The following is a 230686-nucleotide window of genomic DNA, read 5'->3' on the forward strand; positions in this document are numbered from 1 at the left end:
CAAGGATGAGCACGATGAAGTTAATGAAGTACTGTGTCTCCCCGAGTAAGTTGGCTTGGTTACGTAAAGAGTTTGGCAAAGATGCCGATGGGTTAATGGCGGCAATGGATGCTGCTGGCACGGCTTATCTTGATAACCTCAATGCCTTGACCGAGCTGCAGAAAAGTGAGCAGGTATCGGCCGAGGCTGAAAATGCAATTAAAGCTAAAACTCAACTTCAAGCGCAGCGTCAGTGGGCATATTTGTGGCTGCAGCAACGTATCGCTTTGACTACACGTATTGATGATATTGAACTTGCAGCGTTAGCAGCTTTTGAATTTCAACATGTCCGCATCGAGGTAGTTGAGCCGTCGGAGTTCGATGCGGTTGTCGCGCGATTACAGGTTGAGCAAGTCTTAGGTTTTGATACTGAAACCCGTGCAAGCTTTGAGCGCGGCGTGCAACACCCCTTGAGTCTTATCCAAATCGCGACAGTGGATACCTGTTATTTATTTCAGCATGCCATTTTGGGTGAGCAATTCACCCAGTTAAAAGCCTTATTAGAAGATGAAACCATACTCAAAGTCGGGGTTGGTTTACGCAGTGATGCACACGCTCTCAGGCGGCAATGGGGCATTAATGTCGCCTCAACATTAGATTTAAATTGGGCACTGGCTCAACTTGGAGCGGAGAAGGAAATGGGGACGCGCCAATTAGTTGCGGCGCTTTTGGGTGCTCGTATCGACAAACCTAAAAAAGTCACCTTATCGAATTGGCAGTACGTGCCTTTATCCAGTGCGCAAATTCATTATGCTGCCGCCGATGCCTTGGCCGCACTCAAATGCTTCAACGCGTTAATATCTCAGTTGACACCCTTTTATCATGCATCAAGTGCCGCAAAAGCCGCATTATTAATTCCTTCAAGTTTGATAATGCCATTGGCGAAATATTTTAAGGATGCCGAATGAAACACAAAACCCAAGATGCCGCAAAAGTTAAAATCATGTCATTACATTCGGATGCGAGCTCGCAAGGCACCAGTACTTTAGGTTTGATTTACCGCGTATTTGGCATCTTGCTTCTGTTAAGTGTTATCACTTTTGGGATTAATGCTTGGGCATAGATAGCGTTATTGCCAGCAGTTGAAAATAAAGGAGAACACTATGTTAGATGCTATTTGTGAACTCGAAACAGAGGATCATTTAATTGCGAGAACGACTTATAGTGTTTTTAAGTTTCAACAATTACCCGATGAGGATATCGAGCGTTTGCGGCAATGGTTAATTTGCCCCGCCTGCGGTGGTAAAGCATATTTCCGTAAAGCCTCAAAAGACGGTAAAGCAGCTTGTTTTGGCTCGCGATATCATCAAGCTGATTGCATTGAATTTAAACCTTCGGCACAAAAGTCCCGTGAGGAGCAAGATGCCATCGAAGTGCAGCAACAGTTGGTGGACGCCGATGCTTTAATGATCGATTTTAGTCGTAAACCTCGTCGCCATTCACCTGCAAACAAAGTTTCGACTGCACAGGTATTAAGCAGCAAGACTGAGCCAACGCCTAAATTGTCCTCTATGCCTGAGTCATCGAAAGCGTCTGTTGCATCGTCAGTGGATGATCGGATACAAGAGTCGAAAACAGGCTACCAAGTTAACACAGCTGGACATACCACTGAAAAACGAGTGCCCAGCCAAGGGCTCGAAAAGTTACTCCACAGTTTATTGCGCGGCACAGATTTGGCGAAATCGGATCTCTGGGTATACACAGACGCTGAGCGAAAATACCGTTGGCGGGCGAAGAACCTGTTTGTCAATTTTGCCGATGCGGACCCAAGCGACAATAAACCCCACATGTATTGGGGCACGATATCCCACACTGACCCGACGATGAGCTGGCTTAACCCCGCCGACAGTAAAGATATCGGCATTCCTATCGATGGGATAAAGCAACCATTATTAGCGCAATTTGAAATAGAAGATAAACGCTGCTTTGAAGGCGCTGGTTTAATTTTATTTGGTAAATGTTTTTGGAATAAAGAAAAGACCCGCAAAATTATTCAGCTATGGAATAACGATTTGCAGCGGATTTTTATCTCAAAGTTGGAAGATTAATTGGCTTTGGGGAGAGAAATTAAAAAGAGGGGAGAAAAGGGGCGATTCCCGACGCACAAAAGCGTTACAGCAAAAGTCCCTATCTATATCACGCTGATGAAAGCGCTTACTTGCCGCAGCACTTCTTGAATTTTTGACCGCTACCACACACGCAAGGCTCGTTACGATTCGGTTTTTTCTCGAAAGTCGTGGTCTTAGGCTTATTTAATAAACCTTCTAATTCAACAATATCTTCAGCGACGTCGGCATTGACTTCGATATTGGCGAACAGCTGGTGTTCGGCAACAATCGCGGCAACTTCGAGTTTACGCGCTTCGTCGGCAACAATTAATTGTAATGGTAATGCTTCTGTACCCGGTTTAGCGGCACGTTTAGTGTTGTAGCCATAGCTTTCGTGCTTTGGCTTAGGGGTTTTACGACCCTTGAAGAAAAATTTGTCAGACATGAGTGGTTCCGTCGAGCTGTGTATGAAATTGACGATGCTTATACTATAAAACGCCGATTTTATAAATCGAACTCAGATCTTTTTTCGATAAATGCGCGTCTTTAACCCTTAAGCACCTCAAAATGGCCGAAACGGCACACTTATTCGACGTCATCAAACTGATTTGTTGTGGGATCATTTAGTCGAGTTACTATTAACCTATGGGCTCTAAACTAAGTATCTACTACGTCATATCGCTAATATGCGATGGCTTTTTAATCTCAGTGGCAGTTAAATCAACTGCAATAGCCTAACTTGTTTGAAAAACCTTCAGTTAATGAGTTTTGCCATAAAAAGTACTTTACCTTTGGAAGTGCTTTTAGCATAATGCCCCACGTCAACAGGGGTGTAGTTCCAATTGGTAGAACAGCGGTCTCCAAAACCGATGGTTGCGGGTTCGAGTCCTGCCACCCCTGCCAAATAAAACAACGGCTTGCATAGAAATATGCGGGCCGTTTTATTTTGTGTTGAATAAAGCGTAAAAAATGATTTTGCTTGGATTGAATAACTCGCCATTTTTTAACGCTACCAATTGCCGGTACTATTTCCATTTTTTTGTCGTAACCCTCCACATAACTGCGACTTGTAGGTTATTTCCTGTCAATGCTTGTTCATCAAATAGGTTGTTGGCGAAGTCACTAATCCGCCAGTTTCTAGCCTGATAATCGATGCTAAAGCGAGTTACCACATAATCATCTGCAACTGTTATCGCCGTTATAAATTGAGCTGCCTGTGCTATCAAAGTCTTGGCTGTGTTCGAAATAAGATAGGCCAATCAAAGCCACGGTTATTTAAATCAAAACGGTATTTCTCCCATCTAAAATTTACCAATGTGTGACTGTTTGTGCCGTTACCTGTGTAAAAGTTTGCATCGAACCTTTGTCCATCATGAACCCGCAGTACATTGATCAAGCCTATTAGCCGTCAGAAATGAGTATTCCATGACACTTTATTTTTTGTTCATCTTTGGGATCTTAGTTCCAAAATCTAAGATTTAGTTTGAATTGAAGGTCATAACAGTACAATATAAGGCCCATATTGAATGCATCTTAAGTGTGTTCATCATCGTTCTGCTACTCGGCTAACAACTATGCTAAATATTGATGATCCTACACAAACCGAACGTACTCACGCGTTATGGCGCTTAGGCTTTAGACCTTTTTTCCTTGGGGGAGCAATATTAGCTGCGCTATATATCCCTTTGTGGCTATTAACTTGGTTTACTCCCCAATATAGCTTTTTCCCTTCATCTTTTTGGATCAAGATATTGCCGCTATGGTGGCATCCACATGAAATGTTGTTCGGTTTCGCTATGGCAATTGTGTGTGGATTTTTGCTGACAGCCGTGCAAAATTGGACCAACCAACCCACATTAAAGGGATGGCCACTCGCATTGACCTTTAGCTGCTGGTTACTGGCACGATTATTACTCTTACTTCCAATGCAGGTTCCGCTCATTTTGCCCGCCTTGTTTGATTCATTGTTCCTTGGTATGGCAAGCCTTACCCTATGGCGCTGCATTTATAAGGTGAAGCAATGGCGCAATATTGGTTTTCCGATCATGTTGTTTGCCGCACTCGTGATTAACAATGTCAGCTATTACGCTTTATTTGAACGTGATTTTATCCTTGCCAACCAGATCTGGCAGGCGATGTTATGGTGGTTAGCCTTACTTATCACCATAGTCGGTGGGCGTGTGATTCCATTCTTTACCGCGATGCGCATTAAGGCCACTAAAGCAGATCCCTTAACTTGGATTGAATACCCGATGATCCTGACGATGATCTTGCTTGTCATTCAATCACTCATCCACCTTATACCTCTGGAAGTCGAGCGAGGCTTACTGCTCATTGCGGGGCTCTTGCAGCTGGTCCGATTTGCACGCTGGTTACCCCATAAAACACTGAAAGAACCTATGCTGTGGTCCTTGCATCTTGCCTATTTAATGTTGCCTCTTTGCCTGTTAGCCATGAGTTGGTATCTCGATAATGAATATGCCTATCGCAGTCTGCTTCACCTATTTGCTATTGGTTGTATGGCTACCCTGTGTCTTTCGATGATTTCCAGAGTGTCACTCGGGCACACAAGTCGAAATATTTATGAGGGCCCTAAGATGATCTTGGCATTTATTTGCCTACCGTTAGCGGCACTGCTCAGGGCGCTAATGCCCATCTGGTTTCCGGCCCACACCCAAGTCTGGTTATGGTTGGCTGGCAGTTGCTGGTTTATCGCATTTGCACTGTTTGTATGGCACTACTTGCCGATACTCTCTCGCCCCCGTATCGATGGGCGCCCAGGTTAATATTGATGTTAGGACAAAAGGATACAAAGTGAAAATTTATTTAAAAACAGTTACATTGCTAAAAATGATTTGCTTGCTCGTCATAACTATATGTACATCTGTAGCGGCTTCCGATACTAGCAATCAACAAAAATACCCTAACCAATATCAATCTTGGCAAGCCACCTCTGAACAAGTTGAACGCGAAGATATGCTCGCCAATTATCCCGCCAGCATCATACTCTGGGCAGGATCTTCCTATGCCAAAGAGTACCATAGCCCACGTGGGCATCATTTTGCCGTTGCTGATGTGACGCATACTTTACGAACAGGTGTCCCCCCTAAGGCAGGAGAGAAAGGATTATCCGCTAGTTGTTGGACCTGCAAGACACCGGATGCCCCTAGATTGATTGAACAACTAGGATTTGAAGGATACTCCGCTAAAAACTTTACCGATCTGGGCAAAGAGATCCAAAGCGTAGTGTATTGCAGCGATTGCCATGAATCTGGCACTAATAAGTTAACTTTACCTCGCCCCCATGCCCAAGAGGCTATGGCTAAAATTCACCTGCCATTCGATAAACAAGATACCGATATGCAAGGTGCGCAGGTATGTGGTCAATGTCATGTCACTTACTATTTCCGTCCAGAAAAAAGTAATGTTGTAAATATTCCCTGGATTTTTGGCAGCACAGCCGACGATATTGAAAAATATTATGACACTCGCCGCTTCTTCGAATGGATCCATCCTCTTTCGAAAACGCCCATACTCAAAGCACGTCATCCTGAGTTTGAACACTGGAGTCGCAGTAAACATGCCGAAGTCGGTGTCACTTGCATTACCTGTCATATGCCAACCCAGCAGGATGCAAAAGGTGTTGAATTTACTAGCCATAAAGTTGATAAAGCCTTACCGCATTTTGATAACAGTTGCAGTGGCTGCCATAGCAGTAAAACCAAAATTGAAACCAAGCTCGCGGCCAATAAATTAACGATTGAGACCAAAGCCCGCGAAGTTGAAGCTCTGCTCGTCAAGGCCCACTATGAAGCCAAAGCGGCATGGGATGCAGGTGCTAAATGGGAGAATATGAATGAGCCCATTATGGCGATACGACACAGTCAGTGGCGCTGGGACTTTGCCATGTCTTCACATGGTTTGTATGCACATAATCCACAAGAAGGTAAGCAGCTTTTAGATAAAGCTATCGAACAAGCGAACGAAGCACGTCATCTGCTCGCTGGAATATTGAAGCAACTTAACGTGACTCAAGTTAGTTATCCAGATATCAGTACTAAGGAAAAGGCCCATCAAGCGATAGGGTTAGTTGAATCGGATTTAATCAAAGAAAAACAAAAGTTTATTGAAGAGGATGTTAATAAAAATTGGCACCCTGTCGTAAAATATGGTTACTAGTTTATTAACGGGTAGCTGATAATTTGAGGGATTTTAAAGCTCAAAAGCGAGAGGAAGCTCGAGTATTTATGCTTTGATTCAGTGAGCGTTATGCCAACAAGGCTTGGTCGGTTCTACAGTAATGCTCATCTTCTTTGCACGAATAATAACTGCAGTCGAAATGATTCATGTCATTTCGGCTGCAGTATATAACTCATTGAGATGTGGTCAGTAACGACAAATTAATCACTATAATCTGTGTAAGACATCTGTAATTCAGTTTTTTAATGCGTAGAAAGCCGATCCTACTTTGAGGCAACTGATTGATGAAATTCTATTATCTTGGTTGGCTGCCAAAGTGATTGGTTTCGATGCGAAACTAAAACCAATGTACAACTCTGTTCGCAAATAGCCTTGGCTACACGCTTTTCTGTCTCTTCATCCAATGCCGAGGTGGCCTCATCCATTATCAGAATCGGCGCATTTTTGATAAGCGCTCGTGCTAAGGCAAGCCTTTGGCGTTCCCCTCCCGATAACCCTGCGCCTTGTAGGCCGACTTCTTGGTAAATGCCCAGTTCTGATCTGTCTAATACTTCATTCAGAGCCACTTGGCGTGCCGCTTTATCTACGGCTTGATCGTCGGCATCAGGGTTACCAATACGAATGTTACTGGCAATGGTGCCTGTAAAGATGAGTGGATCCTGCGGCACATAGGCGAAAAAGCGGGCAAGTTCAGTTGCGGGAACTGACGTGAGCGGCACCTTGCCCAAAGTGATCAGGCCTAGGGTGGGATCATCAAAGCGCATCAATAGCTTAAGTAAGCTGGTTTTACCTGAACCGCTCGGGCCACAAATCAGCACGCGTTCACCTGATTCGATAGTGGCATTGATATTTTGCACCGCAGGGGGAAATGTTACGTTATTCAGTTCGATTGTATGATTGTTCGGTGTCTTTTGTTGCGCTTGGCTTGGCTCTTTGAGCGTTGGCGCATTAGTCGCTTGTCGATAGTGTTTAATAGCCGCTAACTGATCATTAATGCTTATTGCCGCCACGGCGAGAGTCTCAAGTGGCGCTGATGCGCGCATGGTCAACATCAAGACTGCGAGCAGCATTGTCGTATTGTTTACGCCTGATAACACGAGATAGACAGCCATGCCGGCAATAGGTAAAAAGCTGGCGATAGCCGACAGTAATGTCGCTATAGCGGCGGCGCGATTAGTTCGACCCAGTGCGATTTCTTGCGCCTGCCAGTTTTGCTCTAACCGTGTTGTTGCGCCGCTATATCCTGCTGCTGTGCGCAGTAACTCTAGGTGGTCGATCAGTTCAAGAGTTGACTGATCTGCTGCCAATTCAGTGTTGTTTCGGTCCATATCTGCGCGGGCAAGGGCTCGTTGCGCCATACTCTGAATCACAAATGACACGAGCAACAAGCTAGCCAACATCAGTACCAGTGGTATGCCACCGATCAATCCTATGCCAAAGGTAATGCAGAGCGGAATAAGCGGTGCATGAATAAATACCTGAAATTGATGTGCCGGAATACTCATAAAGCCAGGAATACTTCGAGAGACAGTTTCTATGAGTAGTGTCCTGACACTCGGTGTAAACCAAGAGAGTTTAGCTTGTTGCATGGTCGTGCCTAAGGCACTGTAGAGCGCATTGGCCAGCCTTGCGCCAGCCCAAAAACCTGAACGCGAAGCCAGTATTGTGGTGAGTATGGTTATTGCAGCAATCGATAGCACTTTTTGCGGTGATTGCTGCTCAATAATGGCTAAAGCCAGTTGAATGTAGCATGCCGCTTCCAATATGGCCGTCACAGCCCAACCGCAGGCAACAGGTATTAAGTGCTTTATGGCTGCGTAATTTTGGGGACGATTTATCATTGGCCTTCTCCTTCCCTGTGATGATGCTTGAGTGTGAGCTTGTCATCCGCCAGCTCGGCAAGCGTTAAGTCATGGGTGACCATCACAATCGTTTTGTGGTTTGTTTTTGCGTGATGGCGTAGCGCTGTGAACACGTTAAATGCCGTTTCGCTGTCTAGGGCCGATGTGGGTTCATCAAGCAATATCACCCTAGCGGGTGAAAGAAATACACGAGCAAGATTAACGCGTTGTATTTCACCGCCAGAGAGCGCGCTTGCATGAGTAGTTAAGGGTTTATCCAATTGCGCGCAGTGTAATGCTGCTAAGTAATCGTCATCCGTGGCATAAGGTGCGGTGAGCGCGAGATTGTCGGCGATGGAGGTTGCCAGTAGTCCCGCACCTTGCGGTAATAGCATGATCGCGCGATTAATCGAGGCTTCATCCATCTCATTGAGTGCAATACCAGCAAGTCGAATATCTCCGGTATTTAGCAGCTCCATGCCAGCTAATAAACGCAGTAATGTGGATTTGCCAATACCACTGATCCCTGTAACTGCCGTGACTCTGCCAGATCTAAATTGATAGTTAATGGGCACAGATTGATTGCTTGTAGACAGTGAAGGCACAACATTCGTGAGGGTGAGCTGCATATTTGCATTAAGCTCAATATTGCCGTTACCAACAGGAACTCTCGACTGCTCAAGAAAATCCGTTAGCCGCTGAGCGGCAGCGCGGCCCGTGGCAAGATAATCAAGCCCATGCCCGAGCTTTAGGGCTGGCGTGACTATGGCCAGACTGAAGAACAAGGCTGCAGCAAGGTTTTCTGGCGGCCATTCATACCCGATGGCATAGACAATGGCAAAAGTACAGACAGCCTGCAGTAGTGATGTGGCCACAGCGACTGAAGTTGATACCTTGCTTACCCGCTCAAGAATATCCCCAATAAAATGTGTCGTTGCCTTTTGGTAATCGGCCATAGCACCCGTTTGTACGCCATAAATGCGAAATACAGGCGCACCACGGGCGTAGTCATCCACCGCGGCAGTGATATTTCCCATCACATTGACTCGTGCTTCCCCCTGTTTTGCTGCAAGCCTTGGGATCACCACCAAATAGAAAAGCGCTGCGACTAGGCCTGGTATAAGGGCAAGTAATGCCACTAAGCCAGCGCTTAAGATCAGCAAACCAATAGTGATGGCAGGGACAATGATAAAGGTCGCTAATTCTGAGGGTAAATGCGCGATCATATGATGCAATGACGCTATGTCATCGACCATTAATCGCTTTAACTTTTCGCCCTTATATTTTGCCAAGGTGCTTGGTGGCAACCTGACAAGATGCGCTGCAACATGACGCCTTAATCTTCCAGAAAATTGCGCCTCAGCATTGTGGTTAACCCAAGATGCGCCAGCTGATAGCAACGCTGACACGACCCCAAATATGAGCGCCCCCGCTAACCATAGCGAGTGATGACCAGCAATAAGTTGAATCATGCACCAGAGTGCACCTAGTGTCGTCACGCCAGCACCTACCGCTAGCAGCATTCCGAAAGTGAGTGCGGGAATCGCCGGACGTAGGGCGAAGGCTAATGTTGAAGTGGGACTGAAAAGTCGCTGCATTTTAATGTTCACCTAAAAAATCGAAGTGGAACAGGCTGGGCTTCGGTCTGGAAAGTGTGATTAACACAAGGCCAATGAAGCGATGAAGTCTTGATATTGCAGAGTAAAAAATAGTCTGAGTGCCAGATTTTATGGGCAAATGAACATCCACGAGCCAAATTCCTTGTTTCATAAAAATTGAACCGCCATGAGATGGCGACCATATTAAGCGGTCATTTTTATTTATCAACATTGTGTTGATAAATGTTTTGAGTGGCGATAATATAATTGATAACTATTCTCATTGGCAACAAATCTTTCGTATAAGGAGTTATTACACATGCCCCGATTTGGTAAGTTTTACCCACAATCAAAGTGGGTTATCGGTTCTCTTGCGCTGGGGCTTAGCGCTATTTCCGGCTCAACTATTGCTGACAGTGGAACTGCTCCGGATAAGCAATCCAAGCAACAAGATGCAGCGGGAAATATTGAAGTCATCACAGTTTACGGTCAGAAAATCGAGCGCACGCTGAAAGAAACGGCTAGCTCAGTGACAGTGATCACTGAAGAACAGTTGAGGAAAAATGCCGACCAATCAACGATTTCTGAAATTCTCGGCGGTACGCCAAACTTAATTTATGCCGGAAATACCGATGCGCCCATTATCCGCGGAACGGATACTAAAGGGCCTGTTGCAGCGGGTAATGCCTACTTATCTAAGCCTGTGCCTGGGGCAACTATCAGTGTTGATGGTAAATATCTGAGCCCCGCAGAACTGGATTTAGGTGCCGCAGGCGTGTGGGATGTGTCGTCTATTGAAGTCTACCGTGGTCCGCAAACGACCAGTCAAGGAGCCAACAGTATTGCTGGCGCCGTAGTCATCCATACCCATAACCCCACTTATACGCCAGAATTTGCAGCGCAAGCACTTTATGGCAGTCGGAATAAGCAGCGCTTTTCGGTCATGGCGTCCGGTGCGCTAAGTAATGACTTTGCCGCAAGAATTAGCGCAGATTACAGCGCTAGAGATACCTTTGTTGATTACGTTAACCCAGAGTTTACTGCCCATGATTTAGATTTTGAGTTTAAAAACCAAAATCTACGGGCGAAGTTGCTATGGGAACCCGAAAAATACAGCAACTTTTCCGCCATGCTGACTTATTCCTCCACTGAGGCTAAACGTCCCAGAAACGAGGTGGTATCAGAACCCTATGATGACTTAGAAAATCGTTCAATTTTTCAGGATAATCAAGAAGTCAGTAATCATGTCGGGATTTTTGATCTTGAATATGTGTTCGACAATGGGATGAAGTTGCATAACCAACTGCAGTATTCAGAAGGGCAGTTTGATTATCGCTTCGCAGCACCTTATCAAGGGATCGCAAAACGAGATAATGAAAACTTTTCGAATGATATAAGGCTGAACTTTGGTGACAAAAGTTCAGAGTTTAGTGGGGTTGCCGGTGTCTTCTACTGGGATGATAAAACCAACAACAAGCTGAACAACGTATTTGGTAATGCCGACGCAGACCTGAGGCATACCAGTTTTGCCCCCTACGGTGAAGTCATATGGCGCTTCTCACCTAAGTGGGCATTCACCAGCGCTCTTCGTTATCAGTCTGATGAAATTAGCCACGATGGTATTGCCAGCTACATCCCAGGTGTGCGCCATCAATATAAAGAAACGTTTACGGCGTTATTACCTAAGGTTGCCCTGTCCTATGATCTGACAGATAACGTCTTAGTCGGCGCTATGATCAGTGAAGGTAACATTCCTGGGGGCACAGGCATTAACTTCCGCGGCGGCGAATATTATACATTCGATGCCGAATCGGCATGGAACTATGAACTTTTTACCCGTATCGATCTGCTTGAACAACGCTTGATCATAAATAGCAATCTCTTTTACACCCGCTTTAAGGATTCACAACGTTCAGTTACTGATTACCTCGATGGGCGTCCCTTTGGTTCTGTCATTATTAATGCTGATGAAGCGCAGAGCTATGGGATTGAATTAGATTGGAACTTTAAAGTGGCCGATAGTTTTAGCCTATATGGTGGGCTGGGTTTACTTGAAACTGAGATAAGTGAATTTAATGACTACCGTGGCGAGGAGTTTGTCGGCAACGAGTTTAGTAAAGCGCCGGGATATATGTTCAATATAGGGTTTGACTATTCAATCACAGACGCCATTAAAGTGAGCGGTGATGTGCGCCATACGGATGGATACTTTTCAACGGATACCAATGAGCCAGAGTTAAGAGTGGGATCTTACACTACGGTAAACCTGAATTCTTCCTATCAAATCAACCAATATTTTGAAGCCTTTGTTTATGCACGCAATTTGCTGGATGAACGTGCACCCGTGGCAAAAATGGCTGACAGAAGTACCGGAGGCGTGGATGCATATTTACTTGAACCTCGAGAAATAGGTGTAGGCGTTAGGGCGAAGTTTTAGCGGCTAGATTCTACCCGCGGTATTGGCTATTGCCATGCAGCGGGTAGCAAGAGCGGTTAGAATGGCTTTTTTGCCTTGGAAACCTTATCGATATGACACAAGTACCGGATCAACCCACTCAAAAACGCCAGCGTGGCAGACCTAGCCGTATTTCCCGTGAGGCTATCGCCAGAGCTGCGTTGGAGATTGGGGTTGATCAAGCGACCATCCCTGCTATAGCCGCGCATTTAAAGGTCGATCATTCTTCCCTCTACCATCACGTAGCAGGTCGGAATGATGTTATCTCCATTGCTGCTGAGCTTGCAATTAATGAGCTGGACTGGCGAGCGCCAGCGGCCACAGATTGGCGGAGCGAATTGATCATATTGACCGATGCCATTTGGGCACTCTATGAGCGTCATCCTGGCCTCGCTGAGTCTATCCATCAGGCCAGTGTTACGCCGTCATCGGGTATACGTTCTTTTGCTGAATCGGTCGAAAAGCTGCAACGCAAAGGCTTCTCCCTCGATGAAGCAGTGCTGGCCGTTGATATCTTAGTTGACATGGTGGGGGAGTGCTTTTTGGGATGGTGGTCAACCACTAAACCAGAAGCCGATGGTCGGACACGTAAAGAGCGAATTATCGCAATTTGGGAAGATGAAGCCACCAAGCTCCCTGATAAAGCTGAGCAGATAAATGCGATGGTAGACATTATGAAGGTGGGCGCTCGCAAATGGTGGGAGCGAAAACGTGACTTAGTGTTAGCGGGTATTGCCGTTACCCATGCCCAAAAGGCAGGGGGATCTGATAAGGCTCAAACATAGCGCGTCGATATGAAAACCTCATAGCGGCTGCAGATTAGTACAAGATTTATTGCGTATAGGAAGTATCAGTTTGTGAAGGTGGTTTATGCACTGACGTGCTTTTTTGTGCTTTGTTTTGCCTCATTGCTGCTAGGCGCAAAGTATGCCTCTGTGGCGCAGATGCTGACGTTATCGGATGATGTTTGGTTGGTGTTATCTGCTAGTCGTCTGCCGCGGCTCTTTGCCTTGATTTGCTCAGGTGTCGGGCTCGCAGTCTGTGGCGTGATATTACAGCAGATTGTGCAAAACAAGTTTGTTGAACCTGCTACTTGTGGCGGGCTTGATGCCGCCAAACTAGGCATATTAATTTCAATTATTCATGCCCCGAGTATGGGGGTTACCGCCAGAATGTTGGGGGCTTTGGTTTTTTGCCTGCTTGCGAGCTTAGCCTTTATTCTGATTATTCGTGGTATTCGGTATAAGAGTCCGGTGCTCATTCCAATTATTGGGATTATGTTTGGCAGTGTACTCAGTGCGATAGCGGAACTTTATGCTTATCAAAACAATATGATGCAGAGTATGCAGGGATGGATGCTGGGTGATTTTTCAAAAATCGTGCAGGGCAACTACGAAATCATCTATCTGATCCTTCCCGTGGTCATACTGACCTACCTTTATGCACAGCGCTTTACCATAGTGGGAATGGGCGAAGGCTTGGCTACCACACTAGGCCTGAGTTATTTCAACCTAGTTATCTTAGGGTTAGTGCTGGTTTCCCTGACTATAGCGACCACAGTTATCACAGTCGGGAGCATTCCATTTATTGGTTTGATTATTCCTAATCTTGTCGCTATGCGTTACGGCGATAATTTAAAACGTACCTTGCCTATTATCGCCTTTGCTGGCGCAACGCTTCTGATTATCTGTGACTTGCTTGGTCGGATTATTTTGTATCCCTTTGAAATTCCTATAGGTCTAACGGCAAGCTGTTTAGGTGGACTCATATTTTTAGTTATCGTTTGGAAAATCAAATGAAAGACAGTGCATGGCGTTTTTTGAGCTGGGGGCTGCCTATTATGTTGGCAGTCACATTTTTATTGATGGGCTCAGGCTTTGATTTTGACTATGTCATACCGAATAGATTGGTGCGTTTAGCTACAATTTGCCTTGGTGGTGTCTGTATTGCGTTTTCTTCGATACTGTTTCAGACCTTAGCCGGAAATCGCATTTTAACGCCATCTATCATGGGGTATGAAGGGGTTTACTTGATTTTGCAGGCACTGTTGATCCTTATCTTAGGGACGGGCAGCAGTATTCTGATCACCGCTAACAGCAATTTTTCTGTCTCAGTCGTGGTGATGTTGCTTTACTCAATGGCGATTCACCGCTGGCTATTTAGTGGGGATCGACATGATGTGTTCTTCCTACTGCTTGTGGGCTTAGTGCTCACTGTGGTGTTAGGCAGTTTTACTCAGTTAATCCAATATTCTATCAGTCCCGGTGAGTTTTCTATTTTCCAGAGCTACAGCTTAGCGTCGTTCAACCGCGCTCAACCAGAGCAATTGCTTATCTCTCTAGTACTTGTTAGTGCCGTGTGTATTGCCGCTTGGAGAGTGCGTGCTGTACTTGATGTATTACTGATGGGGCGGGAGCAAGCTATCTCTCTTGGTATTGATTATCAAAAAGTGGTGCGCCTGCTATTGGGTCTTATCGCGGTATTGGTCGCAATATCAACCAGTTTAGTGGGGCCGACTGCTTTTATGGGGATATTTGTCGCGAATATGGCCTATGCACTGGCAAGGCATCCGTCGCACTCATTTACCTTGATAACAGGATGCGCTGTTGCTATCTCGGTTTTTCTGATCGCGCAAATGCTTGTTGAGCATCTGTTTAATTATCAAACCAGTGTTGGGCTGTTAATTAATCTATTTTGTGGCGCCTATTTCTTTGTCTTAATTCTTAAACCTCGGAGCGCAGTGTGATAACCGTCAATAACTTATATCAGTCTTATAGCGCGAAACCTGTGCTAAAAAATGTCACGGCACAATTTCCCGAACATCAGATGACTTCTCTCATCGGCCCTAACGGTGCCGGCAAAAGTACCTTACTGATGTCGATTGGTCGGTTACTGAATATCCAGCAGGGCGAGGTATTACTCAAAGGTACTGCTATCCACAATATTCCCTTGAAGGATTATGCCAAGCAAGTGGCAACCATGCGTCAGTTTAACAGCCTCAATTTACGCCTGACGGTCAGGGAGTTAGTGGCATTTGGTCGTTTTCCCTATAGCCAAGGGGCACTCACAAAGGAAGATCATCGCGCCATTGATGAAGCGCTGTCGTTTTTAGCTTTACAGTCATTAGCCAATGTATTTATTGATGAACTTAGCGGCGGACAACGCCAAATGGCTTTTCTGGCAATGGCGATTGCGCAGCAAACGGATTATTTATTGTTAGATGAACCGCTCAACAATCTGGATATGAAACATGCCGTTAGCATAATGCGGGCACTTCGCCATCTGTGTGACGATTACAAACGAACGGTAGTGTTAGTGGTTCACGATATCAATTTTGCGGCGAACTACTCCGACTATATTGTCGGTATGAAGCAAGGCGTTGTGCACTGCGCTGGACCCGTTGAAGAGGTCGTCACAGCACAAAGGTTAAAAGCACTGTACGAACTGGATCTTGAGGTGCTGAAAACGAGTCAAGGAACAGTATGTAACTATTTCAACTTCAACTTACAAGGAGAATACAAGTGACGTCGAAATGTAAAAGCGGTACTAAAGTGATAGCGATTTTGTTATTTAGCTCGGCTTTTTTGCTGGCCTGCGACAATAAAACCGAATCAGTACAGCTTGCATCATCGGATACGAGTGCTTCAACGGCTGAGTTGGAGTTTGCCCCGATAGAGGTAGAGCATAAGCTGGGCACTACTGTTATTACAAAACGGCCAGTACGTGTTGCGGCCCTAGATATGAATGAAGTCGACTATCTCGAACAGTTGGGTATTCCCATTGTCGGTATGCCAAAGGATTTTGTTCCTTACTACCTGAAAGACTACAGCAACAATAGTGATATCGTTGATTTAGGTGCTATCGTTCAACCCAATATGGAACGTATTTATGCACTTAAACCCGATTTGGTGCTGATGTCATCCGTTCAAGCTAGTCATTATCAAGCGCTTTCCAATTTGGCACCAACCATTCATTTGGATATTGATTATCAAGACAGCAACAGTGATTACTTTGATATAGTCAAACAGCACTTGTTGGTGCTGGGGAAATTATTCGATAAGCAAACCTTGGCAAAACATAAAGTGGATGAACTGGAAAGTAAGATCCAAGCCGCCAGAATGGTAATTAAAGACAGGCCAGAAAAAGCCTTGGTGGTGCTACATAATAATGGCGCTTTTCGATTTTTAGGTATTCGTTCACGCTATGGGTTCATTTACAGTGCGCTAGGGGTTAAGCCCGCTAGCTTATCAGAGCAGATGGGACTGCACGGTCAACCTGTATCAAGCGAGTTTATTCTTGAAAACAATCCCGACATCATTTACGTGGTTGACAGAACCGCAGTGATGGAGCGAAGCCCTGTATTGGATAAACAATCTATTGATAATCCTCTTTTGCGTGAAACTAACGCTTGGAAGACGGGGAACATTATTTTTGTGGATCCCGAGGCTTGGTATATCACAGGTGCGGGCATAACATCCCTTAATATTATGATTGATGATGTGTTAAAGGGTTATGTAAAGTAGCTGGCTGCAAATAGTCTATGGACTGCATAGCTAATGACTCATGAGATAAGTTACCTCTTGTAACATTTAAGCCCTACGGCTTAGGTAAATCGGTTTGCAACTTTAGTAGTGCTTAACATACAATCGCCTGCCAAATTATCTGAGGAAGTAGGGTTTGAATAGTGTGATACAAACAAGACGCACCCTAGCAATATGGCTTGCTGCCATATTGGTGCTATTGTCTGTTGCCATTGCTGTTCACAGTGTTTCCCATGCTAGTGAAGACTCCAAGGCCAATTGTTCGCTGTGCTTACATCAGCACCAGTTGCAACATGCGCTAACCAGTACACCCTTTCATTTCCAACTCGCTCAACAGGGTTATATTTCGGTTGAGTTTCAGGCAGTTTCCTTTAAGCGACCTTTTAGTCGTTTCTTCAATAGTCGTGCTCCGCCCATAACAGCATAAGTTACTGTTTATTCAATTTATCTTAATTAACTTTGAGCGCCTTGGCTTAGCTAAGGCGCCTATGCTGTTTATTTTCGGAGTGAAAATGACTTCTTTTTATGTCCCTAAGCGCACTGCGCTGTTGCTGGGCGCCTTGTTTGTGCTCAATCCTATTTCAATGCTGTTGGCCGCAGAAAGCAGTCAATCGAGTTCACAAGCTATTGATACTGTGAGTGACGCAGTGCTTGACACTGATATTGAACGTTTAAGTATCCACTATCGCCAAGCCTATCGTGGCAATGTGTCCTCAACTGAACTTCCCCAAGCGATCAGTGTGTTAGACGAGCAATTGATAAAAGACGCGGGGCTGACGCGGTTTCAAGATGTACTGGACTATTCTGCCAGTGTGGCGCGGCAAAACAATGGCGGTGGTTTATGGGATAGTTTTTCCCTACGCGGCTTTCCGGGCAACGAAAACATGCCATCGGGGTATTTAATCAATGGCTTTAATGGTGGCCGAGGTTTTAGTGGTCATAGAGATTTATCAAACGTTGCCTATGTCGAGATTTTAAAAGGCCCAGGTTCGGCACTTTATGGCCGCTCGGAGCCCGGTGGCACAGTTAATATCGTCACTAAGAAACCCCAATATGAAACCAGTGGTTATTTAAAAGCATCGGCTGGGAGTTTCGACCAATATCGGTTAGAAGGTGATGTGACCTCAGGTTTAACCGATAACTTGGCATTTCGGATTAATGGCGCTTGGCAGGAACACGATAGTTTTCGTGATTATGTGTTTAGCGATAAAAAAATAGTTACGCCGTCTGTGCGTTGGCAGATTTCCGAAAAAGCTTCCTTGCTGTATGAAATGGAATACCTCAAGCAGGAACAGCTATTCGATCGCGGTATTATTGTGCTCAATAACGATATTAATACCGTACCACGCTCGCGTTATTTAGGTGAGCCTAATGATGGCGCAACGGAGGTGAATGCCACTGGGCATCAGCTGACCTATGACTATGAATTAAATGATGATTGGTCATTAACTGCTGGCTATAACTATCGAGACTCTAGCTTGAAGGGGTATTCGTCTGATGCCGAGTTAGCAAAGGGGCGGCAATCGCTATTTGATGATGGTCGCACGCTGACTAGGCAGCACAGATATCGTGACTACGCCTCTGAGGATAATTCACTGCGTCTAGAGTTAAGTGGTCATGTGGATACGGGTTTTATTCGTCATAATTTGCTACTTGGTGCCGATGCCTATCACTACAATTTGAAGACGGGACTGTATCGTTATCGGGGCAAAAAAGGTGAATACGCCATCGATATCTATACCCCTCAATACGGTGGGCCTCAGCCAGAGGTGAGTTTGTTGTATGAGAATAACGAGACTCAAAAGGCGTGGGGGACCTATCTGCAAGATCAAATGGATTTAACAGAAAAGTGGAAGTTGCACCTTGGGCTAAGGTTCGATAGTTATCAGCAAGATATCAGTGAAGTCGCGAAAGATACTCTGTCAGAGCAAACCGATAGTCGAGTCAGCCCCAAGGTGGGTCTGGTGTATTTATGGTCCGATGCCTTAAGTTTCTATAGCTCTTATTCTGAAGGCTTTTTACCGCTTTCTGGAACTGACTTTGCGGGTAAGCCCTTCGAAGCGGAAGAGAGTCAGTCGGTTGAACTGGGGATGAAGTTTAATGGTACTTGGTTAAACGATCTTCCTATAAACGGTAGTTTAGCCGTGTTCGATGCCCAAAAGAGCAATATCTTGACCTCAGATCCTATCAATGTTGGTTTTTCTGCCACCTTAGGTAAAGCTAAAAGTAGCGGGGTTGAACTCGATTTAGCCGCCGAACTGACGGAGGATTTACAAGCAAAATTATCCTATGCCTATCTTAATACCCGTACCGCCAATGACAGCTTGAATCCTGATTGGGGCGTGCTCATTCCTGCAGGCAGTCCACTGGTGAATGTGCCAAAGCATACCGCGAGTGTGATTCTGAAACAGGATTTGAATAGGCTTTCTATTGATGGTCATCTAGGGCTTAGCTGGCGTTATGTGGATTCGCGCCTCGGCGATTCTGCCGATCCGAGTTTTCAATTGCCTTCTTATCAGTTACTTGGGTTGTTTATGAACACCCACTTAAGCGACAACTTAAGCCTTGGAGTGAATCTGGATAACTTACTGGATGAACATTACATCGCGAGTAGCTATTCCGCTATTTGGGCCGTGCCGGGTGAGCCACGTAGCATTAAAGTGAGTGTCAGCTATGAATTCTAATATCAGTGCTAACCCAGCGTTATCTTCAGGTTTTGCCGAGCAAGAACGGGGTCGTTCTATTGGCCGCACCCGGATTAATAGTATCGATATGATGCGCGGCGCCGTGATGCTTATCATGTTACTCGACCATGTGCGGGAGCGGTTTTTCTTTCACATGCAGGTGAGCGATCCTATGGATTTGAGTTCGACCTCTTGGGGGCTTTTTGTGAGTCGCTTTGCCGCCCATTTTTGTGCGCCGGTCTTTGTGTTCTTAACCGGGGTTTCTGCATGGCTTTATGCCAATCGTAGCCATGGCGAGCCACGTTCAGCACGTATGTTTTTGATTAAACGCGGGCTGTTTTTAATCGCGCTGGAAATTTTTGTGATTAACTTCTCTAACCTCTCTTGGATGGTCAGCTATTACACCCTTTGGTTGCAGGTGATTTGGGTGATTGGTCTGAGTATGTTAGCGCTCGCTGCGCTGATAAACCTGCCTAGACCTTGGATGGCCCTTTTAGGATTTGCGATTGTTTTTGGCCATAATCTGTTGACACCAATTGGTTTTCAGCCCAGTGAGTGGGCTTACGGTCTGTGGACCATATTGCACGACCGCGGTTATCTCGTCAGCGAAGGTGCACTTAGGGTTAAGGTGAGTTATCCCGTGCTGCCTTGGATTGGGGTGATTTTACTGGGTTATGTTGCAGGGCCACTTTTTAGTAATAAGCCGAACGGAAGCCATCTTGATGCATCGGCTCGCCAGCAAAAGCTGCTGTTTTTAGGGATCAGCTGTTGGGTACTTTTTGCGGTGCTACGTGGGTTTAACCTTTATGGCGAAACCTTGCCTTGGCAGTCGGGGGCACATTTGGGTGAAACCTTGATGTCGGTATTCAATTTAACGAAATACCCGCCATCATTAAGCTTTTTACTGGTGACCTTAGGCGGCATGTTTTTTTGCTTAGTGGCCTTTGAGCGGTATTTTGCATCAAGTGGGAAAGTGGATGGGATATTAGCGCGAGTGGGCCATGGGTTGTCTGTGTTTGGCTCAGTGCCTATGTTCTTCTATATCTTGCATTTGTACGCGCTGTTACTGCTGTATACTTTAGCGAAATTCATCTTTGGCGTAAACCATGGTGAGTACTTTGGCGTGAGCAATATAGGATGGGTTTGGTTTATCGCGGGCGTGTTAGCCATCGTATTGTATTATCCCGTTAAGCGATTTAGCGAGTATAAAAAGCACAGCACTCAGGCTTGGATTAAGTACCTCTAATCTATTCTGTTTGATCAAGCTTTAAAGGCAAAAGTCGCCAAGTGTTTACTTGGCGACTTTTTGCTTTGGTCAGAGCAATAATCTATTTAGCGATTATTCTGCGAGTAAGCTGCGTAGCATCCAGGCATTTTTCTCATGCAGTTGGATGCGCTGGGTGAGCAAGTCCGCAGTCGCTTCATCATTCGCTTGATTAACCAGCGGATACAAGGCTCTGGCATTGCGGATTACTAGCTCCTGATCGCTTAATAGTTCGCGGATCATGGTTTCGGCTTGAGTGACACCTTGATCTTCTTTTATCTCGGTCAGCGCGGCATAAGCTGAATATGAGCCGAGTGCTCTGGCGCCTAATGCACGTACACGCTCTGCGATAAGGTCGACCGCAAGGGCAAGTTCGGTATACTGCTGTTCAAATAGCAAGTGTAAGCTAGTGAACATTGGGCCAGTAACGTTCCAGTGAAAGCTATGGGTCTTAAGGTAAAGACTGTAGCTGTCAGCCAATAGTTGGTTTAGCCCTGCGGCGATTTCTTCTCTGTGAGCTTGATTGATACCTATGTTAATCATGGCGTTTTCCTTCTATTGTCTTACTGAGTGTGTTTAGTCTAATCTTCTGATATTAAATGTAAAATGAGTAAATTAGATTTTGTAAATCTATAAATTCGATTGAACTTCCGAGTGTTAAATCTCGTAAGCGATAAAGCCAGATATCATCTCCTTTCGCCGTGCAGCAGTAACAATGCCATGGCAGAACTGCTATCCTAGCGGGATATTGTGAGTCGATACTTTAATTGAATAAAACTGACCTTAATGAATAAATCAGCCTATTTAACCGCCATGAATGTGACAACTTGGCGAGTGCGCGACACTAAGGTGAAACCTTATTTAGTGATTTGGGATGAAAACGGTGAGTTACCAGAAGCAGAGCCGCTTATCGACGCTGTGCTAACGCTTATCGACATACAGCGTGATGAATGTGATTTTGACTGTGAGCCCCATACGGGTAAACAGATCGTTTGGGATCTGCGACGTCACAAAGTCAGGCCACGTACCGCATGGTTAGTGTCTGAGCCGTTGGCCGATTTATTAGTGGGTTGGCAGGCTAAAAGCGCGCTCTGGCAGCAGATTTACCAATGGCGCGACCAAGTTAGCGGCCAAGCGCCAAGCAAGTCTTAAGCTTTACTCGTAAATACATTAATAACCAATACTTTGGAATACCAGCGTTGAACATCCCACCAGTAGATAGTCTATTCACGACACCATTCGCAGCACAATTGACAGTAGGTTTGCCTGTTGATCTTGTGGCTCTCACGCTTGAAGATGTTCCCCAAATGGCGCAGCTTGAATCCTTGGCCCATAGCCATCCCATGAGTGAGGGGAATCTTGCCGATTGTTTTGGTCACTTGTACCGTGTCCTAGGTTTAAAGCTGAGTGCTCACTTAGAGGTAGATGCAAATACTGAGGCAAATATTGACGTCGTTTCGGATTCAGATACTTATCACGTCGAAGGACTCTTAGGGTTTGCGATAGTGCAGCAAATTATCGATGAAGTGACTTTATTGGATATTTGCCTATTACCGAGTCAGCAGGGTAAAGGTTACGGTAAGTTATTACTCAAGGCTGTGATGGCATCGGCCAAGGTATCGGGCGCTGTGGTGCTTATGTTAGAAGTGCGAGAGTCTAATCTCGACGCCCGTGCTTTATATCAAAAGGCTGGCTTTATTGAATCGGGACGTCGCAAAGGTTACTACCCGATAGAGGGCGGTAAAGAAGATGCTATCTTGATGGATTTAGCGATAACCCAAGAATGAGTCGAGTATTAGCATTCATGTCGAAAAACGACAGCTATACGAACCACTCTTCATAAACAACAGTCATAAATAACAGCCATAAACAACTGTCATAAAAACAGCCAATAAAAAACAGCGCCTAAGCGCTGTTTTTCTATTTTAATAACCTTGAAATCTACATCACCTAAGCTCTGCATCTAAGCAAGAAGGTTATTTCACTTCTTTACCTTGGGCTTGCAGGTCCGCATGGTAGCTTGAGCGCACTAATGGGCCACAGGCTGCATGGGTAAAACCTAACTCATCGGCTAAGGCTTTAAGCTCATCAAACTCGGCTGGTGGCACATAACGTTCAACCGGCAAATGGAACTTAGACGGCTGTAGGTATTGGCCTAAGGTCAGCATTTCAACCTTATGTTCTCGCAGATCACGCAGTACTTGAGCGATCTCTTCGTTGGTTTCACCCAGTCCCATCATCAGGCCTGATTTAGTGGGCACATTTGGATGACGTTCTTTAAAGCGTTTTAGCAGATCGAGCGACCATTGGTAATTCGCACCTGGGCGCGCTTTACGATAATGCATGGGCGCCGTTTCTAAGTTGTGGTTAAACACATCAGGCGGCTCAGTCGATAAAATATCTAAGGCAGCATCGATACGACCACGGAAATCAGGCACTAAGGTTTCGATCTTGATGTCCGGATTAAGCTTGCGGATCTCACGGATACAATCGGCAAAATGCTGTGCGCCACCATCACGTAAATCGTCACGATCTACAGAGGTAATCACCACATATTTTAGCTTCATATCGCGGATAGTTTGCGCCAATTTAACTGGCTCTTCAGCATCAGGCTTAAGCGGACGACCATGTGCCACGTCGCAGAATGGGCAACGACGAGTACAAATCGCACCCAAAATCATAAAGGTTGCTGTGCCGTGGTTGAAGCATTCCGCGAGGTTAGGGCAAGAGGCTTCTTCACAGACAGAGTGCAGGCCATTTTTACGCAGCGCTTGCTTGATGTCTAAAATGCGTTGATTCGATGCCGGCAGTTTAACCCGTAACCAATCGGGTTTACGCAACATAGTGTCGCGCTCTGATGGGACGATTTTGACCGGAATACGAGACACTTTATCGGCATCTCTTAGTTTTACTCCGGGTTGTAAACGTTCAGGCCTATTCATGACGCTGCTAATCCTTGATGATGAACTAGGTGTTGATAGCCCAGTAATTGGCTAAAAGTAATAGTAAGTTGCTCGCCCGCTTCAATCACGGTTTGTGGTCCGCCAAGTGCTTTGCATTGCACCATTTCAAGACCGGCATAACCACAAGGGTTGATGCGGCGAAATGGTGCTAAATCCATATCGACATTAAGGGCTAATCCATGGAATGAACAGCCTTTACGGATGCGTAATCCGAGGGAGGCAATTTTACGTTCATCCACATATACGCCCGGCGCATCGGCCTTGGCATAAGCGTTAATGTCGTACTTGGCGAGCATATCGACAATGCTTTGCTCTATATGAGTAACGAGTTGACGCACACTGACTTTACTACGTTTTATGTCGAGAAGAGGATATACCACTAGTTGTCCAGGGCCGTGGTAAGTGACTTGGCCACCACGGTCCACTTGGATCACAGGAATATCGCCAGCATTCAAAATATGCTCGCTTTTACCAGCTTGGCCTTGGGTAAACACGGGTGGGTGTTCTACTATCCACAGCTCATCTGGGCTCTCACTATTACGCGTGTCAGTGTAGTGCTGCATGGCATGCCACACTGATTCGTAATCTTGTTTTCCAAGATGCCGAATGTGCAAAGTCGTGTCTTGCAAGGGCAACCTCTCCCCTTAGAATTGAGTGGTGCTATTATACGCCTCTTGACCATAAATGTAAGACAGATCACATTTCATGGCCTTGAGGAATATTTATAGTACGCGGCGTACGCCTTCGATAGCGGCAAGTTCAGTGTACAAAATTTCGATATGGTCTTTGCTTGTCACTGTCACGCGGATAGTAATGGAGTGATAGCTACCTTTGCTCGACGTTTTTGTCGAAGGTGAATAATCACCCGGTGCATGTTTTTGTACCACAGCCACGACTTTGTCAGTTAGCGTTTCGTGGGCTTCACCGACGACCTTAAAAGGAAATGCGCAAGGGAAATCCATCAGTTCATCAAATTTAGTGTCTAACATACTCAGTACTCTTAGCGGCTATATTGGGATATATATGGTGGCGATTATACCCGATTCAAGGGCGATGCACTCCCCAAAAAAATAAAGCCACCCTAAGGTGGCTTTATTTATGGGACTTAGCTTAGCTAAACCATCCAGAAAACATCTGTTTAAAGTAATCGACTAATTTACTAAACCAGCTACCTTCGTTGACTTCTTGCAACGTCACCAGTGGGAACTGGGCAATGTCTTTACCATCAAGTTGGAAGAATAGACGGCCTACAGTTTCACCTTTTTTCAACGGTGCATCTAATGGCTTAGTCAATTCGAAGTTTGCTTTCAAGTCTTTACCGCGGCCACGGCTGATCGTAATAGGTGTATCAGTTGCGACGCCTAAATCAACAGTGCTCTTGTCACCGTACCATATTTGTTGGGTTGTGAAGCTATCACCCGCTTTGTAAGGCGTGACAGTTTCAAAGAAACGGAAGCCATAGGTCAGTAACTTTTTACTTTCAGCTTTACGGGCTGATTCACTTTGAGTACCCAGAACCACAGAAATCAAACGCATGCCGTCTTTGGTTGCAGATGCGACTAAGTTGTAACCTGCACCAGAGGTGTGGCCTGTCTTGATACCGTCCACGCTCATGCTGTTATCCCACAACAAACCATTACGGTTATATTGTTTGATACCGTTGAAGGTATAAAATTTTTCGCTATAGATGCGGTATTCTTCTGGAACGTCGCGGATTAAGGCTGCACCTAACAATGCCATATCATAGGCAGTTGTTTTGTGGTTTTCTGAGTCTAAGCCATGGGAGTTTTCGAAGTAACTGTCACGCATACCCAGCTGTTTTGTCCATGAGTTCATCATGTCAACGAAGGCGCCTTCGGTGCCAGCGATATGCTCTGCCATAGCCACACACGCATCGTTACCCGATTGGATGATGATACCGCGGTTTAAATCCCCGACTTTAACGGTAGTACCGACTTCAATGAACATCTTCGAGGAGTCAGAGAAGTTTTTAGACCAGGCATTTTTACTGATAGTCACATCATCATCGACCGAGACATTGCCCGCTTTGATTTCTTGACCTATGACATAGCTGGTCATCATTTTAGTTAGGCTGGCTGGGTTAAGGCTTTCATAAGCGTTACTCTCAGCGATAATCTGGCCCGAATTATAATCCATCAAGACGAAAGCCTTGGCGGCCACTGCTGGTGCATCAGGTGTAATAATAGGCTGCGCAGCATAAACGGGGAGAGACACACTGGAAATTAGCAGCAATGTTTTAATGGGACTTTTTACAAAATTCATCATTAACTTGGCACGTCTTTTGGTTGTATTAAATGGAAAGGATTCGAGAAGATCTCCAACAGTGTACCACTTTCTGACTGTGGGTTTTAGTGAAGGTTCCTTCATCTCTATTTTTAAATCAATTCTGGTCCGAGCAAACAGTCATTACTCATGGACTATATAGCCCTCAGGAAAGCCATTTTGCTTGACGTTATTGAGCAGTTTGTCTGCTAACTCAGGTTGGCCTATGGGGCCGAGCTGTAGTCTAAACATATTGTTTGCGGCTTGTACACGGGTCTTTACCTGATATTTTCGCTCCAGATTTTTCGCCATGGTATTGAGTTTGGCTTTATCTTTCGATGCGACTAACTGAATGTAATGATTACCTGTATCTTGCGCGCTGGCAATAGCCGAATTAGTGGCCGCGACACTGCCGATATACACCACATCGAGTTTGATCCGCGCGGTTCCTTTGCCGAGCATGCCGAGTTTATAGGCGGCAGCGTAGGAGACGTCGAGAATACGGTCTGAGTGGAATGGCCCGCGATCGTTGATACGAATGATCACTTGCTTATTGTTATCTAAGTTAGTGATCCGAGCATAACTTGGCAGTGGTAGCGTTTTATGGGCACCTGACATGGAATACATGTCATAGGGTTCGCCATTGGATGTCTCATAGCCATGAAATTTTTCACCGTACCATGAGGCACGGCCCGTTTCACTAAAACCTTGGCCTGTGTTCATCACAGTGTAAGACTCGCCGTAAACCGTATAGGGCTTGTTACCGCGGCGACTATAGGGCTCGTACTTAGGCGTGGCATTTGGCACATGGTCCACATTGGGTGGATTGAGTGGCAACTTGTCATTCTTTAGCGAATAGCGCCCCTTGTTGGGGTCCATATTTTTTTTGTTTGTGCTGGAGCTAGCTTGGTTTGGGCTCGAAGAACACGCAACAAGTGTGAAGCACGCAACCAAAGCGACAAGCTGTAAAAGATTATTTTTTAGCGGCATGCTGTTCCTTTAATTGTTGGCTAAATTGATAAACGGCCATTGAATACAAAGGACTGCGATTATAGCGAGTGATTACATAAAAATTGTTTAAGCCAAGCCAATAATCATCGTGATCGGCTTGTTCCAGTTTAATGAGTAAGGCTTTTTGCGAGACATCCAAGTCCCTCGCATCAGCCAAGGACAAGGTTGGCGTTAGAATATTGGCGACTTTATAATTGAGCTTTTCGCCTGCCCATACTTTCGCTTTTGGCGCTGTTTGGCTGCTATTGACCAGCGGCAAAGCAACGGGTGCATTGGCTTGCCAACCGTGTTCATGGAAATAATTGGCGACACTGCCAATCGCATCCTCTGGGCTTTGCAATAAATCGCGGTTACCACTGTTATCGAAATCGACGGCGTAATGGCGGTAACTTGAGGGAATAAACTGTCCATAACCCATGGCACCCGCATAGGAGCCTTTGAGGGTATTGATATCTAAGTGCTCTTCTTTGACTAATTTCATCAACTCACCAAATTCCTTGCGGAAAAAGGTGGCGCGAGGCGGATAGTGAAAACCTAAGGTATAGAGGGAATCAATTACAGGGTAATTACCTGTGAACTGGCCGTAAAAGGTTTCAATCCCAATAATGGCAACGATAATCTGTGGGTCGACTTGGTACTTAGCCGCCGCTTTAGCAATGGTTTTCTCGTGTTTTTTCCAAAAAGCGAGCCCAGCATCAAGACGTTTTTCTGTTAAAAAAATCGGGTAATACACATGCCAAGGTTTTGCTTCCCATGGACGGGTCATCGCATCGATAACCCCTTGGTTGTATTTTGCTTTGTCTAGAAAAGCGAGCACTTCTGTCCGAGTAAAACCTTGTTTTACTTGAGCATGGATAAACTCTTCTTTGAGCTCAGCGGGAGTTGCGGGTACTAGTACTTTATCCACTGCGGGAGCCACTGGGGTGCTTGAAGCGGGTGCCTGCGCGGGTGTCGGTTCATTTGCCGTGGTGCATGCGACTAAGTATGAACTTAAACACAGTAAACCGAGTGGAGCCAAATAAGCTCGGAGAGTAGGCATAAAAAAGTCCCTAAAATTATCTATCTACGAAACGTCTATGGGTATGAATGCTCATAAGAATGCCAAACCCTGTCATCAATGTCAGCATGGAGGTTCCACCATAACTGACAAGGGGCAGTGGTACACCTACCACGGGCAGGATACCTGAAACCATGCCAATATTCACAAAAACATAAACGAAAAACGTCAGCGTGATACTGCCAGCCAGTAGACGAGCGAAACTGGTTTGTGCGCGGGAGGCGATGACTAACCCACGGCCTATGATGTAAAGGTACATAATTAACAGTAAGATACTGCCAATTAAGCCAAATTCTTCACCGATCACCGCAAAGATAAAATCGGTATGGCGCTCGGGAATAAACTCAAGCTGTGATTGAGTGCCTTCGAGCCAACCTTTGCCCCAAAGCCCACCTGAGCCGATGGCGATTTTCGACTGGATAATGTGATAACCCGCGCCGAGGGGATCTTGCTCTGGATCGAGCAAGGTTAATACCCGCGTTCTTTGGTAATCGTGCATCAAGAAATACCAAAGGATAGGCAGGAAGGCGAGTACTGCCGCGATAAAGCTGCCAACAATAATCCAGCTCATGCCCGATAAAAACAGCACGAAAATCCCCGATGCAGCCACCAAAATTGAGGTGCCTAAGTCGGGTTGTTTAGCGATCAATAGGGTTGGTACGAGTAAAATCACTCCTGCGCCAGCGAGGTAACGTTTCTTGGGGGGAAGAGGGAACTTACTGATATACCAAGCCATTGTGATGGGAAAGGCGAGTTTAATAAGCTCTGAGGGTTGGAACTCCATAAAGCCTAAGTTCAACCAGCGCTGCGCGCCTTTATTGATTTCACCGAAAAAGTGTACCCCAAGCAGCAAGACAACCCCCGCAAGATAAATGGGTAATGCCCAACGTTTAAGCGCTTCAGGATTGATTTGTGCCATGGTAAACATGATGCCTAGCGACAACACCATACGGAATAGTTGTCGTTCCATCATCTCTAAATCTGCACCGCTGGCAGAATAGATGACAAACAGGCCAAAGCCCATCACAGCTAATAGTCCGAGCAATAAAGGCAAGTCTATGTGCAAGCGTTGCCAGATGTTTTGATATTGGCTATGGGTACTCATGGTATAGGTTTCCAAGTATCTCTAAGCATATATTCATCGAGCATAGCTCGAGCTACTGGGCCAGCATTTGCGCCGCCCCAACCTGCGTTTTCCATCACGACGGCGAGGACGATTTTAGGATCCTCGAAGGGCGCATAGGCCACAACTAAGGCATTATCGCGGAAATGTTCGGCAATTTTATTGGCATCGTATTTAGTATTTTCCGCCACGCCGATGACCTGTGCAGTACCGGTTTTCATTGCGGCAGTGTAAGTGGCATCGGTAAAGCGTGACTTATTTGCAGTTTGGCGCATAGCTTCGTTGATGATATTCCAGTTACGGGGGTTTTTAAGTTCAATTGGCGGTAACTCATTGATCGGTGAGTCAATTTTGGCAGTATTGTCTTTAATGGATCTCAGCAGATGTGGCGGGAGACGGCGGCCTTTGTTGGCCATAATCCCAACGGCATTAGCGAGTTGTAATGGCGTTGCCGTCCAATAACCTTGGCCAATACCCACGGAAATAGTGTCGCCTATATACCAAGCTTGATTGTACTTTAAGCGTTTCCATTCCTTGGATGGCATGTTGCCAGCCGATTCTTCAAAGATATCAATCCCTGTATTTTGGCCAAAGCCAAATTGTTCCATAAAGCGGGCGATATGATCGACACCGACCTTATAGGCTAACTCATAGAAAAAGGTATCGCAGGATTCTACTATCGCGCTATAAACGTTGACCCAGCCATGCCCCCAGCGTTTCCAGTCGCGGTATTTACGTTCAACACCGGGAATTTGCCAAAAACCGGGATCCCACACTCGGGTACTCTCGCTAATGGCTTTCTCATCAAGGCCTAACAGTGCGAGGTGAGGCTTGATGGTAGACGCAGGTGCATATTGACCTTGAGTTGCGCGGTTGATCAAAGGGCGGGATTTATCATTGAGTAACGCACTGTAATCTTTACTATTAATGCCTTGTACAAACTGGTTTGGATCATAGCTTGGGCTCGATACCATAGCTAATACTCCACCGTCACGGGGATCGATGGCAACAATAGAACCACGCAGACCTGTGAGTAGTTCCACCGCTTTTTGTTGCAGCTTGAGATCTAAGGTGAGGTAAATATCTTGCCCCGGCTCTGGCGGAACAATTTTTAAGGTGCGAATGGCGCGACCGCGGTTGTTCACTTCTTCTTCTAAGTGTCCGGGTTTGCCATGCAGCAAAGATTCATAAAATTTTTCAATGCCTTGCTTACCAATGTCTTTGGTTGCCGCATAGTTTTTCCACAGATCGCTGCGTTCAAGTTGGGCGCGATCTCGGGTGTTAATTTTGCCTACATAGCCCAGCACATGAGTGATTTGCGCGCCGTAGGGATAGTTACGTTTAAGACCCGCTTCGACCGAAATCCCCGGAAATCTGTGTTGGTTAACACTGAAAATGGCCACTTGTTCTTCGGTGAGCTGGTTTTTGAGTGTTAGCGGTTTGAAACGGCGATGAAATTTCAGGGCGTCAGTAAAGGTTTCGCGCTCGTCATCGCTGATCTCAATTAACTTGCCGAGTTCATCTAAGGTCTCTGACATGTTACTGATTTTTTCGGGCACGAGATCGAGGGAATAAAAGGGTAAATTTTCAGCTAAAAGTATGCCGTTGCGATCGTAAATGAGACCACGACTAGGGGCAATTGGAACAACACGGATGCGATTATCATTTGAGCGAGTTGCATAATCTTTATAGGATTCAACCTGTAAATGATAAAGGTTGGTGACTAATACGCAAAATAGAGCGAAAACGCAAAAAAAAGTGAAAAGCGCCCTGCGCTTAAAAAGAGACGCCTCGGCGGCGTGATCATGCATTGTTATCCGCTTTTTTGGCGACACTTATGCTATCTCCGGCTGATCCCATGACGGGTGGTTGACACTCGTTAACATCAAGATCCCGCTATTCTCTATGGTAGGGGTGATTCGTGTTCACGCTCCACGCGCGGTACAAACTTTCGGCAACCACCACCCGTACGAGTGGGTGAGGTAAGGTTAATGCCGAAAGACACCAACTTTGGTTTGCCGCTTCTTTGCAAGCTGGCGCTAATCCTTCAGGTCCACCAATCAGTAAACTGACGTCGCGACCATCGAGTTGCCATTTAGTCAGCGCGGTCGCTAGCTCGGGGGTCGTCCAGTTTTTGCCGGGGAGATCTAAGCTAACAATATGATTGCCTTTGGGAATGGCCGCCAACATTTGTTCGCCTTCTTTTTGAAGTATCCGGACAATGTCGGCATTTTTCCCCCGCTTTCCAGCGGGTATTTCGATAAGCTCCAGCGCCATATCACGGGGAAAACGGCGCTGGTATTCTTCGAAACCACGGGTAACCCAATCGGGCATCCGTGTTCCTACTGCGATGAGCTGTAACTTCATCAGTCTTGCTTTTCTGACCAGAGCTTTTCAAGCTGGTAGAAATCACGGGTTTGATCTTGCATAACGTGCAGGATCACATCGCCCATGTCCACAAGAACCCATTCGCTGCTTTCGCGGCCTTCAACACCTAAAGGTGGAATACCGGCTTTTTTCGCTTCAACCACAAGATTTTCGGCGATAGCTTTAACGTGAGTCTTTGATGTACCTGAACATATGACCATGTAGTCAGTGATGTTAGATTGCTTGCTGACATCCAGAACAACAACGTCTCTGGCTTTCAAGTCGTCGATCTTGTCGACAACAAACTGTTTTAATTCCGCGCTCTGCACGCTGGCGTACCTCATTAATTTTAAATAGCGCGGTAGTATACCAGTGTTGATGCTGGGAATACATTGTCATTGGCAGTTGAGTTGGCGATATCTGCTTACGGTTCGAGCTAAGGTAAGTAAAGTCGTTGATTTTTTATGTAATCTAGCGTGACTGGCATGAGTAAATCGGCGGGCATTTCGCCTTTTGCCAGTTGTTCACGAATGAGCGTCGAGGAAATATCCTGTGGCGTAATTGTAACAGGGAAAATCTGCCCACTGTTTTTATGGACACTGCGAGTATGCCCTTCCAGTGCCCCTTGGGGCGCTTGACTGCGGGCCGTCAATATCTGCTGCATAGGATGCTCTGCATCGAGCTGCCAACCCGGGCGCTGACAGACAACGAGATGGGCAAAGTCGAATAGGCGTTGCCACTCATACCAGCTTTTTAATTGGAGGAAAGAGTCCATCCCCATGATAAAAAACAGCTCGTCTTCCGGATGTAAGGCTTTCAGTTGCTCAAGCGTCACAACTGTGTAGGAAGGCGTGTCGCGTTTAGCTTCGATGTCGCACAGTGCAAATCCGTCGAGTTGCTGACAGACATCAGCTACCATTTTGAGGCGCTGTGTTGTGGTTAAGTTCGGCTGCTGTTTATGGGGCGGAATATGGTTCGGCATCAGCAGGATTTTATCCAAGGCTAATGCTTGCTTCACTTCAATTGCGGGACGGATATGACCATAGTGTATCGGGTCGAAAGTGCCGCCTAAAATACCAATACGCATATCAAGCCTTTGGTTAATCAATGATTAGTCTATGGCTATATGCGCCAAGTGCCGATGGGCTCTAGGATCAAATAACAGACACAGGTGGCTCAGACCAGTCCAATCCTCTTTCCCCTGTTGCTTTAAGTTGAGCTCAAGTTTCGAGGCGAGGGCGAGCATATGTTCGAGTTGTTCAAGGCTGAGTCGTTGCAGTGCCGCTTGATACAGTGGTTTACGTTTATCCCAAATTCGATGTTTACCCCAGAGTGCACTTAGCGCAACGCCTTGGGCTTGCTCGCATTTCAAATTGAATAACAAACCGAGTTCTTTAAACAAGGCCCACAGCAGGATAGGTAAGGCAGTGCCTTCGCCATTGAGCTGGGCTAGCATGTGCTGCGCGCTATCCTGTTTATTATTCAGCAATGCATCCGTGAGTTGGAATACGGTGAAGCGCGACTGATCTTCAAAATAGTGGCCCAGTTCGTCGGCACTGACGGGTTTTGTTGGGCTCAGGAGTTGCAGCAACTGCATGGCTTGATCGGCAGCTAGTAAATTCCCTTCATACAGAGAATGCAGCATAGCACGGGCATCAGGCTGCAGATTGAGCTTAAAGTGCTTGATGCGGCCATCGAGCCAGCGCATAAACTGCTCGCCCTCTGGCGTAGCGCAGGGCAGATACATGCCATGGGCATCTAAGGTCTTAAACCATTTACTGTTGGTTTGCTCTGTGGCGAGCTTTGGCCCTTCGATAATCAACAGCATATCGGGATTGGGCGTCTGCAATAGGGCTTGCAGTGTGTTTGAGCCTTCGGCACCGGGCTTAGCTTGGGGAAGGGTTAGCTCAATCAAGCGTTTACTGGAAAACAGGCTCATGGCCTGCCATTCCTGAGTCAGATCGTTCCAATTAAAGCCCGTCTCTTGAATGAGTTGGACTTTTTCATCGAATCCATGACGCTTGGCGAATTGGCGGATCTGATCTTTGGTGGTTTCAATCAACCAAGGATCATCCCCAAAAATCAGATAACAAGGAAATAACTGGTTAAGGTGGCGGGAGAGTTGGTCTGGATAGACTCTCATTTAATGATAGCCCCGCATTAATTCACCTCAGTACTGGCCATTGCTTGCAGAATACGATCGGCAGCTTGGATACGCATTTCCTTCGTCAGCAATTCCATTTCACGGCTCTTTGCCAATGCGGTACGTGGATCGTCTAAGTAGTCGCGGCGAATTTCAACCTTGAAAGGCTGCGCTTCTTTGCCCGGCAATGCCACAGCAAATTCGACTAAATAAATCAGCTCATACTCGGCGACGTTACCTGTGGGGTACAAAGATAAGGTCGAGCGTTCAAGGGAGTCGGTGATTAATCTTAATACTGGTACATTATCTGCGGCGTCGACAACTTGGATATTGTTCAAGCGCAGGCGTTCACGCACCAAACGAGTGAGTTCACTGTATTCATCCACACTGCTCAAACTCAAATGATTGAGGGCATCAGGGATCTGATAACTGCGTTGAAGCTTAAAACCGCAACCAGCGCTGGTCATAATAACCAGTGCCATGATTGCGAAGCATATGCGTTTGATTAGCATAGATTTCGCGGTTTCCTATTCGTGGTATACCCTGCTGACTTGAAGTTGCAGCTATGCTGCAACTTCATTGGCTTTGAGTATAGCGAGTTATTAGCAGCCGTTAATTGGCCACTATGCTGAGCAGTTTGCCCGGCACATAGATCACTTTACGTACTGTCAGGCCGTCTAGGTATTTGATCACGTGTTCATCACTCATGCCTAAGGCTTCTACTGATTCTTTATCAGCGTCGGCGGCTACTGTGATTTTTGCGCGAACTTTACCGTTGACTTGCACAACGATGAGCTTGCTGTCTTCAACTAGCGCAGCTTCATCAACGACTGGCCATTGGCTATCTTCGATGTTGCTAGCATTGCCTAACTCGTTCCACAGGTTAAAGCTCACATGCGGAATGATAGGGTACAGCAAACGCACTATGGCCGATAAGGCTTCGCCGATAATGGCGTTGTCTTGGCCTGTGGTTTGTGGTGCTTTTTGCAGATGGTTCATCAGTTCCATCACGGCGGCAACCGCAGTGTTGAACATTTGACGGCGGCCGATATCGTCGGTCACTTTCGCGATCGTCTTGTGGACTTCACGGCGCAGCGCTTTTTGATCGGCAGTTAACTTGCTGACATCTAAGGCTTCGCTGTTATCTTGGTTCACATGCTCGTTTGCAAGCTTCCACAGACGTCTAATGAAGCGGTGTGCGCCTTCAACGCCAGACTCTTGCCATTCCAGAGTTAATTCTGGTGGTGAGGCGAACATCATAAATAGGCGAACCGTATCTGCGCCGTATTTTTCGACCATGACTTGAGGATCGATACCATTGTTTTTCGACTTAGACATCTTGCACATGCCGGTATAAACCAGCTCGTTGCCGTCTTTGTCGATAGCCTTAGTAATACGGCCCTTGTCGTCTTTTTCTGTAGTCGCTACATCTAAAGGCGAAACCCAAACACGGGCGCCTTTTTCGTTGATATAGTAGAAAGCATCGGCCAACACCATACCTTGGGTCAGCAGTTGTTTGGCTGGTTCGTTAGAGTTAACCAGACCTGCATCACGCAGCAACTTATGGAAGAAGCGGAAATATAACAAATGCATACAAGCGTGTTCGATACCGCCAATGTATTGATCCACAGGTAGCCAGTAGTTGGCTTTAGCAGGATCTAACATTTCGTCCGCATGCGGGCTGCAGTAACGGGCGTAATACCAAGAGGATTCCATAAAGGTATCGAAGGTATCGGTTTCGCGCAGCGCATCTTGACCGTTGACTTGGGTTTTCGCCCATTCTTTATCGGCCTTGATTGGGCTTTGAATACCGTCCATCACGACATCTTCTGGCAGTAATACTGGCAGTTGATCTGCTGGCGTTGGGATCACAGTGCCGTCGGCTAAGGTCACCATAGGAATAGGTGCGCCCCAGTAACGCTGACGTGAAACACCCCAATCGCGCAGACGATAGTTGACTTGGCGCTTGCCTTTACCTTCGGTGACTAACTTGTTAGCGATGGCATTAAAGCCCGCTTCAAAGTCTAAACCGTCGAACTCACCCGAGTTAAACAGTACGCCTTTTTCGGTATAAGCGGCTTCGCTAATGTCCACTTCGCCATCAACAGGCTTGATCACAGCCTCAATTGCTAGACCGTATTTTTTTGCAAATTCAAAGTCACGTTGGTCGTGCCCAGGAACTGACATTACGGCACCTGTGCCATAGTTCATCAACACAAAGTTAGCAGCCCAAATCGGGACTTGCTTACCAGTGATAGGATGAATGGCGAAAAGCCCTGTGGCCACTCCGCGTTTTTCCATGGTCGCGAGTTCAGCTTCAGATGTTGTGCTGTTTTTGCACTCATCGATAAAGGCGGCAAGCTCAGGATTGGTTTGCGCGGCGATTTCAGCTAATGGATGACCTGCGGCAATCGCCACATAGGTCACGCCCATTAAGGTATCTGGACGCGTGGTATAGATATCGAAGCTTTTATCGTGACCTGCGACGCCGAAGGTCATTTCTACACCTTCGCTGCGACCAATCCAGTTGCGCTGCATGGTCTTAACCTGTTCAGGCCAGCCATCTAAGGTATCGATATCGTTTAATAATTCTTCTGCATAGGCAGTGATCTTAATAAACCACTGTGGAATTTCTTTTTGTTCCACAGGGGTATCACAGCGCCAGCAGCAACCGTCTTGAACTTGCTCGTTCGCCAGTACGGTTTCATCGTTTGGACACCAGTTGACTGAAGCTGTCTTTTTGTAGACTAGGCCTTTCTCGTACAACTTAGTGAAGAACCATTGTTCCCAGCGATAATATTCAGGGGTACAAGTGGCGATTTCACGGCTCCAATCGTAACCAAAACCCAGCAATTTCAGCTGGTTCTTCATGTATTCTATGTTTTCATAGGTCCATGGTGCAGGCGCAGTCTTGTTGTTAATTGCGGCATTTTCTGCGGGTAGGCCAAATGAGTCCCAACCAATAGGCTGGAGCACGTTTTTGCCTTGAAGACGTTGAAAGCGTGCAACTACGTCACCTATGGTATAGTTGCGTACGTGTCCCATGTGGAGTCTGCCAGAAGGGTACGGAAACATCGAAAGGCAATAAAACTTTTCTTTGTTTGCGTCTTCAGTGACTTCGAAGGTTTTGTTGTCATGCCAGTGCTTTTGCACTAAGGCTTCAATTTCTGAGGGATTATATTGCTCTTGCATCACTCTATTTCCGGCAGTGCCGCCTATTATTGGATCTAACGCCATATCAGCGCGAGTAAGATCTGCATAGAATAAACTAGAAGCGATGCATTAAAAAGGTTCGTATGAAGGAGTATTGGTTATGAATGATAGAAGTAACGCGTTACTAGGACTGTATCAAGCCTTAATTACCGAAGTGAAATCTCAATTTGCAGAAGATAACACTATGACTGTAAAGAATTTATTCAATTCTGTCACTCAAGGTAAGGAGTATTTACGTCTTAAAGAACAGGCAGGGGAAGATGAACTCGCTTTAGTCGAACAATTCTTAAAGCGTGATATTACGAGTTTTCTCCGTGAGCAGAACGCGGATAGTTTGAGTCATAGCCCAACCGTGATTACTTTAGAGAATACGCTTTGGCATTGGCTCAGTGAAATCACCGACCGCAGCCAAGTCGAATGGCATGAGTTAACGCAAGATTTTAAGCACCAAGGCTACTACAAGAGTGGTGATATTGTGAATCAGGGCATCATGGTGTGCACTAACTGTGGCAATGAAATGAGTATTGAATTTCCAAGTCCCATCCCAGATTGTCCAGAGTGTGATCATGAAGAATTTACCCGCGAGCCGCTAACGCCTTAATCAAGGTGGTGATGTTATGCAGCTAAAACGACGCCTCAGCGTCGTTTTTTTTTGAGTTCTATTAGACCTAAATTGCTCATATTTGCATTAATTAGGCTGTATCAACTGTTGGTACGAGAGTAGTTGAGGATTTGACCGCCAAAGGGCGCTAATAAAAATTCAGTGTGAATGGGTTTATGTTGTGAGTGTTCGTAACCTAAAGTCACCATACGTTTACTGAATTTTGCATGATTACCACGGCCTGGATCGACTAAGACTACATCACAAATTGGTTTAGCATGCTGCTCAATAAATTGTGATAAGAGATCGGCATGTTCTTGTTCGTACAAGAGATCGCTGCCAATAATGAGGTCAAATAAACCTAAATTAGTTTGTGCATCTGCCCATCCTGTTCGAACAAACGGAATCGCACGACCATGATTTAAATCGACATTTTGCTTAAGGAAATTTTCCGACTCGGGGTGATAGTCGGTTGCTGTGATGTCGGCATGTCTGTGGTTTAGCACTAGACTTGCCAGCCCTATACCGCAGCCAACTTCAAGAATGCGTTTATTATCAATTTGATAATCGGCCATATGATGGGATAGCACTTGGCTAGATGGCCAAACTATGCCAAATAATGGCCAAGTTGCGGAGGAAATACCGAGCTTTTCAGCTTCGCCATCGATGTCTTCAAATTCTTGGTTATTTCTTAGGGTTCTGACATGAATGTCGAGATCCCCAAATTCGTGGGTTTGGTAGCGCACGCGAAGCTGTGCCATAGAGTTGCCTTGACTGTGTACCTTGGTTAAGGAACGAGGTAATGGTACCAATCATATTGGCTATGCAGACACAGTCACTGTGATTGGTATAAGGCCACGTCTAATCGTTCACCTTAACGTGGAACGCGCAATCAGCCTAATGTATTCGCAGACAATTGCGGGATAACACAGGTTAACTGAGTGTCAGCCTAACAACCTTGGGTGTTGATATCATATTGCGGCGCAGTGTTGGCATCGCTGGCTTGGGTGTAGCGGAAATAGCATTGGTCATCATTCACTAAGGAATTGTTGTTAAGATCGTAACCTATATAAGTGATATCAATGCCTTCATATTGAATGATAAGTTTATCATCTGAGGTGATCCATTTTTCCACATCAGTATTATCGAGGTAACCCCATTTTAAGCGTGTATCTGGAGTGCCATCACCATTGAGGTCGATATCAATAATATCATCGCGCCCAGCTACCGCTTGGCTCAGTAGGCTAGGCATTTGGGTTTTTGAGTAAGCTAGCATATTGGCTGTTTTAACGCTGGCCTGTACTTGGTTTAAGGTTTGTACCCGTGCTTCTTTACTTAAACCGACAAATCTAGGCGCGGCGATCACAGCCAAGATCCCAAGCACAATAATCACAACGACAAGTTCAATTAAGGTAAAACCTGCCACATCTTGTTTATTGACTTGGTAATGCATGGCCTCAATCCTATTGCGCTTTAAAACGTCGGGCAAGACCAAGCAGAACGATTAAACCACAGAGTATCAGTAGGGGCATTTGGCCTAATTTTGCAAACCAAGTTTGCCCTGTGACTAATGGAATGGTTGCACTTAGCACACCTATTTCAAATTGTGGCAATGACGCTGTGATATTGCCATTCTCATCGACTATGGCTGTCACGCCATTGTTGGTTGCACGTAATAGAGGCCGACCCAATTCAACCGCGCGCATTTGAGCGATCTCCATATGCTGTAATGGCCCATTTGAGCTACCAAACCATGCATCGTTAGAGACAGTTAATAGTATATCTGTCCCTTGATTAACGTTGTCGCGCAACTGTTCGGGAAAGGCTATTTCATAACAAATTGCTGGCGCGATTTTATGGCCTAGTGCGCTGAGATTAGGCTGTTTATATTCGCCTCGTGTAAAGGACGACATGGGCAAATTAAAGAAAGGTGCTATCGGGCGCAGCAGCGCTTCAAAGGGGACAAACTCGCCAATTGGCAACAGATGGTGTTTCTTAAATTGATTGCTACCATCGCCCTCATAGTCTGGGCCTGCTTGTTGTTTCTGATTATGATTACCAAGCACAATCAATGAATTATAGAACTCATTGTTTTGATGGCTAATAATGCCTGTGATAATTGAGGTATGGTTTAGATTGGCGACTTTATTGGCGTTATCTAAAAAGTCCTGCACCATAGATTCTGGCGCTGGAATTGCTGCTTCTGGCCAAATAATGATATCGGCATCCAGATGTTCGCGGGATAAATCCATGTATTTTAACAGCGTCGGCCACAGGGCATCGGGTTCCCACTTCATGCTTTGGGGAATATTGCCTTGTACCAGTGCCACTTTAACATTTTCACCCGTAGGATGAATCTCCCAAAGTTTAGGCGCAGCCCAAACGGCCAGGATACTGAGCGTCACTAAAAGCAGTAAACTCTTATAACGCTTAGTAAAACAAAGCGCTAATGCACCAGCGAGCATGGCCAATACAAAACTTATTCCCAGTGTGCCTATGATACTGGCAAGGGGTTTTAACGGCCCTTGAGTTTGCGAGTAACCCGCCCATAACCAAGGGAAGCCTGTCATTACCCAGCCACGAGCCCATTCGGTCAAGGTCCATAACGCGGGGAATAGGGCGAGATTACGCCAAAGACCAAATCGAGTTTTACCATCATGGCTCAGCGTTTTAGTTAACCAAACCAGCGCTAAACCAGTTAGAGCGGGATACAAGGCTAAATACAAGGCTAACAAGGCCATTAACCCAACGGAGGCAATGAGCGGCATACCACCAAAGGTATCCATGCTCACGTGAACCCAGCTGATCCCTACGGCAAAACAGCCAAATCCAAAGCTTAACCAATAGTAAAAGCTTGCCTTAGCGCTCAGCGTTCGGCTGTGCCAGAGGGCAATCGCCATGGCAAACGGATAGATTATCCAAATGGAATAGGGCGCAAATGAAAGCGCCGTACTGGCGCCAAGGGCAAATGCCAGTACGAGTCTCAAAGCACTAGGTTGGGACTGTTGTTGGGCAAAAGCCCGGATTTTTTTTAGCACGAGTGATTATTCTACGTCTTCGCCAGTATTAGGATCGGGGAGTTTAACTCTGAGTTGGATTAAACGCCTAGTATCAGCATTGATGACTTTAAATTCTATGCCTTCAATGATGATGCTCTCGTTACGTTCTGGCAGGTGGCCAAAGGCGTGTGAGACTAAGCCACCGACGGTATCAAACTCTTCATCGCTGAATTCAGTGTTGAATTCTTCGTTGAAATCTTCGATTGGCGTCAAAGCTTTAACCATATAAACCGTGTTACCGACTTTGCGGATCTCGGTTTCTTCAGTGCTATCGTGGTCGAATTCGTCTTCAATCTCGCCGACAATTTCTTCAAGAATATCTTCGATAGTCACAAGACCCGATACACCGCCGTACTCGTCAACCACAATCGCCATATGGTAGCGTTGAGAGCGGAATTCTTTTAGCAGAACATCGACGCGTTTGCTTTCGGGCACAACCACGGCGGGACGGATCACGCGATCCAGTGAGAAGGGCTCATCACTGTTGGAGAAACCGTAAGGGATCAAATCTTTGGCAAGCAATATGCCTTCGATATGGTCTTTATCTTCGTTAACGACGGGGAAGCGCGAGTGACCTGAACCAATCACAGTCGCAAGTAACTCTTCGACCGAGTTGTCTATCTGGAGGGCGACAATTTGAGCTCTTGGGATCATGATATCCCGAACACGCATATCAGAAACGTCTAATACACCTTTTATCATCTCGCGGGTGTCTTGGGTGATCAAATCGCGCTGCTCGGCACCATCAATCACATCGACTAGATCTTCGCGATTTTGAGGTTCGCCCTGAAATAGCTGACTTACTCTATCAAACCAACCTTTCTTGTGGGCGTTCGTACTAGGGGGGATATCGTCACTCATAGTTTTCTCATTAGCTTTTGATAGGGATTATCTTAGCTAATTATTGTTCCTTATATGGGTCAGTAAAACCGAAGCTTTCAATGAGTTGAGTCTCTAATGACTCCATCTCTTCGGCTTCTTCATCGTCGATGTGATCATACCCTAGCAGATGCAAGCAACCATGTACAACCATGTGTGCCCAGTGCGCTTCTAGTGGTTTTTGTTGTTCACGGGCTTCATTTTCAACGACTGCCGCGCAAATGACAAGATCTCCGAGTAAAGGAAGTTCAATTTCTGGTGGTGCTTCAAAGGGAAATGACAGTACATTGGTCGGTTTGTCTTTACCGCGATAGGTATTGTTGAGCATTTGGCTCTCACGGCTATCGACGATACGTATGGTTAATTCAGCTTCATCCATGCTATTGCCAATTGCGGTAGTGACCCAAAGGGCGAATTGTTCGTCCGTTGGTAGCCACTCACTGGTGCTGGCATGTTGAATATCTAAGGCTAACTCAAGACTCATGTGTTGCGGCTTCCTGCTGTTGCTTTTGGTACTGGCTTTCTTTTTTGGCTTTTAAGGTTTGCTCTTTTAACTCGAAGGCTTCATAGGCTTCAACGATACGGGCAACCACAGGATGGCGCACTACATCTTGGGAGACAAAAAAGTTAAAGCTGATTTCTTCGACTTGGCTTAACACTTCAATCGCGTGACGTAGCCCTGACTTTTGATGTTTAGGTAAGTCGGTTTGAGTGATGTCGCCTGTGATCACCGCACGGGAATTGAAACCGATACGGGTAAGGAACATCTTCATCTGCTCGATTGTGGTGTTTTGGCTTTCATCGAGAATAATAAAGGCATCGTTCAAGGTACGACCGCGCATATAGGCAAGCGGCGCCACTTCTATTACATTTTTTTCGATTAAGCGTTCCACTTTTTCAAAGCCAAGCATTTCGAACAGGGCATCGTAGAGGGGGCGTAGATAGGGGTCGACCTTTTGACTTAAGTCACCGGGTAAGAAACCGAGTTTTTCACCCGCTTCCACTGCAGGGCGAGTCAGCAGAATGCGGCGCACTTCTTGGCGCTCTAACGCATCTACTGCCGCTGCTACGGCAAGGTAGGTTTTGCCCGTTCCTGCAGGACCAATACCGAAGGTAATATCGTGACGCGTAATATTGGCCACATACAAGCTTTGATTCGGATTGCGTGGCTTAATGACACCGCGTCGGGTTTTGATATTAATACCGCTGTCGTCGTTAGCGTCTGCTTGTTCTAGGGCGATGGCTGCTTGAATAGCGATATGGACTTGCTCAGGCTCAAGATCGGGCGTGCTGCCTTTAACCGTTTGGGTCTCGATGTAGAGTTCTTTGAGTAAGTTGTTGGCGCTTAAACAATTGCGTGGCAGTCCGGTGATCTGGAAATGATTGTTCTTACGGACGATTTCAACGCCAACGCGACGTTCTATCTGCTTGATATTGTCATCGAATGGACCGCACAGTGAAGCCAAACGGCGTGTTTCTGCGGGTTCGAGATACAGATTCATGGTAGTTAATTTACTGGACAAATAGCACTCCCAATAGCGAATAAGAAAGCAAGGTACGAGGTTGGTTAACCATCGCAAGATAATTTTAGTTTACGAGCCATAGCCGATAATTGCTAACGGAAAATAACAATTGCCTCGGTAGACTTAAACAAAAGTGCGTGAAAGCAAAAGGGCGACTAAGTCGCCCTTCTTTATATAGGTATTTTTTAAGTTAAGCCGATTTAGCGCTTATGGCTTAAATTGAGTCACACCCAGTTCATCATCTTGCTTGCGCTTGGCCAGAATTTCAGCAGGGCGCAGGCTACGACGTAGATCCATTTCATCTTCGCCGCGGATAAAGACACCGCGCAGTGAGTTAGTGTAAACGTCGACAATTTCGACATCCACGAAAGTACCAATGTGTTTTGGTTGACCTTCGAAGTTCACCACTCGGTTGTTCTCAGTACGGCCGCGCAGTTCCATAGGATTTTTCACCGATGGTCCTTCAACCAGAATACGTTGCACTGTGCCCATCATGTGGCGGCTGTAGCGCATGGCTTGCTGGGTGATGCGATCTTGCAGAATCGCCAGACGTTGTTTTTTCTCTTCCATATCGACGTTATCGGGTAAATCTGCCGCTGGCGTGCCCGGACGTGCGCTATAGATAAAGCTGAAGCTGTGGTCGAAACCTATGTCTTCAATCAACTTCATGGTATCAGCGAAGTCTTCTTTGGTTTCGCCTGGGAAGCCAATGATAAAGTCTGAGCTGATTTGAATGCCTTCACGGGCTTTACGCAGGCGGCGGATGATTGACTTATATTCAATCGCCATATGGCCGCGTTTCATCGCTGTGAGAATACGGTCAGAACCCGATTGCACTGGCAAGTGCAAGAAGCTTACAAGCTCAGGGGTATCTTCGTAAACGTCGATGATATCTTGTGTAAATTCAATCGGGTGACTGGTCGTGAAGCGGATACGGTCGATACCGTCGATGGCTGCCACGAAGCGCAATAATTCCGCAAAAGTACAAATTGCGCCATCGTGAGTTGCGCCGCGATAGGCATTCACGTTTTGGCCGAGCAAGTTTACTTCGCGCACACCTTGCTCTGCCAATTGGGCGATTTCAAGGATAATATCGTCCGATGGACGGCTGACTTCTTCGCCGCGAGTATAAGGTACAACACAGAACGAGCAGTATTTGCTGCAACCTTCCATGATAGACACAAACGCGGTTGGGCCTTCGGCGCGTGGCTCTGGCAGACGGTCGAATTTTTCGATTTCAGGGAAGCTGATATCGATAACCGCTTTATCACCACGGCGCACTTGCTCGATCATCTCGGGCAGACGGTGCAAGGTTTGTGGTCCGAAAATAATGTCGACACATTGGGCTCTGTCTTTAATGGCTTTGCCTTCTTGTGAGGCAACGCAGCCGCCCACGCCAATAATCAAATTGGGATTTTTATCTTTAAGCGTCTTCCAGCGCCCTAGCTGATGGAACACTTTTTCTTGCGCTTTTTCGCGGATAGAACAAGTGTTGAGCAGGAGAATGTCTGCCTCAGACGCTTCTTCAGTCAAGGTATAACCTTGGTATTCGCCTAACAGATCAGCCATCTTGGATGAGTCATACTCATTCATTTGACAGCCCCAAGTCTTGATATGGAGTTTCTTACTCATCAGTTGTGTCGCCCTAAGATGACCAATAAAAATAGCGCGACATTTTACCTGCTGTTACGGCTGCTGACCAGCTTTGTCCACACTTTTAGCTGTTGGCTTTTGCCAAGGGCGATACCCTCACAAATGCTAGGTTTTTATTGTTCGGCTGCATTTGGGCAAGATTAATATTGTTAACAGGTTGAGCTTTCGTTATTTCCAGCAAACTATTCGGGCTTGAATGCCTATGTCTTCACGGATTTCGAATCGAAATGCGCTCAACATTTCCGTGGTATCTTGATATAAGGCATAATCGAGCGGGTTTGTGAAAAGTCGCTTAGGCAGAAATACAGAAGGGCTTAAAGGTGCTAACTAAGGTAGTAACTAAGGTGGTAAGTAGGATGAGCCAGATTGAAGAGACACATGCACAGATGATATCCGACACCACAGATTCTAACGTGACTCATTCTGACGTCACTCATGCAGAAGGCACTCGATTCGATGTCATTCTTGTCGGCGGCGGCATGGTTGGTGCGGCGACGGCGATTGGACTCGCCCAGCTGGGCTTGCAAGTGGCGGTGATTGAATCTTTTGCGCCAGAGGCTTATCAAGCCGAACAACCATTAGATGTGCGAGTCTCGGCCATCAGTGTGGCTTCTGAAACGCTGCTTGAACGTCTTGGCGCCTTGGACTCATTACTCAAGATGCGTAATGTGCCTTATCTTGGCTTAGAAACTTGGGAGCTCGATGGCTGCATCACCCAATTTCACTGTTCACAAATTGGTGCCAGCCATTTAGGTCATATAGTCGAAAACCGTTTAATCCAACTTGCCCTGTGGCAACAGATGACACAATTGGCAGGCATCACCTTATATTGTCCCGATAAAGTGGTGGCATTTGCACGCGATAGCGACGGTGTGAGCGTGCACTTACAGTCAAATAGTAAACTGACCGCTAAGTTGTTGGTTGGCGCCGATGGTGCTCACTCGCAGGTACGTCAATGGGCGGGAATTGGCATTTCGGGTTGGGATTACGCTCAATCGGCCATGTTGATTAATATCAACACCGCACAGGGCCAGCAAGATGTGACTTGGCAGCAGTTTACGCCCAAAGGGCCACGTTCCTTATTACCTTTACCTGGCAATAACGCTTCGCTGGTGTGGTACGACGATGCCAACCGAATTAAGCAGTTAATGCAGCTTAATAATAAACAGCTTGCAGATCAGATAAGAGTGCATTTCCCAGCGCGCTTGGACGCTGATTTTACCGTTGAGAATAAAGGCAGTTTTGGCCTCACTCGCCGCCATGCCCAGAGTTACTATCGCCATAATGTGGTGATTTTAGGCGATGCCGCCCACACCATTAATCCGCTCGCTGGCCAAGGGGTGAACCTTGGGTTTAAGGATGTCGAAGCGTTTTTGGCGGTCATCAAGGATGCATTAGCCCAAGATAATATCTGGTGGTCGAATGAAGTGCTTGCCCAATATCAGCGCAAACGCTATCGCGATAACCAACTGATGATGACGGCGATGGATTTGTTTTATGCAGGTTTTAGTAACGATATCCTGCCGTTAAAGCTGCTGCGTAATGGTGCGTTAAAGTTGGCAAACATCAATTCTCCGATCAAAAAGACCGTCCTTAAATATGCTATGGGGCTTAATTAACGCTGAGTTGTTCTGTGTTCTGACCTTGTGTTCTGCTCCTGTGCGATGACGTGGCATTTGTTGACTTGGGGTTTGAGTGCTAAAATGCCGCGTTTTTAGCTGGTATGGTCAGTTCAGTCGGCACTTTGCGCGGCTGTCATCGACGAAATAACGATATTGAGTGTCATGAGCGAAATAAAATTAATAGTTGGTCTGGCTAATCCAGGTGCTGAATATGCACACACTCGCCATAATGCGGGGGCTTGGTACGTACTTGAGTTAGCGAGAATTTGCGGCGTGACTTTAGTGGCCGACAGTAAGTATTTTGGCTTGACTGCCAGAGCAGTATTGCACGGTAAAGATGTCCGCTTATTGATCCCGACGACTTATATGAATTTAAGCGGTAAAGCGGTTGGCGCTTTGGCGAATTTTTTTCGTATCACGCCGGAAGAGATTCTGGTCGCTCACGATGAACTCGATCTGCCGCCCGGTGTGGCTAAGTTTAAGCTCGGTGGCGGTCATGGCGGCCACAATGGTCTGAAAGATATTATTGCTAAACTGGCTAACGATAAAAACTTCTACCGTTTACGCTTAGGTATCGGTCATCCCGGTGATAAAAATCAAGTGAGTGGTTACGTACTGGGAAAAGCACCTGCTAAAGAGCAAGAGCTTATCGAGGCGGCGATAGATGAAGCCGTGCGTTCTACCGAAATTTTGTTTAAACAAGACATGGTGAAAGCCATGAACAGATTACACTCCTTTAAAGCGGAGTAGGTTTTGCCTTTGGCGAGACTCAAGTGTTAAGTGATTCAAGTGATTTAATTATTCAGTAATGTGCTGCCATAGGGCAGGACGACTAAACCTCGCTGATGAGTGTGACTTGTCAGCCAATAATCGAGAGAAAGGTAAGCATATGGGTTTTAAATGCGGCATTGTTGGTCTTCCTAACGTAGGTAAATCAACGCTTTTTAATGCGTTAACTAAGGCTGGCATCGAAGCGGCTAACTTCCCGTTTTGTACCATTGAACCTAACACTGGTGTTGTACCTGTTCCGGATCCACGTCTGGATGCGTTAGCTGCGATTGTGAATCCACAACGTGTGTTACCGACCACCATGGAATTCGTGGATATTGCGGGTCTTGTGGCTGGCGCATCTAAAGGCGAGGGCTTAGGTAACAAGTTCCTCGCTAACATCCGTGAAACCGATGCTATTGGTCATGTAGTACGTTGTTTTGATGATGACAACATTGTTCATGTTGCTAACAAGGTTGACCCAGCTGGCGATATCGAAGTCATCAACACTGAATTAGCGTTAGCTGACTTAGATAGTTTAGAGCGTGCGGTTCAGCGTCAGCAGAAACGTGCTAAAGGTGGCGATAAAGACGCTAAGTTTGAAGTGGAAGTATTAGAAAAAATGCGCCCCATTTTAGACGAAGCGAAAATGTTGCGTTCAATGGATTTATCGAAAGAAGAGCTGGAAGCGGTGGCTTACCTGAACTTCTTAACCTTAAAACCGACCATGTATATTGCTAACGTTGCGGAAGATGGTTTTGAAAATAACCCGCACTTAGATGCCGTTCGCGCCATTGCTGCGACTGAAAACGCTATCGTTGTTGCCGTATGTGCGGCGATTGAATCTGAACTGGCCGAGATGGAAATCGAGGAGCGCGATGAGTTTATGGCGGATCTGGGTATCGAAGAACCAGGTTTAGATCGTGTGATCCGCGCAGGTTATGAATTACTGAATCTGCAAACCTATTTCACCGCAGGCGTGAAAGAAGTGCGTGCTTGGACTGTGCCAGTGGGTGCGAGTGCTCCGCAAGCGGCGGGTGTTATCCATACCGATTTTGAACGTGGTTTTATCCGTGCCCAAGTGATGGCATTTGATGACTTTATTGCCCACAAAGGTGAAGCTGGCGCGAAAGAAGCCGGTAAGTTACGCGTGGAAGGTAAAACCTATATTGTTAAAGATGGCGATGTGATGCATTTCCTGTTTAACGTATAACAAAGCTTATTTACGCTGTAAGTCTCGATAAATTAAGCTAAGTATGAGCAACAAGGTGTTATTTAGCACATCTGTTGCTCAGTTTGGTGAAGTAATAGCCGAACAGCTTAACCTAAGGGAAATAGCGAAAAAAAGCTGTTGACCTAGATACCTCGAATAAGCATAATACGCCCCGTTCCTCGCTGAGAGGGGCGCGTAATATCGATGTGGCAATGTAGCTCAGCTGGTTAGAGCACAGCACTCATAATGCTGGGGTCGCAGGTTCAAGTCCCGCCATTGCTACCATTTTATTTAAGATAAATTTCTTATATAAAATGAATCACGATTTTACTCTAGCATTGATTGCTAGCATCTCTTCACGATGTAAACATGAAACTGTGCGGGAATGGTGAAATTGGTAGACACGCCAGATTTAGGTTCTGGTGCCGCAAGGTGTGAGAGTTCAAGTCTCTCTTCCCGTACCATTTTTTAGATATATGAATTTAGAAACATCGGCGATAGCGGATGTTTGAAACAGAGTTAGTTGGGGTATCGCCAAGTGGTAAGGCACCGGGTTTTGATCTCGGCATTCCAAGGTTCGAATCCTTGTACCCCAGCCATTTTTCTCAGTTTCCAAGTTGATTGGGGTATCGCCAAGTGGTAAGGCACCGGGTTTTGATCTCGGCATTCCAAGGTTCGAATCCTTGTACCCCAGCCATTGGCAATGTAGCTCAGCTGGTTAGAGCACAGCACTCATAATGCTGGGGTCGCAGGTTCAAGTCCCGCCATTGCTACCATATTTAACTCTGTTAAAGTGATTTTTCAGAGAAAAATCCAAAACTGTTGAATAGACAATTTTGGTACATTTTGATGCGGGAATGGTGAAATTGGTAGACACGCCAGATTTAGGTTCTGGTGCCGCGAGGTGTGAGAGTTCAAGTCTCTCTTCCCGTACCATCAAAATGCAATCTTCGATAGAAGATTAAACACAGTTTATTGGGGTATCGCCAAGTGGTAAGGCACCGGGTTTTGATCTCGGCATCCCAAGGTTCGAATCCTTGTACCCCAGCCAAAAAGTTAAAAAGCCTGTCTTCGGACAGGCTTTTTGCTTTTTAACTTTTAACTATTTTCAGCTTAGCGTTATTTTGCTTTCAGTTTCCCTTCAATATTAGCCCTTCCAGCCTTTCCCTTGTCTCTATAATTCCCGTTGGTTGTGGCAATTCAGCTATTTTCAAAGTTAATCCACAGTGCCATTTGAGCTGGCACTGTGGTGATCCGTTTTATTGCTTTTTGACTTCAGGAGTAACAGGTGGCGATTTTATTTCTGCTGGAGCCGCTGGAACGGCGACTTTTGCAGCCGCTTCAGTGATATTGATTGGCATTGCAGCATTCTTAATGACGGCATTCTCTGTGACCGCACTATCAATAACGGCACCTTGGGCCGCTTTAACATCACCTGTTGCAACGGCTTTGACAGCATCAGGTATTGCTAATTGTTGCTGTACTTGATTTGCGCCCGCTTCTAAGGCTTTTTGTTGTAACTTCTGTGGATCGGTATAGTCGGCTAATTCCTTCGGCCAACTTGGGACCCGTTTTTCTGCCTGATTACTGAATTGTTCAGAAATCACTAAGGGTGCACCGCCTTTCATCAGCATGACTGCCATTTGGTTGGTGTCTGAGTTCCAAACAAGACCCGCTTTTTCGGCCATTTCGGGGACCGGGGTGTAAGTTGACACTAAGTAGATGAGTGGACCTTCCTGTTGGATCTTGTCGGCCGTTTTGAGCAGGGATAGGGTGGTATCGTAATTTTTACCCAGCAATTCCTGCATACGGTTTTTGATGAGCGGTTGTTCGAATAATCCGACATCGTTCGGATCTAAACCGACAAGGGGTTTAAGCAGGGCCCACATGAGCTGGCCTTGAGGTGACATTAATAATAGTGGTGCAACGCAGGCGTTGAGCATTAATGCGAGCCACACAATATGCAGGCAGCGCATTTTTTTGAGCAGAGATGTACTCAAGATGATATTTCCTTGGAAGTACCAGCAAGTCGCCGGCGGCGGATTGTAGCTGATTGGCATAAGGTAAACGAGAGGGTGACAAAGTAAATTTTAAGGAAAAAAGTTAGCCCAAATGTTGAATTTTATCCTTATGAATTTTATAGGTGTTTACAGGTGATACAATAGATTATTTGCTGCTAATTTAATCGAAGGTAATGGTTTTTGAGTGCTAAAAACAGATTTACCCCTAAGTGATTTATTTTTAGCACTTATTTTTCTTCTTACTTTTTAACTTCTTTTTCAGTATTGAATATGTAAAGTTTGTAAACTTTGTTCTGTTTGATAATCGATCTCATTTAATCTCGGCGCATTAAATTAGTTTAATGCAGCTTATTTCTCTCTTTAGCTGCATAGGGAAAGCAGACTCTGGAGGTATTTCTCTTCGGTTTGTTTTTGAGAGTGCATCATTGAAATTAAGAGTCAGTAAGTCGTCTTTGTCCTTTGCCCGCATTATTCATGTTTATGTGTCTATGGCTTTATTGTTGCTGATGCTGTTTTTTGCGGTGACAGGTATAACGTTAAATCATCCTAATTGGTTTTCTCAAGCTGATCAGGAACCTAAGCGGGAACAAGTGCCAATCCCTGCCTATTTGTTACCCGTTAATGCCCAAGACTCACAATGGCGTCTAGCTGCGGGTCATTGGTTGAAAAGTGAATGGGCTATGGATATGGCGAGTGCCGATATCGATGAAGATGAAATTAGTTTAGTCAGCAAAGGACCTGGTACTTATCGGAGTCTGACATTGGACTTACTCGACGGGCAAGCCTATGTCGAAACCTTAGATTACGGTGTCATTGCCGTAGTGAATGATTTGCATAAGGGCCGTAACACAGGCACAGCTTGGGCTTGGATACTCGATCTCAGCGCTGTGCTTATCATTTTATTTTCGCTCACTGGGGCTTATTTGTTGCTGCCTCAAACCAAGCGCCTCAAAAAGTCATTGTTATACATGGTACTCGTCAGCAGTAGTTGCGGGCTTGTGTATGTTTATTTTGTTCCATAAGGAGTGTAGGCCGAGTATGCGTCATCTTATTCGCACCATTGCGGTGAGTGCTTTGTTTGTCAGTTCTGTGGCGTTTGCAACGCCTAAAATGACAGTCGATTTAACCTTGCCTGAAATTACCGAAGGGCAATATCACAGACCTTATGTGGCCGTATGGGTTGAGGATGCCAAGGGGCAAACGGTTAAAACCTTAAGCCTTTGGGTATGGGATGAAGGCCATAAATGGCTGAAAGATATCCGTCGTTGGTGGCGTAAAGCCGGACGCGAAGATATGAGCTTTGTTGACGGTATTGCATCTGCGACACGTCCCGCGGGTCATTACAAAATCGATTGGGATTTAAAAGATGAGGCGGGAAAAGTGCTTGAACCTGCCACTTACACTGTATTTATTGAAGTGGTGCGTGAACACGGTGGTCGCGATCTTGTACGACAAAATATCGATTTAGCTGCGGGAGATTTCTCTGTGCAGTTGCCCGCCACGACAGAAACTGGCGTTATCGACTTACGCTTAAGCGGCATGGCTCGTTGAGTCAATCCATTAAATATTTAGCCCGTATATTAATTGTTAAACTTAAGGAAAAGGTATGAAATTACGTCTTATTGCATTACTTGGCACACTTTGCATTAGCCCATTGGCAAGTAGCCACGACAGATGGATTTTACCTAGCCACTTCAACGTTTCGGCTGAAAGTGAAGAAATTGTGTGGATTACCTCAGATGTGTCTGCCAGCAATCAAGTGTTTATGATGGATAAACCTTTTAGTGCCAGTGATGTGCGTGTATTACAGCCAAATGGAAAACCAACGTCTCCAAGCTCAAGTTATACGGGCGGACGTAAGTCGGTGTTTGATGTACAACTGATGCAAGATGGCACTTATAAGTTTGAAAAAGAAGTTTCACCTCGTTATTTTTCTCAATATAAAGTTAAAGGAAAAGAAGGGGTTGTACGCAGCCGTATGGATAAAAAAGCCACAACTGCTGCTATGCCAAAGGGAGCCTATGAACTTGAAAGTTCTTTAAATGTGTCGCGGGTTGAAACCTATGTCACACGTAATAAGCCAACTGAGGAAGTGTTAAAGCCTAAGGGGGAATATTTAGAACTAGTGCCTGTGACTCATCCTGCAGATATTGTTGAGAATGAAGCTGCTACCCTGCAATTTGTTTTCGATGGTAAGCCCGTTGAAGGCGTTAAAGTCGCCATTATGAAAGACGGTAGCTTATATCGTAACAAACCAGAGGAAATCGAATTTACCTCAGATAAAGACGGTAAAGTTTCAATGATCTTACCTTCAGCAGGACGTTATCTCTTACATGCGGCAATTGAGCGCCCTAATTCAGATAAATTCCTTGCTGATAAAACGGTTAGCGAAATCTTTTTGACCTTTGAGGCTGGGCTTGAATAAGTGAGTTAACCTCTAATTTGAGGTTTTTGCTTTGAGTCCTAATGCCCACGGTCTAAATGGCGAGTGGGCATTTTTGTATTCATTTCGTACTAAAACGTGTGCGAAATTTCCTTAGGTATACAGATTTGAATTTGATTACTGGTAACTCTGCTTAAGGTTGGGTAAGCTGCGTCAATGCATTGTTCTTGGTGCATCAAAAGCGCATAACGATTAGAATAGCGCAATTCCACCCTCATTTGACTGTGTTGACCTTAGCGTTGGCACGGGTTGCTTTTGTTTTAAAGGAGACGAAAGAAGTTATGACTAAGGTTCCTATGACAGTTGTCGGTGCAGAACAGCTGCGTAAAGAGTTAGATATTCTCAAGTTTGACCGTCGCCCTAAAATCACTGAAGCAATTGCTTCAGCGAGAGAGTTAGGCGACTTGAAAGAAAACGCGGAATACCATGCGGCTCGTGAGGAACAAGGTATTTGTGAAGCACGTATCCGTGATATTGAGGGTAAGTTATCTAACGCGCAAATTATCGACGTCACTAAGATGGTGAATAACGGTCGTATCATTTTTGGCGCCACTGTGACTATTTTAAATCTCGATACCGATGTTGAAGTGACTTATCGCATAGTCGGCGATGACGAAGCGAATATTAAAGAAAACCTGATTTCAGTGAATTCACCAATAGCCCGCGGTTTAGTCGGCAAAAATGAAGGTGATGAAGTGTCTATTACTACGCCAGGTGGTATGACAGATTACGAAATCATCTCAGTACAGTATTTATAATCTGCTTATATTACTTTGCTTATAGTGTTGTGAGCGTGACTCATGCGATATCGCTAAAACCGTCCTAGGGCGGTTTTTTGTTATCCGCGAATTAAGTTTGTTTACGGCTTGAGTTTAGGGCCTTAGCCAAGGATATCGATCGCGCTTCAGCGTTTAATTCGGGGTAAGATGGACAAAGTTTAATTTGTCTCTTTGTAGGTTTTTACCTAAGCTGCCATCCTAGCAAAATCAACATTGGCGAAATGTGTATGTTGTTTTTTTGCGCGAGTTTCACTTTATGGACCCACAGTTAAGCATCAAAAGCGAACAGTGAATAGGTTCATCTTTAGTTTGATAACGTTTTATAAGAGGGCACGCTTTGGTCAAACATTGGCGTACAGGATTGATGTTAGTTTACGTGGCGATCATGTTGATTGCGCACTCGGCTAGCTATGCGCCAAAACCCTCAGTACAGCGCAGTGATGCAACTCGCCATTATGTTCAGATGCATATGGGTCAGAAACACACTGCTCTGAAACAAACGGCTCAGATGCATACTGTGAGTCTTGATAGCTCGACTCCCCATACAAAACTAAGCGCTGAGCCTCAAAGCTTGCCCGATGCCGATGTTATCGCCCAATCTAATGCACAGTCTGATGCGCAAACCGTTGAAAGCTGCGGCTCACCGAATAGTCATGATACCGATCTAGTCAGTGCAGACTCAGAATCACAGCCAGCACCTTGTCCGAGCTCTGACTATGTAAGTCATTCTGATGACTTAGATTTTGCCCCGATAAATTCGCCGCGATTTATCAGTCTTGCCCAGCACGATGTGCGTGAGGTCAAGCCAGTATATGTACTCGTTGTAGACTTTACTGCCGAACCGACATCCAATGTCGTTGAACCCACCGATCTTGATATCACATCAGATTGGACGCTTTCTGCTGTTTCTTCCCCTGCCCGAATTTCGGGTTGGAAAGTCTCAAATCTTCAATATCGATTTAGCCAACAAGCCGCTTAGCTCGCCTATTTAGGCATGACGTTGATAGGAGCCTACTCTTATCGATTTTTCATGCTGTTGCCTTTTTGTACTCACCGAAACTTTTTATAGCTGCTTAAGTAAGCAGTGATGATTTGAGCCTTACGAGCTTAGCCGCTGGTACTCAATCATGTGTTTCGGACTGATATCAATATGTTCGCTTAGCGATTTGATTCAAATGCTGAGCGTTAAATAGCGAGTTAATCCCATGGAAAGAAAACCCAATCAACGGCTGCTAAATCACTATTCAGCTTGGAAATACTTAGTGCTTATCGTCACTATTATCGTGATGCTATTCAGTGCCTTGCCGACATTTTACGGTGAGGATGCGGCGGTGCAGGTGGGCGCGAAGGCGGGTTTAACGCTCACACCTATTGCCCTTCGAGATAAGCTGCAAGCTGAAGGCGTGACGGTCAAACGTATCGACCAAAAAAATGGTGAAACCTTAATTGTCCTCGATGCGGATAACCAACAAACCTTAGTCAAAACTTTAGTCTCTTCTATGGTTGCAGAGCCAAAAGAATTGACTTTATCCCTTGCCAGTGCGGCGCCAAGTTGGTTACAAAACTTAGGCTTTCAGCCGATTAAACTCGGGCTCGACTTGCGCGGTGGCGTACAGTTCTTACTCGATGTTGATATTGATCCTGTTTATCAAACTCAGGCCGAGACGCTTGTTGATTCGCTACGTCAATTCATCCGTGAACAGAAAATTCGTGGTGCTAGCGTGCATTTGGACCAAAGTCATCAGTTAAACATGACGTTGCCCGATAATGATGCCCGTGCTGCCGTGCGTCAAATGATGAAAGAGTCCTATCCTAATTGGCAGCTATCCAATGCAGATGGCGCGGGTTTACTGATTAAGTTGAGTCAAGAAGAGCAAACGAAACTGCGTAATTTGACTGTGCAGCAAAACTTACAAGTGATGCGCAGCCGTATTGAAGAACTCGGTATCACTGAAGCTTTAGTGCAGCGTCAAGGGGAGCATCGAATTCGGATTGAATTGCCTGGAGTACAAGATCCTGCCGCTGCCAAGAATGTTATCGGTGCTACGGCGAGTTTGGCCTTTTTCGAGGTTAAAGAGTCTGGCTCCGTTAATGCTATGGTACTCAATGACAAGTCTGGTAAGCCTATTTATGTGAGCCGCACACCAGTACTGGGTGGCGATCATATTGTCGATGCGAGGGCGAGTTTAGGCGAGATGGGCATGGCGGAGGTGAACATTAACCTTGACCGTGTGGGCGGGCAGAAAATGTCTGAGTTTTCCCGTACCAATATCGGCAAACCTATGGCGACGTCTTACAGCGAATACAGCCGTGATGAGCAAGGTAAGGCAAAGCAAACACAAGAGATTATCAGTGTTGCGACGATTCAATCCCAACTTGGAGATCGTTTTCGCATTACGGGTGCAGGCTCCTATCAAGAAGCACAACAATTAGCTTTGTTACTGCGAGCGGGCTCTATGACGGCGCCAGTGACTATTGTTGAAGAGCGCACTATTGGCCCGACTCTGGGTGCTGAAAACATTGAAAACGGTTTTGCTGCCCTTGGTTTAGGGATGGGGATCACCTTGCTGTTTATGGCGCTTTGGTATCGCCGTCTCGGTTGGGTGGCGAATATAGCGCTGATCTCCAATATGGTGATCCTGTTTGGTTTACTGGCGCTTATCCCTGGCGCTGTGTTGACCTTACCTGGTATTGCGGGTTTGGTGTTAACCGTCGGTATGGCGGTCGATACCAACGTACTGATTTTCGAACGAATAAAAGATAAGTTAAAGGAAGGTCGCAGTTTTGCGCTGGCAATTGATACGGGGTTTGATAGCGCGTTTTCTACCATTTTCGACGCCAACTTCACCACTATGATTACTGCAGTGGTGCTTTACTCCATAGGTAATGGTCCAATCCAAGGTTTTGCCTTGACCTTAGGTCTAGGTCTATTGACCAGCATGTTTACCGGTATCTTTGCTTCAAGGGCCTTGATCAACTTAGTTTATGGACGTGATGCTAGCCGTCATGTGAAGGTATAATCATGAAAAATATTAATCTAACTAAATGGCGTTATGTTTCGAGTGCTATCTCAATTTTGTTGATGCTAGTGTCATTAACCATCATCGGCGTGAAAGGTTTTAACTGGGGCTTAGATTTTACTGGCGGTGTCGTCACCGAAGTGCAGATCGATAGAAAAATTACCAGCAGTGAATTGCAACCTTTACTTAATGCCGCTTATCAGCAAGAGGTGAGTGTAGTCTCCGCCAGTGAGCCGGGACGTTGGGTGTTGCGCTATTCCGATATAAAGAGTGCCGATACAGAGCAAGGTAATATCGATATTCAGCAGGTATTAGCGCCGCTTAACTCTGAAGTGCAAGTGCTTAACAGCAGTGTTGTCGGGCCGCAGATTGGTCAAGAATTGGCAGAGCAGGGCGGTTTGGCGCTGTTAGTCGCTATGCTGGCGATATTAGGTTATTTAAGTTATCGCTTCGAATGGCGACTCGCATCGGGTGCCCTATTCGCTTTAGTGCATGACGTAGTGTTCGTGCTGGCATTTTTCGCCTTGACTCAGATGGAGTTTAATTTAACGATACTTGCGGCTGTGCTGGCGATTTTAGGTTATTCCTTAAACGATTCGATCATTATCGCTGACCGTATTCGTGAATTATTGATTGCTAAGCCAAAGCTTGCGATTCAAGACATTAACAACCAAGCAATTGTGGCGACGTTTTCTCGCACTATGGTGACATCAGGGACAACCTTAATGACGGTCGGTGCGCTGTGGATCATGGGCGGTGGGCCGCTGGAAGGATTTTCGATTGCAATGTTTATCGGTATATTAACCGGCACATTCTCTTCGATTTCAGTTGGTACCTCATTGCCTGAGTTATTAGGCTTAACGCCTGAGCATTATAAGGAACAAGTGATTTCTGAAACACCTTAGGGCTATGCTAATCGTTTAAATTAACAGCGAAAACAAAAAGGCCACTCGATTGAATGGCCTTTTTGTTAACACGATAAAATCAAGAAAAATTACTTTGCCTTTGGCAAAGCAATTTTCATTTCTGGTGATTGACGATAAATCACCAGAATATGACCAATAAGTTGCACTTTTGCGGATTGAGTTTCACGTACTATGGCATCAACGATGGCATTTTTTAGCTCTCTGTCGGCAGAGGCTACTTTCACTTTAATCAGTTCATGATAAGCGAGTGCGCTTTCAATTTCAGCGAGTACACCTTCAGTCAATCCATTGGCACCAAGCAGCACCACTGGCTTTAGCGGATGCGCTAGACCTTTTAAATGCTGTTTTTGTTTGGTTGTTAAGTTCATTTCTACCAACTTTTGCTGAGTTACTGTTGAAAAACGGCTATTCTACCCTTATATAGCCTTTGTGTAACTCTCAATTGTTGCGGATTTTAAATGTCAGGTATAAAACGTACGGCCAGTTCTAATCGCTGGATGCTAGAACACTTTGATGATCACTATGTCAAACTCGCCCAAAAAATGGGCTTGCGATCTCGCGCTGCGTTTAAGCTTGAGGAGATCCAGCAAAAGGATCAACTAATTCGCCCAGGCATGACTGTGGTTGATCTCGGTGCTGCTCCGGGAGGTTGGTCTCAAGTGGCAGTTAAATTAGCGGGAGATAGAGGTAAAGTCATCGCCTGTGACATTTTGCCTATGGATCCCATCGTCGGCGTCGATTTTTTGCAAGGGGATTTTCGTGAAGATAAAGTCCTTCAAGCATTACTTACTCGCGTCGGTGATGCTAAAGTTGACGTTGTGTTGTCTGATATGGCACCCAACATGAGTGGTTCAGATAGTGTTGATCAGCCCCGTGCCATGTATTTAGTGGAATTGGCGTTAGATATGTGCCATCAAGTATTGGCCCCTAATGGCTGTTTTGCGGTAAAAGTCTTTCAGGGGGAGGGCTTTGACGAATACATGAAAGCGGTAAAAGCAGTGTTTAAAGTCGTTAAAACACGTAAACCAGACTCTTCACGGGCTCGTTCCCGCGAAGTCTATCTTGTGGCGACTGGGTACAAGTTGTAGTAACCTAGCGTTAATAATCGCAAGACTTAATGAGGTCTAGTAATTTGAGTGACATGGCAAAAAATCTAATACTCTGGGTTGTCATCGCCGTTGTGCTGATGTCAGTGTTTCAGGGTTACTCCCCCTCTTCTTCGTCATCGCAGAAGATGGATTATTCTACCTTCTTAGATAATGTCCGTGATGGACAGGTCGCAACTGTTGAAGTTAAGAGCGATCAACGTACTATTGAAGGTGCTAAACGAACTGGTGAAAAATTCACTACTATCATGCCGTTATATGACCAAGATTTAATTAATGATCTTGATCGTAAAGGCATCACTATGAAGGGCCAAGAAGCCGAAGAGTCAGGGTTCCTTACCCAAATCTTCATCTCTTGGTTCCCGATGTTATTGCTTATCGGGGTATGGATTTTCTTCATGCGCCAGATGCAAGGCGGCGGTGGCAAAGGCGCTATGTCCTTTGGTAAGAGCAAAGCCAAGCTGATGAGCGAAGATCAGATTAAAACTACTTTTGCCGATGTTGCTGGTTGTGACGAAGCAAAAGAAGAAGTGAAAGAGCTGGTTGATTACCTGCGTGACCCAACTAAATTCCAAAAATTGGGCGGCCGAATTCCAACGGGCGTACTGATGGTGGGTCCTCCAGGTACAGGTAAAACCTTGCTGGCGAAAGCCATTGCGGGTGAATCTAAAGTCCCTTTCTTCACTATTTCAGGTTCTGATTTCGTGGAAATGTTTGTTGGTGTCGGTGCATCCCGTGTGCGTGACATGTTTGAACAAGCGAAAAAGTCGGCACCTTGTATTATCTTCATCGATGAAATCGATGCGGTCGGTCGTCAACGCGGCGCGGGTTTAGGTGGTGGTCATGATGAACGTGAGCAAACACTGAACCAAATGCTGGTTGAGATGGATGGCTTCGAAGGTAATGAAGGCGTTATTGTTATCGCTGCAACTAACCGTCCAGACGTACTCGATTCTGCGTTATTACGTCCGGGTCGTTTTGACCGTCAAGTGGTCGTTGGTTTACCAGACGTGCGTGGTCGTGAGCAGATTTTGAAAGTGCATATGCGTAAAGTGCCGCTTTCTGAAGATGTGAAAGCAAGCGTGATTGCCCGTGGTACGCCAGGTTTCTCGGGTGCTGATTTAGCTAACTTAGTGAACGAAGCTGCCCTGTTTGCGGCTCGCGGAAATCGCCGAGTTGTAGGCATGGAAGAATTTGAGCGTGCAAAAGATAAAATCATGATGGGTGCTGAGCGCCGTTCTATGGTGATGTCTGAAGCCGAAAAAGAAATGACCGCTTACCATGAAGCAGGCCATGCGATTGTGGGTTGTTTAGTACCAGAGCACGATCCTGTGCACAAGGTGACTATCATTCCTCGCGGCCGTGCCTTAGGTGTGACTTTCTTCTTACCTGAAGCTGACTCAGTGAGCCAGAGCCGTCGTAAGTTAGAAAGCCAAATTTCAGTCGCTTACGGTGGTCGTTTAGCTGAAGAGCTTATTTACGGTACTGAAAAAGTGTCGACTGGCGCATCACAGGACATCAAATACGCGACATCTATTGCGCGTAACATGGTGACTCAGTGGGGCTTCTCGGACAAGTTAGGTCCATTGCTGTATGCAGAAGAAGATGGTGAAGTATTCTTAGGTCGCAGCATGGGTAAAGCCAAAGCCATGTCCGATGAAACTGCAACTATCATCGACGCTGAAGTGAAAGTCTTTATCGATAAGAACTACGCGAGAGCGAGACAGATATTGACGGATAACCTCGATATTCTGCACTCAATGAAAGAAGCCTTAATGAAGTATGAAACCATTGATTCACTTCAAATTGACGATTTAATGAAACGCCGTGAAGTGCGTCAGCCTGCTGATTGGCAAGTAGATGACAGTGGTTCTAACGATAAAGGCAATGGTCATGGTGAACCAGCAGCGAAAGCTGAAGACAGTGTGACTGCACCTGCTGAGCCAGAACTTAAAGATCCTGATGAATCTCCAGCTAAGTAATGTGTTGTGAAACCAAAGAAAACCCCGTGAAGGGGTTTTCTTGTTTTACCTTGTAGCAATTTGACTGCGCTGTCATTGGTACTCTCTGCCACCATTGATATTTATCTTCTGACATTGGTCTTTTCGGATAGAAAATGAAGGCTTGAAATTAATGACGCAAGTTTTGCCAGTGAGTAAAATCGTAAGTGTTCGTATTACAGGAGTAAATGCGTGTTTGAACTGATTGCTGGCACTAAACGCCTTGCGTTATCTTCGCCCATTGTGATGGGTATTCTTAATGTCACTCCCGATTCTTTTTCCGACGGTGGCCAATATTCTTCCTATGAGTTTGCTTGTCAGCATGCCGATGATATGGTGGCTCAAGGCGCGGGAATGATAGACATTGGCGGTGAGTCGACAAGACCTGGCGCCGTCGAGGTGAGCTTAGCCGATGAACTTGCGCGGGTGATCCCGTTGGTGAAATATGTTGCGGCGCACCATGATGTGTGGATTTCGGTCGATACCAGTAAACCTGAAGTCATGCGTCAAGCTGTTGCTGCGGGCGCACATTTGATTAACGATGTGCGTGCCCTGATGGAGCCTGGTGCGCTTGAAGCTGCTGCAGAGTTGCAAGTCCCTATATGCTTAATGCATATGCAAGGCGAACCCCAAAGCATGCAATTTGCACCGACTTACCATAATGTTATTGAAGAAGTTTCTGCCTTTTTAACTGAGCGGATTGAAGCTTGCTTGCGAGCAGGGATCCCCCGTGAATTATTAATACTCGATCCGGGATTTGGTTTTGGTAAAAGCTTAGAGCATAACTATGAATTACTGGCGAAGCTCGACTGTTTTGCCCAGTTTGATTTACCGATATTGATAGGATTGTCTCGTAAGAGCATGATAGGAAACCTCTTAGCAAAACCGACCTCAGAACGTCTTGCTGGGAGCCTTGCTGGCGCTATGATAGCGGCCCAAAAGGGCGCTCATATCATTCGTGTGCATGATGTTACTGAAACTGTGGATATGCTCAAGGTGTTACAAGCGACACAAGCGTATTTTTAAGCATCGTTATGCTCTCGTTAAGCATTTAATTAATATTATGATCCCAAATCATTGGGACACATTTGAGTTTGTGGAGCGATATGAAAGAACGTAAATTTTTTGGAACTGACGGTATTCGGGGAAAAGTCGGTTCAGGTCAAATGACGCCTGAGCTTGCGCTTAAGTTAGGTTGGGCGGCGGGGCGCGTGTTATCCCGCAGTGGTACCAAAAAGGTGATTATAGGGAAAGATACCCGTATTTCGGGCTATATGTTTGAGTCAGCATTAGAAGCTGGCCTTTCTGCTGCAGGCCTTAATGTGATGTTAATGGGACCTATGCCAACGCCAGCAGTAGCCTATTTGACGCGCACGTTTCGCGCCGAAGCTGGGGTGGTGATCAGCGCGTCACACAATCCGTATTACGATAACGGTATTAAGTTTTTTTCCACCGACGGCAGTAAGTTAGACGATAACCTAGAGCTAGAAATTGAAGCCGAGCTTGAAAAGCCCCTCGTTTGTGTTGAATCGCATCTATTGGGGAAGGTATCGCGTATTGAAGATGCCCGTGGCCGTTATATTGAGTATTGCAAAGGTAATTTTCCTGCAGAACACACGTTAACTGGGCTAAAAATTGTGGTTGATTGTGCCCATGGCGCAACTTATCACATAGCGCCAGCTGTGTTTCGTGAGTTAGGTGCCGAGGTGATTGCTATTGGTGATAAACCCAACGGAATGAACATCAATGATAAAGTGGGCGCGACGTCCATGGGTAAAATTTGTGAAACCGTTCTAGCCGAAAGTGCCGATTTAGGTATTGCACTCGACGGTGACGGTGACCGTATTATGATGGTCAACAGCAAAGGCGAAGTGATCGACGGCGATCAAATTTTATATATTCTGGCCTGTGATGCGAAATCCCGTGGCGTATTACGCGGTGGTGTAGTTGGTACGTTAATGTCAAACCTTGGGCTTGATCTCGCCTTGCAAGCATTAGACATCCCCTTTGCGCGTTCGAAAGTGGGCGACCGTTATGTGATGGAACTACTTAAAGAACTCGATTGGCGCATCGGCGGTGAAAATTCAGGGCATATCCTCAATCTTGATCACGGCACAACTGGTGATGGCATCGTTGCGGGGATTTTAGTGTTAGCGGCTATGCGTCGTCAGAATGCCACGCTAGAAGAACTGACTTCTGCGATGGAAATGTTGCCGCAGGTGTTAGTCAATGTGCGCTTTGAAGGCGAGCACGACCCTCTTAAGTCAGATAAAGTTAAAGCGGCGCAGGCACAGGTTGAATCTCAACTGGGCGCGCGTGGCCGAGTATTATTACGTAAGTCAGGTACTGAACCTTTGATCCGTGTCATGGTTGAAGGTGACGATCATAGTGCAGTATTGGCGCACGCAAATTTGATTGCGGATGCGGTAAAATCGGCAAGCTAATATTTGCTAATTTTGTAATGAGTGCGGCTGATACCAATTTAAAATTAAGGTGTTAGCTGCACAAATGAACAGAAAACAGCTTTGGCGTGTAAAAAATAAGCATTCCAACCTGATATCTGAAAAAATTCGAATTTAGCTATTGTAACTTAATAAGTGGTTCGCTATTATTCACGCCGCTTTCAGAGGAGACAGTGATGGCACTCAGACGTCCTATGGTAGCTGGCAATTGGAAGATGAACGGCAGTGCGGCATTAGCCCAAGAGTTGTTCAAAAAATTTGCCTCTAAGCTCCAAAATGATTCAGCTGAAGTGGTTTTATGCCCGCCTTCTATCTATCTAGAGAGCGTTAGGCAACTGCTAGAAGCAAACAAGGAAGCGTTAGACGGTTCACTTGTTAGGATGGGCGCTCAAAACCTAAGTCAACATAACTTTGGCGCTTATACCGGAGAAGTTTCAGGTCAGATGCTCAAAGATTCAGGATGTCGATATGTAATTATCGGGCATTCAGAACGTCGCCGTATGTACGGAGAGACGAGTAATATCGTAGCGGAGAAATTCGCTGCTGCACAAAAGCATGGCTTAACCCCAATTTTATGTGTGGGTGAGTCAGGTCCAGCACGAGAAGCAAGACGCACCTTCGAGGTGATTGCTGAAGAGTTAGATATAGTGATCCAGAAAAATGGCACTATGGCTTTTGATAACGCTATTATCGCCTACGAGCCGCTTTGGGCTGTAGGAACAGGTAAAAGTGCTACACCAGAGCAGGCACAAGAAGTTCATGCGTTTATTCGCAAACGCCTCTCTGAAGTGTCTCCGTTTATCGGAGAAAATATCAGGATTCTCTACGGTGGTAGTGTGACACCGAGTAATGCTGCAGATTTATTTGCCCAACCTGATGTTGATGGTGGACTGATTGGCGGTGCTAGCTTAAACTCTAGCGAGTTTTTAAGTCTGTGTACCATAGCGATGAGCGCATAATATGTATGAAGTTCTAGTAGTTATTTACTTGTTGGTTGCATTAGGTCTAATAGGCTTAGTATTAATTCAGCAAGGTAAGGGAGCTGACATGGGGGCCTCTTTTGGCGCCGGTGCATCAGGTACTCTTTTTGGTTCAAGCGGTTCAGGTAATTTCCTGACACGCAGTACGGCGATTCTTGCCATTGCGTTTTTCACTTTAAGTCTGCTTATTGGTAACTTAAGTGCAAACCACGCAAAAAATGAAGATTCATGGAAAGATTTAGGTTCAGACACTGAACAGGTTACCCAACCAGTTGAGCAAGGAACCCAAAAGTCAGAAACGAAAATTCCTGACTAGTAAAAGGTGTCGCCGAGGTGGCGAAATTGGTAGACGCGCAGCCTTGAGGTGGCTGTGACCTAACGGTCGTGCGGGTTCAAGTCCCGCTCTCGGCACCAAATATAACTAAGATAGGCGAGATAAGTTCTCTCTTAGTTATTGCAAGAAATGACGATAGTCAATATACTTGCACACAGTTGACGCGGGGTGGAGCAGCATGGTAGCTCGTCGGGCTCATAACCCGAAGGTCGTCGGTTCAAATCCGGCCCCCGCAACCAGCTCCTAGTAACGAATAGTGTTTGAATTCGTTATGGTTTACAGGTTCTTGAAATTAATGACCTCGTGATTACGGGGTTTTTTGTTATCTGGGACTTTTAAATTTGTCGCATGCTTCGTATGTGGCGTTGTACTAGGGCTATTAAGCCCTTTTTTGTTTTTTCGGGGGTCAATCTTGGCAACGTTAGAATTCAGACTGGCAGAAATGCTCAAAGTACCTGTGGAAGCATTAGGCTTTCAGCTGTGGGGCATTGAATATGTTCAAGCGGGTAAGCATTCCACACTGCGAGTGTTCATTGATGGTGAGAATGGTATCAATATTGAAGATTGTGCCAATGCAAGTCGCCAAGTCAGTGCTGTACTCGATGTTGAAGATCCTATTTCTACAGAATATACCCTAGAGGTATCTTCGCCAGGCGTAGATAGACCCTTATTTACTGCTGAGCAGTACGCGGGCTATGTAGGCGAGGATGTAAAGCTTCAATTGACTATGCCGGTTGACGGCAGTCGTAATTTAAAAGGCGCCATCACTGCGGTCGACGGGCAAATGCTCTCGCTGAAAGTGAATGGTAAAGAGTTAGTTGTCGCATTGGATAATATCCGCAAAGGCAACTTAATCGCTAAGTTTTGATGGTTTCAAGGTGAACGAGGCAAGACGAGATGAATAAAGAGATTCTGCTAGTCGCTGAGGCGGTTTCAAATGAAAAGGCCGTTCCACGCGAGAAAATTTTTGAAGCGCTAGAGATTGCTCTGGCCACAGCAACCAAGAAAAAGTACGAAGGTGATATTGACGTTCGTGTTGCTATCGACCGTAAAACCGGTGGTTATGATACTTTCCGTCGTTGGATGGTAGTTGATGATCACGGTGAAGCGTTAGAAAACCCTTATCGTGAAATCACGTTAGAAGCGGCACGTTACGAAAATCCGGACATCCAGCCTGGCGAGTTTATCGAAGACGATATCGAGTCAGTGGTGTTTGACCGTATTACCACTCAAACCGCTAAGCAAGTGATCGTACAGAAAGTACGTGAAGCTGAACGTGCGCAAGTGGTTGAGCAGTTCCAAGATCAAGAAGGTGAGTTAATCACTGGTGTGGTCAAAAAAGCGACTCGCGAGAGCGTAGTGGTTGACTTAGGTAATAACGCTGACGGCGTATTGTTCCGTGAAGACTTAATTTCACGCGAATCTTTCCGCCCTGGTGACCGTGTGCGTGCATTATTGTACTCAGTACGTCCAGAAGCTCGTGGTGCACAGTTATTCTTAAGCCGTACTAAGCCTGAAATGCTGATCGAGCTTTTCCGTGTTGAAGTGCCTGAAATCGCTGACGAACTGATTGAAATCATGGGCGCTGCTCGTGATCCAGGCGCTCGCGCTAAGATCGCCGTTAAGTCGAATGATCGCCGTATTGATCCTATCGGTGCGTGTGTGGGTATGCGCGGTGCGCGTGTACAAGCCGTTTCGAATGAACTGGGTGGCGAACGTGTTGATATCGTGTTGTGGGATGATAATCCAGCACAATACGTGATCAATGCCATGGCGCCAGCCGATGTTGCCTCTATCATAGTCGACGAAGATAACCATTCTATGGATATCGCTGTTGAAGCCGATAGTTTGGCACAAGCCATTGGACGTAATGGCCAGAACGTACGTTTAGCAACACAACTGACTGGTTGGGTTCTGAACGTTATGACAGTGGAAGATATGAATAAGAAACATCAGGCAGAAAGTGCCAAGGTGGTTGATTTATTTGTTAACTCACTGGATGTCGATGAAGATTTTGCACAAGTACTGGCAGATGAGGGCTTTACGTCGCTCGAAGAAGTTGCCTATGTGCCTGTGTCTGAACTATTGGCGATTGACGGTTTTGACGAAGATCTCGTCGAAGCTTTACGTGAACGTGCAAAAGCGGCGATCTCAACTCGAGCTCTCGCTACTGAAGAAGCACTGGATGGTGTGGAGCCAAGTGAAGAGTTGCTAGCACTTGAAGGTGTTGAAAGACACTTAGCCTATGTTTTCGCTAGCAAAGGTATTGTGACTCTAGAAGACTTGGCTGAACAAGGCATTGATGATTTGATCGAAATTGAAGAATTGACAGAAGAAAAAGCAGGTGAGCTCATCATGGCAGCCCGCAATATCTGTTGGTTTGGCGAAGAAGCATAAGTCGATCAACAGGGGGATTTAACTGATGGCAGATACTACCGTAGAGAAATTGGCCACGGAAGTGGGTAAAAGTGTTGAACGTCTGATTGAGCAATTCTCTCAGGCTGGAATTAAGAAAGGCCAAGCTGATAAAGTGACTGAAGCTGAAAAGCAGCAGTTACTGGATTATCTGAAAAAGCAGCACGGTGGCGAAAATGCGCCAACGAAAATGACGCTGCAGCGTAAAACCGTATCGACCCTAAGTGTGGCCGGTAATGGTGGTCAATCTAAAGATGTTAAAGTTGAAGTTCGTAAAACACGAACTTTCGTTAAGCGTGATGCTAATGAGGCTACTCTGAAGGCTGAAGAAGAAGCGAAAGCCGAAGCAGAAGCTTTGGCAAAAGCAAAGGCCGAAGCAGAAGCTGCTGCGGCAGCAAAAGTGAAAGCTGAAGCAGATGCTAAGGCAAAAGTGGAAGCAGAAGCCAAGGCGAAAGCTAAAGCAGCAGCCGAAGTGAAAGTGGTTAAAGATATGTCACCAGAAGCAGAAGCGGCTCGTCTAGAAGCTGAACGTTTGAAAGCGGCGCAAGAAGCGGCAACTAAACGTAAGCAAGACGAAGAAGCGGCTAAAGCGGCAGAAACTGCTCGCTTACTCGCTGAAGAACATTCTAAGCGCTGGGCCGAAGAAGAGCGCCAACGTTTAGAAGCTGAGAAAAACGGTGATCATCACATCACGACATCTAAAGTAGCTCGTGCTGCTGAAGATACTTCTGATCTGGATGAAGAAAAACGCGGACGTCGTGCTCGTAACAAGAGCAACGCGAAAAAACGTGGCGGCAAAGATGCCCGTGACGGCCGTGAAAAACACATGCGTAACCGCAGTACTGCACCTGAGTCTATGGCGCATGGCTTCAATAAGCCTGTGGCAGCAGTGAGCCGTGATGTGCGTATCGGTGAAACTGTTACTGTTTCTGAACTTGCGCATTTAATGGCAGTGAAAGCGACTGAAATCATCAAACAGATGATGAAAATGGGTTCTATGGTCACGATCAACCAAGTGTTAGATCAAGAGACTGCCCAGCTAGTTGCTGAAGAAATGGGTCACAAAGTTGTGCTTATCCGTGAAAACGAGCTTGAGCACCAAGTGCTACAAGACCGTGATGATGAAGATGGCATCAAGCTAGAATCTCGTGCACCAGTTGTGACTATCATGGGTCACGTTGACCACGGTAAGACTTCGTTACTCGACTACATTCGCCGCGCTAAAGTGGCTGCTGGTGAAGCCGGTGGTATTACTCAGCATATCGGTGCATACCATGTTGAAACTGAAAATGGCATGATCACTTTCCTTGATACTCCTGGTCACGCCGCGTTTACCGCAATGCGTGCCCGTGGTGCCAAGGCAACGGATATTGTTGTGCTAGTTGTTGCTGCCGATGACGGTGTAATGCCGCAAACAATCGAAGCTATTCAACATGCTAAAGCTGGTAACGTGCCATTAATCGTGGCTGTGAACAAGATGGATAAACCGGAAGCGGATATCGATCGCGTTAAGAGCGAATTGTCACAACACGGTGTTATGTCTGAAGATTGGGGTGGAGACAACATGTTTGCCTTCGTTTCAGCTAAGACAGGTGAAGGCGTTGACGAACTGTTAGAAGGTATCTTACTGCAAGCTGAAGTTCTCGAACTGAAAGCGGTACGTGATGGTATGGCTGCCGGTGTGGTCATTGAATCACAATTGGACAAAGGTCGCGGCCCTGTGGCTACGATTCTGGTTCAAGAAGGTACGCTGCGCCAAGGTGATATCGTTCTGTGTGGTCTTGAGTACGGTAAAATTCGTGCAATGAAAGACGAAAACGGTCGTTCAATCACTGAAGCGGGTCCATCTATTCCTGTTGAAATTCTAGGTCTGTCAGGCGTTCCGTCTGCAGGTGATGAAGCAACAGTTGTACGTGACGAACGTAAAGCTCGCGAAGTTGCCCTGTATCGTCAAGGTAAGTTCCGTGATGTGAAACTGGCACGTCAGCAAAAATCTAAGCTAGAAAACATGTTTGCGAACATGACAGACGGCGAAGTGAAAGAACTGAACATCGTTCTTAAAGCAGACGTACAAGGTTCACTCGAAGCGATTACTGATTCGTTAACAGGTTTGTCTACCGACGAAGTGAAAGTGAACATCATCGCTCGCGGTGTGGGTGCACTGACTGAAACGGATGCAACCTTAGCGGCTGCCTCTAACGCTATCATGGTTGGCTTTAACGTACGTGCCGATGCACAAGCCCGTAAGACTATCGAAAGTGAAAGTGTTGATTTACGTTACTACAGCGTTATTTATAATTTGATTGATGAAGTGCGTGCAGCGATGACAGGTATGCTGTCTCCTGTGTTCAAACAACAAATTATCGGTCTGGCTGAAGTTCGTGATGTGTTCAAGTCACCTAAGCTGGGTGCAATTGCTGGCTGTATGGTGACCGAAGGTACCATCAAGCGTAGCGCGCCAATTCGCGTACTACGTGATAACGTTGTTATCTACGAAGGTGAACTCGAATCGCTACGTCGCTTCAAAGACGACGTTGCTGAAGTTCGCAATGGTATGGAATGTGGTATTGGCGTTAAGAACTACAACGATGTTCGCGTTGGCGACCAAATCGAAGTATTCGAAACCGTCGAGATTGCTCGTACTCTGTAACGATAATAAGGGCGGCTTTAGCCGCCCTTATCAATTTAAGCTATGGTAAGAAATATTATGGCAAAAGAATTCAGTCGTACTCGTCGAATCGCTCAGCAGCTTCAGCAAGAACTTGCTCAAGTGCTACAGCGCGACATGAAAGATCCTCGTATTGGCTTTGTGACTGTGAATGACGTCGACGTCTCTCGCGATCTCAGCTATGCCAAAGTCTTCGTGACTTTTTTCGAAGAAGACAAAGCTGTCGTTCAAGAAAAGCTAAACGCTTTGATCAGCGCAGCTCCTTATATCCGCACTTTAGTGGCGGGTCGTATGAAGCTGCGTGTCATGCCTGAACTGCGTTTTATCTACGATAGCTCGCTAGTTGAAGGTATGCGCATGTCTAACTTAGTTAGCCAAGTGATCAACCAAGACAAAGCGAAGCAACAGCAATTTGGCAGCGAAGACGCATCGGTTGAAGATGAAGTCTTAGGTGATGATATTGCTGATGACGCAGATGAAACGGAAGGTAAAGATTAATGGCTCGTCGTCCAAAAGGTCGTTTTATCGATGGGATAGTGCTGCTGGATAAATCCACTGGCATGAGTTCTAACTTTGCATTGCAAAGGGTAAAGCGCTTTTTTAATGCGAATAAAGCTGGGCATACGGGCGCACTCGATCCGTTAGCGACAGGTATGTTACCTGTATGCTTAGGTGAAGGGACTAAGTTTTCTCAGCATCTATTGGATGCCGATAAACGCTACTTAGTCACGGCAAAGCTTGGCGAACGGACAGATACCAGTGATTCCGATGGTGAAGTGGTGCAAACCCGCGCCATTGATTTTACCGAGGCGCAGCTATTAACTGCGCTTGATTTCTTCCGTGGTGAAACTCAGCAAGTGCCTTCTATGTATTCCGCGCTGAAATATCAGGGTCAGCCCCTGTATAAATATGCCCGTGAAGGCATAGAAGTGCCGCGTGAATCTCGCCCTATTACGGTATTTGAGCTAAATTTCATCGGTCTTGAAGGCGATGAGCTGACCTTAGACATTCATTGTTCTAAGGGCACTTATATTCGCACTATCATAGACGATCTCGGTGAGATGCTCGGTTGTGGCGCCCATGTGATTATGCTGCGCCGCACCCAAGTTGCACAGTATCCCTATGCCAGAATGGTCACTTTAGAACAACTTGAAACGCTAGTTGCTCAAGCACATGAACAACAGATAGATCCGAGCGTATTACTCGACCCTCTGTTATTGCCTATGGACACGGCCGTGGCCGATTTTCCAGAGGTGAATGTGCCGGATGCGATAGCTCCTTACTTAATGCAAGGTCAAGCGGTTCGAGTACCGGTTAATGCAGATTTGAAAACCGATGAGTTGGTACGTATCACTTTAGGTGACATTCGCCGATTTGTGGGGATTGGCACAATGAACGAAGATGGCTTATTAGCGCCGAAACGACTCATTGTTATCCATGACGAACCTGCAGAAACGCATTAGCCCGCTATCCATCGACAAATGATTAAATTAGTTGATGCATTAGTCCCCGCCTTTTATTGCGCTAGGGTGGGTTTATGGGTAAAATAGCGCGCCCTCTGGCTGAGTTAGTGATCGGCTAGAGATTCATATTATTTATTTGGAGATATACATGTCACTAAGTCCTGAAGCAAAAGCAAAAATTTTGGCTGATTTTGGCCGTTGTGAAAACGACACTGGTTCAACTGAAGTTCAAGTTGCTTTGTTAACTGCGCAAATCAACCATTTGCAAGATCACTTCAAAGAGCACATTCATGATCACCACTCACGTCGTGGTCTGTTACGTATGGTTAGCTCACGTCGTAAGTTAACTGCTTACCTGAAACGTACTGATTTAGCACGTTACACTGCTCTGATCCAAAAGTTAGGTCTACGTCGTTAATTTCGCGTCGACTAACGTGAAAAAGGAGGCTTAGCCTCCTTTTTTATTGCCTAAAATTCAACAGAATATTTATTGTGTAAACGAGAGATATAAAGAAGTTACAGCCAAAATCTGTCTAACGTTTAGGTCTGTTACGCTGAGCTTGATGTGATTAAGCATCGAATCGATACTTAAGTGCCAATGTAAGTATCCTAAGCCCCACGTAAACCATCAAGACTACTTATTGTTGCTGTTTGTGTTGCTATATACAGCGCTTCAAATTCAGCTTGGGGTAGAGGTTGACTAAAATAGAAACCTTGGCCGACTTGGCACTGATTTTCTTTCAACCAATCCAATTGCTGCTCGTTTTCAATGCCTTCGGCCACAATGGTCAGATTAAGTTGCTTACCTAACATCAAAATAGTTGATGCAATTGCGCTATCCCCAGGTAGATCGGAAACGAAACAACGATCGATTTTCATGGTAGTGATAGGCAAATGGCGCAGGTAAGAGAGTGAAGAATACCCTGTGCCAAAGTCATCGACTGCAATGCCAAATCCGGCTGATTTCAATTGTTCAAGCTTAGCGATAGCGAGTTCAATGTCGTTCATCAAAGAGGTTTCAGTGATTTCAATTTCCAGCAACTCGGGTTGGATTTGATAGCGTAATGCCATCTGTTTGATATCGGGAACTAAACTAGCATCGGCAAATTGCTGTGAGGCAACATTAATTGCAATTGGGATGGCATAGTTATATTTTTTCTGCCATTCCCTAAGTACTTTACAGCTTTGCTCTATCACCCAACGACCTATAGGAATGATGATACCGGTTTCTTCCGCGACGGGAATAAAGGAAATGGGGCTGATGAGTCGTCCGTCTTTTTGCCAACGGATCAAGGCTTCACAGGCGATGACTTTGCCTGTTTGCAGATCAAGTTTCGGTTGGAAATACAGTAAAAATTCATTGTTTTTTAACGCATCATGTAAAGATGCTTCAGTGCGTAAACGAACTGCTGCTCGCTCAGTCATCTGTTGTTTGAAGAAGGCCCATTGATTCGAGCCTGCAGCTTTCGCGCTGTACATGGCAATGTCAGCGTGACGGATCAAATCTTCAGCGCTGTTACCGTCTTCGGGATAAATAGAAATCCCAATAGATGCCGCAGGATGAATTGCATGTTCATTTAATTGAATCGGGACATTTAGCTGGATCAGTAGCTTATCTACAAAATCTGCCGCTTGGTCTGGGGTGTGAACTGTATCAGCTAGAATAACAAATTCATCGCCACCTAAGCGGGAAACTGTGCCTTTATCACCAACGAATCGTTCGAGAATGCGGGCGATACGAGCGAGGAATTGATCGCCTAATGCGTGGCCAAGGGAATCGTTGATATTTTTAAAACGGTCTAAGTCGATAAACATCAATGCAAAGCTGCGTTTGTGTACTCGCGAGCGTTGGATAGTGACTGCGATAGTTTCAAGCAATAATGTGCGGTTCGGTAAGCCAGTTAGTGGATCTCGGGTCGCCATTTTGCGCAGTTTGGATTGGGTTTGGCTAAATTGAATAAGAATTTGGTTGAATTTCGAGGTCACTAAGCCGAGTTCATCATCCTTGTGTGCGTTGGACATAGGTAAGAGATTTTCATCCGGAGAGTCGGGTTCGATCTTATCGATGGCCTCACTGATGCGTGCGATAGGCTGAGTCAGGAAGCGATGGAATACCACGGACAGCACTAAGGTGAGTAAGAGTGCACGAGCGAGAGTAGCAAAAAAACTAAATCTTAACTGCGAGAAGAGGGTGTTTGTTAGTTCTTGGGTATCGTAGAAAACCGTTAATGTACCAATGAGTTGCTGTTGTTGGGTACCTTCAAAATAAAAAGGCCTATACAAAGGGCGAGAAATTTCTTTGAGATCATCAAATAATTTATTACTTAAACTGATAAAAGTCTGTGAGTTATTCTGCTTATTATTACTGACAGAAACAAACATTGAGCCATCGTCTAGCTCAATCACCGCCGAGCCAACATGTTCGACTTTGATGGCACCCTCTAAAGTTTGACGGGCTAAATTATCATCTAATGCCCATACAGCATTTGCTGCAGGTTGTTCAACTGAATCAAGGAGTTCTTGCTGAGTGGTCGTGAGTTGTTGTTTGGTTGATACGACGACTAAAGCGATTTCAACAATAAAAATGGCAATGGCAAAAAATAGGGCAGTAAATACGACTAGGTTAGTTTGTTTCCATGTCAGTGACTTAAAACTGCCTGTCATCGGGCGCATCCTTCATGATAATTATTCACCATCGGCGAGATTTTCCGTATCAATATAAACCGCAACTCTTTGTTGATTTAACCACTTTAGTGAAAAGTTACGTATTTGTCATCATTATCTGCTCTTTATCTATTGATCCGAATTGCAGTATACTTACGCGCGTAATTCAAGGTCATTAATTAAGGAATGGGTCACGTGAATCCTATTGTAAAGAGTTTTGAGTATGGTCAACATACAGTCACCCTGGAAACAGGTGTTATAGCGCGTCAAGCTGATGCAGCCGTTTTAGCGAGTATGGGTGACACGACAGTGTTAGTCACTGTTGTCGGTAAAAAAGATGCAGATGCAGGTCGTGACTTTTTCCCTCTGACTGTTAACTATCAAGAAAAAACCTACGCAGCGGGTAAAATTCCTGGTGGTTTCTTTAAGCGTGAAGGCCGTCCTTCAGAAGATGAGACATTAATCGCTCGTCTGATCGACCGTCCAATTCGCCCTCTTTTCCCTAATGGTTTCAAAAACGAAGTTCAAGTTATCATTACCGTAGTATCTGTCGATCCACAAATCGAGCCAGATATCATCTCCATGATCGGTACTTCTGCGGCACTGGCTATTTCTGGTATTCCATTCAGTGGTCCTTTAGGTGCTGCACGTGTGGGTTACATTGATGGCGAATACGTGTTGAACCCAAGTGTTGCACAACTTGCAACCAGCCAACTGAACTTAGTGGTTGCTGGTACTGCTGGTGCAGTATTAATGGTGGAATCAGAAGCCCAAGCATTACCAGAAGAAGTGATGTTAGGTTCTGTAGTTTACGGTCACGATCAACAACAAGTGGTTATCAAGGCGATTGCTGAATTTAAAGCAGAAGCCGGTAAACCAACTTGGGATTGGACTGCACCAACGCAAGATGCCGATTTAGTTGCCCAAATCAAAGAGCTTGCTGAAGCTGGTTTAGGTGATGCGTATAAAATCCAAGTCAAACAAGATCGTTATGCTCAAGTTTCTGTTGTAAAAGCAGCAGCAAAAGAAGCCTTGTTAGCGAGCAATCCAAGCGTTGATTTACGTGAAGTTGACAACTTACTGGGTAGCTTAGAGAAGAAAGTGGTTCGTGGTCGCATCATCCGTGGCGAGCCACGTATCGATGGTCGTGAACCAGATATGATCCGTGCCTTAAGTGTGTTAGCGGGCGTATTGCCACGTACTCACGGTAGCGCATTGTTCACTCGTGGCGAAACTCAAGCGTTGGTAACTTGTACTTTAGGTACTGAACGTGATGCACAGAAGATCGACAGCATCATGGGCGAGCGCACTAACCGTTTCATGTTGCACTATAACTTCCCTCCATACTCTGTTGGTGAAACAGGCATGGTGGGTTCACCTAAGCGCCGCGAAATCGGTCATGGTAAGTTAGCTTGGCGCGGTATTAACGCTGTTATGCCTTCAGCGGCTGAATTCCCATACAGCGTACGCGTTGTATCTGAAATCACTGAATCTAACGGTTCAAGCTCTATGGCGTCAGTATGTGGTACTTCTCTCGCGCTGATGGATGCCGGTGTACCTATCAAGACTTCTGTAGCGGGTATCGCTATGGGTCTAGTGAAAGAAGGCGATGATTTCGTTGTTCTTTCTGACATTTTAGGTGATGAAGATCATTTAGGTGACATGGACTTTAAAGTTGCGGGTACGCGTGATGGTATTACTGCACTGCAGATGGATATCAAGATCGAAGGTATCACTAAAGAAATCATGGATATCGCACTGCAACAAGCCTATGGTGCACGTGTACATATCCTGAACGTGATGGATCAAGCGATTGGTTCACACCGTGATGATATTTCTGATCACGCTCCACGTATCACTGTTATTAAGATCAATCCAGAAAAAATCCGTGACGTTATCGGTAAAGGTGGCGCAGTTATCCGTGCTCTGACCGAAGAAACGGGCACTACGATTGAACTGGAAGATGATGGTACTGTGAAGATCGCTTCTTCAAACGGCGAAGCAACTAAAGAAGCTATCCGTCGTATCGAAGAAATCACATCAGAAGTTGAAGTGGGTCGTATCTACAATGGTAAGGTTATCCGTATCGTTGATTTCGGCGCGTTCGTGAACATTCTGCCGGGCAAAGACGGTTTAGTACACATTTCACAAATCAGTGATGAACGTGTTGCTAACGTGTCTGATCACCTTGAGCTGAACCAAGAAGTTGCCGTTAAGGTGATGGAAGTGGATCGTCAAGGCCGCGTACGTCTGTCAATTAAAGAAGCACAAACGAAAGAAGCTGCTGCTGAATAATGAGTCTTTGACTTATTTATAGTCACACACTTTTTAAGTGATTGCATCAAAAGGAGATCAAATGATCTCCTTTTTTGTTTTAGCATTAAGAAAGTCAGTATTAATCTTAATTCCCTAATAGCGGTCCTGTGGTGGGATTGCTATCATGAAGATTCTTCTGCGTATGTTGGGAATCTAAAAAGGTAGAAATGGATGAGTCTTAAAATTAGAACCGCTGTCGTTGCTGTGCTGGCGAGTGCCAGTCTGTTGTTAGCCGGATGCGCAACCACCCAGTCTCCTTTAGATAACCATAATGATGTTGAAGGTAAATTGGTTGTCGCGCCAGTTATGCCTGATTATAAAGTCGAAGTGACACTGGCAAAACTCAACGAGATTTTGGCTACGGTCGAACTGACGAATGAACAGAGAGCCAGATTTCATTACGATCGTGGTGTGATTTACGACAGTGTGGGCTTAAGACTGCTCGCACGGATTGATTTTATGCAAGCGTTAAAACTTCAGCCTGATCTTGCTGATGCCTATAATTTCCTTGGAATTTATTACACCCAAGAAGGTGAATACGACAGCGCCTATGAAGCCTTCGATGGCGTATTAGAGTTAGCACCTAATTATGATTATGCCTATTTGAATCGCGGTATTGCTTTGTACTATGGCGACCGTATTGATTTAGCGACTAAAGATATGCAGGCGTTTTATGCAGGCGATAATAAAGACGGTTATCGGGCATTATGGTTGTATTTGATTGATTTGAAAGCTGACTCTGTTGAAGCTAAAAAACAGTTAGCGCAGCATCGTCAGAATTTAGAAAATGATGCTTGGGCGACCGTTATCGTCGATTATTATTTAGGTAAAAAAAGCCGTGACGAGGTGTTTTCTGCGGCTAAAGTAGGCTTAACTTATCCGAAAGAATATGCTGAACGTTTATGCGAAGCTTATTTTTACCTTGCAAAAATGGCGATAGAAACTAAGCAATATCAAGATGCTGCAAACTATTTTCGCTTAGCATTGGCAACCAATATCTATGATTTTGTCGAACATAGATATGCGCGTATTGAACTCGCCAAAGTCAAAGGTTTGCTCGAAGCCACAAAATAACCTCTCTCAGCCCGAGTTCATCTCGGGCTTTGCCTAGCCAAGCTCGAACTGAGGCGCTATAATTTGCGCCTTTTTAGCGATACAAGTGCATAGGTTAACATGTCAGGCAATAAAGTAGAGGTCGATAAACGTCGCACCTTCGCGATCATATCGCACCCCGACGCGGGTAAAACAACCATTACCGAAAAAGTGCTGTTATTCGGAAACGCTTTGCAGAAAGCGGGTACGGTTAAAGGCAAAAAATCGGGTCAGCATGCTAAGTCTGACTGGATGGAAATGGAAAAAGACCGTGGTATTTCTATTACTACGTCTGTCATGCAATTTCCCTATGGTGGCGCCCTTGTTAACCTACTCGATACGCCTGGTCACGAAGACTTCTCTGAAGATACTTATCGTACTCTGACGGCCGTTGACTCATGTTTGATGGTGATCGACTCTGCTAAGGGTGTTGAAGACCGTACGATCAAGTTGATGGAAGTGACACGTCTGCGTGATACGCCGATTGTGACCTTTATGAACAAACTCGACCGCGATATCCGTGATCCTATTGATCTGATGGATGAAGTCGAAAGCGTGCTGAATATTGCCTGTGCACCTATTACTTGGCCTATTGGCAGTGGTAAAGAGTTCAAAGGTATTTACCACATACTGCGTGATGAAGTGGTCTTGTATCAAGGCGGTATGGGACACACGATCCAAGAGCGTCGTGTAATTAAAGGCATTAATAATCCTGATCTTGAGAAAGCGATTGGCAGTTATGCCGCTGATTTGCGCAATGAGATGGAATTAGTGCGCGGCGCGTCGCATGAATTTGACCATGCAGCTTTCTTGAAAGGCGAGTTGACGCCAGTGTTCTTCGGTACTGCGCTAGGTAACTTTGGTGTGGACCATATTCTTGACGGCATCGTCGAGTGGGCACCTAAGCCATTACCGCGCGAAAGCGATACACGCGTTATCATGCCTGATGAAGAAAAATTCACCGGTTTCGTGTTCAAGATCCAAGCAAATATGGATCCAAAACACCGTGACCGTGTCGCCTTTATGCGTGTTTGTTCAGGCCGTTACGAGCAAGGCATGAAAATGCACCATGTGCGTATTGGTAAAGATGTTAACGTTAGCGATGCATTGACCTTTATGGCGGGCGATCGTGAGCGTGCTGAAGAAGCTTACCCAGGCGATATCATCGGTTTACATAACCATGGCACTATCCGTATTGGCGATACGTTTACCCAAGGTGAAAAATTCCGTTTCACTGGCGTACCTAACTTCGCCCCTGAAATGTTCCGCCGTATTCGTTTGCGCGATCCGCTTAAACAGAAGCAACTCTTAAAAGGCTTAGTACAGTTATCTGAAGAAGGTGCTGTACAAGTATTCCGCCCAATTGATACTAACGATTTGATTGTTGGCGCTGTGGGTGTACTGCAGTTTGAAGTGGTTGTTGGTCGTCTGAAGAGTGAATATAACGTTGAAGCTATTTACGAAGGTATTAGCGTGTCGACAGCTCGCTGGGTTTATTGTAAGGATGAGCGTAAGCTTGAAGAGTTCCGCCGTAAGTGTAGCCAAAACTTGGCTCTCGATGGTGGCGATAACTTAACCTATATTGCACCAACTATGGTTAACCTTAATCTTTCGATGGAAAGATATCCTGATATTGAGTTTGCGAAAACCCGCGAACACTAATAGGGTTCGGTTTAGAATAGTGGTTGAAATGGCGGTGAATTCACCGCCATTTTTGTATCTAACGAAAACTAAAAATCGGTTCTGGATGTGAATGATGGCGAATTGGATCACAAAAACATGGCAGGCTTATATTCATTGGTGCGACCGAATGGGGCTGACACCTGAAAATCGTCGCTGTTGCATGCCGCGCCTTGAAGATCCTCCATTAGCGGTAAAATGCGTCAAAGCTTTGGTGGTTGACGAAACGGTATCGCCACCTGAACCTCATTCAATTGGTAAATCGACCGCAGAGTGAGGCATTTACTGTGATTGATACCCACGCCCATTTGGATTTTGCCGAGTTTGATGTTGACCGCGACGATGTGGTGTTGCGAATGCACAGTGTTGGCGTAGATAATCTGATTATTCCCGGTGTGTCGCCGCAGCATTGGCACAAACAGCTCGCCGTTGCCGAACAATACCAAACTTATTTTGCCCTCGGTATTCATCCTTGGTTTTGTTCAGAGGATGTTGATGCTGGGATCTTAGCATTAACATCTCAAGTTTCGGCGTTACTAGAATGTCCTCGCTTTGTTGCTATTGGTGAATGTGGCTTAGATAAGCTCTATTCCTCAACGTGGCCTCAGCAGCTCGCATTTTTTGAGGCACAATTAGCTTTAGCTAAGTCCGTTAATCTGCCAGTTATTATTCATAGCGTAAAAGCACATTCAGAGGTTTTAGGGTGTTTGAAAAAGCATCAATTGCCTAGAGGCGGTGTGATACATGCTTTTTCTGGCAGTACTGAAATTGCACAGGAATATATCAAATTAGGTTTTAAGCTGGGAATTGGTGGTTTGATTATGAACCCTAATGCCAAAAAATTGCTCAAAACTGTCAGCGAATTACCACTTCAGCACTTCATACTTGAGACTGACTCTCCTGCAATGACGCCGATAAATGTTACTGAAAAACGTAACCAGCCCGCTAACCTTGTTCTTTTTATAGACAAAATTGCCAATTTGCAAAAAAAATCAAGTGTTCTAATATCAGAACACTTGGTGTCGAATGTAATGCAACTGTTTGACCTTTAGCTGTTTTTAAATAAACAGGTGTAGGTCGCACTAGCATTCTGCACTAAGCGATTGAAATTAAACTCCAAAAATATGATCAAAACGACGATTTTCGACTTTGCCTCGGGTATAATCTGACTCGGAAATAGGTTGATTAACAACATAATTAAAAAGTGTTAACAATAGGGTGATGGTTAATGGATATATTAATGAGTTTAGTAGGGGTGGTCACCCTACTTGCGATAGGTTTCCTCCTATCGAATAACAAAAAAGCAATTAATTTACGTACAGTGGGCGGCGCGTTAGCTATCCAAGCTGCCTTCGGTGGTTTTGTACTGTATATTCCTGTTGGTAAAGACATTCTGAAAGGAATGTCTGATGCGGTTTCTAGCGTTATTGGTTACGCACAAAACGGTATCGGTTTCCTGTTTGGTGATTTAGCTAACTTCAAACTTGGCTTTATCTTCGCAGTTAACGTGTTACCCGTTATTGTGTTCTTCTCTTCTCTGATTGCGGTTCTATATTACTTAGGCGTTATGCAGTGGATCATCCGTATCATCGGTGGTGGTTTACAAAAAGCATTGGGCACAAGCCGTACTGAATCTATGTCAGCAACTGCTAACATCTTCGTTGGTCAGACTGAAGCCCCATTAGTGGTTCGCCCATTCATTCCAACTATGACGCAGTCTGAACTGTTTGCGATCATGGTGGGTGGTTTGGCATCAATCGCGGGTTCAGTATTGGCTGGTTACGCGCAGATGGGTGTACCTATCGAATACTTAGTTGCCGCTTCATTCATGGCAGCACCAGGTGGTCTATTAATGGCTAAACTGATGCACCCTGAAACTGAAGCTGCTAAAAATGACATGAGCGATTTACCAGAAGATCCTGACAAACCAGCTAACGTATTAGACGCCGCTGCTGCAGGTGCTTCATCAGGTATGCATTTAGCCTTAAACGTAGGCGCTATGTTGTTAGCCTTCGTTGGTTTGATCGCTATGGTCAACGGCATTATTGGTGGTGTGGGTGGTTGGTTTGGCGTTGAAGGTTTAACACTTGAACTGATCCTTGGCTATGTGTTCATGCCATTAGCATTCCTTATCGGTGTGCCTTGGAATGAAGCATTAGTAGCAGGTTCTTTCATCGGTCAAAAGATCATTGTTAACGAATTCGTTGCTTACTTAAACTTTGCTCCATATATCTCTGATGCTGCCACGGCTTGTACAGCAGTAGCTGCTGAAGTTGTTAAAGGTCTGCCGTTATGTGTTGCTGAGACACAAGCTGTGATGACTCATAGAACACAAGCGATTATTTCGTTTGCTCTGTGTGGTTTCGCTAACTTGTCTTCAATCGCGATTCTGCTTGGTGGTTTAGGTGCTATGGCTCCTAACCGTCGTCATGATTTAGCTACAATGGGTATTCGTGCGGTTATCGCCGGCTCTTTAGCTAACTTAATGAGCGCAACACTTGCTGGTTTGTTCTTAGCTATCTAAGTAGCAACAGTAGGGGGAAACCCCACTAACTGGGTCCTGACCATGCAGGGCAGGGCCTAAGTTAATTCAACCATTTTCCAGTAGTGATTCCTGTAGTGAATAGTTTCTCCAATTGAAAGACACAGAATGCAACTGAAGTGTAGCTGTCATTCTGTCTTAAATGTCGTGAGTCTACGGTTACGTTAATTAATCGTAATGCAGAAGTCGCGACTTTGTTCACAATTAAGAATTTTGTGTTTGTGATTTTACGCTAGATTATTGAGATTTTTTTTAATCTAGGTAGAATGCGAACGCCACAAAAAGAACGCTACCCTCGATGGTAGCAAACAAGATAAATGGGGTTGATGATGAAAAACGTTAAAACTTTAGCTTTAGCCGCTACTGCAGTAGCAGCAATCTCTGGTAACGCATTTGCTGCTGATCGTACTGATCTTCACGGTTCTGATTACAAGTGGATGCAATTCAATGCTATGTACTCTATTGGTGAAAAACCTGAGAACCCAGCATCAGGCGATCAACATAACTATTTAGAAATGGAATTTGGCGGCCGTTCTGGAATATTCGATTTATATGGCTATGTTGATATATTTAACCTTGCTAATGAATCATCAAGCAATGGTGATAAGAATCCAGCTAATGCCAAAAGCAAACTGTTTATGAAGTTTGCACCACGTATTTCTATTGATGCAGTGACTGGTAAAGATTTATCTTTCGGTCCAATCCAAGAAGTTTACTTCTCTACTCTGTTCAACTGGGACGGATTAATCGGTGGTGACTTTAATGGTGATAATGTTGGTACTAATGCCACATTCTGGGGTATAGGTGCAGACGTAAACGTGCCTTGGTTAGGCAAAACAGGCATGAACCTGTACGGCCACTACGATATGAATGCTAAAGAGTGGAACGGTTACCAGTTCTCTGCTAACTGGTTCAAGCCTTTCTACTTCTTCGACAATAAGAGCTTCTTAGCATTTCAAGGTTATGTTGATTATCAATTCGGCGCTGACGAAGACCAAGCTGCTTTCGTACCAAAAACAACTAACGGTGGTAACGCATTCTTTGGCCTATACTGGCACTCAGATCGTTACGCTCTTGGATATGGCTTGAAAGGCTTTAAAGACGTCTATCTGTTAGAAGATGGTGCTGGTGCACTAGCTCTAGAATCAACAGGTTGGTCACACTACCTGTCAGCAACTTACAAGTTCTAATCTCTTGTAATAGTAGTTGCTTGTTGGAGCCGCATTATGCGGCTCCATCTTTAGTTTTACCATGAGTCTTTATCTAAGCCTATTAGGCTAACAAGTGAGTTTATATAAAGGTTTGTGTTTTTCTCGCGCTAAAATGGATTTTTCGCGGAAAAGTAGGAGCAAGATTTTATTCGTATCCTCTCTTCCGGTCTTCAAGGATTCAAGTCGTGGTCACTTATAAGTTATTTTAAGTGTCAGGATGCCTATTGTTCTTTATGGCTTAGGCAAGATTGAATACCTACAACAAGGTAGTTTGTACAAGCAAATTACTCGGCACCGCCTGAAGGCCCGGCCATATAAAAATAATCAAAATAATGCCACCTCTCAAGCGTTGCGTTTATGCGACTGATTTCTATTCATTTAATTTTTATTTTGGAGAGCTATTATGACTGATTTAAAAAAAGCAGCACAACGCGCCATTGAGTTGATGGACTTAACGACTTTGAATGATGACGACACAGATCAAAAAGTGATCGACCTGTGCCACAAAGCGAAAACTGCTGCGGGCAATACTGCCGCTATCTGCATTTACCCACGTTTCATCCCGATTGCACGCAAGACGTTAGATGAAATCGGTGCTGAAGATATCCAAATCGCCACTGTGACTAACTTCCCCCATGGCAATGATGACATTGCCATTGCTGTGCTAGAAACTCGCGCAGCTGTTGCCTATGGTGCCGATGAAGTGGACGTGGTATTCCCATACCGCGCACTGATGGAAGGCAATGAAACAATTGGTTTTGAATTAGTTAAAGCCTGTAAAGAAGCCTGTGGTGAAGTCTTGTTAAAAGTCATCATCGAATCTGGCGTGTTAGCTGATCCTGCACTTATCCGCCGTGCATCAGAGCTTTCAATCGATGCAGGTGCTGACTTTATTAAAACCTCTACTGGTAAAGTGCCTGTAAACGCCACACTTGAAGCGGCTGAAATCATGTTAACTGTGATCAGCGAGAAGAATACCCAAGTAGGCTTCAAGCCTGCCGGTGGTGTGCGTGATGCTGCACAAGCGGCTGAATTCCTCGGTGTTGCTGAGCGTATTTTAGGTGCTGATTGGGTTTCACCACGTACCTTTAGATTTGGTGCTTCAAGTTTACTAAACAGCTTGTTACACACACTAGAATTAGCTGATGCGCCTAAGCCAACTCAAGGCTATTAATTGCAAACTATCGCTGATTAATACTATCAGCGTATAGCGAGCCTAATTAAGTGTGACCTAAATCTATTTGGCAAACTCAAAACTTCGATAGTATGAACTTGTAATATTGCTACAGTTTTGATGTTTCATTGCAAAGATAAGCACTAGCGACAGGGTTGTTAGTGCCTATCTTGGAGGCAGTATCATGTTTCTAGCTCAAGAGATTATTCGTAAAAAACGTAATGGTTTAGCGCTAAGTTCCGCAGAAATACAGTTTTTTGTTCAAGGTATCACTACTAACGCAGTGTCCGAAGGTCAGATTGCCGCATTAGGCATGGCTGTGTACTTTAATGACATGAATATGGATGAAAGAATCGCTTTAACGACAGCGATGCGTGATTCTGGCACTGTACTTAATTGGCAGTCATTGGGACTCAATGGCCCTGTTATCGACAAACACAGCACTGGCGGTGTGGGGGATGTGATTAGCCTTATGCTTGGCCCTATGGCTGCTGCTTGTGGTGGTTATGTGCCTATGATTTCTGGGCGTGGCCTAGGTCATACGGGCGGCACGCTCGATAAGTTTGATGCTATTCCGGGTTATCAAACTGAGCCATCAAGTGAATTATTCCGCAAAGTGGTTAAAGAAGTCGGTGTGGCGATTATTGGTCAAACAGGCGATCTCGTTCCTGCCGACAAACGTTTCTATTCTATCCGCGATAATACCGCCACCGTTGAATCCATTTCCCTCATCACAGCGTCGATTCTGTCTAAGAAATTAGCCTGTAATTTAGATGCACTAGCGATGGATGTGAAAGTCGGTAGTGGTGCTTTCATGCCAACCTATGAAGCATCGGAAGAATTAGCTCGCAGTATTGCCGCTGTTGCTAATGGCGCGGGCACTAAAACGACAGCTTTGCTTACAGATATGAATCAAGTGCTTGCATCTTGTGCCGGTAACGCGGTTGAAGTGAAAGAAGCCATCGACTTTTTAACGGGTGCTTACCGTAACCCGCGTTTATATGAAGTCACTATGGGTCTTTGCGCTGAGATGTTGCTTCTGGGCGGTCTTGCAAGCAATGAAGCCGACGCTCGCGCTAAACTGAATCGTGTGCTCGATAATGGTCGCGCTGCAGAACTTTTTGGCAAGATGGTGTCGGGTCTTGGTGGTCCAGTCGATTTTGTTGAAAACTACAGTAAATACCTACCGCAATCACAAATTATTCGTCCAGTTTTTGCCGATATGCAAGGTTATGCCTATAGCATGGATACCCGTGAATTAGGTTTAGCGGTTGTGACCTTAGGTGGCGGCCGCCGTAAGCCCGGTGATGCACTAGACTATAGTGTTGGCTTAACTCAAGTGTGTGCTTTAGGCGATAAAGTAGATTCATCGACTCCGATTGCCGTTATCCATGCACAGTCTGAAGCCGCCTTCGCGGAAGCTGAACTTGCGGTGAAAAAAGCGATTCACATTGGTGAAACCGCTCCAGAAAAAACACCTGAGTTCTATGCCTATATTCGTGCATCGGATCTTTAAGGAAGAATTATGAAACGTACCATTATTATGATGTTGGACTCCTTTGGAGTCGGTGCTTCTGCTGATGCAGCAAGCTTTGGTGATGTCGGTTCCGATACCTTTGGTCATATTGCTAAAGCATGCGCCGAAGGCAAAGCCGATATTGGCCGTGAAGGCCCGCTGAAATTACCTAACTTAGCGCGCTTAGGTTTAGGCCATGCAGCGATGGAAAGTACTGGCGCCTTTGCACCCGGTTTTGGCGATAATGTTGAGCTGATTGGTGCTTATGGTCATGCACAAGAGTTAAGTTCGGGTAAAGATACGCCGAGCGGTCACTGGGAGATGGCGGGCGTGCCCGTACTATTCGAGTGGGGTTATTTCAGCGAGCACCAAAATTCTTTCCCTAAAGAACTGACGGATAATATCTTAGCCCGTGCAGGTCTGGATGGATTCTTAGGTAATTGCCATGCCTCAGGTACAACCATTTTAGAAGAGTTAGGCGAAGAGCACATGCGCTCTGGCAAGCCTATTTTCTACACCTCTGCTGATTCAGTATTCCAAATCGCTTGTCATGAAGAAACCTTCGGTTTAGACAATCTCTATCGTCTTTGCGAAATAACCCGTGAAGAGTTAGAGCCTTACAACATAGGTCGCGTCATTGCCCGTCCATTTGATGGTACTGGTCCAAGTGATTTTGCCCGTACCGGCAATCGTAAGGATTATTCGCTCGCGCCACCTGCAAAAACTGTACTCGATAAGCTGAAAGAGGCTGGCGGTGAAGTGGTGAGTGTAGGCAAGATTGCCGACATTTATGCTTACTGTGGTATCACTAAAAAAGTGAAGGCGAACGGCTTAGAAGCACTTTTCGATGCGACTTTAGCCGAAGTGAAATCTGCGGGTGATAACACTATAGTGTTTACTAACTTCGTTGATTTCGACTCTCACTACGGTCATCGCCGTGATGTTGCTGGCTACGCCAAAGGGCTAGAATATTTTGATGCCCGTTTGCCTGAAATGCTCGCATTATTAGGTGAAGACGATCTGCTGATTTTAACGGCGGATCACGGTTGCGATCCAACATGGCAAGGCACGGATCATACCCGTGAATATGTGCCAGTATTAGCCTTTGGCGCTGGATTGAAAGCGGGATCGCTGGGTCGTCGTAATAGCTTTGCCGATATCGGCCAATCTATTGCGAGCCACTTTAAGCTTGAACCTATGGCCTATGGCGAATCGTTCCTTTAGGCAAATTAGCATTTATTTCGATTTGGCGGCTGACATTTGCCGTCAGTAAACAAAGACTTAAGTCTTAATAAAATAAACAGGGGTTATTTCGATGGCAACACCACACATTAATGCTGTAGAGGGCGCATTCGCTGAGACAATGCTGTTTCCAGGCGATCCATTACGTGCAAAATATATTGCTGAAACATTCTTAGAAAATGTTGAGCAAGTGACTGATGTTCGAAACATGCTAGGTTTTACTGGTACTTACAAAGGTAAGCGTATTTCAGTAATGGGTTCTGGCATGGGCATTCCTTCATGCTCTATCTATGCAACTGAATTAATTCGTGATTACGGCGTTAAGAACCTGATCCGTGTGGGTACTTGTGGTGCGATCAGCACTGACGTTAAAGTACGTGACGTGATCATCGGTATGGGTGCATGTACTGATTCAGCGGTTAACCGTTTACGTTTTAAAGGCCAAGATTTTGCCGCTATCGCTAACTATGAGCTGATGAATGCGGTTATCGAATCTGCGAAAGCTCGTGGCACTAAAGTTCGCGTAGGTAACATTTTCTCTGCGGACCTGTTCTACACTCCTGATCCACAAATGTTTGACGTGATGGAGAAGATGGGCGTATTAGGCGTAGAAATGGAAGCGGCTGGTTTGTACGGCGTTGCCCATGAGTTTGGTGCACGTGCCCTGTGCGTAGTGACTGTATCTGACCACATCCGCACCGGTGAAAAGACTTCTGCAGAAGAACGTCAAACCACATTCAATGATATGATCATCATGACATTAGAAGCGGCTATTACACTGTAACTGTTATTCTGTAAGAGTGTGCTACTGAAAAAAGGGTTCGCAATGCGAACCCTTTTTTTATGCCAATTTTTAGCGGCTGTTCTATTCGACTTTGTAATTAATGGTTTGGTTATTAGAAATTGCTTGTTTATGGCTTATCTAGAGCTTAGCTATCAATAGATTAGTGATTTACCTTATCTATCGAAATAGAGATTAACCTGTTGAATCTGTGTCGAGATCACTTGGTTCACTGGGTGTTTTTGGCGTCGAGGTTTCGGCTGCAGCGGCTGTTGCTTTAGTCGCGTGTTTTACCCGACGGACACTTTTCACTTTAGGTTTAACCTTAACAGGTACCGCTTGTTCCGCATCGTTTGCCGCGTTTTCAACTGTTGTATTATCCTGTAATTCCAATGATTTTTCTGACGTTTTTTCGGCCTTAGTTTGCACGCTGGTCTGAGTGAGCTTATCGGTATTTGCCTCTGTCACTGCTTTTGGTGCCTTAGTTGGCTTAGTCACTTTCTCTTGTGGGTTATCAGTGGTTGCCACCGGTTGATCTTCGGTTAGCTCTTGCGCCAAACCATCATTAACACTTTCTGATGGCTCTTCAGCTATGGATCGTTTCTTAGGTTTTTTCGGCGCTTGACGCAACTTAACCCGAAAGCGGCGGCGGTCGAAGTCGGCACGTTTGAAAGACAAAGAGCGCGAAAGCAACATACCAATCAAGCCTGCAACCAACAGCATGATTTGTTGTTGCTCCATGTTTAAATTATGAGCTTCTTTGATTTCGTTGAAAAATAACTTGGTATCAAGCCTAACTTCGACATAACCTAGATTTTTCCCTTCTTGGATCACGGGCTCTACATAGGGAGGATATTTGCTTAGCAGCAAATTCATATCTTCAGAGTCAGGCTCAACTACATCCTTAGTGATGCTTTGAGCGAAGGATAGCCGCATGCCTTGGTCACTGAAGATGGCGGCGGACATCACCTTAGGATCTTCCACTAAAGCGCTGGCGAGCCATTGCAACTGCTCATCATTTTGCAGTTGTAGCGCGGGTGCGGCACCATAAGCGGTTTGCTGTACCAGTAATCTGGCCATCTTTTGAGTTTGGGACTTTAGAAGCAGCTGACCTTGTAGTAGGCTTGTTTGCCACAATTGCACTAAGCCGAATATTAAGGCGAAGGCGGCGGCAATTTGGATTAGTCTACTGATTTTATGGCTTTTCTTTAGCCCTTTAAGATATAACACTTTGACCCTTAAAATGTAGAGCGCTTGCCTAATCATAATTGATTCTGAGTGAGCCCGATAGTTGGAGAATTTAAGTCCGATGGAAAGCTTGAACCAAGATGCGCTTTTTTTGTGGTTAGTCTCTGACCATTCCCCAAGGTTTGAACGCCAAGGGCAAGTGTTTGAACGTTATCAAGAGTCAGCAAACCCCGCTGGTGTTTCACGTGTGCGAATTATTTATCAAGATGCCGTGGTAGAGGCGACAATATCGGCATGGATAGCGCAATTACCTCAGTCTAACGTTATCGGTATCGCCCATATCGAACGCCAAGTTGGTTTACATTGTATCGAGTTGGCACTGGTAAATTTGCCTTCTCAGGCGCAGTTAGCGGCATTCCCTCAGTCTTTAGCTGAATTGCATGTCATTCATGCTGATTTGCCTCGCTTGAATCATCCCGGCTTATTAGTGATGGACATGGATTCCACGGCGATTCAGATTGAATGTATTGATGAATTAGCGGCCATGGCAGGCGTGGGTGAGCGCGTGGCGGCGATTACTGAACGTGCTATGCAAGGTGAGCTAGATTTTGAGCAGAGTTTGCGCCAGCGCGTGGCACAGCTTAAGGGCGCCGATGCCAGTATTATCACGACCTTGTGCGACAACTTGCCTTTGATGCCAGGGCTTGAGCTTATGCTTTTAGAGCTTAAATCCCATGGCTGGCGTTTAGTGGTGGCATCTGGCGGCTTTACGCCTTTTGTTGGCCATTTAAGGCAGCTTTTAAACTTAGATGCGGCCTTTGCTAATGAGTTAGTGATCACTGACGGTAAACTTGCGGGTGAAGTAACAGGTAAAGTTGTGGATGCGCAGTTTAAAGCAGATGTGGTTGAGCGTTGCAGTGAGCAGTGGCAAATTCCAAAAGGCCAAAGAGTCGCGATCGGCGATGGCGCGAATGATATTCCTATGGTGATGGCAGCGGATTTTGGTATCGCTTTCCATGCCAAACCTAAGCTGGCAGCGGCGGCGGATGCCAATATTCGTCACCTCGACCTGCGAGTTCTACCTTACCTGCTACAAATCTAGATTATTCATTTATTTAAATATAAGTCTGGATAGAGACTGAGTTAGAGTAAGGACTCTTGTCTTTTATTGATGAGCTGGTAGTTTAGGGATATTGATAAACTACCAGTGACTTATTTTGACTCAGCTCGCCCAAGGCTCAATTTCGACCATTTCACAGTCTTCAATCTACCTGCCGTACCGCGATGGTCAACTGCATCTACGCCAGTTATTACCGGCTGCGCCTGATTTTTCTAAAACGCCTATCCTCATGCTTCATGGTGCTATGTCTAACGGTCGGGTGTTTTATAGCCAGAGTGGCCGTGGTCTTGGTTGTTATTTAGCGAAGGCGGGATTTGTGGTGTATGTGCTGGATACTGCAGGAAGAGGGCTCAGCTTGCCTAAAATCGATCGTGATTTTACCTTAGGGCAGGGTGAAGTGATCCGCGAGCAGTTACCTTTAGTGCAGCAGGCGATTCTCGATTTACATCAAAAAGTCTGCCAAGAGCAGACGGCTCGTAAAGCTGTGGCGCCTTTGCAGGTGCATTGGTGCGCCCATTCATGGGGCGGCGTGTTGATGGCGAGTAGTTTGGCCCGATATCCTGATTTGCAGCAAAGCGTTCGTTCACTGCTTACTTTCGGTAGCAAACGAACAATTCGGGTTAAGTCCTTCAAAAAGTGGTTAATGGTTGATGTTTTTTGGAATCGTTTAGCGCCAGGTTTAGCGATGGGCCAAGGTTACCTCGCCGCCGATAAGTTGCGCATTGGTATGGACAATGAAAGTCGCGCCTCATTAGTTCAAAGTATCGATTGGGTGCGGGGTGATTGGATCGATCACGATGATGGGTTTGATTATGCGAAAGCGGCAAAGCGTGCTCATTGGCCACCGGCTTGGTTTATTTCAGGGCAAAACGATACTGTGTTGGGGCATCCTGAAGATGTGGCGGATATGGTCGTAGAGTGTGGCTTTAAACGGGTTAAATCGACACTTCTTTCTAAGGAGAATGGCTTTAAGCATGACTATGGCCATGCAGATATGCTGACGCATTTAGATGCCACCAGCGATCATTTTCCTAAGATAAGGGATTGGTATTTAAGTTTTGATCTGGCGGTATTAAACAATTAAGACTGCTTTTTATGAAGTACTGGGTATCTTAATTCAACTTCTTGGGTAATATCTAACAGTTCGCCGACACCAATCACACGCCATAACTGTTCTTCTAACTGTTTGGCTTTGTGGTTTGCATGAATATGAATGTATTCCAACTCGCGGCGCAGATAACTCATGTCTGGCTTCTCTGTCGCGCCACGGTAAATGCGTAGAGCAATAAAACGGCCAGTAATGTTACTTTGATTGATAAAGGCTAACTGCGCTTGAGCGTTACCGATTTCTGTCGTTCGCATACACTTCAGATGAATTTTTCCGCGAGATTGTCGAGTTACTTGGACAAACACTTCAATGAAATCCATGTCTTGTTGTGGTTTCATCTGACGGATAGGTTCGAGAATATCCCGTTTAAAGAATCCGTCTTTTAGTAGCGGTGCTAAGTTATATTGCAGGGTATCTGAGGTTCCCGCAGCAAAAATATCGCTGACCTCATCTTGCCGCGTGCCGACGCCTAAACACGCGACTTGAGCTGCTTTTGTTGTTTTTTCAACAAAATAGGGCACAGAATGCAAATCACGTAATAATAAATTTTTTAAACCATCGGCTAGTTCATTAGCCTCACTATTGTTTTCGGTTAGTTGTTCTAACTTTTCCTTATTATGAGCGATGAGTTTATTTAAAAACTCCACTCCCACATGGGGAGAATGACCCATTACTGCGGTTAAATGCAGCGTCACGCCATTCTTACGGACTCTTACTAAGCGATAGGGGAGGTTATCTAGCTGTGTCTTGCCTGCAATGGTTTGGAGCTTTGGGAAGCTTAACAGTAGTGGTTTATTTGATGAAAAATCTGCAGGATTATCCAAGGTTAATTGCATGCCTCGGCTTGAAATATCTAAAGTAATGCCCGTGGCTTTGTGCTTGTCTTGAGTCACATTGACTAAGGTTTTAAAGGCGAAACGCGCTTCTTGGCGTCGCTCGCTAAACTGCATGGAAACTAACTTAATTTGATTGGTGGTCAGTCTTTGTTGACCAAAGGTTTTTAGGGCGTTGGCATTACTATCGTCTTGCCAAGCTTTGTAATGGCCTCTGGTATCTTCGTTGCTGATTTCGATGAGCTGAAGCAAATGACTAAATTGCGATAATTGTTGTTCGACCAATGGGCTAAATTTTGCTTCATCTCCTGGGAGGGTCGCACGTCGATAACCCTTATCATGATAAATTTTATCTTGGGTGACTTTGAAGATCCGCCAGCTGGGCTTGGTCGATGCAAAGCCTAAAAATAAAGGCATCATGCCCTTAGCTTTAAGCTCTGCTAAGGTGGCAGAGTAAAAATATAAGCAACCTTGGGCATTATAGGTAAAGCTAAAAAATAGCCCATGGTCGGGATTTTCAGGATGATTAAGTAGCTCAGATAAACGGCTTGGTGTCAGCATAGCTGGTAACTGGCTCACATCATTTTCATCTTGAAAATAATGCACTATCTGCTGGTTATCTCGGCTGAGTAGCATGTGGCTCAAACCTTGAGTTTGAGTATTGAAATATAAAGGTAAGTGCGGTAAATGGGGTAAATAATGACGCTCAAATCCAAGCCCTGTTGCTGTGACTATCACATCATTCACATCTACTTTGTAACGCAGTTTGTAGCCGCGGATTAAATTGCCAAGCATTTCACTTAAGGCTTCGCTGCCCCCAATACGCTTGAGTCTTAACCAAATATATTCGCCATTGGTTTGGCTATCGACAACCTCATAGTCAACACCGAGCTGGAGATCGGGATAGTAAAACTCTTCACTGAGTTCCAGTAATTTTATTTTAAGGGGATGGTCGAGATCGAAGGGATGGTTGGCTGCAAGACGAATACGGGCACCACCTACGGATAAATCTGCAGTTATCCCTTGTACTTCACCACGGCCGGTTTGCGATGCTGCGATGCGAATACTGTAATTCATCCGCTCTTCTGTGCGGTTGAAATAACTGCCTAATACCACGCCTGGCACCATAAAAGGCTCTGACTCAGCGGCTTCCATTTGCGTGACATTTTGGCGCAACTTTAACCGACGTTGTTGGTGAGCATTGAGCACATACTCGTATACTCCCAAGGTATATTGGTTGCGAAACAGTGACATGGCCTCATGCATACTGTTTTTGGCGGGTTCATCTAAAAAATGTCGCTGTTGACCTAACATCACTTCAACACAAGGAAGCTCAGATTTATCCCTGAGATCGATAATTCGCGTGCATGGTGAAGCCAAGCGACTGAGTTCCATTTTCACTAGAAAACGGGTCGAATTGGTTTCATCTATCGTCAGCTGATGGAAAATCTCTTGGAAGTTAGGTTCCATGAGCAATGGCTTGAGCTGTTCGATGAGTGCACTATGGTTATCTAGACTCATGTAGGGTTCTTTTTAATGCTTATTTTGTATTGGGCTGTTAGTCTTATGTCGGCAGTATTCGTAGTTACTTAAATTGATTTTATACAGATTTTAATGAGTTATGGCAAAGAATAAAACGGCGTACGTATGTAATGAGTGTGGACAAGACTTTCCCCGTTGGCAAGGGCAGTGTAGTGCTTGTCAGGAATGGAATACGATCACTGAGGTGAGGCTCGGTGCAGCTTCGCCTGGGCGCAGCACTAAGTTTGTCGGTTATGCCGGAGCAAGCAGCAATGAAGTGAAGACATTAGATCAAATCGATCTTAATGCCTTACCGCGGATCTTGAGTCATTTTGGCGAATTAGATCGAGTGCTCGGTGGTGGGATTGTACCAGGTTCTGCCATTTTGATTGGCGGACATCCAGGCGCAGGTAAGAGTACGCTTTTATTGCAAACTCTGTGTCATTTGGCCGAGCAAATGCCTGCACTGTATGTCACGGGTGAAGAATCGTTGCAGCAGGTAGCGATGCGCGCCCATCGCCTTGGTTTACCAACCAATAAATTGCGGATGTTGTCTGAAACCAGCGTCGAGCAAATTTGCGAAGTTGCCCTTAAAGAATTGCCTAAAGTCATCGTTGTTGACTCGATTCAAGTGATGCACATGAGTGATGTGGCATCGAGCCCTGGCAGTGTGTCGCAGGTGCGTGAATCCGCTTCTTACTTAACCCGTTTTGCGAAAGAAAATGGCATTGCCGTGATTATGGTCGGCCATGTAACCAAAGATGGCAGTTTGGCTGGGCCCAAGGTATTGGAACATTGTATCGACTGCTCTGTGATGTTCGAAGGGGATAGCGATAGTCGTTACCGCACTTTGCGCTCCCATAAAAATCGTTTTGGCGCGATCAATGAATTAGGCGTATTTGCCATGACAGAGCGCGGCTTAAAGGAAGTCGCCAATCCTTCGGCAATCTTCCTTTCTCGTGGTGAAGAAGAATCATCTGGCTCGCTTGTTATGGTGGTTTGGGAAGGCACCCGGCCCTTGTTGGTGGAGCTGCAAGTGCTGGTGGATAACTCGGCCATGTCTAACCCGCGCCGCGTGGCTGTGGGTATGGATGCAAACCGTTTGGCCATGTTGCTTGCCGTAATGCACCGCCATGGTGGTTTGCAGATGTCGGATCAGGACGTGTTTGTTAACGTGGTGGGCGGCGTGAAAGTAACGGAAACCAGTGCCGACTTAACGTTACTCTTGGCTATGGTATCGAGTTTTCGTGGTGACATTTTACCTAGCGATTTAGTTGCCTTTGGTGAGGTTGGGTTGTCCGGCGAAATTCGTCCTGTGCCTAATGGGCAAGAGCGATTAATCGAAGCCGCTAAGCATGGTTTTAAGCGAGCAATCGTGCCCAAGGCCAATGTGCCGAAAAAGCCTCCTGCTGGGATGGAGGTGGTGGGTGTTTCTAAGTTATCCGAAGCGCTAGAAGCGATTTAGCATCAAATGCTCGCGAGTGAGATTAACACCAGTAAGTAAAACAGCGCCATTAGGCGCTGTTTGTATTTGTGAGCTGGTGTTTTAAGCTGTGATATTGTGTTTTTCGATAAACAACATAAGTTCACGATTCAGCAAAGAAGCATCACCTAGGTTCAGTTCCACCATACGTTTTAGGTGGCTGATACTATCAACATCGATAAAGTTACACTTCAAACCTAATTGGGCATTTTTTTGATGGACCAACTCAGTTTCCATACGGATCTCAATGTCAGATTCTGGTAAGGCAAAACTGAGGGTAATAGCATCACCCGAATTAATAAAATTTTGCGGTTCTTCAACCAAAGCGCCATTTAGACTCAAATCGAGAATGGTCGTCTCCCACTGCGCACCACCTTGTTGTAGATGTGCGCTCGTGGCAAATAGAATCCGCGAAAACTTACGCCTTTCGTCCATACCCAATCCTTTTTCTTTCATAGTCAGCTAAGTGTAGTCCCATCAGTGCCTCTAAGCATAAGTCATATTGATGTGACTGTAAAAGCAGAGTAATTTTTTGTTCAATAAAGCTACCAAGATCGCATATTCACGCAGGCGGTGTGAATGACGAGGTGTTCGTTACATAAAGCGTAAGTGTGGCTCCTTGTACAACAACCCCTGAAACGTTAATACGCCAAGTATCAATGCACAGTATCAAGGTTTGGTTGACTTGCCATATTCTAATATTGGGAGATGAAGGAGAGGGAAGTTAGCGAACGTTTACGCAGCACTGGCAAACTCTTATCGTGATTAATGTGATATTAAGTAGCAGTTATTACATAGGTTTAGGCGTTTTTTTAAACAACAGATTTCAGTTTTTGCCGCTAATTTTTTATCGAAGTGTAGGCGATGTCTTAGCTATCTTTGGGAGATTCCAGTATCATCCGCGCCCAACAACGGCTGCGTCTACATGGTTAATGGCTTTTTAATCATCGCGAGGCATCACTGCTTGCAGATCATGGATTTTTCCCACAGTAGGAAAATGATGTGGATCTCTCACCCAAGTCTGATGGATTTGGGGCTCTAATCTGCCGCAGCCAGCGTCGCCAATTGCGTTTTAGGGTAATTGGTACCGACCCCATTTTAAGAGATCACAAGGTATAACAACATTATGTCTGAGCAATTGAGTTCAACAGCCGTACCCTCTGGTTCGTTTCTGGACCGTTATTTTTCTATTCAACAACGTGGCAGCACAGTTCGCCAAGAAGTGATTGCGGGATTTACAACCTTCCTCGCTATGGTCTACTCAGTAATTGTGGTGCCAAACATGTTAGGCCAAGCGGGGTTTGATCCCGGCGCCGTGTTTATAGCTACCTGTTTAATTGCTTCATTTGGTTCTTTGCTCATGGGTTTATGGGCTAACTTACCTATGGCGATTGGCTGCGCGATTTCGCTCACGGCCTTTACTGCGTTTAGCTTAGTGCTCGGTCAGGGAATGTCGATTCCAGTCACCTTAGGTGCTATTTTCCTGATGGGCGTGACGTTCACACTTGTGAGTGTGACAGGTATTCGCCAGTGGGTACTGGCGAATTTACCAAAGGGCATAGCCCACGGTACAGGCATAGGTATCGGCTTGTTTTTACTTTTGATTGCGACTAACAGTGTGCAGTTGATTGTGGCCAATAGCGCAGGCTTACCTGTGAAGTTAGGCGACATTAACAGCTTACCTGTTATCGCTACCGTTATAGGTTTAGCGGCGACAATTGGTTTAGAGCGCCGCGGTGTACCAGGCGGTATTTTGTTGGTGATTATCGCGCTATCGGTATTTGGTTTAGTGTTCGATCCGAGCGTTAAATACCAAGGTTTGTTCGCCTTGCCTGATTTTACCTCAGAGCATTCACTGATTGGACAGCTCGATATTATGGGTGCCTTTAATCCTGTGGTATTGCCTATCGTATTAGCGTTAGTGATGACGGCGATTTTCGATGCGACCGGCACTATCCGTGCTGTGGCTGGCCAAGCTAATTTACTCGATAAAGACGACAATATTGTCGGCGGCGGTAAAGCCTTAACTTCAGACTCAGTCAGCAGTATGGTGGCAGGTTTAGTCGGCGGTGCACCAGCGGCTGTGTATATCGAGTCGGCGGCGGGGACTGCAGCGGGCGGTAAGACAGGTTTAACCGCGACTATCGTTGGCGTACTGTTTTTATTGATGATGTTTTTAGCGCCATTAAGCTACTTAGTGCCTGCCTATGCGACAGCGCCTGCTTTGATGTATGTGGGTTTGTTGATGCTGAGTAATGTGGCGAAACTCGATTTTGACGATAAAGTTGATGCCATGTCGGGCTTAACCTGCGCTGTGTTTATCATCTTAAGCTGTAATATCGTTACCGGTATTATGCTGGGTTTTGTGACACTGGTGGTAGGCCGTATTTGCAGTGGCGAATGGCGCAAACTGAAGTTAGGCGTGCTTGCCATCACCTTAGGTTTAGTGGTGTTTTATATGGGTGGCTGGGCGATTTAAGTTAGGCAAACTGAGTGATTTGAACTGAGTTATTGAGAACAGAAGCGAGTGCAGTCTTAGGATTAGCACTCGCTTTGATTTTGTGCTCTGTACTCACAATAGGCACGTAATAAGTCTTTCCAAGTAACAATCCCAACCAATTTACCGTCCTCTAACACGGGTAAGCAGCCTATATTGTTATCTAATAACATGCGGGTGGCCGTGTCTAAATTGATGTGAGGTGCGACGGTAACCGGATTACGCGTCATCACTTGATGGACACGTTTTTGTAGGGTTTCTAAGTCTCTTGCGGTTTCGGCGCTACTGCCTAAGTTCGGGCTAATCGCGCGCAATAGATCCCGCTCCGATAGCACGCCTTCAAGTTGATACTCATCGACGACCAACAAGTGATGAAAGCTCGCTTGGTCGAAGATTTCCTTCGCCACAGTTAATCGATCGTCCATTTCAACCGTGACGACTCGGGTACTCATAATATCGGCGATAATGATCGGCATGATGATCCCCTGTTAAGCTTGCGCATCCTAGGATGCGCTCTGTTAATGCGCAGCATTACAGTTACTTATAACAGAGTGGTGCAAGTTTAGCCAACACCCATTACAAAGTTTTAACTCAAAGATCTTGGACCTCTGGCTCATCATCCGCTGTGATTGGCATCCGCTCCGATTCGGGCAAGTGTGCGCCTATGTAGCGTTGATACTTTTTGCCTTTCAGTTTGTGGGTGTCCACCAGCACTAAGCCATCGATACAATCGCCAAAGTCGGCGTCGATACCAAAGGCGAGAAACTTAACCCCATCGGTTTTACATAGTTCACCATATTGTTTGTAGAGCGTAGGTACGGCCGCCCCCATACTCGCGAGCACTTGTTTGAGTTGCTTAAAGTTACTCTGATAATCCTCGGAGAAATACAAGTCATCTAACTTAGCTTTTTGGGATTTAGATAAGCCAAAGGGTGACATGGAAACTGCCATCTGCTGCGCAGGTGCAAATTCCCGCGCATAAAAGTGCACTAGCATTTCCCTCGCACTTCCAGGCAGTTGATTACTGATGGACACAGGGCCAAATAGATAACGATATTCAGGATGCTTGGCGAGATAAGCCCCAATGCCAAACCACAGATAATCTAAACTGCGTTTACCCCAATATTTAGGCTGCACAAAGCTGCGACCGAGTTCTAACCCTTGCTTCACAAAGGGCATAAAGCTGTCGGCGTATTGGAATAGGGATTGGCTGTAGAGTGCGTTGTTGCCATATTTTGCTAAGACTTGCTCACCACTGGCAAAACGATAGGCGCCGATAATTTCAAACTGCTCTTTATCCCACAACACTAAGTGTTGGTAGTAGGAATCGTATTTATCGATATCGCGGCGCTTGCCCGAACCTTCGCCTACGGCGCGAAAGGCGATTTCCCTCAGGCGGCCAATTTCCCGCATGATGGGATTACTGTCGTGGTGTTGGTAGAGATAAATCAACTTGTTATCTTGTGTTTCCCCTAGAAGTTCACATTGTTGCAGTGCCGCTTGCAGTTCACGGCGCGATTCGGGGTGGGCGATAGCGCTCTGGGTGATAAACAGTGGATCTTTATCTTTGCCAATACGATACAAGTGATTTTTAAGCAGTTTTATCTTGGTCTTGAGTGGAAAGTCCATTGAGCGTACGGCTTCATTGGGAATGAGCTCGCCAATGCGGATCGGCATATTACGTTTAGCCTGCTTGAACATTTCCTTCACTAGTAGCAGTGTCGCAAGTGGCTTGTAAATCATAGATGCGCCGTAGAAAGTGGCAGAGTTTTTGGCATCTAAAAATATTGGCAGTAGGGGCGCATTGCAGGAAATTGCCATCTTTAAAAAGCCTGAGTGCCATTGGGTATCACGCACGCCGTTAGGGCGCAGACGCGAGACTTCGCCCGACGGAAAAATCAGCACTGCGCCTTCGTTACGCAGGTGCTGGTGGATTTTTTCTAAATGTTGTTTCGGTGTGCCACCAGTCATATTGCGCACCGGCAGTAGGATTGAGTGCAGCGGTTCCAGCGCCATCAAGAGTTCATTCGCGACGACTTTAATATCAGGGCGAACTTCACTGATGAGTTTGATGAGCGCTAATGCATCGAGTGAACCTATAGGATGGTTCGCGAATATGACCACTCGGCCTTCACAGGGAATATTTTCTATTTCGTTGGCGGGCACGGTAAAACTAAAGTCAAAACTCGCCAGCATTTGTTCGACAAAGTCTACGCCCTGTAAATAGGTATATTGATTGGCGATATCGTTGCACTGTTTTTCATTGAGCAGGTAACGCAGCATGGCCTTGGCAGGTTTAGCGAGCCAAGGTTTGTCATTGATCGCTGGTAGATTTTTTTCAACCACATTATCAACGGTAAAAATCATGTTATTCGCCTTAAACGGCACAGTATGCTTTTTGTGGCTAAGGTTGCTGTTTAGCGTTTTTTCATTGTATTCCATAGCGTTATGTAATTGATTCATAGTGTTAGGCAACATCCCTTGGGCGAGTTTCGCCGGTATTTATGTTTGGCATTTGCTGCGCTGCCGTTTTTTGTTGCTTGTCTTTGTGCGTCTCAGGCGGCTGTTGTACCAGCGCTATACTGTTGAGAATATCGAGCTTGAGCGTTTGCTCGTTCCAGCGGCAAAGTTGTAATTCGCCGCTTAAGGTTTCTGTGATTAAACTGCAGTTTTCGACCCAGTCACCGTCGTTGGCGTAGATGATCTGCCTCTTTTCAAGGGGACTGAGTGGTGAGTAATATTGGGCTGCTCTGGGGTGAGTCGAGAGTTCGGGCTGATGGATATGACCGCAGATCACACCGTCAACATCAAAGTGCTGGGCATAGTTGAGTACCGCTTGACGGTAATGTCCAATAGCGGCTTGAGCCTTGCCCACTTTGGACTTGATATAACTTGCCAGTGACCAATAGGGGTAACCTAAGCGTTCCCGCAAGCTATGGAGATTGCGATTGAGGAACAATAATAGGTCATATAAATGGTCGCCCAATATGGCGTAGAAACGGCCGACACACACATCGGCATCAAACTGATCCCCGTGGAGCATCAAGAGTTTATGGCCGCCAATTCCGTGGTGAATATGTTGGCGGGCAATTTTAATATTCCACAGGCTTAGCTCGGCGTAGGGTTTAATCAGTTCGTCGTGGTTGCCCGGCAGATAAATCACTTGGATGCCGTTTTGTGCCAGTTCAATGAATTTTTGCAGTACTTTATTGTGGCTATCGGGCCAGTGCAGCTTACGTTTCAACGCCCATAAATCGACTATGTCACCGACCAGATACAAGTGCTGACAACGCACGGTTTCAAGCAAGCTGAGCAGGTAGTCAGCCTTGCAATCCTTACAGCCTAAATGGATATCTGACAACCAGAGGGCGTTAACTGTGATGCTTGCTGTCTGGGGTGATGCCGTCTGGTCTGAAGTTAATGCGGATGGGGTAATAGCGGCACAATTGAATTGATTTGAGGATGTTGGTGCTAATGTTGGCGTTTGTGTTGAGCGATTAAAGATGGGAGGGGAAAGGCTGGGGTCATTTATCTCTTCCCGCGTAGACCTCTCAAGTTTCCTGAAATTAAATCCTGTCATCTCGTATTCACCCCATTAGGCTGTTAACGAATATGAGCTTAGTGGGGGGCTTTGACCGAATGATGAAGTTTAGATGACATGCAGATGACAAAAGGTGAATTAGCCTGGACTGAACCTGCAAGATTCACATCAGGATGCAATTAGATCCGATAGGTTGGTTTAACTTACTTCTGCCCCATTGCGAGTCAGCATCATAAATTTAGGCTAGATGTGATATACACTGATTGACCTAATTTTAGTAATGCTACAAAGTTATAAATTAAGCCGTACTAGAGATTGATCAACACTTCGAAGTCACTCCATTAAGGACAATGCTTAATGTCTACTGCCCCAAAGAAATCCTATCCGCTCAAGAAATCGATATCATTGTCTGCTCAGAGCGGTTTTTTTACACATTTAAGTGTTAGCAGGGAGAATGAAAATGCGCGTCAAGGCATGCAACTACTGCTGTCCACCCTCCGAGACAACCAACTCACTAAAGGGCTTGCAGCTTACACTCTGAACAAAGGCAATCCATCTATCGGTTTTGGCATAGAGCGCGGAAAAACCCTATTTTCGATCAAAAAAGCTAAGCAGGACTTTTATTTTCACTTGAACGGCACTGATGAGCAACACAGAACCGAATGGGAATCGCTTACTAATGCGCTCGGGGTTAAATTCACTTTCAAGCAGACAATTTCTGTCAATGCACTTGGCAATAGCGCCACTAGCAACGATGAACTATCAAAGTTACTTCAATTCCTTGGATACTGTGAACAGTGTAACTATGTGTGCGAGTTTGTCGGTATTGAACGCCCCTCTCAGCAGGCCCAATCTGGTGCTGTTGAAGGTGATTTTTACTTTGGTCTCAATCGGAACACTAAAGAGCAACATGATTTCACTAAGGCATTACATCAAAAATATGGTGGCCGCTGCGTCGTCACTGGCTGCAATATTAGTAAGGTTCTCGAAGGGGCTCATATAAAAAGTTACGCCGATATGGATAAGCAAGATAGATTTCAATTTGAACCACACAACGGCTTGTTATTGCGCTGCGATATCCACGCATTAACGAGCGGAAAAGCTCCACTCATGGTATTCAAACCACTCAAACAAAAATACAGCCAAGGGAAAGGACGGATTAAAGTGCTGTTATCTAAAGAGTTGGATAACAGTGATTACACTCCTTTCAAAGGCAAAATATTCTCTGTAGACCTTTCCACCTACCAATACATTTCTGATGTTTACAATGATGTCCTAATCTGGGGTATTAAGGGTTTTGGCAAGCCTTTTAGTTAATGGGACGATAGCTGTATTAACACTACAAAGCCTCGTCGAGCAACTCTTTTGATGGGATTTGAATCGCCATAACGTCATTAGACGACATATGCCCCAAAGCTTGTTTCAAAGTCTAAAATGCAAGTAGGGCGAATAAAGTTGTGGCTATAAAAAAGCTAATGTGATGAGGTTACTTTCAACCTAGAAGTCATGCCCGTCTGAACTTTCAAAAACCAGCCACTACGTTTGTCAGGATAGCCTCTCCCTCAAGACGAAGCGGAATGACCGACAGCAAAAAGCAGCCTGCCTTATAGGCGCAAGCCAGTGAGGGGATGTGATACGAGAGTTAGCCTGAGTGCGGGGCCTTTATGCTGTCTATGAAGGTCAATAATCAGTCATGCGAGAGCGTATAAGAATGAGAAAGCTAAAATGATATCAAGTGATTATCCGCTAAACTGTAAAAAAAAACGCTACCGCAAAAAAGCAAATTCCTATAGCATCATTTTTACTAATCAACATGGATGTGGCAGCGGCCAAGTCCAGCAAGCAATTTATGTCCCGCAAACAACGCAGCGCATAAATGCTAAGACGTTAGCATGCCAATAATGAAACCTTACACACTTATTGTTCTTACCTTTCTGTTGGTGACGGGCTGCGCATCCAACTCGCCGAATTCGGACATTAAATTTTGCAAGATAGGCGAGTTATCTGCACTTCAAGGCACATACTCCAACGAAGCAACTAATGCACAGGATCATTTCAGAGTTTACCTCTCACAGATTATTTGGCCCGAATTAGAGGATCTCATACTGGAAGAGCATCAGGATATAGACCGTATCTCGCTTTCTATTGATTCTGCTGGGAAAGTTTTGGCTGAAGGATATTCTCAAGGTATTCTTAGAAAATCCGGTAATCCAGAATCTATACAATCTTTAGAAGACGGTGTAGTGCCCCTATATTCCCATTCAACGGTTTTGCCCCAACTAAGTGAGTTAGTCGGCTGGCACGATACACAATTATTCTTGTACAAGGACTGCGACCAAAATTTAGTTTTGGGTAGAAACAGAGTATCGACAGGACTGGCTTACCTTGTTATTCCAATGCACTTCGATAGCAGCGAGTCACTTACCTTTCGTAGGCTGGATCATGCTAGCAAGTAAAGCAACCAGACGGCTGTGCCGCCGGTTCTTTTGGCGTTACCCATAGAAATTTTAATTCGAAATTCACTAATTCGAGCTAAAAGTCTAACTCGGAAATGTCCAAAAGTGAGTTGTGTGGTATCGAGTGGAGATTGTACGATTAAGTCACGCTATATAATCACAACAGCCAGTTCGTGTATGAGTTAGTGCAAAAAGGGGAGTCAGTTAATCTGACTCCCCTTTTTTGGAACGCTTGTTGGACTTACATTAAAACCTACGTTAGGCCCAAACTAGCGTAATGTTAGAACAATAAATGCGCTACACCTGCGATAACAGGCAGTGTCACTAAGGTGCGTAGAATAAACACCACGAAAAGCTCAACGAAGTTGACGGGAATTTTACTGCCGATAAGCAGTGCACCGACTTCACTCATATAGATCAACTGAGTCACAGACAAGGCTGCAATTACAAAGCGGGTCATATCTGATTCAATTGAGCTGGCAAGGATTGACGGAATAAACATATCCGCAAAACCGACCACGATTGTTTTAGAGGCTTCAGTGGCTTCTGGAATATGCAGTAATTCGAGTAATGGAATAAACGGCATACCCAAATAGTTAAATATGGGCGTGTGCTCGGCAATAATCAGTGCCAGCGTACCAATGGCCATTACCACAGGAATAATACCAAACACCATATCGACAACGTTTTTAATACCTTCATTTAAGACCGCTTTTATGCCACCAGCACTGGCGGCTTTTTCTAAGGCTTTATCAAAGCCCCAAGATAAGGCGCCATGTCCAGCGGGGATCAGCTCATCATCTGGCATGCGTGGTGTGTCATCTATGTAGTTGTCTTTCTTCCACGATAATGGTGGCAACTTAGGCACAATCACAGCGGCGGCAAAACCCGCGAGGCACACAGTCAAATAAAAGGGCACAAACATATGCTCTAACTTAACTTGTGAGATCACCACTAAGCTGAAGGTAATCGATACCGCCGAGAAGGTTGTACCAATAACTGCGGCTTCTCTCTGGGTATAAAAACGGGCTTCGTATTGTTTGCTGGTCAGCAAAATACCGACACTGCCATCACCTAACCATGAGGCCATACAATCGATAGCGCTACGACCCGGTAGATTGAACACGGGACGCATCACTTTCGTTAAGAGTGTGCCAAAGAGCTCGAGTAGGCCGAAGTTCAGCAGCAGCGGCAGTAACATACCTGCAAAGATAAATACCGAGAACAACACAGGTAATAAGTCGTTTAAGACTAATGCGCCAGTGCTCGAGGAGTTGATGATCTCTGGACCTAAACCTAAGTAAGTCAGTACGATAAACACTGCACCTAAGATCCGAGTCGTCAACCACATAGGGCTGACATTCAATAAACCATTAAGGAAGTGATTTTGCGTAACGAATGTGGGCTTAAACACTTTTGACAGTAAAGAGGCCAGCGCCGTAGTCACAACAATAATAGTCACTATGAGGGTTAGCACACCGCTCAATGCGCCTTGCAGTGCTTTAGATATGATAGCGATAGGAATTGTGATCGCATCGTTGTAGCTGATAGGGGTCATAAATAACAACAGACCAATCAGCGAAGGGACGATAAAGGTGAGTATCGTCTTAATGTTTCGGTTTTTATTTTCAGTAGCCAATGTTGTACACCTTAAAGTACGAGTCGTACATGGTAAATTTGAATAAATAGCCGCACGTAACAAGCTGTCGACGCTAATTAAGGTGCATTTAAATTCAACTCAAAAACGAGAATGGGGAAGATTACTCGCTTAGCTTCTCTATGTAAAACGATTCGCTAGTTAGTTTGATATAAGCAGCAAAACAGCATAGTTATTTTACTTTAGTTGTCGATAAATTAAGAGTGGTTATATTGGATTGTATTACTGTAAAATCATTATTAAACATGGCCTTACAATCAATTGCCTTAGGTTGGTTAACGACTGGTTAATTACTTGTTTACTGATGTGTGTGAAACTATCTAGATGTTATTTCTGCACAAAAAAACATCAGCAACTTTAGCGCTACTGCCATGTTGGCTGGTTTTCTGTTCGATTTGAAAGTGCAATAGAGATAACTCTGGCTATATAGCGTTGACGAGAACCTGTTGTGCATATCGCGGTAATGTTAAGGAGTCTTGGGTACTAGGACACATTTTTATGCGATAAGCCTTTAAATCGACTTATCTCTAAAAGTGACCTTCTCCACTATCTTGATGCTTTTGTGATTGACTAAAAAGTCGCAAATAACGATGAAAGTAAAAATATTATTCATAAAGCGGATACCCGCCGCTTTAAATCTTCTCATTTCCATGTAAGTTAGTATTACTCCCATCCAGCTCTAGTATTCATGATCGCAAAAGTACAGAAGGTTACGATTAAAGGCGGCTCAACACTGGCCATTAAGTTTGGTTTTTTGGGGATCTTTGGGCTTTTAATTGGCATTGTTATTACTGTTTTGGGGTTCGATGATTCTGAATTCCATCGCTTCAATTTTTTGAATCACACCCTAAGTGAATTAGGGACTTATGGTCATTCGTCTTTCGCTGTCATTCTTAACGGTGGATTGTTTTTTGGCAGTTTAAGCCTCGTTTTCTATTGTTTGTCTTCTTTGCAGCAGGTGACTTCTTGCTGGGGATACCCTTTCTTTATCAGTTTGGCTCTCACTTTTCTGGCTTTAGCGAGCGTGGGATTATTTCCGGTGAACGTGTATCACTTGCATGTTCTTGGGCTGAAATGGTTTTTCTATCTGGGGAGTTTGAGTGCGATCTTCTACTTAGCCTTGGTCTGTTTCGGCAAGTCTAACTTTGGCCGTTGGACTGGGTTGTTGGCGTTAATAGTCTTATGTAGCATGTTGACGTTTCTGTATGCGCCACAGCTCAATTTAGGTTTGACCGAAGGCGATAGACCGTTTTATCAGGAGATGGTATTGCAACTGCCGCGTCCTACTTTGTGGTGGCCAGCCCTACTAGAATGGATTGGACTGGGAAGTTTATTGTGCTGGACAAGTGTGCTGCTTTTTAGCCAGTTAAGCTTCAGCCAAGATCCCAAAATCATTGGCTGAGTTATCTTTGAATTTAGACTTATCTTCAGCTCTAGGCTATGGATTCACATGCACAGCAAGGCCCGCTTCACCAAACCAATAACCGTTGCACTGGGTTATACCAAGATTGCTATTCATCGAAAAATCCTGAGTATTTTTAGTCGCTTGAATCGTATCGACCAAAGCATTGGCTTTAGTGATGCAGTCAAGACTACTGGGTGATACTCGAAACACATCGACCCCCATCTGTGTCATTGCCGCTATTTCACTGCGTAAATCTAAACAGCTAGCGGATTGGGTTTGAATTCCATTGAGCCTGAGTAAAGGCTGCTGCTCTTGGGTTTGCGCGAGTAGTCCTTTACTGTATTCACGGCACACCGTTTCGCAATGATCTTTCGTGAGCTGTTTGTGTCTAGCGGTAAAGCAGCGCGCCGAATGGGCGAGTGGTAAATAGCCGTGGCCGAGCACTTCCACCTCAAATGATGGCTGTTCTTGAATCACTTGTTGCAACCAAGCCTTAGATAGCTCCACTGGCATGACAAATCTTTGCATTCCAAACCGCTGCAAAATATCTAAACTAGCGCGATTGTAGTTATTGATACTCGCGCCGCAGACAAAGGGTAACTTACGCTCTTTGGCAAGATACACTGCCGCCATATCGTTTGCTTCGACGATAAACTCACCGTTATCGACCTGACGTTTGAGCTCAGTATATTCAGATGGCGCTTCGATTAAGGCCAGCGTCGAAAGCACGACTTCTTTACCCGCCTGCTTGAGCATTTGCGCCAGCTCTAGATAATCGCCCCACTTGAGTTCGCGTCTGCGGCTACAAACCGCCTCACCTAAATACACTAAGGGAATTTGACTGGCGGCGACTTGCTGGTAAAAGTCAGCGACTTGCTGTTTCTGCCAGCAATACAACAGTGGTCCTAGGGAAATCTTCATAAGGTGTCCTTTGTCAATCTTGCTCTCTATTTACCTTTTATTGCCAATCGCGCTCGTAGGCGCCAAGCGTAGTGATCTGACCCTCGGATACTTTCGCTAGGGCTTGTTCCCAATGGGGTTGATTTTGGCTTTGTGAGTAAAGCGCTGGATTATTTAGATAGGTGTCTATGGCTTGACGCCATACTCGAGTGACTTGTTCAACATAGGCGGGGCTGCGTTGACGTCCTTCGATTTTAAGCGACACTATGCCAGCCTTGGCTAGCTCTGGAAGTAAGCTTAAGGTATTCAAACTGGTTGGTGATTCGAGTAAATATTGCGGCGAATCTTGATCTGCTGTGATGTAACGGCCTTTGCATACCACGGGATAACCCATTTGTTCGTCGAGGGCTGATTTATCAATTAACACATCGTTGAGCCGGGTTAATCTGTTCTGTCCTTCTTCTTGCCAGCGTACGTGTTTTGCTGGTGAACAAGATCCACCTGTGTTGGGCGATTGGCCCGTTACATAGGATGACAGCTGGCAACGCCCTTCGGCCATAATGCACAGACTACCAAAGGCGAATACTTCCAAATCCACTGGGCTGACTTTAGCAAGATCCCGTACTTGTTTCATGGATAACACTCGTGGCAATACTACTCGGGCGATGTTAAAGGCTTCCTTATAAAAGCTCAGCGCACCCAGATTGGTTGCACTGGCCTGCACCGATAAATGCAGTGACAGGTTTGGATAGTGCCTATGGGCATAATCGAGTAAAGAAAGATCGGCGACAATTAATGCATCCATACCCAGTTTTGCCGCTAAATCGATAGCCTGATACCAACGATGCTCTTCACCGGGCTTTGGAAAAGTATTTAAGGTCAAAAAGATTTTTTTGCCGTGCTTTTGCGTCAGCTCAGTGGCTTCTTGCAATTTTGCGGGGGTGAAGTTTAATCCTGCAAACGAGCGCGCGTTGGTGTCGTCTTTTAACCCTAGATACACAGCGTCGGCTCCGGCATGTAATGCCGACTTTAGCGAGGCCAGATTTCCTGCTGGACACAACAGCTCCATAGTGATGCTCCCGATAAAATGATAGCCGCTGAGTGTAGGTAAGATTGAATGGCGATGAATTGATTTAAAACAGGTTTAAGATCATAAAATCCCGATAAACTGGGATATATCATGTTTTATTCTTGTAGGGTTCCCGCTATGTCCGCTGTTTTTTTCGCAAAATTTGCTCAGCAACTTTTAGAGTTCACCCCAAAAGCCATTGGCTTTCCCCTTGCTAAGATGCCGTTTAGCCTCAAAGCAAAAGCCATCAGCCAATTGCTTGAACTCTTACTTGCCGAGCAAGCTGCTGACGATGAGCTTGGATTTTTGACGGATAAATGGGTCGCGATTCGAGTGGAAGATATAAACTTAGCCTTCGAAGTCAGTTTTAATGGAAAATGGCAAGTCAGAGAGCTCACCGATGCGCAGGTGACCTTTAGTGCCAACTCTGCTGAGCTAGTGTTAGTGGCGGCGGCGAAGGAAGATCCCGACACGCTATTCTTCCAGCGTAAGCTGAGTATTCAAGGTGATACTGAATTAGGACTTGAAGTGAAAAACCTGCTGTTAAGTATCGAATTTGCCAGTATGCCAGCCCCAATTCGTCTTAGTGTTGAAAAGCTTGCCGCTGTGATTGAGCGTCTGCAAATTGAAGCGAAACCGACAATTATTCTCGCCAAATCCCCAAGCTTTTAACGTTATTTAGTGAGACTACACACTGCTAATTCCATAAAGAAGCCCGCTAAGTTGTTATCTTAGTGGGCTTATTTTTATTTAAACTTTATTGTATGGTTTGGTCAATGAGTTAGTAGCTTGCACTCAGTTGTAGTCCCGAGTAGCTCGAATAAGCGCGTAACATCACATGGTAAGTTCCCGCTTGAGTCACGGTAATCGAACAGCTTTCATTGTTCCCGTTTTTATAGGGACGGCAATCATAGCTGGTGGTCGTTGGGGGAGTGCCTGCTTTAACATACAGGTCTACATCTCCAGTTCCGCCACTGGTGGCAATGTTGAGTTGGCTATTGGCTGGAACCACTATCTTGTACAGTTTCTCTGTTGCCGTTGCCCCGCTTAAATTCGTGACAGGTACGCCATTGGTTAAGCAGTTTGCATCGGTGCAGCTTCCGCCACCATTCAGGTTATAGCTGGCTGTCAGTTGGGCATTGGCGTAATTATTATAGCCTTGCACCATCACATACCACCGACCCGCCGTAGGTGTCGTGAAGTTACAGCTCTCGTTGTTGCCATTTTGATAGGGGCGGCATTGGTAGCTTGTTGTCGTCGGTTTTTGCCCTTGGCTGACATAAATATCCGCATCACCAGAACCACCCGCTAGATTGATCCCTAAACTTGCCGCATTGACTGGGACATCGATGTAGTAATACGTCGCAGAACCTGTGGCACCACTGATTGCGACACCCACATTATTTTGCAGTGGTGTTTCATCGACGGGACAATTATTGCCACAGCCACCATCATCGCCTGCGAGTGAAAAGAGTAATTTATTGGGTGAACCTGTTTTCGCGTCTGTAACTTTATTTGACGTGGCGCGCGTCGTAAGTAAGTTTGTCACCTGTGCGGGAGAGAGATTTGGATTTTCATCTAAGTATAATGCGGCAACGCCTGCCACATGTGGCGCTGCCATTGAGGTACCACTTATGGTATTAGTCGCTGAATTCGAGTTATACCAAGCGGACGTAATGCTCGAACCAGGCGCATAGATATCAAGGCAAGTTCCGAAGTTAGAAAAACTCGAGCGGGAATCGTTACTGGTGGTTGAACCAACCGTGATGGCATTTACCGCCCGTGCGGGTGAGTAGTTACAAGCGCTGCTGTTGTCGTTACCCGCCGCCACTACGAAAGTGACCCCTGCGGCAACTGCGGCATTGACTGCATCATCAGTTGCTTGGGAGGCGCCTCCTCCTAAACTCATGTTTGCGACTGCGGGGCCGGAAGCATTGTTTTTCACCCAGTTTATCCCTGCAATTACGCCAGAGTTACTGCCTGAACCTGAACAGTTGAGTACTCTGACGCCCACAAGATTGACGTTTTTAGCCACACCGTAGGTAGCGCCGCCAACGGTTCCTGCCACATGGGTACCATGGCCGTTACAGTCAGTTGCATCGTAATCATTATCCACAAAATCATAGCCACTGCTGGCGCGACCACCAAACTCATTGTGAGTATTAAGCACGCCAGTATCGATCACAAAGGCGGTTACACCTGAGCCGTCGAAATCCGTGTGATAGTTACTATCCAATGGCAAGTTTCGTTGATCGATTCTGTCTATGCCCCAGGTCGGACTCGGTTGATTGGCATTGGCTTCAACCATAGGCGTTACTGACATGATTTGATCTTGTTCTATGTATTTCACATTTGGATCTTTACGCAGTGCTTTAATCTGTTGGGCGCTGGCCTTGATGAGTACACCATTGAGCACATTGCCAAAGTTTTTCATCACAGTGACATCATATTGGTTGACTAAACTCTCGGCTTGTTTCGTCGCGAATTCAGCTATGGTGTTGTTATTACTTAGATTAAGAATGCTTGGGGTATTGAATACAACAATGTAAGTATCTTTGATGGCTTTAGATTGTGGGACACTTACCATACTCGCTTGGTATTCATTAGCGTTAACAGGGAAGTAAGCAAGTCCAGTTGCGACCGCGACTGCAATTAAATGTTTCTTATGCATGTTGAACTCCATTTTCTTTTTATGTCTCCACGGACTTCGAGACATAATTCAATGTAGAAGGTATTTTCAACCTGCCCAGTTCGATGCTTAAGGTATATCTAATTCATAGGGTTGAAATGTAACACTTGATTTACAATTTGACCGTGGGTGACTTTTTACTTAGCTAAAGAGTGAGGTGTACAAATAAGCGTCAAAATAATAACTATTAGTCTATTAAAACAACCGAGTTTGTAAAAGTGGTGATTTATCAAGCGATATTTAGTCCGAATCATAAACTGTGAAGCAGCGATAAATTCCGTCTGCTACTTTTTTGACATTCACCGCTGAAAAGAAGTCAGTCTAAAGTAGTGTTTTGACTAATGCTGAGATAAAGGCTTGGATTTAAGCGATTTAAAGGTTTCTCATACCGTTAAATGCATCTTTATTGTGATTTTTTATGCGGCTTGTTTTGCGCAGGTTATGGCAGGTATTAGAGCAGATTTGACCGAGAGGCATTATAGCCACTCGGTCAGGTGACGTGATTAAGCTTTTTGCGTTAACACGGCAAATTTCACTAACAATTCGTCGTTAGATTCGACACGGTTTGGATCTGGGTCGATGCAATCAATGGGGCAGACAGACACGCAAGTCGGTTTGTCGTAGTGACCCACACATTCGGTGCAACGGTCTGGATCGATTTCATAGATCTCTTCGCCCATAGTGATGGCCTGATTAGGACATTCAGGTTCACACATGTCGCAATTGATGCAGCTATCGTCGATCAGTAGTGCCATGATCTTAACCTAGTTCATGTGGGTTGCGAGTATCCTGACCTTGGGGCAAGTTACGCAGCAAAATACCGTGACTCAAATCGACTTCTTTCGGCACGGGTAGATACACAGTGTGCCCAGAACCTAAGCCTGCTTCAACTGCTTCAGCTTTGCGATTTTCGAGTTGTTCAATCGTCAAACTGATATTGCCTTGCGGTGTCATCAGTTCAACACTGTCGCCAACGGAGAACTTGTTTTTTACTTCAATTTCGGCCAATCCTGCAAGATTACGTTTGCCCGTCAGTTCACCTACAAATTGTTGGGTGTCACTAACTGAGTAGCCATAGTCATAATTTTGGTATTCATCATGGACATGGCGACGTAAAAAGCCTTCGGTATAACCACGGTGGGCTAGGCCTTCTAATTGATTCATTAGGCTGCGGTCGAAATCTTTACCCGATGAAGCATCTTCAATCGCGCGGCGATAAAGTTGTGCGGTACGGGCAACGTAATAGAAGGACTTAGTGCGGCCTTCAATTTTGAGCGAGTCTATGCCCATTTTAGTCAGGCGCTCAACGTGCTGAATGGCCCGTAAGTCTTTAGAGTTCATGATATAAGTGCCGTGCTCATCTTCGAAGGCGGGCATGTATTCGCCGGGGCGATTGGCTTCCTGTAGTAGGTAAATTTTATCTGTGGGAGCGCCTGCGCCTAAGGTCGTTGGCGTTTCAATTTGCACCGCATTTGGCATGGCAATGATGTCACCGCTGTCATTTTGCTGGGCTTCGTGTACATCGTATTTCCAGCGACAAGCATTAGTGCAGGTGCCTTGGTTAGGATCGCGTTTGTTGATATAACCCGAGAGTAAACAACGGCCTGAATACGCCATACACAGGGCGCCATGCACAAACACTTCAAGCTCGATATCTGGGCAGCGCTGACGAATTTCTTCGATTTCATCTAAGGACAATTCGCGTGACAGGATCACGCGTTTGATGCCTTGGGTTTGCCAAAACTTTACCGAGGCCCAGTTGATGGCATTCGCTTGCACGGATAAATGCACCACTTGATCAGGAAACGCTTCACGCACCATCATGATTAAACCTGGATCGGACATGATCAGTGCGTCAGGCTTCATCGCCACAACGGGTTCCATGTCCTTGATATAGGTTTTTAGCTTGGCATTGTGGGGCGCGATATTGCTCACCACATACAGCTTTTTACCGAGTGCATGGGCTTCTTCAATCCCAGTGGCAAGGTTTTCCATTTTAAAGTCATTGTTACGTACCCTTAGACTATATCTTGGCTGACCGGCATACACTGCATCTGCGCCATAGGCAAAGGCGTAGCGCATGTTCTTTAAGGTTCCAGCTGGAGACAGCAGCTCAGGTTTAAACATAATCACTCTCAAATGGGTTAATAAATGACGCGGTGCGCGGGGGCGGCATTTTACACAATGAAAGTAGGGGTATGCAAATTGCCTTAGTTAACTTTAGCAGTACTTCACATTTTACGAATATAGTGAGTTTTACTTAGATCGACTGGAGCGGAATATTTCAACTTGAGTGATGATTGAGGTCGATGATCAAGACAGATAAGTAAGGCAAAATTGATAACGCAATCATACAAATTATTAACGTCTGCTGTTTTTTCTACGCATCTAATGACAGCCAACTGATATACTCCAACAATCCAATGTTGATGTTTACAGATTGATGGGAGTTAAGATGTCTACCGAACATCTACTGTTAGTCAGTTTATTAAAAAAACTAAAAGACGATGCCTTAGTACTACCGACCTTGCCTGAAGTGGCGATGCGGGTGCAAGAAGTGGTTGGACGCTCCGATGCGAGCCTTAAACAAGTGGCTGAAGTGATCGGCCAAGATGCAGCGATTTCTGCGCGTATTATTAAGGTCGCTAACAGCGCGCTATATAGCCGAGGCGTGCCAGCTGAAAGTATCAACAGTGCGGTTTCTCGTATTGGGTTAATCCAGATTAAAAGCATTGCCACTTCGGTGGCGATGGAGCAATTATTCATTTCCACCAATGAAATGGTGTGGGAAGTCATGGACGAAGTGTGGCGTACCTCAATCGATGTAACTGCTGCGTCTTGTGCCATGCTGCAGATGTACAATAAGCGCCATTCAACCAGTCGGTTAAATTTTGATACCTTAACCTTAGCTGGACTCGTGCATAACATTGGCGCCTTACCTGTATTGACAGAAGCGGAGGCGCATCCCCATTTATTCACTAGCATTGATCAATTACGCGCGCTCGTACGTAAAATGCAAGGGCCTTTGGGTCGTGCTGTTTTGAAAAGTTGGGATTTCTCTACCGAAGTGATGGAAGTGGTTGAGCGTTGGGCTGATTTACCTTATCTACCCGATCATGTCACCTATCTCGACTTTATCCGTGCAGCGGCCTTTTATACTGGTGAATTGCGAGCGGGCACTGAACTAGAGCAACGTCTCGGTGTGTTTGTCGCCCGAGGATTACCTGTGACGACCGATGATTTAGCCAGTGATGAGTTTATGGATAAATTCCATTCAATTAGAGAAAGTTACCAATAATCGTTAGGCCTAAATGGAATTCAAATGGCGCTGATATCTTTTATCGTGTCATTTGAGAAAAAGCTTACGTGGTATGGCAGAGGCCAAGGTATGTTCGTAATCGGGTTAGTTGTCGCTTCTCTTATTTTATTGATATTTTCATTGTATATCCTGCAGGCAAAATACAGATCTTTACGGTCGCAGCAAAAATTTTTAGCACAGCTTTGTACCCAGCTAGAGCAGCAAAAGGTTGAACGCCAAGCTTTAGACATTGGCATCGTCCCTCTAGCGTTTGTTCCTCTCTACCATACTTTAAATGAATTATTAAAGGCGTTACCGGCAAGTGTGGGTAAGGATAAGCTAACAGGACTTGTTAATCGTGTCGGCTTGAAACGTACTCTTACTGGCATGATGCCGCTGACTCAAGGGACATTAGTGCTAATTGATATTTATCGATTTCGCTATGTGAATGATCTCTTTGGTTTTGTGTTTGGCGATATCCTGCTGAAGCAATTTGCCGAACGCTTAAACAGCTTAAGTTTATCCCCGAGATTAATCGCACGCCTCAATGGTGATGAATTTTGTTTATATTACGAGCAAGCGTTGACTGAGGAGCAATTAGTCCACTTAAGAGGGCGGTTGCAAGTGCCTTTTAGCATTAAGAACACACCCGTCAGCGTTAAGCTTCAAATCGGCTGTCTGCATTTACAAGAACATCACGCCGACACGAGTCAGATGCTACGTCGAGTCGATTTGGCGCTGAAGAAAGCCCGCCATTCTCGTAGCGCGATTGCTTACTATGCCCAAAATGATGATATTCGTCAGTTAAGGGAACTGAAAATTATCGATAGTTTGCCTAAAGGTTTGCAACGTAATCAAGTATATATGGTGTATCAAGCTAAACAGGATATTGCCACGGGTCGATGTTTTCAGGTTGAAGCCTTAATGCGTTGGGAGCATGACGAACTCGGGATTATTTCTCCGGGAGAATTTATTCCCTTAGCCGAATATGCTGGCATGATTGATTTAGTCAGCCAATGGGCACTCGATCAGGTTTTAGCACAGCAGGCAAAATGGCGTGCGGCGGGGATACAATTGTGTGTTGCAGTTAACCTGTCGACACGGGACCTTGACAGTGAAACCTTACCCCAAGAAATTGCTGCAAGATTAGCCTATTACCAGCTCCCACCCGAATCTTTGATGATCGAAATTACTGAAAGCACTTTAATGGCGGATTTAACTAAGGCGGTCGAGACGTTAGGAAAGATACGTGCCTTAGGGGTTAGACTTGCAATTGATGATTTTGGTACGGGTCATTCTTCCTTAGCTTATTTAAAGCATTTACCCGTTAATGAAGTCAAAATCGATAAAGCCTTTTTAAAGGATCTGGAGCAGGATAAACCGTCGGAATACATCCTTGAAGCCAGTATTAATATTGCCAAAAAACTCGGCTATGAGGTAACTGTTGAAGGAATTGAAACGCTTGAGATTAGAGATAGGTTAGTGGCTATGGGGGTTGATACTATACAAGGCATGTATTACGCGAAGCCTATGAGTGCCGCCGAACTCGAAATGAACTGGGCCCAACTACATAATACAATCTAAACCTTGTGCTCATTAAATTAAGCGCTCGTTAAATCAAATGCTCGTTAAATCAAATGCTCGTCAAATCAAGAGTATTAAGGCTTGCTGTCGAGCCTTAATACTGTCCAGTTATCGTTATTTGTGTTGTACTTTTTTGAGTGATTTTTTGTTACCTTTGCTTATGTCGAAATAAGCTCAGTAAATCGCGCGTGTACTTGTATGTAAGAGTATTAGCTTTGTTCGCTTGAAAGAAAACCCTGACTTAAGACGGCGATTAACTCTGCCGGCATAGGCGCTAATTGGCGGGCTTGATTCATACACACCATTTCAATGGTTGCCGTAACAGCTGGCTTTTTACCTTGTGGGCGCCAAATCTCCTGTAGCCACACAGTGCGATACTTGCTCTCAAAGTAAAATTTAGTCCGTACATCGATAATATCGGCAAATTCAACCCCCTCATGACATAGCATATCGCTACGATACACAGCAAAACCCAGTTGGTTTTGTTGCCATAATGCACTTAAACGCTCAGCACCAATCACATGCTCACGGGCTCGCTCGAAGTATTTTAAAAAGTTGGGGTGATACACCACGCCAGAAAAATCAGTATCTTCATAGTAGATTTGCACTGGGAAAGAAAAGGTCGGGCTAAATTGCGGCATGGGGTACGGCTATTCTAGATAGTTTTATTGCGCAATAGTTTAGCGGCTTATCTCTTAAAACAAAACCTCTAATGCGGAGAGACAAAAGCGCTGTTAAAGGAAATGTGCAGACTACTTTAGGTCGGCAACGGCGATGCTTAATCTGGCCATGATTGACAATGTGACTACTGAAATAGTCATTAGATTCGATTATGGGACGCTTTTCTGCTTATAGATAAAATGCTTGTTACCCAAAAAATATCACGCTAATCAGGCAGTAAAATCACACTATCGTGCCTAATTCATTAATCCCTTCCTATACTGATAACTGCAATCCCTTTCTTACGTTGATTTGCTAGGTTGAGAGCTTTATATGAGCGAAATTAAAAAATCAGAAATATTGACAGAGAGTGGCACAAATGAACTCGAAATTATTGAGTTTCATCTACATAAGACACTTCCTAACGGTGGCCATAAGGTGTGCCATTACGGTATTAATGTCGCCAAAGTGAGAGAAGTGATTAGGGTGCCAGAAACGTCAGATTATCCCAATGCCCAGCGGCACATGGTTGGGGTGTTCTCGCTGCGAGAAAAGTTGATCCCTTTGGTCGATCTAGCCGGATGGCTCGGAATATCGACACCTGAGGATTTAACCCACAAAGTGGTCATAGTGACTGATTTTAATAAGATGATTAATGGGTTCTTAATCGATAGTGTTCGTAGCATCCATAGAGTGTCGTGGGAGCAAGTTGAATCGCCGAGTCAATTTTTAGAAGCGGGTGAAAATGATTGTGTCGTTGCCGTAGTGCGCCGTGATGGCATGCTCATTATGATATTGGATTTTGAGAAGATTATTGCCGATATCAATCCTGAACTGAGTATGGATAAGTACGATGTCACGCTCGATAGAAGTGTACTGATCAATGATAAAATGCTGGCGAAACGTGAAGCGAAAACGATTTTAATTGTCGATGATTCCGCTTTTATTCGTAAGATGATCGAAAATACCCTTCGCAGCGCAGGTTACAACATTATCACAGCCAAAGATGGTGGTGATGCCCTTGAAATGCTAATGGAATTTGAGAATCTTGCTGACCAAGATAATGCTTCTATTTCTGATTTTGTCAGCGCCATTATTACGGATGTTGAGATGCCTCGCATGGATGGCATGCATTTGGTGAAACGCTTAAGAGAATCCAAGGCGTATCGACAAATGCCAATTGTGATGTTTTCCTCTTTAATGAGTGAAGATAACCGCGCAAAGGCGATGGCATTAGGTGCTAACGATACCATTACTAAACCAGAAATTGGTCGTATGGTCGGTATGATAGATAAATACGTATTCGAAGAGTAATGCCATTTCATTTAGTGGCGATATTTGAATATGGGGTATTCGAGTCATCGCTATCAACGTCTTGAGTGCTTCTTTAATGACAAACCATATCAAAGTAAAAAGCCATATTCACCGAGGCGAATATGGCTTTTTTGTAGGGTAAACGTTGTTTACTAGCGAATGATCATTTGATCGCGCTCTGGTCCAACAGAAACCATGCTAACGCGTACACCCATTAAGTCTTCAATACGTTCAACATATTGTTGTGCGGCGACTGGCAGGCTTTCGAAGGTGCGACAACCAGTAATATCTTCGCTCCAGCTTGGCATTTGCTCATACACTGGGCTTAACGCAGCAGTTTGTGGCCAAATTGGGTTCTCAGTGTGTTCACCAGCATAGGCAACACAGATTTTCAGATCTTTCATGCCAGAAAGACAATCAATCTTAGTCAGGGCAATTTCGGTTGCTGCTTGTAGCTCAACACCATTACGGGTGGCAACAGCGTCGAAGTAACCCATGTCACGTGGACGGCCTGTCGTTGCACCAAACTCGTTGGCATTTTCGCGGAAGGCGTCTTGCTCTTCCATTGCGGTCACTAAGGTGCCAGTGCCTACTGATGAGCTAAAGGCTTTCGCGACAGCAATTACGCGCTCTGGACGCAGAGCTGGTAAACCGCTGCCGATACCCGCGTAAGCCGCAGTCACGTTTGAAGATGTGGTATAAGGATATTCGCCGTAGACTAAGTCGCGGCCAGCACCTAATTGCGCTTCAAACAGTAAGCTCGCATCTTGTTTTTGTAATGCTTTTAATGGCTCTGTCACGTTACAAATAAATGGACGCCAAGGTGCCGTCACTTCTAATAACCATGCGGTCATTTCGGCGGCGGTTTGATTAAAATCGCAACTTGGATAAAGTGCTTTTAACTGCGGTAATTTCCAGTCGAGCATAAATTGAATGCGCTCTTGCAGCACTTCAGGTTGGTTTAACCAACCGACTAAAATGCCTTTTTTCATCACGCGATCGCCATAGGCTGGCGCAATCCCTTGACGGGTTGAACCATAGGCGAGGTCGCCAAGACGTTGTTCTTCTAAGGTATCTTCTAATGCATGTAGAGGTAAGCACAGGGTAGCACGGTCAGAAATGCATAATTTGACTTCTATGCCAGCCGCTTGCACTTCAGCAATTTCTACACTGAGTTTTTCAGGGCTGATCACCATGCCAGGGCCTAAAACTGCAACGCAGTTAGGGTTGAAAATGCCACTCGGTAATTGGTGTAATTTAAAGGTGCCATAGTCGTTGACGACGGTATGGCCAGCGTTGTTACCACCTTGAAAGCGAATACTGGCAGCGGCATCCGCGGCTAAATAATCTACGATGCGGCCTTTGCCTTCATCACCCCAATTTGCACCCACAACCACGATCGACGGCATAACAACATCTCCTCATTGATTAAGACGCTATGCTAGACCCGTCATTTGAATAAGAGAAATTAATTATGGTTATCATCCCAATAAGAATTTCATATATCATTGGCTATCATTAACTCTAATACTTTGCAAAAGGTGGCGTTATGCTCGATATCCATTGGTTAAAGACCTTCGTGACTTTGGCTGAATACAAGCATTTTGGGAAAGCGGCCACAGCGCTGCACATGACGCAGCCCAATGTTAGCTTGCATATTAAGCAGTTAGAGCAAAGCACTCGAGTCAAGCTGATTGACCGTAATCCCTTTCGATTAACGCAAGCGGGATTTCGCCTGTTAGAGAGCAGTCAGAAGACGTTAATGGAGCTGCAAATTTGTCAGGCGGATCTCAATGCGATTAATGACCTTAGCCAAGGCACCTTGACCATTGCCGCCAGCGACATTATCTCGCGGTTATTGTTGATCCAGCCGTTTCAGCTTTTTAAGGCGGAGTTTCCGGGAATAGATTTCTCACTGCTCAACACAACCTCATCACAAGCCTCTGAATTGGTGAAAAATGCCGAGGCAGATTTAGGGTTTGTGATTGCGCAGAAGGAAAGTCAGCCACTGCATTTTACTGAGCTACAACAGATTAAATGGTGTGCAATCGGAGATAATTTACAGCAATGGCAGCAGGCAAAACCCTCTGTGGATACGCCCTTAGCCGAGCAACCGACGTTGATTTTATTAGGACACGATACGCGAACCCGCGAATTGTTAGATCCCGCATTACCGTCGCTGAACTTATCGAATTACAGAATAATGGAAGTCGGTAGTGTTGACGCGCAAATCGATTGGGCTGAGGCGGGATTTGGTGTGGCTATCGTACCGGAGTTTTCGGTTTACACTAAGGCGAATCTCACCACTAAAGTCACTCCTCTACCGCAATTCCCTACAACGAGTTTAGGTTATATTGTGCGCCAGAATCAGATCCTGTCGAAGGCTATTAAGCAGCTGTTATATTGGGTGAATCAAGAGATCATTCGCTCGCAGCGGTAATCTATCATTCGCTCGTAGTAATAGGCGATTAGTCAGCGACTAAGAGCAGTTTGTCGTATTGGCCTGTGGCTTTTAGCTGTGATAAGCCAGCGTCGAGTTGGGTCGCTAAGGTTTGTGCTTGCGGATTTCCTTTCGAGAAGGCCAAAAAAATATCGCTGCTGTGGTTAGCAAATGCAGGAATAATCTCATCATCTACCCCCATTTTTTTCAGGTTTTCCTTCGCGACTAAGTCGAACATCAAGGCGGCATCTATGCGACCAATCAACAATAAATTGATGAGCTGTTGTTGGTTGGCGACGGTGACGATATTGAGCTGTTGCTGTTTAACTAATGCGGGAAACTCATCGCCATATTCATAGCTTTTAATCACGCCGATAACGGTGCCTTTAGGTAGAGCCCATTTATTGTCTGCCAGAATAGGTTTTTGTTTCTTTTGATAAAAAGAAGCCGTGGCGATAAATAATGGGGTGTTTCCAAAGATGAAGCGTTGCTCAGTACTGTTCTCGCGGGTGACGTTAAACACCCCATCAACTGCACCTTTTTCCGCCATCATTAAGGCGCGGGAGTAGGGCACAACTAAGCTATTCACTTCAATATGCGACTGTTTAAATGCGGCTTGGATTAAACGATGGGAAATACCTTGACCAAACTGATTGGCGAAAGGTGGCCAACTGTCTTCTGCGGCTAAGGTTATGGCTTGAGGTTGCGATTCTGCTGGTATTGCATTACTTTCTTTAGCGAGTGCCATGTTGCAAATAATGGATACGAGCAATAAAACGATGCTAAGTATCAATGCTGACGGCAAATTTAATGCCTGCTGCATCCTGAGCCTCATTCTGTTCCCTGCACGCATTTTGCTTCCATCTCCCCGCTTAATATATGGCTTTTATAGCATAAAGAATTATATCTAGACTAATGATTTGAATATTAATTACTGATAGTTAGTCCTTTTGTGATGTTTATAGGATATTTCAACAACCTCAGTTTACTGTGTGCGGGTCTATTATTTTTATGTACTGTGTTTAAGGGGGATTTTACGCTGGGCAACACATGAACTGGCTTAGCTTTCTTGCTAAGTAGAAGAAATTGAAATGGATAAGCTGCCATCAAACGAATCGCTAAATTGTTTAGTGAGGTTCGTTTGATGGTGATGTGTGTTGATCTTAGCTGCGCTATTTGACCTTAGTGGCTTGCATAGTAATCCAAGTCTTATAGGGCTGATACTTGTCATAGCACCAATGGAATAGGGTGCTGTAGAAGAAGAAAAAGATCAAAAAAACCGCTTCTAAGCCCATGGCTGCCAACCAACCTATCTGTAGAAACCAGGCGATGGTCGGTATGCTAATGAAAATAAGTCCCCCTTCAAATCCAAAGGTATGCAGTATTCTGGTTTTCAAAGTGCGTTGCTCTCGATTTGCCCCAAATACCCTGTCGAATCCTAGGTTGTAGAAGTAGTTCCATACCACGGTATAAAGACTCAAAGCGATACCAACTATGACAAGTTCACTGGTTCCCTTGCCTGATATAAGGGCAGAAACGGGGATAATAATAGCGAGTGCAATCGCTTCAAAGAGTAAGGCGTTAAAGATACGTTCTGTCGTTTTCATGGCTATTTCCCATTCATTTAATGTGACTATGGCCATGATTTTATCTAGTATAGGGATAAGTTATAGTTAGATAGTATCGGTAAAAGCGATATGTTTAGTCTCGAACAACTCGAAGCCTTTATGGAAACCGTAGAATCGGGTTCATTTTCGAATGCTGCAAGGCAACTTAAGAAAGCACAATCCGTGATTAGCCAGCATGTGATGAATCTTGAAATTGACTGTGGGGTTGAGTTATTTGACCGTTCGGGTCGTTATCCTGTATTAACGGCCGAAGGTAGTAAATTACTGCCCTACGCAAGAGCGACGATTCTTCAACATCGTAGGCTCAAACATACCGCCTTATCGCTCTTTAGTAGTCAATCTTCAGAAGTGTGCCTTGCGATGGATGAAGGCATTCCGATACAGAGAATATCTGAAATTATTCGGTTGTTAGAAGGTGATTTCCCTAATATCGAACTCGAGTTTCTCAGTGCCTCAAGTATAGATATTATCGACATGGTGCATTCGGGAAGAGCATCTACAGGATTGATTTTTAGTGAATTATCTATGCCAAGTAGTATAGATTTTGAGAGTATTGGGGTGATTCAATTCGATCTTTATGTGGCGAGTTCGCATCCCTTAGCAAAATCAGTTGCACCGAACATGGACTCATTGCGACTGTATCGACAATTACTCATCCGCTCACGGAATACTAAAACCAGTAGTTTTCAGCAGGCGTTCAGTCCTGATGTTTGGTATGCCGATAACTATTACGTGTTATTGGAGCTCGCATTACAGGGCCATGGTTGGTGTCTATTGCCCGAGCATATGGCGTCCAATTTAGTTTCATCGGGTAACTTAACTCGCGTCCCCATAGAATTTGAGCAGATAGGCTGGCATGCAAACGTCGATGTGATCCAGCATCAAGATAAAAGCAGCCTGCCATTATTGAAACGACTCAGGCAACTGTTTAGAGAACTCTTGGTTGGACAGAAATAAATGGTTGGACAGAAATAAAGCAAAGCATAAATAAAACCCCAGTTAAGTGAGTACTCTACTGGGGTTTAGTTTTTGTGGATCAGGATTTGTGAATCAGGATTCATCATTACGCGGAAAGTTAGCCAGCACTAGCTCGGCCACTTTGCGCAGTTCATTCGGGCAAATTCCACTGGTCGCTTGTACGGCCATACCTTGCAATACAGTGCCTATATAACGGGCAAGCAGCAAGGGATCGGCGTCAGCGGGCAAATCACCTTCATCTTTGGCGCGTTGCAGTCGTTCGCACAGGGCTATTTCACCGTCGCGGCGACGATTAATCAAAGTGTCTTTAATCGCTTGCCCTGCTTCACTACAGGTGAGTGCCCCTTGAACAATCAAACATCCCTGTGGATGGCTTTTATCCACCAAAGAGCTTGCCGCACCGAGTAGCATTGACTCGATAACCTGATAGGCGGTTTTCTGTTCCAGTGCCGGGTAGAAAAACGCACAGGGGCGCTGTTCATACAATTCTATCGCTTTGAGAAATAACTGTTCTTTATTACCGAAAGCGGCATAAAGGCTAGGTTTATTAATGCCCATAGCTTGGGTGAGATCGGTTAACGATGTACCTTCAAAACCTTTGAGCCAGAAGACTTCTAAGGCTTTTGCTAATGCATCGTCAGTGTCAAAAGCTCGTGGGCGACCAACACAGGGCGTCTGGGTGACGGTTGACATCATTAGGCTCCTCAATTCTCAATTGCCCCTAGGATAGACATGGGTTTAGTCCCTGTCCAGCCACACTTGCTACCTATGACGGACTTAGGGGGATATGTCTACTTAGTCATTCAAGGTGTCACCTAAGTTCAGCATGTTATCTGCGTTAGTCAGTGTTTGCTTCAATATTCATCAAAATGCTTTGCCGTTCAAACTCGTAGCCTTTTGCCTCTGGACGCATTGTATGCCTAGGGTAAGTGCACACTTTTAATTAAATACCGTTCGGTACATAAATTTGTTGACAGCATCATTTTACGCTATATATTACCGTCCAGTACAGAATATTTTTTACCAATCGGTATTTAATTGGTTTGGTTTGTAACACAGCTGCATGTGTGTGGTTCGAACAGCGTGAAATGCCCGCCACTTTGAGGATAGTAATATGATGAGTAACAAACCTTTACGAATAATGATGTTAACGGCTGTGGCTGCTTTCGTCCTTTCAGCTTGTGGTGAGCAAACTGCGCAGCAGGGACCTGCACCGAGTGCACCTAAGGTGGATGTCGCTCAGGTATTGCATGAGCGAGTCACCGAATGGGATGAGTTTACCGGTCGTTTACAGGCGCCAGAAAGTGTCACCCTTATCCCGCGGGTGTCGGGCTATATCGACTCAGTAAATTTTAAAGAAGGCGCCTTAGTGAAAAAAGGCGAAGTGTTATTTCGCATCGATCCAAGCGTGTTTGAAGTGGAAGTGGCCCGGTTAAAAGCAGATCTTGCTAGCGCACTCTCTGCTGAGCAACTGGCCACTAATGATTTTGAACGGGCATATAAGTTATTTGACCAAAAGGCGGTCTCGGCCGAATTACTCGATACCCGTGAGTCGAATAAACGTCAGACTGCAGCCGCAGTCGCTTCGGTGAAAGCAGCACTCATGCGCGCCGAGCTTGATTTAGCTTATACCCAAGTGCAAGCGCCGATTGATGGCCGCGTATCCTACGCTAACGTCACTGCGGGTAACTATGTCACCGCAGGGCAGAGTGTGCTGACCAGCTTAGTCTCTACCGCCAGCATGTATGCCTATTTTGATGTGGACGAGCAAACCTACCTTAAATACGTGAAGTTAACCGCGCAGAACAAACGTAACGATCCCCGTGCTGGCGATAATCCTGTTTACATGGCTTTAGCCAATGAGCGCGATTATCACCATATTGGCATGGTCGACTTTGTGGATAATGCGATGGATAAGCAGACGGGTACTATTCGAGTGCGTGCGACTTTTAACAATGAAGACAATAACCTATTGCCAGGCTTGTTTGCGCGTCTTCGTACTGCGGGCAGTGGCGCCTATGAGGGGATCTTGATCGACGATAAAGCCGTTGGCACAGATCTCAATAATAAGTTTGTGCTGGTCGTCGGTCATGATGGCACGGTCGAATATCGCGGCGTGACCTTAGGCGAAAAGGTCCAAGGACTGCGTATAGTGACCCAAGGCTTGATGGCCGAAGACAAGATCGTCGTCAATGGTATGCAACGCATACGCCCTAAGATGCAAATTGAGCCAAACATAGTGGACATGGTCGACAGCGACAAGCTCGAGGCGCTACGCCAAGCCCAGTTAATACTCGATAAAAATCAAGATCATTTGACGGCGCAAGCGGTCGAAACGGCGAGCCGCGGTTAAGGAATAACACACTATGTTGTCGCAATTTTTCATTAAAAGACCGATATTTGCAGCCGTACTGTCATTGCTGTTTCTTATCACGGGGGCGATTGCCGTTTGGCAGTTGCCTATTACCGAATATCCAGAGGTAGTGCCGCCAACGGTAGTGGTCACTGCTAATTATCCTGGCGCAAATCCTAAAGTGATTGCCGAAACCGTGGCTTCACCGCTGGAGCAGGAAATTAACGGCGTCGAAGAAATGTTGTATATGTCATCGCAGGCGACGTCCGATGGACGCATGACCTTGACTATCACTTTTGCGATTGGCACTGACGTGGATAAGGCTCAAACCCAAGTGCAGAGCCGAGTCGATCGCGCTATGCCCCGTCTGCCGCAGGAAGTGCAACGTCTTGGTATTGTTACTGAAAAATCATCGCCAGACTTGACCATGGTGGTGCATTTGTTATCGCCGGATAACCGTTACGACATGTTGTATCTGTCTAACTATGCGGCGTTAAACGTTAAAGACGAGCTCGCACGGATTAACGGTGTGGGCGCGGTACGTTTGTTTGGCGCCGGCGAATACAGCCTGCGAATTTGGCTCGACCCGAATAAAGTCTCGGCTCTGGGTTTATCGCCAGCGGACATTATTGCCGCCGTGCGCGAGCAAAACCAACAGGCAGCAGCGGGCAGTTTAGGCGCGCAGCCCAGTGGCAGTGCTGACTTTCAACTTTTGATTAACGTTAAAGGTCGTTTAACTGAACTGTCTGAATTTGAAGATATCATTATCAAAGTTGGTCAGAATGCTGAGGTGATCCGCCTTAAAGATGTCGCGCGGGTGGAACTCGGGGCAACGAGTTATGCGCTGCGCTCTTTACTCGATAATAAGGATGCGGTCGCTATTCCTGTATTCCAAGCATCGGGCTCTAACGCGATTCAGATTTCCGACGATGTGCGCGCCAAAATGGCAGAGCTGTCTAAAGGATTCCCTGAAGGACTCGAATACGAAATCGTTTACGACCCAACAGTGTTCGTGCGTGGCTCGATTGAAGCTGTGGTAAAAACCCTGCTCGAAGCCGTGTTACTGGTGGTGTTAGTGGTGGTACTGTTCCTGCAAACTTGGCGCGCATCGATTATTCCGCTGGTGGCCGTGCCTGTGTCTTTGGTCGGTACCTTTGCCTTTATGCATTTGCTCGGTTTCTCGTTAAATGCCTTGTCGCTATTCGGGCTGGTGCTCGCCATCGGGATTGTGGTTGACGATGCCATCGTCGTGGTCGAAAACGTCGAGCGTAATATTGCCGCAGGATTAAGCCCAGTTGCGGCAACACAAAAGGCGATGAAGGAAGTGACAGGCCCGATTGTGGCAACCACCTTAGTGCTGGCGGCGGTGTTTATTCCAACGGCCTTTATGAGCGGTTTAACTGGGCAGTTCTATAAACAGTTTGCCTTGACTATTACTATCTCGACCTTTATCTCGGCGATTAACTCACTGACCTTAAGTCCGGCATTATCGGCGCTGTTACTCAAGAGTCATGATGCACCTAAGGACGGCTTAACCCGTCTAATGGATAAGTTGTTTGGTGCTTGGTTATTTGTGCCTTTTAATCGTTTATTTAACCGTGCATCCGATGGTTATGGCTGGTTAGTGCGTAAGGTGATCCGTTTTGGCGGCATTATTGGCCTAGTGTATTTAGGCATGGTGGCGTTAACGGGTGTGCAATTTGCCAATACACCAACGGGTTATGTACCCGGCCAAGATAAACAGTATTTAGTGGCCTTTGCTCAGTTGCCCGATGCGGCATCCCTTGAACGTACGGATAGTGTGATCAAGAAGATGTCTGAGATTGCGCTAAATCACCCCGGAGTAGCGCACTCGATTGCCTTCCCTGGCCTTAGCATCAACGGTTTTACCAATAGTCCTAACTCCGGCGTAGTGTTTGTTGCGCTCGATGATTTTGACTCTCGTACTAGTCCTGAACTGTCGGCTAATGCCATTGCAGGACAATTGAATCAGCAATTTGCTGCTATTCAAGACGCGTTTATTGCCATCTTCCCGCCGCCACCTGTGCAAGGCCTCGGCACTATAGGAGGGTTCCGTCTGCAAATTCAAGACAGAGCCAACCTTGGTTATGAGGCCTTGTATCAGGTGACCCAACAAGTGATGTACAAGGCGTGGGCCGATCCTCAGTTAGCTGGCGTTTTCTCTAGCTATCAAGTGAATGTGCCACAACTTGAACTGGATATCGATCGGACTAAAGCGAAACAGCAGGCAGTGTCGCTCGATCAAATCTTCCAGACATTACAAACCTATATGGGCTCGACCTATGTCAATGATTTCAATCGTTTCGGTCGAACCTATCAGGTGAATATGCAAGCCGACGAGGCGTTCCGTCAAAGTCCGCAACAGATAAGTCAGCTAAAGGTGCCGAATCTGAATGGTGACATGATCCCGCTAGGTTCGTTCATCAACGTCAGCCAAAGTTCAGGCCCAGACAGAGTGATGCACTATAACGGTTTCACGACCGCTGAAATCAACGGTGGTCCAGCGCTCGGAGTGAGTACAGGCCAAGCGCAGGCGGCGATTGAGAAAATTTTGGCTGAAACCTTACCTAATGGTATGACTTATGAGTGGACCGAGCTGACCTATCAGCAAATTCTCGCGGGCAATACGGGTCTTTTGGTTTTCCCGCTGGTGATCATCTTAGTGTTTATGGTGCTAGCCGCCCAGTACGAGAGCTTAAGCTTGCCATTGGCGATTATCTTAATCATCCCAATGACCTTACTTTCAGCCCTCAGTGGTGTGCTGATTTACGGTGGGGATAATAACATCTTCACCCAAATTGGCCTGATAGTGCTGGTGGGGCTGGCGACTAAGAACGCTATCTTGATTGTCGAGTTTGCAAAGGAGAAACAAGACCATGGTATGGCACCTATGGAGGCGATATTAGAGGCAGCAAGATTACGTTTACGTCCTATCTTGATGACATCTATCGCCTTTATTATGGGAGTGGTGCCTATGGTGTTCTCCACTGGCGCGGGCGCCGAGATGCGCCAAGCCATGGGGGTGGCAGTATTCGCCGGTATGATTGGGGTGACTGTATTTGGTCTTATCCTAACGCCGCTGTTTTACTATGCCTTAGCAAAGAGAGGCGGTAAAAAAGCCGATGAGCATAAAGAGATAACAGTCGGTTAAGCTTGTTTTCTAGTTGAAAAATACATGAAAGGTCTACATTGAGTAGGCCTTTTTTGTTTATTCACGGCGAGAGCGATTAGATTTGACTATCTTTAGCTGGGGTTAATTAACATTAGGTCAATTGATGTTTAGTGATGGTATTGCTCGCCAGATTAAAACTAAAACCAGAAATGAGGAATATCGTTGGTATTTTCTGGATCATCAATAAGAAACAATGAATAACTATTACCGGACCATTCTGTTAGCTTATAACTTATTGCCACTTGAGCGCGTCATTATCACAGTATGATTAGAATGGTTACTGTTTTACGACTTTTCTATATAATTTGATGATTATTCAATACATTAGTAATGTACAATGCTAGATGAATCTAGATCGTTTTTTTACGCAGAACTCAGCTAAGGTACTTGTTGGCCTTGCATCACTATGCCCGAGGTAACGGATGATCCTATATCGCGTTTTATATGCGTTAGTACTTTGCGTTTTGATCTATTTCACGCCTCAAGTCATGGCTGCTGAACTCAATATTAATGTAGTAGATCTGCAACAACAGGCCATTGCCGATACTGTCGTGGAGCTGATCCCTGCAGTGATGCCCGATAATGCGATACCTGTCGAACATTATGAAATGTCGCAAAAAAATCGAACCTTTATCCCCTTTGTACTGGCGGTGCCTAAAGGTGCAAAGGTGGATTTCCCCAACTTAGATCGTACTCGCCACCATGTGTATTCTTTTTCAGAAGCTAAACCTTTCGAACTTAAATTGTATGTGGGTCAGGCCGAAGCGCCGATTCAGTTTGATAAACCCGGTTTGGTCGCGCTTGGCTGTAATATTCACGATTATATGCAGGCATTTATCTATGTGGCAGATAGCCCTATTGTCGCGGTGACGGACGAAAAAGGTGAGATCCAGTTTAAGGGACTTATCGCCGGTCAATATAAAGTTAAGCGCTGGCATCCATGGCAGAAGGCGGCATCAGACCCAACGGATTTACTGATAGTTAATGGTCCTAATCAACTCAGTCTGTCCTTAGACATTGAGCGTCAAGCTAAACCGTCGGCTCCGCCGTCGGGATTTGGTCACTACGATTCTGAAGGTAAGCCATTACATGCTAAATAGTTTTCGCGCTCGGCTGATTTTAGTTTTCTTTATTGTGCTGACGTTAGTGCAATTTGCCACGGCATTTTCCGTGTTGACAGCGACCGAAAAAGATAACTTTTTACAGCAACAGAAAAGCCTCGATATTGGCGCGAATGTGTTTCTCGAAGTGTTATCGAATCGCGGTATTCAGCTCAGTCAAAGTTTGTCCGTACTCAGTGCCGATTTTGGTTTTAAGCGCGCGATTGCTACTGGTGAGCAAGAAACCATTGAGTCAGTGTTATCTAATCACGGCTCTCGTATTGGTGCCGACGCCGCTGTATTGTTATCACCTAAAGGGGAGCTCTTGACCTCGAGTTTGCCCGGACTCACTCAGGATGATATTCAATCCTTATTTAATATGACCACCAGCAATCATAATGCGTTAGCTATCCTTAATTTTGATCATGCTAGCTATCAGTTTGTGCTGCAGCCGGTGAAGGCGCCGACCTTAATCGCTTGGGTTGGCATGGGTTTTTTATTGGATGAGAAGGTCGCCCAACAAGCTAAAGCTATTACGGGCATCGATGTGAGTTTTGTCAATCAGGCAACGGGCCGCACTGAAATAGCTTCAACCTTATCAGATAATGAAAAGTTAAGCGTAATTGAGCAGGCGAGCTTATTGCCTAGCTTGCTGAAAATGCCTAGTGAAAGTATTCCCGTAGATCATCTGTCTATGGGCATCAAACTTTATGATCACAACGGCAGCCAATTAGCGCTACTACACCAATCAAACCTCAAGTGGCAGCAAAGTTATCAGCAACTACGCAATAATATGCTGCTGATTTTTGCTTTGACCTTAGCACTGGCGATTGCGATTGCGATTTGGTTGTCGGGCAGTTTGACTGAACCCGTGCATCAACTTGTGAATTATGCCCGCAAAATCGGTCAAGGTAAGCAGCCTGCCAATATTCAAGGTGCGCCAGCAGAGCTGAGGGTGTTGGCCAAGAGTTTGTCCTTAATGCGCGATGATATTGAAGCGCGGGAAAAGGATTTAGTCTACCAATCTCGCCACGATAGCTTGACAGGTTTACTCAATCGTTTTGCCGCAAAACAGCATTTGGCGGATCTTAACGATAAATTATCCGGTGCTATGGTGTTGTTAGATATTAAACATTTCCGCCATATCAACGATATTATTGGTTTTGCCAATGCCGATACTTTGTTACTGCTTTTTGCTCGTCGCCTAGAGCAATTAGCACCCACTCCGGATTTACTGGCGCGTTTAGACGGTGACTCATTTTTACTTCTGTATAGTCAAGGTATTCGCCCCGAACATTTACTGAAGTCATTGGATATGTTGGAGTCACCTTTTCCAATCCAAGGCTCAAACATTTCTCTTACCGTGCGGGCGGGATTACTCGAAATCGATGGTAATGGTGCTGATATCGATGTGTTAGTGCGCCGCGCCGAAATTGCCCTCAATCAAGCCTGTCTCGAAGAGCAACGTATTGTCAGTTATCGTCAAGGCGCCGATGAAAAGTATCAGCGTGAGCTGACGATTATCCGTGATTTGCCTATAGGTTTAGCGCAAAACCAATTGTATTTAGTGTTCCAACCTAAAGTGGATTTACGCCTAAACCAGTGCACTGGCGTCGAGGCATTGATCCGTTGGCAACATCCTACGCTAGGGTTTATTCCGCCCGATGAATTTATCCAACTGGCTGAAAATTCAGGCAACATTGATATTGTTAGCCAGTGGGTATTGAAGCAGGCAATTCAGCAATTAGTGACATGGCAGCGGCGGGGTATAGTGCTAAAACTGGCTATTAACCTGTCGGCCCATGATTTAGTCGATACTCGCTTACCGAATCAAATCGCCATTTTACTGAAAGACAATAATCTGCCAAGCGGTGCACTCTGTATCGAAGTCACTGAAGGCGCCGTGATGAAAGATGCACAGACTGTGGTGAGTGTATTACAGCGATTCCGTGACATGGGCGTGTCTGTTGCCATTGATGATTTTGGCACAGGTCATTCATCATTAGCCTATTTGAAAATTTTACCCGTTAATGAAGTGAAAATTGATCGCAGCTTTATCAAAGACATGCTCACGGATAGCCAAGATGTGATGATAGTCGATACGAGTATTAAATTGATCCATGGCTTAGGTTTTACCGTAGTAGCCGAAGGCGTTGAAGAACAAGAAGGTGTTGAGATATTGCGCAATCTTGATTGCGATATCATTCAAGGTTACGTGTTTTCGAAACCCTTAAAAGCGGCTGAATTTGATCTGTGGTTCGAGGCGTTTAACCATCCAAATACCTCTGATACATAAGCGCGTTTACTCAAGTCAATATGCAAAGACGCTAGACTAACGAGTCATCGTCGAAAGAATTAGAGCGGAGCATCAAGTGAACATTTCCATAAATGCATTGAAGTTGAATTCATTAACTTGGAATTATGTTAAGGCTTTGTTTTGCCTATTTTTACTATTGGGCACTGTTCCTACGTTTGCTGAAGGTAGCCGTGTGGTCGGGACTGGCGGCGGGACGATGATTGAAGGCAGTGCTGGCGGTGGCATAGTGCCATGGGCCGTGATCAACGGTTATGGTAGTAGCGGTGAATGGTCGGCAACGGCGATGGCGACGGGTGTCTATGTCGATGATTTTACGCTGAAAGTGATCGGTGCTTCTTTGAGTTTTGATAATCGATTCGAGCTGAGCGTTGCGCGGCAAACCTTTGATTTGGATACTATGGGCGGCGAGTTAGGCCAAGATATCTTCGGCGTAAAATACAAGCTTGCCGGAGAGCTGCTTTATACGGCTATGCCGCAAATTACCTTAGGTGCCCAGTATAAAAGAGTCGATGACTTTGCGATTCCTCAGGCGGTTGGGGCGCGGGATGATTGGGGTTTAGATGTATATGTTGCTGCCAGCAAAGTATTTTTTGATGCGGTAGCGGGACGAAATGTATTACTTAATGGGACCGTGCGTGTGACCAAGGCGAATCAAACGGGTTTATTGGGTTTTGGTACTCAAGCCAATCATGATTACCAGTTTGTGCTCGAAGCCTCTGCCGCGGTATTGCTGACGGATAATGTGGCACTGGGTATCGAATATCGCCAGAAACCCGATGAGTTAGCTTTTGCCCGTGAGGATGATTGGCAAGATGTGTTTTTAGCGTGGTTTATCAATAAGCATCTTTCCGTGGTTACGGCCTATGCGAATTTGGGCAGCATAGCGGGTTTTGACGATCAGCAAGGTTGGTATGTGTCGCTGGAGGGGGCGTTATGAGGCGTTTACGGGTGAAGTTAATACCTTTCGTCGCAGTGTTTTTTTTCACTGGCTGTGCGGTGCAAACGACCGAAACCTCAGCATCACAAACTCACTCGAGTCATCAAACCGCAAGCCATCAAACCTTATACCAAGATTTAGGAGGTAACGCAGGCGTATCGGCGATAGTCGATGGTTTGCTGGCACGTATTGCCACAGATCCACGCATAGTGCATCACTTTCAAGAGACTGATATTGCGTTATTTCGTGAGCGTGCCATTGAACATTTCTGTCTGGTTGCCGATGGCGGCTGCGTGTATCACGGCGAAAGTATGCAGCACAGCCATAGAGGCTTGAATATTACTCAAGCGGATTTCGATGCCTTAGTCGGCCATTTGATTGAATCGATGAAAGAGCAACATATTCCGCTATCGACCCGTAATGCCTTTCTAAAACGCCTCGCCCCTATGTATACGGATATTACCTATCAGTGATTTGCTTCATCTTTAAAGTAGAAGCTCAACATAGCGTCTCTACATTGAGGGCGAAAGAGTGAATGAGTCAGATACGGTAGCGTGATGGATAGGCGCATTTTTGTCTTGTGACTAGAGCAATAACGCCTCATCTATGGGATGGAACTGGCTCGCTGCATCCCTTAAGGATTTAGCCGTTAGGGTAGGGACGCCATACACTTGGGTTTCAACCCCATACTTTTGATGAATTTTTTGCAGTAATAAATCGAAATCGCCATCCCCAGACAGCAAGATCACTGTATCCACTTCACTCGCCGCTTCCATAATATCTATGGTGATCCCCACGTCCCAATCGCCTTTGGCTGAGCCATCGCTACGCTGAATAAACGGTTTTAACTTCACCTCAAAACCTATGTGCTTTAGTGCATCTTGAAATTTCAATTGCCCATCGTCGCCCTTATGGATGGCATAAGCCACGGCCAATGCTATATCACCTTCATAACCTAAGTGCTGCCACAGTTTACGATAATTAAATTGGCGACCATAGGCTTCGCGGCAGGTGTAATAGATGTTTTGTACATCGACAAATAAAGCGATTTTTTTCAAGGCGTTTTCCAGCGGCTAGGGGATTAAGGGCACTATAGCATATCGAGGCAATGGGGTTTTCAAGGATGTTAGAGTGTTGGGTTCAGCCGTCGAGATGGTGAACCCAAAGCGTATGTTAGCTTCTATGGTATTTTTGATATTCGCCCGGTGACATGCCGCTGAGCTTTTTAAAGTAGCGGCCCATGTGGCTTTGATTAGCGAAGCCATTATTGAGGGCGATATCGGTCAAGGATTGCGTTGAATGACTCAAGCTTTGTTTGACCTTTTCGATGCGCACTTGTAGCAAATACTCCTGCGGCGTCATCGCAAATTGGCATTTAAACATGCGACAAAAATGGTACTCGCTAAGTTGGGCGAGCTCGGCCAACTCAGACAAGTAAATTTGCCGATGGGAATGGCAATGAATAAATTCTTTGATCGCTTTGGCCACTTTAGGTGCGAGTCCGCCCTTAATTGGCCCAACCGACAAATTAAAGCCGGAACTTTGCAGCAAAGTCACCAGCACAGTGTCGGTTACCTGTTCCATCATCAGATGGTGATCACTCGTCTGCCAATCGAGTCCAGCAACTTGGTGCCGAAACAGCGCCTCTAATCTCGGATTATCGACAAAGGTCAACTCAGGTAAACGCACTTGGCGTGGATCTTTATCAAAGACTCGCACCGCCAATTTTTTAAGATGTTCATCGCTAAAATACAAATGCATAAACTGCTGCGGTTGTCCCAGTTGCCAATGGCTTTGGCAGCCTTGGGGCATAAGGCAAAACTTACTGGGCGCGCCATAGTCGGCCTTGATATCGGTTCTGTGGGTTTCGTAGCCGCCATCCAGATACATGCTCAGCGTATGTTGTGCATCATTTTGGTAATACAGACGTTCGCCCGCATTTTGATAATGGGCCCAAGATAAATCCTCCGTAATCGCTTGTTTACGAATACAGGTCTTGGCGGATTTATCAAAACTGATGTATTTGGGCTCCATGGGTTCCTAGTGATCTCACTGGCTAAGTGTTTTGTCTGTCCAAATTATCGCACTTATTAATGCGGCTCAACGTTCGCTCGCGATTAAAACCGCAATATCGTGTTATGACCCACAAGATGGTGACATAAGGACGAAACCCATCGCTGTATAGTTCGTCTCATTAAGTATTTTATGAAGGTGAGGGGGCTCATTATGGCAGCTGTGATGTATTTGCTGATGATTTTTGTGTGGGGTTTTTCGTGGATTGCCATTAAGTGGCAGCACGGTGAGGTGGCGACAGAAGTCTCGATTTTTTATCGCTTCGCGATAGCAAGCCTGTTGATGTTCGCCATCGGCTTTGCCTTTAACAAGCTGCAAGCGGTAAAGCTTAGGCAGCATCCTTGGTTTGCACTGCAAGGCGTGTGTCTATTTTGTTTGAACTTTATCGCGTTCTATACCGCAACCCATTATATCGCCAGCGGTTTAACGGCGGTGATTATGGCCACTGCCCCCATTTTTAATGCGATACATGGCCGCATTTTTTACGGTACGCCAACTAGTCGTAATTTTTGGTTAGGCGTCGGTGTCGGTCTGGGGGGCATTAGCTTACTCTTTGGTGCCGATTTGCTCGCGACTCAGTGGTCACAAAATTTAGTGTGGGGCTTATTGTTTTCGCTGTTAGGTACGTGGTTTTTCTCGATTGGTAACATGATCAGTATGCGCAACTCGCGCGATAATATGTCGCCCTTTACCTCAACAGCCTATGCCATGTGCTATGGCAGTGCGGCGTTACTGCTCATCATCTGGTTTAAAGATTTAAGCTTTAGTTTACCGCTGACAACCAGCTATCTTGGCAGCTTGTTTTACTTAGCTGTTATCGCCTCAGTGATTGGCTTTACCGCTTATTTGATCTTGGTTGAGCGAATTGGCGCTAATGCCGCTGCGTATCTGTTGGTGATAACCCCTGTGGTGGCGTTAAGTGTATCGAGTGTGTTTGAGGATTATCAGTGGACTTGGTATTCAAGCGTGGGACTCTTGCTGGTCGCGCTCGGAAACATGTTAACGCGCCGTCAAAAACCGCTTGTTTGGTTTAAGTCTTCTGCCACGCCAGCGGTGAAAGCTTAACGTCGCAGCTAGCGTCATGAAAGTGCATATGAGACAAGGCTCGATTCGACGATTGTAAGTCAGGCGAGCCAGTACTTATTTGAAATATTGTGCCGGTGTGGTGCCAGTATATTGCTTAAAAAAGCTGATAAAGGCACTGTCGCTGGAAAATTGTAAATTAAAGCCCACCTGCGCCACCGAGGTTCCCGTTGCTAATTGTTCTATGGCCGCAAGTAAGCGCCATTGCTGGCGCCAGGCTTGATAAGCCATGCCCGTCTGCGCGCTAAAAATGCGGCTAATTGTGCGTTCACTGGCACCGATTTCTACTGCCATATCCTTAAGATTGGCTGGCGGTTTCTGGTGTTGCTGCAGTTGCGCTAGCCAGGTTGTTAAACGTTTATCCTGTGGGAGGGGTAAAGCCAGATTTTCTTCCGTGGCATTGCCCAATTCTTCGCAGAGCAGCAAAAAGACATTGTATTGAGTGCTTCTTGGTTTGTCCCAAGGCCAAAACGACATAGTGTCGATTAAGGCTTTGAGTAGCGGATTTACATGGAAAATAGTGACTTTATCGGGCAATAAAGTGACGGTTTCTGGTTCAAAGTAGAGTGAGCGATAGGCAACCACATTACGCATGGTGACGCTGTGCTTAACGCCAGCTGGCAACCAAGCCGCACGCGTTGGCGGTAACACCATTTGAGTATCGGCTAGGGTGAATCTCATCACGCCTGTGGGGGCGTAGAGCAGTTGCGCCTTCCTGTGGTGATGTATTCCCGAGTCGTGTTCGCCCATATCGGCGGCAATGCCAATAACCAGATTATCCAGCAGATCTGGATTAAATAGTTGTTCGGGTTGAATAAAGGCCATCTTGTCCTATTTTTGATGTTTTTTGTCTAAGTGTTGTTAGTTGTCACATTTGGATTTTATCTATACTGCGCCATCTTTTACAAGTATGGAGTGACATTTCGGTAAACCAACTCATTTGTTGGAGTGCTGAAATGGACTAAAAATCATGAATATAAAACTCCCTTTAGGGCTCGCTGTGCTGCTAATGATGTTTCCGCAAATTATGGAAACAATCTATAGCCCAGCGTTGCCTAATATTGCAGAACACTTTGCAGTGTCGATTGCTGGCGCATCGCAAACCTTATCTGTGTACTTTATTGCTTTTGCTATCGGCGTATTTTGCTGGGGCCGCTTAGCCGACATTATTGGTCGCCGTAAAGCTATGCTCGCGGGATTAGTATGTTATGCCATTGGCTCTGCGTTAGCCTTGATGGTGAGCGATTTTAGCCTGTTGTTGCTGGCCCGCATATTGTCGGCTTTTGGCGCGGCAGTGGGTTCTGTGATTACCCAAACTATGATGCGTGACAGTTATAGCGGCGAAGAATTAGCCAAAGTCTTTTCTGTGATGGGAATGTCACTTGGGATAAGCCCTGTCATCGGATTGCTATTGGGCAGTATCCTCAGTGCGTATTGGGGATATCAAGGTGTGTTTGCCGCACTCATGGTCTCTGCAATTGTGCTGCTGTTTTTGTCGGTAAAATCTTTACCCGAAACCAAACCCACACATACCCAGAAAATCGCGATAGGCGAGTTAGCGATTAAGATGCTTACCGACAGCGAGATTATTAAGAGCAGCTTGTTGGTGGCGGCGTTTAACCTAATGTGGTTTAGCTACTTTTCACTGGCGCCATTTATGTTTGAGGCGCAAGGCTTATCGACACTCGCGTTTGGTACTAGTGGCTTACTGTTAGGCTTTGGTGCTTTCCTTGGTAGTTATGTTAATAAAATAATGCTGGGTCGAGGCCACACCAGCGCACAACTCGTTCGCTTAGCCAGTGCTATTGCACTTGTCGGTGGACTGGGCATTTGGCTCCTTCAATCGACCTTTATTGGGCTGAATAATGTTTACTTTCTAGCCCCTATGCTATTGATTGTGATGGCTTACGGTATCGCAATTCCGAACATACTAAGCTCTGCTCTGGCAAACTACCGCACCTATGCGGGCTCTGCTGGCGCACTCTTTGGACTATTTTATTATATTCTGTTGGGATTAGGTTTAGGCGGCGCGGGAATCATCCACCATTTAGGTATTGTGATTACGTTAAGTGCACTGCTTTGCGTTGGCTTAGGTTTACTTTTAGGCTTAGCCAATAAAGCAAAAAACGCTTAAGACGCAAATGAAAAGCCAAGATACTAAGTACCTTGGCTTTTCTATGTAATTTCTACATTTTGTATAGACGTGAAAAGCTAGGTTTTAGGTGCGAGTTCCTGCTGCTTTGCTGCCTCTTGGGCTGCAGTCGAAATCAATCGAGGCATGGCAGGAAGTAAAGTTAACTTCATCATTGAGTAGACCACAGTCTATTCATAAGCAGAGAGTTATGAATGGTGACGTTTACGCATCTATTCTTTCGCTAAATCCCATCATCTCAAAGTTTCTATTGAATATTGTTACTACTGAGTAGTACGAAAAACGAGCATCCGAACAAAGGGAATCAATGTCTTTTCAAACAAACACTTTTCATTAGGCTTTTCTTAAGTAATTGTCATTCCATCATTTTAGATGTACTCAAAGTCACTTTCTGATTTTACGATGTGCGATTGTAGCGTTTTTATATCGACGACAGCCTAAGTGAGTTCTTGTCCTCACAAATCATATGTGGTTCTATCACACTAAATGTTATCTCTATGTTATTCGTTGTATGGGGAGATACGGATGCGTCGACTTTTTTCAGAAGATAGTGAAGTCTTATTATTCAAAAGTTTAAATTATATACCTATCCCAGTTCTATTATCTGAGGCCTTGGACGTTGAAGGACGTCGCCCAAGCACTCATAGGGTGCATAGATTTATGAATCATGCATTTATTGAGCAATTGGGTTATACCATGTCGGACATACCCGATATTGAATCTTGGTTTAATACTGTTTATCCCGAGCCAATCCTTCGAGATAAAGCGATGTTTGATTGGGATAGGGCTGTGTATGTAAGTGAAAAACAGGGGCTGAGCACCGCAGGTTTTCAAACTTACCTTCGCTGTGGCAATGGTGAATATCGTTGGTTTTTAATCACAGCTCAAATTACCACAGAAAATCAATCAAACTTAAACATAGTCACTATGAGAGATGTTCATCAGTTGCAGTTACTGATTGAGGATAACAAGCGACAGTCTAATACTGATTTACTGACGGGACTTGCCAATCGTCGTCAAGTGGAACAGCTCCTCGCTTTAGCCATAGAACACAGTGCCGATGCACAAGGTTCACTCTGTTTAGTGATGTGTGATATCGATTTTTTTAAGAGTATCAATGATAACTTTGGTCATTTGTGTGGGGATGATGTGCTTAAATTAGTAGCGGATCAGCTTAAGCGCTATGTCCCCTCTGCCTCCTGTGTCGCACGTTGGGGAGGGGAAGAGTTTCTGATCGTGCTGGAAAACACTGAACTTGAAGTCGCTATAGAGCTTGCCGAGAAGTTGCGTTGTGATATTGAATCCACGGATTACCAATCCTATGGCCAGCATATGCATTTGACCATGAGTTTTGGGTGTGTCGGGCATCAAGTTGCTGAAAGCTTGCATAGTCTATTATTTCGGGTTGATAGCGTTTTATATAAAGCTAAAAATGATGGCCGTAACCGTGTTGTATTTGATTGAATTCTGAATAAATTCAAACGTTAAATTATATTTTATCTATCATCTTTTAGCCCCAATTAGGTTTGGGATGTGATAACAGATCTTTGTCTGGAATTTGAGCGGAGAAGGTTAATGACAGCACGCAATACCAGTGAGGTAATTCTCTTTAAAAGCTTAGATTTCATTCCTATTCCAATCCTGCTTTCAGAATCACGCATGAATGAGATGTCTGGCCGTATACAGCGGATCCATCGTTTTGTTAATCATGCCTTTATCGAACAGATTGGCTACACATTAGTCGATATTCCCGATATGGATGCTTGGTTTAATACTGTGTATCCAGATCCTTTAGTGCGCCAAGCTATGGTTGAAGGATGGGCAAAAATTGTTGAAAGCAGTATCAATGCAGGAATCGATACGGCTGAAATGCAGGCTCGCATTCTTTGTCGTAACGGTGAGTACCGTTGGTTTTTGATCACGGCACAAATTACCACAGAGAATCAATCGGACTTGCATATAGTAACGATGAGAGATATCCATGATTTACAATTGCTTATTGATGAAAATCAAACTTTGTCTAATACCGATGTGTTGACTGGACTCGCTAATCGCCGTAAAGCGGAAGCAGTGTTGGAGAATGCCTTAAGTACCACAAATGGCTCTGACCTTTGCTTATTAATGTGCGATGTCGATTATTTCAAAGCCATTAATGACACGTTTGGTCATTTATGTGGGGATGATGTCTTAGTACAAGTTGCAAGGTTACTTGAAGGGCTACAGCAATCCGCTGCTTGTATTGCACGTTGGGGAGGTGAAGAATTCTTGATTGTTTTACAAGGTTACTCCTTAGATGAAACATATCAAATTGCAGAGCAATTACGTTTAGATTTAGCGTCGACGGATTTTTTCTATCAAGATAAACAACTGAATTTGACTATGAGTTTTGGCTGTATCTGTGTTCAAGATAATGAGAGTCTGCGCAGCGCACTTTTCCGGGTAGACAGTGCGTTGTATAGCGCTAAATCCGCTGGCCGAAATTGTGTTGTGATTGGATAGATAAATTCCCAATATCCTATGTAGGGCAAGGAAACTTGATTAAGACACCAATAAAAAAGCCAAGACACTGAGTGTCTTGGCTTTTTGTTCTGTGATCTTCTGCAGTTATTATTAGCGCTAGGCTTTAGGTGCGAGTTCCTGCTGCTTTGCGGCCGCCTCTTGTGCCGCTAACTCTTGTGCTTTAATCGCCGCTTCGAGCTTAGCTTCAACATAACCAGGAGAGTGCGTTGTGGCCGAGATTAATCGATACATGGCGGGGATCACCAGTAAGGTCACAAAGGTCGCAAACGCCATTCCGAAGAACACTACAGTACCTACAGCGATACGGCTTTCTGAGCCCGCGCCCGTCGAGAAAATTAACGGTACAGCACCCACTAAGGTGGTGAAGGCTGTCATTAGGATTGGCCGTAAACGACGGGATGACGCATCGATAATGGCTTTATCGAGTTCAAAGCCGCGGTCGCGCAATTGGTTGGCAAATTCCACGATGAGGATACCGTTTTTAGTCACCATACCAATTAACATGATCATGCCTATCTGGCTGTAGATGTTGATCCCTTGGCTCGTGATCAGTAGTCCTAAGAAACCACCGAATACACCCATAGGCACAGTAAACATCACCACTAACGGGTTGATAAAGCTCTCAAACTGTGCGGCTAATACTAAGTAGGCAACCAGTAAAGCTAAACCAAATACGATAAAGATACTGCTTTGGTTTTCTTTAAAGTCTTTGGATTCGCCCGTATAACCAATCGAAATATCCTTAGGTAATAGTTCAATGGCTTTAGCGTCAAGGAACTTTAAGCCTTCACCTAAGGTGTAACCTTCACTGACGTTAGCCTTGAGGGTGATCGATTTTTGCTTATTGGTGTGGCTTAATCTTTGTGCAGAGGCAATTTCTTCTATATGAGTGACAGTATCGAGAGTGACTAATTCGCCCTTAGCTGACCGCATGTAGATTTGGCTCAGGTCACCGACATTATTGAAACTGTTTTCATCACCGCGTAAATACACATCGTATTCTTCGCCTCGATCAACAAAGGTCGTTTCGGTACGGCCACCCAGCATGACTTCTAAGGTTTCCGATACTTGGTCGACACTGATCCCCAGTTCTGCGGCGCGCTCTTTATCGACAGTAACAATGAGTTCTGGCGTTGTTTCTGCATAGTCTAAGTCAGCCCCTTCCATCATAGGGCTAGCGTTAGCCTCTTCTTTCAATATCTGCGCCCACTTAAACAGTTCGGCATAGTCCGAACCACCAAGTACAAATTGCACCGGTTCGCTCGATTGCCCTCTAAAGCCTGGCATCATAGGGCGAACCATTACATCTGGAATATCCTTTAAGGCATTGCTAATAATTCCAAGGGCTTGCTGCGCTGTCACATCGCGGTGTTCCCAATCTTCTAGCTGCATGATGACAAAGCCAGTTTGATCGCCAGCACGGCCACCAAAGGCGGGAGCTTGTACGCTGAAGGATCGCAGCACACCTTTACCGAGCAAGGGCATGAGTCTGTCTTCGACTATGTCCATGTTGGCTGTCATACGGTTATAACTGGTGCCTTCGGCGCCTTTAATAAAGGCGAACAACACGCCGCGGTCTTCCTGCGGCGCAAGCTGTGACGGTACTTGTTGCATTAACCAAGCGCTGCCGCCGATACAAGCGAGGATAACTAGCGGTGCGAGCAGGCGGAGTTTAATCGCTCGAGTCACGGCGACGCGATAAACGCTTTCCATGCGAGCAAAGCCGCTGTCGACCCAACGATTAAAGCGATTCGGTTTGACGTTGGCTTTGAGTAATTTACTGCTTAGTACAGGCGTAAGTGTGAGTGCCACTAAGGAGGAGAACAGCACTGACACCGCCAGCATCACGGAGAACTCGGTAAATAGTAGTCCGACCATGCCCTCCATAAATGAAATTGGGAGGAATACCATCACCAGTACCGCCGTAGTGGCGATAACGGCAAAGCCCACTTCTCGAGTACCTTTATAGGCGGCGAGTAAGGGCTCTTCACCTTTTTCGATATGGTGGAAAATGTTTTCAACCACCACAATCGCATCATCCACCACTAGACCGATGGAGAGGATTAATGCCATCAATGTCAGTAGATTAATCGAATAACCTAGCATGTTGGCGGCGATAAATGCCGAGATCAAAGATACTGGAACCGTCACCGCTGGGATTAACGTTGCTCGTGCTTGTCCAATGAAGATATACAGCACGAGTACGACCAAGGCGCCCGTGACATAAAGGGTGCTATACACTTCGTTAATCGAGCGGTCGATAAATACGGTCGAGTCGAAGTCGACCACTAGGCTAGTGCCTTCGGGCAGGAAGTCTTGTACGCGATCAACTTCTTTATGCACTTCTTTGGCAACGAGCAGAGGGTTGGCATCGGACTGGGCAATAATGCCTAAACTGATGTTAACTATGCCGTCGCTTTTGAAGGTCGAGTTTTCGTTTTGTGCCCCAACAGCCACATCCGCCACATCTTTTAAGTAGATAGCCGTGCCATCGCTGGCGGTACGCACCACAAGATAGTCAAAATCCTTCGGCGTGTAGTACAAGCGTTTGGTACGCACCGACATCACTGTGGTGTCGTTGCGCACTTGGCCGCCGGGCGTTTCGATATTCTCTTTACGCAGGGCGTTGATAATATCCGTGGCGGTAACATTACGTCCTGCCATTTGTTCGGGTCTGAGCTTGACGTACATGACCTTATACAAGCCACCGGAAATGCTGATAGAACTCACGCCGCTGATTAAGCTGAATTTGTCCTCGAGTACTCGCTGGGCGTAGTCCGTTAATTGAGTACGGTCCATCACACTCGAGCTTAAGTTCACATAGACTGAGGGTTCGCCGGAGCCGTTGTCTTTTGAGACGACGGGGTCTTTTGCATCTTCTGGGAGTCTGCGTTGGGCGCGGGCCACGGCATCACGCACATCGCTGACCCCTTCGGTTAAGTTCCAACCGAGGAGGAATTTAACTGTGATACGCGAGCTACCGTTACGTGTGGTCGAGGTGATTTCGTCAATACCACTGATCCCTGTTAGCTCATCTTCTAAAGTCTTAGTGATCTGGCTTTCCATAATCGCCGCCGACGCACCCGAGTAACTGGTGCTGATGGTGACCACAGGGCTTTCGACGTCGGGCATTTCTCGTATCGACAGTTTAGTGAACGACACTATGCCGAATACACATAGCAGTAAGCTTAAAACGATGGCAACGACAGGGCGTTTAACCGAAACATCGGATAACCACATTATTTCGTCTCCGTTGCTTTAGGACCTGAAAGCTCTGTCGCACGGGCTGAGGCTTTATCATCGAGCGTGACTTCATTGATTTGCAGGCCATCGCGCATATTGACTAAGCCCTGTACCACGACTTTGTCACCTATGTTTAAACCGCTTTCGATTAAGACTTGGTTATCGATACGTGCCCCGAGTGTCACTTCTGTGCGGTGGGCAATGTGGTCGGCGCTAACTACGTATACGTAACGTTTAGTTCCTGAATATTCAAGAGCTTGTACTGGCACCATAGGTGCTGAAATCGCTGGGAAAGTGATGGTTGACGACATCATCATGCCCGGTTTTAAGCGTTTCTTCGGATTATCGAATAGCACTCGTACTTTGAGGTTTAAGGTTTCCTCATTGACGCGGGGATCGATAGCTACCATTTTGCCAGTAAAGATTTCATTCGGCCAAGCGCGACTGGTGGCTGATACTTGCATGCCAATACTCAGTTGCGATAGGAAATGCTCAGGCACTTGTAAGTCGAGGCGCATGCTGGACAAATCATCTAGCGACATCAACTCAGTGCCCATGCTGACCATCTTGCCTTCGCTGAAATTAATCAGGCCAGTATTACCTGCAAAAGGCGCTATCAGCGAGTGGTAATGTAAATCTGCTTGGGCGGAGGATAAGCGTGCTTGGGCGATATCAACACTGGCTTTTTGTGCGTCAATCTCGGTTTGGGTAATAGCGTTACGGCTGATCAGTTTTTCAAATTCTTTGAGTTTACGTTTTTCATCATTGAGGAAAGCATTGGCCTCGGCGACGGCGGCTTGGGCTTTCATATCATCGAGTTCGATCAGTAATTGGCCTTTTTTCACCGCTTGGTTTGAGGTCACTGCGACTTGTTTAATCTTACCTGTGACTTGCGGTGCAATGATCACTGCACGTTCAGCCGCGAGTTTGCCGATAAGAGAGATAGATTGCGCTAATGGATATTCAATCACTTCACCCGTGACCACAGGAACGGTACGCATAAGATGTGGCGCGTTCTCGGGTTTAGCCGCTTGAAGGACATCACTAAAACTCACCGCTGTGGCGATAATCGCAAGCAGGGCAATGGCAATAATGGTTTTTTTCATTGTAATTATTATCTCGCGCAAAGGCAGTTTAAAAAGGTAATCGCTCTAATGGCGCTATTCTAGTGAATAACGTACGCCAGTTGGGTAAAAGTTTGTAAAGGTAAGCGAACGAAAATGAAAGAAATTGTGTTTTTTGAGCATTGTGCACAATTCAACGAGGGTTTTGCTGTTTTTTTGTACTGCTATTGCTTTTTAAAAGCTGGACGGACTTTAGGGATGGGCTTCAGTTCGCGTTTTTTCAATCGGCGCTTGAGTCGTTTCAACCTGAGGATATTGGCTTAAAATTGCCGCTAATCGTCCATCGCGTCGCATACTCTCTAAACCTTGATTAAAATCTGTCACTAACTGCGGATGATCCGCCATAGCCAAAGAGATCCCTAAATGAAATACCTCAGTCGCTATGGGTTGGCCGACTTGCTCAAAGGCCCCCTCATATTCACTTGGTCCTTTTTTAATTAAATACCTCGCTAAGTTATGGCCAATCAAGACTAAGTCAATACGCTTTAAAAACAGCTTTTTGAGATTCATCTCATCCGAATTTCCTTCCTCTGTGGTAAGCCCAGCGGCGAAGATTTCTGGTGGATTAGCGTAACCGCGACCTATACCGATAGTGAAAGGTTTAAGATCTGAAAGTTGACTGAAACTCAGCGGTGAATCTTTACGTTTATAAAACACAATTTGTACGGGTTGGATAGGTGCGGAATATTGGGCCCATTGCTCGCGCTCTTTACGATACCAGAGCCCAATGATGCCATCAGCTTGGCCAGTTTTAACGAGTAAAGCCGCGCGGGCGAAGGGATAAAACTTGAGACTGGCAGTGTAACCTTGACGTTTAAAAGCTTCTTTGACGACTTGCGCAACGCCGCTCTGTTCAGGTAAAGCATCGGCATAAAAAGGAGGATAGTTAGTGGCGACTAAATGGAGTTCTCGCCCCGCAAATGCTGGGGGATAGAAGCTGAATAGAAACAAGCAAAAGCTAGATAATCTGAGTAATTTCTTCCCCATTTCTACTCCAGCAGTGAGGTGAGTCGCACTTGGCTTGAGTATAGTCAGAGTTAATTAAAACAGGCGAACTTATGGATATTAAGATGAGCGTATATTGAGAGCCATACGATTGAGTGTTATGCCGATTGAGTACCATGGTGGGCGTCCATTTTACCTTTACTTATTTATACATTCGCGCCCTAACTTATTCATGCATTAAGGCGCTAGCTCATGCACGTATTGGGGCAAAAGATATTAGTGAGGCAGGTTATAGCGAAACCTGCTCACCCTGATACAAACCTCGGCGGAGTTTGCCGGCGTCGATAAGTAACAGCTCACCGGATTTACCATTCTTAATGCTGCTATCTATCGCAATGATTTTATTATGATAAAGCCCAAGAACTTGTTCCTGCGATGTGTGCCCTACGACGATATGATCGACCTTGAAATAGCTCAGTATGCTATCGATATCTGACTCTTTCAGTTCATCTTTAAAGTAGCCACGATACCAAGTTGGACCATTGGTAAAAAACAAAAAGTTGAGTAAATCGTCTTGCTTTAAATCGGCTTTTTTATCATCTAAATGCTGACGAAATAATTGGTTAGCATCGCTGATATTTAATTTACGCTCGACCCATTCAGGGCTGATGCCACCGTGCATAAACAAGATATTATTGATTTTGACTAAGGTATGTTTGCTGCGAAGCCATTGGCCTATTTCGGTGTCTTTGTTGTAGAGCGCATCGTAGCTGCGTTTGAGTAAATCTGCCGAGACTTGATAGCGTTCGTTGACGTAGCGTAAGTCGCCGCGAAACACCATTTGCTCGTGATTGCCCATGAGTAGATGTAAGCGTCCGCCCGCAGCTTGGGCTTCTTGGTCTAAGGAATATAAAAACCACAATACTTCATTGACTTGATGACCACGGTCAAACATGTCGCCCGTCATCACCATATGACCGTCACCAAAGGCCCAGTGGTTATCTTTGTCGATAATCTGATGGGCTTTTAGCAAGTTAATCATTACATCAAACTGGCCGTGTACATCGCTAAGGGCGACAATTTTGCTGATATGGGTAAAGGTATCTGGTTCAACCGTGACAGTTTGTGTATGAAGGTGCGGTTGGGGTAATTCTCCGCAACTGGCAGGGCGAGTTAACTGCGCCTTCGCAATCGGCGTTTGTTTTAGCTCACTCTGGCAAATCCAATAGGCAGTGTCCTTTTGAGTGTCATCTAAAAACACATAAGGGCCATCGGTGACGCTGTTTTCTTGAACTTTTAGCTCTAGCTCGGCTTCACTTGCATTGGCCGCTAATGAGGTCAACGCCAGTGAGGTAAAGGGGAGTGCGGTGACAAGCCATAACAGGGGCGTGAATTTTCTCTGTTGCTTGAGTATCCATTGGCTGGCTCGGCTAAGTCGCGTCATAGATAGCGTGATTGGATGAGCCCCGACTGGCATCGAATTGATTCGCATTAGACCGCATCCTTGTTCTTGTTTTAGTTATTCATTCTGTCATTTTAGACACTTGAGTTGATGAGTCTTCAACGTGCAGCTTGACGAATTCAATTTCAAGCGCTTAATCCAAACGCTTAATCACAAGTGCTTAATCTTAAGTACTTAATGTCAAGTGCTCAACCTATTCAAAACACTAAATCATACGGATAAGGCTTAACATCGGCAAGTCGTGAGGCTGGCTAAAGTAAACTTGTCCGCCTCGTTATTCAGTTATTCCATCATTGCATGTCTATAAGTGCATGACTGTCGTTACATTGTATTGGCAGTTACATGGCATTGACGACGGTATAACTATCAACAAACTGCTCGAAACTGACGATTTTTCCGCTGTGTATTTTCCATAAATGGGCGACTCGGGCGCTAAAATACTTGCCCGTTTTGACATAGGTACCTGAATAAGTGCCGAAGGCAAAAACCTTATCACCCTGCGCCACATAGTCTTCGATATCGACGCGATAGTTATTCCATTCTTTTTCGAGGCGGGCGAACACATTGGCGGCTATCGCGCTAAAACCTATGTAAGTGCCCGCATAGGGAAAACCTGCCGCCTCTGTCCAGCGTGCGTCATTTGCCAGTGCATGCTCAAGATTTTTAGCATTTTCGGCTGAGCTATGTCCCTCGTAAGTACTTTTGACAAGTGCAAGATTCGCATCAGTTTGCCTTGCTGTTTCGATAAGATTTAACTGAGCAGGCTCACTCACTAAAGAGCTTGTTGGAACACTATTAAGCGTTGGCATGATTACGACTCAAACTGTGCTTCAAGATGGCTTAACCACTGGGCGGGTTGGCCATAAAAGCGGTTGATATTAATGGCGGTGATGTTGCCGTCATCATCCTCTATAGCCATTGAAGGGAAGCCTTGGGCACCCATCAGATTCAGTAATGCTCTAGATTCAACAATATGCTCATATAGCTTGTCTTCACCTTGGGCATAATGTTGCGCAAAGCCTATAGGGTCGAGCCCAAGTTCAGCGGCTAACCTTGCGAGATTACCTTCATCACTGGCGCTGTGACCATCACGGTAATGGGCCAGTTGTACTGAGTGTAGATAGGCCAAACTGTCGCCACCCATAGCATCGACTGCGAGCATGGCTTTAATAGGAGGCGCCGAGTCGAGTACGATTGTGGTATCGCGCAGCAGACCATCAAAATAGTTTTCCCCAAAAGGTTGTCCAGTTAGCTCGGCAATACGCAGATCGTGGGGCATAACATAGTCGCGCCAGTTAGCATCGATTTGTTTACGTCTTGGGCCCGTGAGCATACCGCCGCCGTGGAGCTTAATGGTAAAGCCTGCTTTTGCGGCGGCATCGAGTAAAGGCGCTGCGGCATAACACCAACCACATAAAGGGTCGATAATGGCGTGCAGAGTGCGCTCTTTGGCAGCCTGTGCGCTGTTGACTGAATTTGCTGAATGAGTTGTTGGCTGAGTCATAGTGTTAAACCTTTTGGCTTAAGTTCGTCGCGACATTAGCGACTTAAACCCTTTGAGAAAATCGATTAAAATAGTTAGGTTGGTACCGTTATTTAGCTAAAAAATGGCACGCAATCGCTCACGTGCCTGTCTTTAACTATTTGCACTTAAATGCTTGTATCTAATCGCCTAGATAGATATGGCTGGGCTTACATAGGCCAGGTCATTTCGCCCATGTAAACTTTGGCGCTGATCTCAAGCCCTGCATCGGCTGGCATTTGTGGGTATAGCGCCAGCATCTTTTGGATTAATTCAGCTGAATCTTTCGAGGCTTTTGCAGCGATTTCAAAGGCTTTTACATATTCACGAGTAAAACCGATGGCGTGGGTATTAAATCGCGCTTTGCCTAAATAGTGCCCTGGGATCACTGTGGTCGGCAGCAGTTTTTCCATTGCATCTAAATGGGTTAACCATTCCTGACGCTCAGAGGCTGTTTGAGTGTCAGCCATCCAAACATGCGTGTTATCAAATACTTCCACGCCACCTGTAATGGTTTTTGCCGATGGCACCCACAGGAAAGTGTGTTTAGGGTGTTTATCATTAAAACCTTTGATAATCACTTGCTCACCGTCGATAGTAAAAGTGTCACTGTGAATCGCCTTAGGTAACACTAATTCGCTTGGCGCATTATCTTTTAAAATCGGCCCCCAGTAGGCGAGTTTGCCTTCCATTGAGGCTTTAATCGCATCGACAGTGGTTTGAGTCGCGACGATTTGTGCATCGGGGAAATTCTTTTTAATCACGGCTAAGCCGAAATAGAAATCAGGATCGCTATGGCTGATATACACCTGAGTCAGCTTTTTACCGCTGGCTTTGATGGTGTCGACCAATGTTTGGGCATCGTTATTTTGAAATTGCGCATCGACTAGCATCATTTCACGCTCGCCGCTGATAAAGCTTGATGACACGGCAAAGATACTGTTTTCGCCCGGATTAAAATGGCTCACTTGCAATGGCGCAGCATTGACCGCGCTAAGTCCCGCCAGCAACAAGGTGGCGGCTAGGCTGATTTTAGACGAGGCCTTCAATGTGGCGTTAACTGTGTTACGTATTGCATAGGTCGATGTGTTCATTTGGGGCTCACTTATAGTCACAGGATGAAAGAGTAAAAGGTTCGATTTAGCATTCATTGATTTGCAGCTGCTGCAAAAAGTGAGTTAAGTATAGGTTGCAATAATCAATAGATAAATGCGAGTATCTGCCCATGTTTGTTGCATTAATCGGACGAATGGCTGCGTGTACTCTTAGTTATTATTCATGTGGTGACGTGAGTATGTGAGTGAACCTTCGAGTGATTTGAAAGTGAGTGATTAAACGTTATTGATTGAACGTTATTGATTGAACGCGAGTGGAGATAAATCATGGATAGACTCGAAGCGGCTAAGGTGTTTGTGACTATTGTTGAGCGCGGCAGCATGATAAGCGCCGCCAATGCCTTAGATATGTCGCGTTCTATGGTGACCCGTTACTTGAGCGAAATGGAAGAATGGTCTGGTGCTAGGTTGTTGCATCGCTCGACGCGTAGCCTCAGCTTAACGCCCGCGGGTGAGCAAGTGCTGGACTATTGCCATCGGCTGCTCGAACTGGCTAACGAAGTGCCTGCGGTAAGCCACGCCGCTGTGGCGATTCCGCGGGGCTTGTTGCGTATTAGTTGCTCCCAGTTTTTGGCGCATCAGATTTTAGCGCCCGTGGTACAGCAATATTTAGCCAGTTATCCGCAGGCGAGCGTGAATTTCCACGTGAGCAGCCAAACCGTCGATTTAGTCGCCGAGCGTATTGATCTGGCTATTCGCATCACCAATGAACTCGATCCCAATCTTATCGCTAGGCGCTTAGGGGAGTGTGAGTCTGTGGTGTGCGCCGCACCGAGTTATCTTGCAGCGCGCGCCGCCGTGCTGCATCCCGAGGATTTAACTCAGCATAACTGTTTAACCTATTCTTATTTTGGCGATGTGATGTGGCGCTTTTATAAAACCGATGTAGGGGCGAAACAGGCTCAAGCGTTGAACTCCGATCCTAAGTCAAACCAAGGTCAGGTATTTAACGTGCCGGTGAATGGTAATTTCAGCGCCAATGATTCCATGGTGGTGCTTAATGCCACGCTGGCTGGTGAGGGAATTGCTATGCAGCCGGTTTGGGCGGCGAAACCCTATTTAGACTCGGGTCAGCTAGTGCCTTTATTAACTGAGTTTAAGCCTCTGTCCCTCGGTGTGTATGGCGTGTATCAATCCCGCAAACACATGCAGCCTGCACTTAGGGTGATGATGGACATGCTGGTGGCCTACTTTGCCAGCTTGAATTGAAATAGTGTTAGTTTGAAATAGCACCTTTGAAATAGTGCCAAAGTCTACAGCACTCATAGCGTAATTGGATGCCATAAAAAAGGAGCTTAACCCTTTCGAGTTAAACTCCTCAGATTTACACTTGCCTAGATTCTAGATCTACTTAATCATCCGCTTGTATTTCAAGCGGTGTGGCTCAACCACATCGGCGCCATAGGTGTTCTTCAACCATGCCGAGTATTCTGTGTAGTTACCTTCGTAGAAGTTCACTTGACCTTCGTCGCGATAATCCAGAATGTGGGTCGCGATACGGTCGAGGAACCAACGGTCATGCGAAATCACCATAGCGCAACCTGGGAATTCCAGAATCGCTTCTTCCAGTGCGCGCAGGGTTTCAACGTCTAAGTCGTTGGTGGGTTCGTCGAGGAGTAATACGTTACCGCCCGCTTGCAGCAGTTTGGCTAAATGCACGCGGTTACGTTCACCACCAGATAAAGTACCGATGACTTTTTGCTGATCGCCACCACGGAAGTTGAAGCGGCCTACATAGGCGCGGCTCGGAATTTCCATGTTGTTGATACGCATGATGTCTTGACCACCGGAAATTTCTTCCCAAATGGTGTTCTTATCATTCATCGAATCGCGGAACTGCTCAACCGAGGCCAGTTGCACAGTATCACCCAGCTCAATGCTGCCGCTGTCTGGCTTTTCTGCGCCGGATAACATGCGGAACAGGGTCGATTTACCCGCGCCGTTGGCACCGATAATGCCGACGATCGCGCCCTTAGGCACAGAGAACGACAGGTTGTCGATCAAAACGCGGTCACCGTAAGATTTGGTCAGGTTATTCACTTCAATAACCTTGTCACCTAAACGAGGTCCGGGCGGAATAAACAGCTCGTTGGTTTCGTTACGTTTTTGGTAATCGTTAGTGTTCAGTTCTTCAAAGCGTGCCATACGGGCCTTGCCTTTAGACTGGCGGCCTTTCGCGCCTTGACGTACCCATTCCAATTCTTTGGCAATGGTCTTTTGGCGAGCGCTTTCGGTAGCCGATTCTTGCTTCAGACGGGCATCTTTCTGCTCAAGCCATGAAGAATAGTTACCTTCCCACGGAATACCTTCACCGCGGTCGAGTTCTAAAATCCAGCCAGCAGCATTGTCGAGGAAGTACCTGTCATGGGTAATCGCGACCACAGTACCAGCATATTCCTGCAGGAAGTGCTCAAGCCAAGCCACAGATTCAGCATCCAAGTGGTTGGTCGGTTCGTCCAGTAACAGCATTTCTGGCTTTTCAAGCAGCAAACGACAAATCGCTACGCGGCGACGTTCACCACCGGATAATACTTCGATTTTTTCATCCCAATCAGGCAGACGCAGGGCGTTGGCGGCGCGCTCAAGGACGTACTCTAAGTTATGGGCATCTTGGGCTTGAATAATGGCTTCGAGTTCGCCTTGCTCTTTCGCAAGGGCGTCGAAATCGGCGTCCGGCTCGGCGTAGGCCGCGTAAACGGCATCGAGGCGAGTTAGGGCATTTTTTGCCTCTGCAACCGCTTCTTCAATCGCTTCACGCACGGTTTGATTCGGATCGAGTTTAGGTTCCTGCGGCAGGTAACCGATTTTCAATCCCGGCATTGGGCGCGCTTCACCTTCAATTTCGGTGTCAATACCCGCCATAATGCGCAGTAGCGTCGACTTACCTGAACCGTTGAGGCCGAGTACGCCAATTTTGGCGCCGGGGAAAAAGCTTAAAGAAATATCTTTAAGGATCTGCTTCTTAGGCGGAACAATTTTACCCACCCGCAGCATGCTGTAAACAAACTGAGCCATTTTTCTCTATCTTAAGTGACTAATGATGCGGCTAATTCTACTCGATTGCGCGCCGAACTCAACTCGACAATGAGCCAAGTTCAAGCACTATCTGCAGGAATTTCATGTTTCAAATACTGGGATTGTGACCGCGTTCCGAGTAGAATACCGCGCAACCCTACCTATAAGAATTGGCAGCTGGAGTAAGCAATGCTGAAAAAAGATATGAATATCGCAGATTATGATCCGGAACTGTTTAACGCAATTCAGAATGAAACTCTGCGTCAAGAAGAGCATATTGAGCTGATTGCTTCTGAAAACTACACCAGTCCACGCGTGATGGAAGCGCAAGGTTCACAGTTAACCAATAAGTACGCTGAAGGCTATCCAGGCAAGCGTTACTACGGTGGTTGTGAGTATGTGGACGTAGTTGAAACCTTAGCGATTGAACGTGCTAAACAACTGTTTGGCGCAACTTACGCTAACGTACAACCTCATTCAGGTTCACAGGCAAACAGCGCGGTTTACATGGCATTGTTAAAACCTGGCGATACCGTACTGGGCATGAACTTAGCTCATGGTGGTCACTTGACCCACGGTTCTCCGGTTAACTTCTCTGGCAAACTGTACAACATCATTCCTTACGGTATCGACGAGTCTGGCAAAATCGACTACGACGAGATGGAGCGTATTGCCTTAGAACACAAGCCTAAGATGATGATCGGCGGTTTCTCTGCCTATTCAGGTATCGTTGATTGGGCAAAAATGCGTGAAATCGCAGACAAAATCGGTGCTTATTTATTTGTCGATATGGCACACGTTGCCGGTCTTATTGCTGCGGGCGTTTATCCAAACCCAGTACCACACGCGCATGTTGTGACATCTACGACCCACAAAACCTTAGCGGGTCCTCGTGGTGGCGTGATCCTATCTGCTGCTGACGATGAAGACTTGTACAAAAAGTTGAATTCTGCGGTATTCCCAGGCGGTCAAGGTGGCCCATTGATGCACGTTATCGCCGGTAAAGCGGTGGCGTTCAAAGAAGCCCTAGAGCCAGAATTTAAAGTGTACCAACAGCAAGTGGTTAACAACGCTAAAGCTATGGTTGAAGTGTTCCTTGAGCGCGGTTACAAAATCGTCTCTGGCGGAACCAGCAACCACTTAATGCTAGTTGACCTGATTGGTCGTGACTTAACGGGTAAAGAAGCCGATGCCGCCTTAGGTAGCGCTAACATTACCGTGAACAAAAACTCAGTGCCAAACGACCCACGTTCACCCTTTGTGACCTCAGGTGTGCGTATCGGTACGCCAGCCATTACGCGCCGCGGCTTTAAAGAAGCGGAATCGAAAGAGCTGACTGGCTGGATTTGTGACATCCTTGATGATGCAAGTAATCCTGTAGTGATTGAGCGTGTTAAGGGCCAAGTACTGGCACTGTGTGCACGTTTCCCTGTTTACGGTTAATCTGTAAATAGTCTCCTTTTTGTGGTGCTGAGCCTAACAAGCATCAGGTGGTTAACCTCAGCCCATAAATAGGATAAAATCCCATGGCCGCATTAAGCGGCCATTTTTATTGGTAAAATCTTAGGCTTAAATCCATAGCGTTTGACTGAGATTTAACAGGTAAACCTATTAACGCTTTACGACCATTCACTGGCAGGAGGCTCAATGCATTGTCCATTTTGTAGCGCGACAGATACTAAAGTCATCGATTCCCGATTAGTGGCAGAAGGCCACCAAGTGCGCCGTCGCCGAGAATGCACCGAATGTCATGAAAGATTTACCACCTTCGAAGGCGCCGAATTAGTCATGCCTAGGGTGATTAAGCGCGATGGTTCACGCCAACCCTTCGATGAAGAAAAACTCCAAGGTGGCATGTTGCGCGCCGTTGAAAAACGTCCCGTATCTATGGATGAAATCGAGCAAGCACTCAGCAAAATCAAGTCTACTCTGCGCGCCACTGGCGAGCGGGAAGTGCCGTCAGAAATGGTGGGTAACTTAATGATGGAGCAATTGATGAGCCTCGATAAAGTCGCCTACATACGTTTCGCTTCTGTGTACCGTGCCTTCGAAGACGTGTCTGAATTTGGCGAAGCCATCGCCAAACTGCAAAAGTAGTTATTCAGCTTTTGTCGCCTAAAAAGGCAGGCGTGCAGTTGCTAACAGCATGAAAAGAAAGATTTTATAAGACTGGTGAAAGCCGAAACCTTTAACAACAGGGTTGAACATGAGCTTGAACATAAGTTGGTCCGTACTCGATACCCAAATGATGAGCCGCGCGATTCAATTGGCGCGCAAAGGCTTTTACACCACGAGACCCAATCCCAGTGTGGGCTGCGTTATCGTTAACGATAACCAAATCATCGGTGAAGGTTATCATCAAAAAGCGGGTGAGCCCCACGCCGAAGTGCACGCACTACGTATGGCTGGTGAACATGCCCGTGGCGCAACCGCCTATGTCACCCTAGAGCCCTGCAGTCATTATGGCCGCACGCCGCCCTGCGCCTTGGCGCTGATCAATATTGGCGTTAAGCGTGTGGTGGTGGCGGTTGAAGATCCTAATCCGCAAGTGGCTGGGCGCGGTATTAAAATGCTGCGCGACGCCGGTATTGAAGTGGATGTGGGATTACACCGTGATGAAGCCTATGCCTTGAATTTAGGCTTTATGAAGCGTATGGAATCAGGTTTACCTAGAGTCACTGTAAAATTAGCCGCGAGTCTCGATGGTAAAACTGCGCTGTCTAACGGTGTGTCTAAATGGATAACCGGTCCAGAATCTCGCCGCGACGTGCAGCGATTACGTTTACGTTCCTGCGCTTTGGTCACTGGGATTGAAACCATATTGGCGGACGATCCCTCACTCAATGTGCGTTATCAGGAACTTGGCAGCTTAAAAGACAGTGTAACCGAGGCGCAATTACTACAGCCATTAAGAGTCATACTCGACAGTCGCGCCCGTTTGCCGTTATCGGCCGCCTGCTTGACTATCGTATCGCCCATACTCTTGGTCTCGACCGTGGCTTATCCCGCAGACTTTCAAGCACAATTGCCCTCCCATGTGAGTTGCCTCGTGTTACCTGCAATTGCAGGTCGCGTCTCATTGCCTGAACTATTAAGCTATTTAGGCCAAAGTTGTAATCACGTGCTGGTGGAAGCGGGTGCAACCTTAGCGGGCGCATTTTTAGCGCAGGGTCTGGCCGATGAGTTAGTGCTGTACCAAGCGATGAAAATCCTCGGCGGGCAAGGGCGTAATCTGCTGCAGCTACCCGATTATCAAACCATGGCGCAAATTCCTGCATTAATGTTGGTCGATGAGCGCAAATTAGGGCCAGATACCCGTTTAATCTTGAGCGTTAAGCCTGATACCTCTTTATCTAAATCGAATTGGAGCAAGATAACCGTTTAACCTTGAGCGTTATGCTTGATACTTCTTCATTTAATTAGGGCAAGATAACCGTTAAACCTTGAGTCTTATGCCTTATTACTTCTTTATCGAATAAGTGAGTTAACCATGTTTACTGGGATTATTGAAGCTGTTGGCACCCTGCGCAAACTGGAGCGTAAAGGCGATGATATTCGTTTGACCGTGGCGAGCGGCAAACTGGATTTAAACGATGTGCGTTTAGGCGACAGCATTGCCACTAACGGTGCGTGCTTAACGGTTGTGCAGCAATTAGCCGACGGTTATGTGGCTGATATCTCTGCCGAAACAGTGAGTCTAACCGGCTTTGCTCACTACAAAGTGGGTACTAAGGTGAATCTTGAAAAAGCCGTCACCCCAACCACACGTTTAGGCGGCCACATGGTCAGTGGCCATGTAGACGGTATTGCAACGGTTGAGCAACGCTTAGTGCGTGGTCAAGCTATCGAGTTTTGGCTAGCCGCACCCGCAGAGCTTGGGCGTTACATTGCCCATAAAGGTTCCATCACCATTGATGGCGTGAGTTTGACGGTTAACGAAGTGGACGGCAGTCGATTCCGCTTGACCATAGTGCCGCATACCGCGGGGGAAACCACGTTAATCGACCTGCAAGCGGGCGATAAGGTGAATATCGAAGTGGATTTAATCGCCCGTTATCTTGAACGCTTGATGAATTATGATGGCAAAGACAGCAAGAGCGGCGGTGTCACCATGGAAATGTTAGCCCGTGCCGGCTTTGTGCGTTAGTGCACAGGAGCAGATTATTTAACTTAAGCTTATCGGCAGCTTAGGTTATTTAGGTATAGAATTTCATAATAACAGCAAAATCAGAAGGTCCTACAATGGCGCTGCACAGTATAGAAGAGATCATCGAAGATATTCGTCAAGGCAAAATGGTTATTTTGATGGATGACGAAGACAGAGAAAACGAAGGTGATTTGATCATGGCGGCCGAAATGGTCACGCCAGAAGCGATTAACTTTATGGCGAAATATGGCCGTGGGCTCATTTGCCAGACCATGACTAAAGCCCGTTGCCAGCAGTTAAACCTGCCTTTAATGGTGACGAATAATAACGCCCAGTTCTCGACTAACTTTACGGTTTCTATTGAAGCGGCGGAAGGTGTGACTACCGGTATTTCGGCCCACGATCGTGCTGTAACGGTGAAAGCGGCTGTGGCTAAAGAGGCTAAAGCATCTGATTTAGTGCAACCAGGGCACATCTTCCCGCTAATGGCACAGGACGGCGGCGTATTAACCCGCGCAGGCCACACTGAAGCTGGCTGTGATTTAGCCCGTCTTGCGGGACTTGAGCCATCGGGCGTTATCGTTGAGATTTTGAACGAAGACGGCACTATGGCACGTCGCCCAGATTTAGAGATTTTCTCCGAGTTGCATGGCATCAAAATCGGCACTATCGCGGCTTTAATCGAGTATCGCAACACCAAAGAAACCACGGTTGTGCGTGAAGCTAAATGCAAATTACCGACCCGTTTCGGTGAGTTCGACATGGTGACCTTCAGAGACACTATCGACAATCAACTGCACTTTGCCTTAGTCAAAGGTGAGGTGAAAGAAGATTGTTTGGTGCGCGTGCATTTGCAAAATACCTTCAACGATTTACTCCACTCAGAGCGCGATCAGCAACGCAGCTGGCCACTCGAAAAGGCGATGGAGCGTATTTCTGCAGAAGGTGGTGTATTGGTTTTACTCGGGAATCAAGAACATCCCTGTGAAATCCTCTCTAAGGTGAAAGCCTTTGAAGCTGAAGATCAAGGCCAAGCGCCTGCTTCTGCAAAATGGCAGGGGACGTCGCGCCGAGTGGGTGTTGGCTCGCAAATTCTCGCTAGCCTTGGCGTGACTAAGATGCGTCTGCTCAGCTCGCCTAAACGCTACCATTCACTTTCAGGCTTTGGCCTTGAAGTGACTGAGTATGTGGCGGACTGAAACCCAAAGTTACACTGAAGTAAAATTAACAATTTCTGATAATTTGCATAGGGCTCTGGGCAATTGGCTGTGATATCATGTCGCCACTTTTCGCCCCGAGCTGGGTGCTTTAGCTAAATTAGGTAAGATAATGAACGTAGTTCAAGGTAATATCGAAGCGAAAAATGCCAAAGTTGCGATTGTAATTTCGCGTTTCAACAGCTTTTTAGTTGAGAGCTTGCTTGAAGGTGCACTTGACACGCTGAAACGTTTTGGCCAAGTCAGCGACGACAATATCACTGTTGTCCGTGTACCAGGTGCGGTTGAGTTGCCGCTAGCTGCGCGTCGCGTAGCTGCCAGTGGTAAATTCGACGGTATTATCGCATTAGGTGCGGTGATCCGTGGTGGTACTCCTCATTTTGATTTTGTTGCAGGCGAATGTAATAAAGGTCTAGCTCAAGTTGCTTTAGAATTTGATCTGCCTGTTGCTTTCGGTGTTTTGACCACTGATACCATTGAACAAGCGATTGAACGTTCAGGTACCAAAGCGGGTAACAAAGGCGGCGAAGCTGCTTTAAGCCTGCTTGAAATGGTCAATGTTCTGCAAGAACTTGAACAACAGTTGTTATAGTAGGAAAAATAATGAAGCCTTCTGAGCGCCGCAAGGCCCGCCGTTTAGCCGTTCAAGCCATCTATTCATGGCAACTAAGCGGGAATAATATTGCCGATGTCGAGCATGAGTTTTTAACTGAACAAAGTCTCGACGGTGTTGATGTAGCTTATTTTCGTGAGCTATTTTCAGGCGTTGCAACGAAGAAAACCCAATTGGATGAGCTGATCATCCCGCATCTGGAACGCCCGATTGATGAAGTGTCTCCAGTAGAGAAAGCCATAGTTCGTTTAGCGACCTATGAGCTTACTTTCCGTAAAGATGTGCCATACAAGGTCGCGATTAACGAAGCGATTGAGTTGGCAAAAGCTTTCGGTGCGGACGAGAGTCATAAGTTTGTGAACGGACTGCTCGACAAACTGGTTGCACGCAAGTAATAAAGACAAACGGTATCTTAGGATACCGTTTTTCATTGCTAACAAAGGTGGCCGATGTAAGTCGTGCCAAACTGTACAGTGAAAGAATTCCAATTAATTGAATGTTATTTTAGCAACCGCGGCCCCACTCGCCGTGATGTGAAGCTTGGCATCGGTGACGATTGCGCTTTAGTGCAACCTGCAGAAAACAAGTCGATCGCTATCTCCTGTGACACCTTAGTTGAAAATGTCCATTTCTTCCCCGATATGCCTCCTGCTGCCTTAGGTTACAAAGCCTTAGCGGTAAATTTATCTGATCTGGCTGCCATGGGCGCTGAACCCGCGTGGATGACGCTTGCCTTAACGCTACCCGAAGTCGATGAGACTTGGCTAAGTGGCTTTAGTGAAGGTTTATTTGAAGCGGCCGATTACTATGGCATCGCCTTAATTGGCGGCGATACGACTCGTGGTCCACGGGCGATTAGCATCACTGTGCACGGCCAAGTCCCACAGGGTAAGGCACTCACGCGTCATGGTGCTAAAGCCGGTGATTGGATTTATGTCACGGGCACGCTCGGAGATTCGGCTTTAGGTCTGGATATCATTCGCGGCGCGCAACAGGCTAGAGCCGAGCATAAAGAATTCCTGATTAATCGCCATTATCGTCCAACACCAAGAGTCTTAGCGGGTCAAGCTTTGCGTTCGCTTGCCTCCAGTGCAATCGATCTTTCCGACGGGTTTATCTCGGATATCGGTCATGTGCTTAAGGCTTCGGCAGTTGGTGCTGTGGTGGATGTTAATTGCATCCCGCTTTCACGCGCGATGCAAGATACCGTCAGCGAGGAGCATGCCTTAGGTTATGCGCTTACGGGGGGCGAAGATTATGAACTGCTGTTCACCGTTCCTGAAGCGCAAAAAGGTGCGCTTGAGACAGCGTTGAGCCATGCAGGAGCAAAGTTTGTTCGCGTTGGACAAATTTGTGCAGGTAGTAAGCTCAAGTTGCAACTTAATGGTGAGCCGTTTACGCCGCCGTATCACGGTTTCGAGCACTTTTAAGCGAAGAGCATGTTAATGAAATGGTTGTCAAAGGATCAGGTGCTAACGCGCCTGTCATTAAAAAATCCTGTCCACTTTTTGGCACTCGGTTTCGGTAGCGGGCTCGCCGCTAAAGCGCCTGGCACCTTCGGTACTTTGGCCGCAGTTCCCCTCTATTTATTGATGGCGCCATTACCGCTCACTTGGTATATCGGCTTAACCTTATTGAGCGCATTTGCGGGATTTTATATCTGCGGTAAAGCCGCTCAAGATATGGGTGTTCACGATCACGGTGCGATTGTGTGGGATGAAGTGGTTGGGCTACTGATCACTATGATAGCGGCACCAGCAGGTTGGGGTTGGTTGTTAGTCGGCTTTGGTCTATTTCGCTTTTTCGACATCATCAAGCCTTGGCCTATTCGATGGCTCGATGCCAAAGTTCATGGTGGCTTTGGCATTATGATTGACGATGTCTTAGCGGGCGTGTTTTCGTTTATTTGTCTGCAAGGGCTAGTCTGGTGTTTTAGCTAACATTATCGCTAACCTAACATGATAGTTAACCCGGCATGTTAGTTAGCATGGTCAACAACTAACCCTTAGTTTTTGATATAGCCCCTTAGCTTGTGATATAGAGTGTGTAGATTCAAGCGTTTAGCGACCTTATTCGTTATCTGATCCATACTACTATTGCAGCAGTTCCCTTGCGTTCGCGAGGGTATTGCTGGTGATAGTATCGCCACCTAACAGTCTTGCAAGCTCTTGGATACGCTGCTCACGATCGAGCGATTTCATTGTGGTCTCAGTACTGCCTGCCTTATTAAATTTATCGACGAACATGTGTTGATGACCATTGCCCGCAACTTGCGGCAAGTGAGTCACGCACAGTACTTGGGTCGATTCCCCTAAGCTGCGTAACATGCGGCCAACCACTGCTGCGGTGGGGCCGGAAATCCCGACATCCACCTCATCGAAAATTAATGTCGGTGTGGCAACTTTTTTCGCGGTAATCACTTGGATCCCTAGCCCTATCCGTGAGAGCTCACCGCCAGACGCGACTTTCGAAATCGGTTGTAAAGGTTGGCCAGGGTTAGTGGTTACCATAAATTCGATATTGTCACTGCCATTGGCTGACATTTGCTCGGGGTGGAAATTGACTTCGATCGTAAATTTACCCTTAGGCATATTCAGTTCGTGGATTGACTGAGTCACCAGTTTGTCGAGTTCTTTAGCATAGCGGGCACGGCTTTGGCTGAGCTTTTGCGCATTGCTAAGGTAAGCGGCTCTACTTGCTTCGACTTGAAGCTGAATTTCTTCAAGTTTACTTTCATCACTGTCTAAGGTGCTTAGCTCAGCCTTTAATGCTAAATGATGCTCGGCCAGTTTATTCGGGCTAACATGATGCTTACGCGCTAGTTGCATGGCTTTTGATAGCCGTTCTTCTAAATAGGCGAAATGGGTCGGATCGAGTTCAAGCTTACTCAAATAGTGCTGTAATTCGCCTGCACTTTCTTGTACTTGGATTAAGGCATCATTCAACATAGTGCTGACATTGCTTAATGCGGGATCGTAGCCTTGCAGATCTTCTGCAAGGGAAACGACGCGATTAAGTAGTGACTCAATATTATTTTCTTCGCCATCTGTCAGTAGATCAAGACTCGCCTGACAGGTATCAATGAGCTCAGTGCCATTGGCTAAGCGTTTGTGCTCTTGCTCAATTTCATCGAACTCATCAACTTTAAGATCAAACTCATCGAGTTCTTCTACTTGATATTGCACTAATTGCTTACGGGCAATACGTTCATGCTGTGAGGCTTCGAGTTGTTTTAGGTCAGCCTCAATTTGCTTGCAGCGTTGAAAACTGGCGGCAACCGTATCGATAAGTAATCTGTGGTTGGCATAACTGTCGAGCAGGGTGAGTTGATGTTCACTTTTTAACATTGCATGGTGCGCATGTTGACCGTGAATACCGATAAGCAACTGACCCAGTAATTTTAGCTGCGTCAGCGGCACTGGATTACCATTGATGTAGGCGCGTGAACGGCCATCGCTACCAATCGTCCGACGTAGTATGCACTCATCATCGAGTTCAAGATCGTTATCTTCTAACCAACGTTTCGCCAGTGGAATATCATCCAAGGAAAAGCGGGCGCTGACCTCGGTTTTATTGGCTCCGGGACGAACACTGCTGGCATCGGCGCGATTGCCTAGGCATAGGCCTAGCGCATCGATGGCAATCGATTTACCCGCACCGGTTTCACCTGTGATGCTGGTCATACCGGGGCGAAAATCCAGTTCTAAAAAACGGACGATAGCGAAGTTATTAATGCTGAGTTGGCAAAGCATAGTGAATTCCTGTCGAAAAACATACCAAACCACTGTATTGATAAACAGTATATACTGATTTTATATACAGTAAAGTGGCTTGGGTAAATAATCGGCATTATCGGTAGTAAATATTTTTAATTAACTGATTATGCATAGGTTCTTACTAAGCTTTCTAAGATAGGTAAACTGAAGAAAGTGACTAAGGTGCCAAATAGAATGCCTTGAGCACTGGTTGAAGCCTGAGTGTTATAACGCTGGGCGAGTAAGTACACGCTAGCCGCGGTGGGCAGTGCGCTCAAGATCACGCCCATGATCAGGTAGTCACCACTTACGCCAAAACGGTTAAGCATAAAGTAGACGAGTGCCGGTTGGATAGCCAGCTTGAAAAGGTTGATAAGGCTCAGTTCGATAAAATTCTTGGGGCTAAATACGCTGCTATCTTTCTGGTAGCGCATCGCTTTGGCGAGTACCATGCCGATAGCAAATAGGGCGCAGGGGCTTGAAGTATTGCCTATTTGCTGGATCATTAGTGCCAGCCCTGACGGCAGTTTTATCTCTAGCGCCGAAATGCCGACGCCAATTAAGCTACCAATAACGATAGGGTTTTTACCTACCGCCATCGCCATTATGACTAAGGCGTGGTGTTGTCTTTGGGTGTTAGTGGCCAGTTCCATCGAGACTAAGGCGACGGCAAACATCAACACGGATAATAAGCTGGCAATCGCGGCGGCGACTAACGCACTTTGCTGCTGCGGAAAGAGGATGATGAGCAGTGGAATACCAATAAATGCCGTATTACCAAAGGTGGCATTGAGGGCTCGAATAGCGGCAACCGCATGCTGTTTAGGGTTAGCGATCAGCGATAGCCCAAGGCAGACAAGATAAGTGATTACCATAGCTGTGCTGTAGCCCGCAATAAATCCCCATTGCAAAATCTCGTCAATCGGCTGCTGGGCGAGGGCGATAAGCATGATTGCAGGGAACGCAATATAGTAGACATATTGGTTTAGCACTTGATCCGTATCGACGGGCAAGAGTTTTAGTTTTTGCACTAGTGTACCGAGCAACATGATCCCGAAGACGGCAAACAGAGGGGTTAAAATGGTCATTTCCCTCACTCATCCTTTACGATTAAATTTGAATAAACTCGTCCACCGTCGTCATTTTACTATCGCTATGATTCTTGGTGGACAGAGTTACAGCACTTGCTTCTTTTTATGCCACTTTAAAGCCAGAGTTAGCGCCAGCGCAGTAAAACTCGCCACAAAATAACATACCATTTCAATCTAAGGCTATTGCGCTATGGTCGTATAAGTGAATAATTCAATGTTTAAAACACAATCACTTAGTGAATTTAGCGTTTTAACGTCAATACCCAATATGTGAAATTAGGATATGCAATGAGTGATGATTTAGGCGCTGAACTACAACTTGTCTATCTTTTTGTGCATTTAGTCAATGCGGGCAGTTTTTCGCAGGCGGCGAAAGAGCTCGATATGCCCATCGCCACTGTGAGCCGCAAGTTAGCGAAGTTGGAAGAGAAGCTCGATAAACAGCTTTTTATGCGCAGCACCCGCAAGTTGCGACTGACAGAGGAAGGGCTGGCGCTCTTTCAACGCTACCAGAGTGTGGTTGCTCAATTTGATGAACTAAGTGGTTTAGGCAGTGATAAACCCGAGGGAACCTTACGCATCGCCGCGCCGATTTCGATTATTTCCATCGTGTTTATTCAAGCATTGAATGAGTTTGGCCGTTTGTATCCTGATATCCGTTTGCACATTTCCCAGAGTAATGAGTTAGTAGATTTGATCGACAAAGGCATAGATGTGGCGATTGTTGGCGGAGCTCAGCCTGATTCTTCTTGGGTGTCGAGTACCTTAGGCGAGCTCGACTATTGCCTGTTTGCCACACCAGAATATTTGGCTCAGGCACCTAAACTTGTGCATCCCGATGATCTTGAAGCCCATCAACTGATAAAAGTCTGGCCGCTGTTTAATTGGCATTTAAAGCATCCAAGCGGCGAGTCTTTTTATTTTAATGGCCCGACTAAGCTCACCCTCACGGACTTACACGGAGCGATTCAGGCGACCTTAGGCCATGGCGGGATCTTGTATGGTCCTGAACTGTTTGTAAAACAGCAGATTAAAGAAGGGAAACTTAAAGTATTACTGCCGGAATGGATTGGCGAGCAGAGGCGGATTTCGATTTTATATCATCAGCGCAGCCAGCAGCCGCTAAAGGTAAGAGTCTTTATTGAGTTTATGCAGTCAAAGGCGCCAGAGTTATTCTCTATGCGTTGATTTAACCGAGTTATTCTTTAATAAGGGAACTGATTTTTAGCGTCTTTTAGGTTTTACGGTGTTTTTGCTCATGGTGTTTTGCGTTTGTTTTGCGTCTTGCAGGCTGGAGCGTGTCGCGGGCAGTATGCCGAGTTCTAAGAAGTATCCCACTAAACGCCGTAGTTCAAATAAAGAACCGATACGCTGTTGATCTTTGATGGTCAGTTTCCAACTGTCGGTGCGTCCTTCGCTATTGGTTAAGATAAATCCTTGATAAACAATCTTTCTCATTGGAATAACTCAATCTTTATTGATGCTATTTATAGCAACTGGATATCTTTGACGGGATTCGTTGGTGAGGGTGTAAAACGATGATCCCTTTCTTATTCTGCATGGATAATAGGTGCTTGAGTAACCCCAAGCACCTCATCAGTTAAGCTACGCTGATACCGATATTTGATACGCCAGCTTCGATAATGTCTTTGCGTAAACCTTTGACCAGTTCTGCGGTGATCTTCGGATTTTCTTCAATAATTTCCAGCAGAGAATTTTGTAATTCTTTCTCTTCCTCCATGACTTCATGGGCGAAAACGAAATCATCTAATGCTTCATCCACCAAATCGACATCGCTGATCGCTTCGATGTAGTTAGCCACTGTGCTGGATGATAATTTGCTGATATTGACTATGTCTTCTTCAATTTTGCCTTGAATCGCACCCAGTAAGGTCGATATGGCGACCACTGCATCCATAGCAGGATAGACGCCATAGGCTTCAAAATCAGCAGGATCTGGGGTGTTATCTTCCAGGCGTTGCAGATGCACATCGACATTGAATTTGAGCTTGGAGTCGTACTGGGATTGCCACAATAGTTCTAATGCGGTACTCAACACTGTAGGATCGCCAAACTCACAGACTTCGGAAAACAGTTGATAGTTGGGCAACATACGTTGGCAAAGTGCAGTGGCAAAGAGTTGTTTTTGTGGCAGTGTTAACGCCTTGAGACGTTTAAAGAAGCCCGTTTTTTTGGTCATCTGTTATTTCCGCTGATAGCTGTGATATCACTTGATTTGCCGCAGATTCTACCTTAGTTAACTCATCAAGTAACTCTAGTATTTCGGGTTCGAGATCTTCAACCGATGTTTCACGTTTTAGTGCCGATTCAATTTCTTGGCATAACCTTTGTGTGGTGGGCACGCCGCAGTAGCAGCTCGCACCATGCAGTTTATGGATAGTACTGAGCATGACAGGGTGATCGTTTTGACTTAGTGCCGTTTGAATCGTCGCCACGGTTTGCGGCAATGAGTCGAGCAACATTCTGAGCATATCTAAGGCGAGATCGGCCTTGTGATTGGCTTGGGTTAAGCATAAATCCCAGTTCAGCGTATGCAGGTCAAAATGGGTGAACTTAGGTCGAGTGATCCAGCGATGAATAATGTCTTTGAGCGCCGCTTCATCAATAGGTTTAGGTAAATATCCGTCCATACCACTGCCTAAAATCAGTTCGCGTTCTTCGGCAATGGCATGGGCTGTCACGGCAATTATCGGCGTGTTGCGGTTCATCGAGCCTTGGCGAATTTGCTTCGTGGCGCTAATGCCATCTGTGCCAGGCATTTGGATATCCATAAAAATCAAGTCGAAGGTGCGAGTCTTCGCCTGTTTAACTGCCTCATCACCACTGTTGACGGCAACCACAGTCGTCACTAATTCGCTGAGTAAAGTATCAATCAGTTTTAAGTTGGCAAAGTTATCATCTACCGCTAGCACGGTTAAGGATTGGCGCGCAACCGGCGTTGATATTGTCGCAGGGGCTATGATGTCGTACTCCATCGGTGGATAGAGTAAGTTGCGCGCAAGCTGATGCTCACTGACTGGCAGAGACAACACCACATCGGCATTCGGGCGAATAAATTGGGTTAAGGCATCCTGTTCTTGGCAATCGTATAGCACTATAAGGCAATCTGTTTTGGTCTTCGCCAAGTTTAGTGTACTCACCAGTTGTTTTGAATCGCTAAACCCATGGCAACTCAAGAGAACATAGTCGTATGGCGCTTCAGCCGTGGCGAGCGTAGTCAACAAGCTTGGTATATGCTGATGATGGGTGACTTTTGTATCCCATTGATTCAATTGGCGGCTTAATACTGCGTGGGTGAGTACTCGCGGTTCGTAAAATAGTATGGTTTTGTCTTTGAGTTTTTCGAGTGGCAGTGAGTCACCGATTTGGAATTGACCTAAGCCGAGCGGCAAACTGAACCAGAAGTTTGAGCCTTTTTCTGGGGATGAAGTAAAGCCGATTTGGCCACCCATTTGATTCACTAAACGTTTAGTGATCACTAAACCTAAGCCAGTGCCACCAAAGCGGCGCGAAATCGACGAGTCTGCTTGGCCAAAGGCTTGGAATAAAAAGTCCTGTTGGCTTTCATCGATACCAATACCTGTGTCGACCACATCACAGCGCAGTACCACTTGTTCATCCGATTGGCTCTGCAGTTCGATTTTGACCATCACGCTGCCAGAGTCAGTAAATTTAATCGCGTTACCAACCAAGTTATTGATGATTTGGCATACGCGCATGGCATCGCCATTGACATTGTCGGGCACGTTGGGGGCGATATCGACGACGAGTTCTAGGCCTTTGGCCTGTGCGCTGCCCGAGATCAAGGTAATCGTATCGCTTATGGTTTCCCTAAGGCCGAAGGGCATGTTTTCTAACACCATTTTACCGGCTTCGAGTTTAGAAAAGTCGAGAATGTCGTTGATGATACCCAGCAGGTTAGTGGCGCTGCGTTCTATGGTCTTGATGTAATCGACTTGGCTCGAATGCAATGGTGTTTTGACTAATTGCCGCGCAAAACCGATAACACCATTGAGTGGCGTACGTAACTCGTGGGACATATTCGCTAAGAATTCAGATTTAATTCGGCTGGCTTCTAGGGCGCGTTTTTTAGCTAAATCCAGCTCGACGTTTTGGATTTCAATCTGCTCTAAGGTTTCCCGCAGATCCGACGTTGCTTGGTCGATATTTTGCTGCATCTCATCATGATATTCCGACAACGAACCTGCCATGGCATTGATGCCGCGTTTGAGTAAGTCCAGCTCACCAATCAAGTTGCCATCTAAGCGGGCGTCTAATTTACCTTCACGGATTTTAGCGACGACGCGCACCATTTCAGTAATGGGCTGAGTGACGTTTTTCACTAGCCGGAAAGTAAATAGCAGGTTTAACTGCACGCCGATCAACACGATAATAAAGGCGGCGACAGCGGCTCTATGTTGCTCTAACAAGGCGCGTTCTTTATTGATTATTATCGAGATATAACCTAAAAGATGACCATCGTCTGTCTGGATATCGTAATTAGCGGGAGCAGCAATGGGGCCTGTGGCAAAAATGGGCGTCCGTAAAATAAGGCTGTCGTCCACATGTTCAATTTCGGTTTTATGCAGCGTGTTGAGGGCTTCTTTGTAGCGCATAATCTCAAAGTCTTTGTGATAGTGGGAGGTCACAAAGAGTTGATTATTGGCATCGAAAATCGCGATGGATTTTACTAAGGTGGATTTGTTGAGCTGTGCCGCCGCGAGTAAGCGTTTGGTCGCCTCGCGATCATTCGCCACTAAGCCGATTTCACTGGCAATCGACAGGGGCTCGATAATATTGCTGCCCTGTTCGGCGAGCGTATCTTCGAGCTCATAAAAACGGTTTATGGTAAAGTAGCTGCCCAGAAGGATACCGACCAAGATTGTTGGCGCGAGCGCCAGCACAAGAACCCAAGAACGTAGGCTGTATTTGGTCATGTTGTTGACAGGGTTCATAGCAGCGGCGGTGTTTCCTGTGACAGAGACTAAGATAATTTTATAAGACTGCCAGAAAGAGGGCGGTCTTTGCCAGTATTTTATTGATTTAGAGGCCGAAATGGCGCAATTTTTTAAAGCAAAACCAAATAGTTCCAAACAGTTGTCGGCTAAGTTATCGCTGAGCGTAGAACAGCTCGATCACTTAGGCGCAGGTATAGCACAACATCAAGGTAAAGTCGTGTTTATCCCTGGCGCTTTGCCCGATGAAACCGTGACGGTACAGCTCACCGAGCAAAAGAAAAATTATGCCCGTGCCAAGTTGATTAAAGTCGATTCATCAAGTCCTGAGCGCGTTGAGCCTGAGTGTCCACACTACCACACCTGCGGCGGCTGCGACTTACAGCATATGTCATTATCGGGTCAGCGTGAGCATAAAGAAGCCGCGTTGCTGGATATTATGGCTAAGTTTGCTGGCACTGAAGGTGGTGCTTTATCGCCCGCACTCACGGGGGAAGGTTGGCATTATCGTCGCCGCGCCCGTCTTGCAACTTTATTTGATAAAAATACCAAACATTTAAGCTTGGGTTTTCGTGCCGCCAGTAGCAGCAATGTGGTGCCAATCAGCCAGTGTCTGGTGTTAGCTAAGCCGTTATCGGACTTGATCGTCCCCTTTGCTAAGTTGCTGAACCAATTGTCAGCTAAATCCAGCTTAGGCCATCTTGAGTTGATTGCCGCCGATAATGGTCATTTCGCTGTGCTGCGGATCACTAAGGCGTTAAACGATAAAGATCTCGCTAAGTTGTCAGCCTTTGCTGAGCTGCATCAGATTCATATTTGTCTGCAGGATAACGAAGGCCAATTCCAAGGCGTCGGCGCCGAGTTAGTGTTACCGGTTTATCAACTGTTAGATGAAAATGTGCAGTCGGAAGCGGTGAGCTTAAGTTTCACCCCAGGTAACTTTGTGCAAGTGAACGGACAGATTAACAAGGCCATGGTCGCTCAAGCGATGGATTGGTTAGCGCCAGCGCCAGATGAGCGCATTTTGGATTTGTTCTGCGGCATGGGTAATTTCAGTTTGCCCTTAGCGAAAATGGGCGCTGATGTGATTGGCGTCGAAGGGGTTGCCGAAATGGTGACTCAGGCACGGGTGAACGCGAAAGCTAACAATCTGGATAAACTGACCTTTTACCACGGCGATTTAAGTGCGGATTTATCCCTTGAGCCTTGGATGGGCAAGATTGATAAATTACTGCTCGATCCCGCTCGTGCGGGGGCATTTGAAAGCTTGCAATGGCTAAAGAAAATGAAGCCGCGCAAAGTCGTGTATGTATCTTGTAATCCTGCGAGCTTAGCCCGCGATAGCGCAGTACTGTTGGAGCGCGGTTACCGATTACAGCAATTAGGACTTATCGACATGTTCCCACAAACACACCATATCGAAGCCATGGCACTGTTTGAATTAACCAAGTAATTTGCGCTGGCAAAGTAAGCAAAGCGTTTGAATAACGTAAAAAATGTGATTATTACGTCGGTTGGGTTTGACAAGTTCGCGCCAATGCTGAAGATAGGAGAGCTGAAGTGGTGCCCACTTTCTCTCTGAGCACGGATAAGGAAATAAATTAGATGGTCTCTGTTCGCGAAGCGCACTTTAATGATCCCGATTTTCACTTAGAAGATTGGGTAGCTCGCTATGTCGGTCATGCCGATGAAGCGCAGATGCTGCTCTCTTTGATAGGGCAGATTGACGCCTTACCCGCCAAGAGTCCTGCGGCGAAGAGAGAACTGCTCGAACGTGCTCGAGAGATGATTGAAATCCTCGCACCGCTAAACATGGACATTGAAACCCTGCAAGCGGCAATTTTGTTTGTGGTGCTCGATGCTGGGTTATTGACCGAAGAAGCCATCCAAGAGAAATTTGGTGAGCCGCTGGCGCGTTTAGTCGCGAGTGTCGTGACCATGAACGCGATTGGCGCCTTGAAAATCAATCCTAATAGTCGTTCAACCGAGCCGCAAATCGACAATATCCGCCGCATGTTATTGGCTATGGTTGAAGATGTGCGCGCTGTGGTGATTAAGCTTGCCGAGCGTGTGTGTTTACTACGGGCGGTGAAAAATGCCGACGAAGAAACTCGCGTGCTGCTGGCCCGTGAAATTGCCGATATTTATGCGCCGCTGGCTAACCGTTTAGGGATTGGGCAATTGAAGTGGGAGCTGGAAGATATTTCTTTCCGCTATCTGCATCCTGATACCTATAAAGACATTGCTAAGCAATTAGATGGCAAACGACTGGATCGTGAAGTCTTTATCGACAAGTTTGTCAGTCAGTTGCAACAAAGGTTAGATGAAGATCAAATTCGCGCTAAGGTCTACGGCCGACCGAAACATATCTACAGTATCTGGCGCAAGATGAAGGGCAAGCACCTCAAATTTGATGAGTTGTTTGACGTGCGCGCCGTGCGTATCGTGACCGAACGTTTGCAGGATTGTTATGGTGCATTAGGCGTAGTGCATACGCTTTGGCACCATATTCCACGGGAATTTGACGACTATGTCGCTAACCCTAAACCTAACGGGTATCAATCGATTCATACCGTAGTGGTGGGGCCTGAGGGCAAAACCGTTGAAATTCAAATTCGTACCCAAGACATGCATGAAGATGCAGAGCTTGGTGTGGCCGCGCACTGGAAATACAAAGAAGGCAATCATTCCGGTAAACAAAGCGGTTACGAAGAAAAAATTAACTGGCTGCGTAAAATTCTGCAATGGCAGGAAGACGTGGTCGAAAGTGGCAACTTGGTCGAAGAAGTGCGCAGCCAAGTGTTTGAAGACCGAGTCTATGTGTTCACCCCAAGCGGTGAAGTCGTCGACTTGCCACTGGGCTCAACCGTGCTCGACTTTGCCTATTACATTCACTCCCAAGTAGGGCATAAATGTATTGGTGCTAAGGTCGATGGCCGTATTGTGCCGTTCACCTATCAGGTTGAAACGGGCGAGCGTATCGAGATCATCACCTCGAAACAGCCCAACCCCAAGCGCGACTGGCTTAACCCTAACTTAGGTTATATCCGCACCTCGCGGGCGCGTTCGAAAATCCAGCATTGGTTTAAGCAGCAGGACAGAGACAAGAATATTGTCGCCGGCAAAGAAATGCTCGAATCTGAATTGGCGCGGGTGAGCCTTAAAATTAAAGACGCGGCCATCGCGGTCGAGCGCTTTAATATGGCGAGCATGGATGACTTGCTGGCGGCCATTGGTGGCGGTGATGTGCGTCTGCATCAAGTGGTTAACCATATTCAAAGCCGTCTGCGACTCGACGAAGTATCAGAAGAAGATGCCGTCGAAGAGTTAGTTAAGAAAGGCCAACACAAACCGACATCCAGTGGCCGTGGTCAGGTTGAAGTCAACGGTGTGGGTAACTTGCTTAACCATATTGCCCGTTGTTGTCAGCCAGTTCCCGGTGATGAGATCTTAGGTTTTATCACTAAGGGCCGTGGCATTTCTGTGCATCGCGCTGATTGTGAACAAGTTAAAGAGTTAATGCGGGTTCATCCAGAGCGCGGTGTCGATGTGGTCTGGGGCGAAAATTACTCCGGCGGTTATCGCATGCGTCTGCGGGTATTAGCCCACGATCGCAGTGGTTTATTGCGTGACTTAACCTCAGTGCTGGCTGCTGAAAAATCCAATGTACTAGCCATGAGTTCGTCATCGGACACTAAAAATCAGACAGCCGCGATTGAGTTGGAACTGGAGCTTTATAACCTCGATGGTTTATCGCGAGTGTTATCTAAACTGACCCAAGTCGATAGTGTGATCGAGGCAAGACGGCTTTAAGGCTAGCAACGCCTATCGAAGTGAATAGCCTTGAAATCTCTAGCAATATAAAAGACTTTGAGAAGCCATCTTGAAGCTAGAAAGTAATAAAGGATAGGGGCGGCAAGGCGAATTTCGCTGGCCGCCTTTTTATTTGGTTTTTTTATGAAAATTGAGTTGGATGACCAGTTAATTTAGTCTTTTGTATGTTTAGCTGTTGCTGCAAGCCATTCATAATGGCTTGTCATGGCATTCACTCACCGACTCGCAGCCAGTCCATCCGTGGATGCTCGACCGCCCCGTCCATGGGGCGGACGGTCGTCTCGCTAATCATCATGGCACGCCTTTCGAGTGCTTGCGTAACCTGTTGGTTTTAAAGGCTAGATCTAATCTTAACGATTATAGACACCACTCTATTGGGCAGAAATGAGCTATGTTTTGCACGGAATTCTCTGCATTCCGGATAAACAAAAATAATTCTAAGCGCTGAATCGTGGGCAGCGATGAACTTAAGGATGTAACGCTTGGCTTGAGGCTTTACCTTTACACCATTTGCCGCTGTTGTGCTGCTTTTTAAACTCGCACATACTATCCCATCGACCACTTATGCCACTGTATTGACGGCGAAACTCTTTGGCTGAAGTGAGCCATGCATCGGACGAAATGCCTAATTCATCGAGCAGTTTTGGCAGCTGATTATCAATATAACCTTTTTTATCAAGGCGAATGGCTCGTCCCGTCCAATCTATTAACTCAAGATAATCAGCAAAATGAAACGGAATACCCGTTTGCTGATTCTGAAGTGTTGAACCATCAAATTTTGCGAGGGCTTTATGTGGTATTTGCTGTAGGTTATCTGCGGTAGTTTTGGCCAGTTGGGGCGCGTTGCTATGAGGATTAAGCGCATTCACGCGCTCCTGAATCGATGTAAAATCAGAGGATTGCAAAGAGTCGGCAATCCCTGCTCGAATAGGATTTAAATCGACATACATCATGCACGCCAGCAGTGCTTGCTCATCTAACAAGGCTTGTGACTTAAAACGGCCTTCCCAAAAAGCACCTTTACACTCATCTTCACGATTGGCCTTACGGGCAATTTCTTCATTTAAACAGCGCATAAACCAAGAGATACTGCTCAGTCGCTCATGCCACTCGGCGAGAAATGCATCAAGTAACATCGCTTCACCGTCGATTAAAGCATCACCATTCATATACTTAGTGGCGACAGCATGGCCTTTAGTGATTTGACACCAGCGGCGAATAATATCTTTTTGCGTTAGCGATTTCGCCTTGTCGACATCAATTTTAAGCACTAAATGATAGTGATTACTCATCACCGCATAGGCACAAATATCAATACAAAAAATAGCGGACAAGACTTTGATTTTATCAACAATCCAGCCACGTCGATGCTCGTAACTGCGACCAGTGAGTTTATCCTCACCACACAAAAAAGCCCTTCTAACACAGCGATTTATTACATGATAGAAAGGCGTTGCATTGGCATCAATTAATTGTCTTCTAGCCGAAGTCATCACAAGTCACCGTACTGGCTAAATTAGGATAACTTAAAGCCTAGTCTAGAGGGCAAGAAAACACAAAAAGATATGGCTGTCCTCTCTATCTTTCTATCTCCTCTCTATCTCACTCTATCTCACTCTATCTCACTCTATCTCACTCTATCTCACTCTATCTCACTCTATCTCATTGATGATGTTAGTTAAGAGAGCATCGCTCATGATAAACTCGTTCCTCAGTTTGCGACAGAACCCTCGGAAGGTGTATGGCGTCCACTACGAGAAGCAGATATGTCTCATAGAGTCGATGCAGTAAGTTGGTGGAACAGTACCGGAAGAGGATATGGAGCAAGACCTCCTGAGGTTAGAAACTGGATGCTGGACTCAAATAACTATTACCTTGATCATTACTCTATAAACAGATCGCAAGGTGCTATGTTAGGGCAAACATATTTAAAGCCATTGATTTAAAACGAGGTTCTTATGGGTGGCATTGAATCTGAAATTGTTAAAAAAATCGAGCTTGGGAATTCCTTTGAAGATAAGGGGGATTTTAACAAAGCATTGGAGGTTTATTTTTCGGCATTAACTGATATAGAAGATGCCATTGTTGATAAATATAAATCGGAAGAGGCTCGGTGGTTAATTTCATGCATATGTGGTGTGTATTTCTTAAAAAAAGAATATCTTGCAGCAAAGAAGTGGGCTCTTGAGATATTTAAATATAACATTCCTGAGTATGGAGCGTCAGAGCTAATTGATTTGGGGGTAATATATTTCGAGCTGGAAGATAAGGATAATGCTTTTGAGTGTTTTTCAAAAGCATATGCAAGAGGGAAAGGCAGAGCCTTTCAAGGCTATAACAAAAAATATTTTGATTTTTTTAAATCGTATAAAAAATAGGGTAATGCCTCCAATCAGTTGAAATGGTGCCTTTCGATAAAGGCACCAATCACTTTCTCGGGTACTGTCGCAAAGTTGACGTTAAGAGTTTCATGGTGGATGATCTTCGAATATGAATTTGGAGCATCCACAGCATGACACTCAAAAAAATCTGGCCATCCATTTTAGAACAACATAATGCACTTTCGGTTTGTCTACAACTTGTACTAACTAAAATGGGGTAAATGAGAGTCATCAAAAGTTGAAGAGCTAAAACTAAGGCATAAAATTGAGCTAATTCATTAAAAAATGGTGTATTTAAGACATGCTAATCCACCCAATAAAACAAATGGGCAGTGATGGGCTTGGTTAACAGGATTTCAGTCAATTACTGTGAAAGTGCTGACAGCTTGCCGCAAAATGCCGTCGTCGCTTTTCTAAGTGTTCGCAGTAATCCGTCAGCTCTTGCAGCGTTCCCACTGGGCCATGAAATAGTTTACCGAACTCAGTGGTGAGCTTGAGCCAATTGTCATGGGGGATATTTAATCTAGTCAGTAACTTGGCGCTATTTTCACTGATGGTACCACGTTTATCGCTTCGAATAATTCGGCCTGTATCATCCACTAATTCAAGGTAATCCGTTAAGGAAAACGCAATTCCCTTGGGCTGGTTCTCGTGTTCATTACCGATAAAAGGCAATAGATTTTTTGGCTGCTCACCTTTCAATGCGGCCCGAATACGTAGTTGAATACTGGTATGGTCGAATTGTTCTGGTGTATCAGTCAGTTGCGCTCTGATGGGATTCAAATCAACATAAGTCATACAGGCTAAAACGGCAGCGTCATCAAGTAAAGCCTGTGACTTAAAGCGACCTTCCCGGAAACGACCTGTGCAGTTATCTTCTTGATTTGCTTGCCTTGCGATGGGTTCATTAAGGCAGCGCATAAACCATGAAATATCACATAATCGACTGCGATAAATGGCGATTGAATGCTTTAACCTACTAACCTCATGGGCCTCGACCAACTCACCTTTAGCGAATTTTTGCGTTAATTCATCACCTTTAAAGAACTTATGCCATTGCTCAAGCACCTTCCTATCGCTCCAGCGGTTTGCTGTCTCTATATCAATACGTAACACCACATGCAGATGATTGGACATCACCGCAAAGGCCGCAACATCAATAGCAAAAACTGCTTCTAGTTCAAACAGTAGCGATTCTACCCAAGCGCGACGATGGTCATAATTTTTTCCAGAATAAACATCATCGCCGCATAAAAAGTCACGCCGAATAACGCGGCTACAGCAATGGTAATAAGGTGTGTCTTCAAGACTTATCTGAGTTCTGCGAGGGCGCGGCATACAAACCTCCTTGTTTAATGCTTAACCAAAGCATAGTCGGAGGTTTATTGAAACGCCATTAAGGTTGGGTGTCCGAGTTAAATTTCGAGGTGGAGGTTTATATGTGTCAGGATGGAGTGATTTTCATGAATTTACCATTGATGTATTTATAAAGATGAATGGCATCAAGGTGCTGGTGTTGATGAAAACATTTCCAAAATGAATAAAGTCCCTTCTTCTCTTGTTTTGGTGATGGCCAAAAGCCTAAATAAAAATTATTAGTTTCATAAGTATTTGATTTTAATATGGACTCCGCATATTCAAGACGACCTGCTATATATTTATTAATGCCTCCGGTAGTCGTTTGGTTTAGGCCGTTAAGGTATAGCTTTACGTCAGAGTTGATGTGTAAGATTTTCGCAAAATCTTCGTCAAAAGATTTTTTACTTGTATTACTTTCTGACTCTAAGGCAAATGCTATTTTTTGTATGAAGGAGTTTTTTGTTTTTACAATGCAACAATCTAGTAGCCATTCACCAGGTTTCTTTACGAAATAATCATCCACTTCTATGGTTTTTAATGCGTGCTCTGCATCAAAAATAGTTTGGTGTATGGACTTAGAAACCTCATGAACAAAAATTGTTGATATGAGTTGATTGGATATTGTTTCCTGTTTGTGGAATTTTTCCTTCGCGTTATAGAAGCCAACGTTTATAGCTTGTAATAATTTTTGGTCCATCGTTGTCTCGGTATTTTGGAAAGAGCTTAATGCGAAAAAATTTGGCCATCCATTTTAGATCAACAACATAATGCACTTTCGGTTTGTCTACAACTTATACGAACTAAAATGGGGTAAATGAGAGTCATCAAAAGTTGAAGGGCTAAAGCTAAGGCATAAAATTGAGCTAATTCATTAAAAAATGGTGTATCTGGCACTGGGCCAAAAGGCGTCATCCAACCAAATCTAAAACTTGGATAGCCCTTAAATACTTCGTCAATCGAAAAGGCCGGTGGCAATTTCACGGTTGGCAGAAGCTCTTGGGGATGGATTGTCAGTTCAATCTCTTCCAAATAGCCAAAGTGCCTATCGAGAGACATGTGAAAATCCGAAGTTCAGCAACCCCATTTGACCCTCAATACCAAGAATACTTGGCGAAGAGAAAGTCCAAAAGGCTAGCTCGCAACTATTGGAATGAACCTGCTCTGACTGCTTTATAAGTTGTTGGGTATCAAACGATGCTTTTGTGGAGGCTTGAACCGTATGCAGTGAAAGTTGCACGTACGGTTCTTAGGGAGACGGCACTTGGTAACAAGTGTCGTCCACCCGACAAATATGTGCAACCTGTAATATTACGACCTGTCTCTATTGGGAAACTAACTCGAAAACATATTACTGCTCCTGCTTTTCCCAATCCCAAGTTCAGGTTAATCCACAAAGCCATGCTAATTGATCATGAATATGGCTCATGTTGTATGTGAAATAAAACCGTTTTTGTTCATGTGCCGAACCACGTATAAATGACTCCAAGCGAAATATTAGACAAGCTTGAAGTTGCACCTTAGCTGAGCCATCAGGACTTAAGTCATCGGCACTTAAGGTAAATAGAACCTCAGACAGAACACGAATGATGTCTATCAGAGTCCGGTCTAGAAGCGAGAAGCGCAGGGCATAAACTCAGGTTTGGTATCAGACAATGGGATACTGGAACACTATGAATAAGCATTTTACATTTACGATTAACAGCATTTGTCTTGATGAAAATTATCATCCCTCAGACAAGACGCGTATCACCACCAACTTTGCTAATTTGGCCAGAGGCAGTCATCGCCAAGCCAACTTACGCAACGCGTTAAAGATGATTGATAACAGCTTTAATGCCTTAGCACACTGGGATAACCCTAAAGGCGATCGTTATACTGTCGAGCTTGAAATTATCTCCGTTAATTTGGATATTGACGGCAGTGGCCAAACCTTCCCATCGATTGAAGTTTTGAAAACCAATATTGTTGATCATAAAACCAATAAACGTATTGAAGGCATTGTAGGCAATAACTTTTCATCTTACGTACGCGATTATGACTTTAGCGTATTACTTGCAGAACATAATAAGGGCCAAGCCAAATTTAGTATTCCAGATGATTTTGGTCGTCTACATGGCAAGCTATTTCAGTCTTTTGTTAATTCTGATGCTTACAAACAGAATTTTAATAAGCCACCTGTTATCTGTCTCAGTGTGTCGGATAATAAAACCTACCATAGAATTGAGAATCAGCATCCCGTATTAGGGGTTGAATATCAGCCAAATGAATCGTCTTTAACTGAGCAATATTTCAAAAAAATGGGCTTACAGGTGCGCTATTTTATGCCGCCCAATAGTGTGGCGCCGTTAGCTTTTTATTTCTTTGGTGATTTACTCAATGATTACACCCATCTTGAGTTGATAAGCACCATCAGCACTATGGGAACTTTTCAAAAAATCTATCGCCCTGAGATTTATAACGCCAATGCTGTTGCAGGGAAATGCTATCAACCCAATTTGAAAAACTTGGATCATTCACTGACTCAAATTGTTTATGACCGAGCAGAACGCAGTCAGCTGGCGAATGAGCAAGGCAAGTTTGCAGCGGAGCACTTTATCAAGCCCTACCAAACGTTTTTTGAACAATGGTCTGCTAATTCCGTTTAGTCGCTTTGCGTTTAATCACTTTTCTTCGCAGAACGGCTTTAAAGCCACGTCCAATAATTAATTCAATACGGCATCATTATCATGACAACAAGACTTAATAAAAACCTGATTAACAACGGACTGCTACCGACTTCAACTGCGGGCAGTTTGCCTAAACCTTTATGGCTGGCAGAGCCTCAAACACTTTGGTCTCCTTGGAAATTACAAGGTGAGGAATTAATTGCCGGTAAACACGATGCACTGCGTTTGTCATTACAAGATCAACTACACGCAGGGATTGATATTGTCAGTGATGGCGAGCAAACGCGGCAACATTTTGTCACTACCTTTATTGAGCACCTCAACGGTGTTGATTTTTCAAAACGTAAAACCGTGAAAATTCGTGATCGCTATGATGCGAGTGTACCTACGGTTGTCGGCCCAGTGAGCCGCCAAAAGTCCGTGTTTGTTGAAGATGCCAAATATTTACGCAAGCAAACCACGCAACCGATTAAATGGGCTCTGCCTGGCCCAATGACCATGATAGATACGCTTTATGATGACCATTATAAAAGTCGCGAAAAGCTCGCGTGGGAATTTGCCAAAATTCTTAATGAGGAAGCCAAAGAATTAGAAGCGGCGGGTGTTGATATTATCCAATTTGATGAGCCTGCCTTTAATGTGTTTTTTGATGAGGTAAACGAGTGGGGCATTGCCTGTTTAGAAAGAGCCATTGAAGGCCTTAAATGCGAAACGGCGGTACACATTTGTTATGGTTATGGCATCAAAGCCAATACTGATTGGAAAAAAACCTTAGGGTCAGAGTGGCGACAATATGAGGAAGCGTTTCCTAAACTGCAAAAGTCTAATATCGATATTATCTCGCTAGAATGTCACAACTCCCATGTGCCTATGGAGCTACTTGAGCTCATTCGCGGTAAAAAAGTCATGGTCGGCGCGATTGATGTCGCCACCGATACCATTGAAACCGCAGAGGAAGTGGCTGACACCCTACGAAAAGCCCTTAAATTTGTCGATGCCGACAAGCTCTATCCTTGTACCAACTGCGGCATGACGCCTTTATCCCATCAAGTCGCAAGAGGCAAACTCAACGCCTTAAGTGCAGGCGCAGAGATCGTCAGAAAAGAACTCTTGGCATTAAGATAAGACGCGATAAGTGCTGCTATCTTTTTTACAGCAGCATGTTTTATAGCAGTATGAGTCTAGCTTTGTTGAAAGGGTATCGACGTCGGTATTAAAAAAACGGGATTGGCATCTTGATGCCAATCCCGTTTTTATTTCTAAGCTCATGCATTTAGTGCTTACATTTACATAGGCTTATGCATTGTCTTAGCACTTATTCACCAAGCTTTGGTGTGCGTGACGGGATCATCCGCCTTTCACCTGTCGACTCAAATGCACCTGCAAATTTCAGCAGGTTATTATCGTCATAGGCACGGCCCGCGAAGGTTAACCCCACTGGCATACCAATATCGGCCATCACGCCCATAGGCACAGTCACAGTCGGTACACCTAAGTGACGAATCGCTAGGTTTCCGTTTGCCACCCAAACTCCGTTGCTCCAAGCGATATCGGCTGAAGCCGGATTCACATGGGCATCGGCAGGGCCGACATCGGCCACGGTTGGGAACAACACGGCATCAAGCTTTAGTCCGTCCATCCAGTCTTCCAGATCTAGCTTACGCGTCTTCTCTAAGCCACGCAGACCATCGGGAATACTGTCGATCTGGTCATAGGATTTAAGACCACGCTTAGCCATGTTGACGTACTCTTCCATGCCTGCCGCTAAGTCACCTTCACGATTTGGCAAGGTGCCAAGATCATGGGGGAAAATCAAATGCCCAACAACATCAGCAAGTTTGTTGAGTTTAGGGTCATTGTTAGCACGCAGGAATTCATCGAACGCCCAACCCGAGAGTTCCCATAATTCATCATGGAGGAACTGAGGCGTGACTATGCCACGGTTAAACACGGTCGGCGCGCCGGGGCGGTCGCCTTCACAATTTGAAACCAGCGGGAAATCGACTTCAATCACTTCGGCGCCGGCAGCTTCTAAGGCTTTACGAGCCGCTTCCCACAAATCGATAACCGATTGGCGAGTGTGGATACGTTGGCCCGTTGGGCCACCGATACCTGGGTTTTCGCTCGTGCCAGCCAATTCATCTTTATTGATGTACATGCGCGGCACCCCAAAACGCTTACCTTTAAGCGTGTCGGCTTGAGCGGCAAGCGCCAGATAAGATGCTGGACGGACACTTGATGCTTTGGGAATTTCGACCCAAGTTTGTAGACGCCATAGGTCGCCACGGGTAATAGGATCGTCGGCCACAATCACATCCAGCACTTCGAGCATATCTGCCATAGTGCGGGTATAAGGCACCACTACATCCATGGTCGGCGTTAACGGCCAGTTACCGCGCACGGAAATCACGCCGCGAGACGGCGTATAGGCACATAAACCGTTATTAGATGCCGGACCTCGGCCGCTCGACCAAGTTTCTTCAGCAAGACCGAAAGCAGAGTAACTTGCCGCCGTTCCGGTGCCTGCACCGTTGGAAGAACCCGAAGCAAAGGGCGCCGTCAGATAATTCGCATTGTAGGGGCTTTCGGCGCGGCCATAGTGACCACGCTGCATGCCGCCATTCGCCATGGGTGGCATATTGGTTTTGCCTAAGCAAATAGCACCCGCGGCGCGTAGGCGCTCGACGGCGAAGGCATCGTACTGGGCCACTAAATCTTTAAATGCTGGGCTGCCAGACGCCGCCGTCAGTCCCTTCACTAAATAGCTGTCCTTAGCGGTGTAAGGAATACCATCGAGCGGGCTTAAGGTTTCGCCACGGGCACGGCGCGCGTCCGACGCCTCGGCTTCTTTGAGCGCATCGGGATTGTGCACCACTAACGCATTGAGCTTAGTCTCAGTGGCAGGACCATCGTAAGCCGCCACTCGAGCCAAATAGGATTTCACCAACTCAACCGCAGTCGTGCGGCCGGATTCGAGTGCTTGACGCAGCTCGGCAATGGAAACTTCAGTCACTTCAAACATCTTACGCCCTCCCGCAGAAAACCAATTGTGGTGTAATAACAGTGACATCAAGCATCATACTGTTCTCCTTGGTGTACTTACTTGCCAGAAGGGATTTGCTGGGTAATACAGTGGATATTGCCGCCACCTAATAAAATCTCCCGCGCGGGCACACCCACAATCTTGTGCTCTGGGAAGATTTCCTGCAGTTTTTGCGCGGCGATATCGTCGGTTGCTGGGTCAAGCAGTGGGAATACGATGCGGTCGTTGGTGATTAAAAAGTTCACATAAGAACCCGCTAAGCGCTCGCCCGCAGTGCGCGGTACGCCAGTGCCTTCTGTCACGCCTTTTGATTCTTCTTCCGTGCAATACAGCGGACCCGGTTGTGGCAATAGATGGATTTTTAACTTACGGCCTTGGGCGTCAACTGTGTTTTGCAACACGTCCAGCGCGGCTTTCGAGCGAGGGTATTGTGGATCGGTTTCATCGTCAGTCCAGTGCAAGACCACTTCGCCTGGGCGGGCGAAACAACACATGTTGTCGATATGACCATCGGTCTCATCCATGTACACGCCATCTTGTAACCAGATAAACTGCTTAACATTCAAATAGTCACGCAGTAAGTCTTCAATCTGTTCTTTTGTCAGTTCAGGGTTACGGTTGGCGTTGAGTAAACATTCGGCACTCGTCATACAAGTACCTTCACCGTCAACATGGATAGAGCCACCTTCAAGGATCAACGGCGCGCTGTAACGGGCAAATCCATGTTGTGCAAGCATTTGCTGCGCGACTTGTTCGTCCTTATCCCATGGGAAGTACAAACCACCGTTATGGCCGCCCCAAGCATTAAAGCCCCAATCCACACCACGGCATTCGCCCTCGGCATTAACGACCACAGTTGGCCCAGTGTCACGCGCCCAGCAATCGTTACTGTCCATTTCGACCAAAGTGACGTGGGATGGCATTACCGTTTTAGCTTCAGCTAAAAAGGCTTTAGGAACACCCATATACACGGGCGTCGCTCCACCAATGGCATCGGCCACCTTAGCAAAGGTCGCTTGAGCATAAGCGCCTGCAGAGCGCCAGTTATCGGGACGATAGGGCCAAATCATCCATACGGCTTGCTGCGCCGCCCATTCGGCGGGCATATAAAAACCATCTTGAGATGGCTTAGTCGTTAACGGCGTGGTATCCACAGTCGCGTTTGTCATGAATTTTGTCTCCAGTAATGCTCAAATCTATAAGGGTGTACGCCCAATTTGGGGCGACAGAATAGAAATACACCTAACATAATCAAATAAATCGAATGACCGTATTCATTACGCTGCGCTCATCACGAGCATTTATTACATGCACTAATCACACGTATAGTTAGGCCGAAATTGTTAGGTCTTCACTCAGTGAGTTTTAGCTTCATTGAAATATTGCTGCGTATCTTATCATTTAAGATGGCTTGCGCTAAATACTTGTATGCAGGACATAGATGAGAATTTGTTGAGTCGTTAAGTCGTCAGTTTATTGCTCTTTGGGTGAATTTCACCACTACATGGCGCGAATGCACTTTTAGTTAAAATAAGACCTATTAAATAAGAACCCTAAGATCTGATCTCAGCATCAAAATAGCGCTTTTATGTGACCTCGCTTATCATCGCGTTATTATAGCCTTTCATTAACAAGCACTGCTGAGGCGTATTCTTTTTGTTCATCCTCAGCATTAGTCCGCTTAAGTATTTATCTTTTAAGGATATCAGCATGACTTCCCACACTGTGCCATTAACTTCATTTTCGACCACTGAACCTTCTACAACGGAATTTTCTATAACAGATGTTGAGCCGCTACTTAAGATCATGGAAAAATTGCGCGACCCACAAACAGGTTGCCCGTGGGATAAAGCACAAACCTTTCAAACCATAGTGCCTTTTACCTTAGAGGAAGCCTATGAGGTTGCCGATACCATAGAGCGCTTAGCCTGGGATGAGTTACCCGATGAACTTGGGGATTTATTATTTCAAATCGTATTCTATTGTCAGCTTGGTAAAGAGCAGGGGTTGTTTGATTTTGCTACTGTGATTGAGAAAATCAGCGACAAGTTGACCCGCCGTCATCCCCATGTGTTTGGTGAGCAAAATCCGCAAATAGGCGATAGCGCTCAAGCGATGAAAGCCAATTGGGAGGCGATTAAAGCGACTGAGCGTGAACAAAAGGCGCAGCAAGTGGCGGGTGAAACCCAAGCTGATACTGTGGTTTCTGCGTTAGACAATATTCCGCGTACCCAACCTGCGCTGTCGCGCTCAATCAAAATTCAGCAAAGAGTAGCGCGAGTTGGGTTTGATTGGGCAGAGCTTGAACCCGTGGTCGCTAAAATCCATGAAGAGATCGATGAAGTCTTGCATGAAGTTAATCAACCCGATCAAGACCAAACGAAAGTGCAGTCCGAAATGGGCGACTTATTATTTGCCGTGGTGAATCTAGCCCGTCATCTTAAGGTCGATCCAGAGCAAGCGTTGCGTCAAGCCAACCTTAAATTTGAACGCCGTTTTCGCGGCGTAGAACAGTTGGCGAGTGAGAGCGGTAAAAGCATGCAAGAGCACACATTAATGGAGCTTGATGCCTATTGGGACCAAGTAAAAGCGACAGAGACGAGATAAACGGCAAATTATCCTGATTGGTGTTTGTCGAATCGCGCCGCCTTTGGTATACTACTGCCCCGTCCTAGTGCTTTCTTACAAGCACGTATTTTCAAACTCATTTTCTCAGGTTCAGCATGACTACAAGGTATATCTTCGTTACTGGTGGCGTGGTTTCATCACTAGGTAAAGGCATTGCAGCAGCATCATTAGCTGCAATTTTAGAGGCCCGCGGTCTCAATGTAACCATCATGAAACTGGACCCTTACATTAACGTTGATCCGGGTACCATGAGCCCAACCCAACATGGCGAAGTATTTGTTACTGAAGACGGTGCAGAAACAGATCTCGACTTGGGTCACTACGAGCGTTTCATCCGTACTAAGATGAATCGTCGTAACAACTTCACTACTGGTCGTATTTACGAAGAAGTATTACGTAAAGAACGTCGTGGCGATTATTTGGGCGCAACCATTCAGGTTATCCCACACATCACTAATGCGATTAAAGAAAAAGTATTAGCTGGTGGCGAAGGTCATGATGTGGCTATCGTCGAAATCGGCGGTACTGTGGGTGATATCGAATCCTTGCCGTTCCTAGAGTCTATCCGTCAGCTCGGTGTTGAGCTGGGTCGTGATCGTACTCTTTTCATGCATTTAACCTTAGTGCCTTTCTTAGGCGCGGCTGGCGAAGTGAAAACTAAGCCAACTCAACACTCAGTGAAAGAGCTGCGTTCTATCGGTATTGCACCAGATGTGCTGGTTTGCCGTGGTGATCGTGCGATTCCTGCGAATGAAAAAGCCAAAATTTCGCTGTTCTGTAACGTCGAAGAGCGTGCGGTTATTTCATTAAAAGATGTTGATAGTATTTATAAAATCCCAGCTTTGTTACGTTCGCAAGGTTTGGATGACTTAGTAGTTAAGCGTTTCGGCTTAGAATGCCGCGAAGCGGATCTGTCTGAGTGGGAAAATGTGATTTATCAAGAAGCTAATCCAAACGGCGAAGTCGTTATTGGTATGGTGGGTAAATACATTGAACTGCCAGATGCCTATAAGTCAGTTAACGAAGCATTAAAACACGCTGGCCTTAAAAACCGCGTATCAGTGACCATCAAGTACATTGATTCACAAACCGTAGAAGCCAAAGGCGAAGAAGTCTTACAGGGCTTAGACGGTATCTTAGTACCAGGCGGTTTTGGCGAGCGTGGTGTTGAAGGTAAGATCTTGGCGGCAAAATTTGCCCGTGAAAACAATCTACCGTATTTCGGTATTTGTTTAGGTATGCAAGTTGCCCTGATTGAATTTGCGCGTAATGTTGCCGGCATGGCTGATGCACATTCAACTGAATTCAATAAAGAAACACCATTCCCAGTCGTAGGTTTGATCACTGAATGGATTGACGAAGAAGGTAACGTCGAGCAGCGCCATGAAGCGTCTGACTTAGGTGGCACTATGCGTTTAGGCGCTCAATTGTGTCATTTACTCGATGGTTCGAAAGCGGCCCAAGCCTACAAAGGGACTAGCTGTGTAGAACGTCACCGTCACCGTTATGAAGTGAACAACAAATACAGAGAGCGTTTAGAACAAGCTGGCATGATCTTCAGCGGTTTGTCTTCTGATCGCAAGCTGGTGGAAATGATCGAATTAAAAGATCACCCATGGTTTGTAGCAGGTCAATTCCATCCTGAATTCACCTCAACTCCGCGCGATGGTCACCCATTGTTCGAAGGGTTTATTGCTGCGGCAAGTGCGCATCAAAAACGTGATCTGAAGTAAGAATATTTGAGGCCGGACCCGCGACAGTGGGGCCGGCCTTTTGTTACACTCATCGCTACTTGAAACATAAGAACTTAATACCTCTGGGTATAAACAGCATGCGTATCAGTTGCATCTGTATGGACGCAAACCGTAAATGGAATTTTGTTATTTTCTGCGGTATGTGACTTCCATTTATTCCCATAGGTATTGGTTTTTTCTTTTATCTTTAAACTTAAATCGAGGGTGTTATGGCTAAGATTATTAACGTGATTGGTCGCGAGATTATGGATTCTCGTGGTAACCCAACTGTTGAAGCCGAAGTGCATTTAGAAGGTGGTTTTGTCGGTATGGCTGCGGCGCCTTCTGGCGCATCGACCGGTAGCCGCGAAGCGTTAGAATTACGTGATGGCGATAAGAGCCGTTATTTAGGCAAAGGCGTATTAACAGCTGTTGCTAACGTAAACGGCGTCATCCGCGCTGCATTATTAGGCAAAGATGCCACTGCACAAGCTGAGCTTGATCAAATCATGATCGACTTAGATGGCACAGAAAACAAAGACAAGTTAGGCGCAAATGCGATTCTGGCTGTGTCTTTAGCGGCTGCTAAAGCAGCAGCAGCATCTAAAGGTATTCCTTTATACGCGCACATCGCTGAATTAAACGGTACACCAGGCCAATATTCTATGCCTGTGCCTATGATGAACATCTTAAACGGTGGCGAGCACGCGGATAACAACGTTGATATCCAAGAGTTTATGGTGCAACCCGTTGGCGCGAAAACCTTCCGTGAAGCACTGCGCATGGGCGCTGAAATCTTCCATACGCTGAAAAAAGTATTGCACGACAAAGGTCTAAGCACTTCTGTGGGTGACGAAGGTGGTTTTGCACCTAACTTAGCCTCAAACGCTGATGCGTTAGCCATTATCAAAGAAGCGGTTGAACTGGCTGGCTACAAGTTAGGTACGGATGTGACCTTAGCGCTAGATTGTGCCGCATCTGAATTCTACAAAGACGGCAAATACGATTTAGCGGGCGAAGGCAAAGTATTCGACTCGAACGGTTTCTCTGATTTCTTAAAATCATTGGCTGACCAATATCCAATCGTGTCTATCGAAGATGGCTTAGACGAATCAGATTGGGATGGTTGGGCTTATCAAACTCAAATTATGGGCGACAAGATCCAATTAGTGGGCGACGATTTATTCGTTACTAACACTAAAATCTTAACCCGTGGTATTGAAAACGGTATTGCTAACTCAATCCTTATCAAGTTTAACCAAATTGGTTCATTGACAGAGACTTTAGCGGCTATTCGTATGGCGAAAGAAGCGGGTTATACCGCCGTGATTTCACATCGTAGTGGTGAGACTGAAGATTCAACCATTGCAGACTTAGCCGTGGGTACTGCTGCTGGTCAAATCAAAACCGGTTCACTGTGTCGTTCTGACCGTGTCGCTAAATACAACCAATTGCTGCGCATCGAAGAGCAATTAGGTGAAAAAGCCCCATACCGTGGTTTGAAAGAGATCAAAGGTCAGGCGTAATTTAATATTTGATGTAAAAAGGCCACCACTTGGTGGCCTTTTTTGTTGTACTATCTGCTGTATATTTTTTTAATCCAAGATACTGACGCTAATTCCTCCATGAAATTTTTTGTCATTGCACTCATAGTGCTACTCGGTGTACTGCAATTCCGTCTTTGGTCGGGAGGTAATAGTCTTCCTGAATATTTCGTTCTGCAAAAACAAATTGCCGCCCAGCAAGAAGGTAACGCCAAACTCAATGAGCGTAACCAAGTGCTAAAGGAAGAAATCATCGATCTGAAAAGTGGTACAGAAGCCATCGAAGAGCGCGCACGCAACGAACTTGGCATGGTTAAAGAAGGCGAGACCTTCTATCGCGTCGTGGGTGGTGAGCGCTCGGTATCGAGTCCATCTCAGTAATATGGAGTTAGGATGACAGAGCTAGGACATTTAGATCTTGGATTAAATGAACAATCCAATCCCGATAGTCAATCTGATCTGGTAACACAAATTGAATTGCAGCGCCAAGCTGAGCATGTCACTCAAGCTGTGGTTGCCATCGTTCCTGCTGCGGGCATAGGTAGCCGTATGGGCGCCGACAGACCTAAGCAATATCTTGAGGTGTGCGGCCAGAGTATTCTTGCTCATACCTTAGATAAGCTCTTGTCCCATCCGCACATTTCTCAAGTGATCGTCGCCTTACATTCGAACGATACTATCTTCGATACCTTGCCACAGGCCGTGCACCCCAAATTGATTACAGTATTAGGTGGCGGTGAGCGCGCTGATTCTGTGTTGGCGGCGCTGCAAATTGCGCCCGAGCACAGTTGGGCCTTAGTGCATGATGCGGCAAGACCTTGTTTAACCGCGACGGATATCGACAAGTTACTCGCATCTAGAGTGCAATTCCCCCAAGGTGCTATTTTGGCAATGCCTGTACGCGATACCATGAAGCGCGCGAATAAACAGGGTGAAATCAGTACCACTGTGTGCCGCGATAATTTATGGCATGCATTGACGCCGCAGTTATTTCCAGCGCAGCAATTAAAAAATTACCTCAATGCGGCTCTGGCTGCAGGTGCGGTAGTCACAGATGAGGCTTCGGCGATGGAATGGGCGGGGATATCACCCGGACTCGTTTCGGGCCGTGCTGATAATATAAAAGTAACGCATCCCGACGATTTAGGGCTAGCCGAACTGTTTTTGATGCGTGCCGTTAAATAGTCATAATCAAAGTAAAATAATACGTTAGGAATATTAAATGAAAATCCGTATCGGCCATGGTTTCGATGTGCATAAATTTGGTGCGGCGCGGCCACTTATCCTTTGTGGCGTGGAAGTACCCTATGAAACAGGCCTAGTCGCACATTCAGATGGTGATGTGGTACTGCATGCGATTTCCGATGCCATCCTCGGTGCTTTAGCGCTCGGTGACATAGGCAAACATTTCCCCGATACCGATGCCGCCTATAAGGGTGCCGATAGCCGCGTATTGCTGCGTCATTGCTATGCTTTAGCGAGAGCGAAAGGCTTTGTGCTCGGCAATCTTGACGTCACTATCATAGCCCAAGCTCCTAAAATGGCACCGCACATAGAGGCAATGCGCCAGATATTAGCCGCCGATTTAACCGCGGAACTTGACGATATTAATGTCAAAGCGACCACGACTGAACAGCTTGGATTTACCGGGCGTAAAGAAGGTATTGCGGTAGAAGCCGTGGTACTTATGGCCCGCAAACACGATTAACTTAAGAGTAAAAAAGTCCCATGAGCGAATTACATTATCTGTATGGTAAGCCTTTAGGTACAGCAGATCTAAGAACCCAAAATAGCGATTTTATCGTGAAAGAGATTTTGCCTTTTAGCCCGACGGGTGAAGGTGAACATCATATGCTGCATGTACGCAAAGAAGGGCTAAATACAGTACAAGTCGCGGAAATGATCGCTAAGTTTGCTAAGGTGCCTCCAAAGGAAGTGACCTACGCTGGGCAAAAAGATAAAAATGCCATCACAGAACAATGGTTCGGTGTGCGTATTCCTGGTAAAGAAACGCCTGCTTGGAAGGATCTCAATAGCGAGCGTTTGACCATATTGTCGAGCAGCCGCCACAGCAAGAAACTGCGAATTGGTGCCTTAGTCGGTAACCGCTTTATTCTTACCCTGAGAAATGTCACCCAAGTGGAAGACATTATCAGTCGTATCGAAAAGGTCGCTCAAGTGGGCGTGCCCAATTACTTTGGTGAGCAGCGCTTTGGTCACGATGGCAAAAACTTAGTGTTTGGTCGCCAAATGATGGCGGGTAAAAAAGTGAAAGACAGAAATAAGCGCAGCATGTATTTGTCTGCCGTGCGCTCAAATCTGTTTAACACTGTAGTGTCGTACCGATTAGCCAACCATGGCACTAAGCCTTTAGCGGGTGATTGTGTGATGTTAGCGGGCAGCAAAAGCTTCTTCGTGACGCCTGAATGGGATCTCATCGTATTGAAGCGTCTGATTGAAAAAGACATTCAACTTTCTGCACCATTGTGGGGGCGCGGCATGATGTTACCCCAAGGTGAAGCTGCTGCGGTAGAAACCTTAGCCATGAGTGAGTTAGCTGACGATTGCTATGGTTTAGAGCACGCCGGATTAGAGCAAGAACGCCGTCCGTTACTGCTTGAGCCCCAAGGCCTTAAATATGAACAAACCGCTGATGGCTTAGTGCTGGAGTTTGTGTTGCCTGCGGGCAGTTTTGCAACATCATTATTGAGAGAGTTGGTTAATTATCAAGATGTTAAAGAGCAGCAATGGCAAGCGACATTGGTGCAGGAGCCTGCGCCTGAGGTAACTAACGCTAACGTAGTGGCTAACACTGATACTGTTAAGACTGAAGCAGAGTCATGATCCGTATCCTTGTTAGCAATGACGATGGGATTAATGCTCCAGGTATCAAAGCCTTATCTGAGGCTTTGGCTGAAATAGCGACTGTGCTGACTGTTGGGCCGGATCGAAATTGCTCTGGTGCGAGCAACTCATTAACCTTGACTAATCCATTAAGAATTAATAGGTTAGATAATGGCTATATTTCCGTTCACGGTACACCGACAGATTGCGTTCATTTGGCTATCCGAGAATTATGTGATGGCGAACCTGATATGGTGGTGTCTGGCATCAATGCGGGGGCAAATATGGGTGATGACACCTTATATTCGGGGACAGTTGCCGCCGCGATGGAAGGACGCTTTTTAGGTTTTCCTGCAATAGCGATTTCGCTTAATGGCCGTAAATTCGAACATTATCAATCGGCTGCTGTTTATGCTCGGCGGATAGTTCAAGGTTTGTTGGCCCAGCCTTTGGCAAAAGATCAGATCTTAAATGTGAATGTGCCTGACTTGCCACTTGATCAAATTAAAGGCATCAAAGTGACTCGCCTCGGTGCTCGTCATAAGGCCGAAGGCATAGTGCGAACGCAAGATCCTGCCGGACGTGAAATCTTCTGGCTTGGTCCACCGGGACAAGAGCAGGATGCCACAGAGGGCACTGATTTTTATGCTATCGCCAATGGCTATGTTTCAATTACGCCCTTGACGGTTGACTTAACCGCCTACGGACAACTAACGGCATTGCAAAATTGGGTAGATAAAATATGACTCGAGTTGCCTTAACATCGGCGGTGAATTTAGCTAAAAAGCTTCAAGATGCGGGGATCCGTAATCAAGCCGTGTTAAAGGCGATATCGCATACGCCGCGAGAAATGTTTCTCGATAATGCGCTAGCCCACAAAGCTTATGAAAATACGGCTTTGCCAATTGGACAAGGGCAAACCATTTCGCAGCCTTATATCGTTGCCCGTATGAGCGAACTCTTACTGCACAAGATGCCACAGCGAGTGTTAGAAGTGGGGACTGGATCGGGCTATCAGGCAGCCATTTTGGCTCAATTGGTGCCTCAGCTTTGTACTATCGAACGGATCAAAGGTCTACAAATTCAAGCAAGACAGCGTTTAAAACGATTAGATTTGCATAATGTGTCGTTTAAATATGGCGATGGTTGGTTGGGATGGGCTAATCGTAGTCCGTTCGATGCCATTATGGTAACTGCGGCGGCGGCGACTATACCAGAAGCTTTACTGTCTCAGTTGGCTGATGGAGGGGTGTTAGTCTTACCTGTGGGAGAGGATACTCAGCAATTGATGCGTATTACGCGCACTGCTGACCGCTTTAGTTCTGAAACCATTGAAACGGTTAAATTTGTACCTTTAATTAATGGAGAGTTAGCTTAACCTTGTGTTGTGCTACTGTGTTAAGCGAAGTGCTTGTTTTGCACAGAAGGCGTCATTTTTTCATCATAAACAGTAATACAACCTTACCAAGGAGTTTTTATTGTTGAATGCGGGTTTACTCTTAAACCTTTGCTTTATATTTCTGCTTGTAGGCTGTAGCTTTCAGGCCAGCAGACCCGCACCCGTCGAAAATATTTCCCATAGCTACTCTAAAAATAGCAAAGGCCACATTAAATCGAATTCATATAAAGTTAAAAAAGGTGACACTCTCTACTCTATTTCTTGGGGGGCAGGGAAAGACTTTTCTGAAATAGCTAAACTTAATCAATTAGATAACCCTTATACAATTTACCCTGGACAGATTTTATATTTAACTAATGCTAAATCTAGTAACCAATCAAAATCTACGACTTTAGATGGAAATATAACGGGTAATTCAGATGCTAACTCAAGTAAAAGTGATAAAAAACAATTAGATGATAAGGTTTATCAGTCTAATGCTAAGTCAAGTAACGATCTGAAAAAAACACTTGATCAGAAAGCTAAGCCCGCGTACCTTGTAACAAGTTCCCAACAAAACGTTAACCAGCTAATGGTTCCACCCACCTCAACACTGCCAGCCAGTGTGAGTCAGTGGCAGTGGCCAGTAAGAGGGAAGTTAATCGGAACTTATTCTGCCAATGAGCAGGGAAATAAAGGTATTAAGATCGCGGGAAATCGGGGAGATATCATCAAAGCTGCTGCAGATGGGCGGGTGGTATACGCAGGAAGTGCTCTTAGGGGTTACGGTAATTTAGTGATTATTAAACATAGTGACGATTACCTTAGTGCTTATGCTCATACGGACAAGATCTTAGTCAAAGAAAAGCAACATGTCCTCGCAGGGCAGACTGTTGCAAAAATGGGCAATACAGGTGCCAATCGGGTAATGTTACATTTTGAAATTCGTTACCATGGACAGTCTGTAAACCCACTTACTTATTTACCTAAACAATGATTGTTTGGGGCCTTGTTGGCAAATGGAGGATAGGAAATTGCACTAATTCAGCAGTTTAATTAGGTTTGGGAGATTTGATCATGAGCCGCATAAATAGCACTGCCGCAGAAGCACTAGTAGATTTTTCCGTAGAAACCGTAGACTTTGATCTTGAAAAAGAAGAAGTTGCCACCGATCTAGTCCAAGAGCTAGGAATAGAACAACAGGTCCAAGATGACCTGCAAAAAAATCTTGATGCCACTCAACTTTATCTAGGTGAGATTGGTTTTTCCCCACTGCTTAGCGCAGAAGAAGAAGTTTACTTTTCCCGTAAGGCCTTAAAAGGTTGTGCAAAATCCCGTAATCGCATGATCGAAAGTAATTTACGTCTCGTCGTAAAAATTGCACGTCGTTATAATAACCGCGGCTTAGCACTGCTCGATCTTATCGAAGAGGGTAATTTAGGTTTAATTCGTGCCGTAGAAAAGTTTGACCCAGAAAGAGGTTTTCGTTTTTCAACCTATGCGACTTGGTGGATCAGACAGACAATTGAACGCGCTATCATGAATCAAACTCGTACTATTCGTTTGCCTATTCATGTTGTTAAAGAACTCAACGTATACTTGCGTACTGCCCGTGAGTTAGCACAAAAACTGGATCATGAACCTACAGCGGAAGAAATTGCTGAAAAACTGCAAGTTTCTAGCTCTGATGTGAGCCGCATGCTTAAGCTGAATGAAAAAATTACCTCTGTTGATACGCCTTTGGGGGGCGATAACGAGAAAGCATTATTAGATGTATTGGCCGATGATGATAGTGTTGGCCCTGACTATAAAGTGCAAGATGAAGACATCTCTAACTCTGTGGTGAAATGGCTTAACGAGTTGAACACAAAACAAAGAGAAGTATTAGCCCGTCGTTTTGGTTTGTTAGGTTATGAACCTTCTACGCTTGAAGATGTGGGGGCTGAAATTGGTTTAACCCGTGAACGTGTTCGTCAAATCCAAGTCGAAGCATTAAAACGCTTACGTGATTTATTGGGTTCTCAAGGTTTATCTGTTGAAGCTTTATTTAGAAACTAATATCTGTCTTCTAGTGCCTTTCAGAGAAGCTATCCAGAAAATGCACTTAGTGTGAGATCACGCCATAAAGTAAAACGCCCACTATAGAGTGGGCGTTGTTATTTTTAGGCTTTTATTTAGATCACCTGATGTTTAGCTCAAGCGTTTCAGTTCATAGAGTAAATCAAGCGCCTGTTTTGGCGTTAAGTTATCGGGATTAATGCTACTTAATTTAGTCAAAGCTGGATTTTCAACCGGTTCAGGTAAAGCGAGTAAGCTTTGAATGGGCGTCCTCGTTCCTTCTGGTTGATGATCGCGACTCTCCAATTGCTGCAATTTATGTTTCGCTGCTTTAATCACTTTGTTTGGCACGCCGGCAAGCGCTGCAACTTGTAAGCCGTAGCTTTTACTGGCGGCGCCTTCTTGTACTGCATGCATAAAGGCGATGGTATCATCGTGCTCTATGGCATCAAGGTGCACATTGTAAACACCTGCCATTAAGTCAGGTAATTGAGTTAGCTCAAAATAATGGGTGGCGAATAGGGTCATAGCCCCGACTTGCTGGGCTAAATACTCTGCTGCCGACCAAGCTAGCGATAAACCATCATAGGTGGATGTTCCACGGCCGATTTCATCCATTAACACTAAACTACTGGCAGTGGCATTGTGCAGAATGTTGGCAGTTTCAGTCATTTCTACCATAAAGGTTGAGCGGCCAGAGGCCAGATCGTCTGATGCGCCAATACGGGTAAAGATGCGATCAATTGGGCCAATCAGGGCGCGATCTGCTGGCACAAAACAACCAATATGGGCCATCAGCGTAATCAAGGCGACTTGACGCATATAGGTCGATTTACCGCCCATGTTGGGTCCGGTGACAATCAACATACGTCTTTGGTTGTGCAAGGTCACTGGGTTAGCGATAAACGGCGTTTGGCTAACACGCTCCACCACTGGGTGGCGACCAGCCTCTATCTGTACGCCGATATCTTGGCTCAGCTCTGGACAAGTGTAGCCTAAGGTTTCGGCACGCTCGGCAAAGTTACTCAGTACATCAAGCTCAGCCGCTGCTCTAGCAAAAGCCTGTAATTCATGCAATTTTGGCAGAATAAGATCGAATAACTGTTCCCATAACTGCTTTTCGAGTGCCAGGGCTTTACCTTGGCTCGAGAGGACTTTTTCTTCGTATTCCTTAAGTTCGGGCGTGATATAACGCTCCATATTCTTAAGTGTTTGGCGTCGTTGATAATTGAGCGGTACTTGTGAGGATTGCAGACGGCTCACTTCGATGTAATAGCCGTGTACGCGGTTATAGCCGACTTTAAGTGTATTGATGCCAGTACGTTCTTTTTCTCTGGCTTCAAGTTGTACTAAGTAATCACTCGCTCCTTCGCTCAGGCCGCGCCATTCATCTAGTTCGCTGTTGTAGCCTTCACGGATCACTCCGCCATCGCGGATAAGCATGGGAGGATTATCGACTATCGCGCGCTCAAGTAGGGCTTGCTCGGTGGGGAACTCACCTAAGTGTTGACGCAATTGAGTCGTGTGCGGCGCGCTCAGTGTACTTAAACTCTGTTGTAATTCAGGCAATAAGCCCAGTGCTTGACGTAAACGTGCAAAGTCTCTTGGGCGAGCGGTACGCAGCGCGAGTCTTGCCATGATACGTTCGATATCGCCAAGTGCCTTTAACTGCTCATGCAAACTTTCGTGGGCAGCGGTATCGAGGAGTTCAGTCACCGCCTGTTGGCGCGCCTTGATTTGCTTAGGATCTCGCAGAGGCTGATGGATCCAGCGTTGTAACATACGGCTGCCCATAGGCGTTGCCGTATTATCCAATACTGCCGCTAAGGTATTATCGCGGCCACCGGCAAGGTTTTGAGTTAATTCTAAATTTCGGCGAGTTGCCGCATCGAGTACTATACTATCGGTTTGATTGAAACGGATAATGGCATTGATATGGGGCAGTGCCGTGCGCTGTGTGTCTTTTACATATTGCATCAAGCAACCCGCAGCCTGCAGTGATAAACGTGCATCTGCGATGCCAAAACCATGTAAGTCTTTAGTGCCAAACTGGGCCAGTAGTAACTTGATACTCGTATCGTAATCAAATTCCCACTCGGGGCGACGGCGTTTGCCTTTAAAACCGTTAAGTAGACCTAGTTCGCCAAAGTCTTCACTGTAGAGAATTTCAACGGGATTAGTGCGTTGCAATTCTGCTTCTAATGACTCTCGTGTGTTGAGCTCTGCAATCACAAAACGTCCGGATGAAACATCTAATGTGGCATAACCAAAACCAACTTTACCTTGATAAACCGCGGCTAACAGATTGTCTTGGCGTTCCTGCAGCAACGCTTCGTCGGTTAAAGTGCCTGGCGTGACAATTCGCACCACTTTACGTTCTACTGGCCCTTTAGATGTCGCGGGATCGCCAATCTGTTCGCAAATCGCAACTGATTGACCAATTTGAACTAATTTTGCAAGATAGCCTTCCACAGCATGGTAAGGAAGTCCCGCCATCGGAATAGGATCGCCACCACTTTTACCGCGCGCAGTGAGTGAAATGCCTAACAGCTCAGAAGCGCGTTTAGCATCGTCATAAAACAACTCGTAGAAGTCACCCATGCGATAAAACAGCAACATATCGTGATGTTCTGCTTTCATCGTCAAGTACTGACGCATCATAGGAGTATGTTTTTCTAAATCATCGGTATCAATTACATTCATTAAATCGTTATCGTCCGTTGTGACTGCCTAAAGGCGATACAGTTTGTGTGGTTAAGGGTGATTAAGCGCTATGGAAGCGGAAGACTGCTGTACAATTTTCAGCTAAAAAGACCACGCAAAATTTGTTGCGCCAATCTTAGCAATAATTTAGCGAAAATTGAGCCCTTAACGATGGATATTGATCAAAGGGAGCTATTATCTGATTTGATATTCGCTAAAACCTTGGCCATATTAAAAATCCTATCAGCTAAAAATAATTCAGTCACAGGTCTTGATACTGTATGATTGTACAGTATACTAGTCAGCAGAATTAAGACAAAAAGCGCGGCTTTTTGAATTACCCGTTTGTAAATTGAATATCACTTTTGACAGCTTAATGCTTGTCTTGATGAGGGAACAGGAATGAAGGTCGATCCAAATAAAGAGAAAGCACTTGCTGCGGTATTGATCCAAATTGAGAAACAATTTGGTAAAGGCTCCATCATGAAGCTGGGCGAAGATCGCTCTATGGATGTTGAGACCATTTCTACCGGTTCTCTGTCTCTGGACGTTGCTTTAGGTGCTGGCGGTTTGCCAATGGGTCGTATCGTTGAGATCTATGGTCCTGAATCATCAGGTAAAACAACACTGACTTTAGAAGTGATTGCGGCAGCGCAACGTGAAGGCAAAACCTGTGCCTTTATCGATGCAGAGCATGCGTTAGACCCTATTTATGCTAAAAAATTGGGCGTAGATATTGATAACCTGCTGTGTTCGCAACCGGATACCGGCGAGCAAGCGCTTGAGATTTGTGATGCTTTAACTCGCTCAGGTGCTGTTGACGTTATCGTAGTCGACTCAGTGGCGGCATTAACGCCTAAAGCTGAAATCGAAGGCGAAATTGGTGATTCTCACATGGGCCTAGCGGCGCGTATGATGAGCCAAGCTATGCGTAAACTTGCGGGTAACTTAAAGCAATCTAACACCTTACTTATCTTCATCAACCAAATTCGGATGAAGATTGGTGTGATGTTCGGTAACCCAGAAACTACAACCGGTGGTAATGCGCTGAAGTTTTATGCTTCTGTTCGCCTAGACATTCGCCGCACTGGTGCCATTAAAGACGGCGATGAAGTGGTCGGTAACGAAACTCGCGTTAAAGTGGTGAAAAACAAGGTTGCAGCGCCGTTTAAGCAAGCTGAGTTCCAAATCCTTTATGGCCAAGGTATTAACCGTACTGGTGAGTTAGTAGACTTAGGCGTAGCCCATAAGTTGATTGAAAAAGCGGGCGCTTGGTACAGCTATAAAGGCGATAAAATCGGCCAAGGTCGTGCTAATGCTGGCAAATATCTGACTGAAAACCCAGCTATTGCTGCTGAAATTGACAAGACGCTACGTGAGTTGCTTTTGAGTAATCCGAGTGCCTTGGCTTCTAAAGCTGATGATAGTACTGAGGACAATATTGATTTAGAGACAGGCGAAGTATTCTGAGTCAGTCAGCCCATCAAATTGCGGTCGCGCTGTTAGCGCGCCGCGATTATTCCCGTTTACAAATCCGCGATAAATTGCTCGAAAAAGGTTTCGAACTTAACGATATCGAACCTGTACTCGATGCTTGCGAATCCTCCGGTTTTATTAATGATGCTCGTTATGCCGAACTGTTGGTGCGTAGCCACATCAGTCGAGGCCACGGTGCAATACGCATCCGCCAAGCAATCGCACAGAAAGGCTTATCTAAAGACTGTATTGAAGCTGCTTTGGTTAATTGTGATTGTGACTGGTTTGAGCTAGCAAAAGATAAAGCCACCAAGAAATACGGTGTACCTCGCGTAACAGAAGTGAAGGGCTCTAAAGCTCGGGATCTCATCGCAAAGGAAAAGGCCAAACGAGTGCGTTTTTTAATGGGCCAAGGCTTTAGCTACGATCAAATCACTTACGCACTAGATTCAGATCCCAATGATCTCGATGAAGATTATTAAATTTGAAGCTAATACTGTAAAAGCTCATCTAAATATCATCAATGGGTATTGTCAATTTCATACTTCACATTAGACTCACTTGCTTAAATATTGTCCGTGCCGCGATAAACTTACGCCGTCTTTATTTGTGCTTTATCCTGTCGTTTTGCTTCTAGTGACTCTGGTGTGGGCGATTCACGTTAAAATATTAAATTCCTGATGTGTATATCACCAATCAAGACTGGTCGTCCTTCCTTAGTCTGCTTATAATGCTGGGCAAATAGAAATACGGCTAGCCTAAGGCGTAGCTGGTAATGCTTACCCAATTCAGGATGATTTCATGTATCAAACTACAGCAGAGCTCAGAAGCGCTTTCCTCGAATTTTTCCGCAGCAATGGTCATCAAGTTGTGGACAGTAGTTCATTAGTGCCAGGCAACGATCCCACACTTTTATTTACCAATGCAGGCATGAACCAGTTCAAGGACGTGTTTCTTGGCATGGACAAACGCAATTATACGCGTGCGACCACTGCTCAACGTTGTGTACGCGCCGGTGGTAAACATAACGATTTGGATAACGTTGGCTACACAGCACGTCATCACACCTTTTTCGAAATGCTAGGTAACTTCAGTTTTGGTGATTATTTCAAAGAAGAAGCGATTCGTTTGGGTTGGACTTTTTTAACTGAAACGTTAAAGCTGCCTAAGGAACGTCTGTGCGTCACTATTTATCAGACAGATGATGAAGCCTTTGAAATCTGGAATAAAAAAATTGGTGTCGCTGCCGAGAACATCATACGTATCGGTGACAATAAAGGTGCTGCCTTTGCGTCAGATAACTTCTGGCAAATGGGTGATACCGGTCCTTGTGGTCCATGTACTGAGATTTTTTATGACCATGGTGATCATATTTGGGGCGGACGTCCTGGCAGTCCTGAAGAGGATGGTGATCGTTTCATCGAAATCTGGAACATCGTTTTCATGCAGTACAACCGTCAAGCATCGGGTGAAATGTTACCTTTGCCTAAGCCCTCGGTTGATACAGGTATGGGGATTGAGCGTATTGCTGCGATTATGCAGGGCGTACATTCTAACTACGAAATCGATATTTTCCGTACTTTGATTGCTAAAGCCGCAGAGGTCATTGGTGTTAGTGATTTATCTGAAAAGTCGCTGCGAGTCATTGCCGATCATATCCGTTCATGTGCATTTTTAATTGCCGATGGCGTTATGCCGTCGAACGAAGGCCGTGGTTATGTGCTGCGCCGTATTATTCGCCGTGCAGTTCGCCATGGTAACAAGTTAGGTGCGACCGAAGCTTTCTTCTACAAGCTGGTTCCGTCTTTGATTGCGGTGATGGGCGATGCAGCAAAAGGGTTAGCTGAGACTCAAGCGATTGTTGAAAAGGCACTGAAAGCGGAAGAAGAGCAATTTGCCCGTACGCTTGAACGTGGTTTAGGTATTTTAGATACGGCCTTAAACGAGTTGAAAGGTGACACCTTAGACGGCGAAACCGTATTTAAGCTGTATGACACCTATGGCTTCCCAATGGATTTGACCGCTGATGTCTGCCGTGAGCGCAACATCATTGTCGATGAAGCCGGTTTCGAAGTCGCCATGGCTGAGCAACGTAGCCGCGCACAAGCTGCCGGTAACTTTGGTGCAGATTATAACGCTGCGCTGAAAATTGATACTGAAACTGCATTTAGTGGTTACACCGAATTAGCGGGTCAAGCTAAGGTCACCGCGATTTATCAAAATGGTGAGTCAGTGACGGCGATCAAAGCGGGTGATGAAGCCGTTGTCGTGCTCGATGTAACACCTTTCTACGCGGAATCTGGCGGTCAAGTAGGCGATAAAGGCCAATTGGTTGCAAACGGTATTGAGTTTACGGTAAACGATACGCAAAAGTATGGTCAAGCAACGGGCCATCAAGGTGTTTTGGCTACAGGTAGCTTGAGCGTTGGCCAAGTTATTGAAGCGAAAGTGGACAAAAAACTGCGTCACCGTACTCAGTTAAACCATTCTGTTACGCATTTACTGCATGCCGCACTGCGTCAAGTGCTCGGTACTCATGTCTCGCAAAAAGGTTCTTTGGTTGATCCTGAGCGTTTACGTTTTGACTTCTCCCATTTCGAAGGCGTAAAAGCTGCTGAATTAAAAGAAGTTGAAGAATTAGTTAACACTCAAATTCGTCGTAACCATGAACTTAAAACCGCTGAAATGGGCATAGATGAAGCTAAAGAGAAAGGCGCTATGGCACTTTTTGGTGAGAAATATGATTCACAAGTGCGTGTTGTGACTATGGGCGATTTCTCTATCGAATTGTGTGGCGGCACCCATGTGGGCCGCACTGGCGACATCGGCTTATTTAAGATCACCTCAGAAGCGGGTATTGCTGCAGGTGTACGTCGTATCGAAGCCGTGACTGGTGCTGCCGCTATGGCTTTTGTGGCGCAGCAACAAGCTGAACTGGAAGAAGCTGCAGCCTTATTGAAAGGCGATGCCAACTCAGTGGTGGCTAAGTTAAAAGTGCAGCTCGATAAGATGAAGCAACTCGAAAAAGAAATGGCGCAGCTGAAAGATAAGCTAGCGGCCGCAGCGAGTGCAGACTTAGTGGGCGATGCCGTTATAGTTAATGGCGTTAACGTACTGATCAAAAAATTAGACGGCGTTGAGGCAAGTTCATTACGCGGCTTGCAAGATGAATTAAAACAGAAATTGAAATCGGCCATTATCGTGCTTGGTACTGCGCAGGAAGGGAAAGTTAACCTGATCGCGGGTGTGAGTAACGATCTGATCGGTAAAGTCAAAGCGGGTGAGCTCGTCGCTATGGTCGCTGCACAAGTGGGCGGTAAAGGCGGTGGTCGTCCTGATATGGCTCAAGCGGGCGGTAGCCAGCCAGAAAATCTGGATGCGGCATTGGCTCAAGTATTACCTTGGATTACTGAGCGTCTAGCTTAAGAGGTTGCTGTGCCCCAAAAACGAAAGCTTAGTGGTAGCAAGCTTTTTGTGAAAAAGTTCGGCGGTACTTCGGTGGGTTCTATTGAACGTATCGAAGCGGTCGCTGAGCAGATTACAAAGTCAGCTCACAATGGTGAGCAGCAAGTCTTAGTTTTATCCGCGATGGCGGGTGAGACGAATCGCCTGTTTGCACTTGCAGCACAAATTAATCCGCGCGCCTCGGCGCGCGAGTTAGACATGCTAGTATCGACGGGTGAGCAAGTGAGTATTGCTTTGATGTCGATGGCGCTACAACGTCGCGGCATAAAAGCAAAATCCCTTACGGGCGATCAAGTGCAAATTCATACAAATAGTCAATTTGGCCGCGCCAGCATTGAGCGAGTTGATACTGAATATTTGCAGTCTTTGCTTGCCGATGGTGTTGTGCCGATCGTTGCAGGGTTTCAGGGCATCGATCCTCAAGGCGAAGTGACCACCTTAGGACGCGGTGGTTCAGATACCACTGCAGTAGCCTTAGCGGCAGCGTTAGAAGCCGATGAATGCCAGATTTTTACCGATGTGGCTGGGGTATTTACCACAGATCCGAATATTGATAGCAGTGCACGTCGCCTCGATGTGATTGGGTTTGATGTGATGCTCGAAATGGCAAAGCTCGGCGCTAAAGTATTGCATCCCGATTCTGTTGAATACGCCGAGCGTTTTCGCGTACCGCTGCGAGTATTGTCGAGCTTTGAAGCTGGGCAGGGGACGTTAATCCAATTTGGCGACGAGTCGGAATTAACTATTGCCTCGTTAGTGCAAGGTATCGCGATTAATAAGGCGCTGGCAACGCTAACGATTGAAGGGCTGTTTACCACCAGTGAACGTTATCAAGCGCTGTTAGGCTGCTTAACGCGATTGGAAATCGATGTGGAATTTATTTCTCCATTGAGGATCCATGAGGATGATCCTTCGGGTCGCGTCAGTTTTATGCTCGCTGAAGCTAAGGTCGATACTCTACTTAATGAGCTCGAAGGCTTAAGTGAAAGCCTCGCACTCGGGCCATTGATTATCGAACGTCAACGTGCAAAAGTATCTTTAGTTGGCAAAGGTTTACAGGCAAAAATGGGATTATTGACTAAGATGTTAGAAGTCTTGGGTAATGAAACTATTCATGCTAAGTTACTCACGACGTCAGAGAGTAAATTATCAACCGTTATCGATGAAAGGGACTTACACAAGGCGGTTCGGGCGTTACATCACGCTTTCGAGCTAAATAAGGTGTAATTAAATAACCGTTTGAGTATTGAATACTATTAATTTGTACTAAGCTGACCTTATAATAAGCCCATCTACCGGATGAGTGCCGTGTGTAAGCTGAATTAAGAAATAAAGGAGCTATCGAATGCTGATTTTGACTCGTCGTGTTGGCGAAACACTGATGATTGGTGATGAAGTCACAGTTACAGTGCTAGGGGTAAAAGGCAATCAAGTGCGTATTGGTGTGAATGCACCAAAAGAGGTTTCTGTTCATCGCGAAGAAATCTACCAACGCATTCAATCTGAAAAATCAGGTACACCATCGGAAGGTGGTAACTTTTAGTACCTTGTTTTGGCAAGCGTACTACGGCAACAGAAGAGTCAGTTTTTTAACTGGCTTTTTTATTTTTTAGACCGAAAGATTGGCGTAAATCAATACATTGGCTTGATATAACAGCAATGTGATTAAAAACAGTTCAAATGGAATCTGTTTCGGAAAAAGGGTTTGACTTATTTTCGTCAAACAGTAATATGTGCGCCAAGAAAACGGAGAGGTGGCCGAGTGGCCGAAGGCGCTCCCCTGCTAAGGGAGTATGGGCTTTAACTCCCATCGAGGGTTCGAATCCCTCCTTCTCCGCCATTTCTTACTGATAGAAAACAGTGCGCGTGTAGCTCAGCTGGATAGAGTACCTGGCTACGAACCAGGCGGTCGGAGGTTCGACTCCTTCCACGCGCACCATTTTTTATTAGTGTTTGATGTAAAAGTAAATTTAGATACAAGTCGCGCGTGTAGCTCAGCTGGATAGAGTACCTGGCTACGAACCAGGCGGTCGGAGGTTCGACTCCTTCCACGCGCACCAATTTAAATTAATATAATTTAAATCGTATTAATGTTTTACCGTTTAACATGCGCGTGTAGCTCAGCTGGATAGAGTACCTGGCTACGAACCAGGCGGTCGGAGGTTCGACTCCTTCCACGCGCACCAATTTAAATTAATATGATTTAGGTCGTATTAGTGTTTTACCGTTTAACATGCGCGTGTAGCTCAGCTGGATAGAGTACCTGGCTACGAACCAGGCGGTCGGAGGTTCGACTCCTTCCACGCGCACCAATATAGTTAACGAGATACGTCTTGTTGATTTAAAGCGTTAAACGCGGAGAGGTGGCCGAGTGGCCGAAGGCGCTCCCCTGCTAAGGGAGTATGGGCTTTAACTCCCATCGAGGGTTCGAATCCCTCCTTCTCCGCCATTCTATTCTCTTAGTCGAGGGGAATAGAATAAATTTGCCAGATAAAAGTGCTTATCCTAGACTCAATCTTTATTGGATCTTAGAAGTACAAAAACGAATTTGCGCGTGTAGCTCAGCTGGATAGAGTACCTGGCTACGAACCAGGCGGTCGGAGGTTCGACTCCTTCCACGCGCACCATATAGATAAGCCCTGCAAGCAATTGCAGGGCTTTTTTATTTTTTAATCTGTAATGGTTTAACTCATTATATTTTTACCCGCTTAGGTTTAACCTTAACTTTGCATCATCATCTTTTGCTTTACCTTAGCTATCTTCGGTGTCGCTATCTTTAGCCATTTCGTTTTAAACACTTCTCTTTCTTAGGTTCAACTCACTGAAGAATCTGCTTTTGCTTGTGTTGAGAGTCTATGACGACATTGGATATCTATGTCAGCTCTCTCAGTGCTGTCTCTGGAGGTATTAGCTGTTCTTTAGTCTACATATGTGGTGTTTACGCATGTCGGCAGTGATGGGCTACGTGTGAGCTCATGAGCGATAGACCACGGGGAATGATGAGGATGAATGGTGTGGTGGTTTCAATACAGTGCCGTAGGTTAAATGACAGTGTTTAGAGTTGACTCGGGTTAAAGGCGGCATTTGGCTCAAGAACGTAGATTAAGGCTCATAATTGCTCATAGATTGCAGCGATATAGATACAAGAAGGGCAGCCAAGTGGCTGCCCTTCATTCAGTTAGAACTAATCATAACAAGTGAATCAGAGTAAATGAGAAGCTTAAGCTTCTAACTTAGCGAACTCTGATTTTTGTTCGTTGAGCTTGTCCATGTCACGCTTGAGATCGGTCATCTTAGCGCGCTCTTTGTCGATAACCTCGGCTGGAGCTTTTGCCACAAAACCTTGGTTCGACAATTTACCTTCGATGCGCGCGATCTCTTGGCCGAGTTTTTCAAGCTGTTTGTCGATACGGGCCATTTCGGCGGCGACATCAATTAAGCCTGCCATAGGGATCAGCAGCTCCATCTCGCCAATCAAACCTGTGGTTGACATAGGGGCAGTTTCACCTTCACCTAGAATCGTCATGCTTTCTAAGCGAGCAAGCGTCGTGAAGAAGGTTTGGTTTGCTTCTACACGGGCTTTATCCTGCGCGCTAACACCACGGAGTAGGGCATTTAATGGCTTAGAAGGGGCAATGTTCAGTTCGGCGCGAATGTTACGCACGGCGACAATCACTTGCTTAACCCATTCTAAATCGGCCATTGCTGCACTATCGACTTTAGCGGCATCAAATGTTGGGAACGGCGCAAGCATAATGGTATCACCTGTGACACCTACTAACGGTTTAACACGCTGCCAAATGGTTTCAGTGATATACGGCATCATAGGGTGCATCAGACGCTGCATCGCTTCGAGCACTGTCACTAAGGTGTGGCGGGTGCCGCGCATTTGCGCTTCGCTGCCGTTTTGCAATACCGGTTTGGTTAACTCTAAGTACCAGTCACAGAACTGGTTCCAAGTGAACTCATACAGGGTATTGGCCGCTAAGTCGAAACGATAGGCCGCCATGTGATCGTCAAAGGTCTTAACGGTTTGATTGAATAAACCAATAATCCAGCGATCGGCCAACGACAGTTCTAGCTCGCCGCCTTTGTACTGTGGTGAGCCTGGGCCGCAATCTTGATCTTCTGTGTTCATCAGCACGTAGCGTGAGGCGTTCCATAACTTGTTACAGAAGCTACGGTAACCGTCTAAGCGCTTCATGTCCCAGTTGATGTCACGACCCGTTGAGGCCATCGCCGCAAGCGTAAAGCGCAGTGCATCAGTACCGTGGGCTTCTATGCCATTTTCGAACTCTTTGCGAGTGCTCTTTTCAATTTTAGCGGCCAGCTGTGGCTGCATCATATTACCGGTACGTTTTTCAACTAGCGTTTCTAAATCAATACCGTCGATCATATCTAATGGATCGAGTACGTTCCCCTTAGATTTTGACATCTTGTTACCCGCTTCATCGCGGATAAGGCCAGTCACATATACGGTTTTGAACGGGACCTGTGGTTTACCGTCTTCATCTTTGATGAAGTGCATGGTCATCATGATCATACGGGCAACCCAGAAGAAGATGATGTCAAAACCTGTCACCAACACGTCGGTTGGATGGAAGGTTTTTAAATCTTCTAAATTGTCAGGCCAACCTAAGGTTGAGAACGTCCACAGGGCTGAGCTGAACCAAGTGTCCAGTACGTCTTCGTCTTGGCGTAATGTCATTGAGTCGCTGATATTGTGCTTAGCACGCACTTCGGCTTCGTTGCGGCCGACATAGACTTTGCCATTTTCGTCGTACCATGCAGGGATACGGTGACCCCACCACAATTGACGCGAAATACACCAGTCTTGAATGTCGCGCATCCACGAGAAGTACATGTTCTCGTATTGCTGCGGCACAAATTTGATGCTGCCATTTTCAACGGCTTCGATAGCGGTTTTCGCCATGGGCGCAACAGCCACATACCATTGGTCGGTTAGCATCGGTTCGATAACCACACCTGAGCGATCGCCATAAGGGACTTTCAAGGCGTGTGGCGCGATTTTTTCGAGCAGGCCTAAGGTTTCAAATTCAGCGACGATAGCATCGCGCGCTTTAAAACGATCAAGTCCGGCAAAGCGCTCAGGCAAGCTGCCATCGAGGGTTTTGTTAAAGGTGCCGTCAGAGTTAACCACTTCGGCGCTTACGCGAATGGCGGCATCTAAGGTCAGCACGTTGAACATGGGTAGGCTATGACGTTTACCGACTTCATAGTCGTTAAAGTCATGGGCAGGGGTGATCTTCACGCAACCTGTACCAAAGGCCATATCGACGTAATCGTCGGCGACGATAGGAATGCGGCGATTCACTATTGGCAGTAGAATATATTTGCCAATCAAGGCTTGATAGCGTTCATCATCGGGATGCACTGCAACCGCACTGTCGCCGAGCATGGTTTCTGGGCGCGTGGTAGCGACTTCTAAATAGTCTTTACCATCGGCTGTCAGTTCACCGTCGGCCAGTGGATAACGCAGATGCCACATGTGGCCCTGTTTTTCTTTGCTTTCCACTTCTAAATCAGAGATAGCCGTGTGCAGCTTTGGATCCCAGTTGACCAAACGTTTACCGCGATAAATCAACTCGTCTTCGTACAGACGTACAAACACTTCTTGCACGGCCTTGGACAAGCCTTCGTCCATAGTGAAACGCTCGCGGTCCCAATCAACAGAAGCGCCCATACGACGTAGCTGCTTAGTGATAGTGCCGCCCGATTGCGCTTTCCATTCCCACACTTTATCCATAAAGGCATCGCGACCTAGGTCATGGCGATTTTTGCCTTCTTCGGCTTCAAGCTTGCGCTCAACCAACATTTGGGTGGCGATACCCGCGTGGTCGGTACCGACTTGCCATAGGGTATTTTTGCCTTTCATCCGTTGGTAACGGGTCAAGGTATCCATGATGGTGTCTTGGAAGGCGTGGCCCATGTGCAAGCTGCCCGTCACGTTAGGGGGCGGGATCATGATGCAATAATTGCCTTTGGATTCATCGCCATGTGGCTTGAAGTAACCTTGCTCTTCCCAGTTTTGGTAAAGCGTTTGCTCGATGGACTGCGGATCGTATGTTTTTTCCATGGGAACGTGTCTGTCTCAAACTAATTAAGTGGATGTGTTGCTAAGTCTTGGGTCTGTAAATTGACCCCTAAGCCGCGATACTGTCGATAACGTTCGCGAGCGACCGCTTTATGCTGATCGTCATTGGCAACAAAATCGATAATGTGGCCAAAGTTTACCGCAAATGGGGGCGCTTGGTCTGCAAGATTAATCAGAACTTGGCGACTTTTGTTGGCGCCGAGGCGATCAAAACCAATTTCTACCGGCGATCCCGTCATCGGGCCTTCACCTTTGAGGTTATGAGGTACAAAGGCACTTGGCTCAAACTGCCATAAAAGTTCATCAATTGCATGGGCTTGCTGTTTATCTTGGCAATGGATATAGACCCATTGTTGCTTCACAAAAGCCTGTTGCGCCAGTTGGCATGCCAGAAGATGCATCTCGCAAAGTGCAGGGTTCGCATTCGTGGTTTCAACAGGTGAATCAGCCTTGGCTTTGGCAGGCGATGCCACTGGCGGCATAAGATAAAACAGCACTTGAGTCATGATTTCAATGCCTTGCTTCACTTGTTTTAATGGCGAACGAGAGCAGCAGTTTACACTAAAAGTCAGTATGGGTTAATGCTTAGGGCAAACCTTACGGTGAGGTTTTATCTATCACTGTCTGGCTGGACTTAATGGGATGCTTTCAAACCGTTGGAGATGAAGAGGGTAGAGCTATAACTCTTTGAAAAATGATTCTAAAACCATTAGTTGTTCAGTTTTTTATTCAAGTTCTTATTCAGGAAATCGATTTTCTGATTAAATTAAGAAAATAAAAAAGGCGAAGATGAAAATCTTCGCCTTTCATTTATCGAGCCTTTAACACACTAAGGCCGGATAGTTGGTTATTCGCCGAGTTCAACACCAGCACGATTGATCAGGAACTGAGTCAATAGTGGCACTGGACGGCCCGTAGAACCTTTGTTAGCACCGCTATTCCAAGCTGTGCCCGCAACGTCTAAGTGAGCCCAGTTGTACTTTTTAGCAAAGCGCGAAAGGAAACATGCTGCTGTGATAGCACCTGCTGGACGGCCACCTAAGTTGGTCATGTCAGCAAATGGGCTGTCGAGCATATCTTGATACTCATCCCACAATGGCATGCGCCATGCGCGGTCACCACTTTGCTCACCGGCACTTAATAGTTCGTGTGCCAGAGGGTTATGCGATGAGAACAGACCCGATGCGTGTTTACCAAGGGCAATCACACACGCGCCAGTCAGGGTTGCAGTATCGATAACTAATTCAGGATCGAAACGCTCAACATAGGTTAATACGTCACATAGGACTAGACGGCCTTCCGCATCGGTATTTAACACTTCAACGGTTTGGCCTGACATAGTGGTCAGAATGTCACCTGGACGGTAAGCATTACCCGATGGCATGTTTTCACAGCCAGCCAGAATACCCACAACGTTGATAGGTAACTTCATGTCACAGATGGCTTTCATAGTGCCGATAACACCCGCTGCGCCACCCATGTCGTACTTCATTTCGTCCATGGCTTCGCCAGGCTTCAATGAAATACCACCCGAGTCGAAGGTTAACCCTTTACCGACTAATACGATTGGTTTTTCTGTGCTATCGACAGCGCCTTTGTACTCCATCACAGTCATGATGGATTCGTTGGCACTGGCGCGACCGACTGCAAGGTATGAGTTCATGCCCAGTTTGGCCATTTGCTCTTCACCGATAGTGGTGACATGCAGAGTGTCGTGTATTTCAGCCATTTGGCGAGCTTGTGAAGCTAAATAGGCTGGATTACAGATGTTCGGTGGCATGTTGGCCACATCGCGACATAAGTGCATGCCAGCAGATACTGCCATACCATGCTCGATGGCGCGCTCACCTAAGGTTAATTCACGGCGAGTCGGGACATTGAACACTAATTTACGCAGTGGACGGCGAGTTTCACCTTTGCGAGTCTTCAGGGCATCAAAGCTATAAAGACTGCTATTAGTGGTTTCAACCGCTTGACGTACTTTCCAATACGTATCGCGTCCTTTCACGTGCAGTTCAGTTAAGAAGCAAACGGCTTCCATTGAACCCGTTTCGTTAAGGGTGTTGATTGTTTTAGTGATGATTTGCTTGTATTGGCGTTCGTCTAGTTCTCGTTCTTTGCCACAACCCACTAATAATACACGTTCACTCAATACGTTAGGAACATGGTGCAGCAATAACATCTGGCCAGGTTTACCTTCCAGATCGCCACGACGCAGTAGGTTACTGATATAACCTTCGCTAATTTTATCTAATTGCTCCGCGATACCCGACAGACGACGGGGTTCATAAACACCGACCACGATACAGGCTGAGCGTTGTTTTTCGGGGCTACCGCTCTTTACGCTAAACTCCATGAGCACTCCTAGATTCTTAAAGACAAATTTTTATATTTATTGGATAATGTCTGCTTGTCCCGAAAAGGGCCTAAGTTATTACTCCAAAGGTGATTTATTCTCGGTGCTTGAGTCACGCATTTCGTGACGTTAAGTTTACCTAGAACCCCTGAAGCTGGTCAGAAAACTATCAAAAGTAAACAGTTTACATGAAAGTTAGTCTGTTACCAGCAAAAAGATAAGTTTAGAGACCGGATCCTGCCTGTGATTGTATTTAAATACCTTATTCGAGAAGTTTTAAAGGCACAAATTGCGGTACTTTTAGTGCTGTTAACTATTTTTATTAGCCAGCATTTCGTGCGTATACTGGCCGATGCCTCCGACGGCGATTTTCCCGCCTCTTTAATCATGACTCTGATTGGGCTTAACTTGCCTTATCTGGTGATCTTAGTGCTGCCGTTAAGTTTGTTCTTGGGTATTTTACTGGCCCACGGCCGTATGTATTCCGAAAATGAAATGGTCATTCTCCACGGTGTTGGAGTCAGTGAGTGGTATGTCACCCGCGTGACGCTGATCCTCGCCGTGATCAATATGCTGTTTACTGGCTATTTATCCCTTTATGTAGCCCCTTGGGCAGAAGAACAGCAAAACCAAGTGCTCGAAAAAGCCCAGTCCGAAGCGGGTCTTGCTGCCTTAATCCAAGGGCGTTTTCAGGCGAGTCCCAATGGTCGCGCGGTATTATTTGTTGAGCGTATTGGTAAAGATAACGAGTTAGATAAAGTGTTTGTAGCCCAGTTGCCAGATCCTGATGATGAAACTGGCGTGACCAATGTCGTGGTGGCTAAAGGTGGACGAGTACAGGAAGATAGTTCAGGTGCTCAACAATTGAACTTGAATGACGGCGTGCGTTATCAAGGCAGCCCGAAGGCAAAGGACTACCAAATGATCGAATTTGGCGGTTATAAAATGCAAATTAAAGAGCAGCAAGTTGATGAGCGTCGCCGTAAATTATCTGCACTGCCCGTTGATGAACTCGTGAAAATTGAAGGTGCTGAAGCCGCTGCTGAATTCCACTGGCGTCTTGCTATCCCGCTCGCGATTCCTATTATGACCCTGATTGCTGTGCCGTTGGCGCGGGTGAATGTGCGCCAAGGTAAGTTTGCTAAGATGTTCCCAGCAGTACTTTTATATCTTGGCTATTTTGGGCTAATGGTCGCGGGACGTAAGGCATTGCAAGATGGGATTATTCCATTGTATTTAGGTATGTGGTGGATCCATGTTTCTGCGCTCTTGATGGGGTTATTCTTGCTCGGCAAAGATAGGCCTATTTTCAGTCGTATATCGTCCTTGTTTGCCAATAAGAAGGTGGCAGCATGAAGATATTAGACCTTTATATCGCCAGAATATTGTTAAGCACTTCAGCGCTTTGTTTGCTGGTGTTGACTGGTTTGTCGGGCATCATCAAATGGGTTGATCAGCTGCGTTTAGTTGGCCGTGGCACCTACAGCATGATGGATGCTGGCATCTATGTTTTATTTTTAGTGCCACGGGATATTGAAATGTTTTTCCCTATGGCCGTCTTGCTAGGCGCTTTGATTGGTATGGGAATGTTGGCATCGAATTCCGAACTTGTGGTGATGCAAGCTTCTGGCATGTCACGTTTACAGATCACTATGTCGGCGATGAAAACTGCTGTGCCTTTGATGTTATTGGTGATGGTTTTAGGGGAATGGGGCGCACCGATTGCTGAGCAAAAAGCCAATGAGTTGCAAGCTGTTAAACTCTCTGGTGGGAGTTTAATTAAGTCCCATCGTGGAATTTGGGCAAAGGATGGTGATTTGTTCGTTAATATTGGTGAAGTTGAAAACATCAATAAACTCAGCAATATCACGCTTTATAAATTCAATAGCGAACTTAAGCTCACCAACGTAGTTCACGCAGACCGAGCGGTATTTTCCCAAGATCGCTGGCGTTTATTTGACGTTAAACGTACTGATTTAAGCTATGAAAAAGTCGTGCTTGAGTATCTTGAAGAAGACCAATGGCAGTCGAGTTTAACGCCAGATAAGCTCAGTGTGGTTTCGATTAAACCCGAGGCGTTATCTATACGTGGTCTGGTCGGTTATCTTGATTACCTTAAAACTAACAGTCAAGATCCCAGCCGTTATGAGCTTGCTTTATGGCGCAAGGTGATGCAACCCGTGACGGTCGCAGTGATGATGTTAGTGGCACTGTCGTTTGTATTTGGTCCGCTGCGGACTGTGACTATGGGTGCGCGCGTATTACTTGGGGTCGTAGCAGGTTTTAGCTTTTATATCAGTAATGAGATTTTTGGCCCCATGAGTATAGTGTATGAGCTACCTGCTTATGTGGGGGCTGTTGCGCCAAGCTTGTTGTTTACTGGCGTTGCCTTCTACTTTATCCGGCGATGATACGCAGCTTATTACTCCTTACTCCGGATTCCGTCAATTAAAAATAGCCCATAAAAAACGACGCTGTTGCGTCGTTTTTTGTATTTCGGATTTACTTAAGAATAAACTTATGCCCCATGCCAGTTACGCATTTGGTTGGCTTCTTTAGACAGTACGACCACCTCTGAGCGAGTCATCATATCCTGCAGTGCGCGCTTATCATCATTGATTAAAATCCATAAATTGCCAATGCCGAGCAGTGACCAAATGATGCGAGCGTAGGCAGTGATCAGGCTTAAGTTTTGGCCATTAGGATGCTGAATTTTAAGCCGCCAAGCGCGCATCCCTAAGGTTTGACCGCCCTTACTCCAGAATAATGCGTAGAAAGTGCCGACACACAAGGCAAGCCAGAGTTGATAAATTCCCTGATAAACTGGCGTGCCATTGAGTGCATCTGAGACATGTTCAAAGCCATTCATGCCAGCCAGTCCTGAAGCGGTGAGGCCGTAGAAAATCCCAAAGCCCATTGCGCCCGCAACCATATAGACGGCCACGGCTAACATCGAATCGTAAATTGCAGCGCCTAGGCGGCGGAAGAATCCTGCGCGGGGGAAGTTAGCATGTTCGGTATTGAGCATTACAGTGTCCTGTTATTGAAGTGCTTACAGCTAATACAAAAAACAATTAATACATTAGCCTAGGCTTCAGGTTCTTCATCTCTGACAAAGTGGATATTGCTAAAACCAAAGCGGGCAAACTCTACTTTCCTGAATTCTTTTTCAGCCTTAGCACCTTTACGAGATGTCATGGCGACTTGTTGTTCCATAGCCAAAAATTTGGTCAGATCTATGCCTTCGGCTTCGGCCACAGCTTCATATAAATCATGGTGTTTGTCGTAGCTAAAGGCGATAGTTTTCGTCTTACCTTTGAAGGTATAAGTGACTTGACGGGCCATGGGAGTTCTCCTGAAATAAGTCTGAAATTAATTAAATTCACTTCTAAAAATAAAATACACAGCACCTAAGATGCACAGTCCTGCCCACAGATAATCGAGCTTCAATGGTTCTTTCATATAGAAATAGGCAAAGGGGACAAACAAACTTAAGGTGATGACTTCTTGTAATATTTTTAACTGGCCGACATTCATTACTGTGTAGCCGATACGGTTAGCTGGCACTTGCAGCAAGTATTCAAATAGGGCGATACCCCAGCTCACTAAGGCCGCAATAATCCAAGGTTTTGAGCCTAGCGTTTTCAAATGCCCGTACCAAGCAAAGGTCATAAAAATATTACTTAAGCAAAGTAAACCGATAGTGGTTAGGGTTGGATTCATTTTTCATCTCTATGATTAAATTTATAAATCATATACATAGCATCGTCAGTATAGCTGCCAAGACATTTATCGATTGCTTTAGGTTTAAAACCCATTTTAAGCCAATAGCTGTCGGCACCTTGTACGGCTACGAGGGATAAGGAATTGAGATTATAGCGATCCGCCAATAGTGTTAGGCGGGTCAGCGCCTTAGCGCCAGCGCCTAAACCTTGGGCTTTAGCCGAAATCGCAATATCGTGTAGGTATAAGGTATCAGCCTTGGGTAAATGGGTGATGGGCTGATATAGTGCTGGCGGCATATTGGCGGTCCATGGGTGGGCCAAGCAATAACCGACAACCGACTTATCTACTTCGAACACAAAACAGGACTGAGGTGATACCTGCCATTTACTTTGCAGGACGTGCAGTGGCTCAGGATCCAGTTGTGAGTAACACTCGTCTTGGATCGCTAAAATGGCATCCCAATCCTCTGGGGTGATTGCACGCAGTAACATGGCCGACATTTATCCTGTTTCAAGAGTTCTGTTGAAGGAACTCCGTGGAAAGAGTCCTGATTCAAATAAGCTCGGCATTATAACCTCAAGCAGCGTTAAAATGCAGGCTCCAGCGGCAATATAAAGCGCTTTAAAACCCGTATAAACTGAGCTTTCAGCGCTTGTATACCCAAACAACCTGAAGATACAGGATTCAGCGGGAATTTAACGCACTTTAGGCAAGGCGGTTATTTGCAGACCTAGCGGGCTAAGTAAAAAATAACCAACACAGCATAAAGTGCGTTAAAACCCGCCGGGACGGAGCGCCTAGGGCACTCCACTTCCGTGTTGCATCAATTCAAAAGGTGGCCGACATTCTGTCATTGATGCGCCTTGAATTGATGCACCCTAGGCGCTCTGAAACTCGACTCTTCAGGTAGCTTGGGTATAAGCATTAGCAGCGGTTAAATACCCAGATATCGTTGGCGCAGGTGACGCTCAAGATATTGACCATTTAGGGTTTCGCCCGTTGCTTGGCGTATCAGTTCATCGGTTGTGAGCAAAGATCCCTTAGACCAAATGTGTTCACTCAACCATTGGAATACAGAGTTCAACTTGCCTGCATCGATCAGGGTTTCAATTGGCCCTAAGGCTTTTTCCATCGCAAAACGACATTGGGCGGCATACATGGCGCCTAAGGTGTAACTTGGGAAATACCCTAGTTCACCAACGGCCCAATGAATATCCTGCATGCAACCGTCTCGGTAGTTGCCATCGGTATTAATCCCCAGTAGTTGTTGCATCTGCGTCGACCAAAAATCAGGCAAATCCTCTACGGTTAAGCTGCCGTCGATAAAGGCTTTTTCTGCCTCAAAGCGCAGTAAAATGTGGCAAGGATAGGTGACTTCATCTGCATCTACACGGATAAGTCCGGGCGCTACGCGGGTGTAATGCTGTGCTAATTCTTGGGCGCTAAAATGACAATGAAGATGTTGCGCAATTTTAGGCTGCAATTGTCGTAAAAATGCCGGATTTGCCCCGAGTTGCATTTCGCAGAATAGACTCTGGCTCTCGTGGATACCCATAGAACGCGCCAGTCCTGCAGGTTGTCCACGCCACGCTTTAGGTAAACCTTGCTCGTATCTGGCATGGCCTGTTTCATGAACTATGCCCATGATAGCACTGCTAAAATCAGCCTCATTGTAGCGGGTCGTTATCCGCACATCGCTTGGCACGCCGCCACAAAATGGATGACTGCTGATATCCAGCCTGCCGTGGTTAAAGTCAAACCCTAGAAAATCCATTACGTCTCGGCCAAGGGCTTGCTGCGCGCTAATATCGAAGGGACCATTTAGCGTTAACTTAGGCTCGTTTGCCTGTTTAGCCAGCACTTCTTGGATAAGTGTCGGTAGCCAATCTTTCAGTCCGCCAAAGGTTTGCTCCAGCTTTGGCGAGGTCATTCCCGGTTCAAATTTATTGAGCAGGGCATCATAGGGGGAAATATTCTGGGCTTCGCCGCGGATCTGCGCTTCTTCCTTAGCAAGTGCAATTACTGCTTTAAGGTTTGGTTTAAAGCCTTGCCAGTGATTATTTTTACGTTGTTCACGCCACGCATTTTCACATTGATAGGCCATTTTAGTTTTGGCTTGCACGAGATCGCCGGGCACTAAATTTGCCTGTTGATATTGGTACTGCATTTCCCGCAGGTTAGCTTGTTGTTCCGTTGTGAGAGATTCGTCCGTCGCGCTGTGTAAGTGTTCGGCTAAGACGGTTGAGGTTTTGAGTGTGTGGATATGTCGCGCCAGTTCAGCCATTGCATCGCCGCGATCGCTATTACCGCCCATAGGCATCATGGCTGCTTGATCCCAGTCACCTAGAGCGCTGAAATGTTCAAAGTGAGAAATTTTTTGAAAATGTGCTGTCAGTTTATCGTAACTTGGTGTTGGTACTTTGCTCTTGGGTGAGTCCATGGAATTTCCCTTCTGGCGCATCAAATTCTGCGCGAATAAATAACAATAACAGGATGATAATACAATGACGTCAACAGTATACTCAAACAACCTGAAGATGCAGGACTCAGTGGGCTGATATTAACGCTATAGTAACGCACTTGAGGCAAGGCCATTTATTGCTCCTGAAGAAATGGCATCCACGCCATATATGGCGATTACGGCTATTTGCAGCGCTAGCGGGGTAAGTTAAAAAGAGAGTTGTAGTGTTAAAGTGGTTTTCGATAGGGTACTCGTAGCGAAGATGGCCACGCGATTTTGGCGCAGCAGAGTGATAGTCAAAATCTATTTTAGGGACAATTTTTAGTTTGGAAATTGTGCTTGCCTTGCTATTCTGTTGTGGTTAAGTCGATAATTACAGTGAAATAAATGGAATGCTGTATTGTTCAAGGAGATGACTATGTGGGCGTTTTTAGTTGAACAGCCTAATTTACCTTACACCATAGCTTTTGCCTGCGTACTGGCCCTTGGTGTGTTTGAAGTCTTCGCATTATTCATAGGTTTAAGCATGTTAAGTGCGTTAGACCAATGGGTACCTGCTGATGTGGAATATGATGCTGATGTGGGCGCGGGTGGACTCACGGGCATTGCCGGTTGGCTGTGCCTAAATAGACTCCCATTACTTATTTGGTTTGTGCTTGCGCTGACCAGTTTTGCGATTGCGGGTTATATCGTCAATTTTATCAGTGTTAGTCTTGCCGGTTTTTTACTGCCGCAACTGTTCACTTTACCCATTGCTATTGTCGCCAGTGCATTTTCTTGCCGTTATTTTGGCCGAGTGCTTGCTGATCATTTGCCTAAAAATGAATCGAGTGCGATCTCGCTAGATGATCTTAGCGGCTATGTCGGCACTATCACCTTAGGTTGCGCAATTAAAGGCATGCCCTCTGAAGCTGTCGTTCGCGATAAACATCAACAAAAACATTACGTTTTAGTCGAGCCCGAAACTTCGGATATCGAGTTTACCTCAGGCACTCAAGTCGTGCTGCTTAAGCGAGAAGGCCGAGTCTGGTCTGCTACGCGTTTTGATAATTAATCTTCCCAAGCCATAAATCAATTGAAAGGAAATCAAATGGATGTGTTAACAAACGTAGGTTCATCCGGTAGTTTTATTTTGCTCGTTGCGGGTATGGTGCTACTCGGCCTGATTGTGATCGGGTTAATTTTCGCCAAGCTATATAAACGTGCAACCAAAGAAATGGCCTTTGTGCGTACCGGCTTTGGTGGTGAGAAAATCATTAAAGATGGCGGCGCTATTGTGTTGCCTGTATTACATGAAACCATCTCGGTAAACATGAACACTCTGCGTATCGAAGTGGAGAAAACCCAGAAAGATGCGCTAATCACTAAGGACAGAATGCGTGTCGATGTGAAGGCCGATTTCTACTTGCGTGTAGCCCCACATTCCGATGGTATTTCAATGGCAGCGCAAACCTTAGGCACGCGTACAAACCGTGTTGAAGAGCTTAAAAAGTTGATGGAGTCTAAGTTTGTCGACGTGCTGCGTGCCGTGGCAGCCGAAATGACCATGACAGAGATGCATGAGCAGCGTGCCGATTTTGTGCAACGGGTGCAAAATAACGTCGCCAACGATCTGGAGAAAAACGGTCTCGAACTCGAATCGGTTTCATTAACGGGTTTCGATCAAACTGATTTGCAGTTTTTTAATGAAAACAACGCATTTGACGCCGAAGGTCGCGCGCGTCTGGCGAAGATTATCGAAGAGAAGCGCAAGGAAACCAACGATATTCAGCAGGAAAACCGCATTAAGATCGAGCAGCGTAACCTCGAAGCTGAAAAGGAATCCTTAGAGATTGAAAAGTCGGAAGAAGAAGCGCGCCTGATCCAGCAACAGTCGTTAGAATTTAAACGCGCCGATCAAAAAGCGGAGATTATTAAGCAGAAAGAAAACAAGGCTCGTGAAGAACGCGAAGCCGAGATTGCTAAAGAGCGCGCCATCGAAACCGCTGAAATCGAAAAGACCAAAGATATCGAAACCCGTGAGATTGAAAAGTATAAGTCGATTGAGCAATCGCGCATTCAACAGCAAAGGGATATCGAAGTTTCTGAGCAGGAAAAACGCATTGCGGTTGCGGCCAAATCTGAAGAAGAATCAGCTGCCCGTGCCCGTGCAGCTGAAGCCGAAAAACTGAAAGTTGAAAAAGAAGAAGCGGTAATCACAGCGCGCCAAGTGGCAGAAGCTAATCGTCGCAAAGAGATTGAAGTGATTGATGCCCGTAAGGAAGCTGAGCGTGATGCAGTAGGCGTAACAGTGCAGGCCGAAGCTGAGAAACGTGCAGCTGAAGACAGATCGAGTGCGATTCTGATTGAAGCGCGCGCCAGTGCCGATGCGAAAAAACTGCAGGCCGAAGCGGATGAAAAAGTGTATGCCGTTGAAGCTGCAGGTAAACAAGCACTTTATGAAGCAGAAAACGTTTTAAGTGATGAGCAGATCGCCCTGCAAAAATCCCTCGCCATTTTGAAGGCCTTGCCTGAAATTGTGGCCCAAGCCGTTAAGCCGTTAGAAAACATCGAAGGTATTAAGATTCTTCAAGGTTATGGTGCAGGTCATCAATTTGCTGCGGGTGGCGAAGGTGCTCACCATCAAGGTGGCATCGCAGAGCAAGTGACCAGTGCAGCGTTAAACTATCGCGCCAATGCGCCTGTTATCGATGCCATGCTCAGGGAGTTAGGGTTAGTGAATGGCGACTCTGGAACTTTGAATGATTTATTGAACGGCAATAACACCTTAACCGCCGAAGCCTTAAGTGGTGTGACCTTGTCGAACTCTAGACCTAAGGACTATAGCCAAACGCAGGTAGTAGAGAGCCAAAGTGTGCTCAAGCCTTAATCTCAACGACATTAAACTAAGTCAAATCAAGTAAAGCACTCGCCGTTGCTCTTTTGAGCCTTGTGCGGACAAAAGATTGATAAATAGGACGAATGAAATAAAACCGCTCACCATTATGGTGAGCGGTTTTTTTTGGCATTAAATCAAATCTAACGGCTTATTTGTGTACCTTGTCGACCCCCGATGAGCGACCTTCGGCATGACAGGTTGCGCATGACTCCTGTCCTGATTGGTAAATTCGACCACCGCTGGCATCACTTTGGTAAACTCCGCCAAAGCTGCGTGCATGGACGACTAAACTATCGATAAGCGTGTGACAAGCCGTGCAGGTTGCTAAGGTCGGTGAGTACTCGGCAATTTGCCCTATGTTGGCTGCATCGGGTGTCGCAACTAACAGGGATTGTTGTGCACTTAGCCCCTCGAGACTGAGCTGTCCTGCGCTATGGCAAACACTACAGTTATTTTTTGCATTAGGGTAAGTGAGTTCGGGACGTGGATTATCAAAACCCACTACAGTGCGGGTTCCCGCATGCAGTGAATGCACCATTTCCCTGTAGCTCAAAGTATTGTTGATGGTGCGATAGGGCTTGATTTGGCTGGCCCCAGGAGTATGCATCACATTGGCATTGAGATACATAATTGCATCATTACTGTGGCAACTTTGACATTGCCCATCGGTCAGTGCGGTTGCTGTTTGCGGTGCATGACAGGTGCCACAGCTGCTATTGGGGTCAAAAATTCCTTTCATTTGATGCGCCGACAGAACTCTATCTTCTAATCCTTGATCATGACATTGGCGACAGGCCTGTTCATCGACCTTAGCTTTTGCCGTAACAGCTTGACCTTGCAGGCTTAGCGAATTAATGGCACTGAGACTCACCTCTTGATTTGCGATATTACAGTTAACGGCAAAGCCGGTATTTTTATCGGCACAGAGCACCAGTTTACTGTAGAGTTTTGACTGACTCAGATCGCCAAAATCGGCAGCCGACAGGTTAGATATAGTGACTGTTAGCTGATTGGGCGCGGTAATTTTTAAGGCGACGTCGCTCGTGTTTGCTAATAAATCCCACACTTTACGCTGGCCGTTATTGATTGGCATGTTCGCGCTATTTGTTTCACCTGTGGCAATCAACCAGAAGGATTTTATCATAGGTTGACTGGCGGGCAGTTGCTCCATTTGCTGCACTTGCAATGTCACCGCAAGGGTCTTAGCTTCAACGCTTAGCTGCGAACTCAGTAACTTAACTTGGTAATCGCTCACCAGCTTAGTGGCTGTTTTCATGGCGGCATTGTGGAAAAGCCCGACACCTTCAGGATTAGTGCTATCAGGGTGGCAGCCGCTACAGCCCAGTGCCCATGGGTTGGCAAAAATTTCCCTGTTGTGGAATAAACCCGCTACAGTACCATTCCAATCTGCGGGGATTTGCGCTTTGTGACAGTCAAGACACGCGGTTTTACTGGGGATATTACTATTGCCACTTTGCGCCGTTGCGCCGGGAATATGGCATTGCTGACATTGGGTCATATCACCGGGAAAGGTCACATTGGCGTAGTCATATAGCTGTCCCTTGTAACCTACAATTTGATATTTGGCTTGGTGGATCTGGTGTGTCAATGTCGCCATATCAAGGCTATTACCCGTTTCAGGATCGCCAGAGTAAGTCGTGTGACAGACAACGCAGCCCTCAAAGGCAAAACGTTTATTGCCGTGCATCAAAAGGCGAGTATCGGTATTGGCTAAGTCTGAGTTATGACAACGAAAACAGGCTTGTTCCGGCGCGATCACTTTACGGCTCATATCCGCCGCGACTGTCTGTCCTGTGGCGGGCACAAAATCGTACACGCTGTTGATCAACTGAGTGTCGATTGGGCTATTTGCGAACGGTTTTAACTCTAGGTAAATCCTGTGGGTGAGCTCAGGCGAGTACTGGGTATCTATCCCCGTAAATTGGGAGTAACCCGTGAGTGGTTTACTCAAAGTGTAACGGTATTGGCCCGCGCCTAAGGAGGTTAGACACGCCGTTTTACAGTTGCTTTCAATGCCTGCTTGCCACTGAGTCTGTGCATTCGCTTGGGCATTTGTGGCAGGTTCTACTTGATTATTGATGTAACTGGTCCATTGCAACGCAGCATCTGTCGCGCTTGCTGCAGAGTTAGTGACTTCTGTGCCAGTTGTTGCCATAGCATTCGCCGCGGCTTGGGTGATTTGATAGTGCTCCTGCGGCGGTGCTAATTTGGCAATACCGACACCTAAGGTATCTAGCTCCTTCAGGTTTTCTAGCCCTGTGACCGCAATACCATTGGCATTGCTGAGGAAGAAATCGACCTGTACATGGGTTTGCGCATCGATAACCACATTTTCTATTGTCGCTTTGAGTGTATCCGCTTGTTCAATGCTGATACTCACAATCCCTGGTGGACCTTCTTTCCCATCGTCACCATCGGAACAGGCTGTCATCAGACAGACTGCGACTGCCATTGGCGTAAAGATTTTCCATTGAGAACGGGTATTCGTTTTCATCATTTTCCATTCCTTTTTAATTAGATTCTGTCGGGACTCTAATCGGAATGTATGCGGTATAGATATTAACTTAGTTATGAGTCGAGTTGCACTTAATTAACCAAATTTAAAAGTTATTTGTTAATTATATTAAGGTAATTTGATGTGAGGCATTATTTGAATTTGCTAGATGTTGAATTGTTAATTCTTGAAAACGTTACTCTGACGCATGTCGTGTAACTTGATCTAATAATGCCCCAATATGGGTAATTGTGACGCAGGTTAAAAATCAAAGACATAATTACTTTAGCATAAATTGTCGGGAATCAAAGTGTATGCATATTTTAATTATATTGCTTTGACTAATAAAGGATCAAATATGATTACCAGAAGAGGAATGCTTAAAGGCGGTATGGGCGTTGCTGTCGGTACAGTTTATAGCGGAACATTAATAAGTTTTCTGACCGGTTGTGGCAGTGACAGTAATAGCCAAGAGATAGTAGAGGTCATGCCTGGTGGACTCATGGTGGTGAACCCTACGGTTTGTGTTAGCTGTAGACGCTGTGAAATTGCCTGTGGTTGGAACCATGAAGGGGATAGCAGTCCGACACTTGCCCGCGTCAAAGTAGAAAGAAATATGAACTATGGCCCACATGGTGTGCAATTTGACTATGAAATACAACGAGGAGAATGCGGCGATAAAACCGTTGTTCCTTCTACTTGTCGCCACTGCGAAGTTTGCACTGAAGTTTGTCCACAGCAAGCTATTTCAACGAATGAACAGACTGGCGCCAAAGTGATTGATGAAGAACGTTGTGTCGGATGTGGTTATTGTGCAGATAAGTGTCCTCAGCAAGTCATTAAAGTTGTTCGCAGTAAAATGAAAGCCGTCAAATGTGATTTATGTAACGGTAAACCTGCCTGCGCGCAAGTTTGTCCTACAGGTGCAATTAAATTTTATAACTGGGAAGAGGCTGAAGCTGCATTAGAACAATACGAAAAATATACCGGCTTAGTTTCTTAAATTCAGGAGAAATAATATGAGTGATAAAATAGGTGGTTGGGCGGGTAAAGTCCTCAGAATTAATTTAACAACTAATCATATATGGTATGAGCCAATCAATAAATATTATGACTATATCGGTGGTATGGGGATTGGTTATAAAATATTGTGGGATGATCATAAGGATAATATTACAGCAATCGACCCAGATAATATTATTGTCTTTTCTGCCGGACCATTAACGGGTTCAGGCGTTATTTGTACTGGACGAACAACCATTACTTCCCGTAGTCCCGTAATTGAAAAACATCTGATTGCCGATGGTCACTTTGGTGGGCATTTTTCACCCGCAATGAAATTTGCGGGGTTCGATGCGATTGCAATAGAAGGCAAAGCGAGCAGTCCTGTGTGGCTTAAAATTGTGGATGATAAGGTCACGATTGAACCTGCTGACGCCCTATGGGGTAAAGGTATATTTGATACCCACGCTATGATCGCGCAAATGATGGGACCCAATGCACAAGTCGCTGCGATTGGCCAAGCGGGTGAAAACCAAGTGCCTCTTTCTGTCATTATGACTCAGGGCGGGCATTCAGCAGGTGGTCATGGCTCGGTAATGGGGTCCAAAAATTGTAAAGGGATCGGCATTATCGGCACTGGCGCCGTTAAAATCGCCGCCAATAATGAAAAGATGCGTGCCTTAGATGACCATATTTTAGGTATTATCGGTGCCAATAATAATGGTGTCGTTCCTTCAACGCCGCAATCTTGGGCTGAGTACTCAGCACCCATCAGCCGCTGGAAATCTCGGCCCGGTTTGAAGTGGGGCGCTGCCGATCAAGAAATTGATTTAGGCGAAGTGCCATGGAATGAACGCAATCGTATTGGGTTTCGAACTTCAATGGCAGAAAGCTACATAGGTGTGGAATATGCCAATAAGTGGATGAAGCGTACGGGAGGCTGTCATTCATGCCCAATACGTTGCTTCTGCGAGCTAAAAGTCCCTGAATTGAAAAGCAAATACGGTCGTAAAACCGAACATATATCTAACGTCTGTATGGGATTCCTCGTACCACAGTATTTAATGGGCACCAAAAATGGTACAGAAGCACATGCGATGGCGGGCGCTTTAGGGGCTCATATTCTCGATGACTATGGTATTTGGTGTAACTATGGCTCCATTTCTCATCTATTTAAATTCCTAAAAACAAAGGATATGTTTAAGCATTTATTACCTGAAGATGAATTTAACAGTATTCCTTGGGCGCTCTGGGATAACCAAGATCCTGCTTTCTTACTTGATTTTTATCGCCGAGTGGCGTTTAAAGAAGGTGAAATCTCCCATATGGCCGACGGCTTATATGATTTGATCAAGCGTTGGGGGTTAGATGGAACCAATCCCAAGTTAGGTAATTGGGATATTCATAAAGAAAGTGCCACTAAGGTATTCAACAAGAAAACCAATGCTGCCGTGCACCATGCTAGTGAAACCGCGGGTCAGGTGGGTACGTTAATCAACGTCGTCTTTAACCGTGATGCTCAGTGCCATTCCCACATCAACATAGTTAACAGTGGTTTGCCACACGATATGACAGTGGCGATTGCCGAGAAAAAATGGGGTGAAGGTGCATTCGATAAGGTGAATTGGTATACCCCAATCAATGCGGCTAAGATCCGTTTTGCAAAATGGTCGCTGGTGAAAAACGTATTACATGACTCTCTGACACTGTGTAATTGGATGTTCCCATTGTTGGCATCACCGGATAAAAATCGTAACTATGAAGGCGATAGCACCATTGAATCGCAGATGTTCAGTTTAGTGACTGGGATTGAAACCACAGAAACGGAATTGGACTTTAAGGCGGAAAGAGTGCTGCATTTACACCGTGCCTTAACCGTATTGCAAATGAATGAAAGCAATATGCGCGAAGAGCATGATGTGCTCAGTGACTGGGTTTATGATTTGAATCCAGATAAAAACTTCGGTCAAGAGGGCACCATCAAGATGGACCGCGCTGACATGCAAACGGCGCTGGACATGTTCTATGAAGCCTTTGGTTGGGATATTCAAACCGGTGCGCCAACTCGGGCCACGCTCGACAAGTTTAGCCTAGGTTTTGTTGCCGATAGATTGGCGGCGCGAGGCCTGTTACCCAGTTGAACTCTATAGTTGGACACTATGATTGAACTTGTCGGTTATATCAGGGTATTTAGCCAACACGGACGCTTAGTCACGGCGGAGCAAATCGCCGCCGTGGCAGGGCTCGAGTGGGATAGTGAGCAAACGGTTAACAGTTATATTCGCCTGATCCTCAATGAGGCTTACAAGGATGTGCAGATGCGTTTGTCGGATAAGCGGTATTTCTTCTATTCCGACAGAAGCATAGTTGAACGTTACGCTGAGCAATGGTTAGCATTGGAGCGGGGTGAAGCGTTTGAGGCGATTATTGCCCAGATCCGTCGCAATAGTTGCCGCCATACTGAGGTCTATCTGGAGAGTGTACTGACGTTTGCCCCCTATCTTTATGATGAGCCTACATTAGCCAATGTGCGTGAGCAATTACCACAACAGCTTGGGGCCGAGGATATCCATTATGCAGTGGACAATCAGGGGAAAGGTTATTACTACTCGACTCTGGGATTGAGTCACAGCTATGCGGCCGTCCTCGCTAATTATGATCCTTGCGAATGGTCAAACTGAGATTCTGCGACCTCATTGATATTGATTAAGCGCCTTCGGGCGCTTTTTATCGCAAATACCTCATATAGCTAGCGTGAGATTAGCTTGCCAGCGTTTGAGTGTACTTTTTGATGATTTCGTCAATTTTACCATTGGCCTTCAATGTCGCTATGGCTTGATTGATGGCAGGAAGCAAATCGGCATGTTCTTTTCGCAACCTAAACACTAAGTCACCATCAGAATGCACTGCCGCCAGTGCGACAGGGATCCGCAACTGAGTCGACCAATACAACGCCGGGTAATTACCAGCAATAACAGCGTTGACTCTGTGTTTATCTAAGGCTTTGATCAGCTCCTGCTCTGAGGTAAAGTCTGCACGGATAAAATCTTTATCGTCGTGATATAAATAACCGCGCACTGTACCTATTTCTTGGCCTTTTATCTGGCTGATATCTTTATATTTACTGACATTCTCTGGCAATGTGACCACATATTCAGTGATTTGCATTATGGGGGTCGATTTGACAAACAGCGGCCCTAAATCCTGCTTTTCAAACCAACTAGGGCTGACGATATCAAAGTCGAGTTGACCGGTTTCTAGCGCATTATTGGTGCGCTTGGGCGGCAGGGCGAGGATTTCACCTTTGATTTCAGCCATAGATAAGATCATCGGAATAAGCTCAGTGATCATCCCCGGCGCCTCGGCTTGATCACCGATAAAATACGGATACCAAGAATAGGAGCCAGTGATATTGTATTTGAGCTGTTCCGCAAAGGCGTGCTGTTGAGTCAAGCAAAGGGTGAACAAGGCAAATCGAACTAAGTGTTTATACTGCAAACATCGCTTAACCATATTGCTTTTATCCTTGTTATCTCTGCTTTAGCCAAGACCTATCCGATAGTCATTCTATCTAAACTGTGTGAATGAATTGTTTATTGGATCACAATCAGTCACATCCGCCATATTCAAGCTATTTTCTGCTTTTCGCTGTTATACCAATCACATTAAATATCTAATCAGTTCAGAGCCTCACAGGCATCTCAATCCAAGGCGCATTGACGCAGAAATGGTTATTCCCTTTTAAGTCAATGCAACACCGGAGTGGGATGCCTGTGTGGCTCCCGAAGGGCGGCTGATGTTCACTACATGGCAACGCGCTTTATACTGCGTTTAAGGCTTTCGGCAGAGCACCACTATGCCGAAAGCCTTCGCCTTATCTAAAGCGCGTTGAACTCCCGCTGAATGAACAGATATTTAATACGATTGGTATTACCTTAAGCCAATAGCTGACACAAAGCTGGTTGCTGATTATTAGGGAAAATTTGATAGGTTTTATGGTGCTTAATCAAGCTAGTTTTTTTATTGCCTTGACTGAGCAATAACCCATGGGACAGGGCGATACGCGTTAGTGTCTGTTCATCGGCGCGGACATATAAGTTGATTGGCTTGATCAGCTGATTGTCTTTAATATGTTGATTAAATTCTTTGGCATCAATCACTAAGCTAGATTGACCATCACCATCGAGTTTCAGCTTGGCACTGATTTCAGTGTCAGTAAAGACTAACCAATCGGCTTGTTTTAAGGTTTCTATCATGGCATTTAATGCCGTGCCTAAAGCGGGCTCAGATGTCTCAATTGATTGATATTGATACACTATCCTTTCTAGTAAACGCTTGAGTTCGGCGCCCGCACCTTGGCTGCGAGCCAAACGTATCCAAGCCGTGAGATCGTCGGCTACCAGTTTAGAAAAGCGTTTTTCCTTTAAGGACTCGACCATCCAATTACACAAAAAATGACTTTCCTGCGCAGAGGTGCGCTGGGCTTTCTTGGTCTGTGCTGAAGCGGTTAAATCGGCAAGACCCGCAAGGGCGAGTTCGAGCACAGCTTGGTTATAGGTTTGAGAATTCATTATGACTCCGCCGCGGGCTGAAGTGATGTTATCTATTTGAACTTGGACGATATTGATTGCGGCGGAGCTAGTTTAGCAAAGCGGCCGCTAAATCGATAACGATTCTTAACGGCTGCTTTGATGAGGGATGGATTATTCTGGTGCACCGACGAGGCTGGCAGCCGTCAGAATCAATTTAGGTGCGGGTCTCACCTTATAGTTGGGATTCACATATTGGAAGTGGATTAATCCTTGAGTATCAGCAATATAAATTGCCGGCACTGGCAGAACTAAGCGTTTATCGCCTTCGGGCGTTGTCCACAGTGGGTTATCCAGTTTTAAGCGACTCAGATAAGTATCAGTGACTTGTTTGCTAGTGTAAAAGGCAAGACCAAAGGCTTGCGATGCCTGCATTTTTTCATCGGAAAGTAGCTGATATTTGAGTTCGTTTTTAGCGGCCGATGCCTTTAGCTGTGCGGGTGTATCAGTGGAAATCCCCACCAGTTGAAAGCCCATGTCGATAAGTTTAGGTTCGATGGCTTTTAGTTGCCCCATTTGGTTGTTGCAAAAGGGGCACCAGCCGCCACGGTAAAAAAAGAAAATGGTTGGTTTTTGTGCGGTTAATTTTGCTAAATCAACGCTTTGGCCATTCATATCTTGTAAGGTAATTGCGGGAATTTGTTCGCCATTGAGCAGTGGGCTAACCGAATATTCATCCTTAGCGATAGGTTGAGCTAGCGTGGTAAAACTGCCAAGCAGTAGGCTGGTGGTCAATAAAAAGCGCTGTAGTAGGGACGGCATAAGTAATCTCTCTTAGTTATGGGTTATTCTATCAATTCAAGCGATTGGCTCTGGTTTGTACGCTTGTTGGGTCGTGAATGGGGATGACTGCTATAAGAACGGCGAATGCTGCAATTTATTGCAGTGTGTATCCAGATATCGTGGTGTTTTTAAAGCAATGATTGCTCAATCACCCAAAAGCTCGTTTTAGTCTCATATGAGTCAATGGTGTGAGCCGATAACATGGGCTAATTGAGTAAGCTAATCGAGTCTGCTAATTAACTGAGATAAGGTGGGGCGCTGAACGCGAAAGTGATAGTATTGCCACAGCCTTGAAAGGTTGAAGTGATGTTTGGTAATTTTTTCAATAGGAAAGTGGTAAATGGATAAGGGATTATTTAAGGCGTTAAAGAAAGTCTATTATAAAAAGTCGTACCGCAAAGACGAGCATGGTTATCAACAAAGAATCGATAATGGCGATGTGTTTGATGTCGATACGGGAACTTATATCTACTCCTATCAAGGCCTATCTGATGCTGAAATCGCATTGATTGAACAGAGTGGCTATCCGGTCAACGACCGAGTTAAGCTGAGTCATGATGATGTGGTGCTCGGCTATAAAGCGATACTAAAGCAGCCGAATCTTGCGCTGGAGAATTTACTGGCGGCCTATTTATGTGGTTTTTCAAGCTTCCCTCGCGGTCGTCAACCCATTCTCAGTTATTTGTTTGCTAAGGCGCTACCAGAACATTCGATGGCAACCGATAGTGACATTTGTCCTGTGTGTTCCATCAAGCGCGTTAACTGGATTGAGCAGGGACAAGAAATCTTTTCCTGTTACGCTGGCAGTGTGTGGAACGAGCGCTGGGCGCACAATCTCATAGAATTACAAGAGTTTTGTACGCTATCGCCTTGTAAACCCAGTATAGAGGATGTGGCCATCTTCAGTGCATTAATTGAAGCTATCCGTCAGGCTCCTTTAGATGAAACACCCGGAAAACTCGAGCAAAGGGTGAAGAAAGCCAAGATTATTCCTCAATTTAAAAAGTACAGTTTCCGTGGCCAACTGACGGTGTTAGCTGAGCTTGGCATCATGCCAAATTCCTATGTTACGCCGCTTTATGAAGCATTTACGCCATTTGAAGCGATCTGCAATATCAAATACTCGGGCAGTATCCGCTCTGACATCATCTTACCGCTAGCGGGTTGGCGCGGCGAAAATCCCATTGATGAGCAAAGGCTTAAACAGTTATTTGGTGGTTTTTTCGAATAAGTGATCGGCCTCAGTTATGTAGGCTAAGTATTGACTTCGTCACAGAGTTCGGACTGAGATAAGCCATCTTTGAGAGCGAGTCACTCTTATAGCCTATGGTTTATAGCTCATTAATTCGGCTCAATAAAAAAGCGTCCCTTGGGACGCTTTTTGCTTTAATAACGAGACTGATAGGCGAGGTGCATTGCCTATGTTAGTTGTTTATTTCAGCTTTTTCGCTTTGCTCGGTGCTTGACCCACCTTCATTTTTACGCGGCGGCCCTGCATGTTTTTCTCAGCAGCAACTTGAGCGCCGACGTTGTCGGTTCTTTGTTGCTTTTTGGCAAAACTGCGGCGGGTTTGCAATTGCTTTAATAGCAATTCGCGGCTGCCAACTTCATAACCTGGCACAGTGACGCGGCGAATCTGTTGGCCAATCAATTTTTCGATATCGGCTAAGGTGCGCTCTTCTTCGCGGCTCACAAATGAAATGGCTACGCCAGTTTTACCCGCACGGCCTGTACGACCGATACGGTGTACATAATCTTCTGCGAGGAAAGGTAAGTCATAGTTGACTACGTATTCAAGGCTTGGAATATCCAGACCACGGGCGGCAACTTCGGTGGCAACCAGCACTCGTACATCTCCCGCCACAAACTCACGCAGTGCGCGGCGACGACTGCCTTGGCCTTTTTCACCGTGGACCACTTCAGATGGGATACCATCTAAGTTTAATTCTTTGACTAGCGTATCGGCGGCTTCACGGGTCGCAGTAAATACCAATACCTGTTGCCAGTTTTTCTTGCCGATGAGCTCAGAAAGCAGTTCGCGTTTACGGCGTTGTTCAACCGGATAAACTACTTGGCTAACGGTGTCGGCTGTAGTGTTTTGTTTATCAACGCTGATCACTTGCGGTTTAACCATCATGTCGTTGGCGAGTTTTTTCACCGCACTTGAGAAAGTGGCCGAGAACAACAGGTTTTGACGCTTCTTATTTACCGCTTGAAGGATCTTTTGGATATCGGCGCTAAAGCCCATGTCGAGCATGCGATCGGCTTCGTCTAGCACTAAAAAGTCGACGTTCGACAGGCTTAAGTTACAGGCGGTAAGGTGCTCAAGTAAGCGACCAGGGGTGGCAACAATCACATCGGCGCCGCGTTTCAGCTTTTGCGCTTGAGTCTCAATCTTTACGCCGCCGTAAATGGTTAAAACACTGAAGTTTAAGTACTTGCAGTAAGCCGTAACGTTGTCAGCCACTTGAGCTGCAAGCTCACGGGTTGGCGTAAGGATTAATACGCGGGCATTCGACTTTAGCGTTTCGCTTGGTTTTTCAACCATCTTTTGTAGGATCGGCAGCGCGAAAGCGGCGGTTTTACCCGTACCGGTTTGGGCACTGGCTAAGACATCTTGGCCGCGGCGAATAGCAGGTATCGCTTGCTGCTGAATAGGCGTCATTTGTTGATAACCGCAATCTGAGATAGCGCGCAAAATCTCGGGGGAAAAACTAAAAGATTCAAATCTCATTTTGGATTCCTATCGTTCACTTATTCAAACATTCAAGCGCCACTAGCCTCTTTATCACTCGTCTAAAGGAGAGAGGTGTACCGGCTGGCTCATTCTTCCACACAGATTTT

194 protein-coding genes and 17 tRNA genes are annotated in these 230686 nt (G+C 45.7%); 130 read left to right on the plus strand and 81 right to left on the minus strand.

Annotated elements, in window-relative coordinates; translation table 11 throughout:
- Nucleotides 1–14: 14 nt before the first annotated feature.
- The 3 genes from L5L77_RS00260 to L5L77_RS00270 are packed head-to-tail and all read left to right on the plus strand — an operon-like array spanning nt 15 to nt 2087.
- Nucleotides 15–947, plus strand: coding sequence for a 3'-5' exonuclease (locus L5L77_RS00260; protein WP_263221771.1), 933 nt, complete (start codon nt 15–17; stop codon nt 945–947).
- The gene (locus L5L77_RS00265) at nt 944–1102 is read left to right on the plus strand and encodes a hypothetical protein (RefSeq protein WP_263221772.1); all 159 of its coding nucleotides are present in this window, start codon (nt 944–946) and stop codon (nt 1100–1102) included. The genes L5L77_RS00260 and L5L77_RS00265 overlap by 4 nt, the downstream gene beginning before the upstream one ends.
- A 40-nt stretch (nt 1103–1142) precedes the next feature.
- Nucleotides 1143–2087 (plus strand): hypothetical protein, encoded by a 945-nt coding sequence (locus tag L5L77_RS00270; RefSeq protein WP_263221774.1) that lies wholly within the window; start codon nt 1143–1145, stop codon nt 2085–2087.
- 106 nt (nt 2088–2193) lie between these two features.
- Here the strand turns inward: L5L77_RS00270 and L5L77_RS00275 are convergent, their stop codons facing one another.
- Nucleotides 2194–2532, minus strand: coding sequence for a PBPRA1643 family SWIM/SEC-C metal-binding motif protein (locus L5L77_RS00275; protein WP_028761503.1), 339 nt, complete (start codon nt 2530–2532; stop codon nt 2194–2196).
- A 381-nt stretch (nt 2533–2913) separates the two neighbouring features.
- Here L5L77_RS00275 and L5L77_RS00280 point away from each other — a divergent pair.
- The 3 genes from L5L77_RS00280 (at nt 2914) to L5L77_RS00290 (ending at nt 6266) form a co-directional block, all read left to right on the plus strand.
- Nucleotides 2914–2990, plus strand: a tRNA-Trp gene (locus tag L5L77_RS00280).
- A 671-nt stretch (nt 2991–3661) separates the two neighbouring features.
- Nucleotides 3662–4873: an NnrS family protein gene (locus L5L77_RS00285; protein WP_263221776.1), complete on the plus strand. Its 1212-nt coding sequence runs from the start codon at nt 3662–3664 to the stop codon at nt 4871–4873.
- The gene (locus L5L77_RS00290) at nt 4857–6266 is read left to right on the plus strand and encodes an ammonia-forming cytochrome c nitrite reductase subunit c552 (protein WP_263161846.1); all 1410 of its coding nucleotides are present in this window, start codon (nt 4857–4859) and stop codon (nt 6264–6266) included. Before L5L77_RS00285 ends, L5L77_RS00290 begins: the two co-directional genes overlap by 17 nt.
- A 284-nt stretch (nt 6267–6550) precedes the next feature.
- On the opposite strand, the gene L5L77_RS00295 is transcribed toward L5L77_RS00290, so the two are convergent.
- Both L5L77_RS00295 and L5L77_RS00300 read right to left on the minus strand, forming a co-directional pair.
- Nucleotides 6551–8128: an ATP-binding cassette domain-containing protein gene (locus tag L5L77_RS00295; protein WP_263221778.1), complete on the minus strand. Its 1578-nt coding sequence runs from the start codon at nt 8126–8128 to the stop codon at nt 6551–6553.
- Entirely contained in the window at nt 8125–9726 is a 1602-nt protein-coding gene (locus L5L77_RS00300; RefSeq protein WP_263221780.1) for an ATP-binding cassette domain-containing protein, read from the minus strand. The genes L5L77_RS00295 and L5L77_RS00300 overlap by 4 nt, the downstream gene beginning before the upstream one ends.
- A gap of 319 nt (nt 9727–10045) precedes the next feature.
- Here L5L77_RS00300 and L5L77_RS00305 point away from each other — a divergent pair, with 319 nt between their 5' ends.
- The 9 genes from L5L77_RS00305 (at nt 10046) to L5L77_RS00345 (ending at nt 20652) form a co-directional block, all read left to right on the plus strand.
- Nucleotides 10046–12163 carry a TonB-dependent receptor gene (locus L5L77_RS00305; protein ID WP_263221782.1) on the plus strand — a complete coding sequence of 706 codons (2118 nt, stop codon included), beginning with the start codon at nt 10046–10048 and terminating at the stop codon, nt 12161–12163.
- Between the two features lie 92 nt (nt 12164–12255).
- On the plus strand, nt 12256–12966 hold the full coding sequence (locus tag L5L77_RS00310) for a TetR/AcrR family transcriptional regulator (protein WP_219234616.1): 711 nt from the start codon (nt 12256–12258) through the stop codon (nt 12964–12966).
- A 72-nt stretch (nt 12967–13038) separates the two neighbouring features.
- Nucleotides 13039–13980 carry an ABC transporter permease gene (locus L5L77_RS00315; RefSeq protein ID WP_287480675.1) on the plus strand — a complete coding sequence of 314 codons (942 nt, stop codon included), beginning with the start codon at nt 13039–13041 and terminating at the stop codon, nt 13978–13980.
- Nucleotides 13977–14927, plus strand: coding sequence for an iron chelate uptake ABC transporter family permease subunit (locus L5L77_RS00320; protein ID WP_263146845.1), 951 nt, complete (start codon nt 13977–13979; stop codon nt 14925–14927). Before L5L77_RS00315 ends, L5L77_RS00320 begins: the two co-directional genes overlap by 4 nt.
- Complete coding sequence (locus tag L5L77_RS00325; protein ID WP_263146848.1) at nt 14924–15706, plus strand: ABC transporter ATP-binding protein; 783 nt, start codon at nt 14924–14926, stop codon at nt 15704–15706. Before L5L77_RS00320 ends, L5L77_RS00325 begins: the two co-directional genes overlap by 4 nt.
- Nucleotides 15703–16704, plus strand: a complete 1002-nt coding sequence (locus L5L77_RS00330; RefSeq protein ID WP_263199797.1) for a siderophore ABC transporter substrate-binding protein — start codon at nt 15703–15705, stop codon at nt 16702–16704. The genes L5L77_RS00325 and L5L77_RS00330 overlap by 4 nt, the downstream gene beginning before the upstream one ends.
- Nucleotides 16705–16858: 154 nt before the next feature.
- A complete protein-coding gene (locus L5L77_RS00335; RefSeq protein WP_028761491.1) occupies nt 16859–17149 on the plus strand; it encodes a DUF2607 family protein in 291 nt (96 codons plus the stop codon).
- 85 nt (nt 17150–17234) lie between these two features.
- Complete coding sequence (locus tag L5L77_RS00340; RefSeq protein ID WP_263185619.1) at nt 17235–19406, plus strand: TonB-dependent siderophore receptor; 2172 nt, start codon at nt 17235–17237, stop codon at nt 19404–19406.
- Nucleotides 19396–20652 (plus strand): DUF1624 domain-containing protein, encoded by a 1257-nt coding sequence (locus tag L5L77_RS00345; RefSeq protein WP_263185620.1) that lies wholly within the window; start codon nt 19396–19398, stop codon nt 20650–20652. Before L5L77_RS00340 ends, L5L77_RS00345 begins: the two co-directional genes overlap by 11 nt.
- Before the next feature lie 93 nt (nt 20653–20745).
- Here the strand turns inward: L5L77_RS00345 and dpsA are convergent, their stop codons facing one another.
- Nucleotides 20746–21213: a DNA starvation/stationary phase protection protein DpsA gene (gene dpsA / locus L5L77_RS00350; protein ID WP_028761488.1), complete on the minus strand. Its 468-nt coding sequence runs from the start codon at nt 21211–21213 to the stop codon at nt 20746–20748.
- A gap of 243 nt (nt 21214–21456) precedes the next feature.
- On the opposite strand from dpsA, the gene L5L77_RS00355 reads away from it, so the two are divergent.
- The gene (locus L5L77_RS00355; protein WP_168822776.1) at nt 21457–21822 is read left to right on the plus strand and encodes a hypothetical protein; all 366 of its coding nucleotides are present in this window, start codon (nt 21457–21459) and stop codon (nt 21820–21822) included.
- A 47-nt stretch (nt 21823–21869) separates the two neighbouring features.
- Complete coding sequence (gene rimI, locus L5L77_RS00360; RefSeq protein ID WP_394473717.1) at nt 21870–22457, plus strand: ribosomal protein S18-alanine N-acetyltransferase; 588 nt, start codon at nt 21870–21872, stop codon at nt 22455–22457.
- A 189-nt stretch (nt 22458–22646) separates the two neighbouring features.
- Here rimI and lipA read toward each other — a convergent pair whose 3' ends face one another.
- From lipA to leuS, 14 genes are all read right to left on the minus strand, one after another.
- A complete protein-coding gene (gene lipA, locus L5L77_RS00365) occupies nt 22647–23612 on the minus strand; it encodes a lipoyl synthase (RefSeq protein WP_028761485.1) in 966 nt (321 codons plus the stop codon).
- Entirely contained in the window at nt 23609–24262 is a 654-nt protein-coding gene (gene lipB / locus L5L77_RS00370) for a lipoyl(octanoyl) transferase LipB (RefSeq protein WP_263185621.1), read from the minus strand. Before lipB ends, lipA begins: the two co-directional genes overlap by 4 nt.
- 93 nt (nt 24263–24355) lie before the next feature.
- Nucleotides 24356–24622, minus strand: coding sequence for a DUF493 family protein YbeD (gene ybeD, locus L5L77_RS00375; RefSeq protein WP_006082758.1), 267 nt, complete (start codon nt 24620–24622; stop codon nt 24356–24358).
- A 121-nt stretch (nt 24623–24743) separates the two neighbouring features.
- On the minus strand, nt 24744–25919 hold the full coding sequence (locus L5L77_RS00380; protein WP_028761483.1) for a serine hydrolase: 1176 nt from the start codon (nt 25917–25919) through the stop codon (nt 24744–24746).
- Nucleotides 25920–26060: 141 nt separating this feature from the next.
- Nucleotides 26061–26906, minus strand: coding sequence for a septal ring lytic transglycosylase RlpA family protein (locus L5L77_RS00385; RefSeq protein ID WP_263185623.1), 846 nt, complete (start codon nt 26904–26906; stop codon nt 26061–26063).
- Nucleotides 26890–27966, minus strand: coding sequence for a lytic murein transglycosylase B (gene mltB / locus L5L77_RS00390; RefSeq protein WP_263185625.1), 1077 nt, complete (start codon nt 27964–27966; stop codon nt 26890–26892). The genes L5L77_RS00385 and mltB overlap by 17 nt, the downstream gene beginning before the upstream one ends.
- Before the next feature lie 16 nt (nt 27967–27982).
- Entirely contained in the window at nt 27983–29089 is a 1107-nt protein-coding gene (gene rodA, locus L5L77_RS00395) for a rod shape-determining protein RodA (protein ID WP_028761480.1), read from the minus strand.
- Entirely contained in the window at nt 29086–30942 is a 1857-nt protein-coding gene (gene mrdA / locus L5L77_RS00400) for a penicillin-binding protein 2 (RefSeq protein WP_263185626.1), read from the minus strand. The genes rodA and mrdA overlap by 4 nt, the downstream gene beginning before the upstream one ends.
- A 61-nt stretch (nt 30943–31003) precedes the next feature.
- Nucleotides 31004–31474, minus strand: a complete 471-nt coding sequence (gene rlmH / locus L5L77_RS00405; RefSeq protein ID WP_006082752.1) for a 23S rRNA (pseudouridine(1915)-N(3))-methyltransferase RlmH — start codon at nt 31472–31474, stop codon at nt 31004–31006.
- Nucleotides 31474–31803, minus strand: coding sequence for a ribosome silencing factor (gene rsfS, locus L5L77_RS00410; RefSeq protein WP_006082751.1), 330 nt, complete (start codon nt 31801–31803; stop codon nt 31474–31476). The genes rlmH and rsfS overlap by 1 nt, the downstream gene beginning before the upstream one ends.
- A 107-nt stretch (nt 31804–31910) precedes the next feature.
- Complete coding sequence (gene nadD, locus L5L77_RS00415; RefSeq protein WP_263221784.1) at nt 31911–32561, minus strand: nicotinate-nucleotide adenylyltransferase; 651 nt, start codon at nt 32559–32561, stop codon at nt 31911–31913.
- Nucleotides 32562–32585: 24 nt separating this feature from the next.
- Nucleotides 32586–33617, minus strand: a complete 1032-nt coding sequence (gene holA / locus L5L77_RS00420) for a DNA polymerase III subunit delta (protein WP_198573615.1) — start codon at nt 33615–33617, stop codon at nt 32586–32588.
- A gap of 17 nt (nt 33618–33634) precedes the next feature.
- Nucleotides 33635–34129 (minus strand): LPS assembly lipoprotein LptE, encoded by a 495-nt coding sequence (lptE, locus tag L5L77_RS00425; protein WP_012089938.1) that lies wholly within the window; start codon nt 34127–34129, stop codon nt 33635–33637.
- A 100-nt stretch (nt 34130–34229) separates the two neighbouring features.
- Entirely contained in the window at nt 34230–36809 is a 2580-nt protein-coding gene (gene leuS / locus L5L77_RS00430; RefSeq protein ID WP_263185629.1) for a leucine--tRNA ligase, read from the minus strand.
- A 121-nt stretch (nt 36810–36930) separates the two neighbouring features.
- Here leuS and L5L77_RS00435 point away from each other — a divergent pair, with 121 nt between their 5' ends.
- Entirely contained in the window at nt 36931–37431 is a 501-nt protein-coding gene (locus L5L77_RS00435; RefSeq protein WP_028761474.1) for a zinc ribbon-containing protein, read from the plus strand.
- A 101-nt stretch (nt 37432–37532) separates the two neighbouring features.
- On the opposite strand, the gene L5L77_RS00440 is transcribed toward L5L77_RS00435, so the two are convergent.
- The 7 genes from L5L77_RS00440 to miaB form a co-directional block, all read right to left on the minus strand.
- A complete protein-coding gene (locus L5L77_RS00440) occupies nt 37533–38192 on the minus strand; it encodes a class I SAM-dependent methyltransferase (protein ID WP_173243240.1) in 660 nt (219 codons plus the stop codon).
- A 188-nt stretch (nt 38193–38380) separates the two neighbouring features.
- Nucleotides 38381–38884 carry a Tfp pilus assembly protein FimT/FimU gene (locus tag L5L77_RS00445; RefSeq protein ID WP_263140085.1) on the minus strand — a complete coding sequence of 168 codons (504 nt, stop codon included), beginning with the start codon at nt 38882–38884 and terminating at the stop codon, nt 38381–38383.
- Nucleotides 38885–38894: 10 nt separating this feature from the next.
- Nucleotides 38895–40469 carry an apolipoprotein N-acyltransferase gene (gene lnt, locus L5L77_RS00450; RefSeq protein ID WP_263140088.1) on the minus strand — a complete coding sequence of 525 codons (1575 nt, stop codon included), beginning with the start codon at nt 40467–40469 and terminating at the stop codon, nt 38895–38897.
- A gap of 6 nt (nt 40470–40475) precedes the next feature.
- A complete protein-coding gene (corC, locus tag L5L77_RS00455) occupies nt 40476–41351 on the minus strand; it encodes a CNNM family magnesium/cobalt transport protein CorC (RefSeq protein ID WP_006082742.1) in 876 nt (291 codons plus the stop codon).
- A gap of 40 nt (nt 41352–41391) precedes the next feature.
- A complete protein-coding gene (gene ybeY / locus L5L77_RS00460) occupies nt 41392–41853 on the minus strand; it encodes an rRNA maturation RNase YbeY (protein ID WP_263185630.1) in 462 nt (153 codons plus the stop codon).
- On the minus strand, nt 41843–42892 hold the full coding sequence (locus tag L5L77_RS00465) for a PhoH family protein (RefSeq protein ID WP_028761469.1): 1050 nt from the start codon (nt 42890–42892) through the stop codon (nt 41843–41845). The genes ybeY and L5L77_RS00465 overlap by 11 nt, the downstream gene beginning before the upstream one ends.
- Before the next feature lie 207 nt (nt 42893–43099).
- Nucleotides 43100–44524 (minus strand): tRNA (N6-isopentenyl adenosine(37)-C2)-methylthiotransferase MiaB, encoded by a 1425-nt coding sequence (miaB, locus tag L5L77_RS00470; RefSeq protein ID WP_006082739.1) that lies wholly within the window; start codon nt 44522–44524, stop codon nt 43100–43102.
- Between the two features lie 377 nt (nt 44525–44901).
- Between miaB and L5L77_RS00475 the strand changes: the two genes are divergently transcribed.
- The 10 genes from L5L77_RS00475 (at nt 44902) to L5L77_RS00520 (ending at nt 49199) form a co-directional block, all read left to right on the plus strand.
- On the plus strand, nt 44902–46164 hold the full coding sequence (locus L5L77_RS00475) for an FAD-dependent monooxygenase (protein ID WP_263221785.1): 1263 nt from the start codon (nt 44902–44904) through the stop codon (nt 46162–46164).
- Nucleotides 46165–46329: 165 nt separating this feature from the next.
- The gene (gene pth, locus L5L77_RS00480) at nt 46330–46917 is read left to right on the plus strand and encodes an aminoacyl-tRNA hydrolase (protein WP_028761467.1); all 588 of its coding nucleotides are present in this window, start codon (nt 46330–46332) and stop codon (nt 46915–46917) included.
- A 139-nt stretch (nt 46918–47056) separates the two neighbouring features.
- Nucleotides 47057–48148 carry a redox-regulated ATPase YchF gene (ychF, locus tag L5L77_RS00485; RefSeq protein WP_028761466.1) on the plus strand — a complete coding sequence of 364 codons (1092 nt, stop codon included), beginning with the start codon at nt 47057–47059 and terminating at the stop codon, nt 48146–48148.
- Between the two features lie 208 nt (nt 48149–48356).
- Nucleotides 48357–48433 (plus strand) — tRNA-Met (locus L5L77_RS00490).
- Nucleotides 48434–48527: 94 nt separating this feature from the next.
- Nucleotides 48528–48612 (plus strand) — tRNA-Leu (locus L5L77_RS00495).
- Between the two features lie 60 nt (nt 48613–48672).
- Nucleotides 48673–48747, plus strand: a tRNA-Gln gene (locus L5L77_RS00500).
- A gap of 23 nt (nt 48748–48770) precedes the next feature.
- Nucleotides 48771–48845: transfer RNA gene (locus L5L77_RS00505), tRNA-Gln, on the plus strand.
- Between the two features lie 2 nt (nt 48846–48847).
- Nucleotides 48848–48924, plus strand: a tRNA-Met gene (locus L5L77_RS00510).
- Nucleotides 48925–48999: 75 nt separating this feature from the next.
- A tRNA-Leu gene (locus L5L77_RS00515) sits at nt 49000–49084 on the plus strand.
- 40 nt (nt 49085–49124) lie between these two features.
- Nucleotides 49125–49199 (plus strand) — tRNA-Gln (locus L5L77_RS00520).
- A 208-nt stretch (nt 49200–49407) separates the two neighbouring features.
- Here the strand turns inward: L5L77_RS00520 and L5L77_RS00525 are convergent.
- Nucleotides 49408–50124: a hypothetical protein gene (locus tag L5L77_RS00525; protein WP_263221866.1), complete on the minus strand. Its 717-nt coding sequence runs from the start codon at nt 50122–50124 to the stop codon at nt 49408–49410.
- A gap of 470 nt (nt 50125–50594) precedes the next feature.
- On the opposite strand from L5L77_RS00525, the gene L5L77_RS00530 reads away from it, so the two are divergent.
- From L5L77_RS00530 to secF, 7 genes are all read left to right on the plus strand, one after another.
- A complete protein-coding gene (locus L5L77_RS00530; protein WP_263221787.1) occupies nt 50595–51191 on the plus strand; it encodes a PepSY-associated TM helix domain-containing protein in 597 nt (198 codons plus the stop codon).
- 16 nt (nt 51192–51207) lie between these two features.
- Complete coding sequence (locus tag L5L77_RS00535) at nt 51208–51720, plus strand: DUF2271 domain-containing protein (protein ID WP_263185633.1); 513 nt, start codon at nt 51208–51210, stop codon at nt 51718–51720.
- A 55-nt stretch (nt 51721–51775) separates the two neighbouring features.
- Complete coding sequence (locus L5L77_RS00540) at nt 51776–52594, plus strand: DUF4198 domain-containing protein (protein WP_263221788.1); 819 nt, start codon at nt 51776–51778, stop codon at nt 52592–52594.
- Between the two features lie 299 nt (nt 52595–52893).
- Nucleotides 52894–53370, plus strand: a complete 477-nt coding sequence (gene greA, locus L5L77_RS00545; RefSeq protein ID WP_028761461.1) for a transcription elongation factor GreA — start codon at nt 52894–52896, stop codon at nt 53368–53370.
- Between the two features lie 385 nt (nt 53371–53755).
- On the plus strand, nt 53756–54370 hold the full coding sequence (locus tag L5L77_RS00550) for a hypothetical protein (RefSeq protein WP_263221867.1): 615 nt from the start codon (nt 53756–53758) through the stop codon (nt 54368–54370).
- A 226-nt stretch (nt 54371–54596) separates the two neighbouring features.
- A complete protein-coding gene (secD, locus tag L5L77_RS00555) occupies nt 54597–56411 on the plus strand; it encodes a protein translocase subunit SecD (RefSeq protein WP_105251696.1) in 1815 nt (604 codons plus the stop codon).
- 2 nt (nt 56412–56413) lie between these two features.
- On the plus strand, nt 56414–57316 hold the full coding sequence (secF, locus tag L5L77_RS00560; RefSeq protein ID WP_028761458.1) for a protein translocase subunit SecF: 903 nt from the start codon (nt 56414–56416) through the stop codon (nt 57314–57316).
- An 89-nt stretch (nt 57317–57405) separates the two neighbouring features.
- On the opposite strand, the gene yhbY is transcribed toward secF, so the two are convergent.
- Nucleotides 57406–57705, minus strand: a complete 300-nt coding sequence (gene yhbY, locus L5L77_RS00565; RefSeq protein WP_006082725.1) for a ribosome assembly RNA-binding protein YhbY — start codon at nt 57703–57705, stop codon at nt 57406–57408.
- Nucleotides 57706–57795: 90 nt separating this feature from the next.
- On the opposite strand from yhbY, the gene rlmE reads away from it, so the two are divergent.
- The 14 genes from rlmE to rpsO all read left to right on the plus strand — a co-directional run bounded on the left by rlmE (nt 57796) and on the right by rpsO (nt 71183).
- Nucleotides 57796–58425, plus strand: coding sequence for a 23S rRNA (uridine(2552)-2'-O)-methyltransferase RlmE (gene rlmE / locus L5L77_RS00570; RefSeq protein ID WP_006082724.1), 630 nt, complete (start codon nt 57796–57798; stop codon nt 58423–58425).
- A 29-nt stretch (nt 58426–58454) separates the two neighbouring features.
- A complete protein-coding gene (ftsH, locus tag L5L77_RS00575) occupies nt 58455–60425 on the plus strand; it encodes an ATP-dependent zinc metalloprotease FtsH (protein ID WP_173913187.1) in 1971 nt (656 codons plus the stop codon).
- A 210-nt stretch (nt 60426–60635) separates the two neighbouring features.
- On the plus strand, nt 60636–61469 hold the full coding sequence (folP, locus tag L5L77_RS00580; RefSeq protein WP_263172662.1) for a dihydropteroate synthase: 834 nt from the start codon (nt 60636–60638) through the stop codon (nt 61467–61469).
- Between the two features lie 80 nt (nt 61470–61549).
- Nucleotides 61550–62887, plus strand: a complete 1338-nt coding sequence (gene glmM, locus L5L77_RS00585) for a phosphoglucosamine mutase (RefSeq protein WP_263146892.1) — start codon at nt 61550–61552, stop codon at nt 62885–62887.
- 194 nt (nt 62888–63081) lie between these two features.
- Nucleotides 63082–63864: a triose-phosphate isomerase gene (tpiA, locus tag L5L77_RS00590; RefSeq protein WP_263221789.1), complete on the plus strand. Its 783-nt coding sequence runs from the start codon at nt 63082–63084 to the stop codon at nt 63862–63864.
- A gap of 1 nt (nt 63865) precedes the next feature.
- Nucleotides 63866–64201 (plus strand): preprotein translocase subunit SecG, encoded by a 336-nt coding sequence (gene secG, locus L5L77_RS00595; protein WP_028761453.1) that lies wholly within the window; start codon nt 63866–63868, stop codon nt 64199–64201.
- Nucleotides 64202–64212: 11 nt separating this feature from the next.
- A tRNA-Leu gene (locus L5L77_RS00600) sits at nt 64213–64299 on the plus strand.
- 82 nt (nt 64300–64381) lie between these two features.
- Nucleotides 64382–64458: transfer RNA gene (locus tag L5L77_RS00605), tRNA-Met, on the plus strand.
- Nucleotides 64459–64631: 173 nt separating this feature from the next.
- Nucleotides 64632–65087, plus strand: coding sequence for a ribosome maturation factor RimP (gene rimP / locus L5L77_RS00610; protein ID WP_006082718.1), 456 nt, complete (start codon nt 64632–64634; stop codon nt 65085–65087).
- A gap of 29 nt (nt 65088–65116) precedes the next feature.
- Nucleotides 65117–66616, plus strand: a complete 1500-nt coding sequence (gene nusA, locus L5L77_RS00615; protein WP_028761452.1) for a transcription termination factor NusA — start codon at nt 65117–65119, stop codon at nt 66614–66616.
- 25 nt (nt 66617–66641) lie between these two features.
- On the plus strand, nt 66642–69284 hold the full coding sequence (infB, locus tag L5L77_RS00620; RefSeq protein WP_105251699.1) for a translation initiation factor IF-2: 2643 nt from the start codon (nt 66642–66644) through the stop codon (nt 69282–69284).
- 57 nt (nt 69285–69341) lie between these two features.
- Nucleotides 69342–69800, plus strand: a complete 459-nt coding sequence (rbfA, locus tag L5L77_RS00625) for a 30S ribosome-binding factor RbfA (protein WP_105251700.1) — start codon at nt 69342–69344, stop codon at nt 69798–69800.
- Nucleotides 69800–70765, plus strand: a complete 966-nt coding sequence (truB, locus tag L5L77_RS00630; protein WP_113939302.1) for a tRNA pseudouridine(55) synthase TruB — start codon at nt 69800–69802, stop codon at nt 70763–70765. Before rbfA ends, truB begins: the two co-directional genes overlap by 1 nt.
- Before the next feature lie 148 nt (nt 70766–70913).
- Nucleotides 70914–71183, plus strand: coding sequence for a 30S ribosomal protein S15 (gene rpsO / locus L5L77_RS00635; RefSeq protein ID WP_028761447.1), 270 nt, complete (start codon nt 70914–70916; stop codon nt 71181–71183).
- A gap of 191 nt (nt 71184–71374) precedes the next feature.
- On the opposite strand, the gene L5L77_RS00640 is transcribed toward rpsO, so the two are convergent.
- The gene (locus L5L77_RS00640) at nt 71375–73429 is read right to left on the minus strand and encodes a putative bifunctional diguanylate cyclase/phosphodiesterase (RefSeq protein WP_263185639.1); all 2055 of its coding nucleotides are present in this window, start codon (nt 73427–73429) and stop codon (nt 71375–71377) included.
- A 195-nt stretch (nt 73430–73624) separates the two neighbouring features.
- Between L5L77_RS00640 and pnp the strand changes: the two genes are divergently transcribed.
- The 11 genes from pnp to deoD all read left to right on the plus strand — a co-directional run bounded on the left by pnp (nt 73625) and on the right by deoD (nt 86986).
- Nucleotides 73625–75724, plus strand: coding sequence for a polyribonucleotide nucleotidyltransferase (gene pnp / locus L5L77_RS00645; RefSeq protein ID WP_105251702.1), 2100 nt, complete (start codon nt 73625–73627; stop codon nt 75722–75724).
- Between the two features lie 192 nt (nt 75725–75916).
- Entirely contained in the window at nt 75917–76819 is a 903-nt protein-coding gene (gene nlpI / locus L5L77_RS00650; protein WP_168822816.1) for a lipoprotein NlpI, read from the plus strand.
- A gap of 99 nt (nt 76820–76918) precedes the next feature.
- Complete coding sequence (gene prfC / locus L5L77_RS00655) at nt 76919–78499, plus strand: peptide chain release factor 3 (RefSeq protein WP_105251704.1); 1581 nt, start codon at nt 76919–76921, stop codon at nt 78497–78499.
- 91 nt (nt 78500–78590) lie between these two features.
- A complete protein-coding gene (locus L5L77_RS00660) occupies nt 78591–78794 on the plus strand; it encodes a hypothetical protein (RefSeq protein ID WP_168822819.1) in 204 nt (67 codons plus the stop codon).
- Nucleotides 78795–78804: 10 nt separating this feature from the next.
- Nucleotides 78805–79569: a TatD family hydrolase gene (locus tag L5L77_RS00665; RefSeq protein ID WP_263185641.1), complete on the plus strand. Its 765-nt coding sequence runs from the start codon at nt 78805–78807 to the stop codon at nt 79567–79569.
- Nucleotides 79570–79745: 176 nt separating this feature from the next.
- A complete protein-coding gene (locus L5L77_RS00670; protein ID WP_105251707.1) occupies nt 79746–81041 on the plus strand; it encodes a NupC/NupG family nucleoside CNT transporter in 1296 nt (431 codons plus the stop codon).
- A gap of 347 nt (nt 81042–81388) precedes the next feature.
- Nucleotides 81389–82249, plus strand: coding sequence for an outer membrane protein OmpK (locus L5L77_RS00675; protein ID WP_105251708.1), 861 nt, complete (start codon nt 81389–81391; stop codon nt 82247–82249).
- Nucleotides 82250–82673: 424 nt separating this feature from the next.
- Nucleotides 82674–83444, plus strand: a complete 771-nt coding sequence (deoC, locus tag L5L77_RS00680) for a deoxyribose-phosphate aldolase (protein WP_006086931.1) — start codon at nt 82674–82676, stop codon at nt 83442–83444.
- A 184-nt stretch (nt 83445–83628) separates the two neighbouring features.
- Nucleotides 83629–84960 (plus strand): thymidine phosphorylase, encoded by a 1332-nt coding sequence (deoA, locus tag L5L77_RS00685; RefSeq protein ID WP_263221791.1) that lies wholly within the window; start codon nt 83629–83631, stop codon nt 84958–84960.
- A 9-nt stretch (nt 84961–84969) separates the two neighbouring features.
- Nucleotides 84970–86184, plus strand: a complete 1215-nt coding sequence (locus L5L77_RS00690) for a phosphopentomutase (protein WP_263176276.1) — start codon at nt 84970–84972, stop codon at nt 86182–86184.
- A gap of 91 nt (nt 86185–86275) precedes the next feature.
- Nucleotides 86276–86986, plus strand: a complete 711-nt coding sequence (gene deoD / locus L5L77_RS00695; protein ID WP_113939310.1) for a purine-nucleoside phosphorylase — start codon at nt 86276–86278, stop codon at nt 86984–86986.
- A 192-nt stretch (nt 86987–87178) separates the two neighbouring features.
- Here deoD and L5L77_RS00700 read toward each other — a convergent pair whose 3' ends face one another.
- Nucleotides 87179–88249: a YtjB family periplasmic protein gene (locus tag L5L77_RS00700; RefSeq protein ID WP_263221793.1), complete on the minus strand. Its 1071-nt coding sequence runs from the start codon at nt 88247–88249 to the stop codon at nt 87179–87181.
- A 43-nt stretch (nt 88250–88292) separates the two neighbouring features.
- Between L5L77_RS00700 and serB the strand changes: the two genes are divergently transcribed.
- Nucleotides 88293–89273 (plus strand): phosphoserine phosphatase SerB, encoded by a 981-nt coding sequence (gene serB / locus L5L77_RS00705; protein WP_263221795.1) that lies wholly within the window; start codon nt 88293–88295, stop codon nt 89271–89273.
- A gap of 115 nt (nt 89274–89388) precedes the next feature.
- The gene (locus L5L77_RS00710) at nt 89389–90375 is read left to right on the plus strand and encodes an alpha/beta fold hydrolase (RefSeq protein ID WP_263185645.1); all 987 of its coding nucleotides are present in this window, start codon (nt 89389–89391) and stop codon (nt 90373–90375) included.
- On the opposite strand, the gene L5L77_RS00715 is transcribed toward L5L77_RS00710, so the two are convergent.
- Nucleotides 90372–92753 carry a PilZ domain-containing protein gene (locus L5L77_RS00715; protein WP_263221797.1) on the minus strand — a complete coding sequence of 794 codons (2382 nt, stop codon included), beginning with the start codon at nt 92751–92753 and terminating at the stop codon, nt 90372–90374. The two genes, L5L77_RS00710 and L5L77_RS00715, sit on opposite strands and share 4 nt — an antisense overlap.
- A 100-nt stretch (nt 92754–92853) precedes the next feature.
- Between L5L77_RS00715 and radA the strand changes: the two genes are divergently transcribed.
- Nucleotides 92854–94218 carry a DNA repair protein RadA gene (gene radA, locus L5L77_RS00720; protein ID WP_006082696.1) on the plus strand — a complete coding sequence of 455 codons (1365 nt, stop codon included), beginning with the start codon at nt 92854–92856 and terminating at the stop codon, nt 94216–94218.
- A gap of 81 nt (nt 94219–94299) precedes the next feature.
- On the opposite strand, the gene L5L77_RS00725 is transcribed toward radA, so the two are convergent.
- Nucleotides 94300–94671 (minus strand): PilZ domain-containing protein, encoded by a 372-nt coding sequence (locus L5L77_RS00725; RefSeq protein WP_105251715.1) that lies wholly within the window; start codon nt 94669–94671, stop codon nt 94300–94302.
- A 691-nt stretch (nt 94672–95362) separates the two neighbouring features.
- Here L5L77_RS00725 and L5L77_RS00730 point away from each other — a divergent pair.
- Complete coding sequence (locus L5L77_RS00730) at nt 95363–96715, plus strand: NCS2 family permease (protein ID WP_131523249.1); 1353 nt, start codon at nt 95363–95365, stop codon at nt 96713–96715.
- A 62-nt stretch (nt 96716–96777) separates the two neighbouring features.
- On the opposite strand, the gene L5L77_RS00735 is transcribed toward L5L77_RS00730, so the two are convergent.
- The 3 genes from L5L77_RS00735 to L5L77_RS00745 form a co-directional block, all read right to left on the minus strand.
- Nucleotides 96778–97209, minus strand: a complete 432-nt coding sequence (locus L5L77_RS00735; protein WP_113939315.1) for a CBS domain-containing protein — start codon at nt 97207–97209, stop codon at nt 96778–96780.
- A gap of 115 nt (nt 97210–97324) precedes the next feature.
- Complete coding sequence (locus L5L77_RS00740; protein WP_263221799.1) at nt 97325–99211, minus strand: lysophospholipid acyltransferase family protein; 1887 nt, start codon at nt 99209–99211, stop codon at nt 97325–97327.
- Complete coding sequence (locus L5L77_RS00745; protein WP_263185648.1) at nt 99201–100313, minus strand: UDP-2,3-diacylglucosamine diphosphatase; 1113 nt, start codon at nt 100311–100313, stop codon at nt 99201–99203. Before L5L77_RS00745 ends, L5L77_RS00740 begins: the two co-directional genes overlap by 11 nt.
- A 318-nt stretch (nt 100314–100631) precedes the next feature.
- Here L5L77_RS00745 and L5L77_RS00750 point away from each other — a divergent pair, with 318 nt between their 5' ends.
- On the plus strand, nt 100632–101591 hold the full coding sequence (locus tag L5L77_RS00750; protein WP_263184617.1) for an HNH endonuclease signature motif containing protein: 960 nt from the start codon (nt 100632–100634) through the stop codon (nt 101589–101591).
- 584 nt (nt 101592–102175) lie between these two features.
- Entirely contained in the window at nt 102176–102730 is a 555-nt protein-coding gene (locus tag L5L77_RS00755; protein ID WP_147250498.1) for a hypothetical protein, read from the plus strand.
- Between the two features lie 280 nt (nt 102731–103010).
- On the opposite strand, the gene L5L77_RS00760 is transcribed toward L5L77_RS00755, so the two are convergent.
- Nucleotides 103011–104369 carry a YjiH family protein gene (locus L5L77_RS00760; protein WP_173243401.1) on the minus strand — a complete coding sequence of 453 codons (1359 nt, stop codon included), beginning with the start codon at nt 104367–104369 and terminating at the stop codon, nt 103011–103013.
- Nucleotides 104370–105075: 706 nt separating this feature from the next.
- Here L5L77_RS00760 and L5L77_RS00765 point away from each other — a divergent pair.
- The gene (locus tag L5L77_RS00765) at nt 105076–105789 is read left to right on the plus strand and encodes a hypothetical protein (RefSeq protein ID WP_028761881.1); all 714 of its coding nucleotides are present in this window, start codon (nt 105076–105078) and stop codon (nt 105787–105789) included.
- Between the two features lie 36 nt (nt 105790–105825).
- Here the strand turns inward: L5L77_RS00765 and L5L77_RS00770 are convergent, their stop codons facing one another.
- Together L5L77_RS00770 and L5L77_RS00775 are read right to left on the minus strand one after the other, a co-directional pair.
- Nucleotides 105826–106713, minus strand: coding sequence for a U32 family peptidase (locus L5L77_RS00770; protein WP_219251224.1), 888 nt, complete (start codon nt 106711–106713; stop codon nt 105826–105828).
- A 37-nt stretch (nt 106714–106750) separates the two neighbouring features.
- A complete protein-coding gene (locus tag L5L77_RS00775) occupies nt 106751–107761 on the minus strand; it encodes a peptidase U32 family protein (RefSeq protein WP_263186064.1) in 1011 nt (336 codons plus the stop codon).
- A gap of 138 nt (nt 107762–107899) precedes the next feature.
- Here L5L77_RS00775 and L5L77_RS00780 point away from each other — a divergent pair, with 138 nt between their 5' ends.
- Nucleotides 107900–108433, plus strand: a complete 534-nt coding sequence (locus L5L77_RS00780) for an SCP2 domain-containing protein (protein ID WP_219234640.1) — start codon at nt 107900–107902, stop codon at nt 108431–108433.
- A 109-nt stretch (nt 108434–108542) separates the two neighbouring features.
- Here L5L77_RS00780 and L5L77_RS00785 read toward each other — a convergent pair whose 3' ends face one another.
- From L5L77_RS00785 to yegQ, 3 genes are all read right to left on the minus strand, one after another.
- The gene (locus L5L77_RS00785) at nt 108543–110432 is read right to left on the minus strand and encodes a S8 family peptidase (RefSeq protein WP_263186065.1); all 1890 of its coding nucleotides are present in this window, start codon (nt 110430–110432) and stop codon (nt 108543–108545) included.
- Nucleotides 110433–110953: 521 nt separating this feature from the next.
- Complete coding sequence (locus tag L5L77_RS00790) at nt 110954–111205, minus strand: YfhL family 4Fe-4S dicluster ferredoxin (RefSeq protein WP_006082676.1); 252 nt, start codon at nt 111203–111205, stop codon at nt 110954–110956.
- A gap of 4 nt (nt 111206–111209) precedes the next feature.
- Entirely contained in the window at nt 111210–112577 is a 1368-nt protein-coding gene (gene yegQ / locus L5L77_RS00795; RefSeq protein ID WP_263186067.1) for a tRNA 5-hydroxyuridine modification protein YegQ, read from the minus strand.
- Between the two features lie 328 nt (nt 112578–112905).
- Between yegQ and L5L77_RS00800 the strand changes: the two genes are divergently transcribed.
- Both L5L77_RS00800 and L5L77_RS00805 read left to right on the plus strand, forming a co-directional pair.
- On the plus strand, nt 112906–113748 hold the full coding sequence (locus L5L77_RS00800) for an HDOD domain-containing protein (RefSeq protein WP_131523262.1): 843 nt from the start codon (nt 112906–112908) through the stop codon (nt 113746–113748).
- A gap of 90 nt (nt 113749–113838) precedes the next feature.
- Nucleotides 113839–115332: a putative bifunctional diguanylate cyclase/phosphodiesterase gene (locus L5L77_RS00805; RefSeq protein WP_263186107.1), complete on the plus strand. Its 1494-nt coding sequence runs from the start codon at nt 113839–113841 to the stop codon at nt 115330–115332.
- A 209-nt stretch (nt 115333–115541) separates the two neighbouring features.
- Here L5L77_RS00805 and L5L77_RS00810 read toward each other — a convergent pair whose 3' ends face one another.
- The gene (locus tag L5L77_RS00810) at nt 115542–115973 is read right to left on the minus strand and encodes a thioesterase family protein (RefSeq protein ID WP_263186068.1); all 432 of its coding nucleotides are present in this window, start codon (nt 115971–115973) and stop codon (nt 115542–115544) included.
- A gap of 352 nt (nt 115974–116325) precedes the next feature.
- On the opposite strand from L5L77_RS00810, the gene L5L77_RS00815 reads away from it, so the two are divergent.
- Nucleotides 116326–117306, plus strand: a complete 981-nt coding sequence (locus L5L77_RS00815; protein WP_028761419.1) for a chemotaxis protein — start codon at nt 116326–116328, stop codon at nt 117304–117306.
- 152 nt (nt 117307–117458) lie between these two features.
- Here L5L77_RS00815 and L5L77_RS00820 read toward each other — a convergent pair whose 3' ends face one another.
- Entirely contained in the window at nt 117459–118715 is a 1257-nt protein-coding gene (locus L5L77_RS00820; protein ID WP_028761418.1) for an adenylosuccinate synthase, read from the minus strand.
- A gap of 140 nt (nt 118716–118855) precedes the next feature.
- Here L5L77_RS00820 and L5L77_RS00825 point away from each other — a divergent pair, with 140 nt between their 5' ends.
- The gene (locus L5L77_RS00825) at nt 118856–119746 is read left to right on the plus strand and encodes a LysR family transcriptional regulator (protein ID WP_028761417.1); all 891 of its coding nucleotides are present in this window, start codon (nt 118856–118858) and stop codon (nt 119744–119746) included.
- Nucleotides 119747–119774: 28 nt separating this feature from the next.
- Here L5L77_RS00825 and L5L77_RS00830 read toward each other — a convergent pair whose 3' ends face one another.
- Both L5L77_RS00830 and L5L77_RS00835 read right to left on the minus strand, forming a co-directional pair.
- Complete coding sequence (locus L5L77_RS00830) at nt 119775–120599, minus strand: substrate-binding periplasmic protein (RefSeq protein ID WP_263221803.1); 825 nt, start codon at nt 120597–120599, stop codon at nt 119775–119777.
- Nucleotides 120600–120918: 319 nt separating this feature from the next.
- On the minus strand, nt 120919–121353 hold the full coding sequence (locus tag L5L77_RS00835; protein WP_168822865.1) for a PACE efflux transporter: 435 nt from the start codon (nt 121351–121353) through the stop codon (nt 120919–120921).
- 90 nt (nt 121354–121443) lie between these two features.
- Between L5L77_RS00835 and L5L77_RS00840 the strand changes: the two genes are divergently transcribed.
- Nucleotides 121444–122331, plus strand: coding sequence for a LysR family transcriptional regulator (locus L5L77_RS00840; RefSeq protein ID WP_105251732.1), 888 nt, complete (start codon nt 121444–121446; stop codon nt 122329–122331).
- Nucleotides 122332–122424: 93 nt separating this feature from the next.
- Here the strand turns inward: L5L77_RS00840 and L5L77_RS00845 are convergent, their stop codons facing one another.
- The gene (locus tag L5L77_RS00845; RefSeq protein ID WP_028761413.1) at nt 122425–123048 is read right to left on the minus strand and encodes a TetR/AcrR family transcriptional regulator; all 624 of its coding nucleotides are present in this window, start codon (nt 123046–123048) and stop codon (nt 122425–122427) included.
- Between the two features lie 418 nt (nt 123049–123466).
- On the opposite strand from L5L77_RS00845, the gene L5L77_RS00850 reads away from it, so the two are divergent.
- The 6 genes from L5L77_RS00850 to L5L77_RS00875 all read left to right on the plus strand — a co-directional run bounded on the left by L5L77_RS00850 (nt 123467) and on the right by L5L77_RS00875 (nt 132725).
- Nucleotides 123467–124705 (plus strand): efflux RND transporter periplasmic adaptor subunit, encoded by a 1239-nt coding sequence (locus L5L77_RS00850; RefSeq protein ID WP_263221806.1) that lies wholly within the window; start codon nt 123467–123469, stop codon nt 124703–124705.
- 13 nt (nt 124706–124718) lie between these two features.
- Nucleotides 124719–127877, plus strand: a complete 3159-nt coding sequence (locus L5L77_RS00855; RefSeq protein ID WP_263221808.1) for an efflux RND transporter permease subunit — start codon at nt 124719–124721, stop codon at nt 127875–127877.
- 443 nt (nt 127878–128320) lie between these two features.
- Nucleotides 128321–128998, plus strand: coding sequence for a methylamine utilization protein (locus L5L77_RS00860; protein ID WP_173497526.1), 678 nt, complete (start codon nt 128321–128323; stop codon nt 128996–128998).
- Nucleotides 128988–131294, plus strand: a complete 2307-nt coding sequence (locus L5L77_RS00865; protein WP_263221811.1) for a GGDEF domain-containing phosphodiesterase — start codon at nt 128988–128990, stop codon at nt 131292–131294. Before L5L77_RS00860 ends, L5L77_RS00865 begins: the two co-directional genes overlap by 11 nt.
- 76 nt (nt 131295–131370) lie before the next feature.
- The gene (locus tag L5L77_RS00870) at nt 131371–132252 is read left to right on the plus strand and encodes a DUF3034 family protein (RefSeq protein ID WP_219251230.1); all 882 of its coding nucleotides are present in this window, start codon (nt 131371–131373) and stop codon (nt 132250–132252) included.
- The gene (locus L5L77_RS00875; RefSeq protein ID WP_212599301.1) at nt 132249–132725 is read left to right on the plus strand and encodes a group I truncated hemoglobin; all 477 of its coding nucleotides are present in this window, start codon (nt 132249–132251) and stop codon (nt 132723–132725) included. Before L5L77_RS00870 ends, L5L77_RS00875 begins: the two co-directional genes overlap by 4 nt.
- 111 nt (nt 132726–132836) lie before the next feature.
- On the opposite strand, the gene L5L77_RS00880 is transcribed toward L5L77_RS00875, so the two are convergent.
- Together L5L77_RS00880 and L5L77_RS00885 are read right to left on the minus strand one after the other, a co-directional pair.
- Nucleotides 132837–133310 (minus strand): NYN domain-containing protein, encoded by a 474-nt coding sequence (locus tag L5L77_RS00880; RefSeq protein WP_006082658.1) that lies wholly within the window; start codon nt 133308–133310, stop codon nt 132837–132839.
- Between the two features lie 115 nt (nt 133311–133425).
- Nucleotides 133426–134286 (minus strand): AraC family transcriptional regulator, encoded by an 861-nt coding sequence (locus L5L77_RS00885; protein WP_263161984.1) that lies wholly within the window; start codon nt 134284–134286, stop codon nt 133426–133428.
- Nucleotides 134287–134478: 192 nt separating this feature from the next.
- Between L5L77_RS00885 and L5L77_RS00890 the strand changes: the two genes are divergently transcribed.
- Nucleotides 134479–135390, plus strand: a complete 912-nt coding sequence (locus L5L77_RS00890) for a DMT family transporter (protein WP_263186084.1) — start codon at nt 134479–134481, stop codon at nt 135388–135390.
- Between the two features lie 75 nt (nt 135391–135465).
- Here L5L77_RS00890 and L5L77_RS00895 read toward each other — a convergent pair whose 3' ends face one another.
- On the minus strand, nt 135466–136233 hold the full coding sequence (locus tag L5L77_RS00895) for an AraC family transcriptional regulator (RefSeq protein WP_263221816.1): 768 nt from the start codon (nt 136231–136233) through the stop codon (nt 135466–135468).
- 145 nt (nt 136234–136378) lie between these two features.
- Here L5L77_RS00895 and L5L77_RS00900 point away from each other — a divergent pair, with 145 nt between their 5' ends.
- The 3 genes from L5L77_RS00900 to L5L77_RS00910 all read left to right on the plus strand — a co-directional run bounded on the left by L5L77_RS00900 (nt 136379) and on the right by L5L77_RS00910 (nt 140059).
- Nucleotides 136379–137542, plus strand: coding sequence for a multidrug effflux MFS transporter (locus tag L5L77_RS00900; RefSeq protein WP_263186088.1), 1164 nt, complete (start codon nt 136379–136381; stop codon nt 137540–137542).
- Between the two features lie 678 nt (nt 137543–138220).
- Nucleotides 138221–139024, plus strand: a complete 804-nt coding sequence (locus L5L77_RS00905; protein WP_197018086.1) for a sensor domain-containing diguanylate cyclase — start codon at nt 138221–138223, stop codon at nt 139022–139024.
- Nucleotides 139025–139135: 111 nt separating this feature from the next.
- Nucleotides 139136–140059: a GGDEF domain-containing protein gene (locus tag L5L77_RS00910; protein WP_219254128.1), complete on the plus strand. Its 924-nt coding sequence runs from the start codon at nt 139136–139138 to the stop codon at nt 140057–140059.
- Nucleotides 140060–140176: 117 nt separating this feature from the next.
- Here the strand turns inward: L5L77_RS00910 and L5L77_RS00915 are convergent, their stop codons facing one another.
- The 7 genes from L5L77_RS00915 to L5L77_RS00945 all read right to left on the minus strand — a co-directional run bounded on the left by L5L77_RS00915 (nt 140177) and on the right by L5L77_RS00945 (nt 149470).
- The gene (locus L5L77_RS00915; RefSeq protein WP_028761399.1) at nt 140177–143320 is read right to left on the minus strand and encodes a multidrug efflux RND transporter permease subunit; all 3144 of its coding nucleotides are present in this window, start codon (nt 143318–143320) and stop codon (nt 140177–140179) included.
- Nucleotides 143320–144429 (minus strand): efflux RND transporter periplasmic adaptor subunit, encoded by a 1110-nt coding sequence (locus L5L77_RS00920; RefSeq protein WP_028761398.1) that lies wholly within the window; start codon nt 144427–144429, stop codon nt 143320–143322. The genes L5L77_RS00915 and L5L77_RS00920 overlap by 1 nt, the downstream gene beginning before the upstream one ends.
- Nucleotides 144430–144639: 210 nt before the next feature.
- Nucleotides 144640–145434, minus strand: a complete 795-nt coding sequence (locus tag L5L77_RS00925) for a substrate-binding periplasmic protein (protein WP_263221817.1) — start codon at nt 145432–145434, stop codon at nt 144640–144642.
- 247 nt (nt 145435–145681) lie between these two features.
- Nucleotides 145682–146884 carry a metallophosphoesterase gene (locus L5L77_RS00930; RefSeq protein WP_263186090.1) on the minus strand — a complete coding sequence of 401 codons (1203 nt, stop codon included), beginning with the start codon at nt 146882–146884 and terminating at the stop codon, nt 145682–145684.
- 308 nt (nt 146885–147192) lie between these two features.
- Nucleotides 147193–147663, minus strand: a complete 471-nt coding sequence (locus tag L5L77_RS00935; RefSeq protein ID WP_263186092.1) for a nuclear transport factor 2 family protein — start codon at nt 147661–147663, stop codon at nt 147193–147195.
- Between the two features lie 2 nt (nt 147664–147665).
- On the minus strand, nt 147666–148358 hold the full coding sequence (locus L5L77_RS00940) for a DsbA family protein (RefSeq protein WP_263186094.1): 693 nt from the start codon (nt 148356–148358) through the stop codon (nt 147666–147668).
- Nucleotides 148359–148546: 188 nt separating this feature from the next.
- Entirely contained in the window at nt 148547–149470 is a 924-nt protein-coding gene (locus L5L77_RS00945) for an MBL fold metallo-hydrolase (RefSeq protein ID WP_263186096.1), read from the minus strand.
- A 288-nt stretch (nt 149471–149758) separates the two neighbouring features.
- Between L5L77_RS00945 and L5L77_RS00950 the strand changes: the two genes are divergently transcribed.
- Nucleotides 149759–150700: a LysR family transcriptional regulator gene (locus tag L5L77_RS00950; protein ID WP_212599293.1), complete on the plus strand. Its 942-nt coding sequence runs from the start codon at nt 149759–149761 to the stop codon at nt 150698–150700.
- Nucleotides 150701–150838: 138 nt separating this feature from the next.
- Here L5L77_RS00950 and ettA read toward each other — a convergent pair whose 3' ends face one another.
- A complete protein-coding gene (gene ettA / locus L5L77_RS00955; RefSeq protein WP_028761391.1) occupies nt 150839–152506 on the minus strand; it encodes an energy-dependent translational throttle protein EttA in 1668 nt (555 codons plus the stop codon).
- A 189-nt stretch (nt 152507–152695) separates the two neighbouring features.
- On the opposite strand from ettA, the gene glyA reads away from it, so the two are divergent.
- The 9 genes from glyA to L5L77_RS01000 all read left to right on the plus strand — a co-directional run bounded on the left by glyA (nt 152696) and on the right by L5L77_RS01000 (nt 160423).
- Nucleotides 152696–153949 (plus strand): serine hydroxymethyltransferase, encoded by a 1254-nt coding sequence (glyA, locus tag L5L77_RS00960; RefSeq protein WP_263140204.1) that lies wholly within the window; start codon nt 152696–152698, stop codon nt 153947–153949.
- Nucleotides 153950–154153: 204 nt separating this feature from the next.
- Nucleotides 154154–154603 carry a transcriptional regulator NrdR gene (nrdR, locus tag L5L77_RS00965; RefSeq protein WP_006082643.1) on the plus strand — a complete coding sequence of 150 codons (450 nt, stop codon included), beginning with the start codon at nt 154154–154156 and terminating at the stop codon, nt 154601–154603.
- A 109-nt stretch (nt 154604–154712) separates the two neighbouring features.
- The gene (gene ribD, locus L5L77_RS00970) at nt 154713–155891 is read left to right on the plus strand and encodes a bifunctional diaminohydroxyphosphoribosylaminopyrimidine deaminase/5-amino-6-(5-phosphoribosylamino)uracil reductase RibD (protein WP_263140207.1); all 1179 of its coding nucleotides are present in this window, start codon (nt 154713–154715) and stop codon (nt 155889–155891) included.
- 105 nt (nt 155892–155996) lie between these two features.
- Nucleotides 155997–156653 carry a riboflavin synthase gene (locus L5L77_RS00975; protein WP_263221819.1) on the plus strand — a complete coding sequence of 219 codons (657 nt, stop codon included), beginning with the start codon at nt 155997–155999 and terminating at the stop codon, nt 156651–156653.
- Between the two features lie 95 nt (nt 156654–156748).
- Nucleotides 156749–157852: a bifunctional 3,4-dihydroxy-2-butanone-4-phosphate synthase/GTP cyclohydrolase II gene (gene ribBA / locus L5L77_RS00980; RefSeq protein ID WP_028761388.1), complete on the plus strand. Its 1104-nt coding sequence runs from the start codon at nt 156749–156751 to the stop codon at nt 157850–157852.
- Nucleotides 157853–157982: 130 nt separating this feature from the next.
- Nucleotides 157983–158462, plus strand: coding sequence for a 6,7-dimethyl-8-ribityllumazine synthase (ribE, locus tag L5L77_RS00985; RefSeq protein ID WP_006082639.1), 480 nt, complete (start codon nt 157983–157985; stop codon nt 158460–158462).
- Nucleotides 158463–158473: 11 nt separating this feature from the next.
- Nucleotides 158474–158878, plus strand: a complete 405-nt coding sequence (gene nusB / locus L5L77_RS00990) for a transcription antitermination factor NusB (protein ID WP_006082638.1) — start codon at nt 158474–158476, stop codon at nt 158876–158878.
- Nucleotides 158879–158956: 78 nt separating this feature from the next.
- On the plus strand, nt 158957–159913 hold the full coding sequence (gene thiL / locus L5L77_RS00995) for a thiamine-phosphate kinase (RefSeq protein WP_049821775.1): 957 nt from the start codon (nt 158957–158959) through the stop codon (nt 159911–159913).
- A gap of 15 nt (nt 159914–159928) precedes the next feature.
- On the plus strand, nt 159929–160423 hold the full coding sequence (locus L5L77_RS01000) for a phosphatidylglycerophosphatase A (RefSeq protein ID WP_219251246.1): 495 nt from the start codon (nt 159929–159931) through the stop codon (nt 160421–160423).
- Between the two features lie 153 nt (nt 160424–160576).
- Here the strand turns inward: L5L77_RS01000 and recN are convergent, their stop codons facing one another.
- Nucleotides 160577–162235 (minus strand): DNA repair protein RecN, encoded by a 1659-nt coding sequence (gene recN / locus L5L77_RS01005; RefSeq protein WP_263186100.1) that lies wholly within the window; start codon nt 162233–162235, stop codon nt 160577–160579.
- Nucleotides 162236–162363: 128 nt separating this feature from the next.
- Nucleotides 162364–163326: an AEC family transporter gene (locus tag L5L77_RS01010; RefSeq protein ID WP_263146999.1), complete on the minus strand. Its 963-nt coding sequence runs from the start codon at nt 163324–163326 to the stop codon at nt 162364–162366.
- A 291-nt stretch (nt 163327–163617) separates the two neighbouring features.
- Between L5L77_RS01010 and lldR the strand changes: the two genes are divergently transcribed.
- Nucleotides 163618–164517, plus strand: a complete 900-nt coding sequence (gene lldR / locus L5L77_RS01015) for a LysR family transcriptional regulator LldR (RefSeq protein WP_263221822.1) — start codon at nt 163618–163620, stop codon at nt 164515–164517.
- A 36-nt stretch (nt 164518–164553) separates the two neighbouring features.
- Here the strand turns inward: lldR and L5L77_RS01020 are convergent, their stop codons facing one another.
- From L5L77_RS01020 to barA, 3 genes are all read right to left on the minus strand, one after another.
- Complete coding sequence (locus L5L77_RS01020; RefSeq protein WP_131523583.1) at nt 164554–164787, minus strand: DUF3319 domain-containing protein; 234 nt, start codon at nt 164785–164787, stop codon at nt 164554–164556.
- A gap of 142 nt (nt 164788–164929) precedes the next feature.
- Nucleotides 164930–165529 (minus strand): YjaG family protein, encoded by a 600-nt coding sequence (locus L5L77_RS01025; protein ID WP_028761381.1) that lies wholly within the window; start codon nt 165527–165529, stop codon nt 164930–164932.
- Nucleotides 165504–168305 carry a two-component sensor histidine kinase BarA gene (barA, locus tag L5L77_RS01030; RefSeq protein ID WP_263191261.1) on the minus strand — a complete coding sequence of 934 codons (2802 nt, stop codon included), beginning with the start codon at nt 168303–168305 and terminating at the stop codon, nt 165504–165506. The genes L5L77_RS01025 and barA overlap by 26 nt, the downstream gene beginning before the upstream one ends.
- A 100-nt stretch (nt 168306–168405) precedes the next feature.
- Here barA and rlmD point away from each other — a divergent pair, with 100 nt between their 5' ends.
- Entirely contained in the window at nt 168406–169758 is a 1353-nt protein-coding gene (gene rlmD, locus L5L77_RS01035; protein WP_263191262.1) for a 23S rRNA (uracil(1939)-C(5))-methyltransferase RlmD, read from the plus strand.
- Nucleotides 169759–169910: 152 nt separating this feature from the next.
- Complete coding sequence (gene relA / locus L5L77_RS01040) at nt 169911–172118, plus strand: GTP diphosphokinase (RefSeq protein ID WP_028761378.1); 2208 nt, start codon at nt 169911–169913, stop codon at nt 172116–172118.
- Nucleotides 172119–172606: 488 nt separating this feature from the next.
- Here relA and L5L77_RS01045 read toward each other — a convergent pair whose 3' ends face one another.
- Nucleotides 172607–173632 carry a transposase gene (locus tag L5L77_RS01045; protein WP_263147011.1) on the minus strand — a complete coding sequence of 342 codons (1026 nt, stop codon included), beginning with the start codon at nt 173630–173632 and terminating at the stop codon, nt 172607–172609.
- 465 nt (nt 173633–174097) lie between these two features.
- Here L5L77_RS01045 and L5L77_RS01055 point away from each other — a divergent pair, with 465 nt between their 5' ends.
- Entirely contained in the window at nt 174098–174517 is a 420-nt protein-coding gene (locus L5L77_RS01055; protein WP_263221824.1) for a tetratricopeptide repeat protein, read from the plus strand.
- A gap of 363 nt (nt 174518–174880) precedes the next feature.
- Here the strand turns inward: L5L77_RS01055 and L5L77_RS01060 are convergent, their stop codons facing one another.
- From L5L77_RS01060 to L5L77_RS01070, 3 genes are all read right to left on the minus strand, one after another.
- Nucleotides 174881–175858 (minus strand): transposase, encoded by a 978-nt coding sequence (locus tag L5L77_RS01060; protein WP_263221825.1) that lies wholly within the window; start codon nt 175856–175858, stop codon nt 174881–174883.
- A gap of 106 nt (nt 175859–175964) precedes the next feature.
- Nucleotides 175965–176576 carry a hypothetical protein gene (locus L5L77_RS01065; protein ID WP_248943574.1) on the minus strand — a complete coding sequence of 204 codons (612 nt, stop codon included), beginning with the start codon at nt 176574–176576 and terminating at the stop codon, nt 175965–175967.
- Nucleotides 176577–176635: 59 nt separating this feature from the next.
- On the minus strand, nt 176636–176908 hold the full coding sequence (locus L5L77_RS01070) for a hypothetical protein (protein ID WP_263221829.1): 273 nt from the start codon (nt 176906–176908) through the stop codon (nt 176636–176638).
- A gap of 641 nt (nt 176909–177549) precedes the next feature.
- On the opposite strand from L5L77_RS01070, the gene L5L77_RS01075 reads away from it, so the two are divergent.
- Nucleotides 177550–178524 carry a DUF1852 domain-containing protein gene (locus L5L77_RS01075; RefSeq protein WP_263221831.1) on the plus strand — a complete coding sequence of 325 codons (975 nt, stop codon included), beginning with the start codon at nt 177550–177552 and terminating at the stop codon, nt 178522–178524.
- 81 nt (nt 178525–178605) lie between these two features.
- Nucleotides 178606–179670, plus strand: a complete 1065-nt coding sequence (locus tag L5L77_RS01080; RefSeq protein WP_263221834.1) for a methionine synthase — start codon at nt 178606–178608, stop codon at nt 179668–179670.
- Nucleotides 179671–179860: 190 nt separating this feature from the next.
- On the opposite strand, the gene L5L77_RS01085 is transcribed toward L5L77_RS01080, so the two are convergent.
- Nucleotides 179861–181567 (minus strand): amidase, encoded by a 1707-nt coding sequence (locus L5L77_RS01085; RefSeq protein WP_263221872.1) that lies wholly within the window; start codon nt 181565–181567, stop codon nt 179861–179863.
- A 77-nt stretch (nt 181568–181644) separates the two neighbouring features.
- Nucleotides 181645–182757 (minus strand): agmatine deiminase, encoded by a 1113-nt coding sequence (aguA, locus tag L5L77_RS01090; protein ID WP_263221836.1) that lies wholly within the window; start codon nt 182755–182757, stop codon nt 181645–181647.
- Between the two features lie 541 nt (nt 182758–183298).
- Here aguA and mazG point away from each other — a divergent pair.
- The 11 genes from mazG (at nt 183299) to rpoS (ending at nt 193773) form a co-directional block, all read left to right on the plus strand.
- Nucleotides 183299–184195 carry a nucleoside triphosphate pyrophosphohydrolase gene (gene mazG / locus L5L77_RS01095; RefSeq protein ID WP_263221838.1) on the plus strand — a complete coding sequence of 299 codons (897 nt, stop codon included), beginning with the start codon at nt 183299–183301 and terminating at the stop codon, nt 184193–184195.
- A 116-nt stretch (nt 184196–184311) separates the two neighbouring features.
- On the plus strand, nt 184312–185949 hold the full coding sequence (locus L5L77_RS01100; RefSeq protein ID WP_106651225.1) for a CTP synthase: 1638 nt from the start codon (nt 184312–184314) through the stop codon (nt 185947–185949).
- A gap of 230 nt (nt 185950–186179) precedes the next feature.
- Entirely contained in the window at nt 186180–187475 is a 1296-nt protein-coding gene (eno, locus tag L5L77_RS01105; protein ID WP_105251763.1) for a phosphopyruvate hydratase, read from the plus strand.
- A gap of 99 nt (nt 187476–187574) precedes the next feature.
- Nucleotides 187575–187874 carry a cell division protein FtsB gene (gene ftsB / locus L5L77_RS01110; RefSeq protein ID WP_105253074.1) on the plus strand — a complete coding sequence of 100 codons (300 nt, stop codon included), beginning with the start codon at nt 187575–187577 and terminating at the stop codon, nt 187872–187874.
- Nucleotides 187875–187886: 12 nt separating this feature from the next.
- Nucleotides 187887–188678, plus strand: coding sequence for a 2-C-methyl-D-erythritol 4-phosphate cytidylyltransferase (gene ispD, locus L5L77_RS01115; protein WP_263221843.1), 792 nt, complete (start codon nt 187887–187889; stop codon nt 188676–188678).
- Nucleotides 188679–188715: 37 nt separating this feature from the next.
- The gene (gene ispF / locus L5L77_RS01120) at nt 188716–189201 is read left to right on the plus strand and encodes a 2-C-methyl-D-erythritol 2,4-cyclodiphosphate synthase (RefSeq protein ID WP_168822943.1); all 486 of its coding nucleotides are present in this window, start codon (nt 188716–188718) and stop codon (nt 189199–189201) included.
- Nucleotides 189202–189221: 20 nt separating this feature from the next.
- The gene (gene truD / locus L5L77_RS01125; protein WP_263221844.1) at nt 189222–190337 is read left to right on the plus strand and encodes a tRNA pseudouridine(13) synthase TruD; all 1116 of its coding nucleotides are present in this window, start codon (nt 189222–189224) and stop codon (nt 190335–190337) included.
- Nucleotides 190334–191083 carry a 5'/3'-nucleotidase SurE gene (gene surE, locus L5L77_RS01130; RefSeq protein ID WP_263173238.1) on the plus strand — a complete coding sequence of 250 codons (750 nt, stop codon included), beginning with the start codon at nt 190334–190336 and terminating at the stop codon, nt 191081–191083. The genes truD and surE overlap by 4 nt, the downstream gene beginning before the upstream one ends.
- Complete coding sequence (locus L5L77_RS01135; protein ID WP_028761363.1) at nt 191080–191715, plus strand: protein-L-isoaspartate(D-aspartate) O-methyltransferase; 636 nt, start codon at nt 191080–191082, stop codon at nt 191713–191715. The genes surE and L5L77_RS01135 overlap by 4 nt, the downstream gene beginning before the upstream one ends.
- A gap of 100 nt (nt 191716–191815) precedes the next feature.
- The gene (locus L5L77_RS01140) at nt 191816–192712 is read left to right on the plus strand and encodes a peptidoglycan DD-metalloendopeptidase family protein (RefSeq protein WP_219251260.1); all 897 of its coding nucleotides are present in this window, start codon (nt 191816–191818) and stop codon (nt 192710–192712) included.
- A gap of 80 nt (nt 192713–192792) precedes the next feature.
- Nucleotides 192793–193773, plus strand: a complete 981-nt coding sequence (gene rpoS, locus L5L77_RS01145) for an RNA polymerase sigma factor RpoS (RefSeq protein WP_028761361.1) — start codon at nt 192793–192795, stop codon at nt 193771–193773.
- 132 nt (nt 193774–193905) lie between these two features.
- Here rpoS and mutS read toward each other — a convergent pair whose 3' ends face one another.
- Nucleotides 193906–196476, minus strand: coding sequence for a DNA mismatch repair protein MutS (gene mutS / locus L5L77_RS01150; protein WP_263185703.1), 2571 nt, complete (start codon nt 196474–196476; stop codon nt 193906–193908).
- Nucleotides 196477–196878: 402 nt separating this feature from the next.
- Here mutS and recA point away from each other — a divergent pair, with 402 nt between their 5' ends.
- The 12 genes from recA to L5L77_RS01210 all read left to right on the plus strand — a co-directional run bounded on the left by recA (nt 196879) and on the right by L5L77_RS01210 (nt 204044).
- Nucleotides 196879–197946 carry a recombinase RecA gene (gene recA / locus L5L77_RS01155; protein ID WP_263185705.1) on the plus strand — a complete coding sequence of 356 codons (1068 nt, stop codon included), beginning with the start codon at nt 196879–196881 and terminating at the stop codon, nt 197944–197946.
- Between the two features lie 17 nt (nt 197947–197963).
- Nucleotides 197964–198434, plus strand: coding sequence for a regulatory protein RecX (locus tag L5L77_RS01160; RefSeq protein ID WP_371135013.1), 471 nt, complete (start codon nt 197964–197966; stop codon nt 198432–198434).
- Between the two features lie 319 nt (nt 198435–198753).
- Nucleotides 198754–201378 (plus strand): alanine--tRNA ligase, encoded by a 2625-nt coding sequence (gene alaS, locus L5L77_RS01165; RefSeq protein ID WP_263185706.1) that lies wholly within the window; start codon nt 198754–198756, stop codon nt 201376–201378.
- A 9-nt stretch (nt 201379–201387) separates the two neighbouring features.
- The gene (locus L5L77_RS01170; protein ID WP_006082603.1) at nt 201388–202644 is read left to right on the plus strand and encodes an aspartate kinase; all 1257 of its coding nucleotides are present in this window, start codon (nt 201388–201390) and stop codon (nt 202642–202644) included.
- Nucleotides 202645–202762: 118 nt separating this feature from the next.
- Nucleotides 202763–202960 carry a carbon storage regulator CsrA gene (csrA, locus tag L5L77_RS01175; RefSeq protein ID WP_006082602.1) on the plus strand — a complete coding sequence of 66 codons (198 nt, stop codon included), beginning with the start codon at nt 202763–202765 and terminating at the stop codon, nt 202958–202960.
- 205 nt (nt 202961–203165) lie between these two features.
- Nucleotides 203166–203257: transfer RNA gene (locus L5L77_RS01180), tRNA-Ser, on the plus strand.
- Between the two features lie 22 nt (nt 203258–203279).
- Nucleotides 203280–203356: transfer RNA gene (locus L5L77_RS01185), tRNA-Arg, on the plus strand.
- Between the two features lie 44 nt (nt 203357–203400).
- Nucleotides 203401–203477: transfer RNA gene (locus tag L5L77_RS01190), tRNA-Arg, on the plus strand.
- A 49-nt stretch (nt 203478–203526) separates the two neighbouring features.
- Nucleotides 203527–203603 (plus strand) — tRNA-Arg (locus tag L5L77_RS01195).
- 49 nt (nt 203604–203652) lie between these two features.
- A tRNA-Arg gene (locus L5L77_RS01200) sits at nt 203653–203729 on the plus strand.
- Between the two features lie 45 nt (nt 203730–203774).
- Nucleotides 203775–203866, plus strand: a tRNA-Ser gene (locus tag L5L77_RS01205).
- 101 nt (nt 203867–203967) lie between these two features.
- Nucleotides 203968–204044 (plus strand) — tRNA-Arg (locus tag L5L77_RS01210).
- Between the two features lie 593 nt (nt 204045–204637).
- Here L5L77_RS01210 and L5L77_RS01215 read toward each other — a convergent pair.
- From L5L77_RS01215 to pepA, 3 genes are all read right to left on the minus strand, one after another.
- Nucleotides 204638–207514: a valine--tRNA ligase gene (locus L5L77_RS01215; RefSeq protein WP_263221846.1), complete on the minus strand. Its 2877-nt coding sequence runs from the start codon at nt 207512–207514 to the stop codon at nt 204638–204640.
- Nucleotides 207515–207534: 20 nt separating this feature from the next.
- A complete protein-coding gene (locus tag L5L77_RS01220; RefSeq protein ID WP_263221848.1) occupies nt 207535–208038 on the minus strand; it encodes a DNA polymerase III subunit chi in 504 nt (167 codons plus the stop codon).
- Between the two features lie 341 nt (nt 208039–208379).
- Nucleotides 208380–209888 carry a leucyl aminopeptidase gene (pepA, locus tag L5L77_RS01225; protein ID WP_006082597.1) on the minus strand — a complete coding sequence of 503 codons (1509 nt, stop codon included), beginning with the start codon at nt 209886–209888 and terminating at the stop codon, nt 208380–208382.
- Nucleotides 209889–210131: 243 nt separating this feature from the next.
- On the opposite strand from pepA, the gene lptF reads away from it, so the two are divergent.
- Nucleotides 210132–211244 carry an LPS export ABC transporter permease LptF gene (gene lptF, locus L5L77_RS01230; RefSeq protein ID WP_113939369.1) on the plus strand — a complete coding sequence of 371 codons (1113 nt, stop codon included), beginning with the start codon at nt 210132–210134 and terminating at the stop codon, nt 211242–211244.
- A complete protein-coding gene (gene lptG / locus L5L77_RS01235; RefSeq protein ID WP_105251819.1) occupies nt 211241–212299 on the plus strand; it encodes an LPS export ABC transporter permease LptG in 1059 nt (352 codons plus the stop codon). Before lptF ends, lptG begins: the two co-directional genes overlap by 4 nt.
- Nucleotides 212300–212406: 107 nt before the next feature.
- Here lptG and L5L77_RS01240 read toward each other — a convergent pair whose 3' ends face one another.
- The 5 genes from L5L77_RS01240 to L5L77_RS01260 all read right to left on the minus strand — a co-directional run bounded on the left by L5L77_RS01240 (nt 212407) and on the right by L5L77_RS01260 (nt 216054).
- The gene (locus L5L77_RS01240) at nt 212407–212916 is read right to left on the minus strand and encodes an RDD family protein (protein ID WP_131523600.1); all 510 of its coding nucleotides are present in this window, start codon (nt 212914–212916) and stop codon (nt 212407–212409) included.
- Between the two features lie 59 nt (nt 212917–212975).
- Nucleotides 212976–213233, minus strand: a complete 258-nt coding sequence (locus tag L5L77_RS01245; RefSeq protein ID WP_006082593.1) for a DUF2960 domain-containing protein — start codon at nt 213231–213233, stop codon at nt 212976–212978.
- A 27-nt stretch (nt 213234–213260) separates the two neighbouring features.
- A complete protein-coding gene (locus L5L77_RS01250; protein ID WP_006082592.1) occupies nt 213261–213611 on the minus strand; it encodes a DMT family protein in 351 nt (116 codons plus the stop codon).
- Nucleotides 213608–214105: a GNAT family N-acetyltransferase gene (locus tag L5L77_RS01255; protein WP_113939489.1), complete on the minus strand. Its 498-nt coding sequence runs from the start codon at nt 214103–214105 to the stop codon at nt 213608–213610. The genes L5L77_RS01250 and L5L77_RS01255 overlap by 4 nt, the downstream gene beginning before the upstream one ends.
- Nucleotides 214106–214548: 443 nt before the next feature.
- On the minus strand, nt 214549–216054 hold the full coding sequence (locus L5L77_RS01260; RefSeq protein WP_263221849.1) for a carboxypeptidase M32: 1506 nt from the start codon (nt 216052–216054) through the stop codon (nt 214549–214551).
- Between the two features lie 439 nt (nt 216055–216493).
- Here L5L77_RS01260 and L5L77_RS01265 point away from each other — a divergent pair, with 439 nt between their 5' ends.
- The gene (locus L5L77_RS01265; protein ID WP_263221852.1) at nt 216494–217129 is read left to right on the plus strand and encodes a YqiJ family protein; all 636 of its coding nucleotides are present in this window, start codon (nt 216494–216496) and stop codon (nt 217127–217129) included.
- 36 nt (nt 217130–217165) lie between these two features.
- A complete protein-coding gene (locus L5L77_RS01270; RefSeq protein WP_028761347.1) occupies nt 217166–218944 on the plus strand; it encodes a flotillin family protein in 1779 nt (592 codons plus the stop codon).
- Between the two features lie 157 nt (nt 218945–219101).
- Here the strand turns inward: L5L77_RS01270 and L5L77_RS01275 are convergent, their stop codons facing one another.
- Entirely contained in the window at nt 219102–221471 is a 2370-nt protein-coding gene (locus tag L5L77_RS01275) for an OmcA/MtrC family decaheme c-type cytochrome (protein ID WP_263221854.1), read from the minus strand.
- Between the two features lie 355 nt (nt 221472–221826).
- On the opposite strand from L5L77_RS01275, the gene L5L77_RS01280 reads away from it, so the two are divergent.
- Genes L5L77_RS01280 through L5L77_RS01290 form a run of 3 tightly spaced genes read left to right on the plus strand, consistent with a single transcriptional unit; the run spans nt 221827 to nt 225151 of the window.
- Nucleotides 221827–222471: a 4Fe-4S dicluster domain-containing protein gene (locus tag L5L77_RS01280; protein WP_105251824.1), complete on the plus strand. Its 645-nt coding sequence runs from the start codon at nt 221827–221829 to the stop codon at nt 222469–222471.
- Nucleotides 222472–222487: 16 nt separating this feature from the next.
- Complete coding sequence (locus L5L77_RS01285) at nt 222488–224611, plus strand: aldehyde ferredoxin oxidoreductase (RefSeq protein ID WP_263191274.1); 2124 nt, start codon at nt 222488–222490, stop codon at nt 224609–224611.
- Between the two features lie 18 nt (nt 224612–224629).
- Nucleotides 224630–225151, plus strand: a complete 522-nt coding sequence (locus L5L77_RS01290; RefSeq protein ID WP_028761343.1) for a hypothetical protein — start codon at nt 224630–224632, stop codon at nt 225149–225151.
- A gap of 79 nt (nt 225152–225230) precedes the next feature.
- Here L5L77_RS01290 and L5L77_RS01295 read toward each other — a convergent pair whose 3' ends face one another.
- The 3 genes from L5L77_RS01295 to L5L77_RS01305 all read right to left on the minus strand — a co-directional run bounded on the left by L5L77_RS01295 (nt 225231) and on the right by L5L77_RS01305 (nt 227821).
- Nucleotides 225231–225983: a substrate-binding periplasmic protein gene (locus L5L77_RS01295; RefSeq protein ID WP_263185716.1), complete on the minus strand. Its 753-nt coding sequence runs from the start codon at nt 225981–225983 to the stop codon at nt 225231–225233.
- A 422-nt stretch (nt 225984–226405) separates the two neighbouring features.
- The gene (locus tag L5L77_RS01300; RefSeq protein ID WP_263148865.1) at nt 226406–227041 is read right to left on the minus strand and encodes a DUF2913 family protein; all 636 of its coding nucleotides are present in this window, start codon (nt 227039–227041) and stop codon (nt 226406–226408) included.
- 132 nt (nt 227042–227173) lie between these two features.
- Nucleotides 227174–227821 (minus strand): peroxiredoxin-like family protein, encoded by a 648-nt coding sequence (locus L5L77_RS01305; protein WP_219254075.1) that lies wholly within the window; start codon nt 227819–227821, stop codon nt 227174–227176.
- A 361-nt stretch (nt 227822–228182) separates the two neighbouring features.
- On the opposite strand from L5L77_RS01305, the gene L5L77_RS01310 reads away from it, so the two are divergent.
- On the plus strand, nt 228183–229073 hold the full coding sequence (locus L5L77_RS01310) for a hypothetical protein (protein ID WP_263162065.1): 891 nt from the start codon (nt 228183–228185) through the stop codon (nt 229071–229073).
- 201 nt (nt 229074–229274) lie between these two features.
- On the opposite strand, the gene L5L77_RS01315 is transcribed toward L5L77_RS01310, so the two are convergent.
- Entirely contained in the window at nt 229275–230576 is a 1302-nt protein-coding gene (locus L5L77_RS01315; protein WP_028761337.1) for a DEAD/DEAH box helicase, read from the minus strand.
- Nucleotides 230577–230686 lie beyond the last annotated feature (110 nt).

It is taken from the genome of Shewanella sp. SM29 (assembly GCF_025654245.1).
GTDB lineage: Bacteria > Pseudomonadota > Gammaproteobacteria > Enterobacterales > Shewanellaceae > Shewanella > Shewanella oncorhynchi.

Coding starts and splice junctions, on each gene's coding strand:
- L5L77_RS00310 (WP_219234616.1), top strand. CDS start 12,256: ATGACACAAGTACCGGATCAACCCACTCAAAAACGCCAGCGTGGCAGA.
- L5L77_RS00945 (WP_263186096.1), bottom strand. CDS start 149,470: ATGAACACATCGACCTATGCAATACGTAACACAGTTAACGCCACATTG.
- L5L77_RS00820 (WP_028761418.1), bottom strand. CDS start 118,715: ATGCCGTCGATCGTGGTTGTGGGTGCAAATTGGGGTGATGAAGGCAAA.
- L5L77_RS00865 (WP_263221811.1), top strand. CDS start 128,988: ATGCTAAATAGTTTTCGCGCTCGGCTGATTTTAGTTTTCTTTATTGTG.
- L5L77_RS00855 (WP_263221808.1), top strand. CDS start 124,719: ATGTTGTCGCAATTTTTCATTAAAAGACCGATATTTGCAGCCGTACTG.
- L5L77_RS00260 (WP_263221771.1), top strand. CDS start 15: ATGAAGTTAATGAAGTACTGTGTCTCCCCGAGTAAGTTGGCTTGGTTA.
- L5L77_RS00860 (WP_173497526.1), top strand. CDS start 128,321: ATGATCCTATATCGCGTTTTATATGCGTTAGTACTTTGCGTTTTGATC.
- L5L77_RS01010 (WP_263146999.1), bottom strand. CDS start 163,326: ATGACCATTTTAACCCCTCTGTTTGCCGTCTTCGGGATCATGTTGCTC.
- prfC (WP_105251704.1), top strand. CDS start 76,919: ATGTCAGGCAATAAAGTAGAGGTCGATAAACGTCGCACCTTCGCGATC.
- L5L77_RS01135 (WP_028761363.1), top strand. CDS start 191,080: ATGACTCGAGTTGCCTTAACATCGGCGGTGAATTTAGCTAAAAAGCTT.
- L5L77_RS01075 (WP_263221831.1), top strand. CDS start 177,550: ATGAATAAGCATTTTACATTTACGATTAACAGCATTTGTCTTGATGAA.
- L5L77_RS00735 (WP_113939315.1), bottom strand. CDS start 97,209: ATGCCGATCATTATCGCCGATATTATGAGTACCCGAGTCGTCACGGTT.
- L5L77_RS00275 (WP_028761503.1), bottom strand. CDS start 2,532: ATGTCTGACAAATTTTTCTTCAAGGGTCGTAAAACCCCTAAGCCAAAG.
- L5L77_RS00285 (WP_263221776.1), top strand. CDS start 3,662: ATGCTAAATATTGATGATCCTACACAAACCGAACGTACTCACGCGTTA.
- L5L77_RS00745 (WP_263185648.1), bottom strand. CDS start 100,313: ATGACAGGATTTAATTTCAGGAAACTTGAGAGGTCTACGCGGGAAGAG.
- radA (WP_006082696.1), top strand. CDS start 92,854: ATGGCAAAGAATAAAACGGCGTACGTATGTAATGAGTGTGGACAAGAC.
- holA (WP_198573615.1), bottom strand. CDS start 33,617: ATGAGAGTCTATCCAGACCAACTCTCCCGCCACCTTAACCAGTTATTT.
- eno (WP_105251763.1), top strand. CDS start 186,180: ATGGCTAAGATTATTAACGTGATTGGTCGCGAGATTATGGATTCTCGT.
- L5L77_RS00925 (WP_263221817.1), bottom strand. CDS start 145,434: ATGGGGAAGAAATTACTCAGATTATCTAGCTTTTGCTTGTTTCTATTC.
- L5L77_RS00885 (WP_263161984.1), bottom strand. CDS start 134,286: ATGGAGCCCAAATACATCAGTTTTGATAAATCCGCCAAGACCTGTATT.
- L5L77_RS00940 (WP_263186094.1), bottom strand. CDS start 148,358: ATGACTCAGCCAACAACTCATTCAGCAAATTCAGTCAACAGCGCACAG.
- L5L77_RS01245 (WP_006082593.1), bottom strand. CDS start 213,233: ATGGCCCGTCAAGTCACTTATACCTTCAAAGGTAAGACGAAAACTATC.
- L5L77_RS00345 (WP_263185620.1), top strand. CDS start 19,396: ATGAATTCTAATATCAGTGCTAACCCAGCGTTATCTTCAGGTTTTGCC.
- L5L77_RS00890 (WP_263186084.1), top strand. CDS start 134,479: ATGGCAGCTGTGATGTATTTGCTGATGATTTTTGTGTGGGGTTTTTCG.
- L5L77_RS01250 (WP_006082592.1), bottom strand. CDS start 213,611: ATGAATCCAACCCTAACCACTATCGGTTTACTTTGCTTAAGTAATATT.
- tpiA (WP_263221789.1), top strand. CDS start 63,082: ATGGCACTCAGACGTCCTATGGTAGCTGGCAATTGGAAGATGAACGGC.
- L5L77_RS00540 (WP_263221788.1), top strand. CDS start 51,776: ATGAAATTACGTCTTATTGCATTACTTGGCACACTTTGCATTAGCCCA.
- ettA (WP_028761391.1), bottom strand. CDS start 152,506: ATGGCTCAGTTTGTTTACAGCATGCTGCGGGTGGGTAAAATTGTTCCG.
- L5L77_RS00830 (WP_263221803.1), bottom strand. CDS start 120,599: ATGCGTGCAGGGAACAGAATGAGGCTCAGGATGCAGCAGGCATTAAAT.
- L5L77_RS00725 (WP_105251715.1), bottom strand. CDS start 94,671: ATGGACGAAAGGCGTAAGTTTTCGCGGATTCTATTTGCCACGAGCGCA.
- L5L77_RS00910 (WP_219254128.1), top strand. CDS start 139,136: ATGACAGCACGCAATACCAGTGAGGTAATTCTCTTTAAAAGCTTAGAT.
- mazG (WP_263221838.1), top strand. CDS start 183,299: ATGACTTCCCACACTGTGCCATTAACTTCATTTTCGACCACTGAACCT.
- L5L77_RS01255 (WP_113939489.1), bottom strand. CDS start 214,105: ATGTTACTGCGTGCAATCACCCCAGAGGATTGGGATGCCATTTTAGCG.
- corC (WP_006082742.1), bottom strand. CDS start 41,351: ATGAGTGACGATATCCCCCCTAGTACGAACGCCCACAAGAAAGGTTGG.
- leuS (WP_263185629.1), bottom strand. CDS start 36,809: ATGCAAGAGCAATATAATCCCTCAGAAATTGAAGCCTTAGTGCAAAAG.
- L5L77_RS01260 (WP_263221849.1), bottom strand. CDS start 216,054: ATGGACTCACCCAAGAGCAAAGTACCAACACCAAGTTACGATAAACTG.
- L5L77_RS00825 (WP_028761417.1), top strand. CDS start 118,856: ATGCTCGATATCCATTGGTTAAAGACCTTCGTGACTTTGGCTGAATAC.
- L5L77_RS01085 (WP_263221872.1), bottom strand. CDS start 181,567: ATGTTTGAAGTGACTGAAGTTTCCATTGCCGAGCTGCGTCAAGCACTC.
- L5L77_RS01220 (WP_263221848.1), bottom strand. CDS start 208,038: ATGACTCAAGTGCTGTTTTATCTTATGCCGCCAGTGGCATCGCCTGCC.
- pepA (WP_006082597.1), bottom strand. CDS start 209,888: ATGGAGTTTAGCGTAAAGAGCGGTAGCCCCGAAAAACAACGCTCAGCC.
- L5L77_RS00675 (WP_105251708.1), top strand. CDS start 81,389: ATGAAAAACGTTAAAACTTTAGCTTTAGCCGCTACTGCAGTAGCAGCA.
- greA (WP_028761461.1), top strand. CDS start 52,894: ATGACTAAGGTTCCTATGACAGTTGTCGGTGCAGAACAGCTGCGTAAA.
- rlmH (WP_006082752.1), bottom strand. CDS start 31,474: ATGAAGTTACAGCTCATCGCAGTAGGAACACGGATGCCCGATTGGGTT.
- L5L77_RS00850 (WP_263221806.1), top strand. CDS start 123,467: ATGATGAGTAACAAACCTTTACGAATAATGATGTTAACGGCTGTGGCT.
- L5L77_RS00915 (WP_028761399.1), bottom strand. CDS start 143,320: ATGTGGTTATCCGATGTTTCGGTTAAACGCCCTGTCGTTGCCATCGTT.
- pth (WP_028761467.1), top strand. CDS start 46,330: ATGAGCGAAATAAAATTAATAGTTGGTCTGGCTAATCCAGGTGCTGAA.
- ispD (WP_263221843.1), top strand. CDS start 187,887: ATGACAGAGCTAGGACATTTAGATCTTGGATTAAATGAACAATCCAAT.
- L5L77_RS01000 (WP_219251246.1), top strand. CDS start 159,929: ATGAAATGGTTGTCAAAGGATCAGGTGCTAACGCGCCTGTCATTAAAA.
- nusA (WP_028761452.1), top strand. CDS start 65,117: ATGAATAAAGAGATTCTGCTAGTCGCTGAGGCGGTTTCAAATGAAAAG.
- L5L77_RS00875 (WP_212599301.1), top strand. CDS start 132,249: ATGAGGCGTTTACGGGTGAAGTTAATACCTTTCGTCGCAGTGTTTTTT.
- L5L77_RS01020 (WP_131523583.1), bottom strand. CDS start 164,787: ATGAGAAAGATTGTTTATCAAGGATTTATCTTAACCAATAGCGAAGGA.
- deoA (WP_263221791.1), top strand. CDS start 83,629: ATGTTTCTAGCTCAAGAGATTATTCGTAAAAAACGTAATGGTTTAGCG.
- L5L77_RS00670 (WP_105251707.1), top strand. CDS start 79,746: ATGGATATATTAATGAGTTTAGTAGGGGTGGTCACCCTACTTGCGATA.
- L5L77_RS00750 (WP_263184617.1), top strand. CDS start 100,632: ATGTCTACTGCCCCAAAGAAATCCTATCCGCTCAAGAAATCGATATCA.
- glyA (WP_263140204.1), top strand. CDS start 152,696: ATGCTGAAAAAAGATATGAATATCGCAGATTATGATCCGGAACTGTTT.
- L5L77_RS00790 (WP_006082676.1), bottom strand. CDS start 111,205: ATGGCACTACTGATCGACGATAGCTGCATCAATTGCGACATGTGTGAA.
- L5L77_RS01060 (WP_263221825.1), bottom strand. CDS start 175,858: ATGCCGCGCCCTCGCAGAACTCAGATAAGTCTTGAAGACACACCTTAT.
- L5L77_RS00440 (WP_173243240.1), bottom strand. CDS start 38,192: ATGGCACAGCTTCGCGTGCGCTACCAAACCCACGAATTTGGGGATCTC.
- L5L77_RS00975 (WP_263221819.1), top strand. CDS start 155,997: ATGTTTACTGGGATTATTGAAGCTGTTGGCACCCTGCGCAAACTGGAG.
- L5L77_RS01280 (WP_105251824.1), top strand. CDS start 221,827: ATGATTACCAGAAGAGGAATGCTTAAAGGCGGTATGGGCGTTGCTGTC.
- L5L77_RS00835 (WP_168822865.1), bottom strand. CDS start 121,353: ATGAAAACGACAGAACGTATCTTTAACGCCTTACTCTTTGAAGCGATT.
- L5L77_RS00320 (WP_263146845.1), top strand. CDS start 13,977: ATGAAAGACAGTGCATGGCGTTTTTTGAGCTGGGGGCTGCCTATTATG.
- L5L77_RS00895 (WP_263221816.1), bottom strand. CDS start 136,233: ATGGCCTTTATTCAACCCGAACAACTATTTAATCCAGATCTGCTGGAT.
- secD (WP_105251696.1), top strand. CDS start 54,597: ATGGAAAGAAAACCCAATCAACGGCTGCTAAATCACTATTCAGCTTGG.
- rpsO (WP_028761447.1), top strand. CDS start 70,914: ATGTCACTAAGTCCTGAAGCAAAAGCAAAAATTTTGGCTGATTTTGGC.
- L5L77_RS01300 (WP_263148865.1), bottom strand. CDS start 227,041: ATGAATTCTCAAACCTATAACCAAGCTGTGCTCGAACTCGCCCTTGCG.
- L5L77_RS00525 (WP_263221866.1), bottom strand. CDS start 50,124: ATGCGCTGCCTGCATATTGTGTGGCTCGCATTAATGCTCAACGCCTGC.
- L5L77_RS00300 (WP_263221780.1), bottom strand. CDS start 9,726: ATGCAGCGACTTTTCAGTCCCACTTCAACATTAGCCTTCGCCCTACGT.
- L5L77_RS00340 (WP_263185619.1), top strand. CDS start 17,235: ATGACTTCTTTTTATGTCCCTAAGCGCACTGCGCTGTTGCTGGGCGCC.
- L5L77_RS01065 (WP_248943574.1), bottom strand. CDS start 176,576: ATGGACCAAAAATTATTACAAGCTATAAACGTTGGCTTCTATAACGCG.
- L5L77_RS00840 (WP_105251732.1), top strand. CDS start 121,444: ATGTTTAGTCTCGAACAACTCGAAGCCTTTATGGAAACCGTAGAATCG.
- L5L77_RS00730 (WP_131523249.1), top strand. CDS start 95,363: ATGTCTGAGCAATTGAGTTCAACAGCCGTACCCTCTGGTTCGTTTCTG.
- rpoS (WP_028761361.1), top strand. CDS start 192,793: ATGAGCCGCATAAATAGCACTGCCGCAGAAGCACTAGTAGATTTTTCC.
- ribD (WP_263140207.1), top strand. CDS start 154,713: ATGAGCTTGAACATAAGTTGGTCCGTACTCGATACCCAAATGATGAGC.
- L5L77_RS00535 (WP_263185633.1), top strand. CDS start 51,208: ATGCGTCATCTTATTCGCACCATTGCGGTGAGTGCTTTGTTTGTCAGT.
- L5L77_RS00920 (WP_028761398.1), bottom strand. CDS start 144,429: ATGAAAAAAACCATTATTGCCATTGCCCTGCTTGCGATTATCGCCACA.
- ybeY (WP_263185630.1), bottom strand. CDS start 41,853: ATGAGTCTTGAGTTAGCCTTAGATATTCAACATGCCAGCACCAGTGAG.
- L5L77_RS00435 (WP_028761474.1), top strand. CDS start 36,931: ATGAATGATAGAAGTAACGCGTTACTAGGACTGTATCAAGCCTTAATT.
- lptE (WP_012089938.1), bottom strand. CDS start 34,129: ATGCTAATCAAACGCATATGCTTCGCAATCATGGCACTGGTTATTATG.
- L5L77_RS00270 (WP_263221774.1), top strand. CDS start 1,143: ATGTTAGATGCTATTTGTGAACTCGAAACAGAGGATCATTTAATTGCG.
- truB (WP_113939302.1), top strand. CDS start 69,800: ATGGCTCGTCGTCCAAAAGGTCGTTTTATCGATGGGATAGTGCTGCTG.
- serB (WP_263221795.1), top strand. CDS start 88,293: ATGGAAAGCTTGAACCAAGATGCGCTTTTTTTGTGGTTAGTCTCTGAC.
- L5L77_RS00290 (WP_263161846.1), top strand. CDS start 4,857: ATGGGCGCCCAGGTTAATATTGATGTTAGGACAAAAGGATACAAAGTG.
- rbfA (WP_105251700.1), top strand. CDS start 69,342: ATGGCAAAAGAATTCAGTCGTACTCGTCGAATCGCTCAGCAGCTTCAG.
- L5L77_RS01025 (WP_028761381.1), bottom strand. CDS start 165,529: ATGACCAAAAAAACGGGCTTCTTTAAACGTCTCAAGGCGTTAACACTG.
- L5L77_RS01265 (WP_263221852.1), top strand. CDS start 216,494: ATGTGGGCGTTTTTAGTTGAACAGCCTAATTTACCTTACACCATAGCT.
- L5L77_RS01270 (WP_028761347.1), top strand. CDS start 217,166: ATGGATGTGTTAACAAACGTAGGTTCATCCGGTAGTTTTATTTTGCTC.
- L5L77_RS01285 (WP_263191274.1), top strand. CDS start 222,488: ATGAGTGATAAAATAGGTGGTTGGGCGGGTAAAGTCCTCAGAATTAAT.
- barA (WP_263191261.1), bottom strand. CDS start 168,305: ATGAACCCTGTCAACAACATGACCAAATACAGCCTACGTTCTTGGGTT.
- L5L77_RS00295 (WP_263221778.1), bottom strand. CDS start 8,128: ATGATAAATCGTCCCCAAAATTACGCAGCCATAAAGCACTTAATACCT.
- alaS (WP_263185706.1), top strand. CDS start 198,754: ATGTATCAAACTACAGCAGAGCTCAGAAGCGCTTTCCTCGAATTTTTC.
- L5L77_RS00950 (WP_212599293.1), top strand. CDS start 149,759: ATGGATAGACTCGAAGCGGCTAAGGTGTTTGTGACTATTGTTGAGCGC.
- relA (WP_028761378.1), top strand. CDS start 169,911: ATGGTCTCTGTTCGCGAAGCGCACTTTAATGATCCCGATTTTCACTTA.
- nadD (WP_263221784.1), bottom strand. CDS start 32,561: ATGCGTATTGGTATTTTAGGCGGCACTTTCGACCCGATACACTATGGT.
- L5L77_RS00265 (WP_263221772.1), top strand. CDS start 944: ATGAAACACAAAACCCAAGATGCCGCAAAAGTTAAAATCATGTCATTA.
- secF (WP_028761458.1), top strand. CDS start 56,414: ATGAAAAATATTAATCTAACTAAATGGCGTTATGTTTCGAGTGCTATC.
- ftsB (WP_105253074.1), top strand. CDS start 187,575: ATGAAATTTTTTGTCATTGCACTCATAGTGCTACTCGGTGTACTGCAA.
- L5L77_RS00305 (WP_263221782.1), top strand. CDS start 10,046: ATGCCCCGATTTGGTAAGTTTTACCCACAATCAAAGTGGGTTATCGGT.
- L5L77_RS00475 (WP_263221785.1), top strand. CDS start 44,902: ATGAGCCAGATTGAAGAGACACATGCACAGATGATATCCGACACCACA.
- nusB (WP_006082638.1), top strand. CDS start 158,474: ATGAAGCCTTCTGAGCGCCGCAAGGCCCGCCGTTTAGCCGTTCAAGCC.
- L5L77_RS01290 (WP_028761343.1), top strand. CDS start 224,630: ATGATTGAACTTGTCGGTTATATCAGGGTATTTAGCCAACACGGACGC.
- L5L77_RS01055 (WP_263221824.1), top strand. CDS start 174,098: ATGGGTGGCATTGAATCTGAAATTGTTAAAAAAATCGAGCTTGGGAAT.
- ribE (WP_006082639.1), top strand. CDS start 157,983: ATGAACGTAGTTCAAGGTAATATCGAAGCGAAAAATGCCAAAGTTGCG.
- L5L77_RS00935 (WP_263186092.1), bottom strand. CDS start 147,663: ATGCCAACGCTTAATAGTGTTCCAACAAGCTCTTTAGTGAGTGAGCCT.
- mutS (WP_263185703.1), bottom strand. CDS start 196,476: ATGAATGTAATTGATACCGATGATTTAGAAAAACATACTCCTATGATG.
- L5L77_RS01275 (WP_263221854.1), bottom strand. CDS start 221,471: ATGATGAAAACGAATACCCGTTCTCAATGGAAAATCTTTACGCCAATG.
- rlmE (WP_006082724.1), top strand. CDS start 57,796: ATGTCAGGTATAAAACGTACGGCCAGTTCTAATCGCTGGATGCTAGAA.
- lipA (WP_028761485.1), bottom strand. CDS start 23,612: ATGAATAGGCCTGAACGTTTACAACCCGGAGTAAAACTAAGAGATGCC.
- rlmD (WP_263191262.1), top strand. CDS start 168,406: ATGGCGCAATTTTTTAAAGCAAAACCAAATAGTTCCAAACAGTTGTCG.
- rodA (WP_028761480.1), bottom strand. CDS start 29,089: ATGAGTACCCATAGCCAATATCAAAACATCTGGCAACGCTTGCACATA.
- ispF (WP_168822943.1), top strand. CDS start 188,716: ATGAAAATCCGTATCGGCCATGGTTTCGATGTGCATAAATTTGGTGCG.
- L5L77_RS01295 (WP_263185716.1), bottom strand. CDS start 225,983: ATGGTTAAGCGATGTTTGCAGTATAAACACTTAGTTCGATTTGCCTTG.
- nrdR (WP_006082643.1), top strand. CDS start 154,154: ATGCATTGTCCATTTTGTAGCGCGACAGATACTAAAGTCATCGATTCC.
- L5L77_RS00355 (WP_168822776.1), top strand. CDS start 21,457: ATGAATAAATCAGCCTATTTAACCGCCATGAATGTGACAACTTGGCGA.
- L5L77_RS00785 (WP_263186065.1), bottom strand. CDS start 110,432: ATGCATAAGAAACATTTAATTGCAGTCGCGGTCGCAACTGGACTTGCT.
- L5L77_RS00715 (WP_263221797.1), bottom strand. CDS start 92,753: ATGAGTCTAGATAACCATAGTGCACTCATCGAACAGCTCAAGCCATTG.
- L5L77_RS00770 (WP_219251224.1), bottom strand. CDS start 106,713: ATGAAGATTTCCCTAGGACCACTGTTGTATTGCTGGCAGAAACAGCAA.
- mltB (WP_263185625.1), bottom strand. CDS start 27,966: ATGCCTACTCTCCGAGCTTATTTGGCTCCACTCGGTTTACTGTGTTTA.
- ftsH (WP_173913187.1), top strand. CDS start 58,455: ATGAGGTCTAGTAATTTGAGTGACATGGCAAAAAATCTAATACTCTGG.
- dpsA (WP_028761488.1), bottom strand. CDS start 21,213: ATGATTAACATAGGTATCAATCAAGCTCACAGAGAAGAAATCGCCGCA.
- L5L77_RS00640 (WP_263185639.1), bottom strand. CDS start 73,429: ATGACAGGCAGTTTTAAGTCACTGACATGGAAACAAACTAACCTAGTC.
- truD (WP_263221844.1), top strand. CDS start 189,222: ATGAGCGAATTACATTATCTGTATGGTAAGCCTTTAGGTACAGCAGAT.
- L5L77_RS00800 (WP_131523262.1), top strand. CDS start 112,906: ATGTCTACCGAACATCTACTGTTAGTCAGTTTATTAAAAAAACTAAAA.
- csrA (WP_006082602.1), top strand. CDS start 202,763: ATGCTGATTTTGACTCGTCGTGTTGGCGAAACACTGATGATTGGTGAT.
- secG (WP_028761453.1), top strand. CDS start 63,866: ATGTATGAAGTTCTAGTAGTTATTTACTTGTTGGTTGCATTAGGTCTA.
- aguA (WP_263221836.1), bottom strand. CDS start 182,757: ATGACAAACGCGACTGTGGATACCACGCCGTTAACGACTAAGCCATCT.
- yhbY (WP_006082725.1), bottom strand. CDS start 57,705: ATGAACTTAACAACCAAACAAAAACAGCATTTAAAAGGTCTAGCGCAT.
- ybeD (WP_006082758.1), bottom strand. CDS start 24,622: ATGTTAGACACTAAATTTGATGAACTGATGGATTTCCCTTGCGCATTT.
- infB (WP_105251699.1), top strand. CDS start 66,642: ATGGCAGATACTACCGTAGAGAAATTGGCCACGGAAGTGGGTAAAAGT.
- L5L77_RS00550 (WP_263221867.1), top strand. CDS start 53,756: ATGTTAGTTTACGTGGCGATCATGTTGATTGCGCACTCGGCTAGCTAT.
- recN (WP_263186100.1), bottom strand. CDS start 162,235: ATGCTTTGCCAACTCAGCATTAATAACTTCGCTATCGTCCGTTTTTTA.
- surE (WP_263173238.1), top strand. CDS start 190,334: ATGATCCGTATCCTTGTTAGCAATGACGATGGGATTAATGCTCCAGGT.
- L5L77_RS00700 (WP_263221793.1), bottom strand. CDS start 88,249: ATGATTAGGCAAGCGCTCTACATTTTAAGGGTCAAAGTGTTATATCTT.
- L5L77_RS00765 (WP_028761881.1), top strand. CDS start 105,076: ATGATCGCAAAAGTACAGAAGGTTACGATTAAAGGCGGCTCAACACTG.
- yegQ (WP_263186067.1), bottom strand. CDS start 112,577: ATGTTTAAACCTGAGCTGCTGTCTCCAGCTGGAACCTTAAAGAACATG.
- L5L77_RS00385 (WP_263185623.1), bottom strand. CDS start 26,906: ATGCCGCTAAAAAATAATCTTTTACAGCTTGTCGCTTTGGTTGCGTGC.
- ribBA (WP_028761388.1), top strand. CDS start 156,749: ATGGCGCTGCACAGTATAGAAGAGATCATCGAAGATATTCGTCAAGGC.
- L5L77_RS00815 (WP_028761419.1), top strand. CDS start 116,326: ATGAGCGAAATTAAAAAATCAGAAATATTGACAGAGAGTGGCACAAAT.
- L5L77_RS00660 (WP_168822819.1), top strand. CDS start 78,591: ATGATGGCGAATTGGATCACAAAAACATGGCAGGCTTATATTCATTGG.
- L5L77_RS01045 (WP_263147011.1), bottom strand. CDS start 173,632: ATGACTTCGGCTAGAAGACAATTAATTGATGCCAATGCAACGCCTTTC.
- L5L77_RS00805 (WP_263186107.1), top strand. CDS start 113,839: ATGTTCGTAATCGGGTTAGTTGTCGCTTCTCTTATTTTATTGATATTT.
- L5L77_RS00740 (WP_263221799.1), bottom strand. CDS start 99,211: ATGTTGCCTAACACTATGAATCAATTACATAACGCTATGGAATACAAT.
- L5L77_RS00810 (WP_263186068.1), bottom strand. CDS start 115,973: ATGCCGCAATTTAGCCCGACCTTTTCTTTCCCAGTGCAAATCTACTAT.
- L5L77_RS01215 (WP_263221846.1), bottom strand. CDS start 207,514: ATGGAAAAAACATACGATCCGCAGTCCATCGAGCAAACGCTTTACCAA.
- L5L77_RS00445 (WP_263140085.1), bottom strand. CDS start 38,884: ATGCATTACCAAGTCAATAAACAAGATGTGGCAGGTTTTACCTTAATT.
- L5L77_RS00930 (WP_263186090.1), bottom strand. CDS start 146,884: ATGCGAATCAATTCGATGCCAGTCGGGGCTCATCCAATCACGCTATCT.
- L5L77_RS00380 (WP_028761483.1), bottom strand. CDS start 25,919: ATGATGAATTTTGTAAAAAGTCCCATTAAAACATTGCTGCTAATTTCC.
- L5L77_RS00845 (WP_028761413.1), bottom strand. CDS start 123,048: ATGATGTCAACCGTCACCCAGACGCCCTGTGTTGGTCGCCCACGAGCT.
- ychF (WP_028761466.1), top strand. CDS start 47,057: ATGGGTTTTAAATGCGGCATTGTTGGTCTTCCTAACGTAGGTAAATCA.
- L5L77_RS00755 (WP_147250498.1), top strand. CDS start 102,176: ATGAAACCTTACACACTTATTGTTCTTACCTTTCTGTTGGTGACGGGC.
- L5L77_RS00775 (WP_263186064.1), bottom strand. CDS start 107,761: ATGGAGCTGTTGTGTCCAGCAGGAAATCTGGCCTCGCTAAAGTCGGCA.
- L5L77_RS01080 (WP_263221834.1), top strand. CDS start 178,606: ATGACAACAAGACTTAATAAAAACCTGATTAACAACGGACTGCTACCG.
- L5L77_RS01100 (WP_106651225.1), top strand. CDS start 184,312: ATGACTACAAGGTATATCTTCGTTACTGGTGGCGTGGTTTCATCACTA.
- L5L77_RS01310 (WP_263162065.1), top strand. CDS start 228,183: ATGGATAAGGGATTATTTAAGGCGTTAAAGAAAGTCTATTATAAAAAG.
- L5L77_RS01305 (WP_219254075.1), bottom strand. CDS start 227,821: ATGCCGTCCCTACTACAGCGCTTTTTATTGACCACCAGCCTACTGCTT.
- L5L77_RS00900 (WP_263186088.1), top strand. CDS start 136,379: ATGAATATAAAACTCCCTTTAGGGCTCGCTGTGCTGCTAATGATGTTT.
- L5L77_RS00690 (WP_263176276.1), top strand. CDS start 84,970: ATGAAACGTACCATTATTATGATGTTGGACTCCTTTGGAGTCGGTGCT.
- L5L77_RS00905 (WP_197018086.1), top strand. CDS start 138,221: ATGAATCATGCATTTATTGAGCAATTGGGTTATACCATGTCGGACATA.
- glmM (WP_263146892.1), top strand. CDS start 61,550: ATGAAAGAACGTAAATTTTTTGGAACTGACGGTATTCGGGGAAAAGTC.
- recA (WP_263185705.1), top strand. CDS start 196,879: ATGAAGGTCGATCCAAATAAAGAGAAAGCACTTGCTGCGGTATTGATC.
- L5L77_RS01240 (WP_131523600.1), bottom strand. CDS start 212,916: ATGCTCAATACCGAACATGCTAACTTCCCCCGCGCAGGATTCTTCCGC.
- L5L77_RS01315 (WP_028761337.1), bottom strand. CDS start 230,576: ATGAGATTTGAATCTTTTAGTTTTTCCCCCGAGATTTTGCGCGCTATC.
- deoC (WP_006086931.1), top strand. CDS start 82,674: ATGACTGATTTAAAAAAAGCAGCACAACGCGCCATTGAGTTGATGGAC.
- deoD (WP_113939310.1), top strand. CDS start 86,276: ATGGCAACACCACACATTAATGCTGTAGAGGGCGCATTCGCTGAGACA.
- L5L77_RS00780 (WP_219234640.1), top strand. CDS start 107,900: ATGTCCGCTGTTTTTTTCGCAAAATTTGCTCAGCAACTTTTAGAGTTC.
- miaB (WP_006082739.1), bottom strand. CDS start 44,524: ATGAGTAAGAAACTCCATATCAAGACTTGGGGCTGTCAAATGAATGAG.
- lldR (WP_263221822.1), top strand. CDS start 163,618: ATGAGTGATGATTTAGGCGCTGAACTACAACTTGTCTATCTTTTTGTG.
- nlpI (WP_168822816.1), top strand. CDS start 75,917: ATGAGTCTTAAAATTAGAACCGCTGTCGTTGCTGTGCTGGCGAGTGCC.
- lptG (WP_105251819.1), top strand. CDS start 211,241: ATGAAGATATTAGACCTTTATATCGCCAGAATATTGTTAAGCACTTCA.